Below are 230,686 nucleotides of genomic sequence, written 5' to 3' on the forward strand. Positions count from 1 at the left end.
CACGGGGAGCCATCCTGCGCCTGCCTGCTCGCGGCGCGCGTGAGGCGCGGACCAGCGAAAAGGCGCAGACCGGACGCCGCGGTCGCAGTCCGGCGAGATCCGCACCACACCCCGGCGGACACCCACGGGCCCCCTGTCCGGAGGACGTGTGTGTGCGTGCGACCGTGCGGGGGAACGCCGGTCGTGCTCCCCCATCCACATCGATCTGCTTCGTCGACCCCGACGACGAGGAGGCTCTGCCATGGCAGGCCGACACCGCCGCTCCACCACCCCCGGCCGCAGCATCACCCGCGCCGGTCTCGCTCCCCTCGGCATCGCGTCCGCCGCGGTGCTCGCCGCGGCGCCGCTGGCCAGCGCGGCCCCCGCCCAGCCCGCGGCGCCCGCCGCCGGGGGCCTGGGCGCCCCGCCGTGCGACGACAGCGCCGACGTCTGCGTCGACCTGAGCCGCAAGAAGGCGTGGCTCACCGACGACGGGCGCGCAACCGGCGACCCGATGCCGATCACGTCGGGGTCGCCCGAGGACCCCACGCCGACCGGCACGTTCGCGGTGCAGCGCAAGGAGCGCTACCACGTGAGCAAGGAGTTCGACGACGCGTCGATGCCCTACTCGGTGTTCTTCGACGGCGAGGGCCGGGCGTTCCACTCCGGGAGCCGCTCGAGCAACTCCCACGGCTGCATCCGCCTCGACACGCAGGACGCCCGCGCGGTGTTCGCGGCGTTGGAGCCCGGCGACGAGGTCCAGATCGTCAGGTGAGCGTCAGCTCGTAGCTCGCCGACGCCACGTGGGACTCGTGCAGGGTCACGGTGATCCCCGCGAGGCCGTCGGCGTGCGGGCCCAGTCGCCCGTCGCCGGCCCGCTCGGCGAGGCGGCGGGCGACGACCTGCGCGAGGTACTCGGTCGTCGTGTTCACCCCGGCGAACTCGGGATGGTCGTCCAGGTTGGTGTAGGTGAGGTCGGCGAGCGCGTCGTGCAGCTGCTCGGTGGCGAGCCCGATGTCGACGACGATGTTGTCGGCGTCGAGCTCGGCCCGCCGGAAGGCGGCGTCGACGACGAACGTGGCGCCGTGCAGCGCCTGCGCCGGTCCGAAGACCGCTCCCCGGAAGCTGTGGGCGATCATGATGTGGTCGCGGACCGTCACGGAGAACATCGACGCAATGTGCCCTACGGGCATGTGAGCAGAAAACAGTGCTCCCGCCCACATTTGTGCTCACCTGCACGCAGTGCACCTCTGCAGCTCGTCCTGCCAGCCGAGCTCCGTGAGCCGCGTCCCGACGAGCACCGCCGCCTCGCACGGGGCGTGCCGCGTCTCCTCCCACCCGAAGACCATCCGAGCCCGGTGCGCCAGCTCGGCGGCGTTGTCGCGGGCACGATCCCTCCGGGCCGTGCGCGTGTTCGCGTGGTAGCGCCATCCGTCGAGCCGCACCAGGAGATCACCGAGCGGCATGGCGTAGAGGAGGTCCTCCGCGAGGTGACGGCCCTCGACGATGACGCGGACCTGGCGCTGTGGTGCCGGGAGCCCGTGGGCCTGTTCCACGTCGAGCGCCCAGTCGGCCTCCATCAGTGAGCCCACCCCGTCGCGCAACAGGGTGACGGCATCGCGCAGCGGGCGGAGGTAGCGGCGGGGCCGACGCAGCTCGAGCGCCTCCTCGAGGCGCTCGGCCGGCACCTGCGCGCCGGCGGCCAGCGCGGTCAGGGTGCGCATGGCGCGGCGCGCGTCGGGTTCGTCGACGGCCAGGTCGACGATGGTGTGCACCTTGCTCACCCGCGGCGGGTCGTCGTCGACGGCGATGTGGTCGAAGGCGCGGGAACGGTGCACGGCCACGCCCTCGCACCCACGCGCCGACGAGCCGTAGGGCACCGCGACGTGCACGGGGCCGGTCTCGTCCTCCCGCCGCAGGCCCAGCACCGCCGCCGCCGACCGGTGGCTCAGCGCCGCCGGTCCGGGCACGAAGAGCAACGCTGCTCGTCGGCGCGCCTCGGGTGTGAGTGGGCCGGTGAACGTGGCCAGCACGCCGTGCTTGCGCAAGGTCCATCGTCCCGCGTCGAGGTGCGCAGTGATCGTGTCGGGCGTGATGCCGCGTGCCAACGCCTGGCGGCGCGTCACCAGCCCGTCCTGCGCCCGCACCAGACGCAGCCAGTCCTCGGGATCCTCCATGTGTGGTTCGACGCAGCACCGGCGTCGGGGGATCCATGTGCGCTACGCGCATGTGAGCAGAAAATTGTGCTCCAGCACGCGCTTGTGCTCACGTGCGCGGAGCGCACCTAGCCGCAGCACCCGCCGCCGCAGCAGCCCCCGCCGCCGCCCGCGGGTGCCATCGCCGGGGGCTGCGCGGTCCGGGCCTTCCCGCCGAGCCCGACCGTCGTCAGCAGCTTCACGGTGTCGTCGTGGCCGGCCGGGCAGTCGGCGGGGTCGCTCGCGGCCGCCATCGGCCGGTCGACCTCGAACGTCGACGCGCACGTCCGGCAGCGGAACTCGTAGCGCGGCATGGTCGTGAGCTTACGAACGCGGAGTTCGCGCGCATAGAAGCAGCGAACGGCCCGTTCGTTGCGAAGGCCTGGCTGATCTTCGCGGTGCGAACGCGGACTTCGTACGCATAGAAGCAGCGAACGGCGCGTTCGCTGCCAACCCGCCGGGGCGCGTTCGCTGCGGATCAGGGCGCGTAGTCCACGCGCACCCCCAGACCGGGGCGCTCGCCGGACGCCAACGCCGGCATGACGGCGGGCAGGTCGTCGAACGCGCAGGTGTCGGTGATCAGGGCGTCGAAGCGCGGGTCCGCGAGCAGGCGCAGGGCCAGGCGCAGGCGGTCGGACGTCGACCAGCGGGCACGGCGGGCCGGGGCCACGCGGCCGACCTGGGTGGCGCGCAGGGTCAGGCGCCGGGAGTGGAACGCCTCGCCCAGCGGCACGCGGGGGGCGCGGTCGCCGAACCACGACATCTCGACCACCTCGCCCTCGTCGCCCACCAGCTCCAGCGCGCGCGCCAGCCCGGCCTCGGTGGTGCTGGCGTGCAGGACGAGGTCGCACTCCGCCGCCGCCTCGTCCGGCGAGGCGAACCCCACCCCCAGCGCCCCGGCCACCGCGCGCCGCGACGGGTCCACGTCGACGAGCTCCACCCGCACCCCCGGGAACGTCGCGAGCACCCCCGCCACCGACGCCCCGACCATCCCGGCGCCGACCACCGCGATCCGGTCGCCCACCCGCGGCGCGGCGTCCCACAGCGCGTTGACGGCGGTCTCGACGGTGCCCGCCAGCACGGCGCGCGACGGTGGCACGTCGTCGGGGACCTCGACCACCGACGCCGCCGGCACCACCGCGCGATCCTGGTGCGGGTAGAGCCCGAACACCGTGTGCCCCTCGCCCGGCCCGGCCTCGACGACCCCGACGGCGAGGTAGCCGTAGACCACCGGGCCCGGGAAGTCGCCGGTCTGGAACGGCGCGCGCATGAGCCCGTACTGGCTCGCCGGGACCTCCCCGCGGAACACCAGCGTCTCGGTGCCGCGGCTGATCCCCGAGTGCCGGGTGCGGACGACGACGTCGTCGGGCCCCGGCTCGGGCAGGGGGATCTCGACGATGTCCGCCCGCCCGGGCGTCTCCACCCGGAACGCCCGCGCCCTGCGCGTCATCCGACCGACCCCTCCTCCACCCACCGTGATCTCCGGGCGGCCATGCTGGCACGTGTGCGCCGCGTGCCCCCGATCCTGACCGCCGAGCTCCTCGGCGGCGCGCTCGCGAGCGTGGGGCTGCTCGGCGCGCTGGGCGCGGGGGTGGGGCTGGGCCCGTTCGGTCTCGTCGTCGGGGCGACGGCCGCCGCGGCGCTGGTCGCGCTGCTCGCGGGCGGTCACGTCGACGCGCTCGGCCCGGCCGGGCGGGTGACGCTGATCCGCGCGGTGCTCGTCGTCGGCGTGACGGCGCTCGTCGCCGACCCGGTCCCGGGGTCGACGCCCGCCCTCGTCGCCCTGGCCGCCGTCGCCCTGGTGCTCGACGGCGTGGACGGGGCCGTCGCCCGGCGGTGGAACGTGGCCTCGGCGTTCGGGGCCCGCTTCGACATGGAGCTCGACGCGTTCCTGCTGCTCGTCCTGTCGTGGCACGTCTCCGGTCAGCTCGGGAACTGGGTCCTGCTCATCGGCCTCGCGCGCTACCTCTTCGTCGCCGCGGGCGTCGTGCTGCCGTGGCTGCAGGGTGAGCTGACGCCGAAGCGCTCGGGCAAGGTCGTCGCCGCGGCGCAGGGTGTCGTGCTCGTCGTGGCGGCGTCGCAACTGCTGCCGACGGTCGTGGCCGGCGTGCTCGTGGCGGCCGCGCTCGCGTCGCTGCTGTGGTCGTTCGGCCGCGACGTGGTCCGGCTCTGGCGGGGCGCGGACAGCCACCCGGTGCGGGTCCGTCGCGGCCTCGCCGGGGTGCTCACGCTGGTGGCCGGCGTGCTGGTGCTCGTCGCGCTGCTGCTGCCCGGCGACATCGCGCGCCTCGTCCCGCCGTCGGCGCTGCGGGTGCCGTTCGAGGTGCTGGTGGCGCTCGTCGTCGCCGTCGCGCTGCCCGCGGGGGCGCGGCGCGTGCTGGCGTGGGTCGCGGGCGCGGTGCTCGGCCTCATGCTCGTGCTGACGCTGTTCGACCTCGGCTTCTCGGTGTCGATCGCGCGCCCCTTCGACCCCGCCCGCGACGCGGTGCTGCTCGGCAACGCCTACGACTTCGTCGCCGAGACCTCCGGGCCCGCCGTCGGCGTCGTCGCGGCCGTCGTCGTCGCGGTGCTCGGCGTCGCGCTGGTGGTGGGCACCGGCGGCGCGGTCGCCCGGCTCGCGCGCATCGCCGCCGCGCACCGCTCCGGGGCGCTGCGGCTGGCCGGCGTGCTGGCCGTCGCGTGGTTCGTCGCGTGGACGCTGTCGGTGCAGCTCGTGCCCGGCGTGCCGGTCGCGTCCCGCGACACCTCGATCCGCGCGGTCGACCGGGCCGTCGAGATCCAGGCCGGCGTGCGCGACCAGCAGGCCTTCGCCCGCGAAGCGTCCGTCGACGCCTTCCGCGACGTCCCGGACGACCGCCTGCTCACCGCGCTGCGCGGGCGCGACGTCGTCGTCGCGGTGGTCGAGAGCTATGGGATGTCCGCCCTCGACGACCCGGGGCTCGCGGCCGGGGTCCGCCCCGTCGTCGAGGACGGTGAGCGGCGTCTGAACGCGGTCGGCTACGGCGCGCGGACAGGGAAGCTGACCTCGCCGGTCGCGGGCGGCGGCAGCTGGCTCGCCCACGCGACCCTGCTCTCGGGGCTGTGGATCGACGGCGAGCAGCGCCACACCGACCTCGTCGCGTCCGACCGCCTCACCCTGACCCGCGCGTTCCACCAGGCCGGGTGGCGCACCGTGACCGTCCAGCCCGGCACCACCGGGCCCTGGCCGGAGGCCGCGTTCTTCGGCCTCGACCGCGCCTACACCCACGACGATCTCGGTTACCGCGGCCCGCGGTTCAGCTGGTCGCCGATGCCCGACCAGTACCTGTTCAGCGCCTTCGACCGCTTCGAACGCGGACCCGGCGCCCCGCCGACCATGGCCGAGCTGGTGCTCACCTCGAGCCACGGGCCGTGGGCGCCGCTGCCGCGCACCGTGCTGCCCGACCAGGTCGGCGACGGCAGCGTCTTCGGCCCCGAGGAGCCGCAGCGGTCCTTCCAGTCGATCTTCACGACGCCGACGCCCGAGGTGCGCGACGACTACCGCCGCAGCATCGAGTACTCGCTCTCGCAGGTCTACGACTGGACCGAGCGCCAGGCGGCGGCGAACCCCGCCCGCGCGCCCGTCCTCGTCGTGCTCGGCGACCACCAGGCCTCGCCCGTCGTCACGGGCCCGACCGCCGACCGGGACATCCCGATCTCGATCGTCAGCCGCGACCGCGCCGTCCTCGACGCCGTCGGCGGCTGGGGCTGGGCGGACGGGCTCACCCCCGACCCGGACACCCCGGTGTGGCGGATGGACGCCTTCCGCGACCGGTTCCTCGACGCCTACGGCCCGCAGTCTTGATCAAGCGACGGTTCAGCGCAGGGCGAGAAGGATGGCGACGACGAGTACCAGCAAGAGCAAGGCTGCTGCCACCGCCAGGGCTGCCACCCGAGCAGGGGATCGGTGAGCCTGCTGCGGCGGCTGGGACTTGACGTTCTCCCTCGAGGACGGCCGCTGCCTGCGGAGCGGTCTGTCGGGGTCGTATCCGGAGGGCCCAAATCCCGACGGTGAGCCGACCGACGAGGTCCGCGTGGTCCACTGAGGAGGAGAAGGCGGCGGCACTCGTCCTGTTGTCGGAGGTCGAGAGCGTCGGACGGGCTCTCTGGTTGCCGGCGCTCCGGGCCTGGCCATCGGCTCACCCGCTCCGGCAGCACGGGTGGACGAGGGTTTCGCCGCACCGGCCGACGCCGCACCCGTCGACAACGGGCTCCCCGACGCAACGCCTGCCGCCGCCCCCGCCGGTCGAGATGAAGGTCGGGACGGAACGGCCGGGTCAGCCAACAGCGGCAGCCGGTACCAGTGGATGGCACTGAGCGAGGCCGGCGGAAGGTCTCTGCTCCGGTCCTCAGGCCGAGGATCCTGCCAGTACACAGGCCTGACGAAGTGCTCACGGCGGAGCCCCAACGCGTGTTCCCACTCGTCGCGGACGTGGCGCGATGCCATCGACCGGTGGGACCAGAAGAGCTGGAAGACATCGGAGGTATCGATCATCTCGAGAAGCCGTGGCTGCCACCGCTCGCCACTGCGCAACGCGTGGGCATCGATGAGGAAGTCGTCGCCGCAGAGGCGCGCATAGTCCAGGACTCCCTCGACGACCCGGCGATCGTCGTGCGCGTAGGACACGAAGATCCGCCGGTACGGCCGGCCGGTCACGATCGTCTGGGCAGAGGACGGCGCCGCTCCGCCTCCGACCGTGATGCGGAAGCGGACTTCGCCGACGAGCACGATGCCGAGGTACACGCGAAAACCACCCTCGATCGATCGCCCGTGATCCGCGTGAGTGACCATCCGGAACTCGAGCTCGTGCATCGCTTCTTCCCATCGCAACCACGCACGCGACGGTGTGACCCGACCGCTCTCGAGCCAGGGTTCGACGATGAGGTCCCCGCCGCGGGGCAACCAGCGGTGCCCGTCGGCGACGACCGGGCGGTAGGTGGCGCTCTCCGTGGAGAGACGCCGACGCGCCCGGTCTCCGACCACCTCCGCGAGGTCGGTGACTTCTCCGGTGAGCGCATCGATCTGTGGGTCGGCGCGGTGGATGTAGAGCAGCAGAGGGTGCGGCAACCCCGACGTCATCCGTGTGGGTCGGAAGACGGTGTATTGGACGTCGTCCCCTTCCGAGGGGTCGTAGGGCAGGAAAGGTGTGGAGGCCGCCCCCGAAGGTGACGGGTGGTTCGTTCCGGCGAATGTCGTGCCGTCGATGGGCTCGCCCCGCGCCTCGGGAGCGGCGGGGGGCGGCGGTGACGTGGGGGTCTGGAAGCCGGCAGGTGTGATGGGTGCCGGTGCGTCGTCAGGGCCCGAAGCGTCGCGCAAGGTGGCTCGGGCCGCGTCCCGGCTCGTCGAGAGCGCGCCGAGCACCGCGGCGCTTCGTGGTTCCTGGTGGAGGATCGTGATGAGTCCGAATGCGCCGACGACGAGCCTCGCGACTTGCGGGGTGCGACTGACACCACCGGTGAGGTGGACGGCCACGAGCCCGTCCGGCGTCGTGCCCGCTCGGGCCACGGCGTCCTGCAGCTCGGCGAGACTGCGTGCGAGTAGTGGCTCGACGGCTCGCTCGTACTCGGAGCGTGTCACCCGAATCTCGTCGTCGAGGCTCGGGAGCCAGAGGGCGACCGTCGTGCGGTGCGACAGCGCTTCTCTGGCCTCGACGGCATCGCGACGCAGCTCAGCGCGCCGACGGTCGGCGGCGCGGCCCTCGGCTTCCCAGAGCCCGTTCCACCGGTCCGGGTCGAGCTCTTCGGCGTGCTCGCCCACGACCTGCATGAACGCGGCGTCGAGGTCCTCGCCGCCGCAGGCCGCGCCGCCGGGAGACCCTGCGAACTCGAAGCCGTCGTGACGGTGCCGCAGCACCGCTGTGTCGAACGTGCCGCCACCGAGGTCGTAGACCGCCACCATTCCGCCGTGGGGAACCGCCCTGCCGACGCTCGCGGACCACTGGGCGGTGGCGATCGGCTCGGCGAGGAGTTCAGGTTCTCTCAACCCGGCCCGGTGGGCGGCCTCGGACAGCCGGCGCAGCTCGACCCCGCCTGCCGACCACCGCGCCGGATGGGTCAGCACCACGCGCGAGGGGGGACGACCGCCACGTCGACGGGCTGCCTCCTCCGCGACGCTCTGGAGCACGGCCGCCACCAGATCGACCGGCTCGATGTCCCGCCCTCCGAGCCGTATGTGCTCGCAGGCCACCAACGCCCGTTTCGGCGTCCGCTCGGTGCGGTCCGGGGCCGTCGCGGACGAGATCGTCGCGAGGCGGCCGGTGATGATCGAGCCGTCCTCGTCGACGCAGACCAGTGACGGCATGGACGTCGAGCCATCGATCTCCAGGACCTCGGCGCGCCCATCCACGAGCGTGGCCGCCGTCGTGAACGACGTCCCGAAGTCGATCGCGAGCTCCCAGCGCGGCCCGGACCTGCTCGTGACGTCTCGCGACTCCGTCATGGCCACATTCCTCCCGGTCTCTCCGACCAGGGGCGAGCCCCGACCCCCCTTGCCGCGCATTATCGGGCGGGCGCAACGGAGTGCGCCAGCGTCCGTTGGAGCGCCAGGCGATCAACCCGCACCAGACCCGTCCGGAGATCAGGAGCACGTCACGCACCCGCCGAGACGCCCTGAGACGCCCTGAGACGCGTCAGGCGCTCCTGATCTCCCGGTCGTCCGCGCACGAGACGCCCGGGCCGCCCCGCGGCGAGCTAGGCCACCTCGTCCGCGGAGAAGCCGCCGGCGGAGTAGGTGATCACGGCGCCCTCCTCGGCCTTGGAGAGCAGGCCCGCGACGGCGTCGCGGCAGCGCGAGGCGTCCTCGACGTGGTCGAGCCGGCCGGTGACGTCGATGTTGTCGTGGCGGTGGGTCTCGACGGTGACCATGAACCCGCCGTCGGGGTGCGGCAGCGTCTTCACCGCGACCACCTCGGAGACGCGGTACCAGTCGCCGTCCTCGGCACGGATCCAGCTCGGCTTCGCCATGCGCCGGATTCTGTCCCGCCGAGATCGCCCGCGTCACGCCTCGGCGAGTTCTTCCTCCTGCTCCGGACGTGGGGCGCGCCACGCCGTGGACAGCAGCCCGCTCGGGTCGCGCGGGGTCGGCCGGGGCGCGGCGTCGACGTCCGGGGCCCGGGCGGCGAGGGTCGCGCCGGCGGCGGCGAGCTCGACGGCGTCGACGCCGAGGGCCGCGAACATCTCGGCCGCCTGCCCCCACGGGCGGGCGGCGAGAGCGGCGAGCACGGCCGAGGCGGTGACGACGCCGTCGGTGGCGGTCCGCGCGGCGTGCCGGAGCACCTCGGCGACCGACTCCCCCGCGACCGGCCCGCCCCGCACGGTCGGCGACGGGACGATCCGCGCGAGCGTCTCCACCGTCACCACGGGCTCCGACACCGAGGACAGCACGACGAGCGCCATCGCCGCGTCCGCCATGGACGGCGTGACACCGGCGGCGGCCAGCAGCCCCGCCTCGGTGCCGCCGGCGCGCACGAGCCCGAGGAGGAGGTGCCCGGTGCCGAAGCACGCGTGGCCCCGCTCGTGGGCCTCCTGCCACGCCAGGGCGATGACCGCCTCGGCGTCCTCGGCGACGGTCGGGCCGGAGCCGGGTGGCGGCACCGGCACCTCGAGGCGGTCGCCGGTGAGCGCGTCGTGGATGGGCGTGGTCGTCCCCATGAGCGGTGCCTAGCGGGTCTGCGCCTTCCGGACGAGCAGGCCCGCGGGTCGCCGGGCGCGTCCGGGTCCGGCACGGCACCCGCGGTCATCGGCCGCGGTCCCGGCCGGGGCCGTCCCGGCGAGGGTGGGACGAGCGTGGGTGACGACGCCCCCGGTGCCGTGACGCTGCGCCGACCGTGCCGCCGCGGCCCGCCCGATCGGCGGCATCGCCCCCGACACGCCGACCTTCCGGTCCACGCTTCGTTCCGCGGATCACTCGTCGGGGTGGCGGTCCCCGGCGTCGTGCACTGCGTGGTCGTAGTACCGCAGCACACCACGGGCGCCGTGGGCGGCGAAGCCGGCCTGCGGGTCGGAGGGCTCGTCGGGCACCGCGGCGAGGAGGCCGCGCAGGTGCCGGTCGACGAGGGCGTCGAAGTCCTGCCAGCGGCCGACGGCGGCGTCGAGGTCGGCGGGCTCCCCGGCGAACGCCCGCTCGGTCGCGGCCACGGCGTCGGCGAGCGCGGCGCGGGCGGCCGGGTCGACACCCTCGAGGTCGTCGGCCGCGTCGAGCACCAGGCGCGCCGCCCACAGCACGTCGTCGACGTGGTAGCCGAGCCAGCGCCGGCGGCGGTGCACCGCCCCCAGGTGCGGCCAGCGCTTGCGCGCCGCCTGGCGCGACCGGCCGGTGACCCCGCCCAGGTCGGCCAGGCTCGCCCCGAGCCACACCGTGGCCTCCGCCCGGCGGGCGGTGACGGACGCGGTGGCCGCCCGGACCTCGGCCTCCACCGCGAGCGCCGCCCCCAGCCCGGCCAGGGCTCGGCGCCGCGCGTCCTGCTCGCCCGCACGGTCGTCCGGCTTGACGCCCGGATCGACCACCGTGCTCGTCCCGACGGCCTCCTCGACCGCACGTTCTACTGACAACCGAAGGTTCACAGCAATGATTCTGGCATCGCTGTCAACCTTGGGTTCACGGGAAATACTTGCCCAACGTGACCTTCCCGGCCCACCGCAGCGCCCGCTAGCCTGAGCGGGTGAGCGTCGAGCACACGGCGTTCACGGAGAGCGATCGTGGGGGAACCATGGTGGGGAGCGCTGTCGCCGTCGGATCGCCCGGTCGGCAGGCCGGACTCGCGGGGATCACCGCCCTGCCCTCGCTGCGGGGCATGACCCCCGCCGAGGCGCGGGCCGCGCAGGTGCTGGGCATGGCGTGGGACCCGGCGGACGTCGTGGAGCTCGCCATCGAGTGGGTCGGCGTCGGGCGGACGGCCTCGTCGGTGGTCGACCTCGCCGGCCGGAGCTGGGACGACCCGGACCTGCCGGCCCTCTGGGACCGCGTCCTCGACGACCTCGGCGCGACGCACCCCGCGCCGCGCACCGCCCGCCGCCGGGTCGCGGGCTACCTGGCGCGACGGCGCGGGATCACCGTGCACATCCCCTCCCCGCGTCGCGCGTCCTGAGGCTCGGGTCCCGACGGGGCTCAGGTCCCGACGAAGCCCGTGCGCGGCCCGTCGTCGTGGACGCGCGCCAGCACGACGGCGTCGGTGCGCAGCACCGTGCCGTCGCCGAGGTCGAGGGTCGGGTGCGACTCGCGCGCCTCGAGGTGGGCCACGATGCGCTCGCGCAGCGAGGTGGCGGTGTCGGTGTCGAGGCCGTTGACGGTGTGCTCGTGACCGCTGCGCAGGGCCACGTACAGGCTGGAGCTCATGGGCCCAGCCTCGTCGTCGCGGGAGCGGGGCGGGGGCGTGTTCGCCGAGAGCAGGACGCGCGGCGGATCCCGGGACCGACCGTCCCGGATAGTGGTCCGAACGGTCCAGTGACCCGTTAGGGTGACCCGCGTGCCGGGCGCGGAGTGGGTCGACGCACTCCGCGCGCGGCGGTGGTGGGTCGCGGGCGTCCTCGTGCTCGCGCTGGTCGTCGGCGCGCTGATCGTCGTCCTGCGCTCGCCCACGTTCACGGCGACCGCCACGGCCGTCGGCACGCCGGTCGAGGCCGCCCGCACCGCCGTCGGCCTCGCCGCCACGACGCCCGTGCGGACCGCCGTCGCGACGGCCGGTGGCGTGCCGGTCGACGACGTCGCCGACGACGTCGAGGTCACCGCCTCCGACGCCGGGATCGTCACCGTGCTCGCCCGCGCCGACGCCCCGGAGCGGGCCCGCGCGCTCGCCGGGGCGATGACGGCCGCGCTGGCCGACGCGCTCGCCCGCGTCGACGCGGCCGCCCTGCGCGCCGCGGTCGGCCCCCTCGAGACCCAGCTGCAGGACCTCACCGCGACGCTCGTCGCGACACCGCTCGGCGACCCCGCGCGCGGTCCGCTCGAGCAGCGCTACGCCGCCCTGACCAGCGCCGTCGCCGAGCGCACGGCGGCCCCGGCGCCGCGCCTGCTGCCCGACGGCGACCCGGTCGTCACGGCCGCCCGCTCCCCTCTGGCCGAGGCCCTGCTGGCGGCGCTCGCCGTGCTCGTCCTCGCCGGGGTGGGCGCGCTCGTGGCACGGGGCCTCGGCGGGGAACGGGCGGCGCGGGCCCGGCGCGACCGCACGCTCGCGCTCGCCCGGGTCGACGGCCCGCACGCGGTGCTGCACCCGGGCGACGACGCCCCGGCCGTGCTCACCCGTCTCTACGCCGACGTCGTGCGGGGCCGCGGCCCGGTGCTGGTGTTCCAGCTCGCCGACCCCCGGGCCCGCGACCTGGCCCGCGACGTCGTCGAGGCCGCCCGGATCACCGGCGACGTCCTGCCGCTGCGCGACCTCACCCCGGACACGCGCCCGCCCCCGCCCGACGACCGCGCCGAGCCCGCGGTCTACGCCCTGCGCCGCCACCGCGTGGACGAGGACGCACTGGCGCGGATTCGCGAGGTCGGGGTGCGCGCCGCGCTCGTCGTCGTCGACACCCGGCGGGCCCTGCCGGCGCGGCTCTCGGACGCGGTGTCGGTACTCGGGGGCCGGGCCGTCGAGGTGCGGGGCGTCGTCGTGTGGCGCGGGCGCTTCCCCCGCGCGCACACTCCCCGCACCTCCGGTCCCGACCCCCCGACCCACCCGAGCGCCGGCGGCACCCCCGACCCCGTCCGCGCCGCTCCCTGATCGCCCCCTACGCCGCCCTTCAGCCCCCGAGGAGCTCCCCCCGTGCCCGGAGAGCAGGACACACCGCCGACCGTCGACCCGGTCGAGACGCCCGCCGACGCCCCGGCACGCCGCTGGTACCGCCGCCCCCTCGTGGTGTGGGGCGCGCTGGCCGTGGTGGTGCTCGCGGTCGTGTCCGTGACGGTCGGGATCGGGGTGCGCACCGCCGTCGCCGACCCCGCGACGGGGATGCTGCGCATCGCGCACCTCTCGCCGGTGACACCGACCGTCGACATGTACGTCTCCGGGCCCGACCTGCCCGAGACCCTCGTCGCGCCCGGCGTCGGCTACCGCGGCACGTCGCCCTACCTCACCGAGCCCGCCGGGACCTACACGCTCACCGCCCGTCCCGCCGGCGCCGCCCCGACCAGCCCGCCCGCGGTGCAGGTCTCGCTGGAGGTGCCCGCGGGGACCGCGCAGACCGCGGCGTTCGTCGACTCGACCACCTCGGGCGCGCCGGAGCTGCAGGTGCTCGACGACCAGACCGCCCCGGCGCCCGGCGGATCGGCCCAGGTCCGGGTGGTGCAGGGCGCGAACGGCGTCGGGGCGCTCGACGTCGAGCTCACCGGCGGCCCGCCGCTCGCGCGCGACCTCTTCTACGGCTCGACCACCCCGTACGTCACGGTGCCGGCCCGCGAGTGGGAGGTCGACATCCGCTCGCGGCTCGGCTCCACGAACCAGACGACGGTGACGCTCCCCGACGCCGGGGTGTCGACGCTGTTCGTCGGCCGCGAGCCCGACGGCCAGCTGATCGTCGAGGCGGTGCCCGACGCGGCGACCACGGCCGGCGTGCCCGCGCCCGGCACGGAGCCGACCACCCCGCCGGCGACCCCCACCCCGCGCCCGACCCCGGACCCGGAGACGCCCCTGCCGACGCCACCGCGCGTGCCGCCGGTGCCCCGCGGCGGCACGGAGGCCGGGCTCGGTGGCCTCGCCACGCCGACCCTGCTCTCCGCGGTGGGCGACTGGTTCTCCGGTCTGTTCTCCGACGAGCCGGACGCCCCGCCCGCGCCCCGGATGCCGCTGGCCGCCGCGCTCGCCCCGCCGGAGGGTCTGCGCCCGACCGGCGTGCAGATCCCGTCGATCGGGCTGGCCGCGCTGCAGCTCACCGACCTGCGCATCGACTACCGCGGGGCCCTGCAGGTGCCGACCGACTTCGGCCAGGTCGGCTGGTACACCTCCAGCGCGGTGCCCGGCGACCCCGGACCCGCCGTGTTCGCGGGGCACGTCGACACCCGGCGCGGGCCGGCGGTGTTCGCCCAGCTCGACCGCCTGCGCCCCGGCGACGCGATCGAGGTGCCGCGCTCCGACGGCGAGACGGCACGTTTCACCGTCGACAGCGTGGAGTACTACCCGAAGGACACCCTGCCCTCGGACCGGATCTACGGGCCGTCGACCACGCCGCAGCTGCGCCTGCTCACGTGCGGCGGGCCGTTCGACGCGGGCACGCTCTCCTACCAGGACAACGTCGTCGTCTTCGCCTCGGTGCGCTGACGGGTCTGGAGATCACCATGGACGCCCTCGACGTACTCGCCGACGCCTTCGGCCGCGCGCAGGGCGACGCGCAGCGCGCCGTCGCCGGGCTCACCGCCGACGAACTGAGCTGGCGCGCCGACGACGACGCCAACCCGATCGCGTGGCTCGTGTGGCACCTGACGCGCGTGCAGGACGACCACGTGGCCGACCTCGCGGGCACCGAGCAGGTGTGGACCGCCGACGGCTGGGCGCGGCGCTTCGACCTGCCGTTCGAGGACTCGTCGATCGGCTACGGGCACACCTCCGAGCAGGTCGCGGCGGTGCGCGTCGACGACCCGGCCCTGCTCACCGGCTACCTCGACGCCGTGCACGAGAAGACCGTCGCCTACCTGCGGACGCTGTCCGAGGCGGACCTCGACGAGGTCATCGACGACAACTGGGACCCACCGGTGACACGCGGGGTGCGGCTGATCAGTGTGGTGGACGACGACATCCAGCACGCCGGCCAGGCCGCCTACCTCGCGGGCCTCGTCAAGCGCCGCCGCTGACCGAGCCCGACGTGTCAGCGGAGTGGCGCCGCAGACGATGAGTGTCCGTATCTCCACTCCGTCGGACCCGGTCGAGCGGGGGCGGAGGGCCTGAGCGCTCCGCCTAGCGGAGGCACAGGCAGAACGGATGCCCCACCGGGTCGAGGAGGACCCGCCACCGCTCGCCCGGCTGGTGCTCGGGCAGCGTCGCGCCGAGCTCGCGGGCGCGCTCGACCGCGGCGTCGAGGTCGTCGACGACGAGGTCGAGGTGGTAGCGCTTGACGCCCTCCGGGTCCGGCCACGGCGGGGCCGTCCAGCCCGGCACGCGCCCGAAGCCGATCGGTGCGCCCTCGCCCGAGATCATCGCGTACTCGTCCTCGGCGTGGACGGTCTGCCAGCCGAGCAGGCTGCCGTAGAAGGCGGCCTGCGCTCGGGGGTCGGGGCCGTCGAGGTTGATCATGGCGAGGCCGGCCGTCGCCGATGCTGTGGTCACCGGGACGACGCTAGGACCCGTTCCTGTCAGGACCCGTCAGGTACGAACGGCCGATCTCGCGGGCGTCGAACCGTGACGTGACCCCCGGTTTCCTCGTCACTCCATGTGGTGAACCCGGCCTGTGAGGCAGTTCCGGCGCTAACGGCGCGAGCCTCCGCTGCGACATCGCTCACACAGCGTCCGCACGGCCGCTGGCGACTAGGCCATTCGGGGGTTGATCATGGGGCAGCACCACCGGCCGGCGGGACACGCGCCGACGCTGCCGCCCGCCCCCGCCGCCCGATCGCTGGCCGGCCCCGTGCCCCACGACGCCCCGCCCGCCGGGCTCGGCTACCCGCCGCCGACCGCGTACCGCCGCGACCCGGTCACCGGGATCCCGACGCCGCCGCACCCGACGGCGGCCGTGGCCCCGGCCGCCCCCGCGCCGCGCCGGCGCCGGCCCGCCACCCGTGCCCCGCTGGCCGTGGCCGTCGCGGGCGTCGCCATGGCGCTGGTCGGCGCCGGCTCCCAGCTCCCGGCCCTCGTGACCGCCGTCAGCACCTCCGCGGCGAGCGCCCCCGCCCCGGCGGCCACCCCGGCTCCGGCCGTCGCCGGCCAGTGCGCACGGGTGGTCGCCGACGAGATCGACGACACCGTCACGACCCTCGGCCGCACGCCCGCCGGGCAGTGGGCGGACGTCGTCGGGGCGCGCGAGAACTCCCTCGCCGCGACCTACGGCGACGCCTCCGCCGAGCAGCGCGCCTACGCCGCGGGCGTCGACGACGTCCTCGACTGGCTGCGCACCGACCCCACCGCCGCCGAGGACTGGAACGTCGTGACCAACCGCGTCGCCCGCACGGTCGCCACGACCTGCGCCACCTGACCCATGTGAGCGAACTTGGGGCCTATAGGCCCCAAGTTCGCTCACATACGGCGCCGCACCACCCCCGCCGACACCAGCAGCGCCGAGACGGCGGCGGTGGCGACGGCGACGTCGCGCAGCACCACCGGCAGCAGCACCACGCCCGTCGAGCCGGTCGAGATCAGCGCGCCGGCCATCCCCGGCTTCCCTGCCGACCCCTCGGCCGGCGGCACCCCGCCCGACGCGGTCCCGTCGGGGGCCGGCAGCGCGTGCGCCGGCACGTTGCTCGCGGGCTCCGACTGCGGCGGGGCCGTGTCGGTCACGAGCATCTCGCGCCCGGAGTCGTCCCACGCGTCCTCGAACGTCGCCCGCGGCACCACGGAGATCGCGCCGGACGGGTCGCCCGGGTCGGAGAGGTACACGTTCTCGTCGTCGATCCCCGTCACGACCACCGCGTGGTTGGCGTCCGACCCGCCGTCCGAGGAGTCGTCGTCGGCGCCGTACCAGATCTCGTCGGAGTCGACGTAGGCGATGATGTCCCGGTCGGCGTCGAGCAGGGACTCGAGGTCCTTGAGGCTGCCGTGCGTCGTCGTCGCCGGGATGCCGTAGCTCTCGAGCAGCGCCTCGGCGTCCGGGGAGGTCATGCCCGACGCGTCGTCCGGGACCCCGTCGCCGTTCGTGTCGGTGGTGGTCAGCCAGCCGTTCGCCACGGCGCGGCCGACGACCTCCTGCTCGCCGACGTTGTGGCCCTGCCACTCCCCGACGATCTGGGCCACCGAGGCCGGGACGCAGTAGCCGTTGACCGACTGCGCGTACCAGTACGAGGACGCCTGCTCCGGGTCGCCGTGGATGCCGTCGTCCCGCGCCGCCGTCGCCTCCGAGGGCAGCACGCCGTCGCGGAAGTTGTCCTCGTGGCGGTACCAGTCGGTCGACCAGGCGCCGTCGGTGACGGGGTGGACCTCGTCGTCGGACACCGCCCCGTCGCCGTCCGCGTCGGTCCAGGCGAGGTCGAGCACGCCGTCGCCGTCGGTGTCGACGGCCGTGACGTCGATGTCCCCGTCACCGTCGAGGTCGGTGAAGAGCTCGGTCTCCTCGACGGGCAGCTCCGCCTCGACGAAGTCCATCCGCCGCCTCCCGGCCGCCGCGACCCGGGGCCCCTGCGGCACCGGCGTCAGCGGTTCGACGCTCGGACCGGCCGGCTTTGTTCCGGGGGAATCGTCAGGAGTGCGAGAGCAGCGACTCGGTGCGCACCGCCGAGATGTGGCGGTCGCGCTGGGTGCGGCGGGCGCGGTCGGACGCCTGGTTCTGCGCCACGCTGACGCCCAGCAGGGCCCCGCACACGAAGATGACACCCACGACGACCACGGCCACGATGACGAACATCCGAGCACTCCCTCTCCCCCGAGCGCCGGAGACCCCCGGCGCTCACAGACAAGGACGGGTGTCGTGAGCGGCGGTTGGCGGTCACGCTGCGTCGGCTACGTCACGGGCACGGAGTCACCCCCACGAGGCAACCTCCGTCCCGTGACGTGCGCGTAACCGTCGAACCGCGTCGGCGGGCGACATCGCGGGTACCGCCCCTCGGTGACCGACAGCGAGCCGCGGACCCCCGACGAGCGGGCGCTCGACGACGAGCAGGGCATGACCCGCCCCGAACCCACCGACGACGCCGCCCCCGACGCCGACCCCGACGAGGTCGAGCCGGCGTTCGACATCGACCTGGAGCCCGACGAGCAGGGCACCGCCGCGGCCGGCGAGGAGCCGACGGGCTAACTCTCCGGTTCAGCTCACCAGTTCAGCAGGCCCGGCAGCTGCGCGCCGACCGCTGTCGACATCGTCCGGCTGTAGGACGCCGACAGGTGGTTGTCGTCGAGGTAGACGAGCACGTTGCCGATCTCGGGCGGGCAGGTCTCCGGGGTGCAGATCTCGTTGCTGAGGTCGAGGAACGAGACGTTCGACGGCACGTCCTCGCGCAGCGCGTAGGGCGGGTCGGGCGCCAGCAGCTCGGCCCGCGGGATCGCGCACTCTGCGGCCCCGCGCCCGTAGGTCTCGAAGCACTCCGAGGGACGGTGGTCGTAGCGCGGGTTGTCGCGGACGGCGACGACGGGGATGCCGAGCCCGTCGAGCTCCTGCCACCCGGCCACGAACCCGTCCGGGGTCTGCTCGGTGAGCCCGGCGCGGACGTCGCGGGTGGCGCCGACGACGACGGCGTCCGGCGGGTCGGCGGCGAGGTGCTCGACGGCGGCGGCGTTCCAGTCGGTGCAGGTCGCGTCGCCCGGGTCGGTCTCCGAGGCCAGCGAGAACGGGCAGCGGGCGCGCACGAGCGTGCGCACCTCCCAGCCGCGGTCGCGGGCGACCGGCTCGAGGGCCGGCAGGAGCTGCTGCATGTGCGAGTCACCGATGACCGTGATCCGCCGCTGCGGCTCGCCCTCCGGTGAGATCGGCACGCACTGCTCGAGCTGCGGGTGGTCGGGCACCGGGGCGCACGCGTCGCGGTAGTCGGCCCAGTCGTCCTGCACCCGCGCGGTGGAGGGCTGGACCGGAGCTGCCGGATTCCCCGTCGACTCGTGATCGGCGACGAGCACGGCCGCGCCGGGGTGATCCTGGTCGCCGAGGGCGACCGGCGCGGCCCGGTCGGCCGCGAGGACCGCGGCCCACACGCCCAGCCCCACCAGCGCCGGCACCAGCGTCGCCGCGACCACCAGCGAGCGCAGAGCCACCGGGCGCGGGAGCGCCACGCGGCGCAGGGGTTCCTCGACGAGGTGGTGGGTCGCGACGGCCAGCGCGACCGACACCGCCACGACCACCACGCCGCCGACGACACCGGGCGACGGCGAGCGCATCACCGCGAGCGCGACCACCAGCACCGGCCAGTGCCACAGGTAGAGCGGGTAGCTGATCGCGCCGAGGTACCGAGCCGCGGGCGACGCCAGGCGCTCCCCGGCGCCCGCCCGCCCGGCCACGAGCACGGCCGCCGCCGAGAGCACCGGCCACAGCGCGAGGTAGCCCGGGAACGCCGCGCCGACGTCGAGCACGGCGCCGCAGCTCACGAGCCCGGCGACGCCGGCCCAGCCGAGCACCGCCCGCGCGCGCGACCCGAGCCGCACCCGGTCCAGCACGAGCGCGAGCACGCCGCCGAGGGCGAACTCCCAGAGACGCGTGCGGGTGTCGAAGTAGGCGAAGGCCTGGTCGGTGGCCGTGGCGTGCACCGAGTGCAGGAACGACACGACGGCCACCGCCGAGAGCGCCGCGATCAGCGCCGACCGCACGTCGAGGGCGCGGGAGCGCGCCCACCACGCGACGAGGAGCACCACCAGCGGCGCCAGCAGGGAGAACTGCGCCTGGATCGACAGCGACCAGAAGTGCTGCGCGATGCTCGCCGTGCCGTGGTCGGCGTAGTAGTCGACGGAGTCGCCGGCCAGGCGCCAGTTCTCGACGAACAGGCCGGAGGCGAGGAGCTCGCGCAGGTTGCGCGCCCACGTCGACGGCGGCAGCAGCACCGCCGCGGCGACCGTGCTCACCAGCAGGACCAGGCCGGCGGTGGGCAGGAGACGCCAGAACAGCCGCGTCCAGGTGCCGCCGAGGTCGATGCGCTCGCCGCGCATCACCGTGCGGGCTGCCATCCCGAGCACGAAGAACCCCGAGAGCAGGAAGAACACGTCGACGCCGCCGGACACCCGCCCGACCCAGACGTGGTAGACGACGACCAGGACGGCGGCGAGGCCCCGCAGGCCCTCGATCTCGGGGCGGCGCTCGGTGCGGGTGCGCGGTGCGGCCACCGACGTCCCGCTGCTTCCCAAGCTCCGGCCCCCTCACGGTGATCACGTCGTCGCCGGCGCGCCAGCATCCCCGATGACGCCGCTCACCCCGACACCGGGCCGTCGGTCACCGGACGACGAGTCTGGCGTCAGACTGATCAGGTGAGCGTGACCCGTCGCCTCGTCGTCTGCTGCGACGGCACGTGGAACACCGCCACCGACCGGACCAACGTCGGCCGCCTGTACGACCGTCTCGCCACCACCGACAACCAGCTCCCCCGGTACTTCGAGGGGCTCGGCGCCGAGGGCGGCCCGGTGCGCCGCGTGCTCGACGGCGCGTTCGGCGCGGGGCTCCCGGAGGCGATCCGCGAGGTCTACCGCTGGCTGGCCGAGACGTTCCGGCCCGGCGACGAGCTCGTGTTCCTCGGCTACAGCCGCGGCGCGTTCACCGCCCGCAGCACCGTCGGGATGCTCGCGCAGTGCGGTCTCGTCGCCTTCTCCGCGGACCAGGACGACGCCGAGCGCGACGCCGTCGTCGAGCGCGTCTTCCGCGAGGGCTACCGGGCGAAGCAGGACGTCGACGGGCTCGCGTTCCACCCCGGCTTCGCCCCCGACGACCGCGCGCCGATCGCGTTCCTCGGCGTGTGGGACACCGTGGGCGCGCTCGGCGTGCCGCGCACGTTCGGGCTGCTCTCCGGGCTGGTCGGGCGCGAGATCGTCGCGTTCCACGACCTCGAGCTCGCCCCCGACGTCCGGCACGCCCGCCAGGCGGTCGCCCTCGACGAGCGCCGCGGACCGTACGTGCCGTCGGTGTGGCCGACCCCGCCGCCGGACCGGCACACCACGTTCGCGCAGGTCTGGTTCCCGGGCGGGCACGGTGACGTCGGTGGCGGCAAGCCGGAGACCGGCCTGTCCGACGGCGCGCTGCGCTGGATGATCGACCAGCTCGACGCGACGATCGCCCCGCGCTGGGACGCCGGCGCCCCGCCCCCGCCCGCGGGCGACCCGTGTGCACCCCTCGACGACGGGGTCGACGGCCTGTGGCGGGTGCTCAGCCCGCGGCCCCGCACCGCGCCGCACGTGGTCGACGGCGCCCCGGACGTCAGCGCCTCCGCGGTCGCCCGCCGGCGCTGCGACCTGGAACCGCCGTACCGGCGGGGGCGGGTGCTCGCGGTCGGCGGATCCGCCGAGGTCGCGGTCGGTGCCGACGAGCCGTGGGTGGAGACCGGCCTCTACCTCGTCCCCGGGCGCTACGAGCTCGTGGTGACGGGCGCGTGGCGCGACCACGGGGCGTCCTCGCCGGGCACCGGGGCGTCGCCGTGGCCGGTGCCGTCGTGGCCGTCGTACGCGGTGGGCACCGTGCTCGACGGGGTGCGCCGCGCCGTCGAGAGCCTGACGGGCAACCCGCGCAGCGACGTCGTCGGGAGCCGGCGCGTGCCGGAGGCGGCGTGGCTCGAGCTCGTCGCCGCGGTGGCCGACGACGTCGTCGAGCTCGACGGCACCGTGCGGGAGGGCACGACCGTGCCGATCGGGCCGACCGGGCGCCGCGAGCTCGCCGCCCCGCGCGGCGGCTACCTCTACGCCTTCGCCAACGACGCGTGGACCGGCTACGGCACCAACGCCGGCGCGGTGTCGCTGCGGGTGACCCGCATCACCTGAGATCCCGGTGCGATCCGCTGCGCTGCACGGACCCCGCCTGCTGGGCCGCACGTGACCCCGAGGTTGGTCGCTCGTCCGGGTGAGTCGCTCCAGCGCGCCGTTATCGAGTCGTGACCTGACTCGTTGTCCGAACCAGGGGACGCAGCGTCACGTTCCCCAGAGGCACGGAGTCCATCTGCCCGTGCGTCGTCACCGCTTCCCACCCTGACGCGATGAGGTACAGACCCATGGGTCAGCACTCCGCGCGCCGCTCCGGCGGCGCGATGACCGGCGCCGTCACCTCCGTCGCCGGCCGCAGCCTGTTCACCGCCACCGCAGCGATGGCGCTGCTCGGTGGCGGCACGAGCATGGCGTTCGCCGGTGAGGCGCCGTCCTCCTCCGGCCACGAGCAGTCACACGGCCAGGACGCCGAGCACGCCCAGGACGACTCGCAGGGCGGCGACGACGAGGGCTGCCGGATCCCGGTCGTCGACGACACCACCAGGACCGGCGAGGCCACCGTCAACGGTCTCACCGGCGACGCGACCGCCACGGTCTTCGAGACCGGCGGCCAGGCCACGCAGCCGGTGCACGACGCCCTCTGCCCGCCGGCCGAGGACCTGCTCGGCCCGATCCTCGGCTCGGACCAGCCCTCGTCGGACGAGGCCGAGGAGGACGCGACCGACGAGGACGCCGCCGCGACCGAGGAGGAGGGCACGGAGGAGGGCTCGCAGGAGGGCTCCGAGGAGGGCTCCGGCGACGAAGGCGCCCCGACCGGGACCCCCGAGACCTCGTCGGTCAGCTCGCTCCCGATCCAGGGGCTGCCGGCGTAGTCCGCCGCACCCCGTCACGACCTCACGGCCCCGGTGGCATCCCCGAAACGCCACCGGGGCCGTGTGCTGTCCGGGGACCGTGCGTGCTGGCCCCGGGCGGTGGAACCGCGTCGGCCCCGACCCGTCGGGGGAACGGGCCGGGGCCGTGCGGCGCTGGGGAGCGGGGTCTTCGGGGAGGTGCGGCTCAGCGCACGCGTTCGCGGCGGGTCCGGCGGCCGGCGGTGTTCGCCTCGAGCTGGCGGCGCCAGAGCTCCCACGTGTCCGGGTCCATCGACTGCCCGGCGGGCGGGGTCTGCGGGTGGCGCGGGGCGGGGAGCGCGGGCTGGCGGCCGGTGCCCAGGGACAGGGCCGGCAGGCTGCCGGTGACCGGCTTCCACGGCCACGCCCGGCGCACCGAGCGGGAGCGGTAGAAGCCCAGCCCCATGATCCAGCCGAAGATCAGGTGGCCGATCAGGGACAGTGTGATCGTGACCCAGGTGAGCGGGAACATCATCGTCTGGCCCCGCGGCGCGATCGCCACGGTGCCGATGAGACCGGCCCACACCGGGAAGACCGAGAACGCGATCGACGCGCCGACCACGGCCCGGCGCGACCAGCGCTGCAGGCCGAACGCGCAGGCCAGGGCGAAGAACGTGATGCCGATGCCGCCGCCGTCGCCGACGTAGCGCCAGAGGTAGCCGACGACCGCCCCGGCGGTGAGGTCGTCCGGGTTCCCCGTGATCCAGGTGCCCATCGTGGGGATGAAGTCGGCCCACCAGCCGAAGACGTGCACCGTGGTGAGGCGGAAGCCGTCGTAGACCGCGCAGCCGACGACGCCCCAGATCATCCCGTCGGCGACCACGCGGTCGCCGGTGTGGGGCGCGAGCACCGTCAGGGCGACGATCGCCGCGGCGAGGGGGATCACGAGGAGGCCGGCGGAGACGTTCATCGTGATCAGCCCGAACACGTGGGCGGAGATCGCGAGGAGCGGCAGCGCAGCCAGGAGCAGGTGCAGACCGATCCGCACCATCCCGGCTCCGTCCCGGCCCCCGAGGTCACGGCCCCCGAGGTGGTTCGCGGCGGCCGGACGAGACCCCGTGACGGGGTGCTCCGGCGTGGTCGTCGTACGCATCGGCGAGGACGCTAGGGAATCGCGCGGTCACGAACCGCGAACCTGAGAGACCCTGAGGACGTCGCCGCCCACGCGCCGTCGGGACGCGACGACCGGCCGGACGGCTCGCCCGTTCGGACGAGCCGCGGCGCCGAGCGGAGACACACGCCCTCAGCCGCCTCAGCTCCGGCGTTCCCGACAGCTCCCGCGGCGACGACCTGCCGGACGCCCGCGCCGAGCGGAGACGTCGCCTGGCGACCCGTCGCGACGCCTGCCGTCCACCCGACCGGTCGTCGACGCCGCGCCGACACCGGGACGTGACCGCGGCGAGACCCACCCCGGACGATCCGTCCGCGAACGTCGCCACGCGCCGGCAGCGACCGACCACGTGACGTGGTCGTGAGGCGGGGCAGGACGGGCGAGCCATCCGCCGCGAGGAGCACGCCGTTCGGCCCAGGACCACGCACGGGAGCACGGCGAGGTCACGGTCGGGTGACAGACTGTCGGCACACGAGCACGATCTGCACGGCCGCGCGGCGGGTGCCCCGTCACCCGTCCGGACCGACCCGGGAGACGCCCTCGATGACCGACGTGGCGAGCCACGCCGACACCTCGCCCGACGACGGGCGTCGTCCCACCCGCACCCATCGTGCGCGCCGTGGCCTGCGCGTTCCCGGCGCCGTCACGCCCGCCGGTTCGTCCACCGGCCCGTCAACCGGTGGGGTCACCGCCGAGGACGCGCGGTCGCGCCACCGCCGCGCACCCGGGACCGCCCCGTTCGCGGTCCCGGCGCCCGACCCGGCGGCCCCGGCGGCCCCCGCGGCACCGGCCCGCAGCCGCCACCGCGCGGAGGACCCCGCCGACGCCTTCGACCCCGACACCTTCGGGATCCGGACCGGGACGCCGACCGGCGGCCACGCCGCGCCCCGCACCGGCGAGCTCCGTGCCCGCCACCGGCCCGACCCCTCCGCCGACCCCGTCACCGGGCCGATCGTCACGGCCGGCGACGCGACCGCGCTCACCACGGCCGTCACCACGGCGACCTCCACGGGCCGGCACGCGGCCGTCGACCCGGCGGACCTGCCCGCCCCGGCGAGCACGGCGAGCGAGGCGCCCACCGCCCTGACGACCGGGGGGCACCGCCGGGCCGACCGTCGTGCGGCTGAGGCGACCTCGGCCACCTCGGTCACCGCCCTCCCGGAACCGGCGGCCCCGACCGCACCCCCTGGCCACGCACGTCCGAAGCGCCGCACGGGCCTGCCGCTGCGCGCGACGATCGGCGTCGTCGGGGGCGGCGGTGTCGCCGCGCTCTTCGCCCTCACCACGCCGGGCTCGCCGCTCCCGACGAGCGCGCCGAACGACCCGCAGCCCTCGGTCGCGGCGCCCGCGGGCCTCTTCGACTCCGTGCTGCCCAGCACGCCCGGCGCCGCGCCGTCGTCCCCGTCGCTCGTGCCCGTCGCGCCCTCGGAGATCACGACGACGCCGACCGAGGACGGACCGCAGCCGGTGATCGGCGCCCTGTTCGACGCGGCGGCCGGGGCGTTCGACGACCTGTTCAACAACAGCGGCAACGAGGGCCTCGTCGAGAACGGGCCGCGCCCCCGGATCGTCGCGAACCCGGACGACCCGAGCCGCGAGGCGTGGCGCTTCGCCCTCGGTCCCGGTGGCAAGCGCAGCGAGGTGCTGCCGCAGGGCCCGGGCACCGAGCCGACCGACGGCGACGAGCAGTACATCCGCTACACCGCGCAGCTCTCGGACGACTTCCCGACCGACACCTCGCTGTGGCAGCTGATCCTGCAGTGGCACCACACCTCGCCGAACGGCTCGCCGCCGCTGGCGCTGCAGGTCACCCAGGGCCAGCTGTACATGGTCAGCGAGGGCGACGACATGCAGGCCATCGGGCCCGTCTCACCCGGCCAGCGGATCGACCTGACGATGCGCGTCAAGTTCTCCCGCGACCCCGGCGAGGGTTCCGTGACGGTGTGGCGTGACGGCCGCGCCACCGGCGTCACGGACTGGAGCCCGCGCGACGGCACGATGAGCACCCGCCAGGCGTACATGAAGATGGGGCTCTACCGGGCGCCGGCGATCCGGGAGGGCGGCTCGATCGTCGTCACCGACCTGAAGATCGGGCGCAACGCCGAGGGCATCGGCGGCATCGGTCCGCGCCAGGACTGAGCGGCGGGCTCGGCCTCACACCCCGGCCGCGGCCCGCGATCTAGGCTGACTCGATGCCGTCCCGCGTCCCCGACCTCGTGCGTCGGGACCGCGACCCCGCCCCGGAGGCGCCACCGCGCTCCCGGGCACGTCGGGCGGCGGCGGTCGTGGGGCGGGTGGTGGTGCCCGTCGTCCTGGCGTTCCTCGTACTCCTCCCCGACCTGGTCGGGCTCGACCGGCACCTGCCCTTCACGGTGTTCGCGGCGGTGCGCCCCGCGCTCACGGTGGCGGCGGGGACGGTGGTCGTCCTGCTCGTGCTGCGTCGGCTGGTGCGTCGGCTGCTGGGTCGCCGCCCCGGCACGGCGGCGGGCGCGGTGGGGCTGGCGGCGGTCGCGGTCGTCGTCGCGGTCGCGGCCGCGATCGTCGTCCCCCGCGCCGTGCCGGCCGCGGCACCGCCGGCCGGCGGGACGCCCCTGACCGTGCTCTCGTTCAACGCCTTCGAGGGCAAGGCCGACGCGGCCGTGCTCGCCGGCGTCGTCCGTCGGGAGCGCCCGGACCTCGTGATCCTGCCCGAGGCCGGCGAGCGCTTCCGGGGCCGGATGGCGGCGCTGCTGCCCGAGTACCGCTCGTGGACGAACGTCCCGCCGCGGACCGCCGACGTCCGCGGCATCACGGTGCTGGCCGCGCCGCGGGCGGGCGACGTCACCGCGCGCACGATCTCCGACGCCCCCGGGACGCCGACCGACACCCGCTACCCCTGGGCCGAGGTCACCGGCGGCATCCTCGGCCCCGTCCGCCTCGGCGCCGTGCACGTCGTGTCGATCATGCCGGGCTGGGTCGCGTACTGGCCCGGCGAGCTGGCGCTGCTGCAGCGGTGGTGCGCAGGAGGCCCGGCGCTGGTGGTCGGCGACTTCAACGCGACCCCGGACCACTCGGCGTTCCGCGCCGGCGCTCAGGGGTGCACGGACGCCGCCACCGAGCGCGGGGAGTCGCTGACCGGCACCTGGTACGCCGGGGTGCCCCGATCCGTGGGCGCGCAGATCGACCACGTGCTCACCCGCGGGGGCCCGCAGGCGCGGGACGTCGCGGTGATCGACATCCCCGGCTCGGACCACCGCGCCCTCCTGGCCCGCCTGACCCTGCCGTAGCTCGCCCGGCCGCTCCGAGATCAGGATCTCGGTGACGGACCACCGCGGATTCGCGGGTGTTCGTCACCGGGCTCGTGATCATGAGCCGGGGGTGCGGTCAGGACCGGGTGAGGGCGTGCGCGTGGCGCGGGCGCATCGGCTGCCCGTGGAGGTCGTGGTGCCCGCCCGCGAGGCCGCACCAGGAGCACGTGCGCCCCGAGGACAGCGACGCCGACGCCCCGGCGGACCCGCGACGTGTGGACCCGCGACGGGTGGACCCGTCCCGCCGGGCGGCCACGGGCGCGGCGACCTCGGGGACCGGCGCCGACACACGAGCCCGTCGGGCCCGGAACGCCCGCACCGTGCGCCGCAGCGCGAAGCGCAGCACGGCGAGGAGCACGAGGGCGGCGAGCGCCACCACCGCGAGCCACTTCGCGAGCAGCACCGCACAGAACGCGATGAGCAACCCGACGACCGCCGTCGTCACCCTCGCGTCGCTGTCCACGCGGGCGAGGGTACGTCGGTCGAGGGACGCGACCCCGTCACATTCACCCCGCGTGTCCCCGCAACCCCACGCGTCACACGACCCGGGAACGACGAAGCCCCGCGGGCCACCGGGTCGGGGGTCCGGTGGCCGCGCGGGGCACACGGGATGTCGTCGGCCGGGCCCCGCTCGTTACACGGCCTCGGAAGAATTTTCCTCCGGGCTGTGTGCACCCTCGGGCCAGGCCACCGTGCGGGTGGTGACGTGTACCCCGTCGGCCGCGCGGCCGCCCGACACCTCCGCCGCGCGCACGCAGAACTCCACCCAGAGCAGGTACTGGATCTGCTTGGCGAGCCCGAGGCGGCTGTAGAGCACGTCGGCGACGCGGTCACCCGCCCGCGCCCAGGTGGTGATCCCGAACTCCAGCTTCCCGTCGGGCAGCTCGCGGGCGGCGAACTCGATCTGACCGGCCTCGACGTGCCCGACGAGGGTGCCGAGCCGGAACGACGTGGCCCCGCGCCGCAGCACCCGCACCGGGCCGTCCCACGGGCCGGGCATGCGCACGACGAGCTCGTCGCCCACGTGCAGGGCCCCGGTCGCCGCCACGTAGTCGAACCGCGCGACGCCCGGGACCACGGCGCGGTTCATGTCCCGGGCCACGGCGTCGATCAGCTCGGCGGCGCTGCGCCGCGCGCCGACGATCCGGACGTGGAACTCCCGGTGCAGCGCGGGCCCGAACCCCTGCTCGAGCGGCTGGTCGCGCAGCGTCGCGTCGGGCAGGGGTTCGGGGAGGTCGCGGTGGTCACCGGGCACCTCGGTCGTGTGCACCGCCACGTCGGGTCGCACGCAGCGCCACAGCAACCCGGCCACCCCGCGGGGCAGCCGCGTGAGCATCAGCGCCTCGCGGACCACCTGGCGCGGCCCGGGGATCCAGGTCGAGGTGCCGAGCGCGGGGTCAGGAGCCATGCCCGTGACGTACCCCGCACGATCAGCCCGTGACCGCCCGGGCGTAGTCCTGACGCGTCACACCGGAGGCCGGGTCGTCGAGCACGTCCTCGAAGGCCAGGAAGAAAGCCAGCAGGTTGCACCCCCGCGCGTAGGCGGGGCTGCGCCGGATCTGCTCGGCGATCGGGTCGCTGGACGCCGTGCCCCCTGTCTCCGCCCCGGGCGGGCCGGGGTTCTCCCCGACCGCGGCGAGCCCGGCCCGCGTCGCCTGGGCCCGGGCGAACCGCAGGTTCGACCAGGTCTGCACCGGGGTCCCGGCCGCGACGCTGGCGGTGGCGTCGGTGGACGCGCACCGGTCCTGGGGTGGGGTCAGCCCGCGGGCGACGACGGCCGTGGCGTCGTCCACCCCGGTCAGGTCCACGACGAGCGGGCCGGCGACGTTGCCGGCGAGCGCCGGGAACTGGTCGACGTAGTAGAGGCCGCGGCCGAGCGAGCCGTCGCGGTCACCGGCGCCGCCGAGCAGGGCGGCGGTGGCCGTCGTGAGGTCCGCGGGCAGCACGCCCTTGCCCGGCGACGGGACGTGGACGGGACGGGAGAAGCCGGCGGCGCGCAGCGCGTCGACCTGTCCCTTGATCCCGAACAACAGCGACCGCGAGTACCAGAGGAACCAGTTCTGGGCCATCGACGCGGTGACGGTGCGCCCGTTCCAGGTGCGCTGGCCCGGGATCCAGCCGGGCATGGGCGTGACGGGCGTGCCCGCGGCGAGCCCGGTGCCCTGCTGGGCGTCGGCGCCGTAGGCCCACCAGCTCTGGAGGAACCCGTCCCCGGCCTCGTTCGGCCCCGGGAAGCCGATCTCCCCGGCCGTGCTGGTGCCGACGCGGATGCCGTCGAGCCGCGCCGAGGGCAGGTCGGCGACGAGCCGGCGCAGGTAGTCGTTCTGCGCCCCGCGGACGGCGGCCGAGAAGACGGTGTCGATCGCGCCGGTGGTCGGGTTCTTGCCGCGCTGGTCGACCAAGCCCGCGCCGGCCAGCCCGCGGACCCAGGCGGGCGGGTACTGCGTGCCCGGGCCCAGGACGACGCGGATCCCGTTGTCCAGGCACGCCGTGACGCGGGCCCGCAGGTCGGCGACGTAGGCGGCGTTCACCGCACCGGGCCCGCCGGGGAGGTAGCGGTCCCAGTACGCCTCGACCTCGACCAGCCCGATCCCGACCGCGCGGTTGGCCGCGATGTCCGGGGCGGTGCACGACGACGCCACCAGCCCCCACGCGGGCTCCGCGGCGTGGGCCGGCACGGGGCTCGGGATCAGGGCGAGCGCGACCGCGAGACAGGCGGTGACGGCGAGACGGGCGGGACGCAGGAGGCTGTGGAGGCAGCGCATGATGGGACAGATCTCCTGTCCTCACAGCGAACTCACCTCGGACAGCCGGTCACCGACCGTTCGGCCGAGCAGGACCACTCCGGCGGCGCAGTGGCCGCAGGTCCGTTCGGCTCAGCCCGTCGACGCGGTGACGCCGGCGCGGCGGCGGGTCTCGCAGTGCGCCTTGAGGTCGTCGGCGAGCGTGCGCAAATTCGCCCGCACCGTGCCTGCGGTGAGGCGCCCCATCGGTTCGCCGATCCAGCCGACGCGGTCGTGGGCCACCACCACGCGCGTGCGGGCGCCCTCCCCGGTGGAGACCACCGAGCCGGTGGGCGGCCCGAGCGCGAAGCGGACGTTCGAGCGCCCGCCGAGGGCCTCGCTCTGCAGCGCGAACCGGTGGCGCCGCGCCTGGAACTCGACCACGCGCCAGGTGCGCTCGGGCAGGCGCGGGGCCCGCAGCCGCACGACGCCGTGCAGCGCGAGCGCACCGCCGCCGAGCAGCGTCGCCTGGCGCACCGCGGTGGTCCAGCGGGGCCACCGGGTGAGGTCGGTGATCACCGCCCAGACGTGGTCGGGGCAGGACTCGATGTCGACCGCGATCTCGCAGCGCATGCTCGCCTCTCCAGTGAGACCAGGCTGAGGTCCGACGCGCCGCACCCGCGGCTGCCCCGACGTACCCGTCAACCGTAAGCGGGCGCCGAGCGCCGGGCCAGACCCGGCCCGGGCACGACGCGGCGCTCAGGCCTCGCGGCGGCCGAGGCCGATGCCGGTCAGGCCGGCGCGGCGCAGGGTGGCGGGGTCGAGCAGGTTGCGGGTGTCGACCACGATGGGCTGCTTCATCACCCCGGCCAGCGCGACCCAGTCCAGGGTCCGGAACACCGGCCACTCGGTGAGCACCACCAGCGCCTCCACCCCCTGCGCGACCTCCATGGGGTCCGACACCAGGGTCACACCGTCGATCTCCGCCGGGGCGTCTTCCGCACCGGACAGCGCCGGGTCGTAGCCCACCAGCTCCGCCCCCGCCTGGCGCAGCAACGCCGCGATCGCCAACGCCGGCGAGTCCCGCAGATCGTCGGTACCCGCCTTGAACGTCAACCCCAGAAGCCCCAGCCGCACCCGCGTCAACGACCCCGCACGCCTGCCCGTCACGGCGTGCCGCACCTTGTCCACGATCCGCTGCCGCTGCCGGGTGTTCGTGTCGATCGTCGCCCGCAACAACCGGAACTCGAAGTCCGCCGCGTCCGCCACCTGCAACAACGCGTGCGTGTCCTTCGGCAGGCACGACCCGCCCCACCCCGGACCCGGCGACAGGAACGCCTGCCCGATCCGCCGGTCGTACCCCAGACCCTCGGTCACATCCGTGATGTCCGCCCCGACCCGCTCGCACAGCTCGGCCATCGCGTTCACGTACGACAGCTTCATCGCCAGGAAGCAGTTCGCCGCGTACTTCAACAGCTCCGCCGACGCCGCATCGGTCAGCACCGTCGGCGCACCCAACCGCGCGTACAACGCCGCCACCCGCTCCGCGGCCTCCGCGGTGTCACACCCCACCACGATCCGGTCCGGGTTCAGGAAGTCGTGCACCGCCGAACCCTCACGCAGGAACTCCGGGTTCGACACCACCGACACATCCGCCCGGTCCAGCAGCTCCATCGTCCGCGCCGCCGTCCCCACCGGCACCGTCGACTTGTTCACCACCACCGTGCCCCCGGCCAGCAGCTCCCGGGTCTCCTCGACCACGGCCTCCACCGCCCGCAGATCCGCCACCCCACCGACACCCATCGGCGTCGGCAGACACAGGAACACGATCTCCGCGTCGAGATCGACCCCGTCCGACCCACCCGGGAACGCCGACGACACCCCCGACGCCGCCCCCACCACGAACGACAACCGCCCCGCCGAGACCTGCTCGACCACCATCTCCGACAGACCCGGCTCCACGATGTCCACCACACCGCGACGCAGCCGCTCCACCTTCGCGGTGTCGATGTCCGCGCAGACGACCTGGTGCCCCAACGACGCCAGACACGCCCCGGTCGTCAACCCGACGTAACCCGTCCCCACCACCGCCACCCGACGCGTGAACACGGCGCTCCCCCTCAGGTCCTCTGGACCGACGGTCTCGATCGATACCGGGCGCCACGCTGCCAGATCACGCTCCGCGCCCGTGGTGCCGGTCCGGCCTACGGCGGACGGGGTCCTCCGCGGCGGGGACGGTGTCCCGGGCGGGCTCCGGCGGACCGCCCGTCCGCCGACGGTCCAGCAGCGACTCGAGCAGCAGGAACACCAGCAGCGACGCACCGAGCAGCGGCAGGGCGACCCCGACCGCGATCGTCACCACGACGACCCCGGCCAGCTGCGGACGCGGCAGGGAGCGCAGCACGCCGTCGGCCGGCACGTGCCCGGGGCGCCGCCCCGGCCCGCGCCGCCACCACAGCACGTACCCCCAGACGACCATGCAGGCGAGCCCGGCGGCGAGCACCGCGAGCACGACCTGGTTGGCCACGCCGAACAGGTAGCCCATGTGCGCGTCGATCCCGTAGGTGGCGAGCTGGGCGGCCAGGGGCCAGTCGGCGAAGCGCACGACGTCGGTGACCTGCCCGGTGGCGGGGTCGAGCGCGATCGCGTCGTGCTCCTCGGGCCAGGTGCGGTCGATCTGGGTGACGGTGGTCGCCGCGCCGGGCTCCTCGCCCGGCGTGATCTCGACGAGCCCGTCGAGACCGTGGTCGGCGGCGACGCGGGCGGCCAGGTCGTAGGACGACGGGGACGCCTCGGCCGCGCTCGTGCCGGGCGTGCCGCCGTGGTCGGCGTGCGCCCCGGCCTCGGGGACGACGCCGGTGGTCCCGGGCAGCGCGGACGCGGGTTCGGGGGTCTCCCAGGACAGCTGCTCGCGCAGGGCGCCGATGTTCTCCCCGGCGTAGGTCGACCACGTGAGACCGGTGGCCGAGAGGAACAGCAGCCCGATCGCGGCCCAGAGCCCCACCACGGCGTGCCACGAGAGCAGCCGCGCCCGGCGCCCGCCCGAGACGCGCGGTACGAGCAGGGCCGCCGCCCGCTCCGTGCGTCGCCGGCGGATCAGGCCCACCCACAGCGCGAGCCCGGCGAGCACGAGCACCCACAGCCACGACGCCGCGAGCTCCGTGTAGAGGCGGCCGGCGTCGCCGAGGTGCAGGTTGCGGTGCAGCTGGTCGACCCAGGCGCGCAGCGGCATCGCCTGCCCGGACCCGTAGGTCTCGAGCACGCCGCGCAGGTCGCCGGTGTGGGGGTCGACGAACGCCGTCCGGTAGGACGACTCGGGCAGGGCCGGGTCGTTCGCGATCACCTGCGTGCTGTCGGTGGGCGTCGGACCGGGGCGCACGGAGCGCAGCTCGGTCCCCGGCATCGCGTCCATGCCGACGCGGACCTGGTCGGCCAGCGGGACCTGCGCCTCCGATGCCGGCACGGTGAGCTCGTCGCGGTAGACGACCGGCTCGAGCGACGGCATCAGCGTGTAGACGAGGCCCGTCAGCGCCGCCACCAGCAGGAACGGCCCCACCAGCACGCCGGCCCAGAAGTGGATGCGCAGCACGAGGGGACGCAGCAGCGCCCAGGTGCCGCGCTCCGGCGCCCGGTCGGGCGCAGCATCGGGCTGCTCGACGACGGTCACGGGAAGCCTCTCGGGGAGCTGAGGGGGCCGGGGTGGGTCAGTGCACGAGCAGCATCAGGGCCATCCCGGCCCCGGTGACGGCCTGGCAGCCGAGCTGCACGGCGGGGGCGTCGACGACGCGGCCGACGCGCGCCATCGGTCCGGGCGCGCCGCCGCCCCCGGCGGTGACGAGCACCGCCGACGACGAGCGCACGAGCTGCCCGACGGTCAGGGCGGTGTGCACGAGCAGGTAGACCGCGAGCCCGAACGCGACGGCCTGCAGCGCCAGCGGGGAGCCCGCCGCGCCGCCGTGGCCCGCGTGCCCGCCCGCGTCCATCCCGGCCATCGCGCCGCCGCTCGGCACCATCGCCACGTACATGACGGCCATGGCGGCGTTGCTCAGCAGCAGGTGGGTGGGGTGGGCGGCGCACCGGTCGCCGCCGATGGCCGAACCCAGCGCGATCCCGCGCGACCGCAGGGCGACCAGCCGGACCGTCCACGCCGCGCCCAGCACGGCGAAGGCCACCGCGCCCGCGACCGGCGGCACGAGGTCCGTCGTCGCGGGCAGCACCATCGCCGCCATCCCGAGGCTCATCACGACGTGGTTCGCCTCGGACGCCGTCGCGGCGCCCTCGTGCCGACCCCGGCGTCGCCACAGGCTCGCGACGCACAGCACCGCCGCCGCGAGGAAGAGCGCCGCGAGGAACCCGGCGACGGGGGCGGGAAGGCTCACCGGGGGCCCGCGGCACGCAGCGGAGCGGAGCTGCCGCCGGATACTGCGAGGAGCTCGTCGAGCACGCCGTTGCGGGCGTCGTCGACGATCACCGCGAGCTGCGCGACGCTCATGCGGATGGCCTGGCCGAAGTCGTCGGTGATGACCACCCGGCGGTCCTCGTCCGCGGCGGGATCGAGGTAGAGCTCCGGGCAGCCGCACGAGCACTGGCCGCAGAACGTCGTGACGTGCTGCAGACCGCTCGTCGGCAGCGGCGCGTGGTCGGTCATGCCGGTCCTCCGTGGATGGATGTCCGTGGCTCGCGCGAACGGTAGTGGGGTCGGTGCGGCCGCACGTCTCTCACCTTGCTGCCCCGACCCGCCGTGCCCGGTCGGAGCAGCGTTCTCAGGTGTGGGCCCGCGTCTTCTCATCCGGCCCGGGGGCCTACCGTCGGAGGAGCACGGTAGGGAGCGTCCCGGGCCCGGCGGAGCCCGTTGTCGCCACGGTCACGCCCGGGAACTCCGGGGCCCCGCGCGACGACCCCGTGCGTGGGAGAGAGGAGGCCCCGGTGGACGACGCGAGCATCACCGCGCTGGCGCTGCGCGCCCGGGAGGGTGATCGCGCCGCGGCCGGGGAGTTCGTCGCCGCCACCCAGCACCAGGTCTGGCGGCTGCTCGGGCACCTCGCCGACCCGGGCTCCGCCGAGGAGCTCGCCCAGGAGACCTACGAGCGCGCGCTCGGGTCGCTGCGCCGCTACCGGGGCGACGCCCCGGCGCGGAGCTGGCTGCTCTCGATCGCGCGCCGGGTCGCCGCCGACCACCTGCGCCGTCGCGCCCGCCGCCCGGTGGCGCCCGCCGAACCGGCCGAGGACGACCACCCGCTGGGCCGCGCCCCGCAGCCCGACCCCGCGGAGTCGGCCGCCGTGCGCGACGCGCTCGCCGCCCTCGACGCCGACCGTCGCGAGGCGTTCGTGCTCACCCAGATGATCGGGCTGAGCTACGAGGACGCCGCTGGGGTGTGCGGGTGCCCGATCGGCACGATCCGCTCGCGCGTCGCCCGGGCCCGCGCCGACCTCGTCGTCGCCCTCGGCGAGCCCGGGGCCGAGCGGGCGCATCGCAGCGGGTGAACACCGGCGGGAACTCCGACGACCCCCGCGGCGACCAGCACGGCATGGCCAGCTCCTCCGACTGCGACACCTGCCGGGAGGCGGTGTCGGCCGCGCTCGACGGCGAGGCCGGCCCCGAGGAGCGGGCCCGGGTCGACGCGCACCTCGCCGGCTGCGCGGCCTGCCGGGCGTGGCAGCGCGACGCGGAGGCCGTGACGCGCCGCGCCCGCACGGGTGTGGTGGTCGGGGGGCCGGACCTCGTCGCCCGGGTCGTGGACGCCGCCCCGGGACCGCGGGTGCGCTGGCGGGGCGTCACCGCCCGCGCGGGGCTCGCGGCCGTGGGGCTGGCGCAGGCGGTGCTCGGGCTGGTGGGGCTGGTCGGCGCGACGACCGCCGCGGCGACCCACGCGGGGCACGGGTCCGACCCGCTCATGGTGCTCGGCGCCGGGATGGCGCACGCGGCGCACGAGAGCGCGGCGTGGAACCTGGCCCTCGGCGTCGCCTTCGTCGCCGGCGCGCTGTGGACGCGCCACCTCGCCGGCCTGATGCCCGTGCTCGGGGCGTTCATCGCGGTGCTCGCGGTGCTCTCGGGCATCGACCTCGTCGCCGGGCGCGTCGAGCCCGCCCGCGTCGTGTCCCACCTCGTGGTCGTCGCGGGCTTCCTGCTGGGGCTCGCGGTGGTGCGGACCGTCCCGCGCCCCGGCGCCGGCCCGAGCCCGGGTGCGCGGTGGCGCTCCCGTCCCGACGACCTGCCAGTGGCGCCCGACGGCCCGCGCGCCACCGTCCCGACCCCCTGGGAGCGTGAGTCCGACGTCGCCTGACCGCCGGGCCGTCCTCGTGATCCCGGCGCTGCTGGTCGCCGGCGTCGTCGTGGTGTTCGCCGTCCTCCGCGGGGACCTGCCGGCGGTCGCGCTCGGGGTCACCGCGCCGCCGCCCGCGCTCCAGGTGACGACGCCCCTGGCGCGCCTGGTGGTCCTGCTGGCGTCGGGTGCGACCCTCGGCGGGCTCGTGGGCGCGGTCGTCGCCCGGTCCTCGCGCGACGGGGCCCTCGGGGCGCACGCCTACGCGGCGGTGCGCTGGGCGGGCGGCGCCGCGACCGTCTGGGCCGTCGGCGCCCTCGCCGCGGCCGTGCTCACGGTGCTGACGGGTACCGGCAGCAGCACGCGCATCCTCACCGAGCCCGACGCGTTCCTCGCCGCCGCGGGCGCGCTCGAGGAGCCGGCCGGCTTCCTCGTCGCCGCCGTCCTCGCGGCCGTGGTGGCCGTGCTCTGCCGAGTGACGCTGTCGTGGCGCACCACGGTCGGCGCGCTGCCGCTCGCCGTGCTCGGCGTCGTCGCCCCGGCCGTGACCGGGCAGGTGGCGAGCGCGCGCGGGGGCCACGACATCGCCACCGACGCCGCCGCCGTGGCGGCCGTCGCCGCCGCCGTGTGGCTCGGCCTCGCCCTGCTCGAGACCGTGCAGCCGGGTCGGGACGCCCCCGGGCGGGCTCGCCCGATCGCCCTGGTCGCGGCGGGCACGACGGTGGCAGGCGTCGTCGTCGCGGAGTCCGTCCTCGTGCGCGGCGCGTGGTTCTCCGGACTCCACGGCCCGGTCGCCCTGCTGCAGCTCACCCTCCTCGTGGTGGCCGCGGTGCTCACCGCGCGCGGGCGGGTCCCGGGGCCGGCGGTGGCGGCGCTGCTCGTGCCCGCCGTGGGGCTCGGGGCGGTGCTCGCCACCGAGCTCCCGCGGGCCCTCACCGAACCGGTGCTCACGACCGTCGAGGGGATCCAGGACGCCGCCCTGGGCTACCGGCTCGACCCCCCGACCGTGCTGGGCCTGCTCGGTCCCGGGCGGCTCAACCTGCTGTGGGTCGTGGTCGCCGCGGTGCTCGCCGCGACGTACCTGGGCGGGGTGCGGCGGCTGCGCGCTCGCGGCGACGCGTGGCCCCTCGGACGGACGTGGTCGTGGCTCGCGGGGTGCGCCCTGCTGGTCTGGGCGACGAGCTCGGGGCTCGGGGCGCACTCGATGGCGACCTTCAGCGTGCACATGGGCGTGCACATGCTGCTGTCGATGGGCGTGCCGATCCTGCTGGTGCTCGGCGGGCCGGTGACGCTGGCCCTGCGCGCGCTGCCGACCGGGGACGACGGGCCGCGCGCGTGGCTGCTCTCGCTGCTCGACGCGCCGCTGACCCGTGCCCTGACCCACCCGCTCGTGGCGCTCGCGCTGTTCGTCGGCTCGTTCTACGCGCTGTACCTCTCCCCGATCTACGCCGCGGCGCTGCCCTACCACTGGGCGCACCAGCTGATGTTCGCGCACTTCATGATCACCGGGGCGCTGTTCTTCTGGCCGATCATCGGCGTGGACCGCCCGCCGCGCCCGCTGCCCCACCTCGGGCGGCTGGCGATGCTGCTGGCGTCGATGCCGTTCCACGCGTTCTTCGCCGTCGCCCTCATGAGCACCGACGTGGTGATCGGGCAGGCGTTCTTCGGGCAGGTGGCGCTGCCGTGGGTGACCGACCTGCTCGCCGACCAGCGCCTCGGCGGCGGCATCGCGTGGGCGTCGGGAGAGGCGCCGCTGGTGGTCGTCCTGCTCGTGCTGCTCGTGCAGTGGTCGCGCGCCGACAGCCGCGACGCGACCCGCCGCGACCGTCACGCCGACCGCGACGGCGACGCCGAACTGGCCGCCTGGAACGCGATGCTCGCCGACCTCGCCCGCCGCCGCTGACGTGTCCGCGGCGTGGCGTCGCTGACGTCCAGTGTCCGTAACGCCACGTCGATCACCGGGAACCAGCACCCCGCGCCGGGCGACCTGCACCCCCGACGCCGCACACTCGTCGGCGTCCACGACACGAGGAGGTCCCCCCGGATGGCGACGCGCCCGAAGCGCCCGGCACCGAAGAAGTCCACGGCGTCCCGGATGCCGACGATCGTGGCGGTCGTCGTCGTGGTCCTCGTCGCGGCGGTGGTCTTCGGCGGCGTCTTCCTCTCCGGCAACTCCTCCGAGAGCGCCGGTCCCGCCGCGGTCGCGGTGACCCCGGCCCCCGCGCAGTACACGACGACCGTCGCCGACGGCGTCGTCACCGCAGGCGGACCGGCGCCCCACACCCTTGACCTCTACGAGGACGCCCTCTGCCCCGCCTGCCAGGCCTTCGAGCAGCGCGAGGGCGACCGCATCGCCCAGGCCGTCGCCGCGGGACGCGTGCAGGTCCGCTACCACCTCGTGAACCTGCTCGACCAGCGCTCCTCCCCGCCCGGTTACTCCTCGGCGGCCGGCAACGCGATGATCTGCGCGGCCGAGAGCAACGCCTTCCCGGCCGTGCACACGAGCCTCTACGCCGCCCAGCCGCCCGAGGGCGCGCTCGGCTACGACACCGGCCAGCTGATCGACCTCGGGCAGCGCGCGGGCGCCGGCCCGGGGTACGCCGAGTGCGTCACCAACGGCCGCCACCTCGGCGAGGTCGCCGTCAACTTCCAGAACGCCTCGAACGACCCGGCGCTGCAGCAGCAGGGCTCCTTCGGGACGCCGACGATCGTGCTCGACGGCCGCCGCATCGACGCCGGCTCGCCCGAGCTGGACCCGGTGCTCGCCGGCTGACGGTGTCGGAGCGAGGGTCACCGTGGCTGCGTCCCACGCAGCGAGGGTGACCCTCGCTCCCCCTCGGCGAGCCCCGGACGGGTCACCGACCCCGCAGGCGCAGGCTGGAGGTGACGACGAGCAGGGATGACAGGGCCATCGCCAGTCCCGCGAGCAGCGGGTTGAGCAGGCCGGCGACGGCGAGGGGCACCGCGGCGACGTTGTAGCCGAACGCCCAGCCGAGGTTGACGCGGATCGTGCGGTGGGTGGCGCGCGCGAGCGCCAGGGCCTCGGGGACGGCGGTGAGGTCGTCGCGCACGAGGATGACGTCGGCGGCGTCGAGGGCGACGTCGGTGCCCGTGCCCACCGCGAGGCCGAGGTCCGCGGCGGCGAGGGCGGGGCCGTCGTTGACGCCGTCGCCGACCATGGCCACCACCGCGCCCGCGGCGCGCCGCTCGGCGAGGAACGCGAGCTTGCCCTCGGGCAGCACGCCGGCGACGACCTCGTCGATCCCGACGGCGTCGGCCACGTAGCGCGCCGCCCGCTCGTGGTCGCCGGAGAGCAGCACCGGGTGCAGACCGGCCTGACGCAGAGCCGCGACGGCCGGGGCCGCACTGGGCTTCACCTCGTCGGCAAGCACCACCGCTCCCTGCACCGCGGAGTCCCACCCCACGGCGACGACGGTGTGCCCGGCCTCCTCGGCCTCCGCCCACGGCCCGGCCAGCGAGGACGGGATCGTGCCCACCAGGTCCGGGCGCCCCACGGTGACGGTCACCCCGTCGACGACCCCCCGCGCGCCCAGCCCGGGCAGCGCCTCGAAGTCCGCGGGCTCGTCGACGTCGGCCGGACCGGCAGCCACGACCGCTGAGGCGATCGCATGCTCCGACCCCCGCTCGACGGCGGCGGCCCGAGCCAGGACGAAGTCGCCCCCGAGGACGGCGACCACGGTCATGCGTCCCGTGGTCAGCGTCCCGGTCTTGTCCAGCACCACGGTGTCGACGCGGCGGCTGGTCTCCAGCGCGTGGTGGCCCTTGAGGAAGATGCCCCGTCGCGCGCCGCGCCCGGAGGCCACGACCATCGCCATCGGCGTCGCCAGCCCGAGCGCGCACGGGCAGGCGATCACGAGCACCGCGAGCGCCGGGGAGAACGCGCCCGCCGCCCCGGCGCCGGCGAGCCACCACCCCAGCGCGGTCAGCACGGCCAGCACCACGACCGCCGGCACGAACCACGCCGAGATCCGGTCGACGAGACGCTGCACGTCGGCCTTGTCGGCGCGCGCGTCGCGGACCAGCCGCACCATCCCGGCCAGCGCGGTGGCCTCGCCCACCGCGGTCGCCTCGACCACGAGCCGGCCCGAGACCGCGACCGTGCCGCCGACCACCCGGTCGCCGACCTCCGCGTCGGACGGCACCGGCTCGCCGGTGAGCATGCTGCGGTCGACCGCCGAGCGGCCCGCGACGACCCGACCGTCCGCGGCGACCTTCTCGCCGGGCCGCACCAGGAAGCGCGTCCCGACGGCGAGCGACGCCACCGGCACCCGCGTCTCGGTCCCGTCGTCGGCGAGCACCGTGACGTCCCGCGCGGCCAGGCGCGCGAGCGCGGCCAGCGCGTCCCCGGACGCCCGGCGCGCGCGGCGCTCGACGTAGCGGCCCGCGAGCACGAACGTCGTCACCCCGGCCGCGACCTCGAGGTACACCGGCCCGCTCGGGTGCAGCAGCAGGTCCCAGGTGCTCGCGGCCGGCCCCTCCGGGACGCCCCCCAGCACCGCCCCCACCGACCACACCGTCGCCGCGACGATGCCCAGCGAGACCAGCGTGTCCATCGACGTCGTGCCGTGGCGCAGCCCGGCGAGTGCGCGCCGGTGCAGCGGCCACGCCGACCACAGCACCACCGGCGCGGCGAGCACCGCCAGCAGCAGCTCCCAGCCCGGGAAGCGCAGCGAGGGCACCGCGGTCATGACGAGCGCGAGGTCGGCCACCGGCAGGAACAGCGCCGCGGCGACGACCAGCCGGCGCCAGAGGTCGCGCAGCTCCGCGTCCTCGGCCCCGGGCTCCTCGTCGGCGTCGGCGGGGCGCGCGGGCCGGGCCGTGTACCCGAGCTTCGCGACGGTGTCGACGACGGTCGTCGTGGTGACGTCCGGTGAGTCGATGACGACGCGGGCGCTGTCGCCGGCGAGGTCCACGGTCGCCACCACGCCGTCGAGACGGTTGAGCCGGCGCTCGATCCGCGACGCGCAGGACGCGCACGTCATGCCCCCGATGTCGAGATCGAGGACGTCGCCCGCGGGAGCACTCACAGCCCCACCAGCCCGGCCGCCCAGGCGGGGAACGTCGCGACGATCGCCACGACGATCGCGAGGTACCAGGCCGCGAGCCCCCAGCCGTGGCGCCGCAGCGTCGCCGGCTCGCCGCCGAGGGTGCCGGCGCGCAGGTTGTGCACGGTGACGAACCAGAACATCGCGATCACCGCGACCCAGGCCACCATGCACCACGGGCACAGGGCGTGGATCACCGCGAGGCTCTGGACGATCAGCCAGTGGACGAACAGCAGCCCGGCCGTGGTCCCGGCCTGCAGGCTCCACCACACCCAGCGGGGCAGCGTCACGCCGCCGAGCACCAGGGCGCCGAGAGCCGCCGCGACGGGGAAGGTCGCGAGGCCGATCACGGGGTTCGGGAAGCCCAGCAGCGACGCCTGCCAGGTCCGCATGATCGTCCCGCACGACAGCACCGGGTCGATGCTGCAGGACGGCACGAACGTCGGGTCGGCGAGCAGCGCCAGCTTGTCGAGCAGCAGCACCAGCGACACGACGGCGCCCGCCAGGCCGCCGACCAGCAGTACGGCACCGACGCCGACACCGACAACGGCCGGGCGGGGCGCCGCGACCTCCGGGGCGTCGGCGACCGGCGTGTCCACCCCCCGATCGTCCTCCCGCGCGACGGGCAGGGCCTCCGTGGGGGCTGTTCGGCTGACCACGTGCTGCTGGTCGTCGCCGGCCGCGTCCCGGTTCCCGCGATCTACGGAGACGTGATCGCCCCGACGTAGTCCGCGAGCGTCACCCCGGAGCGCGGGGTGTGCAGGTCCTCCTCGAACGCCAGAGTGAACGCCGCGAGACCGCACGACCGCGCGTAGGCCGGGGCCCGGCGGACCTGCTCGCGCTCGGAGTCGGAGTCGGCGCTCCCACCCGTCGTCTCCCCGGGTGGCCCGGGGTTCTCGCCGACGACGGGCAGCCCGGCGCGCGCGGCCTGGGCGCGGGTGAACCGCAGGTTGGACCACCGCTCCACGCGCACGGTCGGGTCGAGCGCGACGCCGGGGTCCTCGGGACGGCAGTCGTCCTCGGGCGGGTCGAGGGCCCGCGCGCGGACGGCGGTGGCGTCGTCCACCGACGTCAGGTCGACGACGACGGGGCCGGGCACGGCGGCGGCGATCCCGGGCAGGGCGGCGACGTGGTCCAGGCCGCGGTACAGCGAGCCGTCGCGGTCGCCGTGCCCGTCGAGCAGCGACCCGACGGCCACGGACCGGTCGGCGGGCAGGACCCCGCGCCCCGGCACCGGCAGGTGCACCTCGCCGGTGAACCCGGCGCCGCGCAGCACGCGGGCCTGCGCCGCGAGCGCCTCGACCAGCGCGCCCGAGTACCAGCCGAACCACTCCCCCGCGCCCCGCGCCGTGGCCGTGCCGCCCGACCACTGCGCGGAGCCCGGCACCCAGCCCGGCATCGGGGTCGACCGCTGCCCGGGGGCGAGGCCGGCGCCGGTCTGGGCGGCCTCCCCGAACGCCCACCAGGAGGTCACGCCGTACCCGGACTCGTGCGGGCCCGGGTAGCCGATCTCGCCGGCCGCGCTCGTGCCGACCCGGAGGCCGGTGAGGCGCGCCGCGGGGACGGCGGCGACGAGGCGGGTGAGGTAGTCGTCGAGCGCCGCGCGGGGTGCGGCGGCGAACACGAGGTCGACGCCACCGGTGCGCGGGACGCCGCCGTGCTGGTCGCGCAGGAGCGCGTCGGGCAGCTCGCGGACCCACGACGGCGGGTACTGCGCGCCCGACCCGAGCACCACCCGCATCCCCGCGTCCAGGCACCGCGTGATCCGGGCCGCGAGTCCCGTCGCCTCGTCCGGGGAGAACGCGCCGGGGCGGGGCTGCAGCCGGTCCCAGTGGGCGTCGACCACCACCATCGACAGGCCCGCCCGCCGCTGCTCGGCGAGCCGGTCGGGGGCGCAGGTCGAGTCGACGACACCCCAGGAGGGGTCGGGGACGGCGGGTTCGGCGGACGGGCAGGCCGCGCCGGCGAGCAGCAGCACCCCGACGAGGACCGGTGCGAGCGCCGCGAGCCTCACCGTCCCGACCGCGACGGCTCCTCGACGGCGGTCTCCGTCTTCTCCTCCACCGACGCCGTCGGCGCCTTCGCCGGACGCTTGACGAGCGCCCGCATGATCCGCTGTCCCGGCTTCTCGACGAGCACGAACGCGAGCCACCCGCACACCGCGACGCCGAGGAGCAGCAGGCCGATCCCGAGCCAGCCCCACGCGCCGGGGAAGGTCCGCGGGTTGATCACCAGCGACGCCCCGAGCAGCCACGGCACGTGGGTCAGGAAGATCGCCACGCTGATCTCGCCGAACACCATGCTGAAGCGCGTCGAGAGCATGCGGTCGAGCCACCCGCGCTCCTCGCCCAGCGCGAGCACCACCAGGCCCACCACGGGCAGCGCGTACATCGTGGAGAGCCCGACGTTCGACGTCAGCACGATCAGCCCGAAGCCGAGCACCGCGAGCGGTCCCGTGACGCGCCCGACGAGCTCGGGCACGCGCCGGTCGACGTGGACGAGCTGCTGCAGGCACGCCCCGGCCAGGAAGAACCCGAGCGCGCGGGGCAGCGGCATGCCGTAGGTGATCGTGCCGTCGTCGAAACCGATGATCGTGTAGGAGACCAGCGGGATCGCGCACGCCACGAGGTAGCCCGCGAGGCACGCCCAGCGGCTGCGCAGCAGGAGCACCACCGGCTGGAGCAGGGGCAGCAGCAGGTAGCAGAACCACTCCGCCGAGAGCGACCACACCGGGCCGTTCCAGGTCAGCGAGTCCGCGCCGCCCCAGCCCGAGGTGAGCGTGATCTGGCGGAGCAGGTCGATCCCGAGGTCGCCGCCGTGCGGGATCTCCCGCCCGACCAGCCGGGCGCCGAGGACGGCCCCGACGAGCGCCGCGAGCACGGCGAGGTGCACCGGGTAGAAGCGCGAGAGCCGCGCCCACAGGAACTTCCCGAACACCCCCCAGCCCGGCCACCGCGCGAAGACCTTGCGGTAGCCCGCGGTGACCACGAAGCCGGACAGGACGAAGAACAGGTCCAGCGCGACGTAGGCGTGGTGCCAGATCGGCAGGAAGAACGGGGCGGTGACCGGTGCCAGCGCGATCGCGAACGGTGCGAGGTGCACCGCGACGACCACCACGGACAGGTAGCCGCGGATGCCGACGAGGCTGCGGATCAGGCCCTTGGGCTTCCGCGTCGAGGCCGGGGCGCTCATCGCGGCGGCCCCGGCGCGACCGGCGGGGTGCCGTCGAGCGGCTGGTTGAGGTCGTAGAGCCGCAGGTCGCCCGCGGTCCGCCCGTGCGCGGTGAACACCAGCGTGTAGCGGCGCGCGAGCTCGTCGACCAGCTCCGGCGGGGCGGGGGCGAGCCCCTGCTCCGTCAGCTCCGTGGAGACCAGCGCGTAGCGGGAGAACGTCTGCCGTGCCGAGTCGACCGACGTCAGCTCGTGGATGCCGTAGCCCGGCAGCACGAACTGCGCGGTGTGCTCCCCGACCGCGACCTCGTTCTGGACATCGATGTTGGCGTACATGTACTCCACCAGCTGGTGATAGGTGTCGTCGCGCGCGGTGCGCAGGGTCGTCCAGATGACCGCCGAGGCGGCCAGCACCGCGACGACGAGGACCGTCGCGACGGTGCGCAGGAGGGCCCGCCACGACGCCATCTGCGTGACGAGCAGGGCCACGACGATCGTCGACGGCACCGCGAGCAGGTAGAACGTCTGCTCCTCGACCTCGCCGAGCCCGAACGTGTAGACGATCGCGCCCAGCACCCCGGCCAGCCAGCAGGTCAGCAGGCCGAGGTCGTCGCACTCGCCGCGGCGCGCGTGGGTGCCCTGCCGGCGCCGCTTGCCGGGCCGGCTCGACTTCTTGGGCCTGCCCACCCGCAGCGAGCGCCAGCCCATCAGCAGCAGGTAGGTCGAGTAGGTGACCGCGACGCCGATGAGCAGGTACGACGGGAAGAACCAGACGCCCTGGGCCAGCAGCCGGTCGGTGAACGACGACGCGTGCGGGGCGTTGAAGCCGGTCTGCTTGATGACGCCGATCGCGCGCAGCGTCCCGGCGATCGTCTGGTCGAACCAGGGAGCGACGTTGCCGGTGGCGACGACCCAGCCGATGTAGGTCGTGTACACCGAGGCCTGCACGGCGAGGACGCCGACGGCCTCCTTGCGCCGCAGCCCCCACGACATCACGAACATGAGCACGAGCGGGAACGCGGTGATCAGCGCCGCGGTGCTCTTCGTGGTGATCGCGAGCCCCCAGAAGAGGCCGCCGACCACGAGCCACGTCCAGCGCGCCGGGCGCGTCGCCCGGTCGACCGCGACGAGCAGCGCGAGGACCCCGGCGAGGATGCCGAACATCATCGGCGCCTCGAGCATGAGGCGGGAGTCGAAGCGCACCACGAACGGGTCGAGCGCGTAGACCAGCCCGGCCACCAGCGAGGCCCAGGGCCCCACGACGCGGCGGGCGATCCCGACGACGAGCACGACGTTCACGCCGGCGAACATCAGCTCGATGGGCCGCAGCCCGAGCACGAAGTCGACGGTCATGTGCGGCACGGGCTCGCCGATGAACCAGCCGAACAGCGCGAACAGCAGCGGCGGGTGCAGGAAGAACGGCTCGTCGAACAGCTGCGGCCCGACACCCGCGGCGAACGAGTTGCCGACGTCGGCGTACTGGATCTCGTCCATGAACAGCTCGTACGCCGACGCCTGGTGCCAGGCGCGCAGCGCGACGGTCGCGCCGGCGAGCAGCACCAGCAGCAGCCAGAACGCGACCTGCCGCAGCACCCCGGGGACCGTCCCGCCGCGGCGCTCGCGCGCCCGGACGGTGCGCGGCGCGTCCTCCGGCGGCGGGTCCCCCTCCGGGCGCTCGAGGATCTCCGGGCCGGCATCCGGGTCGCGCTCCGGGTGCAGCGTGCGGGTGATCGGGTCGCGCGCGGGCTGCTCGGCGAGCGACACGAATTCCGAGAGCGCGCCGGTGCGGGTGGCGCCGGCCGTCACGGACGCTCCTCGACGTCCCGCGGGCCCAGGTCTCGCGGGTTCAGGGCCAGCACCGCCCGCGGGAAGCTCTCGGTCGAGGGCCCGGCGTCGAAGTGCGCGACCCCGGTCCAGCGCGGCTCCGGGCGGGGGCGCGGGGGCAGGCCCGCGGCGTCGCGCAGCACGTCCTCCTGCGCGCGCGCCAGCGCGTCCCAGTCGTGCTTCGAGGCCAGGATCGCGCCGAGCTCGGCGGCCTGTTCACGCAGGACGTCGCAGACGGCCACGGTGCGGATCGCGGTGGCGAGCGCGGCGACGTCGGTGGCGTGCTCGTCGGTGTAGGGCACGAGGACCCCGGCCCGGGACTCGACGACCTCCCGCAGGCAGGGGATGTCGTAGGCGACGACCGCGGTGCCGCAGGCCAGCGCCTCCGCGGCGACGATGCCGAACGTCTCGAACCGCGACGGCACGACGACGAGCCGCGCGTTGGCCAGGAGGTCGTACTTGGCCTCCCCGGCGCACCAGCCGAGGAAGTGGACGCTGTCGCCGACGCCGTGCCGGCTCGCCCGCTCGCGCAGGGCGTCCTCGTCGGGCCCGGTCCCGGCGAGCACGAGGCTCCCGCCGACCTTGCCCGCGATCCGCGCCCACGCGTCGATGAGCAGGTCGAGGCCCTTCTGCGCGGTCTCCAGGCGCCCCACGAACACGATGTCGTAGCCGGGGCCGCGACGCCGCGGACGGAACGCGGCCTCGTCGACGCCGTTGCCGATGACCGACACCTCGGCGCCGGGGTGGATCTCCAGCAGGGCGTCGGCGACACCCTGCGACATGCCGACGAGCTGCCGGTGGCTGCGCACCCCGGCCCGCTCGACCCAGTGCAGCGGCAGCTTGTACTGCTCGGCCTTCTCCCGGGCGTTGAGCCACTGGACGATCCCGACGGTCGGCGCCGGCGAGAACCGCGGCACCGACAGCGACGAGATCGGGGCGAAGAAGTCCTCGATCACGACGTCGGCGTCGATGCTGCGGGCCGCGAACGGCAGGCCCACCACGTAGCCGAGCAGGCGGGTCAGGCGGTTCGCGCCGCGGCCGATCCCGAGGTGCACCCAGCGCAGCGAGCCGTCGCCGTAGTACTCGGTGCGGTTGCGGGCGCCGGGGAAGGTCTGCGTGACGACCGTGAGCCGGTGCCCCGCGGCGGCGAGCCGCTGGTCGATCTCCGCGGTGCGCTTGGCCCCGCCGCCCGCGCCCGGCATCTCCGGGTCCTCGAACGCGAGGTGCAGCACGTGCAGGCCGCCCGGCGCGGGCCGCAGCTCGCCCTTGGGGTCGGCGGCGGCGCGGAGCCGCCCAGAGATCGTCGGGAGCCCGACGACGAGGACGCCGACGAGGCCCACCGCGACCAGCCAGCCGACGAGCGAGTGGCGGGTCGCGACCAGCGCCCCGACGACGACGCCGGCCCACAGCAGGCCCCGGAGCGCGGCACGCAGGAGCCCGGCGCCCGCGCGGCCGGCGCGCGGGCGACGGCTCGCGCCGAGGAGAACGAGCACCAGCGCCCCGGCGACCGCGCCGATCGCGGTGCCGACGGCCAGGCCCGGGGCCCCGTCGCGCAGGCCCAGCGCGACGCCGGCGCCCAGCGCGGCCGCGGCGAGCACGAGGCCCAGGCCGAGGCGCCCCCGCTCGCCGTCCGAGACCGCGAGCAGCAGCGTCGCCACCACCGTCGTCGCGCCCAGCCCGAGCCCGGCCACGGCCAGCGGCCCGAGCAGCGCCAGCGACGGCGTGTAGGCCGGCGGGAGGACGAGCCCGACGATGACGGGCGGCACGGTGGCCACCACGGCCGCCGCGGGCACGGCGAGCCGGACGAAGGTCGACAGGGCGTCGCGCAGCACGCGGTCGCGGGCCTCGCGCGCCGCCCGACCGTCCTCGTGGCGCATGGCCCGCAGGACGGGGAAGCTCACGAGCGCCGTGCCGACGGCGACGTAGACGGGAGCTTTTGCCAGCGTCGCGACGGCCTGGTAGCCGGCGGCGGGCACGACGCCCACCTGCGCGTCGGCGGCGGCCACGACCACGACGTCGACGACGGCCAGCCCCGAGAGCACGAGCTGCACCGCGGCGACGCCGCCGGTCTCGGCCCAGCGCGCCCGGTCGGTGAGCACGCGGCGCACGCGGGTGTGCGCCCGCTCGACGACCCGGGGCGAAGCGACGGCGACCGCGCGGCTGCCGGCGGCGAGCAGGACGACCGCGGCGCCGGCGGCGAAGGCGCCGACCGCGCCGGCGGCCCCGGCCCCGGCCGTCACGGCGCCGATGCTGACGCCGAGGCGCACCGCGACCTCGAACACGGTGAGCACCGCGTAGCGCACGAAGCGGGACTCGCCCTGCAGACGGCCCCACACCGGGGCGATCGCGAACAGCGACCAGGCCGCCACCCCGGCGGCCAGCGCGGTGGTGGCGGCCGCGAACCCCGCGACGACGGCACCGAGCACGAGGCCGACGGCGAGGCCGATGAGCACCGACACCAGGGCGGCGAAGGTCTGCGCGTCGCGGCGGGCCGGGCTGCCCGGCGGGTGCGCGCGCACGACGTGGGCGAGCGGCAGCGGCACCAGGGCCGCCGACGCCACGCCGGCGGTCCCGACGAGCGCCGCGGCGCCCGCGAACGCCGTGTACTCCGCCGGCGCGAGCAGGTGGGCCATGACGAGCGTGCAGGCGTAGCTCAGCAGGCCGACCAGGCCCGCCGACGCGGACAGCAGCGTCGCGTGGCCGCCGGTGGGTGCGGGGGTCGGCGCCGAGGGCGTGGTGCCCACCCCGGTCGCCGGTGCGGGGGCGACGGCGGCGACCGGGGGGACGATCTCGGGGGCGGACCCGGGTGCGAGGCCCGTCATCGGCCGCGTCCACGGGCGGCGGCGATCCGGCCGGAGGCGGCGCGGGACTCGACGAGGGCGGGCCCGCCGAGCAGCTCGTGACGCGACGCGAGGCGCACCCGCGGGTCCTGCGCCCCGATCCGCGCGAGGGTGGCGAGCGCGTCGACCTCGTCGCAGCCCCGCAGCAGGGCGGTGACCTCGTGGCCGCGGACCGCGCACTCGTCGGTGAGGCGCAGCGCCGACGCCGCGGCGGCCGGGTCGTCGTGGACGAAGCGCGCGAGCGTCGTCATGTCCGAGCGCGCCTGGCGGCGGGTGGCCGCGCGCCGCAGGGCCGACCGGTCGGCCGGCGGCAGGTGCGCCTCCTCCGCGCCGGAGCGGTGGAACCCGCTGATCTCGGAGACGACCACGCCGGCCATCAGCTCCGCGGTCCGGTCCCAGGAGAAGCAGCTCGTCCAGGCGCGGCAGTCGTCGGCGACCTCGCGGGCCCGGACGGGGTCGGCCAGCTCGCGCAGCACGCGCGGCAGGGCCGCGGCGAGGTCGTCGACGCCGTCGACCAGCCAGCCGGTGGCGCCGTCGACGACCGAGTCGCGGATGCCCGGGGCCCGCAGCGCGAGGCACGGCACGCCCTCGGCGGCGGCCTCCAGGACGACGCAGCCCCAGCCCTCGCCCTCCGAGGTGCTGGTGGTGAGCCACGCCGTGCTCATCAGCTCGTCGCGCTCCTCGTCGGGCAGGCGCCCGTGGAACGTCACGACCCGGCCGAGGCCGAGCTCGACCGACATCCGGCGCAGGTCCGTGAGCTCCGGGCCGCCGCCGATGACCTCGACGGCGAGATCGGGCACGTCGGGCAGGGCCGCCGACACCGCGTGCAGCAGCAGGTCGATCCGCTTGTGCGGGACGAGGCGGCTGGTGACGACGACGGTGGGGTTCGCCGCGCGTCGCTGCTCCCGCGACCCGGCCCCGGGACGCCCCGCGCACCCGTTGGGCACGACCTCGATGACGTCCCGGAACTTCAGCCGGCGCCGCAGCTCCTGGCGCGTCGAGGCGGACACCGCGACCGTCCGGCGCCCGCGGTAGACGCGGCGGGCGACGCGGCCCTCGAGCACGCGCCCGACCGCGGCGCCCGTCGTCGAGAAGCGGCTCGAGAACTGGTCCTGGTGCACGTGGTGCACGACCTGCACCACCGGCACGTCGCCGCGGGTGAACAGCGGCGAGAAGAACGGGATGCCGTTCTGGCAGTCGAGGATGGCGTCGAACCCGCCACCGCGGCGGACGAGGTCCATCGCGGCGCGCAGGTAGACCGACAGCGTGCCGCCGGCCCGCCGGATGCGGACGCCGTCGATCTCGTCGCGCGCCGACTGGCCGGCGTCGCGGGCGGTCAGCCAGGTGACCTCGGCGCCCGCGGCCGCCCAGCGCGTCGAGATCTCGTGGGCGTAGGCCTCGGCGCCGCCGGCCTGCGAGTGCCGGACGTCCCGCCAGTTCAGGACGAGGATGCGCTTGCCGGCGAGCCGGGACAGGGCGCGGCCGTCGACGAGGACGGCGGGGGCGGTCGCGGACGTCTCCGGGGCGGTGGTCGTGGTCATGCGGGGCTCCCGGCGGCGCGGAGGGCCGCGGTGGTGGTGGCGGTGGTGGCGGTGGTGGCGGCTGTGGTGGCGGACGTGGCGGTGCGGCGACGAACGCGGTGGTCCGCGGCGGCCTCGTCGAGCGGCCGTTCGGGGCGGCCCCCGCCCAGCTGGTGGTGCAGCCGCGCGACGGCGCCGAACGCCGCCAGCCCGTCGCGGACCGGGCGCAGGCTCGAGCCGGCCGCGTCGGTCCAGGTCACGGGGATCTCGACGATGCGGCCGCCGTCGTCGCGGACGTGGCGCAGCAGCTCGACGTCGAAGGCGAAGCCGACCGAGCGCGACCGCCACAGGGCCGGTTGCACGGCCGCGCGGTCGAAGAACTTGAAGCCGCACTGGGTGTCGCGCACCCCGGGCAGCAGCGGGCGCGACACCGCGCGGAAGGCGGCGCCGCCGAGGCGGCGACCCAGTGGCTGGCGCGTCGCGATCTGCGCGCCCGGCGCGTGCCGGGACCCGATCGCCGCGGCCGCACCGCCGTCGAGGGCGTCCATGACCGGCCGGAACGTCTCCAGCGGGGTCGACAGGTCGGCGTCGGTGAACCCGACGTAGCGCGAGCGGCTGGTGCGCAGGCCCCGGTAGACCGCGGCGCCCTTGCCGGCGCGCGAGCAGCCGATCGCGACGACCTCGACGCACCAGCCCGTGGCGACGTTGCACGCGCGGCCGTCGACGGCGAGGACCGACGCGGCGGTGTCGTCGACGCTGCCGTTGTCGACGACCACGACCCGCGAGGTCCACGGCTGTTCCGAGAGGAACGCGACCATCGCGGTCAGGGTCGCGGGCAGGCGCCCGGACTCGTTGTAGGCGGGGATCACGACCTCGAGGTCCACCGGGTGCCGCAGATCCTGCGGTGCGGTGGTGCTGTGGCGGTCGTAGTCCAGGAGGGCGTCGCTCGCCTCCGTCACGCGCGCCGCCACCTCGGCGACGACGGCCTCGTCGACGGCGTCCACCAGTTCCGTGCGGCCGACCCCCGCGGCCACCTCCGTCGGTCCGAGACCCCCGGACCGGCCGGGCAGCGCGGGGTGCGGCGCGGTCATGTCGCTCACCGGCTCCACTGCGTTCTGCACCTCCGAGATATCGACCAGATGGCCCAAGCCTTAACCCGTATGCCTCGGACACCTTCGACTGGTCAGCTGACGAAACCCCTGGTCGAACGGTGGTCTTCGTCCGATCGAGGTGCACCAGCCACCGGCGATTTCCCCTCGGTCGGGTGAGGCCGCGACCGGCGTGTCGTCCGCTGTCGGCCTCCGGCGTTTCGCGCGGCGGCCACCGGGCTCCCGATCGCGGGCGCCCGCTCCGGGGAGCTCGGCCTAGACTCGGTCGACGCCTCCGTCACTCGACGGGGGGACGCACGAGAACGGTTCGCTGTGACCCGCCCGACGACCCGCCCCACGCCCCGCTCCCAACACCGGCCCCTGCCCCGCCCGTCGGCCCGGCGATGACGCGCCCCGCAGGTCCCGTCGGACCCTCGTCCGGGGCGAGCGGGTCGTCGATGCCCCCGTACGGCTGGTTCGCGCGCCTGCGCGACCGGTGGCAGGCGCGGGCGGACGCCCGCGTCGGACTGCCGAGCCTCGAGCCCGGACGTCCGGCGGGCACGCCGGTGCTCGAGGAGTACCACCAGGACTTCCTCGCGCGGGTCCACCGCGAGCGGCTGCGCCTCGACCTCGAGATCGCCCCGATGCTCGAGACCCGCGCGACGCTCGCCGCGCGCATCCCCGAGACCGAGGACGCGCTCGCCCGGGCGCGGGCCCGCCTCGACGCCCTCCCCGTGCTGCTCGACGCCGACCAGCTCACGGCCCGCCGCGGGGGCGAGGCCGACACCGCGCCCGACGTCGTCGCGGCCCGCCGCGCCCGCGAGCACCAGGCCACGCGGCGGCCCTTCGTCGACGAGGCGGCGCGGCTGCACGCCCAGCTCACCCAGATGCGGGTGGAGTGGGCCCGGCTGGGCAGCACGATCCGCGCGTGCGAGCTCGTCGGCGCCACCCGCGTCCGGCGGCTGCACGCGCAGGTCATGCGCCGCGTCAGCGCCTACGAGCGCCACCTCGTCCGCCGCCACCCGGCGGGCGACCGCATCGGCCCGGCGCTGGCCGCGCAGCACCCCGTCGTGCCCGCCTGGGTCGCCGTGGCGGAGACGGCCGACCCGGGCACCCCCGCACCGGCACCCGCACCGACACCCGCACCGTCGCCCGCCACCGGCGCCGTCCCCGGACAGGAGTAGCGATGGCCCCCAGGATCTGGCCCCGGCGTCGACCCGAGGCCCCACGGCCACCGGTCCCCGCCGGGTCGTCCCGCGCGCCGCTGGCGAGCGTGCCCGGGATGCCGCCCGGGCCGGCGACGCCCGAGGAGCAGCGGTTCACCCAGGTCTACGCCGCTGACCGCGTCGGCCCCATGCCCTACCCCAACCAGGCCGGCCCGGACGTCGCGGCCGCCCGCAACCGGGTGCGCACGCTCGTCCACGAGCTGCTGGAGGGTGTCGACGAGGGCACCGGCGGCGCGCTCGACCCGCTGATCGCGTCCTGGGCGTCGGGCTGGCTCTCGCGCATCGACACCCAACACGCCGACCACCAGGCCGTCGTCGACCGGCTCGTCGGCGGCGCCCGCCGCCAGCTCGCCGAGGCCGAGGCGGCCCACGAGCGCGACCGCCGCGCCCTCGAGATCGCCCGCCGCGACTACGAGGAGGCCCGCGCCCGCCTGAGCGAGCCCCTCTCCTCGGCGCCCGGGTCCTCGGCGCCCGGGGCCTCGGCGCCCGGGTCCGACGACGGGGCCCGCCGATGAGCCGGCGCGAGGGAGCACGTCCCCGCTCGTACCGGGACGCGACGCTGATGATCAACCGGTCGCGCGAGGACCACCTCGCGCTCGTGATCGTCCTGCTCGCGATCGGCGGCGACATCGCCGCGTTCTACGTCGTCCTCGCCCGCGTGTTCCGGGGCTCGCCGCTGCTCATCGGGGTCGGCACGGTCGGGTTCGCCGCGGCCGCGGTCGGTCTCGCCCACCTCGTCGGTCAGGGCCTCGCCCGCCGCCGCTGCGACGACCCGCGGGCGTCGCTGACGCTGACCACGCTCGCCGCGGTCACGTGGCTGACGCTCGGCGCCGCCGCGTTCTACACGCGGCTGATGACGCCGGGCAGCACGTCCGGCGGGGAGTCGGGCGGGTTCGGGTCGGGGGGCTCGTCGTCCGGCGCGTTCGGCTCCGGCGGGGGTGGCTTCGGATCCGGGGGCTCCGGGAGTGGGGGGTTCGGGAGCGGCTCGTCGGGGGAGATCGCGCTCGACGCGCTGCTGCCCGCGCTGCTGTTCGGCGCGCTGTTCCTCGCCAGCGGGATGGCGGCGATGATCGCGACGTTCGTGTCGTTCAACCCCGTCGCGGGCGCCCTGCGCCGTGCCGAACGACGGATGCAGGACGCCACCGAGCGCGAGCGGGCCGGTCGCGCCGAGCTCGAGCGCGCCCGGGAGGCGCTGCGCCAGCAGGAGAACGAGCGCGAGCGCGAGGACCAGCGCTGGGCCGCCGCCCGCCAGCAGGTGATCGCCGAGATGCTGGAGCTGCAGAACTACGCGCGCACGCTGATGGCGTCGAGGAAGGCCGACCCGTCGGTCACCGACGGGCTCGCCGGCTCGTCGTTCTACCCGCTGTTCACCCCGGCGAACGAGGTCGTCCCCGGCGAGGAGGCGCCCCCCGAGATGCGCGCCGGGATGCGCGTCGGGACACCGTCGAATCCGCACTCCTTCGCCCCCGCCCGACCCACCCCGAACGGAGACCCTCGTTGATCCACCGGGCCCGGCCCTCGGTCCTGTGCTCCGTGCTCGCCGCCGGGCTCGTCACCGTGCTGGTGGCCGGCTGCTCGAGCGGCAGTGACGCCGGCGGGGGGTTCGGCTCCACGGGCGGTGGCGCGGGCGCCCTGAGCTGCCCGGTGCCGGTCGGGCCGATGGCGTTCGCGGTGTCGGGGCGGGCCAACTCCCCGGAGCCGGGCCTGCCGCAGAGCGTCCAGGACGCGACGATCTCGGTGCTCTCGCGGGCGGTCGACGAGGACTACCAGCCGCGCATCACGCTGATCGACCTCGACGGGCGGCCGACGTCGGCGGGCAGCGAGACGTACTCCAGCGACGCGGGCAACGCCATCGCCGCGGAGGACGACCGCAACCAGTTCCTCGGCGGCTTCGGCGAGGCCCTCACGGGGATGCGCGCCCAGGCCCCCGAGGCCGACGTGCTGTCGGCGCTCGATCTCGCGGGCCGGTCGGCAGGCGGCAACCGCCCGGGCACCGTCGTCCTCGTCGACTCCGGGCTCTCGACCGTCGCGCCGCTCGACTTCCGCCAGCGCGGCCTGCTCGACGCCCCGCCCGCGGAGACCGTCGAGGCGCTGCGCGCGAGCAACGCGCTGCCGGGGCTGCAGGGCGTCACCGTCGTGCTGGCGGGACTCGGCGACGTCGCCGAGCCCCAGACCGCGCTGAGCCCCGCCCAGCGCTCCTCCCTGGTCGCGCTGTGGACCGCGGTCGCCGAGGCCGGCGGCGCGTCCTGCGTGGCCGTCGTCGACGAGCCGCGCGGCGGCGAGGCCCCGAGCGACGTGCCCCCGGTGAGCGTCGTCGACGTCCCGCCGCCGCCGAGGATCACGCCCGGGCAGACCACCGCGCTGCCCGACGACAATTCCGTCGGATTCCAGCCCGACACCGCGGAATTCCGCGACAGGAATGCCGCGCGCGGGGTCCTCACGCCGTTCGCGCAGTTCCTCACCGAATCCCCGGGCCGCCGTCTCGCCCTGACCGGCACCAGCGCCCGGGCGGGCACGCCCGCGGGGCAGGTCGACCTGTCCACCCGGCGGGCCGAGGCGGTGAAGGCGCTGCTGGTCGAGCTGGGCGCGCCGGCCGACCGGATCAGCACCCGGGGGGTCGGCAGCCAGTTCCCGGGCTACGTGAACGACGTCGGTCCGGACGGCCGGCAGCTGCCCGGGCCCGCGAGCGCGAACCGGACGGTGATCGTCGAACCGACCGGGTAACCGGGCGGTGACACGGCGCCACCACGTGTCTCGGTTGCGTCCTCCCGAAGAAACGTGGGTGCCATCACAGCACGATGTGGTCACGGAGATCCTCCGCCGTGCACACCCGGTCGGAGCAGCGCTGATAGCGCCTTTCGCGCCAGGCGGAGGGGTCACGACTGGATCGATTCTGTCGACCGTACGAACTCGGTGCGGGTTCCGGGGCGGCCCGACTCTGCCTAGCGTCATCTCTCCGGAAGCGTCACCGACGTCCGGAGGACACATGACCGCAGCCGCAGACCGGAGCCCCGACACCGCGGCTGGCCTCGACGAGTACACCGAGGCCGATGTTCATCAGGAGTTCGGCGAGAACCCGAACGAGGTCCGCGACACGAACCACTACCAGGAGGAGTACGTCAAAGGGTTCGTGGACAAGTGGGACGACTACATCGGCTGGGAGGGACGCGCCGCCAGCGAGGGGTCGTTCTTCATCGACCAGCTGAGTGCCCGCGGGGTCGAGAAGGTCCTCGACGTCGCCACCGGCACCGGGTTCAACTCCGTGCAGCTCCTCAAGGGCGGTTTCGAGACCGTCTCCGCCGACGGCAGTGCGGAGATGCTCGCGAAGGCGTTCGAGAACGGCCGCCAGCACGGGCACGTGCTGCGGGTGGTCCAGGCCGACTGGCGCTGGCTCAACCGTGACGTCCACGGCGAGTACGACGCGATCATCTGCCTGGGGAACTCGTTCACCCATCTGTTCAACGAGCGTGATCGGCGCAAGGCGCTGGCCGAGTTCTACGCGATGCTCAAGCACGACGGCGTCCTGATCCTCGATCAGCGCAACTACGACGAGATCCTCGACAACGGGTTCTCGTCGAAGCACAAGTACTTCTACTGCGGCGACACCGTCACCGCGGAGCCCGAGTACATCGACGACGGGCTCGCCCGATTCCGGTACACGTTCCACGACGACGGTTCGGTGTACCACCTCAACATGTTCCCGCTGCGCAAGGACTACGTGCGCCGGCTCATGCGTGAGGTCGGGTTCCAGAAGATCGATTCGTACGGCGACTTCCAGGAGACCTACGGGACCGAGAGCCCGGACTTCTGGATCCACGTCGCGGAGAAGACCTACCGACCGGACGACGAATTGAGCGAGAGCTACTCGACCGCGGTCCACACCGCGCGCGACTACTACAACTCGACCGACGCCGACACCTTCTACCACGAGGTATGGGGCGGCGAGGACATCCACGTCGGGCTCTACAACTCCCCCGACGAGGCCATCGCCCCCGCCTCGCAGCGCACCGTCGAGCGCATGGCCGAGGGCATGGACATCACCCCGGAGACCCGCGTGCTCGACATGGGCGCGGGCTACGGCGGGTCGGCACGGTGGCTGGCGAAGACCTACGGCTGCCGCGTGACCTGCCTGAACCTCTCCGAGGTCGAGAACGAGCGCAACCGCGAGAAGAACCGCGCCCAGGGCCTCGACCACCTCGTCGACGTCGTCGACGGGTCGTTCGAGAGCATGCCGGTGCAGGACAACTTCTACGACCTCGTGTGGTCGCAGGACGCCTTCCTGCACTCCGGCGAGCGTCGCCAGGTCGTCGAGGAGATCGACCGCGTGCTCGTCCCCGGCGGGCAGGTCGTGTTCACCGACCCGATGGCCGCCGACGGCGCGGACGTCTCGGCGCTCTCGCCGATCCTCGCGCGGCTGCACCTCGACACCCTCGGGTCGCCGGGCTTCTACCGCGAGGAGTTCGCCAAGCGCGGCTACTCCTCGATCGAGTTCGAGGACCACACCGACCAGCTCACGACCCACTACGGGCGCGTGCTGAGCGAGCTCGAGGCGGCGGAGCCGAAGTTCAAGGGCGCCATCTCCGACGAGTACATCTCGAACATGAAGACGGGCCTGACGAACTGGGTGAACGGCGGCAAGAGCGGCCAGCTCGCCTGGGGCATCTTCCGCGTCAAGCGCTGACACAGCGCTGACACAGCGCCGACACGCCTGACGCGCACGGCACACGGGGCCGGCCGGGACACTGTTCCCGGCCGGCCCTGTGCCGTCGGGGGGCGAGGCACGGGGTGTCTCAGCGTGGCGGCCACGCTGACGTCCAACGTCAGGAAAGCCACCCGCTCACCGTGGAGGGTCCGTGCGTCTGGGTGCCACGCTCGTCCATCTGTGCGCCGCGGCGCCCTTCCCCGTCGCCGCGTGGGCCCGGCGTCTGGTGGACGCGGGCTTCGACAGCCTCTGGACGCCGCAGATCCTCGGGCGCGGCTCTCTCGTGCCGGACCCCTTCGTGGTCCTCGCCGCGGCGGCGACCGCCACCGAGGACGTCGAGCTCGGCACCGCCACCGTCCAGGTCCCGCTGCACCACCCCGCCGACCTCGCCCACCGCGTGCTCTCGCTCGCGGCCGTCGCCGGCGAGCGCCTGACCCTCGGCGTCAGCCCCGGCTCCACCGCCGCCGACTACGCCGCCCTCGACCGCGACCACCGCGCCCGCTTCGCGACCTTCACCGAGCACGTGGACCGGCTGCGCGTCCTCCTCGCCGACGGGCACGACGAGCGCGCCGACCTCGCCCCGGCGCCGGCCTCGGTGCCGCCGTTGCTGCTCGGCTCGTGGGGCGCCAACGTCGAGCGTGCCGCGCGGGAGTTCGACGGCTGGCTCGCCTCGGGCTACCGGAGCTCCGTCGACGACATCGTCGCCGCGCACGGACGCTTCCGGTCGGCCGGCGGCCGCCGGGCGGTCGTCTGCGCCGTGCCGGTGGACGACGACCTCGGGGTCACCCGCGACGCGCTGCAGCGCTACGCGGAGGCCGGGTTCGACGACGCCGTGGTGCTGTTCGCGCCCGGAGGTCCGGACCCCGCCCGCGTGCGGTCGCTCGTCCCGTAGGGGGTCGAGATCGCCGTCCCGGTGACGATCGATGTCAGATCTGACATCGATCGTCACCCGGACCGCGATCTCGGCCGTGACAGACCTCGTCCAGCGCCGCGTCGAGCGCCGCCGCGACGGCCTCGCGGCGGTCGGCGTCACGGCGCAGCGAGCGCGACAGCTCGAGGTGCACGAACGCCCCGCCCGCCCGTGCGGCGGCCCGCCCCTGGACGTTGCGGCGGCCCAGCAGGTCCGACCAGCGCTCGTCGTCGCCCTCGCCGACCCGCTCCCCGGCGTCCGCGAGCCGCGCCCGCACCGCGGCGAGCAGGGCACCCTCCTGCGACGCCCCCGGCGAGAGCACGACGTCGACGCCCTCGCGATCGGCGAACCCGTGGAGCTGGATCTGCGGCAGGCCCCGGTCCACGAGGAGCGCCGCGACGCGGGAGAACGGCGCGTCGTCACGCGAGGAGACGTCGGCGGGGCAGTCGGCGCGGTCGCGGGCCTCCGGCGGCGCGCCCGCCACCCGGTGCGCGCCGGCCTGCAGGTACAGCACGCCCGGGCGGCGCTCGGCGAGCGCGAGCCCGACGTGCTCGGTGGCGAGGTCGGCGTTGGGGTGCGGGACCTCGACGACCGCGTCCGGGCGCCCGCGCAGCACGATCACCAGCCAGGCCCGCTCGTCGCCGGGGTCGGAGGCGAGGAGCAGCCGGTCGTCCGAGCGGGTCGCGGCGAGACCCAGCCGCGCCCCGGCCTCCGCGGCGACCGGCCCGTCGCCGTCCGCGAGCGCGGTGGCCAGGGCGTCGAGGGCGTCGATCTCGGCGCCGCGGGGTGCGCGGTACGGGCCGTCCCGGCCCATGTCGCGCACCAGCCGGGCGACCCGTCGCGACACCTCCGGTCCCCCCACCGCCGCGACTCTGCCAGGTGCGCCGGGGACCAATCGCTCCCGGTGATCAGCAGGCGGAAAGGCACGTCCGGAGGGCCCGCGCGCGTGCCTTTCGGCCTGCTGATCTCCGCGGCGAGTCCTGGGGCCTCAGCGCGCGGGCTGCGGCGGCCCCCAGACCGGGCGGGACTCGGCCACGGGCGTGCCGGGCACGCGCTCGCGGCGGATCGGTGCACGACGGGGAGGTCCACCGGCCGGACGGGCCGGGACCGGAGCCACCGGGGCCACCGGCGGCGGCGGGACGGTCGGCGGCGGGGCGAGCGCCGAGGCACCCGACGACGGCCGAGGTGCAGCAGGCGGCACGGCCCGCAGCCCCGGCACGTGCGCCGTCGGGGCGGCGGGCGCCCCGGGCAGCAGCGTGGTCGCCGTCTCCGTCCCGCGGTGCCGCGGGGGCCCGCCGAGGGTCGTGGTCACCGCGTCCGGGTCGGCGGCGACGGGCCAGGGCACGCGGCGGAGGGGCTCGGCGGCCAGGCGTCGGCGGGAGCGCCGGGGCGGGACGGGGTCGCGACCGTCGTCGCGCCGCGCATGACGCCCGGTGGGACCGGGCTGCGCTGCTCCGTCTGCCGCTCCGAAGGGTGCGACCGGTGCTGCCATGCGGACCAGTGTGGACGTCCCTCCGGCGCTTTCTGGACCGGGGGACGGCCACTGGGCCGTCGGGCCGACGGCCCGGTGGCCGCCCGTGACGCGCCGGAGCGGAGGATGCCGACACGCCCTGTCCGGGACGAGGTCCGTCCCGGGCGGAGCAGCGGGGTCGTCACCGCGGACGCTGCCGACCCGCACGCGTCCACCGTCGGTCGACCAGGAAAGCTGGAGCCCATGACGTCCGTGCCCCACTCGTCATCGTCGGCGCCGTCCGGACCGGACTTCTCCGGCTCCGCCCGCCTGCAGGCCCGTCTCCACGACCTCGTGCCGGGCGGCGCGCACACCTACGCGCGGGGCTCCGACCAGTACCCCGAGACGGTCACGCCGATCATCGAGCGCGGCCTGGGCGCGCGGGTGTGGGACGTCGACGGCAACGAGTTCGTCGAGTACGGCATGGGCCTGCGGTCGGTGACCCTGGGCCACGCCTACGAGCCGGTGAACGCGGCCGTGCGCGACGTGCTCGGCCGGGGCATGAGCTTCTCGCGCCCGAGCCGCCTCGAGGTGGAGGCCGCCGAGGACTTCCTGGGTCTCGTCTCGGGCGCCGACATGGTGAAGTTCGCGAAGAACGGCTCCGACGCCACCACGGCCGCGCTCAAGCTCGCGCGCGCCGCGACCGGGCGGGACATGGTCGCCGTCGCCGACCAGCCGTTCTTCTCCACCGACGACTGGTTCATCGGCAGCACCCCGATGAACGCCGGCATCCCCGGCACCGTCCGGGTCGGCACGGTCGGCTTCGCCCACAACGACCTCGGCTCGCTGCGCGCGCTCTTCGACGCGCACCCGGGGCGGATCGCCGCGGTGTTCATGGAGGCCGCGACGGGCCTGCACGAGCCGGCGCCGGGCTTCCTCGAGGGCGTCCGCGAGATGTGCACCGCCGAGGGCACGGTGCTCGTCTTCGACGAGATGATCACCGGCTTCCGGTGGTCGGCGCACGGCGCGCAGGCGGTCTACGGCGTCACGCCGGACCTCTCGACCTGGGGCAAGGCGATGGGCAACGGCTACCCGGTCTCGGCGCTGGCCGGGCGCCGCGAGCTCATGGAGCTCGGCGGGCTGCGCACCGACCTCGAGCGCGTCTTCCTGCTGTCGACCACCCACGGGCCCGAGACGGTCGGGCTCACCGCCTTCCGCGCCGTCGTCGAGGCCTACCGCCGCGAGGACCCGGTCGCGACGATGCACCGCCAGGGCACGAAGCTCGCGGAGGCGTGCAACGAGGTCGTCGCCGCGGCCGGGCTCACGGACTTCGTCGACGTCACCGGCCACCCCGCGTGCCTGGTCTTCCGCACCCGGGACGCCGACGGGCACCCCTCGCAGCCGATGCGCACGGTGTTCCTCGCCGAGCTGCTGCGGCGCGGGGTGCTCGGGCAGTCGTTCGTGATCTCGGCCGCCCACACCGACGAGGACGTGGAGCACACCGTCTCCGCGGTCGAGGCCGCCCTGCCGGCCTACGAGAAGGCGCTGACGGACGGGCCGGAGGCGGTGCTCGACGGGCGTCCGGTCGCCCCGGCGCTGCGGCCGACGGCGGCACCACGACGCCTGCGGTGACGGTGCCGGCCGGGAGAACGAGGAACCAGGGGGCGACGTGATGGCTGGTCGGTGGCTCGTCACCGGGGGCGCGGGGTACATCGGCGGGCACACCGTGCGCGCGCTGCGGGCCCGCGGCGACACGGTCGTGGTGCTCGACGACCTCTCCACGGGGCTCACCGGGCGCGTCGACGACGACGTGGCGCTCGTGCGGGCGAGCGTGCTCGACGAGGACGCGGTCGCCGCGGCGCTCACCGAGCACGCGCTCGACGGCGTCATGCACTTCGCGGCCCGCAAGAGCGTGCCCGAGTCGGTCGCCCGGCCGCTGTACTACTGGCGCGAGAACGTCGAGGGCCTGCGCAGCGTGCTCTCCGCGTGCGACCGGGCCGGCGTCGAACGGTTCGTCTACTCGTCGAGCGCCGCGGTCTACGGCGCGACGTCGGGGGCGGCGGTCACCGAGGACGACCCGTGCGAGCCGGTGAATCCCTACGGGACGACCAAGCTCGCCGGCGAGTGGCTGCTCGCCGACGTCCACCGCGCCACCGGCCTGCGCTACGTCGCGCTGCGCTACTTCAACGTCGCCGGCGCCCGCGACGCGCGGCTCGCCGACCGCGGCCAGGCGAACCTCGTGCCGCTCGTGCTCGACGCCGTCGCGCGCGGGGCCGCCCCGGCCGTGTTCGGCACCGACTACGACACCCCCGACGGCAGCTGCGTGCGCGACTTCGTCCACGTCGACGACCTGGCCGACGCCCACGTCGCCGCCACCGCGCTGCTCGACGCCCCGGGCGCGGAGACCCTCAACGTCGGCGTCGGGCGCGGGTACTCGGTGCTCGAGGTCGTCGACGCCGTCGCGCGCGTCGCGGGTCGGCCCCTCGAGCCCGCGGTGGCCGAGCGGCGCCCCGGCGACCCGGCGGCGGTCGTCGCCGACGTCTCGCGGATCGCCGAGCGGGTCGGGTGGCAGGCGCGCCGCGACCTCGACGACATCGTCACCTCGGCGTGGTCGGCCCGGTTCAGCCCGTCGGCGTCAGGGTCCTGACCACCTTCCGGGCGATCCCGGTGCCCTTCCGGGCGACCTTGCCGAACAGCTCGGACACGTCGGTGAGCGGCGTGAGCACGATCCGGTGCATCGCGTACGGCGGCTCGTGGGGCCCGACGAGCCCCGGACGCGTGGTCACCGCGGCCCGGTAGCCCGCGTCCCGGGCGAGCTGCATCGTCTGCTGGTCGTAGTCGCCGGCGTTCCCGTTCGGGTAGGCGAGCAGGTCCACCGTCTGGCCGAGACCGCGCTCGAGCGCCGCGCGGCTCTCGACGAGCTCCTCGCGCTGGGTCGCGGCGTCCTCGCGGGCGAGGATCGGGTGGGTGACGGTGTGCGACCCGACGCCGTGGCCGGTCGCCGCGAGCGCCTTCGCGCCGGGCCAGTCCAGGAACATCGGTGCCCGCGCCGGCGGCGGCGGCGCGATCCGCTCCGCGATGCGGGCGACCGCCTCGACGCGCGTCGCCCGGTCGACGAGCTTGAGCTCGTCCTTGAGCGCGGCCTGGGCCTGCCGTCGCGCGAGCGGCGTCGTCAGGTCGTGGGTCCGTCCCGCCCACTCGAGCGACGTCGCGGTGCACCGGTCGAAGGCGTCGGCGAGCTCCTCCCACCAGGCGCCGATGCGCCCGGAGAGGATGTCCGAGACCAGGAAGAACGTGCCGTGCATCCCGCGGCGGTCGAGGGCCGGGACGGCCGCGTCGAGCCAGTCGGCGTACCCGTCGTCGAAGGTCAGCGCCACCGCGCGCGGCGGCAGGGAGCCGCCCGCCGCGAGGGTCTGCACGGCCTCGCCGAGCGGCACCACCGTGGCGAGCTTGTCGATCGCCGCGAGCTGGCGGTCGAAGCCACGCCGCCCGGCCCCGGGGTCGGCCGGGTAGAACGGCGTCGGGTCGATGTTGTGCCAGCCGAGCACGAGCAGCCGTCGACTCATGGCGGTCGACGGTAACGGCAGGCTCAGCGCGAGCGTGTCCCGGGCATCCGGGCGAGCACCGGCTGCGCCACGTCGCGCAGGCGCGCCCGCAGCTCCGGCGACAGGCCGTCGGTGGCGCGGCGCAGCCCGGCGTCGACCTGCGCGAGCAGGCGCGTCGGGTCGAGGGTCCCGGCGACGACGAGCGTCTCGACCGCGCGCTCGTCGGTGGCGAAGCGCGCCTTGTACGTCTCGTCACCCAGGAGGAGGTCGTACTCGTCGGCGCCCTCCTCGATGGCCTCCCGCACGGTGTGCGCCATGAGCACGAGACCGACGCTCTTCTCGGACCACTCCGGGTCGAAGCCCGCCTGGAAGTAGGCGTAGCGGCCGCCGATGCGCCAGGCGTAGAGCGCGGCCACGGCCCTCTCGTCCACCTCGAGGAACGACAGCCGCAGCCAGCCCCGTTCGAGTGCCGCGGCGGCGAAGTCGGCGTGGAACGCCTGCACGGTCGGGCTCGTGATCGTCGAGCCGCCCTCGCGGGAGTCCCAGCGCAGCTCGTGCAGGCGGAAGAACTCGGCGATGTCCCCCCGGACCTCGCCCGGGAACGCCGTCGCCCGCACCTTCGCGCCCTCGCCCTCGAGCAGCGCGCGCTCCTTGCGGCGGACCTGGCTGCGGAAGTTGCGGCTGCGGGCGCCGAGGAAGGAGTCCCAGGTGTGCCCGGTCAGCGGGACGAACGGCATGACGCCCCCACGCAGGTGGGTGGCGGCGACCCGTCCCGACATGCCCTCGCCCAGCGCCGCGACCCAGTCCGCGCCGACGTCGACGTTGTGCAGCGTGACGGGACGGCGCCCGAGCGCGCCCGCCGCCGCCCGCGCGACCTCGGCCGCGCGGCCCGGCGCGGCCACCGGCGCGAAGCGGTCGCCGACGTTCGCGCCCGCGAAGCGCACGGTCCGCCCCGAGCGGCACAGGGGCAGCAGCCCCGCGAGCGAGCCGTCGGCGTCGCGCACCCGCACCACGAACGGGGGAGCTTCCTGCCCGTAGTGCCGGGCGTAGGCGGCGTACCACTCCGGGGAGACGAAGGCGTTGCCCATGGCCTCGGCCAGGGCGCGCCAGTCGTCGACGAGGCCCGGCTCGTCGGCGGGATCGGCGAGGATCTCCACGTCACGGCTCACCCGGCCGAGGCTAACGGGCGCAGATCGGCGCACTCCCGGGCCAACCTCGTCGGCCCTCGGGCGTCCTCCGATCGGTGAGTGAATCCTCAGTGACCCGTCCCGCGCCGCTGCCCGACGGCGGTGGCCCCGAGAGCCGTCGGTACCGTGACCCGGACCCGGCGTGCGGTTCCGCTCCCCATCGGCCGCCGCGACCCCGATCCTTCTGCGAGGACTCCCTGCGATGAAGGTCAGCGTCTTCGGTCTCGGTTACGTGGGCACCGTCAGCGCCGCCTGCCTGGCGACGGAGGGCCACGACGTCATCGGCGTCGACGTCAACCCGGCCAAGCTCGCGATGATCGGCGAGGGCCGCACGCCCGTCGTCGAGGAGCGCATCGGCGAGATCGTCACCGAGACCGTCGCCTCCGGGCGCCTCACGGTCACCGACGACGTCGCCACCGCGATCCACGCCACCGACCTGTCCCTGGTCTGCGTCGGCACCCCGTCGGCACCCAACGGCAGCCTCGACACCACCTACCTCGAGCGCGCCGCCCGCGAGATCGGCGAGGCGCTGGCCTCGCGCGACCCGGCCGCCGGCCGCCACACCGTGGTCTTCCGCTCGACGATGCTGCCGGGCACCTGCCTCGGCGTGCTCGTCCCGATCCTCGAGGACGCCTCGGGCCTGGTCGCCGGGCAGGACTTCGGCGTCGCGGTCAACCCGGAGTTCCTGCGCGAGGGCTCGAGCGTCAAGGATTTCTACGACCCGCCGAAGACGGTCGTCGGCGAGCTCGACCCCGCCAGCGGCGACGCGGTCCTCTCGCTCTACGCGGGGCTGGGCGCGCCGGAGTTCCGCGTCGAGCCGCCCGTGGCCGAGATGACGAAGTACGTGGACAACACCTTCCACGGACTCAAGATCGGCTTCGCGAACGAGGTCGGCGCGCTGGCCCGCGAGCTCGGCGTCGACTCCCACGACGTCATGGAGATCTTCCTCTCCGACACCAAGCTGAACATCAGCCCCGCGTACCTGCGCCCCGGCTTCGCCTTCGGCGGCTCGTGCCTGCCCAAGGACCTGCGCGGGCTGGTGCACGCCGCGCGCCGCCACGACGTGCGGGTGCCGATCCTCGAGAACGTGCTCCCGTCCAACGACGAGCACATCCAGCGCGCCTTCGAGCACGTCGCGGCCACCGGGAAGCGCAAGGTCGGCGTGTTCGGCCTGGCCTTCAAGGGCGGCACCGACGACCTGCGCGAGAGCCCGCTCGTCGAGCTCTGCGAGCGGATGCTCGGCAAGGGCTACGACCTGCGCATCTACGACCCCGCGGTCGTCGAGTCCGCGCTGCTCGGCGCCAACCGGGCCTTCATCGAGGCCCACCTGCCCCACCTGCGTGACCTGCTCGTCGACTCCGTGGCGGACGTCACCGACCACGCCGAGGTGCTGGTCGTGGGCAAGGCGGACGACGACGTCCGCGACGCCCTCGGCCACGGGACCACGGTGCCCGTGATCGACCTCGTCCGGCTCCCCGACGCGGCGGCGCGTCGCCAACAGGAGGGATACGTCGGCCTTGCCTGGTAGAGCACTGATCGTCGTCGAGAACCTCTCGGTCCCCTTCGACCGACGGGTGTGGCAGGAGTGCCAGACCCTCACCGGTCACGGGTGGGAGGTCGAGGTGATCTGTCCGCAGGGCGCCAAGCGGGACACCGAGACCGAGGTCGTCATCGACGGCGTCCGGATCCACCGCTACCCGCTCGAGGCGGCCACCGGGGGCCCGCAGGGCTACCTCAAGGAGTACGGCACCGCCCTGTGGCACACCAACCGGCTGATCAAGCGCATCCAGAAGCGCGCGCCGGTCGACGTGGTGCACCTGTGCAACCCGCCGGACCTGCTCTTCCTGCCGGCGCTGCGGGCGAAGGCCCGCGGCGCGCGCGTCATCTTCGACCAGCACGACCTCGTCCCCGAGCTCTACCTCTCGCGGTTCCGTGAGAGGAAGGACTCGATGTACTGGGCGATGCGCCTCCTGGAGTGGGGCACCTACCGCACCGCGGACACGGTGATCGCCACCAACGAGAGCTACCGCGCCGTGGCGACCGGCCGCGGGCGGGTGCCCGTCGAGGACACCTTCGTGGTCCGCAGCGCGCCGGCCGTCGAGCGCTTCGCGCTCCGCGAGCCCGAGCCCGCGCTGGCCCGCGGGCGCGAGCACCTCCTCTGCTACCTCGGTGTCATGGGCCCGCAGGACGGCGTCGACTACGCGATCCGCGCCCTCGCCGAGCTCTCCGAGCGCCGCGACGACTGGTACGCGGTCTTCATGGGCACGGGCGACGCGTTCGACGACGTCGTCGCCCTCTCCCACGCCTACGGCCTCGACGACCGGGTGCACTTCACCGGCCGGATCTCCGACGAGGACGTGCTACGTCATCTCTCCACCGCGACGGTCTGCCTCGCGCCGGACCCGCTCAACCCGCTCAACGACGTGTCCACCATGAACAAGATCATGGAGTACATGGCGATGGGGCGGCCGGTGGTGTCGTTCGACCTGGTCGAGGCCCGTGTCTCGGCCGGGGAGGCGGCGGTCTACGCCCGACCCAACGACGTCGGCGAGTTCGCGGGCCTCGTGTCCGAGCTCCTCGACGACCCCGTCCGCTGCCGCGCGATGGGCGAGATCGGCATGGAACGCGTGTCCGGGCCGCTCTCCTGGACCAACTCGGAGAAGGAACTGCTGGCCGCCTACGAGTCGGCCATGCAGGACCGTTCCCCGTCACGAGGACGCTGAGCGTTGACCAGCTCCGCCGAGGGCCCGCGTGGCACGGGCAGCTCGGCGCGCACCACGGCAGTCGCCTTGATCCACCAACGTAGGATGCCGACCGGCATCCCCCGAGAGCGACACGCCGACGACCGGACGAAAGGCACGTCATGAGCCAGGTCCAGATCCAGTGGGATCGCATCCGCCGCCGGTGGGTGCTGATCCTCGTCATCGGCATCGTGGCGGCCGCCGGTTCGCTGGGGGCCTCGCTGCTGCAGGGGTCCTCGTACACCGGCCGGTCGGCGCTGACGATCGTCTCCCAGGACCGCGCCCCGGAGCAGGACACCGTCCTCGCCCAGGGCTACGCGGACTACTTCAACCAGGCGTCGTCGCAGCAGCAGCTGCGCCAGACCGCCGGTGTCCCCAGCTCCGTCGGCCTCAACGCCCGCATCGCCGCGGCCAGCCCGATCGTGTACATCGAGGCCGTCGCCGACAGCCCCGACGTCGCGTCCGACTCGGCCACGAAGATGGCCGTCGCCCTGCGCGACGACGTCAACACCTCTCTCGGCGGCGAGGCCCAGCAGCAGCAGCTCACCACGCTGAACCAGCAGCTCTCCGCCGCCCAGGGCGCGGGCAACCAGGCCGAGGCCAGCCGCCTGCGCGAGGAGATCAACGACATCCAGGGCCGCAGCACCAACCAGCTGCAGGACCTCCAGCTCAACGCCGGTGTCGTCTCCAACCCCACGAACGCCGGCCGCAACGCCGGCGCCGCCCTCGTCGGCGGCCTGCTGCTCGGCGCGCTGCTCGCCATGGCCCTCGGCCGCTTCGAGAACCGGATCGTGACCCCGAGCGAGGTCCGCGACCGCCTCGGCCTGCAGGTGCTCGCCGTCGTCGGCGGCAAGCGCCGCTCCGGCGAGAACGCCCGCAACGAGATGCTGCGCGCGCTGATGGGCCTCACCAACGCCCACGGCATGCCCGTCCCGGGCTCGCTCGCGATCACGGGCCCGGCCACGGCCCGCGCGTCGAAGACCCGCGTCGCGGTGGCGCTCGCGGGTCTGCGCGCCCTGCAGGGGCAGACCACGCTGCTCGTGCAGGCCGACCTCGAGAGCGACGCCGGCGGCTCCTCGGAGCTCTCCTCGATGTCCGGTGTCGCCGACTTCCTCGCCGAGCGCGGCGACAGCCGCATCGACGGCAAGGTCTTCTCCAACGGCCGCGCCCTGCTCGTCTCGCCCCGCGGCAGCAAGCGCGACGACCTGTTCGCGCTCTTCTCGCGCTCGCACGTCACCCGGCTGCTCAAGCAGGGCTCGATGCTCGCCGACCTCGTGATCATCGACGCCCCGCCCGCCGAGAGCGTCGAGGGCCAGGTCGTGTGCTCGGCCGCCGACCGCTCGCTGCTCGTCGTCGAGGAGGGCCAGACGCGTTCTCGGGACGCCTCCGCGGCGCTCGAGTCGCTGGCCCGCGCCGGCGGCACCGCCCTCGGCGTCGTGCTGGTGCGCAACCCCGGCCAGCTGGCCGACCCCGGCTTCCTCGCCGAGCGCTCCTGGACCCCGGCCCGGCTCCCCGCGGGCCCGCCCGCCGGTGGCCCGGTGCCCCCGCCGCGCCCGGCCCAGCCGCCCCAGCCGGCCCAGGTCCCGCCGGCCGACCGCACCGCCCCGATCTCGCGCGAGAAGCTCGAGGAGACCCGCGCGGCGATGGGCGTCGGCCCCGCCGAGGGTGCCAACGGCGCGCCCGTGAACGGCGTGGCCAAGCCCACCAACGGCGCGGTGCGCGGTGGCGCGGCGGCCCAGCCCACCCCGGGCACCAACGGCAGCGCGGCGCCCCGCCGCGAGGAGCCGTCGTCGGCTGACCGCCCCGGTGCTGCCGGTGCCGCCGCCGCAGGCGCCAAGCCCGCTCCCGGGGCCAAGCCGTCGCCGGGGGGCGCCTCGTCGTCCGGGACCAACGGTGCGGCCCAGAACGGTGCCCCCCAGAACGGTGCGCCGCAGAACGGTGCGCCGGCGAAGCCGCATCAGGGCTCGGCACCGCAGGGCGCGCAGTCCGGCCAGCCCGGCCAGGGCAGCACTCAGGCCGCCCCGGCGAGCAAGCCCGCGCCGACGGGCAAGCCGGACCGCCCCGGGCAGCCCCAGGGCGGGCCGGCCCCGAAGGCCTCGTCGCCCCAGCAGGCCCCGGGCGCGCCGTCCGCACCGGCTCCGGGCACACCGGGGACCCCCGGCACGGAGGCGCCGGGCGTGAACGTGCACACCCGTCGCGGCAGCGGCGCGAAGCCGTCGCCGAGCCCGAAGCCCACCCCGGGCGGTGGTCCCAAGCCGACCGGCCCGCAGGCCGGCGCCGGCCCGTCCGCCTCCGGCCCCTCGGGCCCGTCCGGTCCCCGCCCGGCGAACGCCCCCTCGGCCGGCAGCCCCAAGCCCGCCGCGAAGCCGACCGGGAAGGCCGAGAGCTCCTCGGCGTCCCCGACCTCGCCCCCCGGGGCGAAGCGCGTCGGCACGGCCCGGTTCTCGCGCAGCGCGGCCCCGGCGGGGTCCACCGCGGGCTCGCCGGGCAAGGACGGCGACCCGAAGGGCGCCGACGGCGAGCTCTCCGCCCCGACGGTGACGCTGCGCACGGAGAAGTAGCGAGCTGGACCACGACACGGCGGGAGGCGCAACGCGCGCCTCCCGCCGTTCGTGTCTCGGGGCCTTGATCGCTCCGATCACCGGCGCCGGCGAGGGCTCAGCCGACCCCGAGCACGCCCCGCATCCAGTCCGCCTGGGCCCGCAGGCCGTCCTCGAGCGACACTGCGGGGCGCCAGCCGAGGATCTCCGCGGCGCTGGAGGCGTCGCCACCGGTGCGGAAGACGTCGCCCGCGGTGCGGTCGTGGCGCACGATGTCCAGCTCGCGGCCGACGACCCGCTCGAGCACCGCCAGCGCCTCGTTCAGCGAGACGCTGCTCCCCCCGGAGATGTTGAGCACCGTCCCGGGCGGGCAGGGTCCCAGCGCTGCCGACGCCGCCAGCAGGTTGGCCTCGACGATGTCGTCGACGTAGGTGAAGTCGCGGACCTGCTCGCCGGTGCCGAAGACGTTGATCGGCTCGCCGGTCAGGCCCGCCCGCACGAACCGCGTGAACGCCATGTCGGGGCGCTGGCGGGGGCCGTAGACGGTGAAGTAGCGCAGCGAGACCGTCGGCACCCCGAAGTTCGAGGCGTAGAGGGTGCAGAGGTGCTCGGCGGCGAGCTTCGTGACGCCGTACGGGCTCACCGGCCTCGGGAGGTCGGTCTCCAGCGTCGGGTAGCGCTCCGCGTCGCCGTAGACCGACGACGAGCTGGCGTAGACGAATCGCTGCAGGGTCGCCGAGCGGCGCGCGGCCTCGAGGAGGCGCTGGGTGAGCTCGACGTTGTTGCGGGTGTAGATCGCGAACTCCGCGCCCCAGCTGCTGCGCACGCCCGGCTGGCCGGCCTGGTGGACGATGTGGGTGACGCCCTCGAGCAGCTCGTCCAGCCCGGTGGCCGTCAGGTCGGCGAGGTCGGTCTCGACGAACCGGAAGGACGCGCCGTCGACGGTGGCGAGGTTGTCCTTCTTCTGCGTCGTGTCGTAGTAGTCGGTGAAGCAGTCCACGCCCACCGTCTCGACGCCCGCCGCGGCGAGGCGACGGCAGATCGTGCTGCCGACGAACCCCGCCGCCCCCGTCACGAGATATCTGTCGGTCATGGCCCCATCGAACCCCCTGCCGATTCCGAGGCCCCGTCGGGTCACACCGGGGCCCCGGATATCCTGGTCGGGCGTGATCTCGGCGCCCGACCAGCGGCGCTGTGCAGCCGAGGGAACGAGAGGTCGCGATGAGCCCGGAGACCCCGACGTCACGATCGGGTGGCCGCCCGTGAGCCTGCTCCCCGGCGGCCTGCGTGACCGCTCCCGCACCGAGGTGGTCGTCGGTGTCGGCGCCGTCGTCGTCGTCCTCGGCATCGCGGTGGCCGCGCCCAGCCAGGCCGGCATGCTGCTCGCGGCGATCGGCGTGGGCGCGGTGGTGTTCGCCATCGCGCTGAACAACCCCGTGATCGCCCTGATCCTCGTGGTGCTGGCGAGCTTCGGCCGCACCGCGCAGAAGGAGTTCGTCTCCGTCGAGGCGCTGACGCCGCTGTTCTACGCGATGGTGATCGCGCTGGCCCTCGCGGTCGGCAAGCGCGCCAAGGAGATGCCGCGCCTCGGGACCATCGAGTGGCTGATGACCACCTACCTGGTCTGGCAGATCATCTCGGCGCTCCTGCCGCACGCGGAGGACGCCGCCGACCCCGTCACCGGCGCCTCCTCCGAGGTCTACCGCTGGATCTTCAGCGGCACGATCCTGCCGTTCGTCGCCTACGTGGTCGCGAAGTCGGTGCTCAACACCGAGCAGGCCGTGCGCTGGTTCCTGTGGACGGTCGTCGGGATGTCGACCTACTCCGCGTGGGTCAGCGTGATCCAGTTCCACGGGCCGAAGCGCCTGGTCTGGCCGCGCTACATCGTCGACGCGCCCAACTGGGAGGGGCGGGCCGTCGGCCTGTTCAACCAGCCCGTCGTCAACGGGATGCTGCTGGCGATCGGCTTCGTCGTGTGCCTCTACCTCGCGACGAGGCCGGGCACCGACCGCCGGGTGAAGTGGCTCCTGTACGCGATCACGCTGCCGACGGCCTACGCCATCTACCTGACGCACACGCGGTCGGCACTCCTGTCGCTGGTCGTCGCGCTGCTCGTCGGCGCGGTCCTGGCGAAGGGGTGGCGCAAGCCGTTCGTCGTCTACCTGGTCGCCGGCGCCGCCGGGGTCGCCGCGAACGCGCCGCGGCTCTTCTCGTCGGACCGCTCCTCGGGCGGGATCGGGTCGTCCAACGAGATCTACGACCGCCTCAACATCATGGCGACGTCGTTCAAGGCGATCGCGGAGCACCCGGTCTTCGGCATCGGGATCGGGCGCTTCCGCGCCTACAACACCTACGAGCACATCGCGTGGTCGCAGGAGATCGACTGGAACCGCGGCCGCGGGATCATCTCCCACCAGAACGAGCTGGGGATCGCCGCCGAGCTCGGGCTCCCGGGGGTCATCCTCTGGATCTCGATCCTGGTCGGGATTTTCTACCTGCTCTACCGCGCACTGCGCGAGCTCCCCGACGGCACGTTCCTCGGGCAGCCGCTCGCGGTGGTCGGCACCACGATCATGATCATCCTGGTCGCCAACGGGATGACCGTCGATCTGCGCATCCTCGACTTCGCGGGCCTGCTGCCGTTCGTGTTCGCCGGCATGGTCGTCGGCCAGCTCGAACGCTTCCGCGACACACGGCCCGCCCCCCGCGCCGGCACCCCCGGCGCCGGCCTGCCCGGCGGCATGTCGCCCGCCGACCAGGTCGAGTGGCAGGAGGGCCAGGAGGCGAAGCGCGAGGCGGTCCCCGTCGGCGCGCCGCTGGTCACCCGCCGGCCGATGGGGCTCGCCCCGTGACGGGACGCCGGCCCCCGCGGGTCGTGTGGGTGTCCACCAGCACGACCACCCAGGGCGGCATCGCGACGTGCGTGCGCACGCTCGCGGCGACCGGACTGTGGTCGCGCTGGGGCGTGCGGCACGTCGCCACCCACCGCGACGGCGGCGCCGCGGCCAAGGCGACGACGTTCGCGACCGGCCTGGCCCGGATCGCCGGCGAGCTCGTCGCGCGCCGGCCCGACCTCGTGCACGTCCACATGTCCGCGGCGGGCAGCTTCGTCCGCAAGGCCGTCGTCTGCTGGGCGGCCTATCTGTTGCGCGTCCCCGTGGTGCTGCACGTCCACAGCGGGCGCTTCCACCTGTTCCACGACCGCGCACCGGCCCCGGTGCGGCGGTTCATCCGTGCGACGCTGACCCGCGCGGACGTCGTCATCGCCCTCGGCGGCCTGATGCGCGAGCGCCTCGAGCGCATCGCCCCCGACGCGCGGCTGACCTCCCTGCCCAACCCCGTGGCCCCGGCGCCGGTCACCCGCCGTCCCGCGGGCGCGGCCCCGCACGTGGTCTTCCTCGGACGCATCTGGGCCAAGAAGGGTGCCTTCGACCTGCTCGAGGCGTGGGCGAAGGCCGCGGGTCCGCACGGCGAGGGCGGCCCCCGCCTGACGCTCGCCGGCGACGGCGAGCACGAGCGGGCCCGGGAGCTCGCCCGCGAGCTCGGTGTCGAGGCCTCGGTCACGGTGCACGACTGGCTCAGCGGTGACGAGGTCGCCGCGCTGCTCGCCGACGCCGACGTGCTCGCCCTGCCCTCGGAGAACGAGGGCCAGCCGATGGTCGTGCTCGAGGCGATGTCGCGGGGCCTCACCGTGCTCGCCACCGAGGTCGGCGGCATCCCGGAGCTGGTCCGCAGCGGCGAGGACGGGGTCCTCGTGCCGCCGCACGACGTGCCGGCGCTGGCCGACGCGCTCGGCGGGCTGCTCGCCGACGGGGAGCGCCGCCGCGCCCTCGGGGAGGCCGCGCTCGGGCGCGCCCGCGACGAGTTCGCCGCCGAGGCCGTCGCAGCCCGGATCGAGAGCTTGTACCACGACGTCCTCGGTCGCGGGGCTCCCGCTGCGGCCGGGGCCGCGCCCGCACGCTCGGTACCGTCGGTCACCGTGAGCGATCCCGACACCCGCGCCGGCTCGTGAGGCGCCCGCGCCGATCCGTCCGGGCGGAGGGCCCGCTGCGGGTCATGTTCGTGGTGCCGACGCTGGCCGTCGGCGGCGCCGAGCGGCACGCCGCCACGCTGCTGACCTCCGTCGACCCCGAGCGTGTGCGCGGCTCGGTGGTCTGCCTGCAGGACCGCGGGCGTCGTGGGGGCAACTGGGCCCGCATCGAGGCCGCCGACGTGCGGCGCACCGAACTGCACCGCGGCAAGCGCGACGTCGTCGGCATGATCTGCGGACTGCTGCGGGAGATGCACCGCGAGCAGCCGGACATCGTCGTGCTGCGCGGGTTCAACGCCGAGATCCTCGGCCGCGTCGCCGGGATCCTCGCCGGCGTCCCCCACCTGCTGGTGTGGGTCCGCAACTGCGGCGACGTCGTGCCCGCCGGGCGCGGCCGGCGCCTGCTCAACCGCGTGCTCGCCCGCATGACCGACGACGTCTACGGCGTCGCCTACGGGCAGCTCCCCTACATCACCGGCGAGCTCGGCTACGACGCCGAGAAGCTGCGCATCGTCTACAACGGCATCGACCCCACGTGGATCGACGCCGGCGACGACGACCCCGCCGCGACCCGGGCCGAGCTCGGCGTCGGCGCCGACGAGACCGTCGTCGGCACCGTCGCGGTGATGCGCCCGGAGAAGGACCACCCGACGCTGCTGCGCGCGTTCCGGCAGGTGGCCGACCGGCGCGACGACGTCCGCCTCGCGCTCGTCGGCGACGGCCCGGAGCGCGAGCGGCTCGAGGCGCTGATCGACGAGCTGGGCCTGCGCGAGCGGGTGCTCCTGCTGGGCCACCACAACGACGTGCGCCGGCTGCTGCGCACCTTCGACGTCTTCACGCTGAGCTCGCGCACCGTCGAGGCGTGCCCGAACTCCCTGCTCGAGGCCATGAGCGCCGGGATCCCCGCGGTGTGCACGGCCGTCGGCGGCGTGCCGGAGATGATCGTGGACGGGGTGACCGGCCGGGTCGTGCCGTCCGAGGACCCCGATCGGCTCGCGGGCGGGCTCCTCGAGCTCCTCGACGACCCCGCCGCGGCGCGGGAGATGGGCGCGGCGGGACGCCGGCGGGTGCGCGAGGTGTTCACGCTCGACCGCTCGGTCAGCGAGGCCCAGAACGCGTTCGAGGAGACCGTCGGCCGCACCCCGCGCTCCCCCGTGGCGACGCAGCGGCGCGACGACGCCCCGGAGCTGGCGTGGCCCGGCCCGCGCACCGAGGTGCTCGACCGCCGCCCGCTGCACGTCACGCTCGTCTTCGACGTCGCGGCCCACGGCGGCGCCGAGACGGTGCTGCGCAACACCTTCGCCCACCTCGACCCGGACCGCGTCGTCACCGACGTCGTCTGCCTGCGCGAGGAGGGCCCGCTCGCGGGTGACTTCCGCGCGTCCGGCGTCCCCGTCACGGTGCTCGACCGGCGCGGGAAGTCCGACCCGACGACCCTGCCCCGTCTCGTGGCGCACCTGCGCCGGGTCCGGACCGACGTCGTCGTCGTGTGCAACTACCACCGCGCGTCCCTGCTGCTCGGCCGCGTCGCCGCGCCGCTCGCCGGGGCCCGGTCGGTGGTCGCCGCGCACAGCATGGACCGCAAGGTCGTCGGCGCCCGGGTGCTGCCCCGCTGGGCGGTCGACACCCTGTTCCTCTCCAGCGGCCTGGCGCTGCTCTCGCCCGCCCAGGGGCAGTACCTGCGCACCGAGGAGGGCGTGAACGACGGCCCCCTGAGCCGCGTCCGCGAGTACCTGGTGCCGAACGGCATCGAGATGCCCCCGCCGCCGTCGCCGACCGACCGCGCCTCGACCCGCGCCGAGCTCGGCGTCGACGACGGGCACGTCCTCATCGCCATCCTGGCCCGGCTCAACGCCGCGAAGACCCACGAGGTGCTCTTCGAGGCCGTCGCCGGCCTCGACGACCCCCGCCTGCACGTCGCCGTCGTCGGCGACGGGTCGCGGCGCGCCGAGCTCGAGGCCGACGTCGCCCGGCGCCGGATCGGGTCGTCGGTGACCTTCCTCGGCCAGCGCCGTGACGTCGTGCGCCTGCTCGCCGGGGCGGACGTCTTCGCGCTGTCGTCGAACCACGAGGCCGTCCCCCTGTCGATCATGGAAGCGATGGCGCAGGGTCTCCCGGTCGTCTCCACCGACGTCGGCGCGATCCGCGACCTGCTCACCGACGGCGAGGAGGGCTACCTCGTCGACCGCGGCGACGCCGCGACCCTCGGGGCCCGCCTGCGCAAGCTGGCCGACGACCCGGACCTGCGCGCGGCGATGGGCGAGCGCGCCCGGGTCCGGGCCCACCGCGACTTCACGATCGCGGGCACCGCCGAGGCCTTCTCGCGCATGGTGGAGTCTGTCACGGGCCGGTGATCCGCATCCCGTCCTGCATCACCCAGGTCTCGGGGCCCTCGTCGCGGTAGACGCCCTGCTTGAGGTAGTTCTCGTCGTCCTTCATCGAGGCGCGGTTGTAGCGCGGGACGGTCTGCTGCCCGTTCTCCCAGCCCTCCACGAAGCCCGTGCCGCGGTCCCGCGAGAACTTGACGTGCAGCGTGTAGTCCACCCACTCGCCCCGGCGGACCGAGCCGAGCCAGCGCTTCGGCTCGCTCTTGAGCCCGTCGCCCCCGATGCGGATCCGGCCGTCGTTGTCGACGTTGATCGCCAGGGGCGGCGAGCCCGACGAGCTGTGCCACTGCAGGACGATGAACCACCCGCCGGACGGGTTCTCGAAGTTCTCCGGGAACTTCATCGACCACTGGTACCAGCGCTCGTCGCCCTCGTGGACCACGGCGCCCTCGGCGTTGGACTGGACCTCGGAGCGCTCCCGGCCGCCGAACGGCGGGACGTCGCCGGGACGGATGTTGAACCGCGCGGCGTGGCGGCCCTGGCGGGCGTCGGCGCCGCTGACGATGCGCATCTGGTCGTTCCCGGCGCCGATGTTGCGGCAGCGCCCGTTGAAGCCCTTCGCCTGGCAGGTGTTCCACTGCGAGAAGTCGCCGGTCTCGAAGTCGCCGACGAAGAGCTCGCGCGCACCGACCTGGACCGACGCGGTGACGGGCGGCGTCGGCGACGGGTCCGCCGAGGGGTCGGTGGGCGGGTCCTCCGTACTGAGCGACGCGGGGCTCGCCTCCGTGAGCCCGCCCGGCCCGGTCGGCCCTGGGCGGGCCTCGGCGGCCGGTGCCGCCATCCCGCCACCGAGGGCGAGCCCCGCCCCGAGGACCGCGCCGACCACCGCGCGTCGCGACGCCTTCCCCGAGACCCGTCGTGACGCTGCGCGACCGTTCGTCTCCATCCCGACTCCTGCCCCTGCCGTTCGTCGTGCCGGATCGACCGGGGACCGCCAGGGCCTGCCGCTCGTCGACCGTTTGCCGCAGCGATTCGACCACTCGTCGTGACAGGAGACAACGACACGGACTGATGAGACTCATGTGGCGCATGTGGTGCGATCCTTCGTGGCTGCTCGCGGACGCCCGACCACTCCGGAGCGCCGTCAGGGGGCCACGTACAGTCGCGACATGGCCCGTCCCGGAGCACCGACCCGTGCCTCCCTCGCGTGGTACGCCCGGCGGCTCCGATCCATGAGCCCGCAGGAGGTCGCGCACCGTGCGGCGACGGCTGGCGGCACCGTGGCCCGGCGGTTCACCGGTGACGCGGAGCCCTCCGACGCCCGCCTCCTGGGCACGGACACGGTCGACTGGGCGGCGCTGCGGGAGGACTTCCGCGCGCAGGCCGGGCGCCCCGTCCTCCTCGACCGTGTGACCGCCGCAGCGGTGGCCGCGGAGCAGCCCGACGCCACCGCCGCGCTGATCGCCGCGGCCGACCGCGTGCTCGAGCACCGCTTCACGTACTTCTCGCACCCCGAGGCCCGGTACCTCGCCGACCGGGACGGCGGCATCGACTGGTGGCTCGACCCGCTGACCGGGTTCCGGTGGCCGGACCGGCCGGCGCACGAGATCAACCACCGCAGCGGGCACGGCGACCCCAAGTGGATCTGGGAGCTCAACCGGCTCCAGCACCTGCCGTGGCTCGCCCAGGCGTGGCTGCTCACCGGCGACGAGCGCTACGGCCGCGAGGCGCTCGACCAGCTCGACTCGTGGATCACCGCGAACCCGCCCGGACACGGCATCGCGTGGCGCGGGGCGTTCGAGGTCGGGGTCCGCGCCCTGTCGGTCACCGTCGCGCTGCAGGGCCTCGCCGACCACCCCGACCTCGACACGGAGCGTTACCGCCGGGCCGTGCGGATGCTCGCCGCCGGCGCGCGGCGCTGCTGGCGCGACCGCTCCCGCCACAGCTCCGCGAACAACCACCTCGTGGGTGAGCTCGCCGGCCTCGCCGTCGTCGGCATCGCCTTCCCCGAGCTCGCGCGGGCCCGCCGGTGGGAGGCGGACGCCCTGGCGGCCCTGGCCGTCGAGGCCGGCCGCCAGATCCTTCCCGACGGCGTCGGCGCCGAGCAGGCCGTGGGCTACCAGGTCTTCACCGCCGAGCTCCTCGCCGTCGTCGCCCTCCTGCGCCGCCTGCGCCCCGGCCACCGCCCGACCGTGGAGGACGACGCGCTGCTCGCCGCCGTCGAGCGCTCGGCCGGTCACCTCGCCGACCTGGTCGGCGACGACGACCCGGTGCCGCGCACCGGCGACGACGACGAGGGCTTCGCGCTGCGGCTCGACCCGGCCCCGGTGCGCGAGGTCCGCGAGCACCTGGCGCTCGCCGCCGTCCTCACCGGGGACGCCACGGCCCGCCGCTGCGGGCGCACGGACCTCACGGCGGCCTGGGTGGGCCGGCGTCTGGACGTCCCGGACGGGCCGCCGGCCGGCCCGGGACGCGCGCCGCGCTCCGCGTACGCCCCCGACGGCGGGGTCGTGGTGCTGCGCGACGCCGGCCGGCGCGTGCTCGTCGACGTGGGCCCGCTGGGCTACCTGTCGATCGCCGCCCACGGGCACGCCGACGCCCTCGCGGTCGGGCTCGCCGTCGACGGCCACGACCTCGTCGGCGACCCCGGCACCGGCAGCTACTTCGTGCACCCGGACTGGCGCGACGCGCACCGCAGCACCCGCGCCCACCCGACCGTCGCCGTCGACGACCTCGACCAGTCCGTGTCGGGCGGGCCGTTCCTCTGGAACGAGCACGCGCGCACGACCGTGCACGAGGTGGACCTCCCGTCGGGTCGCGTCGACGCCGAGCACGACGGCTACGGCCGGCTGGCCGACCCCGTCACCCACCGTCGCGTCGTCGAGATGCCGCCCGGGGAGGACGCGGTGCTCGTCGTCGACGTGCTGGCCAGCGACGACACGCCCCACCGGGCGCGCACGACCTGGCCGCTGTTCCCCGACCTCACCCCCGACGGCCACCACGAGGGTGTCCTCGTGCGCCGTGACGGCCGGCCCGTCCTGCGACTGCTCACCGTGGCCACCGAGGCGGCCACGCCCTGGCGGCTGCGTGGCGGCGACCCGGGCGCGGGCGAGCTCGGCTGGTGGTCCGAGCGTCTCGAAGGCCGACGGCCGTGCTGGCTCGTCGGTGACGAGGTGTGGTTGCGCCCGGGAAGCCCCTGCGTGCTGGCGACGGTCCTCCTCACCGGTGCCGCGGCCACCGCCGAGGTCGCGATGCCCGCCGTGTCGCTGGCCGGTGGGACGGCCACGGTGACCTGGAGCGGCACGGGCGTGACCCGCGTGACCACGGTGCCGCTGCCCGCGGGCGTGACCACCGTCGCCGATCTCGTCCCGCCGTCCGCGGAGCCGCTCACGGAGGCGCGACTACGATGACCGTGCGGCCCTCGGCGGGACCGAGCCACCCGTCGCCCTCCAGCGGTTGGGATCGATGACCCGACGACCAGACGGCCCGGACGCGTCCGGACCCGACTCCGGTCGGCGCCTCGACGGCACCGACCGGGCGGACGGCACCCCGGTCCCGGCCCCGGCGCAGATGGTGCCGGGCGAGACCGCCGGTGATCGTCCCGGCGCCCAGGTCGAGCCCGAGCCGGAGCCGGCCGGCCCGGTGGCTACGAAGGTCTCCGACGACGAACACAACCCGAACCTCAAGGGTCTGAGCAAGACCCTCCGCAAGGGCGCGACGATCTCCGCGGCGATGCTCTTCGTCACCCAGGTGATCTCGCTGGCGCAGACGGTGATCGTCGCCCGGCTGCTCTCCCCCGCCGAGATCGGCGTGTTCACCCTCGGCACGCTGTTCGCGAACTTCCTGACCGCGATGGCGGGCGGCGGCATGAAGGCCGCGCTCATCCAGCGCGAGTACGACATCGAGGAAGCGGCCAACACGGCGTTCTGGGCGAGCGTGGCGACCGGCGTCGTCATGTCCACCGGGGCGCTGCTCGCCTCGCCGCTGCTCGGGATGTTCTTCGACGACCAGCTGGTCGGGCTCATCGCCGCCGTCACGTCGGGCACGCTGCTCGTGCACGCGCTGCTCAACGTGCCCGAGGCCCTGATGCAGCGGCGCTTCAACTTCAAGCGCAAGCTCATCGTCGACCCGCTGACCGCCGGCTCGTTCGCCGTCGTCACCGTGACCGCCTGCGCCCTCGGCTTCGGGGTGTGGGGCATGGTCACCGGCCTCTACGCCTCCCAGATCGCGACGCTCATCGCGTCCTGGACCCTCGCCGGGTGGCGGCCGGGCAAGGCGCGCTTCGTGTTCAGCACCTGGCGTGAGATGGCGAAGTTCTCCTTCCCGCTCATCGTCCAGGGCGTCACGTCGAACTTCCGCGAGATCGCGCAGCAGGCGATCGTCGGCCGCGCGCTCGACATCCCCACCGCCGGTCAGTACCGCTACGGCCGCCGGATCGGGACGCTGCCGGGGCAGGCCATCATCCAGGTGGCGTCGTACGTCCTCTTCCCGGCGTTCGCGCGCATCTCCGGGGACGCGGTGCGGTTCAAGCGCGGCTTCCTGCGCGCCCTGCGCCTGCTCTGGACGGCGACGATCCCGCTGGCCGCGCTGCTCGTCGCCATCGGCGGGCCGGCGATCGTGGTGCTGCTCGGCGAGCGCTGGGCGCCCGCCGGTGTCTTCGTGGCCGCGATGGCCGGGTTCGGCCCCGGGACGGCGCTCAACGCGGTCGGCATGGAGTCGATCAAGGGCGCGGGCAAGAGCAAGCTCCTGCACTGGATCACGGGCACCTCGCTGGTCGTCGGCATCGGGGCCCTGGTCCTGCTGCTGCCGCTCGGCCTGCTCGGCGTCGGTCTCGCGGCCTCCATCGACGGGCTGGTCTGCGGGCTCGTCACCATGGGGCTCGCCGCGCCGCTCGTGGGGCTGCGCTGGCGCGAGCTCGCCCGGGTCATGGTGCCGCCGGTCGGCGCCGCCGCCCTCGCCGGCGTGGCGACCTGGGCCCTGGAGCACTACGTCCTCGACGCGGGCTCCCAGGGGATCGTCCTCGGCCTGGTCTTCCTCACCGCCGAGTTCCTGCTCTTCGTCGTCGTCTACCTCGGCACGCTCGCGCTCTTCGCCCCGGCGACCATCGTCGAGCTCCGCGACCTGGCACAGAAGTTCCTCCAGCGTCGCCGCGGCGGGGGCGCCGCCGGCGTCGACGCGGCCGCCGACCCCGACGGACCGGACCAGGACCCGTCGTCCCGGCGCGGCGAGGACGACCTGCTCGACGCGCCCACCGTCATCCTGGGGCTGCGCTGGGACCCGCTCACCGAGCAGCTCGTCCCCGCCGACGTCCGCCCCGTCGCACCCCGCCCGCCGGGACCGCCACAGGGACCACCGCCGGGACCACCACCCGCGACGGACGGACCGCACGCCGCGACGCGCGAGCTGCGCCCCGTCCCCGCGTCCGTCCCCCCGCCGCACGTCGACGCGCCCACCACGGCCATCCGGCCGGTCGGGTCGCCGGGCCACGGGAACGGGCATCACGGGAACGGCCACCACGCCAACGGCAACGGCCACCACGGGAACGGCAACGGCCACCACGGCAACGGGAACGGCAACGGCCACCGCAACGGTGACGGCACCGGCGCCGGCGCCGGCGCCGGCGCGACGAACGGGAACGGCAACGGCAACGGCAACGGCTCCCGCCGGGTCGTCGCGCTCACCAAGGTGACCCGGCGGAAGCCCGACTAGGGCTCCCGAGATCACGGTCCGGGTGACGATCGATGTCGGATTCGACAGGGATCGTCACCAGAACGGCGATCGAGTGGCTGGCCGACTCCGACGACCCAGCCCCGCTCAGCACCCCGGCGGCGCGCCGCCCGTGCCGTCGGCGAACGGGCCGGCGCAGGGCGCCCGGCGCGGGCTCCCGAGCGGCCCGCCGCCGGGGGTGGCCTGCGCGCTGTTCGTGACGACGTTGAGCGACCGGAACATCCGGAGCATCTCGTCGGACCCGATGCTCGGCACCTCGGGCTCGGCGCCCGCCTGCACGGAGAGCGAGTTGGTGCTCGGCCCGCCGGTGCTGTCGACCACGTAGGCGCCGTAGTCGCGCAGAGCGGTCGCGAGCTTGCGGACGTCCGGTGACGGGAAGCGCTCGAGGTCGACGTCGGGCGGCAGGGCCATGAGCGAGCCCATCTTCACCTCGGGGTCGTCGCCCCGGTAGTTCTCCTCGAAGCCGCTGTCGGCCTTCGTCGCCGGCCAGCGGAACCCGCCGCCCTCGGTGCTGCAGGACAGCCCGCAGTTCAGGCTGATCTTGAGGGCGTGCCGGAGCGGCTCCGACGAGCGCATCTCGCCGACGCGCACCGTGCCGCCGATCCCCGACAGGCTCGACCCGCCGTGGCACCCGTCGATCCCCGGGCCGCGCAGCGACAGCGGATCCCAGGTGAACTCGTAGGAGGGGTCACCACCGCGGTCCAGGCGCAGCGGCTGGCCCTGCACGATCGTCGCGCGGTCCGGTGAGTCGAGCAGGAACGTCGCGCAGTGATTGAAGGAGCCGTCGGCGGTGAGGTCGGGGTCGACGTGCACCTGGAGGTCCTCGCCGTTCGCGTCGAGGGTCCGCACCGGGAACTCCGGGTCGACGCTGATGTCCTCGATGTCCAGGTAGGTCTTGCGGGCGCGGGTGTCGAACGGCTGGTAGCGCGCCGCCGCCGACAGCGGCAGGTTCCACGGCGAGTCCCAGGCGAACGGCCGGGCCATCAGGTCCCGGGCGGTGAGATCCACCGGCGCCGAGCCCGTACCCGCACCCGTACCCGCCGCCGCGGACGGCGCGAGCCCGACCAGCGCGACGACGACCAGGACGAGCACCACCCGTGCGGCGCCTCGACCTCGCGAACCCACCACGGCTGACCCCTCGCCTCGTCACCGACGGCACGACCGCTCGTCCGACCGAGCGCACCGCTGAGCGGCCCGAGACAACCATTCGGCGCAGGAGATCGACAATCGCCGGAACGGTTGAGGCTGATGGGGCTGATGAGTCCGATGTGGCGACAAGGCGACCGGCATGGCGTCGGTGTCGCGGGTGTCGCCGCTGTGCGGTAGACTCGAACACGTGAGCGAACCGGTGGGTGCGGCGGAGCGGGCACTGCTTGCCCGCACCCGCGCCCGGTTCGCGGCTCGGGGGGTGGAGCACTACCGGCTGCTCGAGGATGTGGCCGAGCTCGACCGGGCCGGGGTGGCCGACCGGACCGGGGACCGGCTGGTCGAACGACTGGTGGAGAACCTCGCCCGCTGCGACCGCCGGGAGGCGACCCGGCTGGTCGACGAGGCCCGCGACCTCACCCCCCGGGTCGCGACCAGCGGCGAAGCGCTACCGCCGCGGCTGCCCCACACCGCGGCCGCCCTGGCCGACGGGGCGGTCGGCGAGGCCCACCTCGCCATCATCCGCCGCACCATGACCCGCATCGCCGCCTTGGAGCACCTGACGCCCGCCGTGGTGGCCGAGGCCGAGGCGTCGCTGGCGGAGAAGGCGCGGGCGCTGTCCCCGGCCGGGTTGACCCGGGCCGCGCAGCGGCTGCTGGCCCACCTCGACCCCGACGGCGCCGCCCCCACCCCGGGCGAGGACGGCCCGGACACCGTGCAGCTGCTGCGCCACCGCAACGGCACCATGGACCTGCGCGCCCGCCTCAGCGACGTCATCGCCGCCACGATGATCGACCACGGGTTCGACGTCCTCTCCGGGCCCGCCGGCCCCGACGACCACCGCGACGTGGCCGTGCGCCGCGCCGAAGCGCTCAAAGAGCTCTTCGCCCACGCCTTCGGCCCCGGCGGGCTCATCACCGACACCCCCCACGAACCCCGACCCGACCAGCCCGCCACCCCCGAACCGGCCGGTTGGACCCACAACGAGCCGACCGAGCCGGGCGAGCCGACCGAGCCGACCGAGCCGACCGACGGTCAGGACGCGCTGATCCCGGAACCCCGGCGCCCCGAACCCGAGAAGACATCAACCGCGGCCGCCACTTCGCCCGCAGGTAGCGCGGGGCGGGCGCTGATCACGGCCACCATCGACCACGACTGGCTACGCCGCGCCGTCGGCCACGGCCTCCTCGACAACCAGCAGCTGGTCGACGCCGCCACCCTGCGCCGCCTGGCCTGCGACGCCGACATCATCCCCGTCGTGCTCGGCACCCGCTCCGAACCCCTCGACATCGGCCGACGCTCCCGCACCGTCCCCGACGCCATCCGCCGCGCGCTGGCCGTCCGCGACCAAGGCTGCGCGTTCCCCGGCTGCACCCGCCGACCCCGACGCTGCCACGCCCACCACATCAGATACTGGAGCCACGGCGGCCCGACCGAGATCGACAACCTGGTGCTGCTCTGCACCCACCACCACCAGCAGATCCACCACGCCGGCTGGCACGTCGAGATGATCGACCACCGGCCCTGGTTCACCCCACCACCCTGGATCGACCCCACCCAGCAGCCACGCCCCGGCGGGCCCGCACCGCCCCTGCCGACTGCGGCGTAGGCCCTCTTGGCGTCCTGAGGGCGGCTAAGTCCGGCGAGGTGGGGCCACCCGCACGGTCGGGTCGACGACGACCCACCGCCCGCCCGCGGCCTCGACCTCCGGAAGCCGCGTGCGCATCTCCTCGAGCAGGTCGGTCACGAACAGCACGACCTCGTCCGGCGCCCGCCGCGTCACCTCCTCGGGCCCGACGATGGGCACCGCGACGCCGGGCACGCGCCGTCCCCACTTGCCCGGGGAGCCGTCGGCGATCGCCGGGAGGAGGTCCGGGCCGACCGACGCACGGTTGAGCAGCGGCACCGCGCGGGAGGCCGCCGCGTAGCCGATCACCGACCGGCCGGCGTCGCGCCGCTCGGCGAGGTGCTCGCGCAGCGTCCCGGCGCTGGCGTCCGCGGCGGCCCCGAGTGCGGCGACCACGCCGGCGTCACGGACCCCGACCCCCTCCTCGCGCTCGATCTGGGTCTGCACCGAGACCTCGTCCCGGGGCCCCGGCACCCCGGTGCGGCGCGCGGCGAGCAGCACGGTGCCGCCGTAGAGGTCGAAGAGCAGGGCGTGGGTCACCTCGAAGCCGATCTCGGCGAGCATCGCGGTGAGCACCGGTGTCGAGTAGTAGGCGAAGTGGCCGTGCCGCAGCGCGTTCCACCCGCCGTCGGCGACGATCGCCGCCAGCGTGTGGAACTGGAGCACGAGGACCCCGTCCGGCGCCGTCGCCGCCGCGCGGGCGGCCAGCCCCTCCCGCTGGTCGGCCTCGTGCATGAGGCCGAAGCAGTCGACGACGACGTCGGCGGGCCGCCCGTCCGTCACCTCGGCGAGTCCCGCACCGGCCAGCAGGTCGAGCCACGAGCCGCCGTGCGGGCTGCCGAACTCGGTGACCGTCCCGCCGCCGGCCGGGACGAGCCCGGCGGCCTCGACGCGGGCGACCGCGTCGCGCGCCTGGTCGACCAGCGCCTGGGGCTCGGCGCCACGGGGCTCGTCGGGGGTCGTCGGGTCCTCGGCGAGCTGGGCGAGACCGCAGGACGCGCACAGCCACATCCGCAACGGGTGCACCGGGTCGGGGCCGGGGTCGTCGCCGGCCGGGAAGAGGTCGGCGGGCGGCTGGTCGCCGAGGTCGAGGACGACGTCCCCCTGGGTGGAGCGGCACCACCGGCAGGTGGGTGCTGTGTCGCGGGAGCCGCGGGGGTCCGGGTGCGGAGAGGCCACGGTGCTCTTCTATCCGGGCCCCCGCGGTCGCCCGCGCGCGGGGTGGGAGGGTGCGGTGCGTGGAGGTCCTCACCAGCTCGATCGACGGGGTGCTGCTCTTCGTCCCCACCCCTCACCACGACGACCGCGGCTTCTTCGTCCGCACCTTCGACACCGCCATCGCCCGCGAGCACGGCGTGGACCTGGGGCCCGACGCCCAGGACAGCCAGTCCCGCTCCCGGCAGGGCACGATCCGCGGCATGCACGGCCGCCGTGGCGACGGCGAGGCCAAGGTGGTCCGCGTCGCGCACGGCGCGGTGCTCGACGTCCTCGTCGACGCGCGGTCCGACTCGCCGACCTTCGGCACCGTCGCGACGTTCCGGCTCGACGACACGGACTGTCACCACCTCTACGTGCCGCGCGGTCTCCTGCACGGCTTCCAGGCGCTCACCGAGGTCGCCGACGTCTGCTACCGCATCGACCGGCCCCACGCGCCCGGCGAGGACGTCGCCGTCGCCCACGACGACCCCGATCTCGGCATCACCTGGCCCCTGCCCGTCGGGCCGATCTCGGAGCGGGACCGCACAGCCGGTACATGGCGCAGCCTGATCGAGCACCGATGACCACCCCGGTCGTGGACGGCCCCGGTGTCCCGTTTGCACTTCTGTGACCGAACGGACGTTTGATGTCGCCGAACGGAGCAACCCCACGGATGGAGACGGACGGCCGTGGGTCTACCATCCGCGTCGTGACCAGTCCGGTGGAGCGCACCGCGGATGTCCGTGACGGCGCCACGACCTCGATGGCATCGACCTCGTCCGGACCAGCGACCGCGCCGGTGACCACACACCCGAGGACGCCCACACCGATGACCTCTCCGGCCCATGCGCAGACGCCTGCGCCACGAGCCCCCTCCCCCGAGGAGACCACCTCGTCACCGGCCAGGACGGTCGTCGCGTCGGCATCGTCGCCGACGCCGATGTTCAGCTTCCTCACCACCGCGTACCGCACCGAGGACGTCCTCGAGCGGATGATCTCCTCCGTCCTCGCCCAGACGATGACGGACTGGGAGCTGGTGATCGTCGACAACGGCTGGTCGGACGCGATCGCCGACGTCGTGCGACCGCATCTCTCCGACCGCCGCGTCACGTTCGTGCGTCAGGAGAACCGCGGCGCGGCCGGCGGCACGATGGCCGCCGCGGCCGAGGCGCGCGGGCGCTTCCTCGTCCCGCTGAACTCCGACGACGCGCTCGAGCCACAGTTCTGCCGCCGCATGGCCGACCTGGTGGAGCAGACCCCGGACGTCGCCGCCGTCACGTGCGACGCCTACCTCTTCGTCGACCCGGGCGAGCAGCGGATGGTGCGCACCTACCTGCGCAACCCGGCGGCACGCCGGCGCTCCGACCCGGCCAAGCGGCTCAGCGTCGCCGACGTCATCGACGGGCCCTGCCCGTACTACAGCGCCGCCATCCGCAAGGACGTGTGGGAGTCGCTCGGCGGTCTGGCGTCGGACACCCCGATGGTCGACGACCTCGCGTTCTGGCTCCGGGCGCTCGCGGCGGACCACGACGTGCGGATGATCCCGGACGTCCTCGCGCGCTTCCGCGTCGAGACCGACTCGGTGAGCCGCCCCGCGGAGGCCGCGCGCGCCGAGGAGTTCGAGGTGCAGCGCGAGCGGGCCCTGATCCGCGCCGTGGAGACCTCCGGCGACGCCGACGCCCAGGCTGCCCTCGACCGCGTGCTGCGCAAGCTGCGCTACGTCCAGTCCCTGCGCCGGGCCCGCCTCGCGTTCCGCGCGGGCGACGTCGAGGACGCGCGCCGGCACGTGGGCGTGGCGTTCGGCCAGCAGCGCACCGCCCGCAGCGCGGGGCTGCTGCTCTCGCTGCGGCTCGCCCCCGGCGTCCTGCGGCGGATGCACCCCGCGAAGCAGAAGGTCCAGGCGCGGGTGGACGCCGTGCGCCGGCTCGGGTGGCGCCAGCTCCTGCGCTCGGGCCGCGACGCCCGTGGCACCCGCGACTCCGGGACCCCATGAGGACGCTGGTCCTCACCAACCGGCGTCTGGACTCCCGGCAGAGCGGCTACGACCTGCGCGTCGTCAACCTCTGCGCGCACCTCCCCGGCGAGGTGCACCTCGTGGTCGCTCCCTACCAGGCCCCGGGCACGGCCCGGCGCGGGTTGCCCGTCGACGGCGTCTTCGCCTCGGTCGAGGAGCTCCCGCCGTTGCAGGGCCGGGTCACCGGGTGGCGTCGCCACCTGCGGCTGTCCAACGCCCACTTCCTGCAGATCACCCGCCCGGCGGCGTTCGACGCGGCGCGGGCGCGGCTCGCGGAGGTCGTGCGCGAGAAGGACATCAGCCACCTCGTCGTGTTCGGGGGCGACGTCGCCGAGCTCGCCGCCGGGATCGACGTCCCCCGCACGGTCCTCGACGTCTGCGACAGCACCGGGCTCACCGCCCGGCGCGCGCTCGAGGGCGTCACCCGGCGCGCGCGGTGGATCTCCGACCGCGTGGACGTGACGCGCAAGAGCCGCACGGAGGCCCGGTTCCCCGACCACTTCGGCCTCGTCACGGCCATCAGCGACCCGGACGCCCGTGCCGTCGAGGGCGGCCGGCACCCCGCGGGGACCGTGCGCACGATCCCGAACGGCATCGACGAGGCCTACGTCGGCGACCTCCCGCCCGCCGGCGACCGGCGCGGCGTCGTGTTCTGGGGCAACCTCGCGTTCGGCCCCAACCACGAGGCGCTGTGGTTCTTCCTCCACGACGTCTTCCTGCCGCACCTGCGCGACAAGGACGTCGAGCTCTGCGTGATCGGCGGCAGCCCGCCGTCCTGGCTGACGGACGCGGCCGCCGACGAGCCGCTGATCCGCCTCGCCGGCTACGTCGAGGACCTGCCGTCGGGGGTCGCCCCGTACCCGGTGATGATCAACCCGATGCGCACGGGCAGCGGGCTCAAGAACAAGGTGCTCGAGGCGTTCGCGCTCGGCCGCGCCGTCGTCACCACCCGCCGCGGGGTGGAGGCGATGCCCGAGGTGCGCGACGGCGTCCACGTCCTGTGCGCGGACGACGCCCCCGGGCTCGCCGACGCCGTGCTCGCCGTCCTCGACGAGCCCGCCCGGGGCGAGGAGCTGCGCCGCGCCGCCCACGAGCTGGTGCTGGCGCACTACCGCTGGGGCGTGATCGGGCCCCGCTGGAGCGAGTTGGTCACCACCGGCATGTGAGCGAACTTCGGTGCCATGGCACCGAAGTTCGCTCACATACCCGTCAGCTGGGGCGCAGGGACTCGTCGAGCGTGCCGGCCTCCTGGCGGTCCTTCAGGACCGCGAGGCGCGTGAAGCGGCGGTCGAACGCCTCCTGCGTCAGGCCGCGCGCGCGGTACTCCCGGATCAGCTCCTCGGCGCCGTCGGCCACCGACCACGCGGGACGGAACTCGGGCAGGAACTTGCCGATCTTCGTGAAGTCGACCCGGTAGGACCGGGGGTCGCCGCCGGTCTCGCCGGTGATGACGAGCTCGGCCTCGGGCACCGCGACCTTCACCGCGTCGGCGATGTCGCGCACCTGCACGTTGTTCTCCGTCGAGCCCACGTTGAACGCCTGCGCGCGCACCGTGTCGGCGGGCGCCGCGAGCGCCGCGACGACCGCCCCGCCGATGTCCGCGGCGTGGGCCAGCGGGCGCCAGGGCGTCCCGTCGCTCATGACGAGGATGCGGTTCGACAGCAGCGCGTGCCCGACGAGGTTGTTGAGCACGATGTCGGCGCGCAGCCGCGGCGAGAAGCCGAAGGCGGTGGCGTTGCGCATGGAGACCGGGACGAAGTCGTCGTCGGCCATGTCGACGAGGTCGGCCTCGACGCGGACCTTCGACTCGGCGTAGGGGGTCACCGGCTTCATCGGCGCCTCCTCGTCGAGCACGTCCTCGGTGCCCGACGCCCCGTACACCGAGCAGGTGGAGGCGTAGACGAAGCGCGACACACCGGCCTCCTTCGCCAGCCGGGCGAGGCGCGTGGAGGCGTGGTGGTTGATGTCGTAGGTGTGCTGCGGCGCGAGGGCCCCGAGCGGGTCGTTCGACAGCGCCGCCAGGTGCACGACGGCGTCGAAGCCCGCGAGCTGGTCGACGGTGACGTCACGCAGGTCGACGGCGAGCGCCGGGGGCTCCGGGGCGGGCAGCTCGCCGAGCACGCAGTCGGCGTAGAGGCCGGAGTCGAGCCCGGTGACCTCGTGCCCCGCCCGCGTGAGCAGCGGCGCCATGAGGGTGCCGAGGTAGCCCTGGTGGCCGGTGAGCAGGACGCGCATCGGAGCGGTCCCTCCTTCGTGTGATCCGGGGACGCTAGACAGACGGTACGGGCGCGCCGAGCAGCGCCCGCGTCAGGTGGAACCCCTCCGCGTAGCGCACCCCGGCCTGCACCCCGCGCACGCGCGCGAGGCCGCGGAACGTCTCGTCGTCGAACCAGGCGCGGGAGACCTGGGACGGGTAGTGCTCGTGCAGCAGCCGGACCTTGTCGGCGACGACGTCGGGATCCAGCGGCCACAGCAGCGGCGGCTGGGCGAGGTCCGGCTCGGCCTTGAGGATCTCGTAGCCCAGCACGAGGTGGTCGCGGAACACCGTCGGCACGAGCTTCGCGAGCTCGCGGTGGTCCTGGTGGTCGTCACCCCGGTGCCCGGCGAGCACGAGGTCCGGCTCGCAGGTCCGCCGGAACGCCTCGAGCGCCTCCTTGGCCCACTCCCAGTGGGTCGGGAGCCGCCCGTCGGGCATGTCGAGGACGGTGACGGCGAGGTCGGCGCCCGGGCAGAACGCCGCCAGCGCCGCCCGCTCCTCGGCCTCCCGCGGCGTCCCGCCCCCGGAGAGGACGAGCGCGCGGACCCGCAGGCCCGGACGGCGCCGGCACAGGGTCAGGACCGTGCCGCCGGCACCGATCGGGATGTCGTCGCAGTGCGCGGCGAGCAGGACCAGCTCGTCGACCGTCTCCGGGAGCAGGGCGCGCACGGGCTCAGCGGCCGAGGGCCTCGTCGACGAGGCCCTCCAGCGGCGGGCGCTCGGGCTCGCGCTCCCAGACCATCCAGGGCCGCGTCCCGGCGCGGTACGCCGCCTCGAGCGCGTTGCGCTCCTTGAGGGTGTCGGCGGGCTGCCAGAACCCGTCGTAGGTGTAGGAGAGCAGCTTGCCCTCCTTCGCCAGCGAGGTGCAGGCGTCGCCGACGAGGTCGCCGTTCTCCGGGATGTAGTCGATCGCCTCCGGCCGCAGCGCGAAGTACCCGCCGTTCTCGCGGATCCGCATGTCGGTGACCGGGTAGATCGAGTTGACCCGCTCGCTCGGGTCGATGTCGACGATGTGGAACACCGCCTGCGGCGGCACCGCGAGCAGCGACGCCGTCGCGTCCGACTCCCGGAAGCGCTCGATCATGTCGTCGATCGGCGCGTCGGTGAGGACGTCGGCGTAGTTGGCGAGGAAGACCTCCTCGTCGTCGACGAGGTGGCGCACGCGGCGCAGGCGCTCGCCGATCGGCGACTCCAGGCCGGTGTGGACGAAGTGGATCGTCCAGTCGGCGATGTCGGAGCCCTGCAGCTCGACCTCGCCGTGGCGCATGACGAAGTCGTTCGACTCGGTCTCGTGGTAGTCGAGGAAGTAGTTCTTGACGTGGTGTGCCCCGTACCCGAGGCAGAGGATGAACTCCTTGTGCCCGTAGTGCGCGTAGTAGCGCATCACGTGCCAGATGAGCGGGCGCGGCCCGACCATCTGCATCGGCTTGGGGGCGTCGGAGTCGCCGTTGCGCATCCGCATGCCGTAACCACCGCAGAAGAGGACGACCTTCACGGGTCGAGCACCTTGCCAGAACCCGGTTCGACCACCTGCAGCGAGGGGATGGGGAAGACGAGCGTGCCGCCCCACTCGGCCACGTGGGCGAGCTGCGCCGTGATCTCCTCGCGCAGGTTCCACGGGAGCACGAGCACGTGGTCCGGGCGGTCGGCGTCGATCCGCTCCGGCGGGTGGATCGGGATGCGGGTGCCCGGCGTGTACCGGCCGTGCTTGTAGGGGTTGCGGTCGACGGTGTAGGCGAGCAGGTCGGGACGGATGCCGCCGTAGTTCAGCAGCGTGTTGCCCTTGCCCGGCGCGCCGTACCCGACGACCGACCTCCCCGCGTCCGCGGCCTCGATGAGGAAGCGCACGAGGTCGTTGCGGATGCGCGAGACCTCACCGGCGAACCCGGCGTGGCCCTCGACCGTCCCGAGGCCCGCGGCCTCCTCCTCGGCGAGCACGTCCTCGACCGCCGGCGAGGCACCGACGCCCAGCTCCGTCGGCCGCGCCCAGCAGCGGATCGAGCCGCCGTGGGTGGGCACCAGCTCGACGTCGACGAGCTCGAGGCCGCCCGAGCGCAGCGCCTTCTGCGCGGTGCCGAGCGTGTAGTACTGGAAGTGCTCGTGGTAGATCGTGTCGAACTGGCGGTGGCGCATCAGGGTCAGCAGGTGCTGCACCTCGATCGACACCCAGCCGTCGTCGGCCACCATCGCGCGCAGGCCCTGGGTGAAGCCCACCAGGTCCGGGATGTGCGCGTAGACGTTGTTGGCCACGACGAGCGCCGCGGGCCCGTGCTCCTCGCGCACGGCCGCCCCGGTCTCCGGCGACAGGAAGGCCGTGATCGTCGGCACGCCCTTCTCCCGGGCCGCCGCGCCGACGTTGGCGCTCGGCTCGACGCCGACCGCCCGCATCCCGTCGGCGACGACGTGCTGGAGCAGGTAGCCGTCGTTGCTCGCCGCCTCGACCACCAGCGAGTCGGCCGTCAGCCCGGCCCGCTCGGTGGCCGCGGTGACGAACCGGCGCGCGTGCTCGACCCAGGACGTCGAGAACGACGAGAAGTACGCGTACTCGGTGAACGTCTCGTCCGGGTCGATCAGGGGCGGCAGCTGCACCAGCAGGCACGAGCGGCAGACCCGCGGGTGGAGCGGGAACGTCGGCTCGGGGGCCTCGAGGGCCTCCGCGGTGAGGAACAGTTCGCACGGCGGCGTCGCGCCGAGGTCGACGAAGCTGGCCAGGTCGGCCGAGCCGCACAGTCGACAGATGATCTTGTTTTCCAAGGTTCCCGTCTCAGTAGGCGCCGTCCCCGCGGAACACCGCGGAGACCGTCTTCCACATGATCACCAGGTCCATCGCGGGCGACCAGTTCTCCACGTAGCGCAGGTCCAGGCGGACCGACTCCTCCCAGGACAGGTCGGAGCGACCGCTGACCTGCCAGAGCCCGGTCATGCCGGGGCGCACGAGGAACTTGCGCTTCGCCGCGTCGGTGTAGGCGTCGATCTCGCCGGGCAGCGGCGGGCGCGGCCCGACCAGCGACATCGAGCCACCGATGACGTTCAGCAGCTGCGGGAGCTCGTCGAGCGAGTACCGGCGCAGCAGCTGCCCGATCCGGGTGACGCGGGGGTCCTTGCGGAGCTTGAACAGCGGCCCCGAACCGTCGTTGGTGCCGGCCAGCAGGTCGTCGCGCAGCTTGTCCGCGTCCGGCACCATCGACCGGAACTTGATCATCCGGAACGTCTTGCCGCGCTGCCCGACCCGGGTCTGGCGGTAGAACACCGGGCCGCCGTCCAGCTTGACGATCACGGCGATCGTCGCGAACACCGGCAGCAGCAGGAGCAGGAGCGCCGCGGTGGTGACGCGGTCGAACATCAGCTTGAACACCCGCGGCACGCCCGAGAGGCGCGGCTCGGTGAGGCGCAGCAGCGGCAGGCCGTCGACGGGCGCGACGTGCAGGCGCGGGCCGGCGACCTCCATGAGACCCGGGTCGACGACCAGCTCGGAGCCGGTGCCCTCGAGGTCCCAGGCGAGGCGGTGCAGGCGCTTCGGGCTCCAGCCCGGCGTCGGCGCGACGGCGACGACGCCGTAGCGCCCGCTGCCCACGCTGGTGGACAGGTCGTCCAGGTCGCCGAGGACCGGGACGCCGGCGACGTGGCCCTGCCCCTCCTCGCCGAGTCCGGTCGGCGTGCAGGCCGCGATGACGACCCAGCCCATGTGCGGCACGCGACGGGTGCGCTCGACGAGGTCGCGCACGGCCTGCTCGGTGCCGACGGCGAGCACGGGCAGCATCCCGCGGCCGCGCTTGCGGGCCTGGTGCAGCCAGCGGCGCAGCATGTAGCGCCCCGCCATGGCGGCGAGGCCGGCGACCGGCAGCACGCCGAACACCCAGGGCCGCACCCCGAGACGCTCGATCGCCAGGCCGGCGAGGCCCAGCACGATCGCCGCGGAGACGAACGCGCGGATCAGCCGGCTCCACTCCTCGGAGCCCTGGCCGAGGGTGCGCGGGTCCCAGGCGCGGCAGGCGACGATCGCCAGCGGCACCATGACCGCCACGACCCCCGCGAGCGCCCACGGGTCGGAGCTCTGCGGGCCGGTGCCCTCACCGAAGCCGACGACCGCACCCAGGACGACGCAGACCGCGAGGGTCGCGAGGTCGGACGCGGCCACCGCGAGCGCGAACTTGCGCTGCCAGCTCGTGGCCACCGCCACACTGCCCGGCTGCTCCGGGCCCTCGTCCTCCCAGATGCGCACGAACCCGGGCGCCGTCGGCGCCGGCTCGACGAAGACGGGCCGCTCGGGGTCGCTGTCCATCGCGCCCACCGGACCCATCGTCGGCATCTCGGTCACCGACAGGTCCTGCACCGGTGACTCGGACCGTGCTTCGGACCGTGCCGCGGTGGGCACAGGCGGGTCGACCGGCCCGGCTGCCCCGGTGGGCAGGTCGGTCCGCTCGACCTCGACTCGTCCGTTCCTCACGTGGTCGCCCCCGCGTCCTCGATCGCGCGGGGAGAACGCTCCCCGCGACACCTCGTCGGCTGTGTGGACACCTCTTCGGGACGTAAGACGTCCCGGGGAGCGTCCGGTTGCCTCGGAGGTCGTGCGGATTCCGGCCCGGACCGGGCGCGGCGTCACGGGTGGATCAACGAGTGCTCCGCCGGGGAGGTCACGCCGCCCGGCCGACGGAGGCTGCGCCGGTCGGGTCGGGGCGGGAGCCTAGATGCACCGTCCGTACCCGCTTCCCGGGCTTCGCTGCGCCGACGGGGAGGCCCGTGCCTCGATCGGTGCGCCGGACGGGACCTCCCCGCCGAGACGCCCGTCGCACCGGGTGATGGCGCAGGTCACCACCTCCGTGGCCCGGAGTCCCACACGGGACTCACCCGGCCGGTGGGTATCGTCGGGTCCACCGACCCACAGCACCGGAGCCCGTCGGGCCCCGCAGGGCCGGGTCCGTGCGGCAGGAGAGACCGTCGGTCCCGGGGAGACCCGATCACCCCGAACGAGGAGAGCCGTTGAGGCGCACGCACGTCGCCACCCGAGGCCCGCGCCGGCTGCTCAGCGCCCGGAGCGGTCGGCTGGCCGTCGTGCTGGCCCTCCTGTCGCTCCTGGTGCCGGTCCTCGCCGCGCCGGTCGCCTCGGCGGCCCCGCCGCCGACCGACGAGCGGCCGATCTGGGTCCTGCCCGAGTCCGGCGACATGCTCGCGGGCTTCGGCCGCAGCGACTACGACGAGCAGGACGGCACGCCCCGCCAGGTCCCGGCGCCCGAGGAGCCCGGCCGCCAGGCGATCGAGTTCACCGTCGAGGGCGGCGGGCAGCGCTCGGAGATGCGCCCGCGCATCCCCGACCAGGTCGAGGGCGACGTGCAGTACTACACGTACGGCGCGCAGCTCGCGCCCGACTTCCCCACCGACGCGCGCACCTGGCAGCTGCTCTTCCAGTGGCACCACTACGGCGACTCCGGGTCGCCGCCGGTCGCGGTGGAGGTCCGGGAGAACCGCCTCATGCTCGCGGCCGAGGGCGAGAACCTCACCGACCTCGGGCCTGTGCGCGCCGGCGACCGGGTGGACCTGACCCTGCGCATCGCGTTCTCGCGAGATCCGGACCGCGGCACCGTCGACGTCTGGCGCGACGGGCGCCCCGTGCTCGAGGACTATCGCCCGCCCGGCGGCACGCTGCTCGACGGCGGCAACTACATGAAGGTCGGGCTCTACCGCGACACCGACGTCGACGAGGAGGGGCGCGTCTACCTCGACGACCTCCGGATCGGGCCGAGCCTCGCGTCGGTGCAGCGTCCCGGCTCGGCGTCCTCGTCGATCGAGAACGCCACCGACCCGGGCGAGCAGCCCGCGTCCCCGGCCGACGGCGCGTCCGACGTCGCCCCGTGGATCGCGGCGTTCCTCCTGCTGATCGTCGCCGGCGCGGCCGTGGCGGCCGTCAGCAGGCGCCGCACCCGCCGGTGACCTCGCCGACATCCCCTCGCCGACATCCCTGCTCGGGCGCCCGTGACACCATGAGGACGTCTCGCCGAGGCGAGCGGTCCGCCGTGGTGTAAGGGCAACACCTCGGATTTTGGTTCCGATGATCCTGGTTCGAATCCAGGCGGCGGAGCAATGGCGCCCGACCGGCGGTTGCGTCCCCTGTTCGTGACGCAGCGTCGCGTCCTTAGTATCCGCTTCGCGCGGAACGAGCCGTCGCGACCGACGTCGACGGCCTCCGCCGGAGGGGGACTCCACGATGCAGCACTCGCCGACGGCCGCCCACCAGGTGCCCGCCTACGTCCTCGGCGGCTACGAGTCGGGCATGGCCGTGGTCGGCTCGCTGGGTCGGGCCGGGGTCCCGGTCGTCGCGGTGCTGACCTCGCCGCGCGAGATCACGCGGCACTCGCGGTACGTCGGCGGGAGCGTGACCGTCCCGGACCCCGCCGACCACACCACCGACTACGTCGAGGCCCTGCTGGGCCTCGCCGACAGCCACGGCCCGGGCGTCGTCGTGCCGACCACCGACGAGAGCCTCGAGGCCGTCGCGGCCCACCACGCGACGCTCTCGGCGCGCCACACCGTGGCCTGCCCGCCGGACGCCGTCGCCCAGACCTTCCTCGACAAGCGGATCACCAGCGAGATCGCGGACCGCGTCGGCGTCGAGGCCCCGATCACGGCCGCGCCGGCGTCGTACGACGAGCTCGCGGCTCTCGCCCCGCGCCTGCGCTTCCCGTGCCTGGTCAAGCCCGCCGAGAGCTACCGGTACAACCGGGCGTTCGGCGTGAAGATGAAGCGCGTCCACACCCCCGACGAGCTGCGCACGGCGTGGGGCGAGGCGCACGAGCTGGGGATCGGCACGATGGTCCAGGAGCTCATCCCGGGCCCGGAGACCGGCGGGGTCAACTACAACGTCTACGTCGTCGACGGCGAGCCGCTCGTCGAGATGACCTCCCGCAAGCTGCGGCTGAACCCGCGGGACTTCGGCTACCCGTCCGCGGTGGTCAGCGGCCACGTCCCCGAGGTGGTCGAGCCCGGACGGGCGATCGTCGCCGCGATGGGCATCGAGGGCTTCGCCAACGTCGAGTTCAAGCAGGACGAGCGCGACGGCCGCTACCGGCTCATGGAGGTCAACGGGCGGCCGAACATGTCGGGACGCCTCGCGGTGCGCTGCGGCGTCGACTTCCCCCTGATGACCTACCGCCACCTCGTGCACGGCGAGCGTCCGGTCGCCGCGCCCTGGCGGGAGGGCGTCTACTGGGTCAACGAGTTCAAGGACACCCGCATCCTGGTCGACCGCTGGCGCGACGGGCGCCTGCCGTGGCTGCGCGGCGTGCGGCCCTACTTCGCCCCCCGCGTCCACGGGACGTTCGACGCGCGCGACCCGCGCCCGTTCCTGGCCCGCCTGCGCGACCGCGTCACCATCGAGGACGCCCCGGCGACGGCCGGGTCCGCCGCGCGCTGACGCCCGTCGGGGGCATCAGCTGCGGGGCAGCACCTCGGTGGGGTGCTCGCGCGGGTCGAACACGCGGGGGTCCGGACCGGGGTCGGTGACCCCGGAGTCGGTGATCATGTCGGCGAACGCGTCGACCGCGAGGGCGACGCCGAGCACCACCGCGAGGGCGACGCCGATCGCCCCCAGCGTGTCGGTCGGGTAGTGCACCTCGTCGGCGATCAGCCCCGCGCCGACGGCGACGACGAGCCCCGCGAGGCCGGCCACGGCGAGCAGGCGCAGCGCCCGCGGCAGCACGGTCAGGCCGAGCACCAGCACCCCGCACGCCACGGCGAGCGACGCGACCGAGGTCGTGTGCCCGCTCGGGAAGGCGAGCTCGCCCCCGCGGGTGCGCTCGACGATCGGCTTGAGCACCAGCGACGTCGTCACCATCGCCGTCGGCGGGCCCAGCAGCACGAGGGCGAGACCCCGCCCGCCGCGCAGGCGCCACGCGAGCGGCGCGAGGACGAGCAGCGCCACGGCCACCGGCAGCGGCCCGCCGATGGCGGCGAACCCCTGCGCCACCCCGCGCGCGGCGCCCTGCTGCGCGTCGAGCAGCGCGGTCACCCGCCGGTCGGTGCGCCCCGCGTCGGTGTCGCCGGCGTAGCGCCAGGCCAGGACCGCGGTGACCACCGCCGCGACCACCGCCGTGAGCGCCACGCGGCCGCGGTCCGGGACCCGTACGAGGCGTCCGGAGCGGTCGGCGAGGCGTGTCTGGGAGCCCGACATGGCGGTACAGGATGCCGGATCACCGGGGTGGGTCGAGGAGGCTCCCCGCGACGGGGCAGAGTAGGCGCCGACGGTCGTCGCTGCGTCGACCCCGCGGCCCAGGCCATCGCTCGATCGTCGGAACCGGACCCGTCGGGAGGATCCGGTGATCGAGGAACGCCGGAGGTGGGGCATGCCCGCGGACCACGGCCCCGACAGCGCGAGCACCACGATCATGGCCAGGACGCCGGCGCCCGATCGCCCCGACGCCCGGACCGCGCTGCTCGACCGCACCGGCACCGCCGTCCTCGCCGCGACGCTCGTGCCCTCCCCCGATCCGCACGGCTGCACCGCCGAGCTCGACGCCGTCCTGGCCGCGCCCGAGGCGCGGGCGGGCGGCCCGGGCCTGCGGGCGCTGCTGCTGCGCCAGAGCCTCGTGGCGCGCGTGCTGCTCGCGGCGGAACCGACCGCCCCGACCACCCCGGACCCGGCCGTCGAGGCCCAGCTCGACGAGCTGCTCGACCTCGTCGCGCAGCACGGGCTGTCGCTGTTCGGCGCCGAGGCGCAGATGCTGCGCGCCCGCCGCGCGCTGCTCGCCGGCGACGAGGAGGCGGCGCTCTCCGCGGTGTCGACCGGCCTCGCGCACTTCGAGGAACCGATCCTCGTCGACCACGCGCCCACCGTCGCCGAGCACCGCCACAACGTCTCCTGCTCGCGGCGCCTCGCGGTGAGCACCCTGGTCTCGCTCGGCCTCCACGACCTCGCCGACACCCTCGCCGACGACTCCGAGGCGTCGTCGGGGCACGCACCGGGCGCCTACGACCGCGTGCGGCTCGGGGTGTCGTGGGGCCTGCGCCTCGAGCGCGCGGGACGGCCCGGGGACGATCGCCTCGCCGACGCCCTCGCTGTCGCCGCCGACCTCGCGCCCGTCGCGTCGCCGGCCCAGCGCCCCCTGCTCCTCGCGGCCGAGGTGCTCGCCCGGCCGGGTCGCGGCCCGGCGGCCACCGCGCAGGAGCGCGACCGCGCCCGGCGGGACGCCGCGGCCCTGGGCGGCGACGGCGTGGTGCCCTCCCAGCACGACCGGCTGCTCGTCGAGCTCGCCCGCTCCCGCGCCCTCGAGTGCGCGGGCGACGAGGACGGCGCGGTCGCGGTGCTCGCGGAGCGCCGGGCGTGCCCGCCGCGGGGCGAGCCGAGCCTCATGCTCTCGGTGACCCGGGAGCTCGCGCGGTTGCGCACGCGCGTGGCGACGTCGGGCAGCGCGCGGCGGGCGGCCGAAGCGGCGCTGGGGAACTACGTCGCCGACCTCGAGGCCGAGGTGTGGGCGCTGCACCGGGCGCGGGCGCTGTCGCTGCGCACGGGGCTCGCGCACGACCGCCTGCGCCGCGAGCACGGGCAGGTCACCGCCCTCGCGATGGCCGACCCCCTGACGGGGCTCCCGAACCGCCGGGCGCTCGACCGCCACCTCATGGAGGTGCTCGGGAGACGGGGCGTCGCGGGGCCCGTCACGCCGCCGGCCGTGGCGATGATCGACGTCGACCGCTTCAAGCAGATCAACGACACCGCCTCCCACGCCCGGGGCGACGAGGTCCTGCGCGGGGTCGCGACGGCGTTGCGCTCGTCGTTGCGGGGGCTCGACCTGGTGGCCCGCTACGGCGGTGACGAGTTCGTCGTCGTGCTGCCCGAGACCGCCGTCGCCGACGCGGCCGCGGCGCTGGGCCGGGCGCGGGCGGCGGTGCGGGCGCTCCCCGCGCCCCACGGGTGCGCGGTGACGCTCTCGGTCGGCGTCGTCGCGGCCCGCATCGGGGAGGGGCCCGCGGAGGTGCTGGCCCGCGCCGACGCCGCGATGTACGCCGCGAAGCGCGCCGGGGGCGACGCGGTCGGCACGCCCGACGCGCCCGCCGCCGGGGCGTCCCCGCGGCGCCCCCGGTGAGCGGCCCGGCCGCACGCCCCGCCCGGGCCGCGAGGACGCGGTCGTAGGATCGGGCCGTCGAGCCCCGGACCCGGGGCCGGACCGCGCAGGAGTGGCAGGAGTGGGAGTCACCGAGCCGATGCCGCCCAGTCCGACCAGCAGCCAGACCAACGGCCCGGCCGCCGGCCCGACCGCCGTCGTCGTCCTGGCCGCCGGTGAGGGCACCCGGATGCGTTCGGCGACGCCGAAGGTGCTCCACCCCGTCGGGGGTCGCAGCCTGCTGGGTCACGCGGTCCACGCCGCGGCCGGCACCTCGCCGGAGCACCTGGTCGTCGTGGTCGGGCACGAGCGCGAGCAGGTCGGCACGCACACCCTCGGGCTCGCCGCGGAGCTCGACCGCGAGGTGCTCACCGCCGTGCAGGACCGCCGGCGCGGGACCGGGCACGCGGTCGCCTGCGGCATCGCCCGCCTGCCCGCCGACCTCACGGGCACCGTGCTCGTGTCCTACGGCGACGTCCCGCTGCTCGACACCGCCACCATGCGCGCCCTCGTCGCCGAGCACGCCGACGGCGCCTACGCGGTGACCCTGCTCACTGCCGAGCTGGACGACCCGCGCGGCTACGGCCGGGTCGTGCGCGACGAGCACAACCAGGTCACCGCGATCGTCGAGCACCGCGACGCGACGCTCGAGCAGCTCGCCATCAACGAGGTCAACTCCGGGGTCTACGCCTTCGACCTGCCGTTCCTGCGCGACGCCCTGAGCAGGTTGACCACCGACAACTCCCAGGGCGAGCTCTACCTCACCGACGTGGTCGCCACGGCGGCCTCCGAGGCGCGCGGTGTGGGCGCCGTCGAGACCGCCGACCCGTGGCTGGTCTCCGGCGTCAACGACCGCGTGCAGATGGCCGAGATCGGCACCGAGCTCAACCGCCGCCTGCTGGAGCGCTGGATGCGCGCCGGGGTCACGGTCGTCGACCCGCGCTCGACCTGGGTCGACGTGGGCGTCCGCCTCGAGCGGGACGTCACGCTGCACCCGGGCACGCAGCTGCACGGCAGCACGGTCGTCGCCGAGGGCGCGGCGATCGGCCCGGACACCACGCTCACCGACGTCACCGTCGGCGCGCGGGCCACCGTGGTGCGCACGCACGGCTCGTCGTCGCGGGTCGGCCCCGAGACCTCGGTCGGGCCGTTCGCCTACCTGCGCCCCGGCGTCGAGCTCGACGCCCGCGGCAAGATCGGCACCTTCGTCGAGGTGAAGAACGCCCGGATCGGCGAGGGCAGCAAGGTGCCGCACCTGACCTACGTCGGCGACGCGACCATCGGTGAGGGCAGCAACATCGGGGCGTCCTCGGTGTTCGTCAACTACGACGGGGTGACGAAGCACCGTACGGTCGTGGGGTCGCACGTCCGGACGGGCTCGGACAACACCTTCGTCGCCCCCGTGACGATCGGCGACGGTGCCTACACCGGCGCGGGCACCGTGGTGCGGGAGGACGTCCCGCCCGGGGCGCTCGCGGTGTCCTCGGGCCCCCACCGCAACGTCGAGGGCTGGGTCGTGCGCAAGCGGCCCGGGACGGCGGCGGCCCAGGCGGCCGAGGCCGCGCAGAAGGCGGCGGACGCCGACGAGGCAACGATGCAGGAGGACCCGTGACCGTGAGCATGTCGTCGATCCCGAAGAAGAGCCTCATGCTCTTCTCCGGACGGGCCCACCCCGAGCTGGCGGAGGAGATCGCCAAGGAGCTCGACGTCACGATCACCCCGCAGGCGGCGTACGACTTCGCCAACGGGGAGATCTTCGTCCGCTTCGAGGAGTCGGTCCGCGGCTCCGACGCCTTCGTGATCCAGAGCCACACGGCGCCGATCAATCAGTGGATCATGGAGCAGCTCATCATGATCGACGCCCTCAAGCGGGCGTCGGCCAAGCGGATCACCGCCGTGGTCCCGTTCTACGGCTACGCACGCCAGGACAAGAAGCACCGCGGCCGCGAGCCCATCTCGGCCCGTCTGGTCGCGGACATGCTCAAGACCGCGGGCGCGCACCGGATCATGACGATCGACCTGCACACCGACCAGATCCAGGGCTTCTTCGACGGCCCCGTCGACCACCTGCTGGCCAACAAGGTCCTCGCCGAGCACCTGCGCGACACCTACGCCGACCACGACCTCGCCGTCGTCGCCCCGGACTCGGGTCGCGTGCGCGTCGCGGAGAAGTGGGCGGACATGATGGGCGGCGTCCCGCTGGCCTTCATCCACAAGACCCGCGACAAGACCCGCCCCAACGAGGTGGCCGCCAACCGCGTCGTCGGTGACGTCGCCGGGCGCTGCTGCATCCTCGTCGACGACATGATCGACACCGGCGGGACGATCGCCAAGGCCACCGAGGCCCTGCTCGCCGACGGCGCGTCCGACGTCGTCATCGCCGCCACCCACGGCGTGCTCTCCGGCCCGGCCGTCGAGCGGCTCTCCACCTGCGGGGCGCGCGAGGTCATCGTCACCAACACCCTGCCGATCCCGGACGAGAAGCGCTTCCCGTCGCTCACCGTCCTGTCGATCGCACCGGTCATCGCCCGCGCGGTGCGGGAGGTCTTCGAGGACGGTTCGGTGACGAACCTCTTCGACGGCAACGCCTAGCCTCCCTCCCGTGGGCCTCTGGACCGAGCACGTCGTCCCTCGGCTGGTCGACGTCGCCCTCGGCGGCGAGGACGTCCGTGCGCTGCGGGAACGGGTCGTGTCCCGGGCGCGCGGCGAGGTCGTCGAGCTCGGGTTCGGCAGCGGGCCGACGCTGCCGCTCTACCCGGCGGCGGTGACCTCGGTGCGCGCCGTGGAGCCCTCGGAGGTCGCACGGCGCCGGGGCGCGCGGCGGATCGCCGAGGCGCGGATGCCGGTCGAGCACGTGGGCCTCGACGGCGCGGACCTCGCGCTCCCCGACCGCTGCGCCGACACCGTCGTCAGCACCTTCACGCTCTGCACGATCCCGGACGTCGAGCGCGCGCTGCGCGAGGTCCGCCGGGTCCTGCGCCCCGGCGGGCAGCTGCTGTTCCTCGAGCACGGCCTGTCCCCCGACCCCCGGACCGCCCGCTGGCAGCACCGCCTCGACGGGCTGCAGCAGCGCCTGGCGGGCGGGTGCCACCTCACGCGGCCGATCGACGAGCTCGTCCGCCGCGGCGGGCTGACCGTCACCGACCTCGCCCACGACCGCCTCCGCGCCCCGGGGCCAATGAGCTACCTCTTCCTCGGCGCCGCGACCCCCTGACCCACCCGTCGGCCGGTCGGCGAGATCGCGCCCGCGACGACCCCTGAAGATCACCAGGTCGAAACGCACCTTCCGAGGGCCTCGCGAGGTGCCTTTCCGCCTGCTGATCTCCGGCGCGGTCGCGCCCGCGTCAGGGGCGGCGGGCCAGCATCGAGGCCTGGGGCAGCGCCCGCGCCCGGGACGCCTGTTCCGCGGTGCGGACCACCCGGGCGGTGACGTCGAACCCCGCCGCCTCGAGGAGCGCCGCGACGGCGTCGGGCTGCAGGCGGCGGAAGTCCAGGGAGACGGGGTGCCCGAACGCCTCGTCCTGGTGCGAGACGTCGTCGCCGACCTGGAAGGCGACGAGCAGGTGCCCGCCGGGCCGCAGCACGCGCCGGAACTCGCCGAGGACCGCGGGCAGCTCGGGCGCGGGGACGTGGATCAGCGAGTACCACGCGAGCAGGCCGCCGAGCGAGCCGTCGGGGACGTCGAGGGCCGCCATGTCGCCGACGTCGAACCGGATGCCCGGGTGCTCCCGGCGGGCCAGCGCCACCATCGCCGGCGAGAGGTCCACACCGCGCACCGGGACGCCGAGCGCGTGCAGGTACGCGGCCACCCCACCGGGCCCGCTGCCGGCCTCGAGCACCTCCCCGCCGGCACCCTCGACGAGCTCCGCGAACGCCCCGAGCACCGCCCGGTCGAGCGCCGACCCCGCCAGCTCGTCGCGGAAGTGCTCGGCGTAGGCCTCCGCGATCGCGTCGTAGCCGGCGCGCGTCGACGCCCGGTCGGAAGGCACGGACACACCGTAGGTATCGTGGGCGGCGCACTTCGGCGAGGGTCGGTCCGCACGGGCCGGCCGTGATCGACGCGGTGCGGCCGTCCGGTGCTCCGGGTCGTGGCCGCGCGCGGCGCGCCGACCCGTAGACGACACCGCAGGAGAACGCACCATGGCCGACGAGATCCGCATCGCCGCGGAGACCCGCACCGAGTTCGGCAAGGGCGCCGCGCGTCGCGTGCGTCGCGCCGGCAAGGTCCCCGGCGTGCTGTACGGGCACGGCACCGACCCCGTGCACCTGGCCTTCAACACCGTCGAGTTCGCCGCGGTGCTCCGCGAGAACGGGCGCAACGCCCTGCTCACCATCACCGGCCTGGGCGGACAGGCGCCGATGGCGCTGGCCAAGAGCATCGTGCGCGACCCGATCAAGGGCTTCTTCGAGCACGTCGACCTCGTGCTCGTCCGTCGCGGCGAGAAGGTCCAGGTCGACGTCCGCGTCGTGATCATGGGCGAGGCCGCGTCGGGCACCCTGGTCTTCCAGAACGAGGACACGCTGACCGTCGAGGCCGACGCGACCAACATCCCCGAGGAGATCACGGTCGTCATCGAGGACGCCGAGATCGGCACCCAGTTCCTCGCCGGCGAGATCCGCCTCCCCGACGGCGCCGAGCTGATCTCGGACCCCGAGCTCCTCGTCGTCAACGTCACCGAGGCCCCCACCGAGGAGGCCATGGAGGAGGAGATCGACACCGAGGGCGCGGGTGTCGAGGAGGACGTCTCCGAGGCCGAGGCCGACGAGACCGGCGAGTCGTCCGAGGCCGCCGACGGCGACCAGCCCGCCGAGGGCGGCGACTCGGGGACGTCCGAGTCCTCCGACGAGAGCTGACCGGCAGCCCGTGAGCTCCCCCGCTGCCCGGCCCGACGGCCCCCTGCTGGTCGTCGGGCTGGGCAACCCGGGCCCGGACTACGAGGGCACCCGGCACAACGTCGGGTTCGTCGTCGCCGACGTCCTCGCCGGGCGCCTCGGTGCCCGGTTCTCGCCGCACAAGCGCTCCGGCGCGGACGTGGCCGAGGGCCGGCTCGCCGGCCGCCGCGCGGTGCTCGCCAAGCCCCGCGGCTACATGAACCTCTCGGGCGGCCCGGTCGCCGGCGCCGCCCGCTTCTTCTCGGTCGACCCGACCGACGTGATCGTCGTCCACGACGACCTCGACCTCGAGTTCGGCGTCGTGCGCCTCAAGCGCGGCGGCGGCGAGGGCGGCCACAACGGCCTGCGCTCCATCTCGAAGTCGCTGGCCACCAAGGACTACCTGCGCGTGCGCTTCGGCATCGGCCGCCCGCCGGGACGCCAGGACCCCGCCGACTACGTGCTCAAGCGCTGGTCGGCGGCCGAGCGCAAGGAGCTCGACGTGTCGGTCGAGCTGGCTGCGGACGCCGTCGAGGCGCTGGCCACCGAGGGCCTCGAACCGGCCCAGAACCGCATCCATTAGCTCCGCAGGTACGCGAGCACCGCGAGGACACGGCGGTTGTCGTCGGGCGCCGCGTGCAGGCCGAGCTTGACGAACGCCGAGCGCGCGTAGGCCTCCACCGTCTTCTCCGACAGGTGCAGGCGCTCGCCGATCCCGTGGTTGGAGCGGCCCTCGGCCATCACCGCCAGGACGTCGCGCTCGCGCTCCGACAGCGCCTCGAGCGGATCGCGGACGCGGCGCCGGCCGACGAGCTGGGCCACCACCGACGGGTCGACGACGACCCCGCCCGCGGCCACGCGACGCAGGGCGTCGGTGAGCTCCTCGACGTCGGCGACGCGCTCCTTGAGCAGGTACCCCGCTCCACCGCTGTCGGACTCCACGAGGGCCAGCGCGTAGTGCGGCTCCACGTGCGCCGAGAGCACCAGCACCCCGATCCCGGGGTGCTCGGACGCGAGGGTGCGGGCCGCGTCGAGGCCCTCGGTGGTGTGCGTCGGCGGCATCCGGATGTCGACGACGACGGCGTCCGGCGGGTCGGCGCGCACCGCTGCCAGCAGGGCCTCGGCGTCGCCGACCTCCGCGATCACCTCCATGCCCTGCTCGGCGATCAGGCGCGCGACGCCCCCACGGAAGAGCGCCGCGTCGTCGGCCACGATCACCCGCACGGCACGCTCGCCGTCACCCGCGTCCCGCGCCCGCTCGGGCTCGACACCTCCAGCCGGCCACCCAGCGCGGCGACCCGGTCGGCGAGCCCCCGCAGCCCCGAACCGTCCGCGTCCGCGCCGCCGACGCCGTCGTCGACCACCTCGACCCGCAGCCCGACCCCGTCCGGCACGACGCTGACCTCGACCTTCGCCGCCGCCGCATGCTTCGCCGCGTTGGTCAGGGCCTCGGAGACGACGAAGTAGCAGGTCCGCTCCACCGTCTCCGGCGGGCGCTCCGGCGGCACGGCGGCGAGCACGACCGGCAGGGGCGCGCGCTCCGCGAGCGAGAGCAGCGCCGGGCCCAGGCCGCCGTCGGTCAGCAGCGGCGGGTAGATGCCGCGGGCGAGCTCGCGGAGCTCGGCGAGCGCGGCCGTCAGCTCGTCGGACGCCTCGGCGAGCAGGGCGTCGACCTCCCCCGACGACCGGCCGCGCGCCAGCCTCAGCGCCAGCCCCACCGCGACGAGACGCTGCTGCGCGCCGTCGTGCAGGTCGCGCTCCACCCGGCGCCGGGCACCGTCGGCGGCCTCGACGAGCCGGGCCCGCGACGCGCGGACCTCCCGCAGCTGGTGGCGGACCTCGGCGTGCAGGCGCTCGTTCTCCAGCGCGAGGCCGGCGCCCGCGGCGACCGCCTCGACGAGGTCCGGCTCGGCGGTCAGCGCGGGGTCGTGCAGCAGCGCCGCGATCGGCTCGCCCTCGCGCTCGAGGAACGTGACGGCCCGCCCGCCCACCTCGACGCGCTCCCCCGCCGCGTCGACGAACTCGTCCGTGCCCGGGCGGCGGTGGACCAGCTCGACCGACGGGTCGTGCAGCGTCCGCGCGACCACCGAGCGCAGGCGCTCGGGCACCGCCGGACCCCCGCCGAGCTCGACGACGAGCCGCCCGATCCCGGAGCGGTCGAGCCTGCTGCGCAGCAGCCCCAGCAGCAGGGCCGCGGGCCAGACGACGAGGACCACCTGCGCGGACCACGCCAGCCACACCCCGGCCGACGGGGGCAGGAGCAGCAGGATCGCGGTGCGCTCGACCAGCAGGGTGGCGACGACGACCGTGCCGCCGACCAGCCCCGGCGTCAGCGCGCGCCGCGCCGCGGCCCCCGCGGCGCGCCACCGCGTCCACACGGACACGAGCACGGACACGAGCAGCACGACGACCACGGCCTGCACGGCGAGGTCGACGACGTCCGGGCGGAACTCGCCGCCCGAGGGCGTGATCACCAGGCCGTTGGGCGGCGGGCCGTCACCCCGCCCGCGGCGTGCCCCGATCGCCAGGAAGACCGCGTCCAGCGGCACCGAGAGCAGCCAGCCGATCCCGACGAGGACGCGCTGGCCTGCGCTCTCGGTCCGCCCCGTCGGGAAGGTGACGAGCAGCTGCACGAACACGCTGAGCGCCACCGAGCCGAGGAGCACGCCGACGACGAACGCCGGGGTCGTGTCGACGGCGACGACGAACCGCGCGAGCCAGGCGAACCCGAACACCACCATGAGCAGGCCCGTGCGGCTGTCGGGGCGGCGGCGCCGCGCGACGAGGCCGACGCCGACGAACGACCAGGCCACCGCCAGGGAGAGCACGAGCGTCGGGGCGACCAGCTCGGCCGGGACCGTGTAGCCGCCACGGACCAGGGCGACCGACGCAGCGGCGCCCGCGAGGACGGCCGCGACCGGCACCAGGCGCGTCGTCACGGCCGGTCCCCCAGGACCCGCCGCAGCGCGTCCCCCGACAGGTCGTCCTTCGCGATGAACCCGCGTGCCGGGCTGGAGTCGACGCGCGGGCCGTAGTCGTCGCGGGCACGGCTGGACACGAGCACGACGACGGGAGCCGCCTCGTCGCCCGCCAGCACCTCGGCCACACCGAAACCGTCGAGGTCCGGGAGCCGGATGTCCAGCAGCACGACGTCGGGCGCGAGCGACCGGACGGCGTCGAACGCGTCGGCGGCGTCGCCCGCCTCGCCGACGACGTCGAAGCCGTCCGCGACGAGCAGGCGGCGGGCGAGCGAGCGGAACGACGCATGGTCGTCGACGATCAGCACGCGGTCGGTCACGCTCCGGACGCTCGCACCGGGGCGAGCCGCGCCACTACGGGGACAACCCTGCCGCCCGCGAGGGATGTCCTGCTGGTCGGGTCCCGGCGCCGCGCGGACGCTTCCGGGGCATGACGCTCATCCGCCGCCATCCCCTCGTCACGTTCTTCGCCCTGACCTACGTGATCGCGTGGGCCTTCCTGCCGTTCGGGTCCTTCGGGGCGTTCGCACCGCTCGTCGCGGCCCTGGTGGTCGTCCCGGTCACGCAGGGCGTCGCGGGCCTGCGCGAGCTCGGGAGGCGGCTCGTGCGCTGGCGCGTCCCCTGGTGGTGCTGGGCGCTCGCGATCGCGGTGCCGCTCGCCGTGCACGTGCTCGCGGCCGTGCTCGGCGACCCGTCCCCGCTCCTGGTCGCCTCCTGGGGCGACGTCCTGCTCGTGTTCCTGCTCCGCCTCGTGGACCCGACGGACGGGGCGCTCGGCGAGGAGCCCGGCTGGCGCGGGTTCGCGCTGCCCGGGATGCAGGCGCGGCTCTCGCCGCTCGCCGCGACCGCGATCCTCGCCGTGCTGATCACCGTCTGGCACCTCCCGCTCGTGCTCCTCGCCGAGGGCGACCGCGCGACCACGCTCATCGGCATGATCGTCGGGACGGTGGGCGTCACGTTCTGGTACTCGTGGCTGTTCGACCACACCGGCGGCAGCGTCCTGCTGGTCGTCGTGGCCCACGCTGTCGAGGGCGCGATCCAGGACGACACCGTCCTGTACTTCACCCTCTGGCTGGCCCTCGCGGTCGTCCTCGTCGTCGTCGACCTCAAGGCCTGGCTCGGCCGCGCGCCGACGGCCGCGACGACGGACCTGTCCCGTGCCCGGACGGGGGTGCTGCGATGAGCGCCGAGACCACCGGGACCACCGCGACCACCACCGAGGGCCGCGTCGCTCGCCTCTTCGGCCTCTCCGGCGACCGCTGGATGCGCCACGCCAACCCCTGGAGCGTCTGGACCCGCTTCGCCGTGCTGCCGCTGCTCGCCCTCGCCGCCTGGAGCCGCGTGTGGATCGGCTGGTGGGCGCTGCTCGCCGCCGCGGTCGTCGTGGTGTTCACGGTGGTCAACCCGCTGCTGTTCGCGCCCCCGCGCTCGACGCGGCACTGGGCGTCGAAGGCGGTGTTCGGCGAGCGGATCGTGTCGGAGAAGGGAGCGGAGAAGGGAGCCATTCCGGAACAGTTCGCGGGGTCGCGGGTGCCGGTGGTGACGTCGTCGCTGCAGGTGGTCGCGCTCGCCGCGCTCGTCGTCGGCCTGGTCCGGCTCGACCTGCTGCTCGCCGTCACCGGCGTGCTCTTCTGCCAGTGCGCCAAGGCCTGGTACCTCGATCGCACCGTGCTGCTCTTCGAGGACATGAAGACCCGCGATCCCCACTACGCAGCCTGGGAGTACTGATGGACGACCTCCTGCTCGCCCGCCTCGCCGGCCCGATCGCGATCCTCGCCGGTGCGCTGCTCGTGCTCACCGACCTCGGCCGGCTGGTCGCCGGCCGGGACGTCGCCGACATCGCCGGCGACCCGCTGACGATCCTCGCCAACGCCGGTTTCGCGGTGGCGTTCGCGGTGCTCGCCGTCGCGCCGGTGGCGGTCTACCTGCGCGACGCCCGGGCCCTCGGGTCCCTCGGCGCGGTGGCGACGGTCGTCGCCCTCGTCGGGACCTCGCAGTTCGGCGGCAACATGTGGTTCGACGGCTTCGCCGCGCCGTGGCTCGCCGCCGTGGCGCCCGGGGTGTTCGCGACCGACCGCTCGGCGCTGCTGGTCGTCGGCGCGCTCGCCGGCTACGTGCTCTTCGGCCTGGGCTGGGCGCTCTACGGGACGGCGCTGCTGCGCGCCCGGGTACACCCGCGGGCGGTGGGCGTGGCGTTCGTGGTCAGCGGCGTGCTCTCGCTGGGCGCGGGGGCGGCCGGGTTCGCCTGCCCGCTCGGGCTGACGGTGGCCGTGCTGGGGTGGCGGCTCAGTCGACCGCGTTCTCCAGCCACGCCTCCTCCAGCTGCTCGCGCTCGGTGAGCAGCGCGCGGAGCTCGGCGTCGAGCGCCAGGAGCCGGTCGGGCTCGGTGGCCGCGGCGGCGAGCTTCTCGTGCAGCCTCGTCTCCTCCGTCGCGATCTTCTCGAGGCGCCGCTCGATGCGCGCGACCTCCTTGCGCGCGGCGCGCCGCTCCGCCTCGGAGCGCCCGCCCGGTTCCGACCGAAGGGCACCTTCGCTCGATCTACCCGAGCGAAGGTGCCCTTCGGTCGACTCGGGCAGGGCCGCGCGGCGGCGCAGGTACTCCTCGATGCCGCCCGGCAGGTCGGTGATCTTCCCGTCGCCGAAGAGCGCGACGGCGCGGTCGCAGACGCGCTCGGTCAGGTAGCGGTCGTGGCTGACGACGACGAGCGTGCCCGGCCAGCCGTCGAGGAGGTCCTCGAGCTGCTGGAGGGTGTCGACGTCGAGGTCGTTGGTGGGCTCGTCGAGCAGCAGGACGTTCGGCTCGGTCATGAGCAGGCGCACGAGCTGCAGGCGCCGCCGCTCACCGCCGGAGAGCTCGGAGACCGGCGTCCACTGCCGCGAGGCCGGGAAGCCGAAACGCTCCGCGAGCTGCGAGGCCGTCTGCTCGTAGCGCCCGATCGTCACGCGCTCGGCGATGTCCTCGACGGCCTGCAGCACGCGGCGGTGCAGCGGCAGGTCCGAGAGGTCCTGCGAGAGGTGCGCGAGGCGGACCGTCGTGCCCTGCACGCGCTTCCCGCCGTCGAGGGGACGCTCCCCGGCGACCGCGCGCAGCAGCGTCGTCTTGCCCGAGCCGTTGACGCCGACGATGCCGATGCGGTCGCCCGGCCCGATGCGCCAGGTCTGGCGGTTGACGAGCGTTCTCTGTTCTCCACCTTCTCGGCCGCCGACGGTCAGCGTCGCGTCCTCCAGCTCGACGACCGTGCGCCCGAGACGGTGCTTGGCCATCGTGACGAGCTCGACGGTGTCGCGGGGCTCGGGCACGTCGGCGATCAGCGCCTCGGCCGCCTCGACGCGGTAGCGGGGCTTGGAGGTGCGCGCCTGCGGGCCGCGCCGCAGCCACGCGAGCTCCTTGCGGGCGAGGTTGCGCCGGCGCTGCTCGGCGGCGTCGGCGAGGCGTGCCCGCTCCGCCCGCGCGAAGATCCAGTCGCCGTACCCGCCCTCGTACTGCTCGACGTGGCCGTCGACGACCTCCCACGTGCGCGAGGCGACGGTGTCGAGGAACCAGCGGTCGTGGGTGACGACGACGAGCGCGGTCCGGCGGGCGATCAGGTGCTCGGCGAGCCAGCCGACACCCTCGACGTCGAGGTGGTTGGTGGGCTCGTCGAGGACGAGCAGGTCGAGGTCGCGGACCAGGGCGGCGCACAGCGCGATCCGCTGGCGCTCGCCGCCGGACAGGCCCTCGACCGACGTGTCGAGCCCCCGGTCGCCGCCCGGGCGCAGACCCTCGACGACGGCGCGGCTGCGCGGGTCGGCGGCCCACTCGTGGTCGGGCACGGCGCCCCCCAGCACGGCCTCGCGCACGGTGCTGCCGGACAGCTGCGTCTGCTGGGACACCAGCGCCATCCGCAGGCCCCGTACCGGGCTCACCCGCCCGCCGTCCGGGGTCAGCGCCCCCGCGAGCACCGAGATCAGCGTCGACTTCCCACCGCCGTTGCGGCCCACGACACCGATCCGGTCGCCGGTGTCGACGCCGAGCGAGACGCCGTCGAGGACCGGCTTGGGGCCGCCGAAGCCGATCGACACCGACTCCAGGTTGACGAGGTTGGGCACGGTGCTCTTTCTCCGGTCTCTCCAGGGAGCGCGAACGCGGACTTCGCGCGCATAGAAGCAGCGAACAGCACGTTCGCTGCGCATGGGGGCGAGCGAGGGGGCGAGCGAGGGGGCGAGCGCGAGGGGGCGGGCGTCAGGCGTAGGCGCCGGGGCCCGGGTCGGGGCGGGGTGGGGGTGGGCCGGGCGGGCCGGGGGGTCCGTCGCCGTCGACCACCCGGGCGCCGGGCACGGGGCCGTGGGCGACGCGCACGGTGCGGCACACCCCGGCGCCGGCGAGCTCGGCGGCCACGCGGACCGCGGCGTCCGCGCCGTCGCAGAGGAACACGCAGGTCGGCCCGGAGCCGGACACGACGCCGGCGAGCGCGCCCGCGTCGACCCCGGCGCGCAGCGTGCGGCGCAGCCCCGGGTCGAGGCTCACCGCCGCCGCCTGCAGGTCGTTACCGAGCAGCAGCGCGAGCGAGCGGGCCTCGCCGGACGCGAGCGCCTCGAGCACGGGCTCGACGTCCCCGACCCGGCGCGGCGCCTCGGGCCGGGCGCGCAGGCGGTCGAGCTCGCCGAACACCGTCGGGGTCGACAGGCCGTGGTCGGCGACCGCCACCACCCAGTGGAACGTGTGCCGCGACAGCACGGACACCAGCCGCTCGCCGCGGCCGGTGCCGAGCGCGGTGCCGCCGTGCAGCGCGAACGCGACGTCGGAGCCGACCTCGGCGGCCACCTCCATGAGCTCGTCGCGGCCCATCTCGAGGCGCCAGAGGCCCGCGGCGGCCAGCAGCGCACCGGCGGCGTCGGCGCTGCCGCCCGCCATGCCCCCGGCCACCGGGATGGCCTTGCGCAGCCCGATCCGGACGTCGGGCTTGCGGTCGGCGCGCCGGGCCAGCGCCTCGACGGCACGCCAGGCGAGGTTGCTGGCGTCGTCGGGGACCTCGGAGACGTCGACGCCGTCGACCGCGGAGACCACCACCCCGGGCTCGATCGCGCCCGCCACCGCCCGGGTCACGCTGACCTCGTCGACGATGCTCAGCGCCTGGAAGACGGTGACGAGGTCGTGGTAGCCGTCGGGACGCAGATCGCCCACGGCCAGGTGGAGATTGATCTTGGCCGGGACGCGGACGGTGACCGGCGGTCCGACGGCGGAGAGCACCTGTCCAGGGTACGGACCGCCTCCGTTCGCGCTCAGGGCGTCACGGCGTCCGGCGCCACACCCGTCGCGGGCCGGTGGCGGGCGCGCGCGATCGCCGTGAACGCCGCCACGTCGAGCGCCTCCCCGCGGGCACCCGGATCGACCCCGGCCGCGCGCAGGACGGCCTCCGCGGCCGGTGGCGAGCCGGCCCAGCCGGCCAGCGCCGCCCGCAGCGACTTGCGCCGCTGCGCGAACGCGGCGTCGACGACGGCGAACACCTCGGCCCGGTCCACGTCGGGCGCCGCTGCGGGCGGGGTGTGGCGGGTGAACGCCACCAGCCCCGAGTCGACGCCGGGCACCGGCCAGAACACCGCGCGCGGCACCGGCCCGGCCCGCCGCGCGTCGGCGTACCAGGCGAGCTTCACCGACGGGGCGCCGTAGGCCTTCTCGCCGGGGCGGGCGGCCAGGCGGTCGGCGACCTCGGCCTGCACCATCACCAGCCCCCGCTGCAGGTCCGGCAGCACCGCGAGCAGGTGCAGCACCACGGGCACGGCCACGTTGTAGGGCAGGTTGGCGACGAGGACGTCGGGGGCGCGCGGCAGGTCGCCCGGTCGCACGTCCCGCGCCGCGAGCCGCAGGGCGTCCGCCGTGACGATCCGCAGGTCGCGCCCCGGGGCGCGCTCGGCCGCCGTGGCCGGGAGCCGGTCGGCCAGCACGGGGTCGATCTCGACGGCGACGACACCCGCCGCCGCCTCCAGCAGGGGCAGCGTCAGCGAGCCGAGCCCGGGACCGACCTCGAGCACCACGTCGTCCGGACCCACCCCCGCGAGGCGGACGATGCGGCGCACGGTGTTGGCGTCGTGGACGAAGTTCTGTCCCAGGCGCTTCGTCGGGCGCAGACCCAGCTCCGCCGCGAGCGCCCGCACGTCGGCGGGCCCGAGCAGGCGGACCGGTGCGGGAGCGCTCACCCCGGCGATTCTGCCCGTCGGGGTGGCGACGCTCCGGCGGGGACTACTTGCGGCCGCAGACCGGCCAGGCGCCGTAGCCGCCGCGGTCGTCACGGACGCGCTCGGCGACGGCGATCTGCTCCTCGCGCGTGGCCTGGTGCGGCAGCGAGGCGTACTGGCCGCCGCCGTAGGCGCGCCAGGTCGAGCGGTCGAACTGCAGGCCGCCGTAGTAGCCGTTGCCCGTGTTGATCGACCAGTCGCCGGTCGCCTCGCACTGGGCGATGCGGTCCCACTTGCCGCGCCCGACCGAGGGCGCCTCGTTCTTCGGCTTGGTGCCGCGGTGGATCACGCCGCCGACCGGCTGGCGCGTCACCTGCGACTCACCGACCTGCGTGCGGCCGGTCTCCGCGCCGTTGGTGGCGTTGACCGTCCAGGTGACGATCTCCTCGCCGGCCTGGCCGGGCTCCTCGACGCGGGTCTCGCCCTGCTCGAGGTCCGGGTCGTCGACGGTGCGCATCGGTGGCGCGACCGGACGGGTCTCGGTGACCTGGTTCACCGTGTTGCGGGTGACGGTGACCGTCGAGCCGTTGGTGAGGCCGTCGCCGCCCGCGAGCACGTCGGTCGGGCTGAGGGCCGCCAGGCCGTTCTGCGCGAGCAGCTCCGGGCCGGTGAGGGCGGTCGTCGTGACCTGGCGGGGCGCGGCGCCGCCGTCGACGATCGTGACCGTCTTCGGGGTGCGGACGTCCAGGTTCATCCCGTTGACCGGGATGTTGGCGTTCATCGGCGCCGAGCTGGCGAGACCGTCGATCGGCAGGCCGAGCTGGGCCAGCGCGTCCGACACGGTGCGCGCCGTCGTCTGGAACGTCTGGGGGCGGCCGTCGACCATCAGCGCGATGTCGCGCGAGCGGTTGATGACGAGGTGGTCGCCGTCGTGGACGTCGGCGTTCGGGCCGGGGGCGAGCTGGTCGCCCGGGCCGATCTCGATGTCGCCGCTGTCGAGGGCGCCCGCGACGTCGCCGGAGAAGGTGTGGACGACCTGGTCGACACCGTCGACCGTGACCGTCACCTCCTTGTCCAGCGCGACCGCGGTGCTGCCGCCCGCGGCGACCGCGAGCAGGGCCACGGCGACGCCGCCCTTGACGGCGTTCGAGCGCCGCTTGGTGTCGGGCGCCAGGCGCTCCGGGTCGTCGAACGCGGTGAGCCCGGCCGGCGCGGCGGCGGTGAGGTCACCGTGCGGGTCCGCGTCCTCCACCAGGTCCTGCTCGCCGGTGAACGACTCGAGGTCGTTCCACTCGTCGAGGTCGGTGAGGGCGATGGGGCCGCTCGCGCCGTTCGCGGTCTGCGTGGGCAGCGGGCCGGTGATGTCGTCGAACCAGGACGGGGCCCGGTCGTCGACGCCGCGCGCGCCGTAGGCGGTGTCGTAGCCGAACTCGTGGGCGGCGTCGTAGCCGTAGTCCGACGCGTACTCGGTGGCGTACTCCTGCCCGTAGCCGTAGCCGTAGCCGTCGTGCGGGACGACCGGGAGGCCGGCGGTGTCGGTCTCGCCGGTGTCGGCGTAGCCGGCGCGGCCGCGGCTGGTGGCGGTGTCCGCGCTCATCGTCCGGCTCCGGCGGGGAGCGCAGCAACCACAGGAAGCGCCGGGAGCACGAGGGCCCTCAGGGCGAGCAGGGAGCGCACAGGGGAGTCCACTTCTGTCGTACATCCGGGCAGGAACCGCGCCCTGGGAGTCCGTCACGACCTCGTGGCGTCCTCCCTGTGCTTCCGGACCTGGGGAAGTCCGTCGTCACGCGGGCCTCGGGGGTGGTTCCATCCCGGCGAGTCACAGCACGGTAACGAGTTGGGTGTCGCCAGCATCAAGCCGACACGACCGTGTTGCGCCGAACGGCACGCCACCCACGACGAACGTGGCTACTCGGTGCTCTCTCGTGCGACGGAGCGTGAAGGTTGAGGCTGTTCGGCCAACCGGAAGGCCCGTCCGGCGTTGTCCCCGCTGATCCGGGCCAACCGCTCCGCGGGCTCGTCACGCAGCTCCGCGAGGTCTCGCACCGTGTGGGGGACGACGTAGGGCTCGTTCGGCCGACCGCGGTACGGGTGCGGAGTCAGGAACGGGGCGTCGGTCTCGACGAGGACGAGCTCGGCGGGCATCCAGGCCGCCGCTCGTCGCAGCTCGGCGGCGTTCGCGTTCCGGAAGGTCGCGGTGCCCGACAGGGACGCGTACCAGCCCTCGTCGGCGCAGCGCCGGGCGAGCTCGGGACCGCCGGAGAAGCAGTGGAAGACGGTGACGGGCGGAGCGCCCTCGGCCGTCAGGACGTCGAGGATCGCGTCGTGCGCCTCGCGGTCGTGCACCACGAGCGGCAGCCCGGTGCGCTTGGCGAGGTCGATGTGCCAGGCGAAGGCCTCGCGCTGGACGTCGAGCGGGGCGCAGTCTGCGCGGCGGGTGGTCCAGTAGTCGTCCATCCCGGACTCGCCGACCGCGACGACGCGCGGCAGGGCCGTCAGCTCCTCGATGACCCGCCGGGCGTCGTCGGTGAGGTCGTTCGAGCGTGTCGGGTGCAGACCCACCGCCGCGAACACCCGCGGGTCGGTGTCGGCCGCCCACGCCGCCCAGCGGGCGGACCCGAGGTCGTCGGCGGTGGTGACCATCGCCGTGACCCCGGCCGCCGTGGCGCGGTCGAGGACCTGCGCGAGCACCGCCGGCTCCCGCGCCCCGCAGGCGTCGAGGTGCGTGTGGGCGTCCACCACCCCCGTCCCGATCGGCTCGGGTACCGGGGGCGGCACGTTGCGGTCGGACCTGCCCTTACTCACCGGTCTGGATCGGCGCCCACGACGGCCCGGTCTCGCCGAGGCTCGGGTCGAGCTTCGCGAACAGCGGCGTCGGGCGCGCCAGCGGCCGGCCCACCGGGATCGGCGTCGACTCCCAGCGCGCCTGCTCGTGGGCGTAGTCGCCGGTGAGCACCGAGTGGCTCGTGCCGAGCTCCCCGGAGGTGCCGGCGTCCTCGCGGTGGGGCTGCTCGGCCCACACCCCGGTGCCGCCGAGGGCCTCGTGGACCTTCTGCGCCGCGTGCGGCAGGAACGGCGTCAGCAGGGTGTTCGCGTCCTGCACGACCTGCAGCGCGGTGTGCAGGATCGTGTCTCGGCGCGCCGGGTCGTCCTTACGCTTCCACGGCTCCTGGTGCGAGAGGTAGGCGTTGGCCTCCCCGACCACCCGCATCGCCTCGCCGATCGCCTGCTTGAACCGCGAGCGGGCCAGGTGGTCGCCCACGGTCGCGAACGCCGCGCGCGACTGCGCGAGCAGCGCCTCGTCGGCGGGGTCGGGCGCGGACGGCTCCGGCACCGCGCCGACGTTCTTCGCCGCCATCGACACCGAGCGGTTGACGAGGTTGCCCCACTCGTTGGCGAGCTCGAAGTTCGTGCGCCGCACGAACTCGTCCCAGGTGAAGTCGGTGTCCTGGTTCTCCGGGCCGGCGACGGAGATGAAGTAGCGCAGCGCGTCCGGCCCGAAGTCGCGCAGGAAGTCGCCGACGTAGATGACCGTGCCGCGGCTGGTGGAGAACTTCGACCCGCTCATCGTCAGGAACTCGGAGCTGACGACCTCGGTGGGCAGGTTGAGGTGCCCGAACGACCCCACCTCGCCGACGCGGTCGCCCTCCCCGTTCTGGCCGAGCAGGAACGCGGGCCACATCACCGAGTGGAAGGTGATGTTGTCCTTGCCCATGAAGTAGTAGGCCTGGGCCTCCGGGTCGCACCACCACTGCTTCCAGGCGTCCGCGTCGCCGGTGCGCGCCGCCCACTCCACCGACGCCGACAGATAGCCGATCACCGCGTCGAACCAGACGTAGAAGCGCTTCATCGGGGCGTCCCGCCAGCCCTCGAGCGGGATGCGCACACCCCAGTCGAGGTCCCGGCTGATGGCGCGGGGCTTGAGGTCCTCGGCGAGACGCTTCGAGAAGTTCAGGACGTTGGGCCGCCAGTGCGTCCGGGTGTCCAGCCAGGAGGCGAGCGACTTCGAGAACGCGGGCAGGTCGAACAGCAGGTGCTCGGTCTCGACGAACTGCGGCGTCTCGCCGTTGATGCGGCTGTGCGGGTTGATCAGGTCGGCGGGGTCGAGCTGGTTGCCGCAGTTGTCGCACTGGTCGCCGCGCGCGCTCGGGTAGCCGCAGATCGGGCAGGTGCCCTCGACGTAGCGGTCGGGCAGCGTGCGTCCCGTGGACGGGCTGATCGCGCCGAGGGTCTTCTCGGTGCGCACGTAGCCGTTGTTCCACAGCGCCGTGAAGAGGTCCTGGGTGACGCGGTGGTGGTTGTCGGTGCTGGTGCGGGTGAACAGGTCGTACGACAGCCCGAGCCCGACGAGGTCGTCCTGGATCACCCGCGAGTACCGGTCGACGAGCTCGCGGGGCGTCGTGCCCTCGGCGTCGGCCTGCACCTGGATCGGCGTGCCGTGCTCGTCGGTGCCCGACACCATGAGCACCCGGTTGCCGACCATCCGCTGGTAGCGCGAGAAGACGTCGGAGGGCACACCGAACCCGGACACGTGGCCGATGTGCCGAGGACCGTTGGCGTAGGGCCACGCCACGGCGGTCAGCACGGGGATGCTCATGTGCCCATTCTCCCCACGGCCGCCACCGGTCTCCCGGGAGGTCAAGGGCCCGAGGTCAGGGCGTGGGGTCAGGGCGCCGGGACCTCCGACACCAGGGGCACCAGCCCGTCCACCACGTCCTTCTGGTGCGGGGCGAGGTCCTGCCCGGCCATCGCGGAGAGGAAGTCGAGGAACGGGTCGTCGGCCTCGGTGCGGATGCCGCTGAGCTCCTCGAACACCGCCAGCCCGCAGAACGGCACGTAGCCCGCGGAGTACCCGCCCTCGTGGACGCCGAGCAGGCGCCCGCCCGCCGTGGCGGCGGCGACGTCGAGCATCCGGCGGGTCAGCCGGCGGTAGCCCTCGCTGTGCAGCATCTGGCGGCCCAGCGGGTCGAGGGCGCTGGAGTCGAAACCGGACGCCACGAACACGAACTCGGGCCGGAACCGCTCGAGCGCGGGCACCACGACCTCGTCGAACGCGTACTCGTAGCCGCCGGTGCCGGTGCCGGGCGGCAGCGGGACGTTGATGTTGGTCCCGTGGCCGGCACCCTCGCCGCGCTCGTCGGCGTACCCGGTCTCGTGGGGGTAGTAGCCGTCCTGGTGCAGGGAGATCGTCAGCACCGACGGGTCGTCCCAGAACGCCTGCTGCGTCCCGTTGCCGTGGTGGACGTCCCAGTCGACGACGGCGATCCGCCCGGTGCCCGCCGCCTGCAGGTGGCGCGCCGCGATCGCGACGTTGCCGAACATGCAGAACCCCCGGCCGCGGTCCCGCTCGGCGTGGTGTCCCGGTGGGCGCGTGATCGCGTAGGCGTTGTCGACGACCCGGTCGCGCACGGCCTCCGCCGCGGCGATGACGCCGCCCGCCGCCAGCGCGGCGATCTCGAAGCCGCCGCCCGCGAACGGCGTGAGCTCCCCCGCGTCGCCCCCGCCGTCGTCGGAGAGCGCCTTCATCCGGTCCACGTAGTCGCGGTCGTGCACCCGGAAGAGCTCGTCGACCGTCGCCTCCCGCGGCGCGAGCCACTGCAGCTGCTGCGACAGCCCCGTCGCGTCGAGCAGGTTCTTCAGCCGCCGCTTGGTCCGCGGGTTCTCCGCGTGCTCGTCGGGCTCCAGCCAGCCGCCCGAGGGGATGAACACGCTCGCGTGCCGCGTGTCCCACCACATGTACTTCTCGTGCCACAGCGCACCGGTCGTCATGGTCCGAGCCCAGCGCACACCGGCGTCGGGATCCAGGGGCCGTTCTGCCCAGTGCCCGGACGCCCTACGGCATCGCCCCGAACTGGCGGTCCCCGGCGTCGCCGAGCCCCGGCACGATGTAGCCGTGCTCGTCGAGCCGCTCGTCGAGGGCGGCCGTGTACACGGGGACGCCCGGGTGGGCCGTGGCCAGGTGCTCGACGCCCTCGGGCGCGGCCAGCAGGCAGACGGCGGTGACGTCGTCGGCGCCGCGCGCGGCGAGCAGATCGATCGTGTAGGCCATCGAGCCGCCGGTGGCGAGCATCGGGTCGAGCACGAACACCGGGATGCCGGCGAGGCTCGCGGGCAGCGACTCCATGTAGGGGGTGGGCTGCAGCGTCTGCTCGTCGCGGGCGACGCCCACGAAACCCATGACCGCCCCCGGCACCTGGGCGTGCGCCGCCTCGGCCATGCCCAGCCCGGCGCGCAGCACCGGGACGAGCACCGGCGGGTTCGCGAGCACCGCGCCGGTCGTCGTCGCCACCGGCGTGCGGACCTCCAGGGGCGCCGTCGCCGCCCCCCGCATCGCCTCGTAGACCACCATCGCGGTGAGCTCGCGCACGGCCGCGCGGAAGGTCGGGCGATCGGTGTCCACCGACCGCAGGGTGGACATCCGCACGTCGACGAGCGGGTGGCGGACGACGCGCGGATCAGCCATGGGTCGGCAGGCTAGCGACGAGGTCGGCCACGGCGCGGCCCAGCTCACCCCCGGCGTCCTCCTGGAGGAAGTGACCGGCCTCGGCGATCACCGGGTGATCGAGCCCGGCCGCGCCCGGCACGTGCGCCCGCAGGACCGGGGCCATCGCGCCGGTGATCGGGTCGGAGTCGGAGAACGCGGTGAGGAACGGGCGCCCGAAGCGACCGAGCGCCTCCCACGCCGCGCGGTTGGGCCCGTTCTCCGGGTCGTCGGGCCGGGTCGGGACGAGCAGCGGCATCGCGCGCGGGCCGGCCTTGAAGGTCTCGTCGGGGAACGGGGCGTCGTACGCGGCGCGCTGCGGGGCGCCGAGGCCCCGCACGCAGCCGGAGGCGACGAGGCGCCCGACGTCGAGCTGCTCGGCCTTCTCCACCGCGGCCCGGAACTGCCACCACACCGCGGGCATGTCGACGTCGCCGGTCGGGAGCCCGGTGTTGGCCGCGACGACCGCCGCCCAGCGGTCGGGGTCCGCGGCGACGAGGCGCAGCCCGATCAGCCCGCCCCAGTCCTGGCCGACCAGCACGGCGTCGCGCAGCCCGAGCGCGTCGACGGCCTGGGTCGTCCAGGCGACGTGGCGGGCGTAGCTGTGGTCGGCGATCCGCGCGGGCTTGTCGGAGCGCCCGAAGCCGACCATGTCGATCGCGACGGCCCGCAGCCCGGCGCCGACCAGCGCCTCGACGACGTGCCGGTACAGGTACGACCAGGACGGCTCGCCGTGCAGCAGCAGCACCGCCGGCGCGTCCTGCGGGCCGTCGGTGTAGGTGGCGACGCGGACCGACCCGCCCTCGGGGTCGTCCACCTCGACGTACCGCGGGGCGAGCGCGAAGTCGGGGAGGTCATCGAAACGGTCGTCCGGCGTGCGCAGCAGGTCCACGGGGGGCAGGGTGGCACGGCGGTACCGGCAGGTCACGGCCGTCGTCATAGGGTGCGCCGCGCACCCTCAGTCCCCCGGTTCGCGGAGGCCGCCCGGCATGGCGCAGGACATCATCCCGATCACGCTGGCGCTCACCGCCGGCGACCTCGTCACGCTGTGGGCCCCGCGGTGGCGCCAGGACGGCGAGGAGTGGGAGGCCTTCCTCGGCGACGACGACGCGTTGTTCGCCTTCGGCGACGCCGCCGACCTCGCCGCCTGGGTGGCGACCGCCGAGGAGTCGGGCCAGGAGCACGACCTCGCCGACCACCCGGCGTGGCCCGTCGTCGTCAAGCTCTCGGTCGACGAGCTGACGCCCGAGGACGTGCAGCGCTACGACGTCGTCGGCGTCCCCGAGCTGGTCGCGGACGACCCCGACACGTGGACGCTCGACGACCTCGCCGAGGTCGCCGCGATGTGCCGCTCGCTCGCCGACGTCTGCGACCTCGAGGTCGTCCACGAGGTGCTCGACGCGACCCCCGCCTTCGCCGCGCTCACCGCGGGCCCGACGGCGTTCGCCGGCCGCGACGGGCAGGCGCTGTGGGCCGAGCTCGGCGAGGTGGTCGACGAGCGCTGGGACGAGGTCGTCGACGCGCTCGACGGCATGGTGACGACGCCGGAGGTCGACGAGGATCTCGCCGCCCGGCTGCGGGCCACCGCGACGCCGCCCCGGGACGACACGTCCGACGGGGCCCCGGGTGACGGGGACGGCGGAGACGGCGGGGACGGCGAGGACGCCGCGCCGGCCGAGAACGCCGAGAACGACCCGGAGGACCCCGAGCAGGTCGCCTCCGACCCCAAGGATGCCGTCGACGACGCCCCCGAGGAGCTGCGCGAGGACAGCGCCGGGGAGTCGCTGCGCAGCGACCTGGTCGACGCCGCCGAGGAGCCCGAGGAGAGCTTCTGGGAGGAGGTCGGGATCGACCCCATCGGCATCACGACCTCCGAGGGCGACGTGATCACGTTGCGGTGCTACCTCGACGACGAGCCGGTGTTCCTCGGCACGGGCGGGCAGATCGAGACCTTCGGGTCCACCCGCGCCCTGCGCACGTGGATCGCGGGCGAGGGCGCCGACGGGCACGACCTCGCGAACGTCGCCACCTGGGAGGAGGTGGTCGGCGCGGCCACCGGCGGGGACCTCGAGATCGAGGTCGCGCCGGAGAACACCTACGTGCTCGCCGGGATCGCCGACGACATCACCGAGGGTCCCGACGTCGTCGACGCCGAGCAGCTCGAGCTCGCCGTCGAGCTGGTCATCGACGCCGCCGACTGGGCGGGCGACACCCGCACCCGGGAGGCGCTGGCGCCCTCGGAGAGCCTCGGCTGGCTCGTGTCCTTCGTCGTGCGCCCCGACCCCACCCGCCTCACGCCCTCGCCGCCCTTCGACCGCGAGGCCGCCGCGTGGCGCGCCCTCGAGGACCGTTTCCTGGGACGCCTGCGCCGGCACTGAACCCGAGCACATTCCTGGTGCTCGTGTGGTGGACGTCAGGCTGCCTGCCCATCACCCGGATGGGGTGGCGCCCCGGGGGGTGTTTACGCTTCGGCCCCGCCGAGACCGGCCGTCCCCGGGGCCGGAACCGTCGCAGAGAGATGGGCGCCGCGTGATCGACAACAGCCAGACCATGTCCTTCGACCGCATGCGCAGCATGCTGGTGCGGGCGGCCGAGGTCCGGGACAGCGAGCAGCAGCAGATCTTCGACTCGCTGGACGAGATCCACGGTCGGCTGGCGGCGCTCGACAGCCTCGGCGCCATCCGCAAGCGTCTCTCCGACGTGCCCGACCGCACCGAGATGAGCGTGCTCGCCGAGCGCCTCGACGAGACGGTCGCCAAGCTCGACGCCCAGGAGTCCTCGGTCTCCTCGCTGGCGCGCCTGGTCGAGGGTCTGGTCGACCGCGTCGCCGACCGCCTGGCCACCCCGTTCGCCCAGCTCGACGGCCGTCTCGACGGCGTCAGCGGGCGCTTCGAGGGCGTGGCGGGCCGCATGGACGGGCTCGAGGACCGCATCGCCGGCCTGCACAAGCGCCTCGACGACCTCGACAACCGCCTCGACCGCCACGAGATGCGCCTCGACGGGCTGCCCGCCGCGGTCACCGGACCGGTGCGCGAGCGCGTCGACGCCGTCGACTCCTCGCTCAAGGACCGTCTCGACGACCTCGCCCGCGGCGTCTCCGAGGAGATCACCGGCACCCGCGAGGCGGCCCGCACCGACGCGAACACCACGCGCACCGAGACCACGAACCAGGTCGGGGAGCTCACCTCGCGCCTCGAGGCGCTGACGAGCCGGCTCGACCAGGTCGGCACGCGCCTCGACGGCGTCGAGACCGGCCTGGGCGACCGGGTCGGCGCGCTGTCGACGTCGGTCGAGACCGGCCTGGACCGTCTCGACGGCACCCTCGTCAGCCGCCCCGACCACGAGGCCGTCGTCGCCCTGGTCCGCCAGGCCAACGAGGAGTCCGAGCGGCGCAACGCCGGCCACCTCGACGAGGCGATGGCGACCTTCGCGGAGATCATCCTCGGCCCGGGCGGCGGCTCCACCGGCTCGATGCCCGCGCCCCGCCCGACCGCGCGCCGCGGCAGCCGCAAGCCCGCCACCCGCGAGACCCAGAACAACGGCGCCGAGCTCCCCGCGGGCGACGGCGGCGTCGACGGCTGAGCGCTCCTCGCCACCGTTCGGGGAGCGAGGGTCACCCCGGCTGCGTCCCACGCAGCGAACGAGGCCCTCGCTCCACGACCGCGATCGCGTCCCGCGCCCGTGCGGCCCGTCGATCACGGTGCCGCGCGCACCGGCGTCTAGGGTCGCCCCGGTGCGTTCCCGTCGGCACCTCGCGACCCTGACGGTGCTGCTCGCGCTCCTCCTGGGCGCGCTGCCCGGCACCGCGGCCGCCCGCCCCGCCCTGCCGACCGACGCGTCGTGCCCCTTCGGCACGGCGCCGGGCCCGCCGGTCGACGAGTCCGAGGTCCCGCAGCCCGGCCAGGCCGAGCCCACCCCGCTCCCCGTCCCCGACCCGCCCGTCGGCGGCGAGGCGATGGGCACGTGCGGCGACGTCGTCGCCGAGGGCGCCCCGGCCGCGCCGGCGGTCGGCGTCGTGTCCTACGTGCTCGCCGACCTCGACTCCGGCCAGGTCCTCGCCGCCCGCAACCCGCACGCCCGGCTGCGCCCGGCGTCGCTGATGAAGACGCTGACGGGCCTGCTCGTGGCGCGCAGGCTCCCCCTCGACGAGACGATCACGGGCACGCAGGAGGACGCCGACCAGGAGGGCACGCGCGTCGGGATGGGGCCGGGCGGGCAGTACACGATCCGCCAGGTCTTCGACTCGATGATGATGGCCTCGGGCAACGACGCCGCCCACGCGCTGGCGGTGCGGCTCACCGGCAGCGTCCCGGCGACGGTCGACCTCATGAACACCACGGCCCGCGAGCTGGGCGCCCTCGACACCCGCGCGGCGACGCCGTCCGGGCTCGACGGACCGGGGATGCAGACCTCGGCCTACGACCTCGCCTCGATCTTCCGGGTCGCGATGCGGGAGGCCCCGTTCGCGCAGGCCGTCGCCACGACGCGCATCCCGTTCCCGGGCTACGGCGCCAACCCGCCGTTCGAGGTCGTCAACGACAACAAGCTGCTCACCACCGGCTACCAGGGCTACCTGGGCGGCAAGACCGGCTTCACCGACGACGCCCGGCACACCTTCATCGGCGCCGCGGAACAGGGCGGGCGGCGCCTGGTCGTGGTGCTGATGCGCGGCGAGCAGCGCCCCGTGCCCATGTACGAGCAGGCGCGCGCGCTGCTCGACCACGGCTTCGCGCTCCCGTCCCTCGACGGGGTCGGCACCCTCACCGAGGCGCCGGTCGGGGAGGACGGCCCGCAGGTCAGCGTCGTCCCCGAGCCGGCCACGGGCGACGCGGGCCCCGTCCCGCCCGAGTCCGGGGCGACGTCGTCCTGGGGAACCCCGCTGTTGCTGGTCGCGATCGTCGCGGGTGTCGGGGGCCTGCTCGTCCTGCGATCCGGGCGCCGCTGACACCCTTGCGGGTGACCTGGGTCACGTTGTGTGCGCGACCCGCCGCCGAGCGCCCTTCCGTGGTGACGTGATCGACGGTCTCTCGGGGGGAGCCACCGTGACAGCCAGGACGCCGGCCCGTGCCCAGTGCGGATGAGCCGTGACGATTTCGAGGAGTTCCTCGTCGACCACCTGCCCTGGCTCGAGCACCTGGCGCGCAGCCTCGCGGTGCAGAGCGACGGCGACCACCACACGCTGTTCTCCGGCACCGTGACGACGCTGCACCGCCGCTGGCCGACCATCAGTCCGCCGGTGCCCGAGGTGCGGCGCGCGTTCGCCACCACCGTGATGCTCAACCTCGCGCGCACCGGCCGGCGCCGCGCCCACGCCCGCTGCGAGGACCTCGCCGACGACCTCCAGGACGTGCTCGACCGGTCGCTGCCCGCCGAGCAGTGGGCCGACGACCCCGCGTTCGCGATCGTGCGCAAGGAGAGCGAGCTGGAGGTCTACCGCGCGATCCGGCGGCTGCCGGAGACCGAGCGGGCGATCATGATGATCCTCGTGCAGGGCTTCTCCTGGCCGGAGATCGCCGCGATGCTCGGGATGGGCGTCAAGGACGTGCGCAGCGGCGTGCTGCGCGCCCGCCGCAAGCTGCGGGAGCTGCGGGAGGGGGCCGGCGATGACGGCTGAGACCGGGCACCACGCGGCCACCGGCGACCCTGGCCACGACCTCGAGCGGCTCGTCGACGCCGTCCTCGACGGCGACCGGAGGGCCCTGAACCAGCTGGTCGTGGTGCTGCGCCCGCTCGTGGTCCGCTACTGCCGGGCGCGCATCGGGCGCCGCGACCCGCACGGCGTGGACGACGTCGCCCAGGAGGTCCTGATCGCCCTGCTGAAGGCCCTCCCCACCTACCGCGACGAGGGCCGGCCCTTCCTCGCGTTCGTCTACGGCATCGCGGCGCACAAGGTCGTCGACGCCCACCGACGGAGACATCGCCTCCCCGAGCCCGGCGAGGCCGACCCCACGGTCGCCGACCCCCGCCCCGGCCCCGAGGACGTCGCCATGGACACCGTGCGGCGCGAGGCCGTGCTCCGGCTGCTCGACCTCCTGCCGCCCCGGCAACGGGAGATCCTCGTGCTGCGCATCGTCGTCGGCCTCTCCGCCGAGGAGACCGCCGAGGCCGTCGGGTCCACGCCGGGGGCGGTGCGCGTGGCCCAGCACCGGGCGCTCGCGCGGATGCGACCGCACGCCGCGGTCGAGGAGGAGGACGACCGCAGCGACTGGGCGGCCGCGCCCCTGACCGGCGATCCCGAGCTCGACGAGCTCCTCGGGTCGGCGGACGCCTCCCTGCGCAGGCTCGGGAACCCGGCCGGCTGACCCCCGCCGGACGAGCCGGGCCGTGTGACGATCACGGTCGTGGTCGAGACCCAGCCCGAGACCCTCGGCGAGGCGTTCACCCGGATGGCGCGGGAACGCCCCGACCGGCCCGCCGTGACCGACGACAGCGCGAGGTGGACCCGCGCCGAGCTCGAGGCCCACGCCAACCGGTGGGCGCACGACCTCGCGGGACGCGGCGTGCGCCCCGGTGACTTCGTGTCGATCGCGCTGCCCAACGTCGCGGAGCACTACGCGCTGACGCTGGCGGCGTGGAAGCTCGGCGCGGTGCCGCAGCCGGTGTCGCACCGCCTCGCCGACGCCGAGCTCGCCGCCGTGCTCGACGTGGTGCGCCCGCCCGTCGTGGTCGGCCTCGCCCCGGGCACCGACTCCGGCGTCGCGCCGGCGGGCACCACGGCGCTCACGCTCGGGTACCGGCCCGAGGGCCCGGACGGCCCGCCGCCGCCCGCGCCGGCGCCGCCGGCGTGGAAGGCGCCGACCTCGGGCGGCTCCACGGGACGCCCCAAGGTCATCGTCGCCGGCGAGCCGGGGACGGTCGACATCGTCGCGCCGCGGGCGGCGTTCTACCGCATCGAGCCGGACGGCACGTTCCTCTGCACCGCGCCGCTGTTCCACAACGCGCCGTACCTCTTCTCGCTGCTCGGGCTGATGCTCGGCAACCACGTCGTGCTCATGGGCCGGTTCGACGCCGCCCGGGCCCTGGCGCTCGCCGAGGAGCACGCCGCCACGTGGATCTATGCCGTCCCGACGATGATGGGACGGATGGTCCGGGTGGCGGGAGACGGAGCGCAGCGGAGCTCGACCCATCGAGAGCGGCTCCCGGAGCTCCCGGACCTGCGCACCCTGTTCCACGTCGGCGCCCCCTGCCCGCCCGCGGTGAAGCGTGCGGTCATCGACTGGCTCGGCCCCGACCGGGTCCTCGAGGGCTACGCCGGCACCGAGGCGCAGGCCCGCACCACGATCACCGGCCGGGAGTGGCTCGAGCACCCCGGATCGGTGGGCCGGGTGTCCGGCGGCGAGATCGAGATCCGGCCCGTCGACCCCGCCGACGACCGGCGCTGCGCCGTCGGCGAGGTCGGCGAGCTCTGGCTGCGCCCGGAGCCGGGACGCACGACCTACCGCTACGTCGGGGCGGAGGCGCGGGCGCGGCCCGGGGGCTGGGAGTCGCTCGGCGACATGGGGTGGTTCGACGCCAACGGCTACCTGTACCTCGCGGACCGCGCCTCGGACATGATCGTCGTCGGCGGCCAGAACGTGTACCCCGCCGAGATCGAGGCCGCGGTCCTCGAGCACCCCGCCGTCGCCTCGGTCGTGGTCGTCCCGGCCCCCGACGAGGACCTGGGCTCGGTGCCGCACGCGGTGGTGCAGGTGAGCGGGGACGTCACCGACGCCGACCTCGACGCCCACGTCGCCGCGCGGCTGTCCCCCGCCAAGCGGCCACGGGCGTGGCGACGCTCGGCGGAGGCGCTGCGCGACGACGCGGGCAAGGTCCGGCGCTCGGCCCACCGCTAGCGACCTACCGGTACTGCAGCGTCCCGTCGTCGAGGTCGGCGGCGGGCAGGGTGTGGCGTTCCTCCGCGTACTCGTGCATGTGCGTCCACGGCACGCGGTCGCCCTGCTTGAACATCTTGTCCTGGCTGCGCATGACGTACCCGGAGTTGAAGTTCTCCGGGTCCGACCACGGACGGATCTCCATGTCCGCGTCCTCGTCCCGCAGCGTGGGGGTCACCGACCGGGCCCCCCGGCTCTCCATCGTCGTGATCAGCCGGCAGATCAGGTCGCTGACGAGGTCGGCCCGCAGCGTCCAGCTGTGCCGGAAGTAGCCGAAGACATAGGCCATGTTCGGCAGGTTCGAGATCATGATCCCGCGCCACGTGACCTGCTGCGACACGTCGACGGGCTCGCCGTCGACGGTGAACGGGATGTCGCCGAGGGCGCTGAGGTTGAACCCGGTGGCCGACACGACGATGTCGGCCTCGAGCTCCTCGCCCGACGAGGTCCGGATGCCGGTCGCGGTGAAGGTGTCGATGGTGTCGGTGACCACCGAGGCCTTGCCCTCGCTGATCGCGGTGAAGATGTCGCCGTCGGGCACGACCGCGATCCGCTGCTGCCACGGGCGGTAGCCCGGGTTGAAGTCCTTCTCGACGTCGTAGCCCTCGGGCAGGTACGGCCGCATCTCGTCGAGCAGCCAGGTCCGCGCCTCCTCCGGGGTCTCCTGGCACATCCGGGTCAGCTCGTTGAACTGCTCGATGTAGGCGCGGCGGAGGATCTCGTGCGTCCAGTCCTCCGGCACGTCGAGCGCGCGCAGCTGGACCGCGAGGTCGTGGGTCTTCGGCACCGCCGCCACGAACGTCGGCGTGCGCTGGAGCATCGTCACGTGCGCGGCCTTCTCGGCCATCGCCGGGACGACCGTCGCCGCCGTTGCGCCGCTGCCGATGACGACGACGCGCTTGCCCTCCCAGTCGAGGTCCTCGGGCCAGGTCTGGGGGTGGACGACGACGCCACCGGCGGCGAGGAACTCCTCCGTCCCCGGCCACTCGGGCCGGTAGGGGTCCTGGTGGTTGTAGTAGCCCTGGCACATCCAGAGGAACCCGCAGGTCATCTGCAGCGTGTCGCCGGTGTCCTCGCGGTGGATGTCGACGGTCCAGAGCTGGTCCTGCGACGACCAGCTCGCCGCGGTGACCTCGTGCCGGTAGCGGATCGCCGCCTTGAGGTCGTCCTCCTCGATGACCTCGTCGAGGTAGTTGGTGATCTCCTCGGAGGTGGCGATCGACGGGCCGCGCCACGGCTTGTGGGCGTAGCCGTAGGTGAACAGGTCGGAGTCCGACCGGGCGCCCGGGAAGCGGTGGGTCCACCACGTCCCGCCCCGGCCGGGCATCTTCTCGAGGATGGCGAAGGACTTGTCGGGGAAGCGCTCGCGCAGGTGGTGACCGGCGTCGATGCCGGAGACGCCGGCCCCGATGACGAGGACGTCGACGTGCTCGACCTCGCCGCTCCCGCCGGGCCGTGTGGTCGGGCTGCTCTCGGTGATGGTCACGGGATCGTCCTCCTCAGGCGGCCACGGTGGCGGTGAAGGCGGCGCGGAGGCCGGCCACGGCGTCGTCGACCAGCGCGGCGCCGGACGGCGTCGCGCCGAGTGTCCAGAGGAAGCCGTGGATCATGCCGTCGTAGCGCTTCGCGGTGACGCCGACGCCGGCCTCCTCGAGCCTGCGGGCGTAGCTCTCGCCCTCGTCGCGCAGCGGGTCGTACTCGGCAGTGCCGACGAACGCCGGGGGCAGCCCGGAGAGGTCGGCGGCGCGCAGCGGAAAGGCGTACGGGTCGTCGGCGGGGTCGGTCGCGCCCAGGTAGTGCGCCCAGAACCACTGCATGGTCGCGCGCCCGAGCAGGTAGCCCTCGGCGTTCTCCGTGATCGAGGGGCTGGTCCAGTCGAAGTCGACCACCGGGTAGAGCAGCATCTGGTAGGCGATCGCCGGGCCGCCGCGGTCGCGGGCGGCGAGGCTGACCGCCGCCGAGAGGTGGCCGCCGGCCGAGTCGCCGCCCACCGCGAGGCGCGAGGCGTCGGCGCCGAGCTCCTCGGCGTGCTCGGCGACCCAGGCGGTGGCGGCGTAGCAGTCGTCGAACGCGGCGGGCTGCACGTGCTCGGGGGCGAGCCGGTAGTCGACCGAGACGACGACCACGTCCGCGGCGTTCGCGATCGACCGGCACGGCCGGTCGACGGTCTCGAGGTCGCCGATCACCCAGCCGCCGCCGTGGAAGTAGACGAGCACGCCCTTGGTGCTCTCCCCGCCGCTCGGCACGTAGATCCGCGCCGGGATGTCGCCCGCAGGGCCGGGGATCGCCCGGTCCGACACCGTCCCGACCTCCTCCGCCGGGGGCTGCAGGTCGACGAACGCGCCGCAGGCCAGGCGGGCCTGCGGGACAGTCATGCACTCGATCGGCGGCATGCCTTGTTCGACCAGCGCGTCGAGGAGTGCCTGTGCCTCGGGGTGGACGGCCATGGAGGGCTCCCGGGAGGTCGGGGACGGGTCTCACCGAGCGTGATCCGGCACACACCGCGTGCGCTTGTGCGGCGGGGACGAAGAACGCGGCGGGCCCTGTCCCCGCCGGGACTCGACGCTCGAACGTCGCGCCGAGTGCTGGCCGTCACACCTCCCGGCGGCTACGGTCGATCGCGGGGGCCGACGGGGGCGCACTCGGGTGGTGGTCGAGGGGTGGTCATGATCGAGCCCTCCGCCGCCCCGGAGGACCCGGCCGCCGCCACGGTCGCCGACGTCGCGGCCGCGCTCGCACCCCGTCGCGCCGAGGTCAGCGCGTCGATCAGCGACGTGCTCGCGACCCGCATCGACGAGCTGCGCGGCGACCCGGCGCTGCTCGACCTCCTCGCCGCGAGCGTCGAGGGCAACGTCGAGACGATCCTGCACGTGCTGCGCCACGACCTCGCCCCGCGCGACGTCGAGCCCCCGGCCGCGGCGATGGCCTACGCCCGTCGGCTGGCCCAGCGCGAGGTGCCCGTCAACGCCCTCGTGCGCGCCTACCGCGTCGGCCAGTCGCACCTCATGGAGTGGGCGTTCGCGGAGGCCACCCGCCGTCCCGGGGAGGAGGCGACCGCGGCGTCGCAGCGGATCGTGCTGGTGGTCATGGACTACGTCGACCACGTCACGCAGCACGTCGTCGCGGCCTACGAGGCCGAGCGGGAGCACTGGCGGCAGGGCCGGCACGCGCTGCGGCTCGCGCGGGTGCGCGACGTCCTCGCCGGGCGCACACCCACCGACCCCGACGAGCAGCTGGCCGTCGAGACGACTCTCGCCTACCGCCTCGCCCCCGTGCACCTCGGTCTCGTCGTGTGGCTCGACCACGCGCCCGCGGAGTCCGGCCCCCGGACGCTGGACCGGGTCGCGCTCGACCTCGGCGCCGCGCTCGACGCCGTGGGGCGCCCCCTGACAGTGCCGTGGGACGACCGCACGGCCTGGGTGTGGCTGACGCGCCGCGACGACGGCGACCCGCCCCGCGAGCCCCTCGCCCGCGCGGTGGCGCGCCACGGGCCGGGGCTGCACGTCGCGTGCGGGGCGCCGCTGTCCGGGGTCGCCGGGTTCCGCACCACGCACGACCAGGCACGCCGGGCGCGCGAGGTGGCGCTCGCGTCCGGGGACGGCGCGCCGCCGGTGACCCTGTTCGACGAGGTGGGCGCGGTCGCGCTGCTGTGCGCCGACCGGGACGGCGCGCGGGCGTGGGTGCGGCGCGTGCTCGGCCCGCTCGCGGATCCCGAGCCCGGTGTCGGGCGGCTGCGCGAGACCCTGCGAGTGTTCCTCGCGACCGGGGGCAGCCTCGCCACCGCCGCCCGGCGGCTGCAGGTGCACCGCAACACCGTGAAGTACCGGGTGGCCCGTGCCCACGAGGTGCGGGGGCGCCCGCTCGGCGGCTCCGAGAACGACCGCCTCGACGTCGAACTGGCGCTGATGGCTTGCGCCTGGCTGGGGCCGGCGGCAGCGGACTAGGGCACGTGTCCGGCGGAACAGGCATCCCCCGGGTGGGGCTGGAGGGGCCGCCCGAGGCACGGGGTGTCTCAGCCTGGCGGCCACGCTGACGTTCAACGTCAGGAAAGGCGCCACGATCACGACGGTCCTTGACTCGACCGACGCTGACGTCGTTGTCGTTGCTTGTCGCGGATGTCGCCGATGTGCGGTAGACTCGAACACATGAGCGAACCGGTGGGTGCGGCGGAGCGGGAGCTGCTTGCCCGTACCCGCGCCCGCTTCGCTGCTCGGGGGGTGGAGCACTACCGGCTGCTCGAGGATGTGGCCGAGCTCGACCGTGCCGGGGTGGCCGACCGGACCGGGGACCGGCTGGTCGAACGACTGGTGGAGAACCTCGCCCGCTGCGACCGCCGGGAGGCGACCCGGCTGGTCGACGAGGCCCGCGACCTCACCCCCCGGGTCACGGTCAGCGGCGAACCCCTGCCGCCGCGGCTGCCCCACACCGCGGCCGCCCTGGCCGACGGGGCGGTCGGTGAGGCGCACATCGTCATCATCCGGCGGACCATGACCCGCATCGCCGCCCTCGAACACCTCACCCCGGAGGTGGTCGCCGAAGCCGAGCAGACCCTCGCGGAGAAGGCGCGGGCGCTGTCCCCGGCCGGGTTGACCCGGGCCGCGCAGCGGCTGCTGGCCCACCTCGACCCCGACGGCGCCGCCCCGACACCGGGCGAGGACGGCCCGGACACCGTGCAGCTGCTGCGCCACCGCAACGGCACCCTGGACCTGCACGCCCGCCTCAGCGACGTCATCGCCGCCACGATGATCGACCACGGGTTCGACGTCCTCTCCGGGCCCGCCGGCCCCGACGACCACCGCGACGTGGCCGTGCGCCGCGCCGAAGCGCTCAAAGAGCTCTTCGCCCACGCCTTCGGCCCCGGCGGGCTGATCACCGACACCCCCCACGAACCCCGACCCGACCAGCCCGCCACCCCCGAACCAGCCGGCTGGACCCACAACGAGCCGACCGCGCCGACCGCGCCGGGCGAGCCGACCGAGCCGACCGAGCCGACCGAGCCGACCGAGCCGACCGAGCCGACCGAGCCGACCGAGCCGACCGAGCCGACCGAGCCGACCGAGCCGACCGAGCCGACCGAGCCGACCGAGGGTCAGCAGGCGCTGATCCCCGCGCCCCGCCGCTCCGGCGACGCACGCCCCGACGGCGCCGGCACCAGCCGGCCCGCCAGCCCGCAGGCCACGGCCGTCGGGAGCGCGGGGCGGGCGCTGATCACGGTCACCATCGACCACGACTGGCTACGCCGCGCCGTCGGCCACGGCGTCCTCGACGACCAGCACCTCGTCGACGCCGCCACCCTGCGCCGCCTGGCCTGCGACGCCGACATCATCCCCATCGTGCTCGGCACCCGCTCCGAACCCCTCGACATCGGCCGCCGCTCCCGCACCGTCCCCGACGCCATCCGCCGCGCGCTGGCCGTCCGCGACCAAGGCTGCGCGTTCCCCGGCTGCACCCGACGACCCCGACGCTGCCACGCCCACCACATCAGATACTGGAGCCACGGCGGACCCACCCAGATCGACAACCTCGTACTGCTCTGCACCCACCACCACCAGCAGATCCACCACGCCGGCTGGCACGTCGAGATGATCGACCGGCGGCCCTGGTTCACGCCACCACCCTGGATCGACCCCACCCAGCAACCCCGCCCCGGCGGCCCCGCACCGCTCCTGCCGACCGCGGCATAGACCGGGCCTAGCCGGTCCGGCCGGTCGATCCGTCGTCCCGCGCCGTCCCCGGCGGGCTCGGGGCGTTGAGGCGGAACCCGACCCCGAGCAGGCGCACCAGCAGGCACACCGCCGCCCCGGCGAGGGCCCCGACCAGAGGCGTGACCTCCGCGCGGGCGGCGACGACGGCCACCCCCGCGCCCAGCAGCGCCGGCACCGCGTACAGCTCGCTGCGCAGCACTGTCGGGATCCGGCGGACCATGACGTCGCGGATCGTGCCGCCGCCGACGCCGGTGATCGCGCCGAGCAGGACGGCCTGCCCGGCGCCCGCGCCCAGCTCCAGGCCCTTGGCTGCGCCGGTGACCGCGAACAGGCTCAGCCCGAGGGCGTCGAACACCGTGATCGGGGTCGAGAGCCGCTCGAGCTGGCGGCTCAGCCCGAAGGCGACGAGCCCGCCGACGGCGGCGACGACCAGGTAGCGCCAGTCGCTGAAGGTGGCCGGGGGCAGCGCGCCGAGCAGGACGTCCCGCAGGACGCCGCCGCCCAGCGCGGTGATCATCCCGAGGGTCACCACGCCGACGATGTCGAGGCGGGCGGTCCGCACCGCTGTTAGCGCGCCGTTGAGGGCGAAGGCGAACGTCCCGGTGAGGTCGAGGACCAGCCCGGTCGCCCCGGTCGTGGTCACCGGAGGACGGTCAGCTCTCCCGGTCGCGGCGCCGCCCGCCGAGCCCGAGGCCGAGCACGCCGAGCAGGGCGCCCGCGCCGAGCAGGCCGGCGGTGGCGCGCGGCCCGGGGATGCGCCCGACCGTCACGGCCGGCCGGACGATCACGGGAGCGGGTTCGGGGAGCTCCTCGCGCTCGTTCTCCTTGAGCGTGGCGGCCCAGGCGGTGACGAACAGGATGAAGCGCGAGACGAAGTTCGCGAACACCAGCAGACCGATGATCGGGCCGAACGCGGCGCCGGCGGGCGAGCTGGTGACGCTCGAGATGTAGACGGTCATGATCTGCTGCAGGATCACGAACCCGACGGCGGCGAGCAGGGCCGCGCGGGCCGCCGAGCGCAGGGTGACCGGCTCGCGGGGCAGCCTCGCGATGACCCAGAGGAAGACCAGCCAGTTCGCCGCGACCGTGATGACGATGCCGGCGATGACGAACAGGACGTGCGCCCAGCCGGCGTCACCGAGGCCCAGGAAGTCGAGAATCGTGTTCGAGAGCCCGGTGGCGACCGCGGTGACGGCGAACGAGAGCCCGAAGGCCAGCCCGAGCCCGACCATGGCGAGCAGGTCGCTGCCGTAGCGCCGCACGATCGACGGCGGCTCGCCGCGCTGGTCCCACTGCTCCGAGAGCGCCTCGCGCAGGTTGCTCATCCACCCGAGCCCGGAGAACAGGGCACCGAGCAGACCGATGATGCCGACCGCGTTGCGCTGGGCGATGGCCTGGTCGATGACCTGGTTGAGCAGGTCGCCGAGGCCGGGCGGGACGGCGGCGGTGATGCCGTTCTGGATCTCGAGCAACAGCGCCTCGTTGTTCGCGAGCACGAACGCCGCGGCCGCGAACGCGACCATGAGCAGCGGGACGAGGGCGAGGATCGAGAAGAACGTGATCGCCGCGGCGTAGTGGTCGCCGTGCTTGTCGGTGTACCGCGTGGCGGCCTTGACGAGGTGGTCGAGCCAGGGGTACTTGGCCCGCAGCTTCTCCAGCTGCGTCGGCTCGGCCGCCCCGTTCTCCGTGTCGGTCGTGCTGGCGCTCGTCATCGCTGGCGCGTTCCTCTCGCGGTCCCCGACTCACCGCGGACCGGCGCGGCCCGCGTGGGACGTAGCTACCCCGCGTGGCCGGTGGTCACGCGCCGCCTGCGGGTGCGGCGGGGAGCGGCGGCTGCCCGTAGGGCCGGGGATCGAACGTGCCGTTGCGCGCCCGGAACGAGCGGGCCGTGCCCGGCCAGAGCAGCGTGAGGCGGCCGCTGGTCTCGTCGAGGTACCAGCTGCGGCACCCGCCCTGCAGCCACACGGTGTCGGCGCTCATCGCGTCGATCTCGCGGGTGTAGGCCTCCTCGGCCTCGGCGGTGACCTCGAGCGGCGCTCCCGGGCCGGCGCCGAGGTGGTCCAGGGCGCCGAGGACGTGGTCGATCTGCGCCTCGATCATGTAGACGGCGGAGTTGTGGCCGAGGCTCGCGTTGGGCCCGTTGAGCACGAACATGTTGGGGAAGCCGTGCACCGCGGTCGAGGCGTGCGCGGTCATCCCGTCCGCCCAGCGGTCGGCGAGCAGGCCGTGGCGCCCCTCGATGCGCTGCGCGAACGGCAGCCGCGTCGTCCAGAAGCCGGTGGCGAGGACGAGCGCGTCGAGCGGGTGGTGGGCGCCCGACGCCGCGACGGCCGTCGACTTCTCGACGTGGTGCAGCGCGCTCGGCTCGAGGGTCACGTCGTCGCGCCCGAGTGCGGGGTAGAGGTCGTCGGAGATGACGATGCGCTTGCAGCCGATCTCGTACTCCGGCCGCAGCCGCGCGCGGAGGCCCTCGTCGGGGACCTGCTCGGCGAGGTGGGCGAGCGCGCGCTCCCGCAGCCGGTCGATGTCGGGACGCACGCGGCGGCGCGCGCCGATCGCGCCCTCGGCCTCGTCGAAGAGCTCCTCGCGCAGCGCCCGCTCGGCGGCCGGATCGAGCGCGAACGCGCGGCGCTCCGCGGGGGTGTAGGCACGGTCGCCGCGCGGCACGACCCACGGCGGGGTGCGCTGGAAGACGACGAGGTGCTCGGCGGTGCCGGCCAGGGCGGGGACGATCTGCGCGGCCGAGGCGCCGGTGCCGACGACGCCGACCCGCTTGCCGGCCAGCGCCGCGGCGCCGTCCCAGCGCGCGGAGTGGAAGACGGGCCCGTCGAACCCCGAGAGGCCGGGGATCTCGGGGATGCGCGGCTCGGACAGGCGCCCGGCGGCCACGACGAGCACCCGCGCGCGGTAGGTCCCCGACGACGTCGCGATCCGCCACCGCGCGCCGTCCCAGCGAGCGCGCTGCATCTCGGTGCCGAGGCGCAGGTGCGGGTCGAGGCCCTCGTCGCGCGCCGAGTCGCGCAGGTACTCGTGGATCTCCGCGCCGGGCGCGAAGACCCGCGACCAGTCGGGCTTGGGTCGGAACGAGAACGAGTACAGGTGCGACGGGACGTCGCACGCGACGCCGGGGTAGCGGTTGTCGCGCCAGGTGCCGCCGACGCCGTGGGCACGTTCGAGGAGCACGAACGACTCCTGCCGGCGCCGGGCGAGCCGGATGCCCAGGCCGATGCCGGCGAACCCGGCGCCGACCACGGCGACGTCGACGTCGACCGCTGCGGTCAACGCGACCTCGCGCCGTGATCAGCCACGACCCGAACGTACGCCCGGTCCCGCGCGCATGTCAGCGGAGTGGCTCCCTGCGGCACGGAGCGGAGCGGGAGCTGCCGCGCCGGAGGCGGGACACAGACGATGAGTGTCCGTATCTCCACTCCGATCACTCGAGGTCGCCGGTCCGCCGCACCGACAGGCGCCTCGCCGCAGGGCGAGATCGCGGTCTCGGTGACGATCGATGTCACATCTGACATGCATCGTCACCGGGACCGGAATCTTGACCGTCGCGGATCCGAGCGGCGCACTCCCGACCTGGGGACTCCCCGGTGGGGGCGACCTCCTCGGGCCGCCGCCGGGGTCTCGCCCAGGTCGCCCGGAGACCTCGCGACCACGCGTCCGGCCTGTCCCACGATCACGACATCTAGAGGACCGCGATCGCGCCGATCACCATCAGGAGGGCGAGCAGGACGAGCGCGAACCACAGCCGGGCGCGTCCGGCCTCGCCGTCCAGCTGCCCGGCGACCTCCGCGCGACGCCGCCCCTCCTCGGGCGACCCGACGCCGTGGTGGGTCCCGCTCGCGGCGTCGTAGAACGACTCGCCGCCCGCCCCGCTCCCGCCGACCATGACCCGAGGGTAGGGGCGCCCCCGCTCAGCCGCGGAGGACCGCCAGCCGATCGGGGGTCGGGTCGCCGTACAGGGTGGTGCGCTGGCGGGGTGTGCGGCCGAGCTCGGCGGCGAGGTCCTCGACCTGGGCGAGCGTGAGCTGACGCCCCGCCTCCGCGCCCGCGGCGGGGTCGAGGGCGCCGTCGAGCAGCAGTCCGCCCGCGTCGTCGGCACCTCCGCGCAGCACGGCGGTCGTGAGCTCCGGCCCGAGCTTGGGCCACGCCGCCTGCACGTGGTCGATGCGGCCGTGCAGCAGCAGCCGCGCCACGGCGTGCAGGGCGCGCGTCTCCCGGGGTGTGTCAGCCTGGCGTTCACGCTGACGTCGGGCGTCAGGAAATCCACCCGCAGGGAACGCTTCGGGCTGGATGGGCATGGCGATGAACTCGGTGAACCCGCCCGTCCGGTCCTGGATCGCGGCGAGCGCGCGCAGGTGCGCCACCTGCTGGGCCGGCGTCTCCACGTGTCCGTAGACCATCGTCGCGGTCGAGCGCAGCCCGACCTCGTGCGCCGTGGTGATCAGCTCCATCCAGCGTGCGGCGGTGATGTCCGTGCCGCCGGTGAGCAATCCGCGGATGTCGTCGTCGAGGATCCGCGCCGCCGTCCCCGGCACCGACCCGAGCCCGGCCTCCCGCGCGGCCACCAGGAAGTCGCGCGCGTCGAGCCCCAGGCGGGCGGCGGCGTCGGCGACCTCCGCGGGGCGGAAGGCGTGCAGGTGCAGCGGGACGCGCCCGGTGATGAGCGCGACGAGGTCGAGCGGCGCCCGGTCCGCGACGTCGTCGGGCAGCGGGCCCTGCACGCAGATCTCGGTGGCGCCCAGCGCCCAGGCCTCGTCGACCAGCTCCGTCGCATGGGCGGGATCCCGGACGACGGCGGTGTCGAGGTTGCGGTTGGCGACGAAGGTCAGCTGGTCGCCGACGGCGTCGCGTCGCACCCCGTCGGCGAGCTCCGCGAGGGCCTCGAGCTCGTCGCCGTCGGCCTCGAGCAGCGCGACGTAGGCCTCGTCGGACAGGTCCGCGGGGTTGGTGGCGGCGCGGGCGAGGTGGGCGCGGAGGCTCACCGCGTCGCTGCCGGCCGGCGTTCGGCGGCCAGACCCTGCTGGTCGGCCAGCGCGATCACCGGGTCGACGAGGTCGGGGTGCAGCCACCGGTTCGGGTCGCGCACGTAGCGGGGGTAGATGGTCAACCTCGGCCTGAGGGTGAACCCGGCCGCGCCCGTGACGGCACGCAGCGCGTCGAGCCCCGGCCAGGGGCGCTCGGGGTTGACGTGGTCCGGGGTGACGGGCGAGACGCCGCCCCAGTCGTCGATGCCGGCGCGCAGCAGGAGGGCCTGGTCCTGGGCCGCGCTGGCCGAGTCGTCCAGGTCGCCGGCGAGGTTCGGCGGGGCCTGGACACTGACACCGAGTGGCATGATCAGGCGTGCGACGGCCACCGCGGCGACGAAGGCGTCGAACTCCGCGTCCGGCTCGCCGCGCATCGCCGTGTCGGGCTTGGCCCGGAAGTTCTGGACGATGACCTCCTGCAGGTGCCCGCCGCGGCGCGCCGACCCGGCGAGCACGAGCAGCGACTGCGCCCGTTCGGCGCGGTGCTCGCCGATGCCGACGAGGATCCCGGACGTGAACGGCACGCGCGCGCGGCCGGCGTCGTCGACGACCCGGCGGCGCAGCGCGGGCTCCTTGTCCGGCGAGCCGAAGTGCGCGCCACCCGGCTGCGACCACAGCCGCGTCGCCGTCGTCTCCAGCATCATCCCCATCGACGGCGACACCCCGCGCAGGCGCTGGAGCTCGACGAGGTCCATGACGCCGGGGTTGAGGTGGGGCAGGAGGCCGGTCTCCTCCAGCACCGCGCGGGCCGACTGCTCGACGTGGTCGAGGGTGGAGCCGAGGTCGCGGGCGCCGAGCCAGTCGCGGGCCGCGGCCCACCGCGCCTCGGGGCGGTCGCCGAGGGTGAACAGCACCTCGGTGCAGCCCTGTGCGGCGCCCTCGCGGGCGATCTCGAGCACCTCGTCACGCTCGAGGTAGGCCGCGGGCAGACGTCCGGGGACGGTGGCGAACGTGCAGTAGTGGCACCGGTCCTGGCACAGCCGGGTCAGCGGGACGAAGACCTTCGGGCTGTAGGTCACGACGCCGGCGCGGCCCTCGAGCGCGAGGTGCTCGTCGCGGCGGGCGGCGGCCAGCCCGAGCAGCGCGTCGAGCTCCTCGCCCCGGGCCGCGAGCAGCGTGGTGGCGTCGGCGAGCGTCGTGGGGTGCTCCGGATCGTCGGCGAGCGCCCCGTCCGCGGCCCGTCCGAGCGCGGCCCGGACCTCGGTGCGCGACGGCTCCCCCGGCTCCGGGAGCTCGACCAGCGGCCGCGGGAGCGACAGCGGATGCGGGAGATCGGCCACGTCCCGAACCTACGCCTCGCGGCGACCCGCCCGCCCGTGGTCCAGGGTGGGCGAGGTGGAGGCCCGGAGCCGCGCCCTCGCCGCGCTGTGCGTGACCGAGATCGTGAGCTGGGGCGTCCTCTACTACGCGTTCCCGGTGCTCGTGGGCGCGATCAGCCGGGACACGGGGTGGTCGGTCGGCGCCGCCACCGGGGCGTTCTCGGTGGGCGCGCTCGTCTCGGCGGGCGCCGGGATCGTCGTGGGACGGGTCATCGACCGCCGCGGCCCGCGCCTCGTCATGACGGCCGGATCGGTGGTCGGCGTGCTCGCCGTCGTCGCGATCGCCGCCGCGCCGACCCTGCCGCTGTTCTACGCGGCGTGGGCGCTCGCGGGCATCGCGCAGTCCGCGACGTTCTACCCGCCGGCGTTCGCGGCGCTCACCGGCTGGTACGGCGAGCAACGGGTCCGCGCCCTGACGACCGTCACCCTCGTCGCCGGGTTCGCCAGCACCGTGTTCGCCCCGCTCACGGCGGCGCTGCTCGGAGGACTCGGGTGGCGCGAGACCTACCTCGTGCTCGCCGCCGTGCTCGCCGTCGTCACCGTGCCGCTGCACGCGCTCTTCCTGACGCCGCCGTGGCGACCGCGCGAGCGGGGCACCTCCGAGGCCGACGACGCCGCCCACGCGCGGTCGGTGCTGCGCAGCCCGCGGTTCGCCGTGGTCACGGCGGTGATGACGGTCGGCACCTTCGGCCTCTTCGCGACGACGATCAACCTCGTCCCGCTGCTCATGGGCCGCGGGCTCGATCTCAGCCTGGCCGCGCTCGGGCTCGGGCTGACCGGCGCGGGACAGGTGCTCGGGCGGCTGGCGTTCGTGCCGCTCGTCCGACGATCGACGCCGCGGACCCGCCTCGCCGCGGTGCTGCTCCTCGGCAGCGCCGGCGTCGTCGCGCTGGCGTTCGTCCCGGGCCCGGCCGCCGTGCTCATCGCGTTCGCCGTCGTCGCGGGCGCGGGCCGCGGGCTGAGCACGCTGCTGCAGGCCTCGGCGGTCTCGGACCGCTGGGGCACCCGCGCCTTCGGGCGGATCAACGGCGTGTTCTCGGCGCCGATCAGCCTCGCGGTGGCGCTGGCGCCGGCCGGCGGCGTGGCCGTGGCGGGCGTCGTGGGCGGGTTCCCGACGGCGTTCCTCGTGTTAGGGGGTGCGACGGTCCTCGCGGCACTGGTCGGTCTGGTCGCGTGATCGTGGGGGCTTTTCTCACGTTGAGTGTCAGCGTGGCCGCCAGGCTGGAACACCCCGACGGCGTGTCGCCCATCGAGGCTGTGGCGATCCTGGCGTGACACGCCAGCAACGCCGCATCGCTCGCACGGGGCTCAGAGGGTCGCGAGGTGGGCGGCGACGGCGGCGTCGAGGCGCGCGGTGTCGCCGGTCGCGAGGAGGTCCAGCAGCGCCCCGCGCAGCACCGCGAGCAGCAGCGCGCGCTCGGCCGGATCGTCGACGACCTGGTGGTCGGCGAACAGCGCGTCCCAGTCGGCCACGGTGCGCGCGGCGAACCCCGCCCACGGGCCGTCGCCCGCGTCGGCGACCGAGCGCGTATAGGCCTCGAGCCAGAGCCGCAGCAGCGCCCGGTGCTCGGGTGCGGCGAGCCACGCCCAGACGCGGGTCCCGACGGCGGCGAGGTCCCCGGCCTCGCCGACGGCCTCGACGACCGCCAGCTGGTCGGCCCGCGAGCGCGCCAGCAGCGCGCGGACCAGCCCGTCCTTGCTGCCGAAGAGGAACAGCAGCACCCGCGGGCTCGAGCCGATCGCCTCGGCGAGCGGGCGCAGCGACATCCCCGCCCAGCCCCGCTCGAGCACCCACGCGTACGCCGCCTCGAGCAGCTCCTGCTGCCGCGCGGATCCCTCGGACACCCCGACAGTGTGCTTCACTGAAACAGTCGTTTCAGTGAGGAGGCGTGATGGGTGAGGTGACGATCCGGGCACTGGACCGCCCCGGCGACCTGGGCTGGGTGCTCATGACCCACGGTGAGCTCTACGACGCCGAGTACGGCTGGGCGGTCGAGGCCGTGACCGCGCGGATCGTGGCCGACCACGCCGCGCACGCCCGTCCCGGGCGGGACGCCGGCTGGATCGCCGAGCTCGACGGCGTCCGGGTCGGCAGCGTGCTCTGCGTGCGCGAGACCGAGGAGACCGCCCGCCTGCGCCTCCTGCTCGTCACCCCTGCGGCCCGCGGTCACGGCGTGGGGCGCGCGCTCGTCGCCCGGTGCACCGCGTTCGCCCGCGACGCCGGGTGCGGGCGGCTCGTCCTGTGGACCAACGAGCCCCTCGCCGCCGCCCGGCGCCTCTACCTCGAGGCCGGCTTCGCGCTCTCCGGCGAGGAGAGCCACACCGAGTTCGGCGCGGAGCTCCGTGGTCAGTCGTACGAGCTCGGTCTCGATTGAACCCTTGACGGTACTTCTTGGTCCTGTTTTCATATCCAACCAAGAGGTTGTCCAATCGAGGAGATGAACGATGAGCACCACGACCGTCACCGAGGCCCCGACCGCCACGCGTCCCCGGGCGGCGCGCTGGGCCCTCGTCGTCCTCCAGGTCCTGCTCGCCGCCCTGTACGTGTTCTCCGGGTTCGGCAAGGTCTCGCTCGACCCCGCCAACGTCGCGGGCTTCGCGATGATGGGCATCGGCACGGGCGGTGTGGTCGCCCTCGGCGTCGTCGAGCTGGCCGCCGCGGTCGGGCTCCTGATCCCCCGCCTGGCCGGGCTCGCGGCCACCGGGTGCGTCCTGCTCATGACCGGCGCGGTCATCACCACGGCGGCGACCATCGGCGGCGCGATGATCCTCCTGCCGGCCGTGGTGCTCGTGCTCGTGGCCGTCGTGGCCTGGGTGCGCCGCGGCGAGACCGCCGCGCTGGTCCGCGACCCGCGCGGCGTGCTGCTCGGACGCTAGGCGCACGACGACGAGGGCGGCCCGGAGCTTCCGGGCCGCCCCTCGTGCGTGTCCGCGAGCGTGGCCGCCACGCTGGGACACCCCGTGCCTCAGCTACCGGGGGTTCTCGCCGTCCCGTCGGAGTCCGCCGCGGTCGTCGGTTCGGCAAGTTCGATGGAATCACCGGAGTCGGACTCGGTGTCGTCCTCACTGTCGTCGTCCTGCATCTCGGCCACCGCGTCCTCGCTGGGCTCGTCCTGGTGGCCCGTGCGGAGGTCGATCTGCTCGCCGAAGTAGCGGAGGATCTCGGCGATCACCGCCGCCACCGGCACCGCGAGGAACGCCCCGGCGATGCCCGCGAGGCTCGAGCCCGCCGTCACGGCGAGGATGACGATCGCCGAGTTGAGCCCCAGCCCGCGGCCCTGGACCAGCGGCTGGAGCAGGTTCCCCTCGATCTGCTGCACGGCGAGGATGAGGATCAGCACCCCGATCGCCGTACCGGGGCCCTGCACGACGAGCGCGATGAGCACCGACAGCGCGCCCGCGACGAGGGCGCCGATGATGGGGATGAACGCGCCGAAGAACGTCAGGACCGCCAGGGGCAGGGCGAGCGGCACCCCGAAGATCACGAGGCCGACGCCGATGAACAGCGCGTCGACGAAGCCGATGAGCGCCTGGCTGCGGATGAAGCCGCCGAGGCGCAGCCAGCTGCGGGCGCCGACCTCGGCCAGGTGGCCACCGGACGTCGGGCCGGCGACGCGCTGGAGCCACGGCAGGAACTTGGGGCCGTCCTTGACGAACAGGAACGCGAGGACGAGCGCCAGCACGGCGTTGATCACACTGTTGGCGACCGTGGTGAGGCCGGTGAGCACGCCGGTGGCGATCTGGCCCGCGCTCTGCTGCAGGCGCTCGACCGCGGCCTGCACGTACTGGCCGATCTGGCTCGCGCCCAGGTTGAACGGCGGCCCCTGCAGCCAGCCCTGGATCTGCTGGATGCCGCCGATCGCGCCCTGGGCGATCGCGGGGGCCTGGCCCGCCACCGACGGGGCGATGAGCGCGATGACCCCGCCGATCACGGCCAGGCCCAGCAGCAGCACCACCGCCGTCGCGAGCGTGCCGTTCCAGCGGTGGTTGCGCAGCCAGGTCACCGACGGCTCCAGCACCGTCGCGATGACCAGACCGAGGAACACCGGGAACATGACGTCCCACAGCGCGATGACGAGGTACCCCACCACCGTGAGCGCCGCCGCCACGAGCAGGAACCGCAGGCTCCAGCGCGCCGTCCAGGCCAGCCCCTCGCCGATGAGGTGCCCGCGCGTCGGCGTCAGTCCTCGCGCGATGTCCACGGAGGCGGGGGCCTCGTCCATGGACGGGAGTCTGTCAGTGATGACGGATCCTCCGGCGGCGCCGTGCGGCGCCGCAGCTCGTCGGTGTGTTCCTGCTGGGCCCGCCGGGCCGGTTCGTCGGCCGCGTCCAGGAGTTCCTGGACCCGGGTGACGACGAGCCGGAGTGCCTCGGCGAGCGCCGCGTCCGGGTGCCCAGCCGCACCCGGTCGTACCCGTCGCCAGCGCTCGAGGGCCTCCGCCGCGTCGTCGACGGCGAACCGGGCCTCGACGAAACGGAGGTGGGAGTCGCCGGCGTCGTCGTCCGCGATGCCCAGCATCGCCCGCACGCGCCCGCCGATGCCGTCGAGCAGCGTCCCGGCCTCGCGGGGCAGCCGGGGCGCCAGCTCGCGGTGGCGGGCCGCGAGCAGCGCGAGCCCCTCCTCCAGCGCCTGCCGCGGCGGGATCGTCGGCTCGTCCGGGGCCGCTGCCGGCCGCCGGCTCGCCACGAGGGCCCCCAGCCCGTAGACGGCCGCGGCCGGGATCCACCAGGTCGGGCCGATCAGGCCGCCGAGGTGCAGCCCGAGCGCCCCCGCGGCGCCGACGAGCCCGCCGAGGTGCGCGGGCGCCGCCAGGAACCGGCCCGGCGGCCTACTGGTAGCCACGGATCTCCCGGAACACGGCGTCGAGGGCCTGCGGGTCGGACGCCGCGAACGTGCGGCCGCCCGTGGCCGCCGCGAGCTGCTCCATCTCGCCGCGGGCGGCCTCACCGAACAGGATCGGGAAGACCGGCACCCCGCGCGTCGACGGCGGGCGACCGGCGAGGAAGGCCCGGAACTCGGGCAGCCGCGGGCCCCGGTTGCTCTCGCCGTCGGAGAGCAGCACGACGGTCGTGAGCCGGTCCGGGTCCGCGGCGGCGGCCTGGTCGAGGTAGCGGTACGCGGCCTCGAGGCTCCCGTAGACCGCGGTGTTGCCGCCGGCGGCGAGGGCCCGCACCCGGGTGGCGATGGCGTCGCGGGACGGCTGCGGGTCCGCCGGGTCGACGCTGAACGGCTCGGGGGCGCCGGGCGCGTCGCTGAACGGGACGAACACGACGTCCTCGCGGCTGCGGAACCGCCGGAACTGGTTGGTCAGGGACGGGTCGCTGCCGGTGAGCCCGATCAGCGCGGTGCGCAGGCCGTCGATGCGCGTGCCCTGCATCGAGCCGGAGACGTCGAGGACGTACACGGTGCGCGCCGGGCGCCGGACGCGGTCCAGGTAGGTCGTCAGCAGCGCGTCGAGGGTGGCCTTGTCGGTGGGGAACGGCAGCTCGACGAGCGTGGTGCGGGCGGCCTCGGGCGGCGGCGCGACGCCCGGGACGCCGGCGCGGCGCGCGGTGGTCTCGACGATCCGCTGCTGGACCTCGGGCCGGCGCAGGTGCTCGGTGAGCCGCGCGAGCCCGGCGCGGGCCTCGGGCGACGCCGAGCGCAGCAGCGTCAGGGGGTACTCGGCGCTGACCACCCCGTCGGACGGGACGACCAGCGTCAGCGGCTCGGGCAGCCGCCCGGAGCGGTTGAGCTCGAGGATCGACGCCTCGTAGGTGACGACGCCGTCGAGCGGCGGACCGCCGTCCCCGCCGGTCGCGCGCCGGACGTAGGCGTCGGTCAGCCACCCGGACGAGCCGCTGGTCAGGCGCTGCCCGGCGAAGAACGCCGCCAGCGGGCCCGTGACGCGGTCGACCGCGGCGGGGTCGAGCACGCGCCCGCTCCCGTCGAGGGCCGCGGCCACGGCCACGAGTGCGGAGAACCCCGAGTTCGACGACGACGGGTCCGTCATCCCGAACGCGAACCGCCCGGTGCTCGCCGCCTCGGCGACCTGGCTCCACGTCACGGGGGCCCGGTCCCAGCCGAGCTCGCGGGCCCGCTCCGCGCGGACCCCGAGCACCACCGGCGAGCCCATGATCCGCGTGGCGGTGTCGACGCGGTCGCGGGCCGCCGGGATCGTCTCGAGGTAGCGGTTCGACGAGAACCACAGCGCGTCGGTGGTGCCGTCCGCGCGTCCGGCGGCGACCGTGTCGGCGCCCTCGAGCGTGCCGGTGTACTGCAACTCCAGGCGCACGCCGGTCGCCTCGGCGGCCTCGTCGAGGACGGGGGCCATGTCGGCGAGCTCGCTGCCCGCGAGCACCCGCAGCGTCAGCGGGGGCGGCCCGGTGGCCGTCCCGCACGCGGCCAGGAGCAGACCGGCGACCACCACCAGCAGCGCGCGCCTCACCGGCACCCCCGTTCGACCGCGGCGAGCATCTGCTCGAGCGTCTCGTAGGACGGCACGTCGACCACCTCGGCCGCGTTCGGGCCGGGCGGGAAGGCGGCCGCCGCCGGGCCCGGACGGGTCGGGCGGAAGCCGTGGCGGGCGGCGAGCTCGGCCAGCTCGGGATCGGTGTCGAGCAGCCGTCCGAGGCGGTCGCCGTCCGGGGTCAGCGGCACCAGGGTGTGCCGGGAGTAGACCGTCGGTGCCGGGTAGAGCAGCACGTTCTGGTCGGTGAGCCCGGAGGTCGGGACCCGGCGGGCCTGCTCGAACTCCGCCTCGTAGACCAGCGCCATCGGGGCGACGCCGCGCCCGGTGGTCAGGTAGTCGTTGAACAGCACCGCCGTCGTGCGCGGCCGGTAGCCCTGGTCGGCGAACAGGCGGCACATGTCGGGCAGGACCCGCGTCGCGGCCGCCGCGTCGGGCACGGCGTCGCCGTTGGCGACGAACGAGGCCAGCGCGAGGTACATCGCCGCGGAGTTCGAGTAGGCCGGGTCGGTGGTGTTGAGCAGGACGGTCTTGCGCGCCGGGTAGGCCGTGTTGCCGGGCAGCCGGTCCCACCGCGTGCCCTGGCGCGCGAGGTCGAGCAGGACCCGCACGTCGACGACCTGCCGGCCGTCGGCCCCCGGGCGCACCGCCCCGGCGCCGGCCAGCGCGGTGGCGATGTCCGGGAAGGTCGCCACCGCCATCGGCGAGCTGAACGGCGCGTAGGCGGTGACGACGCCGCGGTCACGCTGGATGCGCTCCGCCGCGGGCGAGCTGGAGGGGAAGACGAACCCGTACGGCGCGAGGTCGCGGGTGGCGATCTCGCGGGAGCCGGCGGGCGACACCGTGACGGCCAGGCCGTTCCGTGCGAGGGCGGCGACGACGTCGGGGTCGTCGAAGAACGACTGCTTCTCCGAGCCGATGAGCCCCGCGACCGTCACGACCGGGGGCGACGACGGCGGCGCGAGGCGGCGGTAGACCTCGCAGCCGCCGTAGCCGAGCAGGACGGCGATGAGCACCAGCGCGAGCGTGACCCGCAGCCCCTGGCCCCGGCGTGACGTCGACGCTGAGGTCGGCGCTGCCGCCACGGGCTCCCTCCGGGGTGGTCACTGACGCGGTCGACTTCATCTCACCGGGTCACGATGGCCGGGAGGTGGACGGTCGGTGAACACACGAGCGCCCCTCCCGACGGGGACGGGAGGGGCGCTCGGTGTGCGCGGTGGGGGTGCGCGCGGACTAGCTCGCGACGGCCTTCTGCAGGCCCTCGTCGATCGCGTCGAGGAAGTCCTGGGTGTTGAGGTACGGCGCGTCCTTGCCGATCAGCAGCGCCAGGTCCTTCGTCATCTTGCCGTCCTCGACGGTCCGGATGCAGACGTCCTCGATCTTCTGCGCGAAGTCGACGAGGGCGTCGTTGTTGTCGAGGCGGCCGCGCTGGGCGAGGCCCCGGCTCCAGGCGAAGATCGACGCGATCGGGTTGGTCGACGTCTCCTTGCCCTGCTGGTGCTGGCGGAAGTGCCGCGTCACGGTGCCGTGGGCGGCCTCGGCCTCGACGGTGCCGTCCGGCGTCATGAGCACCGAGGTCATGAGGCCGAGCGAGCCGAAGCCCTGGGCCACGATGTCGGACTGCACGTCGCCGTCGTAGTTCTTGCAGGCCCAGACGTAGCCGCCCTCCCACTTCAGGGCGGCGGCGACCATGTCATCGATGAGGCGGTGCTCGTAGGTCAGGCCGGCCTTCTCGAAGTCGGCCTTGAACTCCGACTCGAAGATCTCCTCGAAGGTGTCGCGGAACATGCCATCGTACGCCTTGAGGATGGTGTTCTTGGTCGACATGTAGACCGGGTAGCCGCGGTCCAGGCCGTAGCGCAGCGAGGCGCGGGCGAAGTCGACGATCGAGTTCTTGTAGTTGTACATGCCCAGCGCGACGCCCCCCTCCTCGGGGAACTTCGCGACCTGGAACTCCATCGGCTCGCCCTCGCCGTCGGGCGTGTAGCTGATGGTGACCGTGCCCGGGCCCGGCACCTTGAAGTCCTGCGCCAGGTACTGGTCGCCGTGGGCGTGACGGCCGACGACGATCGGCTTGGTCCAGTGCGGGACGTAGCGCGGGATGTTCTGGCAGACGATCGGCTCGCGGAAGATGACGCCGCCGAGGATGTTGCGGATCGTGCCGTTGGGCGAGCGGTACATGCGCTTGAGGCCGAACTCCTCGACCCGCGCCTCGTCCGGGGTGATCGTCGCGCACTTGACGCCGACGCCGTGCTTCTTGATCGCGTTCGCGGCGTCGACCGTGACCTGGTCGTCGGTCTCGTCGCGGTGCTCGATGCCCAGGTCGTAGTACTCGAGGTCGATGTCGAGGTACGGGTGGATCAGCTTGTCCTTGATGAACTGCCAGATGATCCGCGTCATCTCGTCACCGTCGAGCTCGACGACGGTGCCCTCTACCTTGATCTTCGCCACGACTCGGGAGACCTCCTCATGGGGCGCCGACCGCCGGCGCCCGGCTGACCTGTCCGCACGCTATCAACGCGGGTGCGGACCACGACGCGTGAGGAATACCCAGGTGGGCGGCATCACCGGGTGGCGATCGGGCCACCCGTGATGGTGAGCGCCACGAGGATCATCACCAGGCCGAACAGCACATAGGTGATGATGTCGACGCGCCGGCTGCGCACCGCGAGCAGGCCCGCGGCGGTGCGCGTCAGGCTCGCCCGCAGGACCCCGGCGAGCAGCAGGGCGACGCCGAGCTCGGTGGTGCCCTCGCGCCAGTGCTGCAGGCCGATCCGGGCGAACGCGACGGCGACGACGGCCATCACCGCGAGGAACGCGAGGTGCCCCCGCACCTTCCGCAGCGTCTCCGCGCGGGTGCGCGGCGGGCGGGCGTGCCGGCCCGCCGGGAGCATCTCGGTGGGGCTCTCGTCGGGCGGGGGCGGGACGCCCGGGCGTGACAGCTCCTGCGGGCCGGACCGTGGCGAGGTACGCGGGACGGGCGGCTGGACCGGCACCTGCGCGGGTGGCGTCCCGACCGCCGGCGGGCCCGACGAGGGCCCCGGCGGTCGTCCCGATCGGGGGGTCACAGCAGTCATCCGGTGCTCATCCGCTGGCCAGTCGCTCCGCGCGCTCGACGACGTTGGTGACCAGCATCCCGCGCGTCATCGGACCGACGCCGCCGGGGACCGGGGCGAGGTAGGCGGCGACCTCGGCGACCTCGGGGGCGACGTCGCCGACCAGGCCGTTCTCGCCGCGCGTGATGCCGACGTCCAGGACGGCGGCGCCCGGCTTGACCATGTCCGCGGTCACGAGGCCGGGCACGCCGGCGGCCGCGACGACGACGTCGGCGGCCCGCAGCTCGGCGGCGACGTCCTTGGTGCCGGTGTGGCACAGGGTCACGGTCGCGTTCACCGACCGCAGCGTGAGCAGCAGGCCCAGCGGACGGCCGACGGTGACGCCGCGCCCGAGCACCGTGACCTTCGCGCCGTTCAGCGGCACGTCGTAGCGGCGCAGCAGCTCGACGACCCCGCGCGGGGTGCAGGGCAGCGGGCCGGGCTCCTGCAGCACGAGCCGCCCCAGGTTGGTGGGGTGCAGCCCGTCGGCGTCCTTGTCCGGGTCGATCCGCTCGAGCACCGCGCCCGAGTCCAGGCCCTTCGGGAGGGGGAGCTGGACGATGTAGCCGGTGCACGCCGGGTCGGCGTTGAGCTCGTCGATCGCGCGCTCGACGTCGGCCTGGGTGGCGTCGGCGGGCAGGTCGCGCCGGATCGACTCGATGCCGACCTTCGCGCAGTCGTTGTGCTTGGCCTTGACGTAGGAGTGCGACCCCGGATCGTCACCGACGAGCACCGTGCCCAGACCCGGCGTACGACCGGCGGCGGCGAGCGTCTCGACCCGCCCGCGCAGGTCGTCGAGGATCGCGGCGAGGGTGGCCTTCCCGTCCAGCTTGGTCGCGGTCACGCCCTCATGATGGCAGGTCGGACCCGGTGTTCCGCGCAGCTGACCGCCGGAGCGGCCACGGGGCGGACGCGACACCCGCCGCGACGAGGGTGAGCACCGCCCCGAGCACGGTCGTCAGGCCGGGGGTCCCGGCGGCCGAGGGCAGCACGAGGTCGAGCACGAGCGCGCCGACGATCTGGCCGGCGACGGCGCCGAGCGAGAGCAGCAGCACCCCGATCTGGCCGACCACCCATGCCCCGAGCCCGATGAAGACCGCCCCGAACGGCCCGCCGAGGTAGAGGTACCAGGCGTTCGGCAGCGGGTTCGGCGGGCCGAGCAGGAGCACCGCGACGATCCCGGCGATCACCAGCGCGGCGAAGCCGACGACGAAGTTGATGCTCGCGGCCGGGAGCACCGAGGCCACGATGGAGTCGCTCTCGTCCTCGCTCGAGCCGGTCCGCGATCCGCCCGCGGCGGCGGCGACCCGGCCGTTGAGCGCCTGCTGGGTCGCGATGGCGAGCCCCGCGGCGAGTGGGAGCAGCGCCAGCGCCACCGGCGCGTCCGTGCTGATCGACGGCGCCACCGACAGCACGACCGCCCCGAGCATCAGCACCGCGCCGACGATGCGGGGCGGGGTCGTGGCCTGCGGGCCGGCCGGTCCGAGGCCGACCCGGTCGACGACCAGCCCGCCGCTGGACTGGCCGGCCACGACGGCGATGGTGAACAGGGCCGTTCCCAGCACGTGCGCCGTCAGGCCCTGGCCGGCGACGAGCAGCGCGCCGCCGAGCCCACCGAGGAGCTGCCAGGTCCGCAGCGACCCGCGGCGACGGGCCGCGCCGACCCGTCCGAGCCCCCGCCGGCCCGCGGGCAGGAGCGCCAGCAGCACGAGCAGCAGGACCAGCCCGAGCCCGAACGAGATGACCGCGGCCAGCACGCCGTCGCCGAGCGCGGTGCCGAGCTCGGCGTTGACGCGGGCCTGCCCGACGATGAACGCGCCGGTGACGAAGGCCCCGGCGAGCCCGATTGCGGTGCGCGAGGAGGGTCCGGCCACGGTCACGGGAACCTAGCGCCGTCTCGCGGACGGCGCCCGGTGGTGGCTACCGGTCGGGGTGGGCCCGGACGTAGCGGGCGGTCACGGTGTTGGTCGCCGCGACGCCGCCCGCGTAGATCGCGTGCTGGACGAAGCTCGTGACGACGAGACGACGCTCCCAGCGCCACGGAGGTGGGGTGCCGCCGAGCACCGGGAACAGGCCGAGCGCCATCACCTGGGACCCGGCGAAGAACGCCAGCCCGGCCGCGGGCTCGCGCGGCAGCGGGTGCTGCAGCGCGACGTGGGCGGCACCGACCGCCGAGCCGTAGCCCCAGTGCACCACCCAGAACAGGGCCCGCCGACCCTCTCGCGACCGGGGCTCCCACCCCACGACGTGGCGCAGCAGCGTCGAGGCGGCGATGACGACGTGGTCGCTGTCGTCGTAGTCCAGGACGACCCCGGCCTCGTCGGGCGTGACCCCGTGTCGCCGGGTGAAGCGCCGGCGGCGACGATGGGCGGCGAGGGCCATCGCGCCGGTGCCCACCGCCCCGCCGAGCACACCTCGAGCGGCTCCACGCACCACCGGCGAGACCGTCCGTCGTCCGTGCACCGCGCCAGCATGCCCTGGATCGGTCAACGATGCGGATGGGCAGGTCCCCCCTCCGTTCGTCCCCCTCCGTTCGTCCGGTGCCCGCGGGCACGTGTCCCGCACCACACTCGTCTCACACCGGGTTCACGTCGTCGCGCCACGTAGCGCGCCGAGGGGGCGAGCCCCGCCGCGCGGGTCCGGTTCGGACACACGAAGGAGTGGGGATGACCACGATCGACGAGCAGTCCGCCGACGCCGGAGGCGCACACGCCGCGGCCGACACCGCGGCCGCCGAGGCAGCGGCCGCCGCAGGCGCCAACCCGGCACTGGTCGGGGTCCCGACGTTCGTCATCGGGTCGGTGGCACTCGGGCTGTACCTCATCGGGTTCACGGGCGCCTCGAGCACCGCGCTGGTGGGGATGCTGCCGATCCTGTTCATGTGCACGGGCATCGGGCAGCTCGTGGCGACGGTCTGGGCGGCCCGGACGGGCAACGGGGCGGCCGCGGCGATCTTCGGCATCTTCACCGGCTTCTGGCTGAGCTTCGCCGTGCTCGCGACCTCGCTGGGCGCCGACTGGTTCGGGCCGACCTCCACCGACACCGCGGTGGCCACGGGCGCCCAGGAGACCTTCCTGCTCACGTGGCTGATCGGCGTCGTCGTCCTCACGGTGGCCTCGCTGCGCCTGCCGTCGGTCTTCACCGTGCTGTTCGTCCTCATCGACGCCGCCCTGCTGATCGTGCTGCTGGGGACCTCGAGCGGCTCGACCGGCCTGCTGTTCCTCGGCGGCATCGTGGTGTTCGCCTTCGCGCTGGTCGGCGTCTACATGTTCCTGGACGCCCTCGGCCAGGCCACGGGCGGCAAGCCGATGCCGATGGGCAAGCCGATCATCGGCGGCTGAGCTCCACCGGGTGGAGCGAGGGGCTCCTTCGCTGCGTGGGACGCAGCCGGGGAGTCCCTCGCTCCACGACGTCGTGCTGCGTGGCGTCGGCGCGCCCGGAACCGCGGGACCGTCAGCGGAAGTCGCGCGAGCTCGACGGCACCCGCAGCTCGAGGCGCTCGACGCGATCGGCGACGAGGTTGACCACCGTGGGCGCGTCGTGGGCCCGCTCGACCCGCCCGCGGATCACGAGCGCCGCGCTGGTGCGTGCCACCACGCGGTGGCGCGCCCAGAGACCCTCCGAACACACGACGTTGAGCATGCCGGTCTCGTCCTCGAGGTTGAGGAACGTCGTGCCGCCCGCCGTCGCGGGCCGCTGGCGGTGGGTGACGACGCCGCCGACCTCGATCCGCTCGCCCGCTCCCACGCCGGCGACCGCGGCCACCGAGAACGCGCCGCGCTCGTCGAGCACCGCGCGCAGGTGGGTGACGGGATGGCTGTCCGGGGTCAGGCCGGTGGCCCACACGTCGGCGACGGTGAGCTCGACCGCGCTCATGCCGGGCAGCGCCGGCGCCTCGAGCCCCACGGCGGTGTCGGGCAGGCGGTCGTGGCGCACGCCGTCGCGCACCACCCCGACGCCGGCCGCGGCCGCACCGGCGGCCCACAGGGCCTCGCGGCGGTCGAGCCCGAAGCAGCCCAGTGCCCCGGCCGTCGCGAGCGCCTCGACGTGGGCGGTGGTCAGCTCGGCACGACGGGCGAGGTCGGCGACGTCCCGGTACGCCCCGCCCGCGCTCCTCTCCGCCACGATCCGGGCGGCCACCTCGTCGCCCATCCCGCGCACCCCGGCGAGGCCCAACCGCACCGCGACCCCTCCGTGGCTGCCGGGATGGGGCTCGAGCTCCGGGGTGTCCGCGGCGACCTGGACGTCGGGACCCAGCACCACCACACCGTGGCGACGGGCGTCGGCGGTGAGCGACTGCGGTGAGTAGAAGCCCATCGGCTGGGCGCGCAGCAGCGCGGCGCAGAAGGCCGCCGGGTAGTAGAGCTTGTACCAGGCACTGACGTAGACCAGCGACGCGAAGCTGATCGAATGGCTCTCGGGGAAGCCGAAGTTCGCGAACGCCTTGGTCTTCCCGAAGATCGTGTCCGCGAGGTCGCCGGTGATCCCGTTGGCCTCCATGCCCTCGTAGAACCGCGTGCGCATCCGCTCGATCCGTTCGGTGGAGCGCTTGGCCGACAGGGCGCGGCGCAGCTCGTCGGCCTCGGCGGCGGAGAAGCCGGCGACGTCCACGGCGAGCTGCATGAGCTGTTCCTGGAACAGCGGCACGCCGAGCGTCTTCTCCAGCGCCGGCTCGCAGAGCGGATGGTCGTAGACGACGCGCTCGAGCCCGTTGCGTCGCCGGATGTAGGGGTGCACCGACCCGCCCTGGATCGGCCCGGGCCGGATGAGGGCGACCTCGACGACGAGGTCGTAGAACTCCCGCGGGCGCAGCCGGGGCAGCGTCGCCATCTGGGCGCGGGACTCGACCTGGAACACGCCCACCGAGTCGCCCTCGGCGAGCATGGCGAACACCGCCGGGTCGGTGGCCTGCAGGTCGTGCAGCTTCACGCGCACCCCGTGGTGGGCGGCGACGAGGTCGGCGGCGTAGTGCAGCACCGAGAGCATCCCCAGCCCCAACAGGTCGATCTTGACCAGCCCGACCGCCGCCGCGTCGTCCTTGTCCCACTGGATGACGCTGCGCCCCGGCATCCGCCCCCACTCCACGGGCACCACCTGGTCGACCGGGCGGTCGCAGATGACCATGCCGCCGGAGTGGATCCCCAGGTGGCGCGGGAAGCCCGCGATCTGCTCGGCGAGCGAGGCCACCGCCGGGGGCATCTCGGGCACCTGCCCGGCGAGCTCCGCGCCCGGGCCCCACCGGTCGATCTGCTTGCTCCACGCGTCCTGCTGGCCCTGCGAGAACCCCAGCGCGCGGGCGGCGTCGCGCACCGCCGAGCGCGGCCGGTAGGTGATGACGTTGGCGACCTGCGCGGCGCGATCGCGCCCGTAGCGGGCGTAGACGTACTGGATGGCCTCCTCGCGGCGGTCGGACTCGATGTCGAGGTCGATGTCGGGGTAGCCGTCGCGCTCCGGGGAGAGGAAGCGCTCGAACAGCAGGCCCATCTCGACGGCGTCGACGTGGGTGATGCCCAGCGCGAAGCAGACCGCCGAGTTGGCCGCCGACCCCCGGCCCTGGCAGTAGATGTCGTGGTCGGTGCAGTACGCCACGATGTCGGCGACGATGAGGAAGTAGCCGGGGAAGCCCTGCTTCTCGATGACGTCGAGCTCGTGGTCGATCACCTCGTACGCCCGGGGCGAGCGCAGACGGTCGCCGTAGCGCACCCCCGCCCCCAGCCAGGTCAGCTCACGCAGCCAGCTCGCCTCGGTCTGACCCTCGGGCACCGCGAACGGCGGCAGCTCGGGCGCCAGCAGCTGGAGACCGAACGCGCACTCACGCCCGAGCCTCGCGGCGTGGGCGACGGCCTGCGGGTGGCGCGCGAACCGCTGCGCCATCTCCGCCCCGGAGCGCAGGTGCGCCGGGCCCGGCGGCAGCCAGCCCTCCGCGTCGTCGAGGCTGCGCCGGGCCCGCACCGCGCCCAGCGCGGCCGCGAGCCGGGCGCGGTCGGGCGTCGCGTAGTGGGCGCCGGTGGTGGCCACGGTGTGCAGGCCACGGCCCCGGTCGGCACGGGCGGCGAGCTCGGCCAGCGCCGCGTTGCGCTCGGTGTCGTCCGGGAGGCCCTGGTCGGTGAGCTCGACCGCGACGTTCTCCGCCCCGAACAGCGCGACCAGCCGGTCGATCTCGCGGGCGGCCGCCTCGGCCCCGCCCGTCGCGAGCGCCCGGCGCACCGAGCCCTTGCGGCACCCCGTCAGCACCTGCACCTGGCCACCGAGCGTCGCCGCGACGCGCTCGGGGTCGTACACCGGGCGGCCCTTCTCGCCGTGGGTGTGCATCTGCCCCTCGGTGATCGCCCGCGAGATCGCCCGGTAGCCGTCCGGGTCGCGGGCGAGGACCAGCAGGTGGTCGCCCTCGGGGTCGGGCACACCGTTCTGCGGCGCGGACAGGCCCAGCGAGAGCTCGGCGCCGTAGACCGTCGGCACCCCCAGCTCCTGCGCCGCCTCGGCGAAGCGGACCACCCCGTACATGCCGTCGTGGTCGGTCAGCGCGATCGCCTCCAGCCCCAGCCGCGCGGCCTCCTCGACCAGCTCCTCGGGGTGCGACGCGCCGTCGAGGAAGCTGAAGTTGGAGTGGGCGTGCAGCTCGGCGTACGGGACGGTCGTGCCCGTGGACCGCGCGTGCGCCGGCGGGCGGTAGGGCGTGCGGTGCCGGCTCCACGCCGGGCTGTCGCCCCCGTCGCCGGGGAAGTGCTCCTCGCGCGGCGCCCGGATCGTGCCCGGGCCGTCGATGCGGAAGCCGTCGCGGTCGCCGTCGTCGAACGCGAGGGGATCGCGGACGAAGTCGTCCGGCGGCCAGGGACCGATGTGCCCCTCGTGGGGCTGGTCGTCGTCCCTCCGCCGGACCTTCGCGTCCCCCTGGACGGCCTGGCGCGTCCCGTTGCCCCGCCCCTGCAGACTCGGGCCGTCGGCGGGGCGCCCCGACAGCAGGCGCTCCATCTCCGACCAGCTCACCGGCGGGTTGCCCCACCCCATCCGCACCTCCCGCGCCGTGGATCGAACACGTGTTCGACACGATAGACGACGGGGCCGACAGAGGAGAGGCGCGATCGGCGCCCGCTCAGCCGGCAGGGACCTCCGCGTCGAAGCGCGCGCGGGCCTGCTCGATCGCCGGCATCGCGACCGACGCCCACTCGAGGAGGACGTCGACCGGACGTCGCAGGGTCTTGCCCAGCGGCGTGATGCGGTACTCGACGGCCACCGGCCGCGAGCTGACGACGACGCGGTCGACGATCCCGTTCCGCTCCAGGCGCCGCAGGGTGGCCGTGAGCGACTTCTGGGTCACGACCGGGATCGCGCGCCGCAGGTCGTTGAAGCGGCAGGGCCGCTCGCAGAGCTCGCCCAGGACGGCCAGCGACCACTTGTCGAGGACCTGGTCGAGCAGCTCGCGGTGGGGCGTCGTGACGACGAGCTCGGTTCCCGGCACGACACCTAGTCTCGTTGAAGTGCCCTGAGGTGACCAGGTATCACCGGTATCCCTGGTCGCCCGACAGCGAGGAGAACCGGTGCCCGTCCAGCGCTTCACCCCCGAGGGCCTGATGCAGCCCACCCCGTACCACCACGTCGCGGTCGCCACGGGCACGCGCCAGGTGCACGTCAGCGGCCAGATCGCCCGGAAGGCGGACGCGACGCCGGTGGCACCGGGCGACCTCGCCGGACAGGTCGCCGAGGTGCTGCGCAACACCGCGACCGGCCTCGCCGGGGCGGGAGCGACGTACGACGACGTGGTGCGGCTGACCTTCTACGTCACCGGCTGGACGCCGGAGAAGATCACCGACTTCATGGCGGGGGTCGAGCGGGTCGCCGCCGAGGTCGGCCTGCCGACGCCGATGCCGCCGGCCTCGCTCATCGGCGTCGAGTACCTGTTCGAGCCCGACGTCCTCGTGGAGCTGGAAGCGACAGCGGTGCTCGCCTGACGTCAGTCGTAGATCCCCTCCACCGCCCAGCGGCCGTCGCGGTGGACCAGCAGCAGGGCACGACCGACCGCGTCGGCGCCGGAGGCCACCGGATCGGGGGCGAGGTCGGCCACCGGGTCGGGCTCGGGGTCGCGCCCGGCGGCGATCTCGTCGGCGTCGGTGCTGCACACGACCTGGACGCGCAGGCTGCCCCCGGCCACCGCCCGCGGGTCCCACCACCGGCCGGGGTCGGGCCACGGACCACCCCACGCGCGGACCGGCGCGGTGGGGGCCGACGGGTCGGTGCCGAGGGCGACGTGGGCCGGCGGGGCCGTGAGCCGGCCGCGGGAGGCGGTGCGCACCGGCACGCCGTCCGCGTCGAGCACCCGCGCCGGCAGCGGCTCGGGCGGCACCCGCGCCGGGGAGGGCGCCGGGAGCGCGCCGGGCCACGGTGCCTCCGGGTCGGCACCTCGGGGGGTGCGCTCGTCGCCCCACGGCACCAGCCTGATGCGCTCGCCGGGCCCGCGGCCACCGCCGGGCACCCCGGTGAGCACCTCCTCGGGCCCCAGCAGGCCCTGGACCCGCACCAGCGCCCGCACGGCGCGCTCGTCGGCCACCCCGACCTCGCCCCAGAGCCCGAGCTGCAGCCGCCCGGCGTCGACGACCTCCTCGGGGACCAGGCGCAGCACGGTGAGCCCGCCGTCGCGGCTGTTCCCGGCCCGCCGCGACAACCAGCCCTCGAGCTGCCAGCGCACGCGGTCGGCGGTGCCGTGCGGGGTCAGGGGCTCGGCGCAGCGCCAGACCCGGGCCAGCTCGTCGCCCTCGGTGGTGCGGGCCTGCACGCCGAGGCGCGTGCAGGCCAGCCCGGCCCGGCCCAGCGCCTCGTGCAGCCGCTCGGACAGCGAGCGGGCGGCGAAGGCGGCGGCGTCGACCCGATCGACCGGTGGGTCGAGCGGGAGCTCGACGGTGAGCTCGTCGGGGATGCGGCGCCGCGAGGGCGGGCGCTCGTCCAGCCCGCGGGCCAGCCGGTGGGCCCGCACCGCCGCCGCGTCGAAGCGTGAGGCCACGTCGGTGGGCGACAGGTCGGCGAAGGCGCCCAGCGTGGTGAGCCCGAGCCGGCGCAGCAGCCCGATCAGCTCCGCGCGGGTCGCGCTGGCGTGGTCGTCGGCGCCGGCGGTGTCGGGCTCGACCCCCGGCTCGAGCTCGAGCTCGGTGACCGGCAGCGGCGCCAGGAACGCCGGGGTCTCCCCCGGCGGCACCAGCAACGACCGGCGCGCGGCGAGGCCCGCGGCGAACAGCCCGTCGGCCACCCCCACCTGGCACTCGACGCGGGCACGCGCCGCCACGTGGTCGACCAGGCGCTCGGCCACGACCTCCTCGCCGCCGAAGTACCGCGCCGGCCCCCGCGCCGAGAGCGCGACCAGCCCCGGGCGGACCACCTCGACCCCCGGCGCGAGCTCCTCGACCGCCGCCGCGACCGGCTCGAAGCAGCGGGCGTCACGCTCGGGATCGCGGGCGAGCACGGCGAGGTCCGGACAGCGGGCCTGGGCCTCGCGCCGCCGCAGCCCCCGCCGGATGCCCTGAGCCCGCGCCGTCGCCGAGCAGGCCACGACCCGGTGCGACGCCAGGACCGCCGCCGGGCGCGCGGGCGGCAGCCCCGCCTCGAGCACGCCCGCCACCACCGGCCAGTCCGGACACCAGAGCGCGAGCACCCGCGCCGGCGCGCTCACCCCGCCACCCCGATGCGCGCCGGCGCCGGCCCCTGCGCCGACCCCGGCGCCGACCCCGACGCGGGCCGCGGCGGCCCCGTCAGCGGCGCCCCGACCGGCAGCTCCCCGTCCGGCAGGCACGTCCCGGACGGCCCGGGCAGCAGCAACGGCTCCTCCTGCTCACCCGGACGACCGCGGGCGGCGCACCGCACCCGGGCCCGCCGCGAGCGCAGACGCCCCGTGCCGTCGCCGCCGAGCCCGGCCCAGGCGCTGCCCTCGGCCCGCAGCTCGACCTCGGCCCCCGGCCACGTGCCCGGCGCCCCCACCGGCACCAGGACCGCCCCGCGCTGACGGATCCGGGCGCCGAGCCGCTGTCGGTCGCCCGCGGGCCACCGCACGCCGGGCAGCGCGGTGTCGAGCACGACCACGTCCACCCCGTCGACCAGCGCCGCCACCACCGCCGCCGGACGCGGCCCGGGCCGCGGCACCAACGCCGTGCGCGCCAGGTCGAGCCCCGCCTCGGCCGCGGCCTGGATCCCGAGATCCGGCAGACCCACCACCGCACACCACGACCCGGCCCGCGAGGCCTCGGCCAGCAGCGCGAGCAGCAGCGACGTCGACCCGGACACTGCGACCGCCGACCCGCGCCGCAACCCGCCGTCGGGCAGGAGACCGGCCAGCGGGCCGGCCACCGGCAGCACCGCGCTGCCCTCGCGGTCGACCCGCGGAGGCTCGGGCGCGGCCGGTTCCTCCACCTCCTCCGGGACCTCGGGCGTGACCGGCTCCGGAGCCCGACGCCGCCGGCCCCGCAGATCCGACGCCCGCACCACCCCGAGGTCGGCCCACCGCCGTGACGGGGAACCCTGCTCGTCGAGCAACGACGACGCACCACCCATAGCCGCCTCCTCGAACACGTGTTCGAACGAGGAGAACGCTAACCCACACCCCCGACAACCGCCGAGCCCTGCGGGTCAGGTCACCCGAGAGCATCGCGGGGAGGAGACCCGTGCACATCCTCGTCACCGGAGCCGCCGGACGGATCGGCGGCTACCTGCGGGCCCGCCTCCCGCGCCCCGGCCGCACGCTGCGCCTGCTCGACGTCACCGCCCCGGACGACGTCGGCGAGCACGAGGAGGCCGTCACCGCCTCCGTCACCGACCTCGACGCGATGACCGAGGCGTGCACGGGCGCCGACGCCGTCGTCCACCTCGGCGGGATCAGCGGCGAGGCGCCGTGGGACGACGTCCTCACGACGAACATCCACGGCACCTACGTCGCGTTCGAGGCCGCACGCCGCGCCGGCGTCGCCCGGGTCGTGTTCGCCAGCAGCAACCACGCCGCGGGCTTCCACCCCGCGCTCGACCCCGTCCCCGACGACCTCCCGACCCGGCCCGACACCTACTACGGCGTCAGCAAGGTGACCGGCGAGGCGCTCGGCAGCCTCTACCACGACCGCTACTCGCTCGACGTGGTCTGCCTGCGCATCGGCACCTGCAGCGACACCCCGCCGAACGCCCGCGGGCTCGCCACGTGGCTCTCGCCCGACGACTGCGGCCGGCTCGTCGAGGCCGCGCTGACCTGCCCGTCGCCCGGGTTCCGCGTCGTCTGGGGCGTCTCGGCCAACACCCGCCGGGTCTGGTCGCTGGCCGGCGCGCACGAGATCGGCTACCGCCCGCAGGACGACGCGGAGCGCTTCGCCGCCGACGTCGGCGACCGGACCGCCGACACCGACGGCTACGTCGGCGGGGAGTTCGCGGGAGCGCCGTTCGACGCCGAAATCTGACACGGAACGTGATGACGGACCGGGGTGCCGACCCCTAACGTCATCCTCATGGCCCCGTCCGCGGCTACGTTGCGTGCTTCGTTGCCGTTCCTACCGGCTGCGGCGGGGCTGTTCTGTACAGCTCGACTTCTTCTCGCTCGGCCTCGCCCTGCCGACGATGGCCGTCGAGCTCGGCACGACCGTCACGGACCTGCAGTGGTTGCTGAGCGGCTACATGATCGCCCTGGGGGCGCTGCTCATCCCGAGCGGGCGGCTCGGCGACATGCTCGGGCGGCGCGAGGTCATGCTCACCGGCATCGCGCTGTTCGGGCTGAGCTCGCTCGTCTGCGGGCTCGCCAGCTCGGTGCCCCTGCTCATCGGCGCCCGCGTCGCGCAGGGCGTCGGCGCGGCCATGATCATGCCGTCGAGCTTCGCCCTGGTCACCAACGCGACCAGCGCCGAGGAGCGTCCGAAGGTCACCGGGGTGCTGCTCGGTGTCTCCGGGGTCGGCACCGCGCTCGGACCGGTCGTCGGCGGCGTGCTGTCGTCGACGGTGGGCTGGCGCTGGGTGTTCCTCGTCAACGTGCCCGTCGCCCTGCTCGCGCTCTGGGGCGGGCGGCGGATGCGCACGTCCCGCGACGAGGAGGCGGGCCGCGACCTCCGGACCCTGGACTGGTGGGGCGTCGTCGCCGTCGTCGGCGGACTGGTGGCCGTCAGCGTCGCCATCGACGACGTCGGCGTGCAGGGCTGGACCACCCCGGCCACCTGGGGCCCGCTGCTCGGCGGGCTGGCGCTGCTCGCCGCCTTCGCGGTCCGCGAGCGCCACGCCCCGGCGCCGCTGGTGCGGCCGTCCCTGGTGCGCAACCGGCTCTTCGTCCTGCTCTGCGTCGCCGGGACGCTCGCCAACATCGGGACCGTGACCTACATCGTCGCCGCCACCATCGACCTGCAGACCCTGCGCGGCCTGCCCGCGGCCGCGGCCGGGCTCGCGTTCTGCGTGTCGTCGGTCGGGCTGGCGGCCTGCGGGCCGCTGTCCGGATGGGTGACGACGAAGGTGCCCGCCGGGCTGGTGATGGCCGTGTCCGTCCTGGCCTGCGCGCCGGCGCTCGTCCTGCTGGCCGCCGCCGGGTCGCTCCCGCTCTACGTCGTCGCGCTCGGGCTCTGCGGGCTGACCACCGGCATGGGGTACGGCCTCGGTCCGCTCGCCGCGCAGAACGTCCTGCCGGCCCGGCGCTCGGCCGAGGGCACCTCGGTCATGCTCACCTCGCTCATCTGCGTCGGCGGCATCGGTGTCGTCGCCGCCACCGCGGTCATCGAGGCCGTCGGCCCGCACCCGCCGACCCGGGCCGGGCTGGCGCTCACCCTCGTCGCGATCGCCGCCCTCCTGCTCGTCGCCGGCGTGGCGACCCTCATCAGCCAGTGGCCCCGGCGGCGCACCGCCGAGACCACCGACCCCGTACCCGCCTGAGGAGACGCCCGTGGTCAGCGCCGAGGCCGAGAAGTTCGCCGACATGCTGCGGCAGGCGCCGCGCATGGCCGACATGCCGCTCACGGCGCAACGCCAGGCCGGGGAGCACGCCGAGGACCTCACCGCGACACCGGTTGGGGTCACCTGGACACCGGTCGCCGAGCGCGACGTGACCGGCGTCTGGGTCACCGGCGCCACCGCCACCAGCACCGTGCTCTACCTGTTCGGCGGCGGGCACGTCATCACCTCGCCGGCCTCGCGGCACAAGTTCGCCGGCCACCTGGCGCTCGCCCTCGACGCCCGCGTGCTGCTGCTGGACTACCCGCTCGCCCCTGAGCACCCGTACCCGCAGGACGTGGACGCAGCGGTCGCGGCCGCCCGCTGGCTGCTCGAGCAGCAGGGGGTCCCGAGCCGGCACCTCGTACTCGTCGGCGAGTCGTCCGGGGGCGGACTGGTGCTGGAGACGCTCCTCGCCGCCGCCCGCGCCGGGCTGCCCCGCCCGGCCGCCGCCTACCTGATGTCGCCGTGGGCGGACCTGCGCTGCGCGTCCGCGTCCTTCGTCGACCGCCGCGACGTCGACCTCGAGTGCAGCCGCGAGAGCCTGACCCGGATGGCCCGCCAGTACCTCGACGGCCACGACCCCACCGATCCCGCCGCCTCGTCCGCGCTCGCGGCGCCCGCGGACGTCGCGGCGGCCTGGCCGCCCCTGCTGGTGCAGGTCGGCAGCCACGAGGTCCTCCTGGACGACGCCCTGGCCGTGACCCGTGCGGCGGCGCTCGCCGACGTCCCCGTCACCCTGGACGTCTGGCCGCAGATGCAGCACTTCTTCCAGCTCGGCGTCGGCGTCTACCCCGAGGCCGCCGAGGCGCTCGCGCGGGCCGGGGAGTGGCTGGGCCGACAGCTGCTCTAGTGCGCGAAGTGCCGGGTGCCGGTGAGGTACATCGTCACGCCGGCCTGCTGCGCGGCCTCGATCGTCTGCTCGTCGCGCACCGATCCGCCGGGCTGGACGACCGCCGCGACCCCGGCCGCGGCGAGCACCTCGAAGCCGTCCGGGAACGGGAAGAACGCGTCGGAGGCGGCCACGGCGCCGCGCACGCGGTCGCCGGCGCGGGTGACCGCGAGGCGCGCGGCGTCGACCCGGTTCACCTGACCCATGCCGACGCCGACGGTGGCGCCGTCGTGGGCGAGCAGGATGGCGTTCGACTTCACCGCCCGGCAGGCGCGCCAGGCGAACGCCAGGTCCGCCAGCAGCTCCGGCGAGGCCGCCTCGCCGCACGCGAGGGTCCAGCTCGCCGGGTCGTCGCCGGGCGCGCCGACCGCGTCGCGCTGCTGGAGCAGCAGCCCGCCGGAGATCGGGCGCTGCTCCACCGGCGACGGGGCCCACGTCGCCGTGAGCACGCGGATGTTCTTCTTGCGGGCCAGCACCTCGACCGCGCCGTCGGCGTAGGACGGGGCGACGATGACCTCGGTGAAGATCTCCGAGACGGTCTCGGCCATGGCCACGGTGACCTCGGTGTTCGCCGCGATGACGCCGCCGAAGGCGCTGGTCGGGTCGCAGGCGTGGGCCTTGCGGTGCACGGCGGCGATGTCGTCGTCACCCGTCCCCACCGCGATCCCGCACGGGTTGGCGTGCTTGATGATCGCCACGCAGATCCCGTCGTGGTCGTGCGCGGCGCGCCAGGCGGCGTCGGTGTCGACGTAGTTGTTGTACGACATCTCCTTGCCGTGCAGCTGCGTCGCGCCGGCGATCCCCGAGGTGACCTCCGGGTCGCCGTAGAGCGCCGCCGCCTGGTGCGGGTTCTCGCCGTAGCGCAGCACGGCCCGGCGCCGGGCGGTGGTGCCGACCCAGCCGGGGAACGGCGAGCCAGGCTCGGCATCGGAGGTGAGCACGTTGCCCATCCAGGACGCCACGGCGACGTCGTAGGACGCGGTGTGCCGGAAGGCCTCGGCGGCGAGCGCGCGCCGGTCGGCGAGGGAGACCCCGCCCGTCGCGACCTGCTCGAGCACCCAGGCGTAGCGCGTGGGGTCGGTGACCACGGAGACCGACTCGTGGTTCTTGGCCGCGGCCCGGATCATCGCCGGTCCGCCGATGTCGATCTGCTCGACGCAGTCGTCGGGCGAGGCACCGGAGGCGACGGTCTGGGTGAACGGGTAGAGGTTCACGACGAGCAGGTCGAACGGCGCGATGTCCAGCGACTCGAGCGCCTCGGTGTGGGTGGGCAGCCGCATGTCGGCGAGCAGCCCGGCGTGCACCCGCGGGTGCAGCGTCTTGACCCGCCCGTCGAGGCACTCGGGGAACCCGGTGACCTCCTCGACCCGGGTCACCGGGACGCCGGCGTCGTGGATGCGCGCCGCCGTCGAGCCGGTGGAGACGACCTCGACCCCGGCCGCGTGCAGCCCGGTGGCGAGGTCGAGCAGGCCTGCCTTGTCGAACACGCTGACCAGCGCACGGCGGATCGGGCGCCGACCCTCGACGTCGGCGGCGGCCTGGGCCTCGGTGGCGGTCCCAGCGTTCACGGAATCCTCACTCCTCGTCCGGTGACGGTGGCCCCGTGGCGGGCCAGCGCGGCGACGGTCTCGACGAGCACCCGCCGTTCCACCACCTTGATGCGCTCGTGCAGCGTGTCCTCGGTGTCGTCGGGCGCCACGGTGACGGCCTCCTGGGCCAGCACCGGGCCGGTGTCGACGCCGGCGTCGACCAGGTGGACCGTCGCCCCCGTGACCTTCACCCCGTAGGCGACGGTGTCGCGCACCGGGTGCGCGCCGGGGAACGCCGGCAGCAGGGCCGGGTGGGTGTTGATCGTGCGGCCGCCGAACCGCGCCAGGAACGCCGTCCCGAGCAGCCGCGCGAACCCCGCGGACACCACGAGGTCGGGCTCCGCGGCCGCGACGGTGTCGGCCAGCGCGACGTCCCAGGCGGCCCGGTCGGCGTGGTCGGCGGGCGGCACGACCGCGGTGTCGACGCCCGCGGCCGTCGCACGGTCCAGCGCCCCCACCGCCGTGCGGTCGGAGACGACCGTGACGACCGACGCCGGGTAGTCGTCGGCGTCGCACGCGTCCAGCAGGGCCTGCAGCAGGCTCCCCGACCCGGAGGCCAGGACGACGACGCGGGCGGGCACGGGCAGACGCAACCGGTGCTGCTCGGTGGTGGTCAGCGCTGCTCCCCGGCCGCCGTGGATGTCGGGGTCCAGGTTAACCGCGGGGCGTCCCACCTGGCCGGACGCCCTCGGTCGAGGTAGACGTGACGCTCGGCGCGCCGTCGTCGTCCTCGCTGTCCGCGTCCTCGCCGTCCTCGCCGTCCTCGTCGTCCGCGTCGTCCGTCTCCTCGCCCTCGTCGGCGGCCCCGTCGATGGCGGTCCCGTCCCCGTGGTCGCCGTCGTCACCGTCGTCGTCCTCCGCCACCGGCCCGGGCTCGTCCTGCGTGACCTCCACGACGACGTCCGCGCCCCGACGTGTCCGGGCCGCGGGCCGGCGACGGGCGGGTGGGGTGCCGAGCGGGACGGCGAGCAGCGCGACGACGAGCCCCGGCACGAGGATCCAGCCCAGCACCGCGAACGCGACGGGCCCGGCCGGCACCTCGACCGGGTCGAACGGCCCGGCGCCGAGCCGGCCGCCGGACAGCGACGCCGCGAGCCCGAGGAGCACGGCCGCGACGAGGGCGGCGGTGACGGTGGCCTTGACGCGCGACGGGGCGTCCGGGGCCGTGGGGGCGAGGCGCCACCCTACGAGGCTGCCGATCGCCAGCGGGACGGCGAATGCGAGACCCGCCCAGGTCGGCGGGGCACTCTGCGGGAGGACCGCGGCGAGCGGGATCGGTGGCAGCAGGCCCGAGGTGATCGCCGTCGGCGTCGCCGAGGCGGCCCCGACCGACACCCCGGGGCCGATGAGCCACGACGCGGCCGCGACGACCCCGTTCGGCAGGTAGGCGAGCGTCAGCAGCGTGAGCCCGGCGCCGCTGCCGGCCTCGGGGGCGAGGTCGGCCAGCACGCCCCGCACCGACGAGGCGTCCGCGAGGAGGGCGGCGAGCAGCAGACCCGCGCCCGCGGTCAGCAGCGCCGTCGTCGCGAGCAGGCCGCCCTGCAGGCCGTGGCGGGCCCACGCCGGCAGGCGGCGGGGCAGCGCGAGCAGCCCGCACGGCCGCGCGACGCCGGCGAGAGCCGCGAGCCCGGCCAGCACACCGCAGACGACCCCGGCCAGGCCGGGCGAGGCGTCGACCACCGTCTCCGGGGTGAGGATCGCCGCCGCGAACACACCGATCGCGGCGTGCGCCGCCGCGACGGTGGCGACGACGGGGACGCCGACGCCGTGCAGCAGGCCCGCGGCCCGCCCGTCGCCGCCGCGCTCCAGGCGCCCGACGGCACCGCGCGCCTCCACGGCGATCAGCGTCGCGAGCAGCAGCGCGGGGGCGAGGGGCAGCATCCCCAGCGGGACGCCCGTGACCTGCAGCGGGACGAGGTGCGCGACCAACCACAGCGGGACACCGACGGCCAGCGCCTGACCGAGACCGGGCTCACCGCCCGGCGTCGTTCCCGACGCGAGCGCGGCGACCACCCCGGCGAGCACCACGGCCACGCCGTAGCAGACCAGGGGCGGCAGCAGCGCCACGCGCGCGAGGACGGGCAGCCAGCCCGGCGTGCCCGGTCTCGGGGACGCCGGGGAGGTCTCGGCGCGCCCGCGGCCGCCGCGTCGCGGGGACTGGCCGGCCGGGGCGCTCACGGTCCGACCCTGTCAAACCCCGGCGGTCGGGACCCGCCGCCACGCCGCGCCCCCGGGGTGCGAGCGATGCGGCTTTCCTGGCGTCCGACGCCAGGAACGCCACATCCTCATCGCGCGACACGCCGGGACGGCCTGGCCGGTGTGGCCGGTGCGGTCCGTGCCTACCGCGGCGAGCCCCACTCGCCGCGGCGGTCCTCCGGGTTCTGGGGGCGTCCGGGGTCCTCGCCCGACTCGTGCGCTCCGCGCCGCTCGTCGGCCGGCGGCGGGCCCGCGGGGCCGTTGGACCCTCCCGAGGGCGCGCCCCACCCGGTGGACGGGATGCCGTAGCCGGGGGTGGAACTGCCGCCCGACGAGGACGACGGGGACGACGACGAGGTCGAGGACGGCGAGCTCGCGGACGGGGCCTGCGGCGTGCCCTGCGGCGGCGTGCTCGGGCCGTCGGCGTCCGAGGACCCCGCGCCGGCGCCGGACCCGTAGGAGCTGAAGCCGGAGACGGGACCCGCGCCGGCACCGCTCGGCGTCACGGTCGTGCCCGCGGCCTCGGAGCTCCCCGGCGACCCGGCGGAGCCGAGCGAGCCCGCCGAACCGGGCGACCCCGCGGAACCGAGCGACCCAGCGGCCGCGGACCCGGAGGCACTCGCCGAGCCCGGGGCGACGTCGTCGCCGCGCGACGTGGACGACCCGGCGTCACCGCCCTGGCCGGCCGCGGTCGCGCCCGGCACGACCTGGGTGGTCGCCGCGGCGGACCCGTAGCCGGCGCCGAACGGGCCGGACGGCGGACCCGAGGCAGGACCGCCCTGGCCGCCCTGACCACCCTGGCCACCCTGACCACCGAGGCCCGGCTGACCGGCCTGACCGGCCTGACCGGGGCCCCGCGGAGCCGCGAACTGCCCGGAACCCGGGCCGGTGAACGACCCCGGGCCGCCGTAGCCCGGCTGCTGGCCCGCCGAGGGCATGCCGCCCGACGGCGGACCGGCCTGACCGCCCTGACCGGCCTGGCCCCCGGGCCCACCCGGGCCGGCCCACGGGCCCGCCATGGTCGGCGGCGGGCCGGCGGCCGCGCCGGCACCCGGCGCCGCCCCGAAGCCCGACGCCGCCGGCCGGCCGGCCGGAGCGCTGATCACGCCGGTGGCGAAGAGCGTGGCGACGACCGAGGCCACCGCCGCGAGGACCGCGAGCACGACCTGCACGACGAGCAGCGCGTCGGCGTAGGCGAGCAGCGGGAGCATGGCGAGCGCGCCGGTGACCCCGACGACCGCGCCCGGCACGAGCGTCCGCGGGCCGCGGGGCAGCAGCGACGCCGCGGTGAGCAGCCCGCCGGCGAGCACCAGCGGCATGTAGAACAGCGACCCGAAGGCCGCGCTGAGGTCGGACGCCACGCCCGAGGCCTCGGCGGAGGCGAAGAACGTCAGCACGTAGGCCAACAGTGCGAGGACGCCGGCGCCCAGCGCGATGCCCCGCTCGGCGCCCGATCCCGCCGCCCCGCCCGACGCGCCGGGACCGGTGGTGCCGGTGGTGCCGCCGCCGGCCTCGGTCGCCGTGATCGTGGTGGTGGCCGGGGGAAAGCCGCCGGTGCTCGGGTAGGCGGGCGAGGTCGCCTGCGACGACGGCGCCGGAGCACCCGGCGCCTGCCCCCACCCCGGGCTCTGAGCCTGGCCGGGACCCTGACCAGGACCCTGCCCCGGGGCCTGACCGAAGCCCTGCCCCGGAGCCTGGGCTCCGTACCCCTGGCCGCCCTGACCGCCCTGACCGGGCGAGCCCGGTGAGCCGTACGGCTGCTGCCCGGCGCCCGCCCAGGAGGATCCTCCGTACGGGGCGGACCCGTACGAGCCGCCGCCGGCGCCCCAGCCGCCCGGCCCGGACGCCCCCTGGCCCTGTCGCTGACCGGACGGGCCGCCCGGGGGCGGGCCCTGCGTCGGTGAGCTCATGAGGTGTCCTCCCGGGGACGGCGGCGTCGGGTGGGTCGGCGGAGGTGCGGCGGCGGCCCGGGGACCCGGGTCAGCCCTGGATGAGGGTGCGCGCGAGGTCGGCGGTCTCGGTGGGAGTCTTGCCCACCTTCACCCCCGCGGCCTCGAGCGCCTCCTTCTTGGCCTGCGCGGTCCCCGCGGAGCCCGAGACGATGGCGCCGGCGTGGCCCATCGTCTTGCCCTCGGGGGCCGTGAACCCCGCAACGTAGCCGACCACGGGCTTGGTCACATTCGCCTTGATGTAGTCGGCGGCCCGCTCCTCGGCGTCGCCGCCGATCTCGCCGATCATGACGATCGCCTCGGTGTCGGGGTCGGCCTCGAAGGCCGCCAGCGCGTCGATGTGCGTCGTCCCGATGATCGGGTCGCCGCCGATGCCGATACCCGTCGAGAACCCGATGTCCCGCAGCTCGTACATCATCTGGTAGGTCAGCGTGCCGGACTTGGACACGAGCCCCATCTTGCCGGGGCCGGAGATGTTCGCCGGGATGATGCCCGCGAGCGACTTCCCTGGCGAGATGATCCCCGGGCAGTTCGGCCCGATGATGCGGGTGCGGTTGCCGTTCGCGGTGGCGTGGGCCCAGAACCAGGCGGAGTCGTGCACCGGGATGCCCTCGGTGATGACCACGGCCAGGCCGATGCCCGCGTCGACCGCCTCCACGACGGCGTCCTTGGCGAACTTCGGGGGCACGAAGAGCACCGAGACGTCCGCCCCGGTCTCCTTCATGGCCTCCTCGACGCCGCCGAACACCGGCACGTTCGTGCCGTCGATCTCGACGGACGTGCCGGCCTTGCGGGCGTTGACGCCGCCGACGAGCTGCGTGCCCGCGGCCAGCATCTTGCGGCCGTGCTTCATGCCCTCGGAGCCGGTGAGCCCCTGGACGATGACCTTGCTGTTCTCGTTGAGGAAGATCGACATCTCAGGCCCCTGCCGCTGCCAGCTCGGCGGCCTTGGCGGCCGCGTCGTCCATGGTGTCCACCACCGTGACCAGGGGGTGGTTCGCCTCGGCGAGGATCCGACGGCCCTCGTCGACGTTGTTGCCGTCCAGGCGGACGACGAGCGGCTTCGTGGCGTCGTCGCCCAGGATCTTCAGCGCCTCGACGATGCCGTTGGCCACGGCGTCGCACGCGGTGATCCCGCCGAAGACGTTGACGAAGACGCTGCGCACGTCGTCGTCACCGAGGATGACGTCGAGTCCGGCCGCCATCACCTCGGCCGACGCGCCACCGCCGATGTCGAGGAAGTTCGCGGGCTTCATGCCGCCGTGCTGCTCACCGGCGTACGCGACGACGTCGAGCGTCGACATGACCAGCCCGGCGCCGTTGCCGATGATGCCGACCTGGCCACCCTCGAGCTTGACGTAGTTGAGGTCCGACTCCTTGGCCTTGGCCTCGAGCGGGTTCTGGCTCTTCTCGTCGACGAGCTGGGAGTGCGCCTCGTGGCGGAACTCGGCGTTCTCGTCGAGCGTGACCTTGCCGTCGAGCGCGACGATCTTGCTCTCGGGGTCGCGCACCAGCGGGTTGACCTCGACCAGCGTGGCGTCCTCGCCGACGAAGGTGTCCCACAGCTTGACGATGACCTGCGCGGCCTCGTCGGCGACCTCGGCGGGCAGCTTGCCCTGCTTGACGATCTCGTCGGCCTTCGCACGGTCGACGCCGGCGATCGGGTCGATCGGCACCCGGGCCAGCGCGTCGGGGCGCTCGACCGCGAGCTCCTCGATCTCCATGCCGCCCTCGGCCGAGCACATGGCCAGGAAGGTGCGGTTCGAGCGGTCGAGCAGGAAGGAGAAGTAGTACTCCTCCGCGATGTCGCTGGCCGCGGTGACCAGGACGCGGTGGACGATGTGGCCCTTGATGTCGAGGCCGAGGATCCCCTCGGCCTTCTCCTTGGCCTCGGCCGGGCTCTGGGCGAGCTTGACGCCGCCCGCCTTGCCGCGGCCCCCGGTCTTCACCTGCGCCTTGACGACGACCGGGCCGCCGATCTCCTCCGCGGCCCGCTCCGCCTCCGCGGCGGTGTCGACGGTGCGACCGGGCAGCACCGGCACCCCGTGGGCGGCGAAGAGATCCTTCGCCTGGTACTCGTACAGGTCCACTCGTGAACTCTCCTCACCAACTCCCCGGCCGCCGCCGACGGGCGGTCCCGGGCGAGGTCGCGCGGCGCTCCTTCCTGCGAGCGGAGCGCCCACGTCCCGACGGATGCGCGGCGACCCTATCCACGCGGGCAGGTCGCGGGCGCCGCGACGGGGGCGACGCCGGACACACGAGCAGGTCGTCGGTGTCCTGAATCGTTCCGGGCGTGGCCCGAACGGGCCCATCTCGCACCGATCTTGATCGGTCCGGCGCACACCCCGAGAAGAAACCCCGGTGAACACCGCTTAACGTCCACCACATGGACGTGACGCGCGTCATGTCACCGGCGCCGGCGCCGGTGGACGCATCGGGTGCCGACGCGCCGGGGACCGTGGAGCAGCCGGCGGCGGCCGTCGCCGGTGCCGTGTGGCGCGGGCTCGGCTACGTCGCGCGCACCTTCGGCGTGCCGGCGGGCGTCCGTGGCCTCGCGGTCGAGGTCGCCTACACGGCCGTCCACGTGTCCCTCTATCCCTGGGGCCTGGTCGACGAGGTGCTGCGGCCGGTGGGCACCTTCGTCCACCACCGCACCGCGGCCCTGTCCCCGGCGCAGCGCAGCCTCGTCGTCTCCGACATGGAGAGCTCGACGACCCCGGTGCTGCTCGTCCACGGCATCGTCGACAACCGGTCGATCTTCGCCCTGCTCGCGCGGGCGCTGCGCCGGCGCGGGTTCGGCGTGGTGCACGCGGTGAACTTCAGCGTCCTCACCGCGTTCACCGGGGACATCCGGGAGGCCGCGCGCGAGCTCGGCCACCACGTCGAGCGGCTGTGCGCGAGCACCGGGGCCGACCGCGTGCACGTCGTCGGGCACTCGCTGGGCGGGCTGATCGCGCGCTACTACGTCCAGCGGCTCGGCGGCGACGCCCGCGTCGACACGCTCGTCACGCTCGGCACCCCGCACGAGGGCAGCCTCATCGCCCACTTCCTGCCGCCCACGCGCGTCCCGCAGCAGCTGCAGCCGGGCTCCGACCTGCTGCGCGAGCTCGAGGAGCCGGCGCCCGACTGCCGCACCCGCTTCCTCGCGGTGTGGAGCCGCCAGGACCAGCTGATCATCCCGCAGCGGGCCGCGCGTCTGGTGCACCCCGACCTGCAGGTCACCGAGGTCGAGCTGGAGCACGTCGGGCACCTCTCGATGACCATCGATCCCGAGGTCGTGCACCTCGTGACCCGCCTGCTGTCGCGCCGCCCGGTGCGGGACCGCCGCGGCCGGGCCGGAGCGATCGCGAGCTGAGCCGAGCGGTTGGCGGGACGTGACCGCGGGCGCCGCGGCTGGGCCGAACGGGCGCCGAGCCGTCCGGCAGCCGCCGACCGAGCGAACCTCTGTCACCCGACCCGGTGACGACCGCTCGGCGCGCACGCCCGCACGCACGGCGTAGCGACCGGCTCGGGGCACTCCTGTCGTTTGCTCCGGCCGTGACCTCGTCGCTACTTTCTGGCCGTCCTCATCACGGCCAGGTCACGAACGACATACGGAACGACCCCGACGTTCCTCAGGGCACTCCCCGAACCACCCGCCCTGGATGTCGCCGCGACCGGCCCCGATCAGCGGGAAGGATGGTCTTGGCGCACAGCTCCCCACGCCCGCCGTCCGCCCTCTTCGCTCCCCTCGGCCTCACCCCCGCCCTCGCCGGCGCCGGTGGCGGGCCGTCGGGACCGCGTTTCCCCGATCTCTCCGGCCTCGCCGGGGGACTTCCCGGGCTCGGCGCCCGCGGCGGTCGGCGCGGCGGTGACGCCGCCGGGCTGGTCAACGGCCCCCGGCACGCCCCCGGCCCGCTCCACGCCCGCCCCGTCGGCGTCCGCCCCGGCCCCCCGCCCGGCCCGCCCGCGCGGCCGGCCGGGCCGCCCGCGCAGGGCCCCACCACCGGCGGTCACCGTCGCCCCGCGCGCGAGGAGACCCTCCGCGAGCTCCCGCGCGAGCAGGCGCCCCGCCCGCAGGGCGCGCCGCAGCGCCGGGACGTCGACCCGCGTCGTGGCCCCCGCTCCGCACCGCCCGCCGGGCGCGGCCCGTCGCCCCTGCGCGGCCGCCTGGCCGTCGCGGCCGTGGCCGCCGGCGCCCTCGCGACCGCCGGCCACAGCCTCACCGGCCTCGAGGCCCTCGGGGACGCCCCGACGACCGCTGAGCTGGCCCTCGCCGCCGACCGGGGGAGCACGGACTCCTCGTCCGGCGCCTCGTCCTCCTCGGCCGGCAGCGCCACGGGCCTCGACGCGGCCACCTCGGGCGTCCTGCCGGTGACCTCGGCCGCCGAGGACACGGCGCAGACGGCGTCCTCGACGTCCTCCTCCGACGCCGACGAGGGTCACCAGGTGGGCTCGCTCAGCAAGGCCGCCGACCGCGCGGCCGCCGCGGCGCGCGCCGCCGCCGAGGCCGCCCGCCCCGACTTCGTCAAGCCCGCCGACGGCCGGTTCACCTCGGGCTTCGGCGCCCGCTGGGGCTCGTCGCACCGCGGCATCGACATCGCCGGCCCGATCGGCACGCCGATCGTCTCGGTCGGCGACGGCACCGTCATCGAGTCCGGCCCCGCCAGCGGCTTCGGCCAGTGGGTCCGCGTGGAGCTCGAGGACGGCACGGTCAACGTCTACGGCCACGTCAACCGCTCCTACGTGCGCGAGGGCCAGCGGGTCCGTGCGGGCGAGGAGATCGCGGAGATCGGCAACCGCGGCCAGTCGACCGGCCCGCACCTGCACTTCGAGGTGTGGAAGAACGGCAGTCAGAAGATCAACCCGTTGCCGTGGCTCGCCGAGCGCGGCATCTCGCTGGGTTCCCCTCAGGACTAGTCCGCTCCCCGCAAGACGGCCTGGGCCCCGGAGCACGCGCTCCGGGGCCCTCGTCGTGCGTGGGGGGGTGTCAGCGCAGACGTGCCGCTCGCGCGCCGCCGGCGCGCGCCTACAGCTTCGTGAGCGGCACGCCGCCGATGAGCATGAGCCGCACGGTGCCCGAGGAGCCGAAGTCGATGGTGGCCGTGGCCCGCGAGCCGACGCCGTCGACCGTGACCACCGTGCCGAGGCCGTACTTGTCGTGGGTGACGCGGTCGCCGACCTCGAGCGAGATGGTCGGCGCCTCCTTCCAGTCCGGCCGCATCGGCGACGGGCGGGAGGTGCGCCCCGACAGGTCGGTGCCGGGGCTCGCCCAGCGCCCGGAGCCGAACCGCGTGCGACCGACCGGCGACGAGCGCTCGGAGCTGGGCTCGACGCGCCGCCACTCCCACACGTCGGCCGGCACCTCGTCGAGGAACCGCGACGGCGGGTTGGCCTGAGGCTGGCCGAACGCCGAGCGCATGACGGCGCGCGAGAGGTAGAGCCGCTTCTGCGCCCGCGTGATGCCGACGTAGGCGAGCCGGCGCTCCTCGGAGAGCTCCGCCGGGTCGGCCAGCGCCCGGGAGTGGGGGAACACCCCGTCCTCCCAGCCCGTCGCGAACACGACGGGGAACTCCAGGCCCTTGGCGGTGTGCAGGGTCATCAGGGTGACGACGCCGTCGCCGCCGTCGGGGATCGAGTCGGCGTCGGCCACAAGCGACACCCGCTCGAGGAACGCCTCGAGCGACCCCGGCTCGGGCACGCCGTCGGCGGTCGGGGCCGGGACGTCCTCGTCAGCGGAGTCGGTCGACTCCTCGAGCCCCTCGGCGTTGCGGGCGTCCTGGACGAACTCCCGCGCGACGCTGACCAGCTCCTGCAGGTTCTCGAGCCGCGACTGCTCCTGCGGGTCCTCCGAGCCCTCGAGCTCCGCGCGGTAGCCCGAGCGGTCGAGGATCGCGTCGAGGACCTCGTCGACCGGCGCGCCCTCGACCAGGGTGGCGGCCAGCCCGTCCATCATCTCGACGAAGTCGGCGATGTTGCGCTGCGAGCGCGTGGCCAGCCCGTGGACCTCGCCGGCGGCGGCACGGCGCAGCGCGGCGGCGAAGGTGATGCGCTCACGGTCGGCCGCGTCGGCGACCACCGACTCGGCGCGGTCGCCGATGCCGCGCTTGGGGACGTTGAGGATGCGCCGCAGCGAGACCGTGTCCTCGGGGTTGGACAGCACCTTGAGGTAGGCCATCGCGTCGCGGACCTCGCGGCGCTCGTAGAAGCGGACCCCGCCCACGATCTTGTACGGCAGCCCGAGACGGATGAACACGTCCTCGAAGACACGGGACTGGCCGTTGGTGCGGTAGAACACCGCGACCTCGCCGAAGCGCACCTCTCCGGCGTCGACCAGCCGGTCGATCTCGGAGGCGACGAACGCGGCCTCGTCGTGCTCGTTGTCGGCCACGTAGCCGACGACCAGCTCGCCGTCGCCCGCGTCGGTCCAGAGCCGCTTGTCGCGACGCTCCGGGTTGCGGCTGATGACGGCGTTGGCCGCGGTGAGGATGCGCTGGGTGGAGCGGTAGTTCTGCTCGAGCAGGATGGTGCGCGCCTCGGGGTAGTCGCGCTCGAACTCGACGATGTTGCGGATGGTCGCGCCGCGGAAGGCGTAGATCGACTGGTCGGCGTCGCCCACCACGCACAGCTCCGCGGGCTTCACCGAGCCGTCGTCGCTGCCGGCCGCCAGCGCGCGGACCAGCATGTACTGCGCGTGGTTGGTGTCCTGGTACTCGTCGACGAGGATGTGCCGGAAGCGGCGGCGGTAGTACTCGGCGACGTCCGGGAAGCGCGTCAGCAGGTCGACCGTGCGGCCGATGAGGTCGTCGAAGTCGAGGGAGTTCGACTGCTGCAGACGCTGCTGGTAGACGGTGTAGACCTCGGCGGTGCGCTTCTCCGCCTCGGTGGTGGCGGCGTCGACGGCCTCGACGGGCGAGACCAGCTCGTTCTTCCACGCCGAGATGCGCGCCAGCAGGCCCCGCGGCGAGTACTTCTTCGCGTCGAGGTCGAGCCCGCGGGCCACCGACGCGACCAGGCGCCGGGAGTCGTCGGCGTCGTAGATCGAGAACGTGGAGCTGAGCTCGAGGTGGCGGTACTCCCGGCGCAGGATCCGCACGCACATCGAGTGGAACGTCGAGACCCACATCGCGTTGGCGCGCCGGCCCACCAGGGCGGCCACGCGCTCGCGCATCTCGGCGGCCGCCTTGTTGGTGAACGTGATGGCCATGACCTGGCCCGGCCCGACCCCCTGGTGGCGCATCTGCCAGGCGATCCGGTGGGTGAGCACCCGCGTCTTGCCCGACCCGGCGCCCGCGACGATCAGCAGCGGCGACCCCGTGTGCACCACGGCCTCGCGCTGGGGCGGGTTCATGCCCTCGAGCAGCGGATCGTCGGCGGGATCGGGCGCGTCGGTCGAGCGGCGCAGCGCCGCGCCGGCACCCGCGTCACCACCGCCGGCGGCGGCCGCGGCGAGCCGCCGCGACAGGGCGGAGGCCGCCGAGCGCGCGGGGGGACCCGACGCGGCGGCGGACCCGGCGGGGCGGGTGGCAGGACCGGTGCTCATCGTCGGTCCACGCTACCGGGGCCCCCCGACAGCGGACGGTTGGCGCCGCAGGAGCGCGGTGGCATGATGACCGGCGTGCTCGCGCAGACCGCTCGATTTTTCTACGGGTACCGGACCCCGGTGCCCGTGGACATCTGACGCGCCTGCCGCGCCCGACCCACGCCGCCCCGGAGTCCACGGACCCCGGGGCGTTCTCGTGTCCGGGGTCGTGACCAGGAGCGACCCAGAGAACCGGACACACCCTGGAGGCCGATCCCGTGAGTGCTGCGACCAGCGACTCCACCCCCACCACCCCCACCACCCCCACCACCGACGACGACGACGCACCCGTCGACGCCGACCCCGGCCCCCCGGCGCTCACCCCGGCGAGCTCCGAGGAGATCCCCGAGCTGCGCGAGGAGATCGACGCCATCGACGCCGAGCTCCTGCGGCTCATCCAGCGGCGCACCGAGATCTCCCAGCGCATCGGCCTCACCCGCATGGCCGCCGGCGGCCCGCGGATCGTCTACAACCGCGAGATGCAGGTGCTCGCCCGCTTCCGCGACCTCGGCGCCGAGGGCCGCGAGCTCGGCATGCTGCTCCTGCGTCTCGGCCGGGGCCGCCTCGGCGGCCGGCGCTGACGACCTGAAGAGGGTCCGAGGACGACCCGACCCTGACGCACCACCGCCCGACCCCGGCCAACACCAGGGTCGCGGCGAGCACCGACCACACGCGTGTGGTGGCAGGCTGGTGTCATGGGAACGGTCATCGATCTGATCGCCACGATCGTCACGGTGCTCAGCCTGCTCGCCGCGGTCGGTTACGGCGGCTACCTGTTCATGATCTCGTCGGTGGCCTCCAAGCGCCCGGGCGCCTCGCACCTCGCCACCGACGCGCGCAAGCGGCTGCCGGCCGCCGGCGGACTCGCTCTGGGCGCCCTCGTCGCGCTGCTACTCGTTCTGGGTGACTCCACCGCCATGGACGTCGTCGGGCTGCTCGTCGGCGGTGGGGTGGGTCTCGCCGCGACGAGCCAGCTGCAGAGCGCCCGCAAGCGCCTCGCCGCCCCGCCGTCCTGAGGCCGGCTGAGCCGGGCGGTCCCTCTCTCGCGCCGGACGGTGCATGACGTCGTGCCTGTCCGCCCGGCGAAGATCCGCGTTCAGTCGATCTCGGTGACACGCCCGCTGGGCGACCACACACGAACGATGGCCACTCCTCCCCCGGACGACCTCTCCCCCGACGGGTGACGTCCGAGTAGCCATTTCCCTACGCGGAGTGGACAGGGTTCCCCGGGACCGGTGACCCCGGCGCCGGGCGGATGCGGACGAGGAGCGACGGGACATGGACGAGCGTGGGGGGCGGCACGCGTGGTTCGACGAGGGTGGCCGGTTCGACGAGCCCGCCGAGGTCACCGGCACGCTGCTCGTCCCGCCGACCGTCCCTCCGCCGGCGATGCCCGGTGAGCTCGGGTCGCACGACGACGGACCGGAGGCCACCGGCGAGCGATGGATCGAGCTCGTGCCGGCGCCCCGGCGGCCCGTGGACGACCTGCCGCCCGTCCCGGTGCAGGAGGAGCCGCGCCACACCGACGGCATCCCCGTCACGGAGATCCTCGCGCGGCTGACCGGCCCCCAGCCGGTGGTCGAGCCGGTCGTCGAGCCGGCCGCCGAGCGGACCGACGCCCCCGCGGCGGAGCCCGACCTCGGGCCGCCCACCGGGCCGCACTTCTTCGCGGACCTCGAGGACGAGACCGAGGACGACGCCGAGGCCCTCGCCTTCGCCGCGGCGCTCGAGGCCGTGGAAGCCGACCTGGCGCGTCAGCAGGCCGCGGCAGCGCGCCGGGACCACCCCGCGACCGCCGGCTCCGGCACGACCGCCTCCCGGCGTCCCCGCGGCGCGGCGGTGCGCCCGCAGCCCACCCCCGGCCGGACGGCGCGCCGCCGCACCAACCCGTTCGGCCGCGGACGGGGACGCGCGCTGGGTGCCAGCACCGGCGCGTTCCTGGTCGCCGGCACCATCGCGAGCCTCGCCGGCATGCCGCTGCCCGACCTGCCGATCGAGGACGTGCCCTACCCCGGCGACCCGGTGGCGCTCCCGCCCGGGCTCGCGCAGGTCCCGGGCCTGCCCGGGGCGCCCGGCTCCACCGCCGGCCTCCCCGGTGCCGGCGGGGCCCCCGGCATCGTCCTCAGCGCCTCGGTCAGCGACCTCGGGCTCGGCCCCCTGGGCGGCACCGCAGGCCCGGCGGGCAGCGGGACGGCCGCGGGTCGCGGGGCCCTCTCCGCCCCCGCCGGCGCGCTCCCCGGCGCCGCGGCACCGGGCGCGGGTGCGCCCGGTGCCGCCGGCGGAGGGCCGCCGGTCACCGGCGGGATCGGCGGTGGCGTCATCGGTGGCGGCACCGGCGGCGGGAACACCGGCGGCAACAACGGCGGCAACAACGGCGGCAACAACGGCGGCAACACCGGCGGCGGGCTGGTCGGCGGTGTCGGCGGCGTCGTGGGCGGCGTCGGGAACACCGTCGACGGCGCGGTCGGCGGCGTCGGGAACACCATCGGCGGCGTGACCGAGGGCCTCGGCACCACGATCACGGGGACCGGCCGGACCGTCACCGGGCTCGTCGGCGGCGTCGGGGACACCGTCGACGGCGTCGTCGGCGGCGTGGGCGGGGTCCTCGACGGCTCCGGGGCGACCCGCCCCGACCGGGGTCTCGTCGGCCAGGTCGGCACCCTCGTCGGCGACACCACCGGTGGTGTCGCCCGCGCCCTGCCCGCGCCCCTGGGCGCCCCGGTGGACGCCCTCGGCGGCACCCTGGGACACACGGTGGGCACGGTGCAGTCCCGCGTGGTCGGTCCGGTCGCGGTGATCGCGTCGGGAGCGGTCCGCGACACCGGCACCACGGTCGGGGGCACGCTGCGCTCCACCACCCATGAGGTCGTCACGCCCGCGACCGGCACCGTCACCGGCGCCGTCCGCGACACCGGCGCGACGGCCCGGTCCACCGTCCACACCGCCACCCGCGAGGTCGTCGAGCCCGCGGCGGAGACGGTGACGGGCACCGTCGACGAGATCGGCGAGTCCGCCGAGGACGTCCCGGTCGTCGGTCGCACGGCCTCCCGGGTCGTCGACGACACCACCGACGCGGTCGACGACACCGTCGAGAGCGTCTCCTCGACGGTCGACGACACGGGCGACGCGGTGGAGGACACGACGGACGCGGTCGGCGACACCGTGGACGACACCGTCGAGAGCGTCTCCTCCACCGTGGACGACACGAGCGACGCGGTGGAGGACACCACGGACGCCGTCGGCGACACGGTCGGTGGCCTCCTGGGCGGCGACGACTGAGCCGCACGGGCGGGGACGAGGGCGGCCGGACCCGCTCCCGGGCGCGTGGTCGTCACCCGGTCGGGACCTCTACTGTGACCCCCGTGGACTCGTGGACGGGGAGCGGCCGGTGAGCTCTCCCCGCGTGGTCGCCGGGCGGTATCGCCTCGAGGAGCGCATCGGCTCCGGGGCGATGGGCGTGGTGTGGCGCGGCACCGACGAGCGGCTGGGTCGCGTCGTCGCCGTCAAACAGGTGTTCCTGCACGCGGGCCTGGACGACCGCGAGGCCGAGGAGGTCCGCCAGCGCACCCTGCGCGAGGGCCGCATCGCCGCGCGCCTCCAGCACCCCCACGCGATCTCGGTGTTCGACGCCTCGATCGAGGGCGACGAGCCGTGGCTCGTCATGGAGTACCTGCCCTCGCGCAGCCTCGCGAACGTGCTCGGCGAGCAGGGCACGCTCGAGCCGCGCACGGTCGCGCGCATCGGGCGCCAGGTGGCCGACGCGCTGGACGCCGCCCACCAGGCCGGCATCGTCCACCGCGACGTCAAGCCCGGCAACGTCCTGCTCGGCGCCGACGGCACCGTCAAGATCACCGACTTCGGGATCTCCCGCGCCACCGGCGACCTCACGCTGACCCGCACCGGCATGCTCGCGGGCACGCCCGCCTACCTGGCCCCCGAGGTCGCCCGCGGCGACAACTCGACCACCGCGTCCGACCTCTTCTCCCTCGGCGCCACCCTCTACGCCGCCGTCGAGGGCATGCCGCCCTTCGGTGCCGACGACAACGCCCTCGCGCTCCTGCACTCGGTGGCGGCCGGGAAGGTCGTGCCGCCGGCGCAGGCCGGACCGCTGACGGCGCTGCTCATGCGGCTGCTGCGCGACGACCCCGGCGAGCGCCCGACCGCCGCCGAGGCCCGCCAGGAGCTGGGACGCATCGCGCACGCCGGCGGCCGGGCGGAGGAGCCGCTGGCCGACCTCGTCCCCCTCGGAGCACCGGGCCCGGGCGCGGGGTCCTCGGGGGCCTCCGTGCCGGAGGCGCGCCACTCGTCCGACCCGTGGATGCCCGCTCCGGGCCACGCCGGGGGTCCGGGGTCCGGTGGTCCGGGCTCCGGCGGTCCCGCGGGCCCGCCCACCCGCCAGGGCATGCCCGCCCCCGACGCCCCGTCGCGACGTCGCCCCTCCCGACGCCCCACGGCCGCGATCGTCGTGCTCGTCCTGCTCGTCGCCCTCGCCGCGGGCGGCATCGTCGGGGTCGCGCTGCTGTCGTCGTCGACCTCCGACTCCACCGGCGCGAGCGTCGCGGCACCGGGCACGGGCACGCCCGAGGACCCCCAGGCCGCCATGGTCGCCGCGGTCCGCGACTACTACGGCGTCGTCACCGGCAACGAGGCCGCGGGCTGGGCCCGCCTCGGCCCGAACCTGCAGTCGCAGGCGGGCGGCTTCGAGCGCTACCAGTCGTTCTGGACGACGATCGCGTCGGTGCAGGTCGTCGACGCCAGCGCCCTCGACGCCGACACCGTGCGGGCCACGCTCGATTTCGTGCCCGAGGGGCGTGAGCGGATCCGCGAGGTCCACGAGCTCGGCATGGTCCGCGGCCCCGACGGCCGCTGGCTCATCGACACCGACGAGAGCGTCGACGGCGCGAGCCCCCGCGCGGCCTCGACCGGTCTGAGCCTCGACGCCCCGCTCGCCGAGGCGGGGGCCCCGGCGGCCCCGTCGCCGGCCACCCCGTCACGCGTGGCCGAGGACCGGTCGCACTCCGGGGAGGGCCACGGCGGCGACGACGGTGACGACGGCGAGGGCGACGACCACGGCGGCGACGACTCGAGCGGCCACGGCCCCGGGCACGACTCCGGGCACGACGACGGCGGCCACGGCGAGGGCTGACCCCCCCCCTCAGACCAGCCGGCGGTCGCTCGCCCAGCGCGAGAGCTCGTGGCGGTTCGACGACTGCGTCTTGCGCAGGACGCTCGACACGTGGGTCTCGACGGTCTTCACCGAGATCACCAGCTCGGCTGCGATCTCCTTGTACGACCAGCCGCGCGCCAGCAGCCGCAGGACGTCACGCTCGCGGCGGGTGAGCTGGTCGAGCTCCGGGTCGACGACGCCGGTGGCCCCCGGACGGTCGGCGAACGCGTCGAGCACGAACCCCGCCAGCCGGGGCGAGAACACCGCGTCGCCGGCGCGCACGCGCACGACGGCGTCGGCGAGCTCGCGCCCGGAGATCGTCTTGGTGACGTAGCCCCGGGCGCCGGCGCGGATCACCGAGATGACGTCCTCGGCGGCGTCGGACACCGACAGCGCGAGGAACACGACCTCCGGGTGGTCGGGCCGCGTCCGGGCCAGCACCGCCGCACCGCCGCCGTCGGGCATGTGCACGTCGAGCAGCACGACGTCGGGTGTGCGGTGGCCGATGACGGCGACGGCCTCGTCGACCGAGCCGGCCTCGCCGACGACGCTCACGGTGCGCCGCGCCAGGGACTCGAGCTCGGCGCGGACACCCCGACGGAAGAGCGCGTGGTCATCGACGAGGACGACGGTGACGGGCTCGTCCGTTCCACTCGCCGGCTCGGTCATCGGGACTCCTCCTGGGCGGTGGCGGGGGCGGGCGTGCCACGGCGGCCGCGGGGCAACACGAGGCCGACCTCGGTGCCCTCGCCGGGCGCGGTGCGCAGGCGCACGCGGCCCCCGTGGCGGGTCATGCGGTCGCGGACCGAGCCGGCGAGGCCACGGCGGTCCTCGGGCACGGCGTCGGGGTCGAACCCGCGGCCGCGGTCGCGCACGAACACCTCGACGACGTCCGGCTCGACCTCCACGTACACGTCGATCTCGTCGACGCCGGCGTGCTTGGCGGCGTTGACCATCGCCTCGCGCGCGGCGGCGACCAGCGCGGTGGTGTTCGGGTCGAGCTCGGTGTCGCCGACGACGACCGGCGCGACGCGGACCCCATAGGCGTCCTCGACCTCGCCGGCGGCCGTGGCCAGCGCGGCCGCGAGCGTCGCGTCCGTCGAGCCCGCGGGGCGCCCGGCGTCGCCGCCCGGAGGGCCGTAGAGCCACGCCCGCAGCTCGCGCTCCTGGCTGCGGGCGAGCCGGCGCACCTCGCGGCCCGCGACGTCCTCACCGGCCTGCTTCTGGATCAGCGCGAGGGTCTGCAGCACCGAGTCGTGCAGGTGCGCGGCGATGTCGGCGCGCTCCTGGCCCCGGATGCGCTCGCGGCGCTCGGCACCGAGCTCGCGGACGAGCCGCATCCACCACGGCACCGTGATGACGACGACGCCGGCGAGCGTGGCGAGCGCGGCGAGGACGCCGAACTGCACCTGGCCGAGGTCGACGTTGCCGAGCAGGAACACCGCGATGCCCATCGCCACGAGCAGCGCGCCGGCGAGGAGCCGCAGCAGCCCGAGGCGGCGCCCGACCAGCCAGCGCGACCGCCAGCCCGTCTCGCCCTCCACCGCCGTGCCCCCGGTGTCGGCCTCGCGCCACACCAGGGCGACACCGAGCACCACGACCACCAGCGGCCCGATGACCCAGCCCGAGAGCTGGCCACCGACCCCGGAGAGCACGAACGCGAGCAGCACGCCGAGCGTCGCGAGCCCGAGACCCTGGCGGCGCTCGCGGGACGGCACCTCGCGGCGCACCCCGCGCGGCTCGATGGGGCAGAAGAGCCAGAGCGCGGCGTAGGCGGCGAACCCGGCCCCCGCGGCGGCCACGAGCAGCACGAACACCAGGCGGACGCGCAGGACGTCGACACCGAGGTGGTCGGCCACCCCGCCGGTGACGCCCGCGATGACGGCGCCCTGCCGGCGGCGGCGGACGCGGTGGATCGCCGGCGTCCCGGTCGGCGGCGGCGCCGGGGCAGGGGCAGGCGTCGCCGCGGTCACCGGCGGCGCGCCGGTCCGCAGGGTCGTCGCCTCGTCCACGTCGACCATCGTCACACGTCACCACCCCTCGGGGGCCCCGGTGCGACCCCCGAGGTCCTCGGGGTCGCCTCGGGGACAGGACCGGGGTCGCTCCCGGATTCCCGGCGCCGCCCGCTCGCCCAGTGTCGGTGTCCACAGGGACCGCAGCGAGGAGGATGAGGGGCGATGACCAGTCCGGGGAGCAGTCCGGGACCGGGGTCACGGGCGCCGGCGGGAGCCGACGTCGGGGAGACCCTGCGCGAGATGTGGGCGACGCGCCCCGCGCGTCTCAAGGAGGACCGCAAGGTCGGCGGCGTGGCCGCGGCGATCGCGCGGCGCTACGCGATCGACCCGACGCTCGTGCGGGTCGCGTTCGTGGTGACGGCGTTCTACGGCTTCGGCCTGCTCGTGTACCTGGCCGGCATGCTGGTGCTGCCGCGGGTGGACGCGCAGGGACGCCGCGAGACGCCGGTGTGGGCGATCGTCGTCGGCACCCTGCTGGCGGTCGTCGCCGTCGTCGGGGCGTTCTCCGGGGATCTCGGCACCGTGATCGGCGTCCTCACCGTGCTGGGGCTGGTCTACGCGCTGCACCGCAGCCGCGGGCACCTGCGCGACCCGCAGCGTCCGGTGGGGGCGGCCCCGGGTGACGGGACGGCGACACCCGTCGACCCGGTCACCGGCGAGACGCCCCGGCCACCGTCCTGGGACCCCCTCGGCGCCGCGCCGTTCGCGTGGGACCTGCCCGAACCGCAGGCGCCGCCGGAGCCGAAGCCGCCGCGCTCGAAGCTCACGCCGCTGACCCTCGCCGCGGCCCTCGTCGCCGCCGCGGTCGTCGCGGGCCTGGGCCTGCTGGGCGTGCTCCCGCTCGGCGCCACCGCCGTGGTCGGCACCGCGCTGGCCGTCGTCGGGGCGGGCCTGGTCCTCGGCGCCTTCCGGCGACAGGGACGCAGCCTCATCGTGGCCGCCGTGCCGCTCGCGCTGGTCCTCGTGGCCGCCGCCAACGGCGGGGGCGACGGCCGGGGCGGCGCGCCCTGGGGCGACGGCGCCCCGTGGGGCGACGGCGCCCCCTGGGATCGCCCGGGCGCGGTCCAGACCCTCGGCGACGCGCAGTGGCGACCCGCGGCGAACGCCGTCGCGCCGGCCTACGAGACGGCGTACGGGGACGCGGAGCTCGACCTGCGCGGTCTGGTCGCCGCGGCGGCCCCGGTGCGCACCCAGGTGCAGAGCGGCGCCGGCGACGTCACCGTGATCGTGCCGCAGAACGCCGACGTGACCGCGAACTGCACGAGCGGCGGCGGCGACGCCGACTGCCTCGGGCAGCAGGGCGAGGGTGGCGTCGGCCCCGTGACCGACCTCGGGCCGGACGGCCCCGGGGGGCCCGTGATCGACCTGCAGGCCGTCAGCGGCGGCGGGGACGTGGAGGTGCGCCGTGGATGACAGGACCCCTGACCAGCCCTACACCGTCCACCGCGACGTGGACGTGGTCGACGACTCCCCGGAGGAGTCGGCGCCCGCCCCGCGGCCCGGGCCCGACCCGCTCGGCCTCGTCGCCGGGCTGACCGCGATCGTCATCGCGGTCCTCGCCCTCACCGGTGCCCTCGCGAGCGTCGACCCGCGCTGGGTGCTCGTGATCGGCGCGGTCGGCGTCGGCACCACCGTCCTCTGGATGACGCTGCGCCGCCGGTCCTGACCCGCCCCAGAACGACTACTGGCTGGTATCTCTCGCTGAGCGAGAGATACCAGCCAGTAGTGCGTTGCGGGTCAGCTGTGGCAGTGCCCGTTCGACGACGGCGGCACGTCCAGCGTGGGGTTGCGGTCGAAGAACCCGACGGGCATCAGGCGGAAGCCCGCGTGGTCGACGGGCATGATCGGCCAGTCCTCCGGGCGCGGCACGTGGGTCAGCCCGAAGGTGTGCCACAGGACGACGTCGGCGCCCTGGCCGCCCTCGTCGAGGGACCGGTCGGCCGCGGTCCAGGTCGGGAGGCCGGCGCCGCCCGCGTGCTGGTTGACGAAGTCGCCGGCGGGATAGCGCTCGTCGCTGTCGTACGCGGTGACCCAGAGGTGCCGGGTCGCGAAGGCGGCCCGGCCAGCGACGACGGAGCTCGGGTCGGCGAGCAGCGTCGGGCTCCCCTCGGCCTGCAGCGCGTACCCGACCGGACGGCCGTGGCGGTTGGTCGACCCCGGGTTGACCACCTGCCACGTGCGTCCCCGGCCCGGGTCGGCGACGCGCTGGGCGTCGGCCTCGCTGGTCAGCCGCGTGCGGGACTCGGTGAAGGCGTTGCCCCAGGGATTGCCCTCCCCCATCGGGAGCGCGACGGCCTCGCACTCCTCCACGACGTTGCGCGTCCCGTCGACGGCCATGTCGAGGCGCGCCGAGAACAGGTGCTGGTGGTAGGGCAGCCCGAGCCCCGAAGCCACCTGCGTGGCGTACGGGTGCCCCTCGGACGGATAGGCCGAGGTGAACGGGATGCCGGTCAGCTTCGACTCGCACGCGATCGTGCCGTCGAGGTAGAGGTACCAGTAGAACCCGTAGTCGTAGTTGCCGATCGTGGTGAAGAACGAGATCACCATGCGGCGCTGCCGGCGGGTCTCCTGCGCGTTGGTGAACAGGTCGAAGTGCTTCCAGAGGACGCCGTAGTCCTCCTCGTGCAGGCAGATCGCGTTCGTGATCGTGCGCGGCGAGCCGTCGTCGTCGGCCACCACGACGTCCATGTAGGTGATCTCGCCGAGGCAGTCGCAGCCGAGCTCGAGCGAGTTGGCGTAGCGGGCGAACATGTACTCGCCGGCGTCGAAGTAGTTCTGCCAGAACCGCACCGGCGACGGGTCGGCGTAGGGCACGACCATCTCGGCGATCGACGCCCGGTAGACCACGGGTCGGCCGTGGATGCCGATCTGGTGCAGGGTCAGGCCCTCGCGCTCGTTGAACCCGACGCGCAGGTCCCAGCCCTCCCACTGCAGGCGGTTGCCCTCGAGGGAGAAGCTGACGCCCTCGGGCTGGGTGATCTCGATCGGCTTCAGCGTCGTGCGCTGCGGCCCGACCTGCTCGGGGTCGTCGAAGTTGCCGGGCTCGTCGGGCACCGGCAGCGGCGCGTGGTCGATCACGCGGGTGACCTCGCGGCGGGTCAGGTCGACGTAGGCGACGACACCGTCCACCGGGTGGGCCCAGGGCGAGTCCTTCTCGTGGTCCTGGCGGAACCCGAGCACGCGCGCCATGCGGTGCCCGGTCTCCTCGGGGTAGTAGGCACCGGCGGAGAGCGGTACCGCGCGGACCGTGGCCGGGTCGATGTCGCGGCGGCGCAGCGCGTCGCACCACTCCTGGGACGCGAGGACGATCTCCTCCATGATCTCGAACTCGGAGTCGATGATCGGGAGCTGGCCGCTGGTGGCCGGGTCGAGCTCGACGGCCGAGTCGATCTCGCGCCGGGAGGCCGAGACGACGACGTCGCGCGAGGGCCCGCCGCTCATGTCGAGCAGCAGGACGCGGAAGCGCCGGTCGACGCGGTCCCCCTCGGTGAACGCGAGGACGTCGGCCTTGGCGGGTTCCTCGAGGCCGGCGAAGCAGTAGCGGACGGCGTCGCCGAGCAGGCCGGCGCCGTCGAGGACCTCGCGGACGGCGAGGAACTCCTCGGTCGTGGCCAGGTCGAGCGGGTGGGTGGCGGCGCCGGTGTCGACGTCCGCGGGGGCCGTGGCGGTCATGCGGGCGGTCCTCCTGTCGTGGGGGATGTCGGGTCGGGTCGCGGACTAGACGTTCTCGCGCGGCGTGTCCCCGGGGACACCGCCGGGCGTCACGGAATCGGTTCCGGACGTTTCGGACAGCGCCGGGATCGCTGCGGCCGGTCGCCGGACGAGCGCCACCACGACGCCCGCGAGGAACACGACGACGAGCACGGCGCCGATCGCGAGGGCGAGCCCGGTGGAGCCGCCGATGAGCGTCGGGAAGTTCCGGATCGTCAGCGCGAGGCAGACGAGCAGGCCGATCAGGCCCAGCGCCGGGGCGATGCGGGTGTGCCACACGCGCCGGTCGACGCGGCTGCGGGCGAAGAACGCGAGCACGGCGACGCAGGTCAGCACCATCAGCAGGAGGATGCCGAGCGTCGCGGTGCCGGCCATCCAGGCGAAGACCTGGGCGACCGGGTCGAGCCCGGCGGCCGCGAACACGACCACGAGCGCCGCCGCGAGGACCGTCTGGGTCAGCGACGCGACGTGCGGCGAGCCGTGGCGGGCGTGGGTGCGGGCGACGGCGCCGGGGAACGCCCCGTGGCCGCCGAGCGCGTACCAGTAGCGCGCCGCCACGTTGTGGAACGCGAGGATCGCGGCGAAGAGGCTCGTGACCAGCAGGATCGTGACGAGCAGACCGCCGGCCGGGCCGAGCCAGTTCTCGAACGTCGTGAGCAGGAACGTGGCAGGGTTGGCGGCGGACTCGGCGACGGCGGCCTCGTCGCCCCAGGCGGAGACGATCGCCCACGTCGACACCGCGTAGAACACGCCGACGATCACGAGCGCGAGGTAGGTGGCGCGCGGGATGGTGCGCTGCGGGTCGCGCGCCTCGTCGCGGAACACCGCGGTCGCCTCGAAGCCGATGAAGCTCGCGATCGCGAACATGATCGCGATGCCGACCTCGCCGGAGGCCACCTGCACGGGGTCGAACAGGGCGGTCGAGAGCCCCTGGTCGCCGCCGCCGCTGGCGAACACGACGACGTCGAGCACCAGCACGATCGCGATCTCGGCGAGCAGCAGCACGCCGAGCACGCGGCTGGAGAGCTCGATGTGGCGGTAGCCGAGCACGCCGACGATGGCGACGACCGCGAGCGTCCACACCCACCACGGCACGCTGGGCCCGCCGAGGCTCGCGACGAGCTCGTCGATCGCCGCGCCGATGTAGCCGTAGACCGCGGCCTGGACGGCGGTGTAGGTGGCGAGCGCGAGGAAGGCCGCCCCGAGGCCGAGGGGGCGCCCGAGGCCGTGGCGGATGTAGGTGAAGAAGGCACCGGCGTCGGGGACGTGCGGGCTCATGGCGCAGAAGCCCACCGCGAACAGCAGGAGCACGACGGCGCACAGCACGAACGTCATGGGGAACGCGGCGCCGTTGCCGGCGCCGACGCCCAGCGGGATCGTGCCGGCGATGACGGTCAGCGGCGCCGCGGCGGCGATGACCATGAAGACGATCGAGCCGACCCCGAGCTTGCCGGTGAGGCGCGTCGCGGGAGCGGGTGCGGTGGGTTCTGGGGGCGCGGCCATGGCGACTCCCGGGGAATCGGAGAACGGGGGGACCGAGAAAATGTCGCGGGTCACGTTTGCCGAGCCGTTCCCGCGGGGTCAACCCCTCGTTGAGCTGCGCGGGGCGTCACGAGATCCGGACTCCCAATTCACCCGGGCGCTGACCTGGGGTGTTCTCCGAACGGAGACCGGGGGCCGCCATTCTTCGTGCCGAACGAGAATGCGCCGTGGCCGATTCTCGTTCGGCGATCCGGAGTGCTTCGCGTGGCGGCGTCCGGGCTCTACGGTGTCGGCGTGACACGGATCCCGGGGCTGCGCTCGCGCTCCCCCGTGGCGGGCCTGGACCGCCGGGCGCTGCGGCCGCTCGGGGTGTTCGCGCAGTCGGTGGCGACCACCGCCCCCGCGGGCGCGATGGCCTCGACGCCCCTGCTCGTCATCGCCGTCGCGGGTCGCGGGGCGCCGTGGTCGTTCGCGATCGCGGCGGTCGTCGTCGGGCTGGTCGCCGCGTGCATCACGGCGTTCGCGCGACGGATGGCGGCCGCCGGCGGCCTGTACAGCTTCACCGCCAAGGGCCTCGGCCCCGGGGGCGCGTACGCGTGCGCGGCGGCGATGATCGTCGGATACGGGGTGCTCGTCGCCGTCGCCCTGGCCGGGGCGTCGTGGTACGGCGGCGCGCTGGTCGCGCGCCTGGTGTCGGGGTCCGCGACGGTCGCCGCCGGGGCCGGTGTCGTCCTCGTCGTCGTGCTGGCGATCACCGCCGCGGTCTGCGCGATCCGCGGGGTGCGCCTGGCCGGGCGGGTGATGCTGGTGATCGAGGCCGTGTCGATCGGCCTCATCCTCGCGGTCCTCGTGGCGCTCGCCCTCACCACCGCCCCGAGCGTGCCGCCCCCGCCGGTCGACGGCGGCGCGGGCGGGATCGCGGTCGGCGTGCTCCCCGCGCTCGCGGCCTTCATCGGCTTCGACAGCGCCGCCGCCCTGGGCGTGGAGGCCCGGCGGCCCTACGCGTCGGTCCCCCGGGCCATCGTCGCCACCGCGGCGGTGGCCGCCGTGCTCTACCTCGTCGCGACCCTCGTCGTCCTCGCGGCGCCCGGGGCCACCGAGGGGGCCACGAGCCCGCCGACGGGCCTGGCGGGCGACGACATCGGCTGGGCCTCGGTGCTCATGGACCTCGGCATCGTCGCCTCCTTCGGCGCCTGCGCGCTGGCGGCGCTCAACACGCTGGTGCGCGTGCTGTTCTCGCTGGCCCGCGAGGGCGTGGCGCCGGCCGTGCTGGGACGGACCCACCGGCGCCACCTCACGCCGGCGGTGGCCGTCGCGGTCTCGGTGCCCGTCCTCTCCGCCGTCGTGGTGGTCGGCACCGTCGCCGGGGTGCCGCCCGCGACGGTGTTCGGCGCGCTCGTGTCGGTGGCGACGCTGGGCTTCCTCGCGGCGTACCTGCTCGTCTGCGTCGCCGCGCCCCGCTTCCTCGCGCGGATCGGCGAGCTGACCCGCGGGATCGTGGTGGCCTCGGTGCTGGCGTCGGCGGCGCTCGTCGCCACCGTCGTCGTCGTCCTGGTGCACGCGGGCGCCGCGCTGCTGGTCACCGTGGCCGCGCTCGTCGCCGTCGGGGTCGGCGGGTGGTTCGTGCTGCGGCGACGCCGCGGCGCCGCCCTGCGCGGGATGGGCGTCTACGACGAGACGACCACCGCCGACGTGCTCGCCGCCCCCACGACCACACCGCCGCGGTGACCTCGCCGATCAGTGGTCGCCAGCCCCAGGCGGTGCGCAGCGCGCTGCTCATCCTCGAGGAGGTCGCGGCCGCGGGCGTCGGGATCACCGCCAAGGAGATCTCGACGGCCCTGCGGATCCCGCCGGCCACGACCTACCGGCTGCTCAACCTGCTCGTCGCCGAGGAGTACCTCGTGCGCCTGCCCGACCTCGGCGGCTTCGCCCTCGGCCGGCGCAGCGCGAACCTCGCCCCGCTCCCGCTGGCGACACCGACCGCCGCGCGCAGCGTGATGCGGCGCCTGCGCGAGCGCGTGCGGTGGGGCGCGCACCTCGTCGCGTTCGACCGCCACCGGCTGCAGTTCCTCGACCCGGACCCCGACCACCCGCCGACCGACGCCGACGAGCTCTCCCGCCACCTGCACGCGAGCGGGCTCGGTCGCCTCCTGCTCGCCGAGCACGAGCTCCCCGACGGCCCCCTGACCCGGCTGACCCCGCACACCACCGTCGACCGGGAGCGGCTGCGCGCGCTGCTCGGCTCGGTGCGCGAGACGGGGTTCGCGCGCCAGTGCGGGGAGTTCCACGCCGCGCTGGGCTGCCTCGCCGTCGCGATCCGCGCCCCGGGCGACGGGCGCCTCGTCGCGGGCCTCGCCCTCACCGGCCCGGCCGAGCGCGTCGCGGCCCCCAACGCCGAGCTGATCGACCTCCTGCGCGAGCACGGCACCGAGCTGGCCCCGCTCCTGGCCTAGCGAGGTCGTTGCCAGCGATGCGGCTTTCCTGGCGTCCCACGCCAGGATCGCCACATCCTCGCTCGCGCGACGCGCCGGGGTGGTTCACGACGCACGGGGTGTGTCAGCCTGGCGGCCACGCTGACGATTCGACTCTGCACGCCGATAGGGTCAGGAAAGCCCCCACGATCATGAGCCGGCGTGCCTCGACGATCACGGCGCGCCGGCGGCGATCACCGGCACCGGCGCCGGCACCTCGACGCGGTTGCGCCGCCCCGCGTAGCGGGGGAAGCCCGGGATGCGGGCGAGGGTCCGCAACGCCGTCGGCGGCCCGGCGTCACCGCTCGCGATGCGCTCGGCCGCGAGCCGTTCGGTGCGCACCTGGGCCTGCTGCTCGCGCTCGACGCCCGGACGGCGGGCCGCCTCGAGCCCCGCCGCGGCGTCGTCGAGCTGCCCCGGGTCGGGCGGCGTGCGGCGCAGCGGCCCGACGAGCCGGTTCGCCAGGTCGGCCGCGTCGGCGAGGGCGAGGTTGATCCCGTTGCCACCCACCGGGGAGACGACGTGCGCCGCGTCGCCCAGCAGCACGAGCCCCGGGCGCGTCCAGCGCTCCACGGTCGTGATCCGCACGGGCAGCAGCGTCAGGTCGGCGACGTCGTGCAGGTCGTCCAGCCGCCCGGCGAGCCACGGCAGCGCCCCGACGGCGGCATCGCGCAGCGCGCCCACCCCCCGCTCGCGGACCTGCGCCAGCGACCCCGCGCGGATCGTCCACCCGAGCTGCCAGTCGCCACCCTGGTCGAGCAGCGCGACGCTGCCCGTCGGCGTGCCGAACAGGTCGAGCCCGGAGTACGACGGGTCCTCGGCGCGGCGAGGGAGGGCGTGCCAGAGGATGTCGAGGCTCGCCCCGAGCTCGGTGGCCGCCAACCCGGACGCGGCCCGGACCTTGGAGTTGCGTCCGTCGGCGCCGACGACGAGCGCCGCGTCGAGCTCGTGCTTCGCGGCCTCGACCGTGTACTCGACGCCGCTGACCCGGCCGGCGCCGTCGTGACGCAGCCCCGAGAATCGGGCCCCCATGCGCACCTCGGCGCCGTGCGCCCGGGCCCGCGCGGCGAGCCAGGGCAGGAACTCCGCCTGCGGGATCAGCGCGTAGAAGGGGAAGCGGCTGCTGGCGCCGCGGTAGTCGACGAGGGTCCAGGTGCGCTCGGCGGTGTGCCAGCGGAAGGCGTCGGAGCGGGTGTGGGGCACCTCGTCGAGCAGCGGGCCGGCGAGGCCGAGCGTGTCGAGGTACTCGAGGACCCCCGGCGCGAGCGTGTCGCCCCGGAAGCGGCGGGCGAAGTCGTGGCGCGACTCGAGCAGCGTCACCGACGCTCCGCCGCGCGCGAGCAGGTAGGTCAGGAGCACCCCGCCGGGTCCGCCGCCGACGACCACCACGTCACTCATGCGGCCACGATACCTCTCGATGATGGAGATATCTGCGGATCGGGCGAGAGGCCTTGACCATGCCCCGACGGCACGGTGCGCAATGCGGAGCAGCCGACGATCGGCAACCCCGGGAGGACACCGTGCACGACATCGACGCGGAGATCGCCGCCGTCATCGACCGACTCCGGCGGCTGCGCGCCGAGATCCAGCGGGCGCTGCGTGCCGCGACCGATGATCGGAGTGGAGCTACGGACACTGAACGTCAGCGGAGCCACTCCGCCGACACGAGCACCTAGAGCTTGCGGAGTCGCAGGAGGGCGTCGGCGAGGATCTCGTCGCGCTTGCAGCACGCGAAGCGGACCTGGGTCTCGACGCCCTCCGGGGAGGCGTGGAAGACCTGGTTGGGGACGGCCGCGACGCCGACGCGCTCGGGGAGCGAGCGGCAGAACTCCAGGGAGTCGGTGACGCCCAGCGGCGCCACGTCCGCGGTGACGAAGTAGGTCGCCTTGGAGTGGAACACCTCGAGGCCCAGCTCGCGCAGGCCGTCGGTGAGCAGGTCGCGCTTGCGGGCGAGGTCGTCGCCGAGGTGCGCGAGGCGGTCGTCGGGGAGCTCGAGGCCGGTCGCGATGCCGTGCTGCAACGGCGTGCCCGCCGCGAACGAGAACCACTGCTTGACGCCGAGCACCTTCGCGACGAGGTCAGCGGGCCCGGTCGCCCAGCCGATCTTCCAGCCGGTGACCGAGAACGTCTTGCCGCCCGAGCCGACGGTGATCGTGCGCTCGAACATGCCGGGCAGCGTCGCGATGGGGACGTGCACTCCTGCGTCGAAGACGAGGTGCTCGTAGACCTCGTCGGACAGCACGACCAGGTCGTGCTCGATCGCCACGTCGGCGATCGACTGCAGCTCGGCGCGCGAGAGCACCGCGCCCGTCGGGTTGTGCGGGGTGTTGAGCACGATCATCGTCGTGCGCGGGGTGACGGCCGCCCGCAGCGCCGCGGCGTCCAGGGCGTAGTCCGGCGCGTGGATCCGCACGGGCACGAGCGTCGCGCCGAGCAGTGCCGCCGTCGCCCCGTAGAGGTCGTAGTACGGCTCGAGCGCGATCACCTCGTCGCCCGGCGCGAGCAGCGCGGTCATCGCCGACGAGAGCGCCTCCGACGCCCCCGAGCACACGACGACTCCGCCGTCGGCCGCGACGTCGAGCCCGTACCAGCGGCGCTGGTGGTCGGCGATCGCCGTGCGCAGCGACGGGATCCCGACCGCCGGCGGGTACTGGTTCCAGCCCTTGTGCATCGCGGCGACCGCGGCGTCGACGACCTCGCGCGGGCCCGGGGTGTCCGGGAACCCCTGCCCGAGGTTGATCGCGTCGTTCTCGGCCGCCAGCCGGGACATCTCGCTGAAGATCGTCTCAGCCACGGTCAGGTCACTCCCACTCGATCGTCCCCGGCGGCTTGCTCGTCACGTCCAGCACGACCCTGTTGACCTCGGCGCACTCGTTGGTGATCCGCGTGGAGATGCGTTCGAGCACGTCGTAGGGCAGGCGCGTCCAGTCCGCGGTCATCGCATCCTCGCTGGAGACCGGGCGCAGCACCACCGGGTGCCCGTAGGTGCGGCCGTCGCCCTGCACGCCGACCGACCGCACGTCGGCGAGCAGCACCACCGGACACTGCCAGATCACCTCGTCCAGCTGCGCCGACGTGAGCTCCTCGCGGGCGATCGCGTCGGCCCGTCGCAGGGTGCTCAGCCGGGCGGCGTCGACGGCGCCGATGATCCGGATCGCGAGGCCGGGGCCGGGGAACGGCTGGCGGCGCACGATCGTCTCGGGCAGTCCGAGCTCGGCGCCGACGCGGCGCACCTCGTCCTTGAACAGCGCGCGCAGCGGCTCGACCAGTGAGAACTGCAGGTCGTCGGGCAGGCCGCCGACGTTGTGGTGCGACTTGATCGTCGCGGCCCCCGACCCGCCGCCGGACTCGACGACGTCGGGGTAGAGCGTGCCCTGGACGAGGAAGTCCGCCCCCTTGCCCTCGCTGACCGACCGGGCGGCGCCCTCGAAGGACCGGATGAACTCGCGTCCGATGATCTTGCGCTTCTCCTCCGGGTCGACGACGCCGTCGAGCTCGCGCAGGAAGGTCTCCGCGGCGTCGACGGTGACGAGGTCGACGCCGGTGGCGGCGACGAAGTCCCGTTCGACCTGCGCCCGCTCGCCCTCGCGCAGCAGGCCGTGGTCGACGAACACGCAGGTCAGGCGGTCGCCGATCGCGCGCTGGACGAGTGCGGCGGCGACCGCCGAGTCGACACCGCCGGACAGCCCGCAGATCGCGCGCCCGTCGCCGACCTGCTCCCGGATCGCCGCGACCGTCTCGTCGATGATGTTGGCGGTGTTCCAGTCGGCGGGGACGCCGGCGACGTCACGCAGGAAGCGGCGCAGTACCTCCTGGCCGTGCGGCGAGTGCCCGACCTCCGGGTGGTACTGGACGCCGGCGAAGCGCCGCGCGACGTCCTCGAACGCGGCCACCGGCGCGCCGGGCGACGACGCCGTCACCGTGAAGCCCTCCGGCGCCTTGGTCACGCCGTCGCCGTGACTCATCCACACCGGGTGGGCGTCGGGCAGCTCGGTGTGCAGGCGGCCCGGCTCGCCGGCGACCGACAGCTCGGTGCGCCCGTACTCGCGGTCGCCGGTGTGGGCCACCGTGCCGCCCAGCGCGCCGGCCATGAGCTGGAAGCCGTAGCAGATGCCGAACACCGGCACGCCCGCGTCGAACAGCGCGGGGTCGATGCTCGGCGCGCCCTCGGCGTACACGCTCGCGGGCCCGCCGGACAGCACGACCGCCGCCGGGTCCTTGGCGAGCATCTCGTCCACCGGCGTCGTGTGGGGCACGACCTCCGAGTAGACCTGCGCCTCCCGCACGCGGCGGGCGATGAGCTGCGCGTACTGCGCGCCGTAGTCGACGACGAGGACGGGGCGCTCCCCACTGGCGGTCACGCCGTCCATTGTCCAGGCGCGGCGCGAGCACGCCCCCTTGCCGTCTTAGTGTCGAAGACACTAGTGTCTTCGTCACCATGACTCAGCGCTCCGGACTCGCCCTCGCCGTCCTCGCCCTCGCCGCGGAGGAGCCCATGCACCCGTACCGGATGCAGCGGCTCCTGCGGGAGCGCGGCAAGGACCAGGTCGTCAACGTCGGGCAGCGCTCGCAGCTCTACAAGACGATCGACCGCCTGGTCCGCGACGGCCTGCTCGCCGCGCAGGCCACCGAGCGCGAGTCCGCCCGCCCCGAGCGCACCGTCTACGCGGTCACCGACACCGGTCGCGAGCTGGCGGTCACGTGGACGCTGGACATGCTCACCGCGCCCCGCCACGAGTTCGCCGAGTTCACCGCGGCCCTGTCGTACCTGCCCCTGCTCGACATCGAGGTCGCCGCCGACGCGCTGGCCCTGCGCCTGTCCGACCGGCGCGGCGAGCTCGAGCGGGTGCGCCGCGACCTCGAGGGGGCGCCCGCGTTCCTGCCGCGGATCGTCGTGATCGAGGCCGAGTACGCCATCGCGCACCTCGAGACCGACGTCGCCTGGATCGCCGCCCTGCTCGACGACCTCCGCTCCGGCGCCCTCACCTGGGATCGCGCCGAACTGACCGACATCGCACGCCGGGCGGACCCCGGTGGGGAGGACACCTCATGAAGGTCATCGTCATCGGCGCGGGCACCGGCGGGATGTGCCTCGCGCACGGCCTGCGGAACGCGGGCATCGAGGTCGCCGTCCACGAGCGCGACCGCACCCGCACCAGCGGGCTGCACGGCTACCGCGTCGGCATCTCGCCCAACGGCGCCCGGGCACTCAAGGCCTGCCTGGACCCGGAGCTCTTCGCGACGTTCGTGGCCACCACGGCCGCGCCGTACACGACGCTCGCGATGCTCACCGAGCGGTACCGCACGCTGATCAGCATCGACTTCGCCGACCTGCCCCACACCAGCGGCGACCCCGAGGACAGCGAGCACAACGTCAGCCGGATGACCCTGCGCCAGGTGCTGTTCACCGGCATGGAGGACGTCATCACGTTCGACCGTCGCTTCACGCACTACACGCAGCACGACGACGGGCGCGTCACCGCGCACTTCGACGACGGGAGCACCGACACCGGCGACCTGCTCGTCGGCGCCGACGGCGCGAGCTCGCGCGTGCGCCGCCAGCACCTCCCGCACGCCACGCACACCGAGACCGGGCTGGTCGCGATCGGGGGCAAGACGCTGCTGACCCCGCGGTCCGAGGAGCTCGTCCCCGAGGCCGTCCGCCACGGCTTCGGCATGTACTTCGACCGCCGCGGCCAGTTCGGGATCACGCACATGGTCCGGATGCCCTACGGGAGCCGCAGCGACGACGAGCTGCTCGCCCGCTGGCCGGGCCTGCGCTTCGACAACACCACCGACTACGTGTCGTGGGCGATCACGACGTCACGCTCGATCGCGCCGGCCGATCTCCTCGAGCGCACCGGCAGCGACGCCCTGGCCCTGGCCGCCGAGCTCAGCGCCGGATGGGACCCGCGCTGGCTCGACCTCATCGCGACGGCCGACCCGGGCTCGACCGTGGCCCTGGGCATCCGCACCGCCGACCCCGTCCCGGCGTGGGCGCCGAGCACCGTGACGATGATCGGCGACGCGATCCACACCATGACCCCGGGTCGCGGGGCCGGCGCCAACACCGCGCTGCGCGACGCCCGCGAGCTGCGCGACCGCCTCGTCCGGGTGCGCGACGGCGAGATGGCGCTGCTCGACGCCGTCGGCGAGTACGAGGACCTCATGCGCCGCTACTCCTCGCTCGCCGTGCGCGAGTCGCTGGAGTTCATGAACGACAACGGCACCGCCCGCCGGCCCGTCATCGGCCCGCTGTCGGTGATGGCCCAGCGCACCGGCATGCGCGTGATCGACCGCATCCCGCCGGCGAAGCGCCGCATGGCCCGCGGGATGCAGAAGGTGCGCGACTCCGAGCTCGTGTGACCTTCGGTCTCGTGAGCACTTTCCGGGCCCATGGGCCCGGAAAGTGCTCACGTGTGAAGCATGAGCATCGTCGGGCCGGAGTCCACCTCGCTGCGGTGCCAGGGGATCTCCTCGACGGGGACGGCGAGCCGCAGCCCGGGTGCCCGGCGCGACAGCGCGGTCAGCGCCGCGGCCAGCTCCACCCGGGCCAGGGCGGCGCCCAGGCAGTGGTGCGGTCCGCGCCCGAAACCGAGGTGCGGGCCGGGGCGCCCGGGGCACAGCGCCTCGGGGTCGGCGAACCGCGCCGGGTCGTGGTTGGCGGCCTCGAGGCGCAACAGCACCTTCTCCCCCGCCGCGATGGCCACCCCGCCCAGCTCGAGATCGGCCTGAGCCCAGCGCGGGAACACCTCGACGCCGGCGCGGCGGACGAGCTCCTCGACCACCTCGGTGGTGTCGGACCGGGAGGCGAACGCGGCCAGCGCGTCCTCGCGCAGCAGGTGCACCACCCCCACCGCGAGCCCGCCCCGGATCGTGATCACGCCGGCCGCGAGCAGGGCCGTGACCAGCGCGACCAGCTCGCCGTCGTCGAGGCGCCCGTCGTCGGCGTCGCGGATCCCGACCAGCGCGGAGAGCAGGTCGTCAGCGGGTCGCTCGCGGGCGCCCGCCACCAGCTCGGACGTGAACCCCATGAGCGCGCCCCACGCCCGCTCGGCCTCCGCCAGCAGCGCGTGGTCGCTCGGGTCGGCCCGCAGGGCGTCGTCGACGAGGACGCGGAAGCGCGGGTGGTCCTCCAGCGCGACGCCGAGCAGCAGCCCGAGCGACCCGACCGCGAGCGGCCCGGCGACCAGGTCCACGAGGTCCGCCGGCCCCTCGTCGGCCGCCGTGACGAACGCGGCGACGTGCTCGTCGGCGAGCGCCTCGATCCGCGGCGCGAGCTCGGCGACCCGCCGCGGTGTGAACGCGCGCGCCACGAGCCGCCGCAGCCGGGTGTGCGCGGGCCCGTCCCGGAACAGCGACGCGCGCTCGTCGACGGGGACGCCGGGCGGGGTCAGGCCGAGCCGCGGGTCGGCGAGCCCGGCCGCGACCAGGTCGTGGGACGTCACGAGCCAGGCGGGGAGGCCGTCGGCGCCGACCACCCGCGACACGGGCTCGTGCTCCTGCAGCCACCGGTACCGCGCCGGCGGGGCCGTCGGGTCGTGCCGCTCGAGCGGCAGGGTCGTCGCCACGGGGACCTCCTTCGCGTTGCACCTGCAACGTAACCGAGGTGGCGTTGCGAGTGCAATGTGACAAGGTGTCTCCGTGCCGAAGCAGGTCGACCACCACGAGCGCCGGACACTGCTCGCGGACGCGCTGCTGCGCGTGGCCGCCGAGCGAGGGCTGATGGACGTGAGCCTGCGCCACGTCGCCGCCGAGGCCGGGGTGACCGCGGGGATGGTGCAGCACTACTTCCGCACCAAGGACGAGATGATGATCTTCGCGCTGGACGTCGTCGCGGCGCGCGTGCAGGCCCGGCTGCACGACGACCCGGACCCCCGCCGGCTCGTCCGATCCCTGCTCGTGCAGCTCCTGCCGCTCGACGCCGACCGCGAGCTCGAGGGCCGGGTTGCCGTCGCGTACCACGCCTACGCCGCGACCCGCCCCGACGTCGCGGCCCGGCTGGAGGAGGACACCCGCGGCATGCGCGCCGCCGTGGCCGAGCGCATCCACGCCGCCGCCGGCTCCGGGCCCCTCGACCCCGAGATCGCGGCCACCGGCCTGCTCGCGCTGGTCGAGGGGCTCGCCGTGCACGTCCTGGGCGGCCACCTCGCCCCCGCCGACGCGCTGGCCACGCTCGACGCCCACCTCGACGTCGCGTTCGGGGAGCCCGCTAGTACGCCGCCTCGAGCAGCGCCGTGAGGCTCTCCCGCGTGACCGGCGCGGGGTTCGCGTACGGCTGGGCGAGCACCGCGTCGACGACGCGCGCCAGCCCGTCGCGGGGCATCCCGAGCGCGGCCAGCGACGTGGGCGCGCCGAGCTCGCGGGCCCGGTCGGCCAGGGCCTTCGCCACCGTGTCGGCGTCCCCGGCGACCCCGAGCGCCCGCCCCAGCGCCGTCACGGCCGCGGGCGCCGACGGCCCGTTGTGGGCGACGACGTGCGGGAGGACGACCGCGTGCGTCTCGGCGTGCGGCAGGTCGAACGAGCCGCCGAGGACGTGGCAGAGCTTGTGGTGCAGCGACATCGTCGTGGCCCCGAGCACCGCGCCGCAGAGCCACGCGCCCTGCAGCGCCCCGGCGCGCGCGTCGAGGTCGTCGGGGCGCTCGACGATCGTCGGCAGCGCCGTGAGCAGGGCCCGCACGCCCTCCTCGGCCATCACCGCGGTGATCGGCGTGCCGTCGGGCGCCCACAGCCCCTCGACGGCGTGCGCGACGGCGTTGAGCCCGCTCGTCACCGACAGGCCGACCGGCAGCGAGCGCGTCAGCTCCGGGTCGTAGACGACGGTGCGCGGCAGCACCGCCCGGTCGCGGCCGGTGCGCTTGACCCCGTCCTCCGTGAGCCCCCAGACCGGGGTCATCTCCGAGCCCGCGTACGTCGTGGGCACGGCGACGACCGGCAGGCCATGGCGCAGCGCGACCGCCTTGCCCAGCCCGACCGACGATCCGCCACCGACCGTGACGCACCCGTCGGCGCCGAGCTCCCGGGCCCGGTCGGCCGCCGCGGCCGCGATCGCCGCCGGCACGTGCTGGCGGGCCTCTGCGAACACCCCGGCGGCGCGCCCGCCCAGGCCGTCGGCGGTCGCCCGCAGGGTCGCCTCCTGCTCGGGCGTCCCGAGCACGAGCACCCGGCGCAGCCCCAGGCGCTCCACCTCGTCGCCCAGGTCGGCGAGACGGCCGGGACCGAAGACCACGCGCATCGGCAGCGCGTCGTGGACGAAGGAGAGGCTCACGCCGGTCACGGTACGACTGCTCAGAGCCGCAGCAGCCGCTCGGCGTTCCCGTAGGCGATCTTCGCCCGGTCGGCCTCGCTGATCGGCGCGGTGCGCAGGAACTCCGTGGCGACGTCCATCTCCTCGAAGGGGTAGTCGGTGCCGAAGAGGATGTGGTCCGACCCCAGCGCGAGCAGTGAGCACAGCAGCGGCGCGGCGGAGCAGACGCCGCTGGTCGTGATGTAGAGGTTGTGCCGCAGGTACTCCGACGGGCGGCCGCGGGCGAGCTCGATGCCGTGGTGGGCGTGGAAGTCCCAGCGCGAGTCGAGGCGCCAGAGCACGAACGGCAGCGCCTCGCCCATGTGCCCGAGCAGCAGCTTCGCCTCGGGGAAGTCGTCGAAGACCCTGCTGAAGATCAGCCGCAGGGCGTGGGACGCCGTGTCGGTGCCCCAGCTCCACATCGGCCCGATGAGCTCCGGGTGTCCCGACAGGACGTGCGCGGCGTCGACGCCGGTGGCCGGGTGCAGGTAGAGCGGCACGTCGAGGCCCTGCGCGTACTCCCACACCACCCGCAGCTCGGGGTCGTCGAGGTAGCGCCCGTGGGTGTGGGCGTTGACGAGCGCGCCGCGCAGGCCGAGCTGGGTCACCGAGCGCTCGAGCTCCTTCGCCGCGGCCTGCGGGTCCTGCAGCGGCAGCGCGGCGAAGCCCGCGAAGCGGGTCGGGTGGGCGTCGACCGTCGACGCCAGCAGGTCGTTGACGGCCGCGGCGCGGGAGACGGCGAGCGCGGCGTCCGGCTCGGCCTGCAGCCCCGGCGAGTTCAGCGAGAGGACCTGCACGTCGAGGCCGGCGGCGTCCATGCGCTCGAGCCGGGCGCCGGTGAGGTCGAGGAGCCGGCGGGACATCTCCTCCCAGACGTGCGGCTCCGCGATCGTCGCCGTCCCGGCGCCGTAGGCGGCGAGCTCCGGGGTCACGAAGTGCTCTTCCAGGCCGATCGTCCGCATCCTGCCCTCGATCCCGTTTCACCATCATGCATTGACTTGCCCAATGATGAATCCTACGGTTCGGCGGTGTCAAACCTCACAGGAGGAGCGCGCATGATCGAGACCACCGACACCGTCGACGTGGCCGTCGTGGGCTACGGGCCGGTCGGGATGGTCACGGCCGCGCTGCTCGGCGCCGCGGGGCACCGCGTGGTCGTGCTGGAGCGCTACGCCGGGCTCTACAACCTGCCGCGGGCCGCGATCTTCGACGACGAGACGATGCGGACCTTCGCGCGCGTCGGCATCGCCGAGGAGCTGCTCCCGAAGATCCACGTGCAGCGCAACTACGAGTGGCGCAACGCGGCGGGCGAGCTGCTCATCGAGCACGACTTCGCCGCGAGCGGCCGCAGCGGCTGGGCCGAGTGGTACATGATGTACCAGCCCGAGCTGGAGTCGGCGCTGGACGAGCGGGTCCGCGCCCCCGGGGTCGAGGTCCGGTTCGGGAGCCCCGTGACGGCGCTGACCGAGCACGACGACCACGTCGAGCTCGGCACCGACCGCGGGCCGGTCCGCGCCCGCTGGGTGATCGCCTGCGACGGCGGCAACAGCTTCGTCCGCGAGGCGCTCGGCCGGACCATGGACGACTACGGGTTCTCCGAGCCCTGGATGGTCTGCGACTTCCGGTTCCGCGATCCGGCCCACCCGCCGGCGGTGCCCACCGCGCGCCAGGTCGGCGACCCGGCCGGCCCGACCTCGATCATCTCGCTCGGCCCGGCCCACCACCGGTTCAGCTACATGCTCGACTCGGTCGAGGACTTCGAGACCGAGCGCGACCCCGACAAGGTCTGGGCCCGCACCCGGCGCTGGCTCTCCCCCGACGACGCCGAGCTCATCCGCGTCGCCACCTACACGTTCCGCTCGCTGGTCACCGACCGCTGGCGGGTGGGGCGCACGCTGCTGGCCGGCGACGCCGCGCACCAGATGCCGCCGTTCCTCGGCCAGGGCATGTGCTCGGGTGTCCGCGACGCCCAGAACATCGCCTTCAAGCTCGACGCCGTCCTGCGCGGACGCCTCGGCGACGAGGTGCTCGACACCTACCAGCAGGAACGCGAGCCCCACGTCCGCGCGGTGATCGAGAAGGGCATCGAGCTGGGCCGCCAGCAGACGGTGCGCGACCCCGAGCGCGCCGCCGAGCGCGACCGCGTGCTGCTGGCGCGGCGGGCGGCGAACCAGCGGCCGGAGTCGATCCGCTTCCCGGGCCTGGTCGACGGCCTGCTGTCCGCATCGCCCGCCGACGGGCGCGGCGAGCTGATGGTGCAGGGCGTCGTCGAGTTCCGGGGCGACGACGCGACCCGGCGCGACCGCCTCGACCAGGTCGTCGGCGCCGGGGCGCACCTGCTGCTCGACGCGCGGCGGGTGACCCTCGACGACGACCTCGTGGCCGCCCTCGGCGACGCGGGCGTCCGCGTCGTGCCGCTGCACGCGCCGGGAGCGGGCCGGCTCGTCGACGCCGACGGCACCCATCTGGCCTGGCTCGCCGACCGCGGCGCGGTCGCGGTGGCCGTCCGCCCCGACTTCTACGTCTTCGGCACCGCCGCCGACCCGGCCGCCGTCGGCGCGCTCGCCCGCGAGCTGGCCGCCGCCCTCGGCGCGCCGGCGCCCGCGCTGCTGTCCCACTGAAACGCCCACCGAGTCACGCCGCCGATCCTCCCGCCGACGCCGCCTGGAGCACCCATGACCGCCCCACCCGCCCGCGCCACCGAGCGCCTCGTCCTGACCCTGTCCGCGGGATTCGCCGCCCTCGAGGGCTACGACCTCGCCTGCTACGGCGTGACCGTCCCCTCGCTGCTCCAGGACCCGGGCATCGGCGCGACGAAGGCCTCCGCGGGCACCGTGGGCTCGCTCGTGGCCATCGGGATGCTGGTCGGCGCGGCGGTCTGCGCGGCGACGATCCGGCGGGCCGGCAGCCGGCGCCTCCTGATCGGCGGGGCCGCGCTGTTCTCGGTCGGCATGCTCGTCTGCGCGATCGCCCCGGGCTTCGCGCTGTTCGGGGCCGCACGCCTCGCCGTCGGGGTCGGGCTCGGCATCGTGCTCCCGACGGTGACCGCCTACGTCGCCGACCTCTCCGCGCCGGAGCGCCGGGCCCGCAACGTCGGGATCATGATGTCCGGCTACGCCGCGGGCGCCCTGCTCGCCCCGCTGCTCGGGGCCGCGCTGCTCACCGGCGGGAGCTGGCGCTGGATCTACGTCATCGGCGCGGCGCCGGCGCTGCTGCTGCTCCCGCTCGCGATGCGGATGCTGCCGGAGAGCCCGGTGCACGAGGAGTCCGGCGGCCGGTCACGGGGTGACCTGCTGGGCCTGCGTCCCCTGCTCGCCCGCGGCGTGCGCGGCGCGACGCTGCTGTTCTGGGCGATGTCGTTCTGCGGCCTGCTGCTCGTGTTCGGGATCAGCACCTGGCTCCCGACGATCATGCAGGCCGCCGGCTACTCGCTCGGGTCGTCGCTGCTGCAGACCGCGGCGATGTGGGTCGGCGCGGGCGTCGGCATGGTGCTCGGCGGCAAGGTCGCCGACCGCGTCGGCATCAAGCCCGTCGTCGCCGTCGCCTTCCTGGCCGGTGCCGCCAGCCTGCTGGTCATGAGCGCCCGCCCGGCGCTCGGGCTGCTGTTCCTGCTGATGTTCGTCAGCGGTCTCGGGCTCATCGGCTCGCAGGTGCTCACCAACGCCTACATCGTCGGCCACCACCCCCCGGAGCTGCGTGGCCGCGCGATCGGCTGGGCGCTCTCGGTCGGGCGCCTCGGCGCGATCGCCGGCCCGCTGCTCGGCGCGGCGATCCTGTCCTCCGGGCTCGGCGTGGCGTGGAACTTCTACCTCTTCGCGATCCCCGGCGTCCTCGGCGCGCTGCTCGCGGCCGCGGTCCCCGCGATCCGGGCCCGCACCACCGACACCTCCGCCGACACCTCCGCGGACCCGGACGCGCCGCGGGTCAGCGCGTAGGACCCCGATCGCTAGGGTCGACCTCGTGGCCCCCGCCGGCACGGACGACGACAGCGACGTGGGCACCGATCCGCCCGGCCCGTCGGGCACCTCCCGCCAGGGCATCCAGTCGGTCGAGATCGCCATGACCGTCCTCGACGCCCTCGAGCGCGGCGGCGGGCCGATGAGCCTCACGCAGATCGCGAACGCCAGCGGCATGGGGGCGAGCAAGGCGCACCGCTACCTCGTGAGCCTCGGCCGGGCGGGGATGGTGGCGCAGTCGCCCAGCTCCGGGCTCTACGACATGGGCCCGGCGCTGCGCCGCCTCGGCGCCGAGTCGCTGCGGCGCATGGACGAGGTCGGCCTGGTCTCGGAGTACATCCCCGGGCTGCGCGACCGCACCGCCCACGCGGTCAACCTCGCGGTGTGGGGCGACCACGGCCCGGTGATCGTGCGGTGGGACTACGGCGCCCACGCCCTCCCGATCACCGTGCGGGTGGGGGCGACCATGCCGCTGCTGACGTCGTCGGTCGGCCGCGTCTACCTCGCTCACCTCCCCAGGGCACTCACCGACTCGGTGCTGCGGGAACAGGGCGCACGACCGTCGGCCGCCGAGATCGACCAGATCACCGAGGACGTCCGGCGCCGCGGCTACGCGCTGACCTCGGGCGGGGTCATCCCCGGCATCGCCTCGGTCGCCGCGCCGGTGCTCACGACCGGCGACTCGCTGCCGCTCGTCGTCGCCCTGGCCCTGCCCGAGAGCGCCGCGTCCCCGGCGATCCTGGAGTCCGTCACCGCCGACCTCCTGGAGACGACGGCGGCCATGGCGGCCGAGCTCGGGGTCGCCTAGAGGTGCGCGGTACGCGGGTCCGCGGAAATCGCAGGTGCGCCGCCGCGTCCGTGGCTACCGTCTCCTCTCGTCCGCAGGCACCCGAGCCGCGGGAGGAGACGACAGGCCATGGAGAAGATCAACGAGCGACTGCTCAACTGGGCGTCGATCCTCGACGACGGCACGCGCGAGCAGGCCGAGCGGACCGCGACGATGCCGTTCATCCACCCGCACCTGGCGCTGATGCCGGACGCGCACCTCGGCCGGGGCGCCACCGTGGGCTCGGTCATCCCGACGCTGCGGGCGATCATGCCGGCGGCGGTGGGCGTCGACATCGGCTGCGGCATGGCGGCGGTGCGGACGCAGTTCTCCGCGGACGAGCTCCGCGCCCAGGGGTCCCTCGCGCCGCTGCGGGAGGCGATCGAGCGCGCGATCCCGCTCTCGGCGGGCCACCACAACCGCAAGGTCGTGGCCACCGCCGAGCCGCGGATCGAGGAGCTGACGACGCTCGCCGACGAGGCCGGCTTCGACCCGACCGGTGACAAGAAGGGCTGGGAACTGCAGCTCGGCACGCTGGGCAGCGGCAACCACTTCATCGAGGTCACCGTCGACGAGGCCGACCAGGTGTGGCTGTTCCTGCACTCCGGTTCCCGGGGCGTGGGCAACAAGATCGCCCAGCGGCACACGTCCGTGGCCCGGGACGCCTGCGCCGGCGTCGACCTGCCCGACAAGGACCTCGCCTACCTCACCGAGGACACCGACGAGTTCTGGACCTACATCCGCGAGCTCCGGTGGGCGCAGCACTACGCGCTGCTCAACCGCGAGGAGATGATGGACCGGGTCGTGCGGCAGACCGCGGAGTTCGTCGGCACCGAGGTCGTGGAGCAGGAGCGGGTGAACTGCCACCACAACTACACGACGCAGGAGACCCACTTCGGCGAGGAGGTCTGGGTCTCGCGCAAGGGCGCCATCGACGCCGCGGAGGGCCGCGCCGGCCTCATCCCCGGGTCGATGGGCACCGCGTCGTACGTGGTGACCGGCAAGGGCGAGCCGCAGTCGCTGCACAGCTCGCCCCACGGGGCGGGCCGGGCCTACTCGCGGACGAAGGCCCGCAACACCTTCACCCACGAGCAGCTGCGGGAGGCCATGGCGGGCATCGAGTTCCGGGACACCGACGCGTTCCTGGACGAGATCCCGGCGGCCTACAAGGACGTCGACGTGGTCATGGCCGACGCGGCCGACCTCGTCGAGGTCCGCCACACCCTGCGGCAGATCGTGAACGTGAAGGGCACCTGAGCCCGGCCGGGAGCCGGGGGACGCCCCTGGGTCGGCGGCGTCCCCCGGTGCACCGGGCCGCGGTGGTGCTCCGCGCCTACACCACCGCGGTCTCGCCCCAGATGTCCTCGAGGTAGCGGCTCGAGGACCGCAGGCCCGCGAGCCAGGCCTCGCCGTCGGCGGCGCCCGCGCCGGTCTTCGCGCGGAACACCGACACCAGGGCCGCCCGCACGCCCGGCGCCATGGTCGAGGCGTTGCCGCACACGTAGACGACCGCGTCGTTCTGCATCGCCGTCCACACCTCGTCGGCCGCGCCCTCGATCGCGTGCTGGACGTAGCGGTAGGGGTAGCCGGACACCCGGGAGTACGCGGGGAACAGCGTCGCGACGCCGGCCTTCTCGAACGCGGCGAGCTCGTCGGCGTAGAGCAGGTCGTCCTCGGGGTCGCGGCAGCCGAGGAAGAGCAGCGACCGGGCGATCGGCACGCCCTTGGCCCGCAGCGACTCACGCTCCTGCAGGAACCCGCGGAACGGTGCCATGCCCGTCCCCGCGCCCACCATGATCATCGGAACGTGCGGGTTCTCCGGCGGACGGAAGGCGATGCTGGGGCTGCGCACGAACGTGAACACCGTGCCGCCCTCCACGACCTCGTCGAGATGTCCCGAGCACACGCCCCGGTACACCGAGCCGTCGCCCGCGCGGGCCGGGCCCTCCAGCACGCCGACCGTGAGGGCGACGTCCGACGACACCTGCGGCGACGAGGAGATCGAGTAGAACCGCGGGCGCAGCGGCGGGAGCAGGTCGAGGAAGTCGGCGAACGCCAGCTCGCAGTCGGGGTGCGCCTCGAGCAGCTCGATCAGCGTCCGCCGCGGCTTCGCGATCGTCTCCCGGTACCGCTCCTTGGCCTCGTCGTCGGCGCCCGCGAGCATCGCCAGCTCGGAACGCGCGGCGCCCTCGGGCATCGCCGCCGCCATCGCCGCGAGCCCCGCGCGGCTCGCCACGTCCTGCAGCTCGACGCAGCCGACGAGGATCGCGAGCAGCGGGTAGGCCTCGCCGACGGGCAGGTGGGTCGGGGCGGCGCCGTTCGCCGTCAGCGTCACGTACTGACCGCCGTCGAGACCGAAGCGCGCGATCACCCTGTTGACCAGCCCGATCGGGTTGCGGGGCAGGACGCCGAGGTGGTCGCCCGTCCCGTAGGACGTGCCGGCCGGGAGCGCGATCTCGAGGTGACGCACCGAGCGCCCGCCCGGCGTGCCCGCCCGCGCGGTGAGCTCCCGGTTGACCCGCACCGTCGCCGCCTGCCCGCGGTAGGACTGCAGCACCGGGCTCGCCGTGCGCCGCTGCTCGATCGCGATCGTCAGGCGGGGGCCGCCCCCGGCCGTCGCGGTGGCCGACGCGTCGAGCCCCAGCGCCTGACCGAGGGCGTCGAACAGGCCGGAGTACCAGTCCTCGAACTGCGCGTCGAAGTCGCCGCGGGCGTCGCCCTCGCCGCGCGGGTACAGGCGCGTCCCCCCTCGGGCCTCCAGCCCGGCGTCGACGCGGGTCGGCACGGCCTGGTAGGTCGCCGCCCAGTCGCGGTTGCCGCACCCGAACACCGTGAACCGCACCTCGGCCGCCGAGGCGTCGGGAGAGTCCAGCCACGCGCAGAACTTCCCGGCGTTGTCCGGCGGCTCCCCGTTGTACGACGAGGTCACGACGACGACGGCGCCCTCGGTCGGCAGCTCCCCGACGGCCTCGTCGAGCGCCGCGGTCCGCGCGGTGTAGCCGCGGTCGGCAGCGTCCCGGGCGACGCGGGTGGCGAGGTCCTCGGCGGCGCCGAGGTTCGAGCCGAACAGCACCAGCAACGGTGTGCCGTGCCGGTCGGTGGGCGTGACGGGCAGCGTCGCGGGGCGCGGTTCGGCGGCGGCCACCGCCGCGGGCCGCGCGGCCGAGCCCCACGTGCGCCCGTCCCGGGGCCGCACGGTGATCGTCAGCCCGTCCGGCTTGATCGTCAGCGCCTCCTTGATCTTCAGTTGGTAGTTCGCGTGGTCGACGAGGTCGAAGCGCTGCAGGACCATCCCGAGCACCAGGACCGCCTCCTGCAGCGCGAACTGCCGCCCGATGCACGCCCGCTGCCCGGAGCCGAAGGGCCGGTAGGCGTTCGGGGGCAGCGCGTCGATGCGCTCCGGGGCCATGTGGTCGGGGTTGAACTCCCGGGCGTCGGGGCCCCACACCTCGGTCAGCCGGTGCAGCATCGGGGTCAGCGCGACGATCCCCGTGTCCGGGTCGAACGGGCCGTACCCGCCGACCGTCTCCCCCGGGGTCCGGGCCTGCCGCGTGAACGCGGGCGCCGTCGGCCAGAGCCGCAGCGTCTCGTCGAGGATCTGCCGGACGTAGCCGAGCCGGCCGATCTGGGCCACGGTCGGCGCGGCGCCCGGGTCGGTGCCGAGCACACGGTCGACCTCCTCCTGGGCCCGCGCGACGACGTCGGGGTTCTTGAGCAGGTAGGCGATCGCGAACGACAGCAGCCCGCTCGTCGTCTCGTGGCCGGCGATGAGGAAGGTGCCGCACTGCGCCACGATGTTGTGGTCGGGCAGCGTGTTCCCCTGCTTGTCGGTGCCGACGAGCATGTGCCCGAGCAGGTCGGTGCCGGGGTCCCCGGACGCCCGCCGCTCCTTGACGATCCCGTCGATCGTGTCGTCCATGAACTTCGCGTTCGCGAGGAACCGCTGCTGGGCGCCCCGGCGCAGCTTCATCTGGATCGGGAGCATCTGCTGGCGCTTGAGGCTCTCCGAGAGCGACTCCATCATCGCCTCGACGAAGGGGTGCTGGGTGTCGCGGTAGAAGGAGTTGAAGCGGTAGCCGAAGCCGCACAGCGCGATGGTGTCGAGCGTCAGCCGGGTCATGTCGCCCGCGACGTCGATCGGCTCGTCGGGGTTGAGTCGCTCCCACTTGAGCATCAGCTGCTGCGCGATGTCGACCATCGGGTCGACGTAACCCTTCATCGCCCAGGTCGAGAAGCTCGGCAGCAGGATGTCGTGCGCGGACTTCCACAGCGGGTCGGCGGTGTCGGCGGTGAACAGCCCGGCGCTCGTGTGGGTCTTGCGCAGCTCGCGCTGGCCGGTGCCGACGAGTTTGTCGAAGCGGCTGTCGTCGCAGAGGTCCTGGACCATCTCGAGGCCGGAGACGACGTAGGTGATCCCGCCGGGCCGGTGCAGCGCGAAGATCGGGCCGTACTGGTCCGCCAGCTCCATGATGCTCTGGATCAGGCGGTGGGTGTCGATGTCGCGGGCGTTGCCGATGATCGGCAGCGGCTTCGGCCCCGGGACGTCGGCGAGGGACCGGGCGGGCGCGTCCGGTGTGGTGGTCATGGCTCGCTCCTCGGGCTCAGGACAGCGGGGGTCGGGTCGGGGGACGGGGCCGGGGACGCGCGACGGGTGTGACGGTCGTGGCGCAGCAGCACGACGGCGACGAGCAGCACCCAGGCCGGCAGGACGAGCAGGCTCGCCGGGTGGTCGGTCGCGGTCAGCAGCAGCCAGCTCGCGAGGAGGTAGCCCACGACCGCGGCGCCGCGGGGCATGACGCCCGCACCGCGCAGCAGCGTCGTCGTGGTCAGCGCGAACATGCCGGCGCCGCGCACCGAGAACAGGAAGACCAGGCCGTAGCCGAGCGCGGAGAGCCCGCGCGCGATCTCCGGGTCGAGCGGGGCGCCGCCGCCGATCGTGGTCAGCAGCACCGGTGTCGCCATCGCCGCGGTGCCGGCGAACAGCAGCGCGACGAACAGGACGCCCGAGAGCAGGTTCAGCCCGTGTGCCATCGCCGACGGGTGGACCTCCAGGCCGTCGAGCACCGAGCGCAGCGCGACGGCGAACCAGAGGAACGCGATCCCCGCCAGGGGCACGAGGTAGATCGCGACCGCGGTGACGAGCGTGTCGCCGCCGCCGTCGTAGAACGCGCCGTAGTCCGACACCGGCGCCGACAGGTGCGGGACGCCGTTGACCGTCACGAGCGCGGCCACGAACAGCGCCGCGAAGACGAGGCCCAGGATCGCGGCGAGGCGCGGCGTCGCCGGCTTCACCGGGCCCACCCCTCGGTGCCGGGGGAACCGGGCCGCTCGGGCTGCAGATCCTCGAGGATCCGCAGCAGGTCGAGCGTGCCCGAGAAGGCCTGCTCACGGCCGGAATCGGTGATCACGGTGCCCTCCAGACGCCCGTCGGACGTGCGGAGGAGATCGACCGACAGGTGCATGGGGACCTCCTCCTCGACGCCGACGAGCGTGCGCCGCGGGAGGGACCGGCCGCCCCGTCCGGACCTTCCAGTCCGCCTTCCAGTCAGGCCCCCACGTGAGCACTTTCCGGGCCCATGGGCCCGGAAAGTGCTCACGTGGAGCGGAGGCGCACCAGCTCGCGCCGGGAGGCGATGCCGAGCTTCGCGTAGACGTTGGACAGGTGGTACGCGACGGTGCGCGGAGTGATGTAGAGGTCGCGTCCGATCTCGCGGTTGGTCAGGCCGCGCGCGACGAGGGCGACGACGGCCTCCTCGTGCGGGGTGAGACCGAGGGCGCCGTCACCGGTGGCCGGGGTGAGGCCCGCCGTGTGCAGCAGCTCCTCGCAGCGCGCCCGCCACGGCCCGGCGCCGAGCCGGGCGAGGGTGTCGCGGGCGCCGCGGAGCAGGTCGACGCCGGCCCGCCGCTCGCCGCCCGCGAGCAGGCGGCGCCCGATCTCGGTCTCGAGGCGGGCGAGCGCGTGCGGCGCCACCACCCCGTCGACCCCGAGCTCGGCCACCGCCCGCGGGTGCCCGCCGTCGAGGCCCAGCCGCAGGCGAGCGACGTCGACGCGGTGCCGGCCGGCGGCGCGCGCCTCCAGCGCGGCGAGGGACGCGGCCGCCTCGTCGGTGCGCCCGAGCGCGAGGAGCGCCTCGGTCTCGAGCACCCGCGGCGCGAGCATCCCGAGCCCGTCGGCGAGGGCCCGCACGGCGGGGTCCCGCGTCGGCGCGAGGGCCTCGAGGACGCCGGCGGGGTCGCCGGTCACCTCGGCGAGCGTCGCCGCGGCCACGGCGGCACACACCTCGACGCCCCACCACCGCGGGCCCGCGGACACCGCGGCGGCGAGCCGTGCGCGGGCCTCGTCGACCCGGCCGCGCAGGGCCAGCGCCTCGGCGGCGAACGCGTGGGCGAGCGCCCCGGGCAGCGCGGTCCCGCCGTCGCGGGCGAGCGTGACCGCCAGCTCGAAGCCCTCGACGACGCCGTCGGGCGCGCCCGTGCGGTCCGCGACCGCCGGGCGGAACGCGAGGGCCAGGGCCAGCCCCCGCACGGGCTCCCCGGCACGGGCCCGCTGCACGGCCTCGTCGAGGTCGGCGGCGGCCGCGGGGTCGTCGCCGGCCAGGGCGGCGAGCACGCCGCGCATGATCAGGGCGTCGACGGGGGGCGGGCCGCCGCCATCGCCGGAGGCCCGGTCGAGGACGACCCGCGCGTCGGCACCCCGCCCCAGCGCGGCGAGCCCGAGCACGAGCGCGAGCCCGCCCGGGAGCCGCACGTCGTCGCCGCGGGCGCCCCGCTCGCCCGGGACCAGCGCGAGCCCGGCCGTCGCCACCGCGCGCTCCGCGTCGCCGTGCAGCAGGTGCAGGATCGCGAGGTGGGCGGCGGCGACCGCCCGGGCGCGGGCCCCCGGCCGCGCGTCCCCGGCGCCGTCGGGCTCCGTCGCGAGCGCCGCGGTGAACCACTCCCGCGCCACGCCGAAGCGGCCGGTGAACAGCGCGAGCTGGCCGAGCACCGCGGAGCGCCACGGCCCGGGCCCGCAGCCCTCGACCGCGTCCTCGAGCGCCACGGCCCGGGCGATCTCGCCGTCGCCGATGAGGCGCGAGGCCGCCGCCAGGAGCCGGCGCTCGCGGTCGTCGAGCGCGGTGCTGAGGTCGGCCGCCGCGCGCAGGAGGTCGGCGGCCTCCGTCCCCGCGAGGGCTGCGCCGGGCGCGGCGACCAGCTCCTCGATCTCGGCCGCGAGCACCGGATCGGGGCCGGCCGCGGCGGCGATCCGGTGCTCGAGCGCGGCCCGCCCCGCGAGGCGCGCGGCCGCCGCGGCGTGCAGGGCCCGGCGCCGCGCGGGGGGCAGGTCGCCGCGCACCGCGGCGCGCACCAGGGGGTGCACGAACCCGATCCGCGCCGGCGGCCCGCCGGGGAGCTCCTCGACCAGCCCGAGCCCCACGGCCTCGTCGAGCGCGTCCGACGGGTCGTCGAGGCCCGCCACGGCCGCGGCGAGGGTCAGCGGGGCGCTCTCCCCCAGCACCGCGGCGGCCACGACGAGCGCCGAGGTGGCCGGCGCCGCCCGGGACAGCCGCACGAGCAGCACCGACGGGAGGCTGCGCGGGGCGGGCAGCGTGTCGGTGGTGCCCGCCAGCACCTCGGGCGGCAGCTCCTCGAGCAGGGCGCGGGCGTGCAGCGGGTGCCCGCGGGTGTGGTGCCAGAGCCGCTCGGCCGCGCCCGTCGACCCCAGCGGCCGGCCCAGCGCCGCCGCCAGCTCCGAGAGCTCGCCGGGGTCGAGGCCCTCGAGGCGGACCCGGCGCACCGCGTCGCCGGTCACGGGCAACCGCTCCCACCAGGCGTCGACGGACCGGTCGTCGGCGGCGTCCCCCGGCCCGGCCGCGGGGTGGCGGATACCGGCGAGCACGAGCACCCGGTCGTGGCGCAGGCGCCGCAGCGCGAACACCAGCGCCCGCACCGACGCCGGGTCGGCCCACTGCACGTCGTCGAGCACGACGAGCACCGGGTCGTCCTCCGGCACCGCCCCGAGGGCGGCGAGCAGCTCCGCCCCGACCGCGAGCGGGTCGGCCCGTGGCGCCCGGTCGGGCCGCAGGAGCGGGAAGCGGTTGGTCAGCCCCGGCGGCAGGCCGGCGACGAGCTGGTCGAGCACGCCGTGCGCGAGCCCGGCCTCGGCGGCGTCACCGGTGGCCGTGAGGACGGCCGCCGCGCGCCGGTCCGCCACGGCGCGCGCCAGGAACGCGGTCTTGCCCGCGCCGGCCTCGCCCTCGACCCACACCACCGCCGGACGCCCGGCCCGCGCCTGCTCCCACGCCTCGTCGACCGCGGCCAGCGGGCCCCGCCGCCCGACGAACACCGGAGAGGACGTGACGCGGCGCGACCACACGGGGTCCGGGCGCGTCCTCATGGTCGAGACGACAGCGCACGCTTCGTCTCCTGTCCAGGAACACTTCCGTGGGAGACCGTGCGGTCGCGCTGTGTGTCAGCGGCGGACCGAGAGCCCCACGCGCTGGAACTCCTTGAGGTCGGAGTAACCGGTCTTGGCCATCGCGCGACGCAGGGCGCCGAAGAGGTTCATCGTCCCGGCGCCGGAGCGGGCGGGGCCGGTGAGCACCGTCGCCAGGTCCGGGGCGACGGTGGGCACGCGGGTGATGCCGCTGCGGGGCAGCGACGGGTGCGCCGCGGACGGCGTCCAGTACCAGCCGCCGCCGGGGGCCTCCTCGGCCGCGGCGAGCTGCTCGCCGAGCATGACCGCGTCGGCCCCGCACGCGATGGCCTTGGCGATGTCGCCGGACGTGCTCATCGCGCCGTCGGCGATGACGTGGACGTAGCGCCCGCCGGTCTCGTCGAGGTAGTCGCGGCGCGCGGCGGCCGCGTCGACGAGCGCGGTCGCCATCGGGACGCCGATGCCCAGCACGTCGTCGGTGGTGGTGGCCGCCGACTGCCCGTAGCCGACGATGACGCCCGCGGCGCCGGTGCGCATGACGTGCATCGCGGTGCGGTAGTCGCCCACGCCGCCGGCGACGACGGGCACGTCGAGGCCGTCGATGAAGTCCTCGAGGTCGAGCGGCGGCTCGCCACCCTCGTCGGGCCCCACGTGCTCCGCCGAGATGATCGTGCCCTGCACCACCAGCACCTCGACGCCCGCCGCCAGCAGCGTGGGCGTGAGCTCGCGGGCGTGCTGGGGGCTCACGCGGGCGGCCACCGTGGCCCCGGCGGCGCGGACGCGCTCGAGCGCCTCGGTGAGCAGGGCGGGCTGGACGGGGGCGGCGTGCAGGCGCTGCAGCTCGGCGACGGCCTCGGCCGGGTCGGTGGCGGCGCGGGTGACGACCTCGCCGAGCACCTTCTCCGCCTCGGGGTGCCGGGCCCACAGCCCCTCGGCGTTCAGCACGCCGAGCCCGCCGAGCTCGCCGACGCGCGCCGCCGTGGACGGGCTGACGACGGCGTCGGTCGGGTGGGTCAGCAGCGGGAGCTCGAAGCGGTAGGCGTCGAGCTGCCACGCCGTCGAGACCGCCGACGACGACCGGGTGCGCCGCGACGGGACGATGTCGAGGTCGTCGAAGACGTAGCTGCGCTGGGCGCTGCGGTTCCGCCCGATCTCGACCTGCTCGCGCACGCGGCTGGTCCCCTCCCGGCTAGCGGGCGCCGTAGTTGGGCGCCTCGGCGGTCATCGTGACGTGGTGCGGGTGCGACTCGGCGAGCCCCGCCGCGGTGATCCGGACGAGGTGCGCACGCTGCAGCTCGTCGATGGTCCGCGACCCCGTGTAGCCCATCGCCGCCCGCAGTCCGCCGACGAGCTGGTGGGCCACCTGGGCGAGGGGCCCCCGGAAGGGTACGCGGCCCTCGACGCCCTCGGGCACCAGCTTGTCGTCGGAGAGCACGTCGTCCTGGAAGTACCGGTCCTTGGAGTACGAGCCCTGCTGGCCGCGGCTGCGCATGGCGCCGAGCGAGCCCATGCCGCGGTAGGTCTTGAACTGTTTGCCGTCGAGCAGCACCAGGTCACCCGGCGTCTCGGCCGTGCCGGCGAGCAGCGACCCGAGCATGACGGTGCCCGCCCCCGTCGCGAGCGCCTTGGCGATGTCGCCGGACGACTGCAGGCCGCCGTCGCCGATGATCGGGACCCCGTGGGGCGCCGCGGCAGCCGCGGCCTCGTGGATCGCGGTGATCTGCGGGACACCGACGCCGGCGATGACGCGCGTGGTGCAGATCGAGCCCGGCCCGACGCCGACCTTCACCGCGTCCGCGCCCGCGTCGACCAGCGCCTGGGCGCCCGCCCGCGTGGCGACGTTGCCGCCGACGACCTCGACCCGCTCGCCGAGCTCCTGCTTGAGCTTCGCGACCATCGCCGTGACCGCCCGCGAGTGCCCGTGCGCGGTGTCGACGACGAGCACGTCGACCCCGGCGTCGACCAGCGCCATGGCCCGCGACCAGGCGTCGTCGCCGACACCCACGGCCGCGCCGCACAGCAGCCGGCCGTCGGGGTCCTTGGTCGCGAGGGGGTACTGCTCGGTCTTGACGAAGTCCTTGACCGTGATGAGGCCGCGCAGGATGCCGGCGCCGTCGACCAGCGGCAGCTTCTCGATCTTGCGGCGGCGCAGCAGCCCGAGCGCGGCTTCGGCGGTGACGCCGACCTGCGCGGTGACGAGGTCCTCGGAGGTCATGACGTCGCGCACCCGGCGCGAGTGGTCGACCTCGAAGCGCATGTCGCGGTTGGTGATGATGCCGACCAGGCGGCCGCTCTCGTCGACCACGGGCAGGCCCGAGATGCGGAACTTGGCGCAGAGCGCGTCGACCTCGGCGAGCGTGTCGTCGGGCGAGCACGTGACCGGGTCGGTCACCATCCCGGCCTCGGACCGCTTGACCACCTCGACCTGGGCCGCCTGCTCCTCGGCCGGGAGGTTGCGGTGCAGCACGCCCATGCCGCCCTGGCGCGCCATCGCGATCGCCATGCGGGACTCGGTGACGGTGTCCATCGCGGAGCTGACGAGCGGGACCCGCAGCGTGACCCGGCGCGTCAGGCGCGCCGACGTGTCCGCCTCGGAGGGCACCACGTCCGACTCGCCCGGCAGGAGCATGACGTCGTCGAAGGTGAGTCCGAGCAACGCGAACTTCTCGGGCAGACCGGGCTCCGTCAGCACCATGACGACAATCGTAGTCCGCACTCCGACGGGGTCCCCCGGGCGCGCGGGCTGCCGCTGGGTGACGCGCGCCGCGATGTGGGTAAATTGCTGGTCGTGGCCTACGAAGCGCTGCCGCCCGATCCGTTCGCGGGAGATCCCGCGGACCCCGCTCGCGCGCTCGGGGGCCAGGACGCCGACGCTTCCGACGACGCGCCCCTCGACGACGCCGAACGCGACGAGGTGGTGGCCGACCTCGGCGACCTCGCGGTGTTCGAGGCCCTGCTCGCGCCCCGGGGCATCCGTGGCGTCGTGGTCGACTGCGAGGACTGTTCCGAGCAGCACTACCACGACTGGGACCTGCTGCGGGCGAGCCTGCAGCAGCTCCTCGACGAGGGTCACATGCGCCCGCACGAGCCCCCGTTCGACCCCGACCCGGCGGCCTACGTCACGTGGGAGTACTGCCGCGGGTTCGCCGACGCGACGCTCGCCGAGTAGCACGGGCGACACAGCTCACACCAGCTCTCACACACGAACGGCCCGGTCCCCCGAGGGGGACCGGGCCGTTTCGTCGTTGAGTGCTCGCGCGTCAGTTCGTCGTCGGCGACGTCGAGTCGGCGGGAGGCGTCGACGGGGTGTCGCTGGGACCGTCGTCCCCGCGGGTCTCCGGGTTGACCGTCTCCGGCCCGGGGGCCGGGGAGTCCTCGGCCGGCGGCACGGCCGGGTCGGCCGGGCTCTCCGTCACCGTGTCCTCCGGGGCCTGCCCCGCACCCGACGACGGCTCCGACGACGACGGCGAGGAGCCCGTGGACGACGAGGGCTCGCGGGTCGACCGCGACGGCTCGGACGTCAGGGAGCTCTGCACCCGGTCGCGCTCGGCCACGAGGGGCGCCTGCTGCTCGGGCGCGACCTGCGGGATGGCGATGTTGGCCTGGGCCAGCTCGTTGCGCGCCGTCTGGGTGTCGCCGCGGGCGAGGGCGCCGTTGGCGGCCTCGATGCGGTTGCGCACCTCCTCGACGCGCTCGACGCCCTGGGCCCGCTCCGAGAAGAAGACCTTGGAGACGCCCCAGAGCGTGTCGCCCGGCATGGCGCCGTGGACCGCGACGGTGAGCCCCGCGCAGGCGACGGCGGCCGCCACGGCGGCGATCGCGAACGGCATGCGGCGCCGACCGCGCGACCGTAGGCGATCGCGGCTCTCGTGGCCGGCGGCGACGGCCTCGGCCGCCTCGTCCAGCGACACGAGCTCCGGCATCGGGTCGGCCTCGATGTCCGCCCGCCACGCCGCGAGGATCGCCGCGAGGCGATCGTCGTCGGCGCCGCCGAAGCCGTACGCGCCGGTGTCCGCCGCAGCGCCGGCACCGCCGGCGAGCGCGTCGATCAGGGCGTCGTCGGCCCGGACCGCCGCGAGGTCGACGGGGCCGTCGACGAGGTCACCCTCGAACCCGCCCGACGCCCGGTGGCCGCCCACTCAACTCACCTCTTCCGAGATCGCGGACACCGCGGTCCGCAGCTTCGACAACGCCCGGTGCTGAGCCACGCGCACGGCGCCGGGGGTGGATTCGACCGCTTCCGCGGTTTCCTCCGCCGACAGTCCAACGACGACACGCAGCACGAGGATTTCCCTCTGTTTGGGCGGCAGCGTGTCGAGCAGTTGACCCATCTGGACGGACAACGCTCCGTTCAGTGCTCGCTGCTCGGGTCCGTCCCGGGGATCGAGCTCCTCGGGGAGCTCCTCCACGGGCTCGGACCGGCTGCGGGCCACCGAGCGGTGCGCATCGACGACCTTGTGGGCCGCGATGCCGTACACGAAAGCGAGGAACGGGCGGCCCTGGTCGCGGTACCCCGGCAGCGCGGTGAGCACGGCCAAGCACACCTCCTGAGCCACGTCGTCGGCGGAGACCGACGACCGTTCCTGGCGGCCGATGCGCGCGCGGCAGTACCGCACGACCAGCGGCCGGATGATCGCGAGAACGCGGTTGAGGGCCGAGCGGTCGCCGTCGTTGGCGGCGGCCACCAGACCCTCGAGGTCGTTCCCTGCGTCAGTCATCGCTGCACGTGGCCCCGGTGTTACGCGGGGCGGTGGCGCCGGATGCGTCTGCTGCGTCTGCGACGGCATCGGTGCCCGGGCCACCGCCGGACGGTCCGGCGACCCGGCCGAGGTGAGGTGGCCGGGCGCCGACATGGCGGGGTCAACATACCGGGCGGTCTCGGGCCCCGGCGTAGGGCGAGGCGCGGCGTTCGCCCGATCCGGGCGGTGCCACCGGTCCGCGGCGCGGTGGACCGCCCGCGGAATGCCGATCACGGGCGTCGGGACGTCGTCGGTGTGCACCGGACCTCCCGGGCGACCGTCGTTCCGGTACGCGGTCAGGAGACCAGACCTCGCCGGAAGCCGTGCGCGACGGCCTGCGCACGGTCACGGACGCCGAGCTTGCGGAAGAGCCGGCGGGCGTGGGTCTTCACCGTGTCCTCGGAGAGGTAGAGCTCACGCCCGATCTGCCCGTTGCTCTTGCCCTGCGCCATGCCGCGCAGGACCTGCAGCTCGCGCTCGGTGAGCTGCACGCCGGAGTCGGCGGGCGTGCGCGGCGCGGGCACCGAGGTGCTGGCGAGGGTGTGGGCGAGCGCGGCGACGAGCTCGGGCCGCGAGGCGTCCCAGCGCAGGTAGCCCCGGGCACCGCCGGCGATGGCCGCGGCGATGCTGCCGGAGTCGTCGGGCGCGCCGAAGACGATGACGTTGGCCTGCGGGTGGGCGGCCACGAGGCGGCGGGTGGCCTCCACGCCGGTGGGCACCGCGCGCTGGGTGCCGACCAGGACGACGTCGACCGTCTGGCGCGAGAAGCGCGTGAGCAGCTCGTCGCCGTGGGCGACGCAGTCGATGCGGTGGACCCCCGGGACCGCGGACATCACCCTGGTGAGGCCTTCACGGACGCTGCGACGGTCGTCGCAGATCAGCACCGTGGTCACGGGAGCTCCTTTCTGCAGCGCCGCTGCAGCCGATGAGCGAGCACTCTCCCCCATCGGCGCGGCGACCGACGAGCTTGACCCGCCGCCCGGAGCGATTTCGGCACGACGTGCGGCCGGTTCGCGTGCGGGTCCCCGCTCGGCGTGCCGGTCCATGCGCTCTCCTCGTTCGACGGGCGTCAGGACGGTGGTCCCACCTCGACCGGGCCCCGAGGGGTCCGCGGGTCGTCCACGGACCGATCGGGCACCGGTCGGCATGCCGAGCGGCCGAGGTGGCGTCCCTCCCCCTCTTCAACGTGCGGGCGACCCTACGGTGACGACCGGAGATCCACCGGATACGACCGTCCGGCGACACCCCTGTGTACTCCGCGTGCGGGGAATGATCACGGATCGGAGCCGGTTCGGCAAGCACCCCGACATGTAGGGGACCGCTCGGCGATGAATACATCGGGGAATGGCGCACGTCGCATGCTGTGGACGGGTCGTGCACAACCGCCATAGGGTCGCTCCTGGTCGTCGCCGTCCGCGCCGACGCGCGTACACAGCGTGACGACCGTCTGGAGGCACGGCGCGATGCGGGGCCGGGCGCGGCCCGCACCGGACGTGCGCAGCCGGACCTGCGGGTCCTCGCGACGTGGAGGTGGCGCATGGCCGACGTCCGCCGGCTGCCGGGACCCAACGCCGACGTGTGGGACTGGCAGCGACTCGGGGCCTGCCGTGGCATGGACAGCACGTTCTTCTTCCACCCGGACGGCGAGCGCGGACCGGCGCGGGCCCACCGGGAGCGCCGCGCCAAGGCGGTCTGCCGCGACTGCCCCGTGATCGAGCCCTGCCGCCGCCACGCGATCGCGGCGGGCGAGCCCTACGGCATCTGGGGCGGCATGTCCGAGTCCGAGCGCGTCGCGGCGGCCACGGGCCGCCCCCGCCGCCTGGGCTGAGCACGCACGAGAACGGGCCCCCGGCCGATGGCCGGGGGCCCGTTCGTCGCGGTTCTACGGACTAGTGCCCGTGCCCGTGGCCGTGCCCGTGACCGCCACCGGCGGCCGCGGGCTCCTCCTCCTCGGGCTTGTCCACCACGGCGCTCTCCGTGGTGAGGACCATCCGCGCGATGGAGGTGGCGTTCTCCAGGGCGGAGCGGGTCACCTTCACCGGGTCGATGATCCCGGCGGCCATGAGGTCGCCGTAGGTCTCGCTCGCGGCGTCGTAGCCGTTGCCCCAGCCGCCCTCGGCGACGCGGGAGCTGACCACCGCACCCTCGAGGCCCGCGTTGCGGGCGATGGCCTTCAGCGGCGCCGAGAGGGCCCGCCGCACGAGGGCCACGCCGGTGGCCTCGTCGCCGGTGCGGCCGAGACCGTCGGCGAGCTCGGCCGAGGCGTGCAGCAGCGCGCTGCCGCCACCGGGGACGATGCCCTCCTCCACCGCGGCGCGGGTGGCGGCGATGGCGTCCTCGATGCGGTGCTTGCGCTCCTTCATCTCGGTCTCGGTGGCCGCACCGACCTTGATGACCGCGACGCCGCCGGAGAGCTTCGCGAGCCGCTCCTGGAGCTTCTCGCGGTCCCAGTCGGAGTCGGTCTCGTCGATCTCGCGGCGGATCTGGGAGACGCGGGCCTCCACGTCATCCCTGCGCCCGCCGCCCTCGACGAGGGTGGTGGCGTCCTTCGTGACGACCGCGCGGCGCGCGCTGCCGAGCACCTCGGGACCGACCTCGGCGAGCTTGATGCCGACCTCGGGGTTGACCACGGTCGCGCCGAGCGCGGCGGCCAGGTCGTCCAGGAACGCCTTGCGGCGGTCGCCGAAGAACGGCGCCTTGACCGCGGCGACCTTGACCGTCTTGCGGATCGAGTTGACGACGAGCGTCGAGAGCGCCTCGGCCTCGACGTCCTCGGCGATGATCAGCAGCGGCTTGCCGGACTCGACGACCTTCTCCAGCAGCGGGAGCAGGTCCTGGATGGAGCTGATCTTCTCGCGGTGCAGGAGGACCTGGGCGTCCTCGAGCACGGCCTCCATCGAGTCGTTGTCGGTGACGAAGTAGGGCGAGATGTAGCCCTTGTCGAACTGGAGGCCCTCGGTGACCTCCAGCTCGGTGGCGAGCGTCGAGGCCTCCTCGACGGTGATGACGCCGTCCTCGCCGACCTTCTCCATGGCCTCGCCGATGAGGTCGCCGATCGTCTGGTCGCGCGAGGCGACCGCACCGACGGCGGCGATGCCCTGGCGGCCGTTCACCGGCGTGGCGCGCGAGCGCAGCACCTCGGTGACCTTCTCGGTGGCGGCGAGCATGCCGGCGCCGAGCGCGGTGGGGTTGGCGCCGGCGGCGAGGTTGCGCAGCCCCTCGGAGACGAGGGCCTGGGCGAGCACGGTGGCCGTCGTCGTGCCGTCACCGGCCACGTCGTTGGTCTTCGTGGCGACGTTCTTCGCCAGCTGCGCACCGAGGTTCTCGAACGGGTCGTCGAGCTCGATCTCGCGGGCGATGGTGACGCCGTCGTTGGTGATCGTCGGACCACCGAACTTCTTCTCCAGCACGACGTGACGGCCCCGGGGACCGAGGGTCACGGTGACCGCGTGGGCCAGCTGGTCGACGCCGCGCTCGAGCGCGCGGCGGGCGGTCTCGTCGAAGGTGATCTGCTTGGGCACTAAGCCAACCTTTCGGGCTGAGCCTTCCTGACGGCCTCGCGGCGGCGCAGCCCAACGACGCCGCCCCGGCGCCCCGTGGGGGCCACCGGGGCGGCGTTCGTCTGGCTGCGCTGCTCGCGGGTCCTAGTTGACGACCGCCAGCACGTCACGCGAGGAGAGGACCAGGTAGTCCTCGCCGTTGTACTTGATCTCGGTGCCGCCGTACTTCGAGAAGATGACGACGTCACCCACCGCGACGTCGAGGGGGATGCGGTTCCCCTTGTCGTCCACGCGGCCCGGGCCCACGGCGAGGACCTTGCCCTCCTGGGGCTTCTCCTTGGCCGTGTCCGGGATGACGATGCCGGAAGCGGTCGTCGTCTCGGCCTCGCTGGCCTGGACCACGAGCTTGTCCTCGAGCGGCTTGATGTTCACGCTGGCCACGTCGGTGACCTCCACCTGTCTGGAGTCGGAGCGGATGCATCCTGTTGACTTCACGACACCGGCGGTCCGCCCCGCCGTCGCGGGTGCCGGAGCGGCTCCGATGCCGTGCTGATTGGCACTCTAGCGCCGAGAGTGCCAAGCCATCAACGAGGGGCGTGCGCGGGCGTGCCGCAGCCGGGCAGCCGGCGCATCGTGTGGGCGTCGGCGCCCGAGGAGTAGTACCGGCGGCGGGTGCCCAGCACCTCGAAGCCGACGCTGCGGTAGAGGCCCTGCGCGGGGGCGTTGTCGACGCGGACCTCGAGGTACGTCGTCGCGCCGATGCCGTCGGCGGCGGCGAGCAGGCCGTCGAGCAGGGCCCGGCCGATGCCCCGGCCCTGGTGCGCCGGGTCGACGCCGATCGTGTGGATCTCGGCCTCGGCCTGCTGCCCGAGGCGCCCGGGCAGCAGGGCCACCCCGCCGTACCCGATGAGCCGCTCCCCCTCCCGCGCCGCGAGGTAGCGGTGCCCGGCCCGCAGCTCGTCACGGAAGGCCCGCGCGCTCCACGGGTCGTCCCCGGGGAACAGGACCGCCTCGAGCTCGGCGCACCGGTCGGCGTCGTCGTCGGTGAGGGCGTCGAGGACGACCGGGGTCACGCGCGGGTGACCGTCTTGGGGGCCCCGGGCGGCACGGCGTCGGGGCGGCGGAGGTAGAGGGGCACGAGCGGGCCGGGGGCGGTGCCCGCACGCAGGGCGGTCGCGGCGACCGCGACGAGGCCGTCGGGCCGGGGGCCGGGCGCGTCGGGCGGGGCACCCACCTGCTCGGCGGCGTCGCCGACGACACGGTCGACGGGCCCGAGGTCGCCGTCCGGGCCGAGGCGTGCGGCGAGGTCGGCGGGCGCGGAGACCTCGGGGCCGTGGGTGCGCACGCCGTCGGCGTAGCGGCTCCAGTAGACCTCGCGCCGGCGGGCGTCGGTGACCACCAGCAGGCGGCCCGGGACGCCGGCGGCCAGGGCGTCGTGGGTCGGGACGCCGTGGGTCGGGAGGCCGAGGCCGTCCCCGATCGCCGCGGCCGTCACGAGCCCGACGCGCAGGCCGGTGAACGGCCCGGGGCCCAGCCCGGCGACGACGGCGTCGAGGTCGCCGCGGGTGCGGCCGGCCTCGGCGAGGGCGTCCTGCACCGCGGGGGCGAGCAGCTCGGCGTGCGCCCGGGCGCCCTGCGCGTCGCGGGCGGCCAGCGTCCGGGGCGCGCCCTCGTCGGGCAGCTCGACGACCCCCGCGGTGATGCGGGCGGTGGCGGTGTCGAGGGCCAGGACGAGCACGGGGCGGAACCCTACGGACCGACCAGCCGGGCGGGTCCGTGGAGGTGCGCCTCGCGCCGCTCGTCGGGGCCGGATCGGTCGAGGCGCACGAGCAGGTGCTCGGCGGCCAGGTGCTCGGCGACACCCTCGCCCCACTCGATCACCACGGCGGCGCGGGTGAGGTCGGTGTCGAGGTCGAGGTCGTCGAGCTGGGCGGCGACCTCGCGCGGGTCCGGGGACGCCGCGGTGCCGACGCCGAGCCGGTAGGCGTCGACGTGCACGAGGACGACCCCGCGCCCGCCGAGGGCCGCCGGCAGCGGCGGGTGCTCCCGCGCGATGACGAAGGTCGGCGACGTCACCGGCCCCTCGACGCCCAGGCCCTCGCCGACGCCGGCCGCGAGGCAGGTCTTGCCGGCGCCGAGGGGGCCGGCGAGCACGACGAGGTCGCCGGGCGCCAGGCGCGTGCCGATGTCGCGCCCGAGGGCAGTCGTGTCCGCGGCCGTGGGCAGGACGAGGTGTCGCTCGGCGATCGTCCCGGGCCTCATGCCCGTCGCCGGGGCCGGCGCAGGCCGCGTCGCGGGCGGTCGCCGGTCGTCGAGCGGCCGGGACGCAGGCGGCGCAGCACCTGGCTGCGGTGGGTGCAGCGGCGCAGCAGCTCGAGCAGCGCGGCGTCGTACTCCTCGGGCTGCTCGAGCATGGCCATGTGGCCCGCGCCCTCGAGCGGCAGGAGCTCGGCGTGCGGCATCTCGGCGGCGATGAGCTCGGAGTGCTCGTAGGGGATCATCCGGTCGCGCGTGCCGCCGGCCACCAGCACCTCGCACTGCGAGAGCCCGGCGAGCGCGGCGCGCCGGTTGTGCGTCGAGAGGGTGTTGGCGAACGAGGTCAGCGCGTCGAGCGGCGTCGCGGCGATGGTGCTGTCGACGAGGTTCACCAGCGCGGGGTCGGTGGAGCGGTCGCCGAACGACAGGCCCTGCACGAACGCCCAGATGACGTTGCCCGCGGCCCGGCGCACGCGGTCGGCGAACGCGGGCTGCCAGTGCGCGATGCGCCCGAGCACGTTGACCGTCGGGTTGCGGTGCGACAGGACGGCCTGCTTGAGCCCGCCGGCCATGACGTCGCCCGCCGAGGTGCACAGCAGCGAGACCCCGACGATGCGCTCCTGGAACAGCTTCGGGTTCCGCTCGGCCAGCGCCATGATCGTCATGCCGCCCATGGAGTGGCCGACGAGCACGATCGGCCCCTCGGGCACGACGGCGCGCAGCACGGCGTCGAGGTCGGCACCGAGCTGGGCGATCGTGCAGGACCGCGCACTCGCCTGGGCCGAGCGACCGTGGCGGCGCTGGTCGTAGAGGACGGTGCGCACCGCGGGCTCGGTGAGCTCCGAGAGCATGCGGCGCTGGAAGTGCCAGCACTTGCGGTCGAGCGCGAACCCGTGGACCAGCACGACGGTCAGCTCGGGCGTCGCGCCCTCGATGACGGGGTCGACCTCCTCCACCGAGAGACGCACGCCGTCGTCGGCGGCCACCGACGACTCCCGCCCGGGCGGCAGCAGCCCGAGCCGCGCCGGGTGGGCCTTCTCCTCCTCGGAGAGCCGCTCGCGCTCGCGCAGGATCCGCGACCGGGCCCGACCCGCGCCGACGGCGCCCGCCGCGGCCGCGCCGCCCAGCACCGTGCCCGCCACGGCGCCGGCGACGGCGCCCGGCGAGACCCGGTGCTCCCTGCCGTGGTCAGACATCCGGCGTGCGCCCGACCGTGCGCGTCACCCGGGGCCGGCAGCCGACGCCCGTCACGACCTCGTAGTGGATGGTGTCGAGCCAGCGGGCCCACTCGAGCGCCGTCGGCTCGCCGGCGTCCCCGGGACCGAACAGGACGACCTCGTCACCGGGCGTCACCCCGGGCGGGTCACCGTCGGCGGGACCGAGGTCGACCACGACCTGGTCCATGCACACACGTCCCACGACCGGTCGACGCCGGCCGGCGAGCTGCACCGTCATCGTCCCTCCGAGCCGTCGCGGAACGCCGTCGGCGTACCCCGTCGGCACCAGTGCCAGCACCCGATCGTTGGGTGCCACCCACTCGTGACCGTAGGACACACCTTCCCCGGCGGCCACGCGTTTGACCAGCGCCACGCGGGTGCGGAACGTCATGACCGGACGCAGCCCGTGATGGTCCGGGGCCTCGAGCGGGTCGAGCCCGTAGACCGCGATCCCGGGGCGCACGAGGTCGAGGTGCAGGTCCGGACGGGTGAGCGTGGCCGCGGAGTTCGCGAGGTGCCGCCACGGTCGTGGCCCGCCGAGGCGCTCGCCCGCGGCGCGCCAGGCCTCGTCGAGGCGCCCGGCCTGGACGTCGATCGTCGGGTGGGCGGGGGCGTCGGCGTGCGCGAGGTGCGACCAGACGGCGACCACCTCGACGTCGCCCGCGGCCCGTGCGGTCTCGGCGGCGTCGAGCAGCTCGCCCCAGGCCTGCGGCGGGCACCCGTTGCGGCTCAGGCCGGTGTCGATCTTGAGATGGACGCGCGCGGGACGCCCGGCCCGTCCGGCGCCCGCGACGACGCCGTCGAGCTCCGCGCGGGACGAGACCCCCAGATCGACCCGGTCGGCGACCGCGGGGGCGAAGTCCTCGTCGGGCAGGTGCAGCCACGAGAGCACCGGGGCGGTGATCCCGGCGGCGCGCAGCGGCGCGGCCTCCTCGAGCGTGCAGACGCCGAGCCAGGTCGCGCCGGCGGCGAGGGCGGTGCGGGCGACGTCGACCGCCCCGTGCCCGTAGCCGTCGGCCTTGACCACGGCCATCGTCGCCGCCCCGGACGCCCGGGCGAGGCCGGCGAGCAGCTCGACGTTGTGGGCGAGGGCGTCGTGGTCGATGCGGGCCTCGACGCGGGGTGGCGTGCTCACGCGGCGGCCTCCCGGACCTCGCGGATCGCGTGCGGGAGCGCCTGCGCGACGAACGACGCCGGCACGGGCGAGCCGGGCCCGTCGGCGGCGCCGGCCCCGATGTCGGCGGCCCGCGCGTGCACGAACGCCGCGCAGCCGCCGGCCCACCACGGGTCGAGCCCGGCCGCGAGCAGCGCGCCCGCGACGCCGGACAGGACGTCGCCGGAGCCGGCGGTGGCGAGCCAGGCACTGCCGGCGGGGTGCACGAGCACCCGCCCGTCCGGGGCGGCGACGACCGTGGCGTTGCCCTTGAGCAGGACGGTGACGCCGAGGTCGGCGGCGGCCTTCCGCGTCGACGCGACCCGGTCGTCGGTGAGCTCGGCGACGCGGGCGAACTCGCCGGCGTGGGGGGTGATGAGGACGGGGCGGCCGCGCGCCCGGTCCCGCAGCTCCGCGTGCTGCCCGAGCAGGGTCACGGCGTCGGCGTCGGCGAGCACGGGCAGCCCGGCGTCGAGGACGTCGGCGAAGGTCTGCGCACCCGCGTCGTCGGTCCCGAGACCCGGCCCGACCACCCAGGCCTGCACCCGGCCGGCCTCGCCGACGGTGTCGGTGGCGACGATCTCCGGCCACGCGGCACGGACCTCGTCGGCGGCGCTGCCGGCGTAGCGGACCATCCCGCTGGTCGCCAGCGCCGCGGCGCCGCTCGCCAGGACCGCGGCGCCGGGGTAGGTCCGCGAGCCGGCGGCGACGCCGACCACGCCCTGGGAGTACTTGTCGTCGCCGGGCCCCGGCACCGGCCAGCGGGCGCCGACGTCGGCGGCCTCGAGGACCTGCACCGGCGGGGACGGGAGCTCGGGGCCGATCCCGATGTCGACGAGCGTCACGGGGCCGCAGCGGGGGGCGGCGAGCACGTGGACGGGCTTGCGGGCGCCGAAGGTGACGGTGAGCGCGGCGCGCACGGAGTCGTCCCCCGGCACCCCGGTGAGCGGGTCGACGCCGCTGGGGGTGTCGACGGCGAGGACGGGGACACCGGCGGTGGCGGCGGCGTCCGCCAGCGTCGCCGCGTCCGGGCGCAGGCCCCCGCGGGCGCCGGTGCCGACGATGGCGTCGAGGACGAGGTCGGCGCGCTCGACGGCGATCACCCCGGACTCGACGCTGGTGAGGACCCGGCCCCTCTGCTTGCGCAGGGCGGCGAGGCCCTCGGGGTGCGCGCGGTCCGGGCTCAGCAGGACCGCGGTGACGGCGACCCCGCGCCGGCGCAGCTCGTAGCCCGCCCAGAGCCCGTCGCCGCCGTTGTTGCCCGCGCCGGCGAGGACGACGACCCGGCGCCCGCTCACCCCGCCGGTGCGGCGCTCGAGCTCGGCGAGCGCGGCCTGGGCGACGCCCCGGGCGGCCCGGCGCATGAGGGCACCGTCCGGGGTGCGCGCCAGCACCGGCTCCTCCGCCGCCGCCACCTGCTCGGGCGTCCAGACGCCGTACACGGTTGCTCCCTCCACCCCTACGTGAGCGAACTTCGGGGCTATAGCACCAAAGTTCGCTCACATAGCCAGCTACTCGACCGTGACGGACTTCGCGAGGTTGCGGGGCTTGTCGACGTCGTAGCCGCGGGCACGGGCGACCTCGGCAGCGAAGACCTGCAGCGGCACGCTCGCCACCAGCGGCTGGAGCAGCGTCGACACCGCCGGGACCTCGATGAGGTGCTCGGCGAACGGGCGCACCGTCTCGTCGCCCTCCTCGGCCACGACGATCGTGCGCGCCCCGCGGGCCTGGATCTCGCGGATGTTCGAGAGCAGCTTCTGGTGCAGGATCGCCCGGCCCTTCGGCGAGGGCATGACCACCACCACCGGCAGGTCCTGCTCGATCAGCGCGATCGGGCCGTGCTTGAGCTCGCCGGCCGCGAAGCCCTCGGCGTGCATGTAGGCGAGCTCCTTGAGCTTGAGCGCGCCCTCCAGCGCCACCGGGAACCCGACGTGGCGGCCCAGGAAGAGCACCGCCTTCGACGTCGCGAGGTCGCGCGCGAGCGACCGGGTCGGCTCGACGACCGCCTCCAGCACGCGCTCGACCGCGCCGGCGCTCGACTCGAGCTCCGCGTACTCCCGGGCGACCTCGTCGGCGTACTTCGTGCCGAACGTCTGGGCCAGCGCGAGCCCGACGAGGTAGCACGCGATCACCTGCGCGGTGAACGTCTTCGTCGCCGCGACGCCGACCTCGGGCCCGGCGTGGGTGTAGAGCACGGCGTCGGACTCGCGCGGGATCTGCGCGCCGTTGGTGTTGCAGATCGCCAGCACGCGGGCCTTCTGCTCCCGCGCGTGGCGCACCGCCTCGAGGGTGTCGGCCGTCTCGCCGGACTGGGAGATCGCGACGACGAGCGTCGAGCGGTCGAGCACCGGGTCGCGGTAGCGGAACTCGCTGGCCACCTCGACCTCGACCGGGATGCGGCACCAGTGCTCGATGGCGTACTTCGCGAGCAGCCCCGCGTGGTAGGCGGTGCCGCAGGCGACGACGAACACCTTGTCGATGTCGCGCAGCTCCTGGTCCGAGAGGCGCTGCTCGTCGAGCACGACCCGGCCGTCCACGAGGTGGCCGCGCAGCGTGTCCGCCAGCGCGGTCGGCTGCTCCTCGATCTCCTTGAGCATGAAGAAGTCGTGGCCGCCCTTCTCGGCGGCCTCGATGTCCCAGTCGACGTGGAACGGGCGCGTCTTCGCGGTCTCGCCGTGGAAGTCGGTGACGACGGCGCCGTCGGCGGTCAGCGTGACGATCTGGTCCTGGCCGAGCTCGACGGCGTCGCGCGTGTGGTCGATGAACGCCGCGACGTCCGAGGCCACGAACATCTCGCCCTGGCCGACGCCCACCACCAGCGGCGACGAGCGGCGCGCCGCGACGATCTCGCCGGGGCGGTCGGCGTGGCTGAACACCAGCGTGAACGCGCCCTCGAGCCGCGACACGACGGACCGCACGGCCGCGGTCAGCCCCGCTTCCGGCGCAGCGGCGTACGCCTGCGCGACGAGGTGCGCGGCGACCTCGGTGTCGGTGTCGCTGGCGAGCTCCACGCCCTCGGCCTCGAGCTCGGCGCGCAGCGCGGCGAAGTTCTCGATGATCCCGTTGTGGATCACCGCGACGCGGCCGGTGGCGTCACGGTGCGGGTGGGCGTTGCGGTCGGTCGGCGGGCCGTGGGTGGCCCAGCGCGTGTGGCCCATGCCGGTGGTGCCCGACACGTCCTCCTCGGGCAGGACCGCCACCAGGTTGTCCAGCGGCCCGGCCGCCCGGTGCACCTCGAGACCGCCCTCGCCGTCGGCGACCGCCACCCCCGCCGAGTCGTACCCGCGGTACTCC

The 230,686-nt window shown here is 75.1% G+C and carries 196 protein-coding genes, 1 tRNA gene and 1 pseudogene (1 of these 198 cut by a window edge); 83 read left to right on the forward strand and 115 right to left on the reverse strand.

Features of this window, described 5'->3' with window-relative positions:
• Positions 1-241 precede the first annotated feature (241 nt).
• Positions 242-754 carry a L,D-transpeptidase gene (locus WCD41_RS16315; RefSeq protein WP_337714518.1) on the forward strand — a complete coding sequence of 171 codons (513 nt, stop codon included), beginning with the start codon at positions 242-244 and terminating at the stop codon, positions 752-754.
• Here the strand turns inward: WCD41_RS16315 and WCD41_RS16320 are convergent.
• The 4 genes from WCD41_RS16320 to WCD41_RS16335 all read right to left on the reverse strand — a co-directional run bounded on the left by WCD41_RS16320 (position 747) and on the right by WCD41_RS16335 (position 3,624).
• On the reverse strand, positions 747-1,148 hold the full coding sequence (locus tag WCD41_RS16320; RefSeq protein WP_337714519.1) for a 6-pyruvoyl trahydropterin synthase family protein: 402 nt from the start codon (positions 1,146-1,148) through the stop codon (positions 747-749). The two genes, WCD41_RS16315 and WCD41_RS16320, sit on opposite strands and share 8 nt — an antisense overlap.
• A gap of 60 nt (positions 1,149-1,208) precedes the next feature.
• A complete protein-coding gene (locus WCD41_RS16325; RefSeq protein ID WP_337714520.1) occupies positions 1,209-2,156 on the reverse strand; it encodes a hypothetical protein in 948 nt (315 codons plus the stop codon).
• Between the two features lie 107 nt (positions 2,157-2,263).
• Positions 2,264-2,488 carry an FmdB family zinc ribbon protein gene (locus tag WCD41_RS16330; RefSeq protein ID WP_337714521.1) on the reverse strand — a complete coding sequence of 75 codons (225 nt, stop codon included), beginning with the start codon at positions 2,486-2,488 and terminating at the stop codon, positions 2,264-2,266.
• 164 nt (positions 2,489-2,652) lie between these two features.
• Positions 2,653-3,624: a zinc-dependent alcohol dehydrogenase gene (locus WCD41_RS16335; protein ID WP_337714522.1), complete on the reverse strand. Its 972-nt coding sequence runs from the start codon at positions 3,622-3,624 to the stop codon at positions 2,653-2,655.
• 54 nt (positions 3,625-3,678) lie between these two features.
• Between WCD41_RS16335 and WCD41_RS16340 the strand changes: the two genes are divergently transcribed.
• Complete coding sequence (locus tag WCD41_RS16340; RefSeq protein WP_337714523.1) at positions 3,679-5,997, forward strand: CDP-alcohol phosphatidyltransferase family protein; 2,319 nt, start codon at positions 3,679-3,681, stop codon at positions 5,995-5,997.
• A gap of 12 nt (positions 5,998-6,009) precedes the next feature.
• Here WCD41_RS16340 and WCD41_RS16345 read toward each other — a convergent pair whose 3' ends face one another.
• From WCD41_RS16345 to WCD41_RS16365, 5 genes are all read right to left on the reverse strand, one after another.
• Positions 6,010-8,631 (reverse strand): Hsp70 family protein, encoded by a 2,622-nt coding sequence (locus tag WCD41_RS16345; RefSeq protein ID WP_337714869.1) that lies wholly within the window; start codon positions 8,629-8,631, stop codon positions 6,010-6,012.
• 251 nt (positions 8,632-8,882) lie between these two features.
• A complete protein-coding gene (locus tag WCD41_RS16350; RefSeq protein WP_337714524.1) occupies positions 8,883-9,155 on the reverse strand; it encodes a hypothetical protein in 273 nt (90 codons plus the stop codon).
• A 33-nt stretch (positions 9,156-9,188) separates the two neighbouring features.
• Positions 9,189-9,842 (reverse strand): Clp protease N-terminal domain-containing protein, encoded by a 654-nt coding sequence (locus WCD41_RS16355; RefSeq protein WP_337714525.1) that lies wholly within the window; start codon positions 9,840-9,842, stop codon positions 9,189-9,191.
• 9 nt (positions 9,843-9,851) lie between these two features.
• A complete protein-coding gene (locus tag WCD41_RS16360) occupies positions 9,852-10,079 on the reverse strand; it encodes a hypothetical protein (RefSeq protein ID WP_337714526.1) in 228 nt (75 codons plus the stop codon).
• A 15-nt stretch (positions 10,080-10,094) separates the two neighbouring features.
• Entirely contained in the window at positions 10,095-10,697 is a 603-nt protein-coding gene (locus WCD41_RS16365; RefSeq protein ID WP_337714527.1) for a hypothetical protein, read from the reverse strand.
• A 155-nt stretch (positions 10,698-10,852) separates the two neighbouring features.
• Between WCD41_RS16365 and WCD41_RS16370 the strand changes: the two genes are divergently transcribed.
• Complete coding sequence (locus WCD41_RS16370) at positions 10,853-11,278, forward strand: hypothetical protein (RefSeq protein WP_337714528.1); 426 nt, start codon at positions 10,853-10,855, stop codon at positions 11,276-11,278.
• A gap of 20 nt (positions 11,279-11,298) precedes the next feature.
• Here WCD41_RS16370 and WCD41_RS16375 read toward each other — a convergent pair whose 3' ends face one another.
• Entirely contained in the window at positions 11,299-11,526 is a 228-nt protein-coding gene (locus WCD41_RS16375) for a hypothetical protein (RefSeq protein WP_337714529.1), read from the reverse strand.
• A gap of 130 nt (positions 11,527-11,656) precedes the next feature.
• Here WCD41_RS16375 and WCD41_RS16380 point away from each other — a divergent pair, with 130 nt between their 5' ends.
• From WCD41_RS16380 to WCD41_RS16390, 3 genes are read left to right on the forward strand one after another with little or no spacing between them, the layout of a single operon-like run.
• Positions 11,657-12,898, forward strand: a complete 1,242-nt coding sequence (locus WCD41_RS16380; RefSeq protein ID WP_337714530.1) for a hypothetical protein — start codon at positions 11,657-11,659, stop codon at positions 12,896-12,898.
• 42 nt (positions 12,899-12,940) lie between these two features.
• Positions 12,941-14,431, forward strand: a complete 1,491-nt coding sequence (locus tag WCD41_RS16385; protein ID WP_337714531.1) for a class F sortase — start codon at positions 12,941-12,943, stop codon at positions 14,429-14,431.
• A gap of 17 nt (positions 14,432-14,448) precedes the next feature.
• Positions 14,449-14,961, forward strand: a complete 513-nt coding sequence (locus WCD41_RS16390) for a mycothiol transferase (protein WP_337714532.1) — start codon at positions 14,449-14,451, stop codon at positions 14,959-14,961.
• Positions 14,962-15,064: 103 nt separating this feature from the next.
• On the opposite strand, the gene WCD41_RS16395 is transcribed toward WCD41_RS16390, so the two are convergent.
• The gene (locus tag WCD41_RS16395; RefSeq protein WP_337714533.1) at positions 15,065-15,433 is read right to left on the reverse strand and encodes a VOC family protein; all 369 of its coding nucleotides are present in this window, start codon (positions 15,431-15,433) and stop codon (positions 15,065-15,067) included.
• Positions 15,434-15,653: 220 nt separating this feature from the next.
• Here WCD41_RS16395 and WCD41_RS16400 point away from each other — a divergent pair, with 220 nt between their 5' ends.
• A complete protein-coding gene (locus tag WCD41_RS16400; RefSeq protein ID WP_337714534.1) occupies positions 15,654-16,295 on the forward strand; it encodes a hypothetical protein in 642 nt (213 codons plus the stop codon).
• 41 nt (positions 16,296-16,336) lie between these two features.
• On the opposite strand, the gene WCD41_RS16405 is transcribed toward WCD41_RS16400, so the two are convergent.
• Entirely contained in the window at positions 16,337-17,398 is a 1,062-nt protein-coding gene (locus WCD41_RS16405) for a C39 family peptidase (protein ID WP_337714535.1), read from the reverse strand.
• A 94-nt stretch (positions 17,399-17,492) separates the two neighbouring features.
• Positions 17,493-17,657: a hypothetical protein gene (locus WCD41_RS16410; RefSeq protein WP_337714536.1), complete on the reverse strand. Its 165-nt coding sequence runs from the start codon at positions 17,655-17,657 to the stop codon at positions 17,493-17,495.
• 201 nt (positions 17,658-17,858) lie between these two features.
• Between WCD41_RS16410 and WCD41_RS16415 the strand changes: the two genes are divergently transcribed.
• Entirely contained in the window at positions 17,859-18,047 is a 189-nt protein-coding gene (locus WCD41_RS16415; RefSeq protein WP_337714538.1) for a hypothetical protein, read from the forward strand.
• 14 nt (positions 18,048-18,061) lie between these two features.
• Here the strand turns inward: WCD41_RS16415 and WCD41_RS16420 are convergent, their stop codons facing one another.
• Positions 18,062-20,053, reverse strand: a complete 1,992-nt coding sequence (locus tag WCD41_RS16420; RefSeq protein WP_337714539.1) for an acyltransferase family protein — start codon at positions 20,051-20,053, stop codon at positions 18,062-18,064.
• 141 nt (positions 20,054-20,194) lie between these two features.
• Here WCD41_RS16420 and WCD41_RS16425 point away from each other — a divergent pair, with 141 nt between their 5' ends.
• Together WCD41_RS16425 and WCD41_RS16430 are read left to right on the forward strand one after the other, a co-directional pair.
• Positions 20,195-21,691: a T6SS phospholipase effector Tle1-like catalytic domain-containing protein gene (locus WCD41_RS16425; protein ID WP_337714540.1), complete on the forward strand. Its 1,497-nt coding sequence runs from the start codon at positions 20,195-20,197 to the stop codon at positions 21,689-21,691.
• A 212-nt stretch (positions 21,692-21,903) separates the two neighbouring features.
• A complete protein-coding gene (locus WCD41_RS16430) occupies positions 21,904-22,503 on the forward strand; it encodes a hypothetical protein (protein WP_337714541.1) in 600 nt (199 codons plus the stop codon).
• Between the two features lie 184 nt (positions 22,504-22,687).
• Here the strand turns inward: WCD41_RS16430 and WCD41_RS16435 are convergent, their stop codons facing one another.
• Positions 22,688-23,614 (reverse strand): hypothetical protein, encoded by a 927-nt coding sequence (locus WCD41_RS16435; RefSeq protein WP_337714542.1) that lies wholly within the window; start codon positions 23,612-23,614, stop codon positions 22,688-22,690.
• A 561-nt stretch (positions 23,615-24,175) separates the two neighbouring features.
• Here WCD41_RS16435 and WCD41_RS16440 point away from each other — a divergent pair.
• Positions 24,176-25,771 carry a heparin lyase I family protein gene (locus tag WCD41_RS16440; protein ID WP_337714543.1) on the forward strand — a complete coding sequence of 532 codons (1,596 nt, stop codon included), beginning with the start codon at positions 24,176-24,178 and terminating at the stop codon, positions 25,769-25,771.
• Between the two features lie 53 nt (positions 25,772-25,824).
• Positions 25,825-26,898, forward strand: a complete 1,074-nt coding sequence (locus WCD41_RS16445; RefSeq protein WP_337714544.1) for an endonuclease/exonuclease/phosphatase family protein — start codon at positions 25,825-25,827, stop codon at positions 26,896-26,898.
• 97 nt (positions 26,899-26,995) lie between these two features.
• On the opposite strand, the gene WCD41_RS16450 is transcribed toward WCD41_RS16445, so the two are convergent.
• The 8 genes from WCD41_RS16450 to WCD41_RS16485 form a co-directional block, all read right to left on the reverse strand.
• The gene (locus WCD41_RS16450; RefSeq protein WP_337714545.1) at positions 26,996-27,382 is read right to left on the reverse strand and encodes a hypothetical protein; all 387 of its coding nucleotides are present in this window, start codon (positions 27,380-27,382) and stop codon (positions 26,996-26,998) included.
• Between the two features lie 171 nt (positions 27,383-27,553).
• The gene (locus WCD41_RS16455; RefSeq protein WP_337714546.1) at positions 27,554-28,327 is read right to left on the reverse strand and encodes a DUF1990 family protein; all 774 of its coding nucleotides are present in this window, start codon (positions 28,325-28,327) and stop codon (positions 27,554-27,556) included.
• Between the two features lie 22 nt (positions 28,328-28,349).
• The gene (locus tag WCD41_RS16460; protein ID WP_337714547.1) at positions 28,350-29,684 is read right to left on the reverse strand and encodes a hypothetical protein; all 1,335 of its coding nucleotides are present in this window, start codon (positions 29,682-29,684) and stop codon (positions 28,350-28,352) included.
• Between the two features lie 111 nt (positions 29,685-29,795).
• Positions 29,796-30,275, reverse strand: a complete 480-nt coding sequence (locus WCD41_RS16465; RefSeq protein WP_337714548.1) for an SRPBCC family protein — start codon at positions 30,273-30,275, stop codon at positions 29,796-29,798.
• A gap of 126 nt (positions 30,276-30,401) precedes the next feature.
• Positions 30,402-31,751, reverse strand: a complete 1,350-nt coding sequence (locus tag WCD41_RS16470; RefSeq protein ID WP_337714549.1) for a UDP-glucose dehydrogenase family protein — start codon at positions 31,749-31,751, stop codon at positions 30,402-30,404.
• A gap of 64 nt (positions 31,752-31,815) precedes the next feature.
• Positions 31,816-33,309, reverse strand: a complete 1,494-nt coding sequence (locus WCD41_RS16475; protein WP_337714550.1) for a PepSY-associated TM helix domain-containing protein — start codon at positions 33,307-33,309, stop codon at positions 31,816-31,818.
• A gap of 37 nt (positions 33,310-33,346) precedes the next feature.
• Positions 33,347-34,021: a DUF5134 domain-containing protein gene (locus tag WCD41_RS16480; RefSeq protein WP_337714551.1), complete on the reverse strand. Its 675-nt coding sequence runs from the start codon at positions 34,019-34,021 to the stop codon at positions 33,347-33,349.
• Positions 34,018-34,290, reverse strand: coding sequence for a hypothetical protein (locus WCD41_RS16485; protein WP_337714552.1), 273 nt, complete (start codon positions 34,288-34,290; stop codon positions 34,018-34,020). Before WCD41_RS16485 ends, WCD41_RS16480 begins: the two co-directional genes overlap by 4 nt.
• A 278-nt stretch (positions 34,291-34,568) precedes the next feature.
• On the opposite strand from WCD41_RS16485, the gene WCD41_RS16490 reads away from it, so the two are divergent.
• The 4 genes from WCD41_RS16490 (at position 34,569) to WCD41_RS16505 (ending at position 38,678) form a co-directional block, all read left to right on the forward strand.
• On the forward strand, positions 34,569-35,126 hold the full coding sequence (locus WCD41_RS16490; protein WP_337714553.1) for a sigma-70 family RNA polymerase sigma factor: 558 nt from the start codon (positions 34,569-34,571) through the stop codon (positions 35,124-35,126).
• Positions 35,123-35,926 carry a zf-HC2 domain-containing protein gene (locus WCD41_RS16495; RefSeq protein ID WP_337714555.1) on the forward strand — a complete coding sequence of 268 codons (804 nt, stop codon included), beginning with the start codon at positions 35,123-35,125 and terminating at the stop codon, positions 35,924-35,926. Before WCD41_RS16490 ends, WCD41_RS16495 begins: the two co-directional genes overlap by 4 nt.
• Positions 35,907-37,808 carry a cytochrome c oxidase assembly protein gene (locus WCD41_RS16500; RefSeq protein WP_337714556.1) on the forward strand — a complete coding sequence of 634 codons (1,902 nt, stop codon included), beginning with the start codon at positions 35,907-35,909 and terminating at the stop codon, positions 37,806-37,808. The genes WCD41_RS16495 and WCD41_RS16500 overlap by 20 nt, the downstream gene beginning before the upstream one ends.
• Positions 37,809-37,949: 141 nt before the next feature.
• Positions 37,950-38,678: a DsbA family protein gene (locus WCD41_RS16505; RefSeq protein ID WP_337714557.1), complete on the forward strand. Its 729-nt coding sequence runs from the start codon at positions 37,950-37,952 to the stop codon at positions 38,676-38,678.
• Between the two features lie 82 nt (positions 38,679-38,760).
• On the opposite strand, the gene WCD41_RS16510 is transcribed toward WCD41_RS16505, so the two are convergent.
• From WCD41_RS16510 to WCD41_RS16545, 8 genes are all read right to left on the reverse strand, one after another.
• A complete protein-coding gene (locus tag WCD41_RS16510) occupies positions 38,761-40,953 on the reverse strand; it encodes a heavy metal translocating P-type ATPase (RefSeq protein ID WP_337714558.1) in 2,193 nt (730 codons plus the stop codon).
• Positions 40,950-41,570, reverse strand: coding sequence for a vitamin K epoxide reductase family protein (locus WCD41_RS16515; RefSeq protein WP_337714559.1), 621 nt, complete (start codon positions 41,568-41,570; stop codon positions 40,950-40,952). The genes WCD41_RS16510 and WCD41_RS16515 overlap by 4 nt, the downstream gene beginning before the upstream one ends.
• A 101-nt stretch (positions 41,571-41,671) precedes the next feature.
• Positions 41,672-42,985: a beta-galactosidase gene (locus WCD41_RS16520; protein ID WP_337714560.1), complete on the reverse strand. Its 1,314-nt coding sequence runs from the start codon at positions 42,983-42,985 to the stop codon at positions 41,672-41,674.
• The gene (locus WCD41_RS16525) at positions 42,982-44,163 is read right to left on the reverse strand and encodes an acyltransferase family protein (protein ID WP_337714561.1); all 1,182 of its coding nucleotides are present in this window, start codon (positions 44,161-44,163) and stop codon (positions 42,982-42,984) included. The genes WCD41_RS16520 and WCD41_RS16525 overlap by 4 nt, the downstream gene beginning before the upstream one ends.
• Positions 44,160-45,947, reverse strand: a complete 1,788-nt coding sequence (locus WCD41_RS16530) for an ArnT family glycosyltransferase (RefSeq protein WP_337714562.1) — start codon at positions 45,945-45,947, stop codon at positions 44,160-44,162. Before WCD41_RS16530 ends, WCD41_RS16525 begins: the two co-directional genes overlap by 4 nt.
• Positions 45,944-48,787: a glycosyltransferase family 4 protein gene (locus tag WCD41_RS16535; RefSeq protein WP_337714563.1), complete on the reverse strand. Its 2,844-nt coding sequence runs from the start codon at positions 48,785-48,787 to the stop codon at positions 45,944-45,946. The genes WCD41_RS16530 and WCD41_RS16535 overlap by 4 nt, the downstream gene beginning before the upstream one ends.
• The gene (locus WCD41_RS16540; protein WP_337714564.1) at positions 48,784-50,346 is read right to left on the reverse strand and encodes a glycosyltransferase family 4 protein; all 1,563 of its coding nucleotides are present in this window, start codon (positions 50,344-50,346) and stop codon (positions 48,784-48,786) included. Before WCD41_RS16540 ends, WCD41_RS16535 begins: the two co-directional genes overlap by 4 nt.
• Entirely contained in the window at positions 50,343-51,416 is a 1,074-nt protein-coding gene (locus WCD41_RS16545; RefSeq protein ID WP_337714871.1) for a glycosyltransferase, read from the reverse strand. The genes WCD41_RS16540 and WCD41_RS16545 overlap by 4 nt, the downstream gene beginning before the upstream one ends.
• A gap of 455 nt (positions 51,417-51,871) precedes the next feature.
• Between WCD41_RS16545 and WCD41_RS16550 the strand changes: the two genes are divergently transcribed.
• The 6 genes from WCD41_RS16550 to WCD41_RS16575 all read left to right on the forward strand — a co-directional run bounded on the left by WCD41_RS16550 (position 51,872) and on the right by WCD41_RS16575 (position 58,233).
• Positions 51,872-52,597: a hypothetical protein gene (locus tag WCD41_RS16550; protein WP_337714565.1), complete on the forward strand. Its 726-nt coding sequence runs from the start codon at positions 51,872-51,874 to the stop codon at positions 52,595-52,597.
• Between the two features lie 2 nt (positions 52,598-52,599).
• On the forward strand, positions 52,600-53,154 hold the full coding sequence (locus WCD41_RS16555; RefSeq protein WP_337714566.1) for a hypothetical protein: 555 nt from the start codon (positions 52,600-52,602) through the stop codon (positions 53,152-53,154).
• On the forward strand, positions 53,151-54,140 hold the full coding sequence (locus WCD41_RS16560) for a hypothetical protein (protein WP_337714567.1): 990 nt from the start codon (positions 53,151-53,153) through the stop codon (positions 54,138-54,140). Before WCD41_RS16555 ends, WCD41_RS16560 begins: the two co-directional genes overlap by 4 nt.
• Positions 54,137-55,363 carry an OmpA family protein gene (locus WCD41_RS16565; RefSeq protein WP_337714568.1) on the forward strand — a complete coding sequence of 409 codons (1,227 nt, stop codon included), beginning with the start codon at positions 54,137-54,139 and terminating at the stop codon, positions 55,361-55,363. Before WCD41_RS16560 ends, WCD41_RS16565 begins: the two co-directional genes overlap by 4 nt.
• Positions 55,364-55,625: 262 nt before the next feature.
• On the forward strand, positions 55,626-57,320 hold the full coding sequence (locus tag WCD41_RS16570) for a glycine/sarcosine N-methyltransferase (RefSeq protein WP_337714569.1): 1,695 nt from the start codon (positions 55,626-55,628) through the stop codon (positions 57,318-57,320).
• A gap of 172 nt (positions 57,321-57,492) precedes the next feature.
• Complete coding sequence (locus tag WCD41_RS16575; RefSeq protein ID WP_337714570.1) at positions 57,493-58,233, forward strand: LLM class flavin-dependent oxidoreductase; 741 nt, start codon at positions 57,493-57,495, stop codon at positions 58,231-58,233.
• Between the two features lie 34 nt (positions 58,234-58,267).
• Here the strand turns inward: WCD41_RS16575 and WCD41_RS16580 are convergent, their stop codons facing one another.
• Entirely contained in the window at positions 58,268-59,113 is an 846-nt protein-coding gene (locus tag WCD41_RS16580) for a hypothetical protein (RefSeq protein WP_337714571.1), read from the reverse strand.
• 126 nt (positions 59,114-59,239) lie between these two features.
• Complete coding sequence (locus tag WCD41_RS16585; protein WP_337714572.1) at positions 59,240-59,596, reverse strand: hypothetical protein; 357 nt, start codon at positions 59,594-59,596, stop codon at positions 59,240-59,242.
• 369 nt (positions 59,597-59,965) lie between these two features.
• Here WCD41_RS16585 and WCD41_RS16590 point away from each other — a divergent pair, with 369 nt between their 5' ends.
• On the forward strand, positions 59,966-61,333 hold the full coding sequence (locus tag WCD41_RS16590; protein WP_337714573.1) for a glutamate-1-semialdehyde 2,1-aminomutase: 1,368 nt from the start codon (positions 59,966-59,968) through the stop codon (positions 61,331-61,333).
• 40 nt (positions 61,334-61,373) lie between these two features.
• Positions 61,374-62,348 carry a UDP-glucose 4-epimerase GalE gene (gene galE, locus WCD41_RS16595; RefSeq protein ID WP_337714574.1) on the forward strand — a complete coding sequence of 325 codons (975 nt, stop codon included), beginning with the start codon at positions 61,374-61,376 and terminating at the stop codon, positions 62,346-62,348.
• Here galE and WCD41_RS16600 read toward each other — a convergent pair.
• Entirely contained in the window at positions 62,323-63,267 is a 945-nt protein-coding gene (locus tag WCD41_RS16600; protein WP_337714575.1) for a polysaccharide deacetylase family protein, read from the reverse strand. The genes galE and WCD41_RS16600 overlap by 26 nt on opposite strands.
• A gap of 23 nt (positions 63,268-63,290) precedes the next feature.
• Positions 63,291-64,415, reverse strand: a complete 1,125-nt coding sequence (locus tag WCD41_RS16605; RefSeq protein WP_337714576.1) for a GNAT family N-acetyltransferase — start codon at positions 64,413-64,415, stop codon at positions 63,291-63,293.
• A 220-nt stretch (positions 64,416-64,635) separates the two neighbouring features.
• Between WCD41_RS16605 and WCD41_RS16610 the strand changes: the two genes are divergently transcribed.
• The 3 genes from WCD41_RS16610 to WCD41_RS16620 all read left to right on the forward strand — a co-directional run bounded on the left by WCD41_RS16610 (position 64,636) and on the right by WCD41_RS16620 (position 69,735).
• Positions 64,636-65,961 (forward strand): nucleotide sugar dehydrogenase, encoded by a 1,326-nt coding sequence (locus WCD41_RS16610; RefSeq protein WP_337714577.1) that lies wholly within the window; start codon positions 64,636-64,638, stop codon positions 65,959-65,961.
• On the forward strand, positions 65,951-67,156 hold the full coding sequence (locus WCD41_RS16615) for a glycosyltransferase family 4 protein (protein WP_337714578.1): 1,206 nt from the start codon (positions 65,951-65,953) through the stop codon (positions 67,154-67,156). The genes WCD41_RS16610 and WCD41_RS16615 overlap by 11 nt, the downstream gene beginning before the upstream one ends.
• Positions 67,157-67,296: 140 nt before the next feature.
• Positions 67,297-69,735 carry a hypothetical protein gene (locus WCD41_RS16620; RefSeq protein WP_337714579.1) on the forward strand — a complete coding sequence of 813 codons (2,439 nt, stop codon included), beginning with the start codon at positions 67,297-67,299 and terminating at the stop codon, positions 69,733-69,735.
• Positions 69,736-69,832: 97 nt separating this feature from the next.
• On the opposite strand, the gene WCD41_RS16625 is transcribed toward WCD41_RS16620, so the two are convergent.
• Positions 69,833-70,807, reverse strand: coding sequence for an NAD-dependent epimerase/dehydratase family protein (locus WCD41_RS16625; protein WP_337714580.1), 975 nt, complete (start codon positions 70,805-70,807; stop codon positions 69,833-69,835).
• A 169-nt stretch (positions 70,808-70,976) separates the two neighbouring features.
• Between WCD41_RS16625 and WCD41_RS16630 the strand changes: the two genes are divergently transcribed.
• The 3 genes from WCD41_RS16630 to WCD41_RS16640 are packed head-to-tail and all read left to right on the forward strand — an operon-like array spanning position 70,977 to position 76,098.
• The gene (locus WCD41_RS16630) at positions 70,977-72,566 is read left to right on the forward strand and encodes an O-antigen ligase family protein (protein ID WP_337714581.1); all 1,590 of its coding nucleotides are present in this window, start codon (positions 70,977-70,979) and stop codon (positions 72,564-72,566) included.
• 29 nt (positions 72,567-72,595) lie between these two features.
• Positions 72,596-73,726: a glycosyltransferase family 4 protein gene (locus WCD41_RS16635; RefSeq protein ID WP_337714582.1), complete on the forward strand. Its 1,131-nt coding sequence runs from the start codon at positions 72,596-72,598 to the stop codon at positions 73,724-73,726.
• Between the two features lie 44 nt (positions 73,727-73,770).
• Positions 73,771-76,098, forward strand: a complete 2,328-nt coding sequence (locus WCD41_RS16640) for a glycosyltransferase (protein ID WP_337714583.1) — start codon at positions 73,771-73,773, stop codon at positions 76,096-76,098.
• Here the strand turns inward: WCD41_RS16640 and WCD41_RS16645 are convergent.
• Complete coding sequence (locus WCD41_RS16645) at positions 76,085-77,017, reverse strand: polysaccharide lyase family 20 protein (RefSeq protein WP_337714584.1); 933 nt, start codon at positions 77,015-77,017, stop codon at positions 76,085-76,087. The two genes, WCD41_RS16640 and WCD41_RS16645, sit on opposite strands and share 14 nt — an antisense overlap.
• A gap of 286 nt (positions 77,018-77,303) precedes the next feature.
• Here WCD41_RS16645 and WCD41_RS16650 point away from each other — a divergent pair, with 286 nt between their 5' ends.
• Both WCD41_RS16650 and WCD41_RS16655 read left to right on the forward strand, forming a co-directional pair.
• On the forward strand, positions 77,304-79,481 hold the full coding sequence (locus WCD41_RS16650) for a heparinase II/III family protein (protein WP_337714585.1): 2,178 nt from the start codon (positions 77,304-77,306) through the stop codon (positions 79,479-79,481).
• 55 nt (positions 79,482-79,536) lie between these two features.
• Positions 79,537-81,780: a lipopolysaccharide biosynthesis protein gene (locus tag WCD41_RS16655; RefSeq protein WP_337714586.1), complete on the forward strand. Its 2,244-nt coding sequence runs from the start codon at positions 79,537-79,539 to the stop codon at positions 81,778-81,780.
• A gap of 105 nt (positions 81,781-81,885) precedes the next feature.
• Here WCD41_RS16655 and WCD41_RS16660 read toward each other — a convergent pair whose 3' ends face one another.
• Complete coding sequence (locus WCD41_RS16660) at positions 81,886-82,893, reverse strand: hypothetical protein (RefSeq protein ID WP_337714587.1); 1,008 nt, start codon at positions 82,891-82,893, stop codon at positions 81,886-81,888.
• Between the two features lie 241 nt (positions 82,894-83,134).
• On the opposite strand from WCD41_RS16660, the gene WCD41_RS16665 reads away from it, so the two are divergent.
• Entirely contained in the window at positions 83,135-84,553 is a 1,419-nt protein-coding gene (locus WCD41_RS16665) for a DUF222 domain-containing protein (protein WP_337714588.1), read from the forward strand.
• Positions 84,554-84,577: 24 nt separating this feature from the next.
• Here the strand turns inward: WCD41_RS16665 and WCD41_RS16670 are convergent, their stop codons facing one another.
• A complete protein-coding gene (locus WCD41_RS16670; RefSeq protein ID WP_337714589.1) occupies positions 84,578-85,750 on the reverse strand; it encodes a class I SAM-dependent methyltransferase in 1,173 nt (390 codons plus the stop codon).
• Positions 85,751-85,809: 59 nt separating this feature from the next.
• Between WCD41_RS16670 and WCD41_RS16675 the strand changes: the two genes are divergently transcribed.
• The 3 genes from WCD41_RS16675 (at position 85,810) to WCD41_RS16685 (ending at position 88,948) form a co-directional block, all read left to right on the forward strand.
• On the forward strand, positions 85,810-86,352 hold the full coding sequence (locus WCD41_RS16675) for a dTDP-4-dehydrorhamnose 3,5-epimerase family protein (protein WP_337714590.1): 543 nt from the start codon (positions 85,810-85,812) through the stop codon (positions 86,350-86,352).
• Positions 86,353-86,708: 356 nt separating this feature from the next.
• A complete protein-coding gene (locus WCD41_RS16680) occupies positions 86,709-87,761 on the forward strand; it encodes a glycosyltransferase (protein ID WP_337714591.1) in 1,053 nt (350 codons plus the stop codon).
• Positions 87,758-88,948 carry a glycosyltransferase family 4 protein gene (locus WCD41_RS16685; protein ID WP_337714592.1) on the forward strand — a complete coding sequence of 397 codons (1,191 nt, stop codon included), beginning with the start codon at positions 87,758-87,760 and terminating at the stop codon, positions 88,946-88,948. The genes WCD41_RS16680 and WCD41_RS16685 overlap by 4 nt, the downstream gene beginning before the upstream one ends.
• A 43-nt stretch (positions 88,949-88,991) precedes the next feature.
• Here the strand turns inward: WCD41_RS16685 and WCD41_RS16690 are convergent, their stop codons facing one another.
• Genes WCD41_RS16690 through WCD41_RS16710 form a run of 5 tightly spaced genes read right to left on the reverse strand, consistent with a single transcriptional unit; the run spans position 88,992 to position 94,348 of the window.
• Positions 88,992-90,017, reverse strand: coding sequence for an NAD-dependent epimerase/dehydratase family protein (locus WCD41_RS16690; RefSeq protein WP_337714593.1), 1,026 nt, complete (start codon positions 90,015-90,017; stop codon positions 88,992-88,994).
• 34 nt (positions 90,018-90,051) lie between these two features.
• Positions 90,052-90,708, reverse strand: coding sequence for a PIG-L deacetylase family protein (locus tag WCD41_RS16695; RefSeq protein WP_337714594.1), 657 nt, complete (start codon positions 90,706-90,708; stop codon positions 90,052-90,054).
• Between the two features lie 4 nt (positions 90,709-90,712).
• On the reverse strand, positions 90,713-91,534 hold the full coding sequence (locus WCD41_RS16700; protein WP_337714595.1) for a glycosyltransferase family protein: 822 nt from the start codon (positions 91,532-91,534) through the stop codon (positions 90,713-90,715).
• Positions 91,531-92,793 carry a class I SAM-dependent methyltransferase gene (locus tag WCD41_RS16705; RefSeq protein ID WP_337714596.1) on the reverse strand — a complete coding sequence of 421 codons (1,263 nt, stop codon included), beginning with the start codon at positions 92,791-92,793 and terminating at the stop codon, positions 91,531-91,533. Before WCD41_RS16705 ends, WCD41_RS16700 begins: the two co-directional genes overlap by 4 nt.
• A gap of 10 nt (positions 92,794-92,803) precedes the next feature.
• Positions 92,804-94,348: a sugar transferase gene (locus WCD41_RS16710; RefSeq protein WP_337714873.1), complete on the reverse strand. Its 1,545-nt coding sequence runs from the start codon at positions 94,346-94,348 to the stop codon at positions 92,804-92,806.
• 671 nt (positions 94,349-95,019) lie between these two features.
• Here WCD41_RS16710 and WCD41_RS16715 point away from each other — a divergent pair.
• The 3 genes from WCD41_RS16715 (at position 95,020) to WCD41_RS16725 (ending at position 97,447) form a co-directional block, all read left to right on the forward strand.
• A complete protein-coding gene (locus WCD41_RS16715) occupies positions 95,020-95,967 on the forward strand; it encodes a polysaccharide lyase family 20 protein (protein ID WP_337714597.1) in 948 nt (315 codons plus the stop codon).
• Positions 95,968-96,044: 77 nt separating this feature from the next.
• Positions 96,045-96,115 (forward strand) — tRNA-Gln (locus tag WCD41_RS16720).
• A gap of 126 nt (positions 96,116-96,241) precedes the next feature.
• Entirely contained in the window at positions 96,242-97,447 is a 1,206-nt protein-coding gene (locus WCD41_RS16725; RefSeq protein WP_337714598.1) for a carboxylate--amine ligase, read from the forward strand.
• A 15-nt stretch (positions 97,448-97,462) separates the two neighbouring features.
• Here the strand turns inward: WCD41_RS16725 and WCD41_RS16730 are convergent, their stop codons facing one another.
• Entirely contained in the window at positions 97,463-98,203 is a 741-nt protein-coding gene (locus tag WCD41_RS16730; RefSeq protein WP_337714599.1) for a phosphatase PAP2 family protein, read from the reverse strand.
• Positions 98,204-98,375: 172 nt separating this feature from the next.
• Between WCD41_RS16730 and WCD41_RS16735 the strand changes: the two genes are divergently transcribed.
• The 4 genes from WCD41_RS16735 (at position 98,376) to WCD41_RS16750 (ending at position 103,344) form a co-directional block, all read left to right on the forward strand.
• Positions 98,376-100,112, forward strand: coding sequence for a GGDEF domain-containing protein (locus tag WCD41_RS16735; RefSeq protein ID WP_337714600.1), 1,737 nt, complete (start codon positions 98,376-98,378; stop codon positions 100,110-100,112).
• Positions 100,113-100,230: 118 nt separating this feature from the next.
• A complete protein-coding gene (gene glmU, locus WCD41_RS16740; protein ID WP_337714601.1) occupies positions 100,231-101,742 on the forward strand; it encodes a bifunctional UDP-N-acetylglucosamine diphosphorylase/glucosamine-1-phosphate N-acetyltransferase GlmU in 1,512 nt (503 codons plus the stop codon).
• An 8-nt stretch (positions 101,743-101,750) separates the two neighbouring features.
• Positions 101,751-102,722, forward strand: coding sequence for a ribose-phosphate diphosphokinase (locus WCD41_RS16745; RefSeq protein WP_337714875.1), 972 nt, complete (start codon positions 101,751-101,753; stop codon positions 102,720-102,722).
• Between the two features lie 10 nt (positions 102,723-102,732).
• On the forward strand, positions 102,733-103,344 hold the full coding sequence (locus tag WCD41_RS16750) for a class I SAM-dependent methyltransferase (RefSeq protein ID WP_337714602.1): 612 nt from the start codon (positions 102,733-102,735) through the stop codon (positions 103,342-103,344).
• Positions 103,345-103,474: 130 nt separating this feature from the next.
• Here the strand turns inward: WCD41_RS16750 and WCD41_RS16755 are convergent, their stop codons facing one another.
• Positions 103,475-104,119: a class I SAM-dependent DNA methyltransferase gene (locus tag WCD41_RS16755; RefSeq protein ID WP_337714603.1), complete on the reverse strand. Its 645-nt coding sequence runs from the start codon at positions 104,117-104,119 to the stop codon at positions 103,475-103,477.
• A 151-nt stretch (positions 104,120-104,270) separates the two neighbouring features.
• On the opposite strand from WCD41_RS16755, the gene WCD41_RS16760 reads away from it, so the two are divergent.
• Positions 104,271-104,984, forward strand: coding sequence for a 50S ribosomal protein L25/general stress protein Ctc (locus tag WCD41_RS16760; RefSeq protein ID WP_337714604.1), 714 nt, complete (start codon positions 104,271-104,273; stop codon positions 104,982-104,984).
• Between the two features lie 10 nt (positions 104,985-104,994).
• Positions 104,995-105,585, forward strand: a complete 591-nt coding sequence (gene pth / locus WCD41_RS16765; protein WP_337714605.1) for an aminoacyl-tRNA hydrolase — start codon at positions 104,995-104,997, stop codon at positions 105,583-105,585.
• On the opposite strand, the gene WCD41_RS16770 is transcribed toward pth, so the two are convergent.
• Genes WCD41_RS16770 through WCD41_RS16780 form a run of 3 tightly spaced genes read right to left on the reverse strand, consistent with a single transcriptional unit; the run spans position 105,582 to position 108,300 of the window.
• Positions 105,582-106,226, reverse strand: coding sequence for a response regulator transcription factor (locus WCD41_RS16770; RefSeq protein WP_337714606.1), 645 nt, complete (start codon positions 106,224-106,226; stop codon positions 105,582-105,584). The genes pth and WCD41_RS16770 overlap by 4 nt on opposite strands.
• The gene (locus WCD41_RS16775) at positions 106,217-107,941 is read right to left on the reverse strand and encodes a sensor histidine kinase (RefSeq protein WP_337714607.1); all 1,725 of its coding nucleotides are present in this window, start codon (positions 107,939-107,941) and stop codon (positions 106,217-106,219) included. Before WCD41_RS16775 ends, WCD41_RS16770 begins: the two co-directional genes overlap by 10 nt.
• Complete coding sequence (locus WCD41_RS16780; RefSeq protein ID WP_337714608.1) at positions 107,938-108,300, reverse strand: ANTAR domain-containing response regulator; 363 nt, start codon at positions 108,298-108,300, stop codon at positions 107,938-107,940. The genes WCD41_RS16775 and WCD41_RS16780 overlap by 4 nt, the downstream gene beginning before the upstream one ends.
• A 110-nt stretch (positions 108,301-108,410) precedes the next feature.
• Between WCD41_RS16780 and WCD41_RS16785 the strand changes: the two genes are divergently transcribed.
• From WCD41_RS16785 to WCD41_RS16795, 3 genes are read left to right on the forward strand one after another with little or no spacing between them, the layout of a single operon-like run.
• Entirely contained in the window at positions 108,411-109,163 is a 753-nt protein-coding gene (locus tag WCD41_RS16785; protein WP_337714609.1) for a CPBP family intramembrane glutamic endopeptidase, read from the forward strand.
• A complete protein-coding gene (locus WCD41_RS16790; protein ID WP_337714610.1) occupies positions 109,160-109,708 on the forward strand; it encodes a DUF6653 family protein in 549 nt (182 codons plus the stop codon). The genes WCD41_RS16785 and WCD41_RS16790 overlap by 4 nt, the downstream gene beginning before the upstream one ends.
• Positions 109,708-110,319, forward strand: coding sequence for a hypothetical protein (locus tag WCD41_RS16795; RefSeq protein WP_337714611.1), 612 nt, complete (start codon positions 109,708-109,710; stop codon positions 110,317-110,319). Before WCD41_RS16790 ends, WCD41_RS16795 begins: the two co-directional genes overlap by 1 nt.
• Here the strand turns inward: WCD41_RS16795 and WCD41_RS16800 are convergent.
• The 9 genes from WCD41_RS16800 to WCD41_RS16840 all read right to left on the reverse strand — a co-directional run bounded on the left by WCD41_RS16800 (position 110,267) and on the right by WCD41_RS16840 (position 121,509).
• Complete coding sequence (locus WCD41_RS16800; protein WP_337714612.1) at positions 110,267-112,069, reverse strand: ABC-F family ATP-binding cassette domain-containing protein; 1,803 nt, start codon at positions 112,067-112,069, stop codon at positions 110,267-110,269. The genes WCD41_RS16795 and WCD41_RS16800 overlap by 53 nt on opposite strands.
• Before the next feature lie 133 nt (positions 112,070-112,202).
• Entirely contained in the window at positions 112,203-113,210 is a 1,008-nt protein-coding gene (locus WCD41_RS16805; RefSeq protein ID WP_337714613.1) for a 4-(cytidine 5'-diphospho)-2-C-methyl-D-erythritol kinase, read from the reverse strand.
• Between the two features lie 32 nt (positions 113,211-113,242).
• A complete protein-coding gene (rsmA, locus tag WCD41_RS16810; RefSeq protein WP_337714614.1) occupies positions 113,243-114,157 on the reverse strand; it encodes a 16S rRNA (adenine(1518)-N(6)/adenine(1519)-N(6))-dimethyltransferase RsmA in 915 nt (304 codons plus the stop codon).
• 43 nt (positions 114,158-114,200) lie between these two features.
• The gene (locus tag WCD41_RS16815) at positions 114,201-115,733 is read right to left on the reverse strand and encodes a resuscitation-promoting factor (RefSeq protein WP_337714615.1); all 1,533 of its coding nucleotides are present in this window, start codon (positions 115,731-115,733) and stop codon (positions 114,201-114,203) included.
• A 311-nt stretch (positions 115,734-116,044) separates the two neighbouring features.
• Positions 116,045-116,941, reverse strand: a complete 897-nt coding sequence (locus WCD41_RS16820; RefSeq protein WP_337714616.1) for a TatD family hydrolase — start codon at positions 116,939-116,941, stop codon at positions 116,045-116,047.
• The gene (gene metG / locus WCD41_RS16825; RefSeq protein ID WP_337714617.1) at positions 116,934-118,733 is read right to left on the reverse strand and encodes a methionine--tRNA ligase; all 1,800 of its coding nucleotides are present in this window, start codon (positions 118,731-118,733) and stop codon (positions 116,934-116,936) included. Before metG ends, WCD41_RS16820 begins: the two co-directional genes overlap by 8 nt.
• A 68-nt stretch (positions 118,734-118,801) precedes the next feature.
• Entirely contained in the window at positions 118,802-119,905 is a 1,104-nt protein-coding gene (locus WCD41_RS16830; RefSeq protein WP_337714618.1) for a histone deacetylase-like amidohydrolase, read from the reverse strand.
• Positions 119,906-119,969: 64 nt separating this feature from the next.
• Complete coding sequence (gene upp / locus WCD41_RS16835) at positions 119,970-120,599, reverse strand: uracil phosphoribosyltransferase (protein WP_337714619.1); 630 nt, start codon at positions 120,597-120,599, stop codon at positions 119,970-119,972.
• Positions 120,592-121,509, reverse strand: a complete 918-nt coding sequence (locus tag WCD41_RS16840; protein WP_337714620.1) for a haloalkane dehalogenase — start codon at positions 121,507-121,509, stop codon at positions 120,592-120,594. The genes upp and WCD41_RS16840 overlap by 8 nt, the downstream gene beginning before the upstream one ends.
• Positions 121,510-121,606: 97 nt before the next feature.
• Between WCD41_RS16840 and WCD41_RS16845 the strand changes: the two genes are divergently transcribed.
• From WCD41_RS16845 to WCD41_RS16870, 6 genes and pseudogenes are all read left to right on the forward strand, one after another.
• The gene (locus WCD41_RS16845) at positions 121,607-122,995 is read left to right on the forward strand and encodes a SatS C-terminal domain-containing protein (protein WP_337714621.1); all 1,389 of its coding nucleotides are present in this window, start codon (positions 121,607-121,609) and stop codon (positions 122,993-122,995) included.
• A 151-nt stretch (positions 122,996-123,146) separates the two neighbouring features.
• Positions 123,147-124,199: a PA containing protein gene (locus tag WCD41_RS16850; RefSeq protein ID WP_337714622.1), complete on the forward strand. Its 1,053-nt coding sequence runs from the start codon at positions 123,147-123,149 to the stop codon at positions 124,197-124,199.
• Between the two features lie 151 nt (positions 124,200-124,350).
• Positions 124,351-125,562, forward strand: coding sequence for a D-alanyl-D-alanine carboxypeptidase family protein (locus tag WCD41_RS16855; RefSeq protein ID WP_337714623.1), 1,212 nt, complete (start codon positions 124,351-124,353; stop codon positions 125,560-125,562).
• 132 nt (positions 125,563-125,694) lie between these two features.
• Complete coding sequence (locus WCD41_RS16860; protein WP_337714624.1) at positions 125,695-126,231, forward strand: RNA polymerase sigma factor; 537 nt, start codon at positions 125,695-125,697, stop codon at positions 126,229-126,231.
• Positions 126,221-126,805: pseudogene (shbA, locus tag WCD41_RS16865) on the forward strand (RNA polymerase sigma factor ShbA); the annotation flags it as partial. The gene WCD41_RS16860 and the pseudogene shbA, both read left to right, overlap by 11 nt.
• A 153-nt stretch (positions 126,806-126,958) precedes the next feature.
• The gene (locus tag WCD41_RS16870; RefSeq protein WP_337714626.1) at positions 126,959-128,449 is read left to right on the forward strand and encodes an AMP-binding protein; all 1,491 of its coding nucleotides are present in this window, start codon (positions 126,959-126,961) and stop codon (positions 128,447-128,449) included.
• A 4-nt stretch (positions 128,450-128,453) separates the two neighbouring features.
• Here WCD41_RS16870 and WCD41_RS16875 read toward each other — a convergent pair whose 3' ends face one another.
• Entirely contained in the window at positions 128,454-129,974 is a 1,521-nt protein-coding gene (locus WCD41_RS16875; RefSeq protein WP_337714627.1) for a flavin-containing monooxygenase, read from the reverse strand.
• A gap of 13 nt (positions 129,975-129,987) precedes the next feature.
• Positions 129,988-130,935 carry a LipP1 family hormone-sensitive lipase gene (gene lipP1, locus WCD41_RS16880; RefSeq protein WP_337714628.1) on the reverse strand — a complete coding sequence of 316 codons (948 nt, stop codon included), beginning with the start codon at positions 130,933-130,935 and terminating at the stop codon, positions 129,988-129,990.
• Positions 130,936-131,154: 219 nt separating this feature from the next.
• On the opposite strand from lipP1, the gene WCD41_RS16885 reads away from it, so the two are divergent.
• Together WCD41_RS16885 and WCD41_RS16890 are read left to right on the forward strand one after the other, a co-directional pair.
• Positions 131,155-132,432 (forward strand): PucR family transcriptional regulator, encoded by a 1,278-nt coding sequence (locus WCD41_RS16885; protein ID WP_337714629.1) that lies wholly within the window; start codon positions 131,155-131,157, stop codon positions 132,430-132,432.
• Positions 132,433-132,633: 201 nt separating this feature from the next.
• Positions 132,634-134,172 (forward strand): HNH endonuclease, encoded by a 1,539-nt coding sequence (locus WCD41_RS16890; RefSeq protein WP_337714630.1) that lies wholly within the window; start codon positions 132,634-132,636, stop codon positions 134,170-134,172.
• Positions 134,173-134,179: 7 nt separating this feature from the next.
• Here WCD41_RS16890 and WCD41_RS16895 read toward each other — a convergent pair whose 3' ends face one another.
• The 6 genes from WCD41_RS16895 to cofG form a co-directional block, all read right to left on the reverse strand.
• Complete coding sequence (locus WCD41_RS16895) at positions 134,180-134,836, reverse strand: trimeric intracellular cation channel family protein (protein WP_337714631.1); 657 nt, start codon at positions 134,834-134,836, stop codon at positions 134,180-134,182.
• Positions 134,837-134,846: 10 nt separating this feature from the next.
• Positions 134,847-135,905 carry an inner membrane protein YhjD gene (yhjD, locus tag WCD41_RS16900; RefSeq protein WP_337714632.1) on the reverse strand — a complete coding sequence of 353 codons (1,059 nt, stop codon included), beginning with the start codon at positions 135,903-135,905 and terminating at the stop codon, positions 134,847-134,849.
• Positions 135,906-135,990: 85 nt separating this feature from the next.
• Positions 135,991-137,475 carry a flavin-containing monooxygenase gene (locus WCD41_RS16905; RefSeq protein WP_337714633.1) on the reverse strand — a complete coding sequence of 495 codons (1,485 nt, stop codon included), beginning with the start codon at positions 137,473-137,475 and terminating at the stop codon, positions 135,991-135,993.
• A 409-nt stretch (positions 137,476-137,884) separates the two neighbouring features.
• Entirely contained in the window at positions 137,885-138,088 is a 204-nt protein-coding gene (locus WCD41_RS16910) for a hypothetical protein (protein ID WP_337714634.1), read from the reverse strand.
• Between the two features lie 25 nt (positions 138,089-138,113).
• Positions 138,114-139,184, reverse strand: a complete 1,071-nt coding sequence (locus tag WCD41_RS16915) for an FO synthase (protein ID WP_337714635.1) — start codon at positions 139,182-139,184, stop codon at positions 138,114-138,116.
• The gene (gene cofG / locus WCD41_RS16920; protein ID WP_337714636.1) at positions 139,181-140,506 is read right to left on the reverse strand and encodes a 7,8-didemethyl-8-hydroxy-5-deazariboflavin synthase CofG; all 1,326 of its coding nucleotides are present in this window, start codon (positions 140,504-140,506) and stop codon (positions 139,181-139,183) included. Before cofG ends, WCD41_RS16915 begins: the two co-directional genes overlap by 4 nt.
• A gap of 55 nt (positions 140,507-140,561) precedes the next feature.
• On the opposite strand from cofG, the gene WCD41_RS16925 reads away from it, so the two are divergent.
• Positions 140,562-141,722 (forward strand): MFS transporter, encoded by a 1,161-nt coding sequence (locus tag WCD41_RS16925; protein WP_337714637.1) that lies wholly within the window; start codon positions 140,562-140,564, stop codon positions 141,720-141,722.
• Between the two features lie 131 nt (positions 141,723-141,853).
• On the opposite strand, the gene WCD41_RS16930 is transcribed toward WCD41_RS16925, so the two are convergent.
• Positions 141,854-142,390, reverse strand: a complete 537-nt coding sequence (locus tag WCD41_RS16930; protein ID WP_337714638.1) for a TetR/AcrR family transcriptional regulator — start codon at positions 142,388-142,390, stop codon at positions 141,854-141,856.
• Between the two features lie 47 nt (positions 142,391-142,437).
• Here WCD41_RS16930 and WCD41_RS16935 point away from each other — a divergent pair, with 47 nt between their 5' ends.
• Entirely contained in the window at positions 142,438-142,920 is a 483-nt protein-coding gene (locus WCD41_RS16935) for a GNAT family N-acetyltransferase (protein ID WP_337714639.1), read from the forward strand.
• A 70-nt stretch (positions 142,921-142,990) separates the two neighbouring features.
• Positions 142,991-143,422 (forward strand): DoxX family protein, encoded by a 432-nt coding sequence (locus tag WCD41_RS16940; RefSeq protein ID WP_337714640.1) that lies wholly within the window; start codon positions 142,991-142,993, stop codon positions 143,420-143,422.
• Positions 143,423-143,511: 89 nt separating this feature from the next.
• Here WCD41_RS16940 and WCD41_RS16945 read toward each other — a convergent pair whose 3' ends face one another.
• From WCD41_RS16945 to WCD41_RS16985, 9 genes are all read right to left on the reverse strand, one after another.
• Entirely contained in the window at positions 143,512-144,768 is a 1,257-nt protein-coding gene (locus WCD41_RS16945; protein ID WP_337714641.1) for an AI-2E family transporter, read from the reverse strand.
• The gene (locus tag WCD41_RS16950; RefSeq protein WP_337714642.1) at positions 144,726-145,388 is read right to left on the reverse strand and encodes a hypothetical protein; all 663 of its coding nucleotides are present in this window, start codon (positions 145,386-145,388) and stop codon (positions 144,726-144,728) included. Before WCD41_RS16950 ends, WCD41_RS16945 begins: the two co-directional genes overlap by 43 nt.
• Positions 145,375-146,973 carry a VWA domain-containing protein gene (locus tag WCD41_RS16955; RefSeq protein WP_337714643.1) on the reverse strand — a complete coding sequence of 533 codons (1,599 nt, stop codon included), beginning with the start codon at positions 146,971-146,973 and terminating at the stop codon, positions 145,375-145,377. The genes WCD41_RS16950 and WCD41_RS16955 overlap by 14 nt, the downstream gene beginning before the upstream one ends.
• Positions 146,970-148,079 (reverse strand): hypothetical protein, encoded by a 1,110-nt coding sequence (locus WCD41_RS16960; RefSeq protein ID WP_337714644.1) that lies wholly within the window; start codon positions 148,077-148,079, stop codon positions 146,970-146,972. Before WCD41_RS16960 ends, WCD41_RS16955 begins: the two co-directional genes overlap by 4 nt.
• 148 nt (positions 148,080-148,227) lie before the next feature.
• A complete protein-coding gene (locus tag WCD41_RS16965) occupies positions 148,228-149,445 on the reverse strand; it encodes an NADP-dependent isocitrate dehydrogenase (protein ID WP_337714645.1) in 1,218 nt (405 codons plus the stop codon).
• A 113-nt stretch (positions 149,446-149,558) separates the two neighbouring features.
• The gene (locus tag WCD41_RS16970) at positions 149,559-150,071 is read right to left on the reverse strand and encodes a DUF3017 domain-containing protein (protein WP_337714646.1); all 513 of its coding nucleotides are present in this window, start codon (positions 150,069-150,071) and stop codon (positions 149,559-149,561) included.
• A 7-nt stretch (positions 150,072-150,078) separates the two neighbouring features.
• Entirely contained in the window at positions 150,079-150,933 is an 855-nt protein-coding gene (locus WCD41_RS16975) for a bifunctional methylenetetrahydrofolate dehydrogenase/methenyltetrahydrofolate cyclohydrolase (RefSeq protein WP_337714647.1), read from the reverse strand.
• A 4-nt stretch (positions 150,934-150,937) separates the two neighbouring features.
• The gene (locus WCD41_RS16980) at positions 150,938-151,963 is read right to left on the reverse strand and encodes a DMT family transporter (protein ID WP_337714648.1); all 1,026 of its coding nucleotides are present in this window, start codon (positions 151,961-151,963) and stop codon (positions 150,938-150,940) included.
• A 46-nt stretch (positions 151,964-152,009) separates the two neighbouring features.
• The gene (locus tag WCD41_RS16985) at positions 152,010-152,525 is read right to left on the reverse strand and encodes a hypothetical protein (RefSeq protein ID WP_337714649.1); all 516 of its coding nucleotides are present in this window, start codon (positions 152,523-152,525) and stop codon (positions 152,010-152,012) included.
• Positions 152,526-152,755: 230 nt separating this feature from the next.
• Here WCD41_RS16985 and WCD41_RS16990 point away from each other — a divergent pair, with 230 nt between their 5' ends.
• The gene (locus WCD41_RS16990; RefSeq protein WP_337714650.1) at positions 152,756-153,430 is read left to right on the forward strand and encodes a GPR1/FUN34/YaaH family transporter; all 675 of its coding nucleotides are present in this window, start codon (positions 152,756-152,758) and stop codon (positions 153,428-153,430) included.
• A 112-nt stretch (positions 153,431-153,542) separates the two neighbouring features.
• Here WCD41_RS16990 and WCD41_RS16995 read toward each other — a convergent pair whose 3' ends face one another.
• Together WCD41_RS16995 and WCD41_RS17000 are read right to left on the reverse strand one after the other, a co-directional pair.
• Entirely contained in the window at positions 153,543-157,097 is a 3,555-nt protein-coding gene (locus WCD41_RS16995; RefSeq protein WP_337714651.1) for an error-prone DNA polymerase, read from the reverse strand.
• Between the two features lie 85 nt (positions 157,098-157,182).
• Entirely contained in the window at positions 157,183-157,548 is a 366-nt protein-coding gene (locus WCD41_RS17000) for a winged helix-turn-helix transcriptional regulator (RefSeq protein WP_337714652.1), read from the reverse strand.
• Positions 157,549-157,627: 79 nt separating this feature from the next.
• Here WCD41_RS17000 and WCD41_RS17005 point away from each other — a divergent pair, with 79 nt between their 5' ends.
• Positions 157,628-158,038, forward strand: coding sequence for a RidA family protein (locus WCD41_RS17005; RefSeq protein ID WP_337714653.1), 411 nt, complete (start codon positions 157,628-157,630; stop codon positions 158,036-158,038).
• A gap of 2 nt (positions 158,039-158,040) precedes the next feature.
• On the opposite strand, the gene WCD41_RS17010 is transcribed toward WCD41_RS17005, so the two are convergent.
• Together WCD41_RS17010 and imuA' are read right to left on the reverse strand one after the other, a co-directional pair.
• Entirely contained in the window at positions 158,041-159,747 is a 1,707-nt protein-coding gene (locus WCD41_RS17010; protein WP_337714654.1) for a DNA polymerase Y family protein, read from the reverse strand.
• Complete coding sequence (gene imuA' / locus WCD41_RS17015; RefSeq protein WP_337714655.1) at positions 159,744-160,622, reverse strand: DnaE2-dependent mutagenesis accessory factor ImuA'; 879 nt, start codon at positions 160,620-160,622, stop codon at positions 159,744-159,746. The genes WCD41_RS17010 and imuA' overlap by 4 nt, the downstream gene beginning before the upstream one ends.
• A 116-nt stretch (positions 160,623-160,738) precedes the next feature.
• Between imuA' and WCD41_RS17020 the strand changes: the two genes are divergently transcribed.
• The 3 genes from WCD41_RS17020 (at position 160,739) to WCD41_RS17030 (ending at position 163,866) form a co-directional block, all read left to right on the forward strand.
• A complete protein-coding gene (locus tag WCD41_RS17020; protein ID WP_444876304.1) occupies positions 160,739-161,509 on the forward strand; it encodes an NAD-dependent epimerase/dehydratase family protein in 771 nt (256 codons plus the stop codon).
• Positions 161,510-161,582: 73 nt separating this feature from the next.
• Positions 161,583-162,956 (forward strand): MFS transporter, encoded by a 1,374-nt coding sequence (locus tag WCD41_RS17025; protein WP_337714657.1) that lies wholly within the window; start codon positions 161,583-161,585, stop codon positions 162,954-162,956.
• Positions 162,957-162,966: 10 nt separating this feature from the next.
• Entirely contained in the window at positions 162,967-163,866 is a 900-nt protein-coding gene (locus WCD41_RS17030; protein ID WP_337714658.1) for an alpha/beta hydrolase fold domain-containing protein, read from the forward strand.
• Here WCD41_RS17030 and purH read toward each other — a convergent pair.
• The 6 genes from purH to sucC all read right to left on the reverse strand — a co-directional run bounded on the left by purH (position 163,863) and on the right by sucC (position 171,729).
• The gene (gene purH, locus WCD41_RS17035; RefSeq protein WP_337714659.1) at positions 163,863-165,473 is read right to left on the reverse strand and encodes a bifunctional phosphoribosylaminoimidazolecarboxamide formyltransferase/IMP cyclohydrolase; all 1,611 of its coding nucleotides are present in this window, start codon (positions 165,471-165,473) and stop codon (positions 163,863-163,865) included. The two genes, WCD41_RS17030 and purH, sit on opposite strands and share 4 nt — an antisense overlap.
• Entirely contained in the window at positions 165,470-166,087 is a 618-nt protein-coding gene (gene purN, locus WCD41_RS17040; protein WP_337714877.1) for a phosphoribosylglycinamide formyltransferase, read from the reverse strand. The genes purH and purN overlap by 4 nt, the downstream gene beginning before the upstream one ends.
• A gap of 61 nt (positions 166,088-166,148) precedes the next feature.
• Positions 166,149-167,672: a cell division protein PerM gene (locus tag WCD41_RS17045; protein ID WP_337714660.1), complete on the reverse strand. Its 1,524-nt coding sequence runs from the start codon at positions 167,670-167,672 to the stop codon at positions 166,149-166,151.
• A 161-nt stretch (positions 167,673-167,833) separates the two neighbouring features.
• The gene (locus WCD41_RS17050) at positions 167,834-169,600 is read right to left on the reverse strand and encodes a DUF5336 domain-containing protein (protein ID WP_337714661.1); all 1,767 of its coding nucleotides are present in this window, start codon (positions 169,598-169,600) and stop codon (positions 167,834-167,836) included.
• A 70-nt stretch (positions 169,601-169,670) separates the two neighbouring features.
• A complete protein-coding gene (gene sucD / locus WCD41_RS17055; protein ID WP_337714662.1) occupies positions 169,671-170,555 on the reverse strand; it encodes a succinate--CoA ligase subunit alpha in 885 nt (294 codons plus the stop codon).
• Between the two features lies 1 nt (position 170,556).
• Positions 170,557-171,729 (reverse strand): ADP-forming succinate--CoA ligase subunit beta, encoded by a 1,173-nt coding sequence (sucC, locus tag WCD41_RS17060; protein WP_337714663.1) that lies wholly within the window; start codon positions 171,727-171,729, stop codon positions 170,557-170,559.
• A 296-nt stretch (positions 171,730-172,025) separates the two neighbouring features.
• Between sucC and WCD41_RS17065 the strand changes: the two genes are divergently transcribed.
• The gene (locus WCD41_RS17065) at positions 172,026-172,994 is read left to right on the forward strand and encodes a lipase family alpha/beta hydrolase (RefSeq protein WP_337714664.1); all 969 of its coding nucleotides are present in this window, start codon (positions 172,026-172,028) and stop codon (positions 172,992-172,994) included.
• Between the two features lie 329 nt (positions 172,995-173,323).
• Positions 173,324-174,538 carry a M23 family metallopeptidase gene (locus WCD41_RS31235; protein ID WP_337714665.1) on the forward strand — a complete coding sequence of 405 codons (1,215 nt, stop codon included), beginning with the start codon at positions 173,324-173,326 and terminating at the stop codon, positions 174,536-174,538.
• Between the two features lie 109 nt (positions 174,539-174,647).
• On the opposite strand, the gene pcrA is transcribed toward WCD41_RS31235, so the two are convergent.
• Positions 174,648-176,969, reverse strand: coding sequence for a DNA helicase PcrA (gene pcrA, locus WCD41_RS17075; protein WP_337714879.1), 2,322 nt, complete (start codon positions 176,967-176,969; stop codon positions 174,648-174,650).
• Between the two features lie 449 nt (positions 176,970-177,418).
• Here pcrA and WCD41_RS17080 point away from each other — a divergent pair, with 449 nt between their 5' ends.
• The 4 genes from WCD41_RS17080 to WCD41_RS17095 all read left to right on the forward strand — a co-directional run bounded on the left by WCD41_RS17080 (position 177,419) and on the right by WCD41_RS17095 (position 182,346).
• Positions 177,419-177,781 carry a chorismate mutase gene (locus tag WCD41_RS17080; protein WP_337714666.1) on the forward strand — a complete coding sequence of 121 codons (363 nt, stop codon included), beginning with the start codon at positions 177,419-177,421 and terminating at the stop codon, positions 177,779-177,781.
• Positions 177,782-177,895: 114 nt separating this feature from the next.
• The gene (locus WCD41_RS17085) at positions 177,896-178,216 is read left to right on the forward strand and encodes a hypothetical protein (protein WP_337714667.1); all 321 of its coding nucleotides are present in this window, start codon (positions 177,896-177,898) and stop codon (positions 178,214-178,216) included.
• A gap of 262 nt (positions 178,217-178,478) precedes the next feature.
• Entirely contained in the window at positions 178,479-180,479 is a 2,001-nt protein-coding gene (locus WCD41_RS17090) for a hypothetical protein (RefSeq protein WP_337714668.1), read from the forward strand.
• A 109-nt stretch (positions 180,480-180,588) separates the two neighbouring features.
• Positions 180,589-182,346 (forward strand): serine/threonine-protein kinase, encoded by a 1,758-nt coding sequence (locus WCD41_RS17095; protein WP_337714669.1) that lies wholly within the window; start codon positions 180,589-180,591, stop codon positions 182,344-182,346.
• Between the two features lie 9 nt (positions 182,347-182,355).
• Here WCD41_RS17095 and WCD41_RS17100 read toward each other — a convergent pair whose 3' ends face one another.
• Entirely contained in the window at positions 182,356-183,036 is a 681-nt protein-coding gene (locus WCD41_RS17100; RefSeq protein ID WP_337714670.1) for a response regulator, read from the reverse strand.
• Positions 183,033-184,388, reverse strand: a complete 1,356-nt coding sequence (locus WCD41_RS17105; protein ID WP_337714671.1) for a PspC domain-containing protein — start codon at positions 184,386-184,388, stop codon at positions 183,033-183,035. Before WCD41_RS17105 ends, WCD41_RS17100 begins: the two co-directional genes overlap by 4 nt.
• A 156-nt stretch (positions 184,389-184,544) precedes the next feature.
• Here WCD41_RS17105 and WCD41_RS17110 point away from each other — a divergent pair, with 156 nt between their 5' ends.
• Both WCD41_RS17110 and WCD41_RS17115 read left to right on the forward strand, forming a co-directional pair.
• Positions 184,545-185,795, forward strand: coding sequence for a PspC domain-containing protein (locus WCD41_RS17110; protein ID WP_337714672.1), 1,251 nt, complete (start codon positions 184,545-184,547; stop codon positions 185,793-185,795).
• Positions 185,788-186,048 carry a hypothetical protein gene (locus WCD41_RS17115; RefSeq protein WP_337714673.1) on the forward strand — a complete coding sequence of 87 codons (261 nt, stop codon included), beginning with the start codon at positions 185,788-185,790 and terminating at the stop codon, positions 186,046-186,048. The genes WCD41_RS17110 and WCD41_RS17115 overlap by 8 nt, the downstream gene beginning before the upstream one ends.
• A gap of 71 nt (positions 186,049-186,119) precedes the next feature.
• On the opposite strand, the gene WCD41_RS17120 is transcribed toward WCD41_RS17115, so the two are convergent.
• Positions 186,120-188,054, reverse strand: a complete 1,935-nt coding sequence (locus WCD41_RS17120; RefSeq protein WP_337714674.1) for a primary-amine oxidase — start codon at positions 188,052-188,054, stop codon at positions 186,120-186,122.
• Between the two features lie 45 nt (positions 188,055-188,099).
• On the reverse strand, positions 188,100-189,596 hold the full coding sequence (locus WCD41_RS17125; protein ID WP_337714675.1) for an APC family permease: 1,497 nt from the start codon (positions 189,594-189,596) through the stop codon (positions 188,100-188,102).
• 273 nt (positions 189,597-189,869) lie between these two features.
• On the opposite strand from WCD41_RS17125, the gene WCD41_RS17130 reads away from it, so the two are divergent.
• On the forward strand, positions 189,870-191,303 hold the full coding sequence (locus tag WCD41_RS17130) for an APC family permease (RefSeq protein ID WP_337714676.1): 1,434 nt from the start codon (positions 189,870-189,872) through the stop codon (positions 191,301-191,303).
• The gene (locus WCD41_RS17135; RefSeq protein ID WP_337714677.1) at positions 191,300-192,028 is read left to right on the forward strand and encodes an IclR family transcriptional regulator; all 729 of its coding nucleotides are present in this window, start codon (positions 191,300-191,302) and stop codon (positions 192,026-192,028) included. The genes WCD41_RS17130 and WCD41_RS17135 overlap by 4 nt, the downstream gene beginning before the upstream one ends.
• Positions 192,029-192,220: 192 nt before the next feature.
• On the opposite strand, the gene WCD41_RS17140 is transcribed toward WCD41_RS17135, so the two are convergent.
• From WCD41_RS17140 to guaA, 3 genes are all read right to left on the reverse strand, one after another.
• The gene (locus tag WCD41_RS17140) at positions 192,221-193,444 is read right to left on the reverse strand and encodes an FAD-dependent monooxygenase (RefSeq protein WP_337714678.1); all 1,224 of its coding nucleotides are present in this window, start codon (positions 193,442-193,444) and stop codon (positions 192,221-192,223) included.
• Between the two features lie 274 nt (positions 193,445-193,718).
• The gene (locus WCD41_RS17145; protein WP_337714679.1) at positions 193,719-194,840 is read right to left on the reverse strand and encodes an aminotransferase class I/II-fold pyridoxal phosphate-dependent enzyme; all 1,122 of its coding nucleotides are present in this window, start codon (positions 194,838-194,840) and stop codon (positions 193,719-193,721) included.
• A gap of 7 nt (positions 194,841-194,847) precedes the next feature.
• Positions 194,848-196,407 carry a glutamine-hydrolyzing GMP synthase gene (gene guaA / locus WCD41_RS17150; RefSeq protein WP_337714680.1) on the reverse strand — a complete coding sequence of 520 codons (1,560 nt, stop codon included), beginning with the start codon at positions 196,405-196,407 and terminating at the stop codon, positions 194,848-194,850.
• Positions 196,408-196,484: 77 nt separating this feature from the next.
• On the opposite strand from guaA, the gene WCD41_RS17155 reads away from it, so the two are divergent.
• A complete protein-coding gene (locus WCD41_RS17155; RefSeq protein WP_337714681.1) occupies positions 196,485-197,099 on the forward strand; it encodes a PadR family transcriptional regulator in 615 nt (204 codons plus the stop codon).
• Positions 197,096-198,412 (forward strand): FAD-dependent oxidoreductase, encoded by a 1,317-nt coding sequence (locus tag WCD41_RS17160; RefSeq protein WP_337714682.1) that lies wholly within the window; start codon positions 197,096-197,098, stop codon positions 198,410-198,412. Before WCD41_RS17155 ends, WCD41_RS17160 begins: the two co-directional genes overlap by 4 nt.
• Positions 198,413-198,459: 47 nt before the next feature.
• Here the strand turns inward: WCD41_RS17160 and WCD41_RS17165 are convergent, their stop codons facing one another.
• On the reverse strand, positions 198,460-199,617 hold the full coding sequence (locus WCD41_RS17165) for a cytochrome P450 (protein ID WP_337714683.1): 1,158 nt from the start codon (positions 199,615-199,617) through the stop codon (positions 198,460-198,462).
• 73 nt (positions 199,618-199,690) lie between these two features.
• On the opposite strand from WCD41_RS17165, the gene WCD41_RS17170 reads away from it, so the two are divergent.
• The gene (locus WCD41_RS17170) at positions 199,691-200,287 is read left to right on the forward strand and encodes a TetR/AcrR family transcriptional regulator (protein WP_337714684.1); all 597 of its coding nucleotides are present in this window, start codon (positions 199,691-199,693) and stop codon (positions 200,285-200,287) included.
• Here WCD41_RS17170 and WCD41_RS17175 read toward each other — a convergent pair.
• Both WCD41_RS17175 and WCD41_RS17180 read right to left on the reverse strand, forming a co-directional pair.
• On the reverse strand, positions 200,259-201,314 hold the full coding sequence (locus WCD41_RS17175; RefSeq protein WP_337714685.1) for a maleylacetate reductase: 1,056 nt from the start codon (positions 201,312-201,314) through the stop codon (positions 200,259-200,261). The two genes, WCD41_RS17170 and WCD41_RS17175, sit on opposite strands and share 29 nt — an antisense overlap.
• 20 nt (positions 201,315-201,334) lie before the next feature.
• Positions 201,335-202,294, reverse strand: a complete 960-nt coding sequence (locus WCD41_RS17180) for an amidohydrolase family protein (RefSeq protein ID WP_337714686.1) — start codon at positions 202,292-202,294, stop codon at positions 201,335-201,337.
• Positions 202,295-202,387: 93 nt separating this feature from the next.
• Between WCD41_RS17180 and WCD41_RS17185 the strand changes: the two genes are divergently transcribed.
• The 4 genes from WCD41_RS17185 to WCD41_RS17200 all read left to right on the forward strand — a co-directional run bounded on the left by WCD41_RS17185 (position 202,388) and on the right by WCD41_RS17200 (position 207,371).
• The gene (locus WCD41_RS17185; RefSeq protein WP_337714687.1) at positions 202,388-203,953 is read left to right on the forward strand and encodes a bifunctional 3-(3-hydroxy-phenyl)propionate/3-hydroxycinnamic acid hydroxylase; all 1,566 of its coding nucleotides are present in this window, start codon (positions 202,388-202,390) and stop codon (positions 203,951-203,953) included.
• Between the two features lie 54 nt (positions 203,954-204,007).
• Positions 204,008-205,267, forward strand: a complete 1,260-nt coding sequence (locus tag WCD41_RS17190; RefSeq protein WP_337714688.1) for an MFS transporter — start codon at positions 204,008-204,010, stop codon at positions 205,265-205,267.
• 25 nt (positions 205,268-205,292) lie between these two features.
• Positions 205,293-206,096 (forward strand): IclR family transcriptional regulator, encoded by an 804-nt coding sequence (locus tag WCD41_RS17195; protein ID WP_337714689.1) that lies wholly within the window; start codon positions 205,293-205,295, stop codon positions 206,094-206,096.
• A 108-nt stretch (positions 206,097-206,204) separates the two neighbouring features.
• Positions 206,205-207,371: an RtcB family protein gene (locus WCD41_RS17200; protein ID WP_337714690.1), complete on the forward strand. Its 1,167-nt coding sequence runs from the start codon at positions 206,205-206,207 to the stop codon at positions 207,369-207,371.
• Between the two features lie 76 nt (positions 207,372-207,447).
• Here WCD41_RS17200 and WCD41_RS17205 read toward each other — a convergent pair whose 3' ends face one another.
• From WCD41_RS17205 to guaB, 6 genes are all read right to left on the reverse strand, one after another.
• A complete protein-coding gene (locus WCD41_RS17205) occupies positions 207,448-210,699 on the reverse strand; it encodes a bifunctional cytochrome P450/NADPH--P450 reductase (RefSeq protein WP_337714691.1) in 3,252 nt (1,083 codons plus the stop codon).
• A complete protein-coding gene (locus tag WCD41_RS17210; protein ID WP_337714692.1) occupies positions 210,696-211,406 on the reverse strand; it encodes a hypothetical protein in 711 nt (236 codons plus the stop codon). The genes WCD41_RS17205 and WCD41_RS17210 overlap by 4 nt, the downstream gene beginning before the upstream one ends.
• The gene (locus tag WCD41_RS17215) at positions 211,403-211,576 is read right to left on the reverse strand and encodes a hypothetical protein (protein ID WP_337714693.1); all 174 of its coding nucleotides are present in this window, start codon (positions 211,574-211,576) and stop codon (positions 211,403-211,405) included. Before WCD41_RS17215 ends, WCD41_RS17210 begins: the two co-directional genes overlap by 4 nt.
• Before the next feature lie 131 nt (positions 211,577-211,707).
• The gene (locus WCD41_RS17220; protein WP_337714694.1) at positions 211,708-214,488 is read right to left on the reverse strand and encodes an ATP-binding protein; all 2,781 of its coding nucleotides are present in this window, start codon (positions 214,486-214,488) and stop codon (positions 211,708-211,710) included.
• Between the two features lie 75 nt (positions 214,489-214,563).
• Complete coding sequence (locus WCD41_RS17225; protein ID WP_337714695.1) at positions 214,564-215,697, reverse strand: GuaB3 family IMP dehydrogenase-related protein; 1,134 nt, start codon at positions 215,695-215,697, stop codon at positions 214,564-214,566.
• A gap of 19 nt (positions 215,698-215,716) precedes the next feature.
• Positions 215,717-217,222, reverse strand: coding sequence for an IMP dehydrogenase (gene guaB / locus WCD41_RS17230; protein ID WP_337714696.1), 1,506 nt, complete (start codon positions 217,220-217,222; stop codon positions 215,717-215,719).
• 93 nt (positions 217,223-217,315) lie between these two features.
• On the opposite strand from guaB, the gene WCD41_RS17235 reads away from it, so the two are divergent.
• Positions 217,316-217,696 (forward strand): DUF5319 domain-containing protein, encoded by a 381-nt coding sequence (locus WCD41_RS17235; protein ID WP_337714697.1) that lies wholly within the window; start codon positions 217,316-217,318, stop codon positions 217,694-217,696.
• Positions 217,697-217,787: 91 nt separating this feature from the next.
• Here the strand turns inward: WCD41_RS17235 and WCD41_RS17240 are convergent, their stop codons facing one another.
• The 3 genes from WCD41_RS17240 to WCD41_RS17250 form a co-directional block, all read right to left on the reverse strand.
• The gene (locus tag WCD41_RS17240; protein ID WP_337714698.1) at positions 217,788-218,666 is read right to left on the reverse strand and encodes an anti-sigma-D factor RsdA; all 879 of its coding nucleotides are present in this window, start codon (positions 218,664-218,666) and stop codon (positions 217,788-217,790) included.
• Positions 218,667-219,245, reverse strand: a complete 579-nt coding sequence (locus WCD41_RS17245) for a sigma-70 family RNA polymerase sigma factor (protein ID WP_285648660.1) — start codon at positions 219,243-219,245, stop codon at positions 218,667-218,669.
• A 317-nt stretch (positions 219,246-219,562) separates the two neighbouring features.
• On the reverse strand, positions 219,563-220,159 hold the full coding sequence (locus tag WCD41_RS17250) for a response regulator transcription factor (protein ID WP_116709579.1): 597 nt from the start codon (positions 220,157-220,159) through the stop codon (positions 219,563-219,565).
• A gap of 644 nt (positions 220,160-220,803) precedes the next feature.
• Here WCD41_RS17250 and WCD41_RS17255 point away from each other — a divergent pair.
• Positions 220,804-221,094 carry a WhiB family transcriptional regulator gene (locus tag WCD41_RS17255; protein ID WP_274280642.1) on the forward strand — a complete coding sequence of 97 codons (291 nt, stop codon included), beginning with the start codon at positions 220,804-220,806 and terminating at the stop codon, positions 221,092-221,094.
• Positions 221,095-221,155: 61 nt separating this feature from the next.
• Here WCD41_RS17255 and groL read toward each other — a convergent pair whose 3' ends face one another.
• The 9 genes from groL to glmS form a co-directional block, all read right to left on the reverse strand.
• Entirely contained in the window at positions 221,156-222,787 is a 1,632-nt protein-coding gene (groL, locus tag WCD41_RS17260; protein WP_337714699.1) for a chaperonin GroEL, read from the reverse strand.
• Between the two features lie 123 nt (positions 222,788-222,910).
• Positions 222,911-223,207 (reverse strand): co-chaperone GroES, encoded by a 297-nt coding sequence (gene groES, locus WCD41_RS17265; protein WP_507237354.1) that lies wholly within the window; start codon positions 223,205-223,207, stop codon positions 222,911-222,913.
• Positions 223,208-223,350: 143 nt separating this feature from the next.
• The gene (gene rimI, locus WCD41_RS17270) at positions 223,351-223,839 is read right to left on the reverse strand and encodes a ribosomal protein S18-alanine N-acetyltransferase (RefSeq protein WP_337714700.1); all 489 of its coding nucleotides are present in this window, start codon (positions 223,837-223,839) and stop codon (positions 223,351-223,353) included.
• Positions 223,836-224,504, reverse strand: coding sequence for a tRNA (adenosine(37)-N6)-threonylcarbamoyltransferase complex dimerization subunit type 1 TsaB (gene tsaB, locus WCD41_RS17275; protein ID WP_337714701.1), 669 nt, complete (start codon positions 224,502-224,504; stop codon positions 223,836-223,838). The genes rimI and tsaB overlap by 4 nt, the downstream gene beginning before the upstream one ends.
• Before the next feature lie 11 nt (positions 224,505-224,515).
• The gene (gene tsaE, locus WCD41_RS17280) at positions 224,516-225,028 is read right to left on the reverse strand and encodes a tRNA (adenosine(37)-N6)-threonylcarbamoyltransferase complex ATPase subunit type 1 TsaE (RefSeq protein ID WP_337714702.1); all 513 of its coding nucleotides are present in this window, start codon (positions 225,026-225,028) and stop codon (positions 224,516-224,518) included.
• On the reverse strand, positions 225,025-226,218 hold the full coding sequence (locus tag WCD41_RS17285; protein ID WP_337714703.1) for an alpha/beta fold hydrolase: 1,194 nt from the start codon (positions 226,216-226,218) through the stop codon (positions 225,025-225,027). The genes tsaE and WCD41_RS17285 overlap by 4 nt, the downstream gene beginning before the upstream one ends.
• Complete coding sequence (gene alr, locus WCD41_RS17290) at positions 226,211-227,374, reverse strand: alanine racemase (RefSeq protein ID WP_337714704.1); 1,164 nt, start codon at positions 227,372-227,374, stop codon at positions 226,211-226,213. Before alr ends, WCD41_RS17285 begins: the two co-directional genes overlap by 8 nt.
• Positions 227,371-228,834, reverse strand: coding sequence for an NAD(P)H-hydrate dehydratase (locus tag WCD41_RS17295; RefSeq protein ID WP_337714705.1), 1,464 nt, complete (start codon positions 228,832-228,834; stop codon positions 227,371-227,373). The genes alr and WCD41_RS17295 overlap by 4 nt, the downstream gene beginning before the upstream one ends.
• Positions 228,835-228,903: 69 nt before the next feature.
• On the reverse strand, positions 228,904-230,686 hold the 3' portion of the coding sequence (gene glmS, locus WCD41_RS17300) for a glutamine--fructose-6-phosphate transaminase (isomerizing) (protein WP_337714706.1). 71 nt of this gene lie beyond the right edge of the window; only the last 1,783 of its 1,854 coding nucleotides appear in the window; its start codon lies beyond the right edge, outside the window — the gene reads right to left on this strand; its stop codon occupies positions 228,904-228,906.

The sequence above is a fragment of the Actinomycetospora aeridis genome (assembly GCF_037400275.1).
Lineage (GTDB): Bacteria > Actinomycetota > Actinomycetes > Mycobacteriales > Pseudonocardiaceae > Actinomycetospora > Actinomycetospora aeridis.

What these genes read in the sequence shown, in the direction of transcription:
- WCD41_RS16525 (WP_337714561.1), bottom strand. Translation starts at nt 44,163, where the DNA reads ATGAGCGCCCCGGCCTCGACGCGGAAGCCCAAGGGCCTGATCCGCAGC.
- WCD41_RS16535 (WP_337714563.1), bottom strand. Translation starts at nt 48,787, where the DNA reads ATGACGGGCCTCGCACCCGGGTCCGCCCCCGAGATCGTCCCCCCGGTC.
- WCD41_RS16465 (WP_337714548.1), bottom strand. Translation starts at nt 30,275, where the DNA reads ATGCGCTGCGAGATCGCGGTCGACATCGAGTCCTGCCCCGACCACGTC.
- WCD41_RS16795 (WP_337714611.1), top strand. Translation starts at nt 109,708, where the DNA reads ATGGACGACCTCCTGCTCGCCCGCCTCGCCGGCCCGATCGCGATCCTC.
- WCD41_RS17245 (WP_285648660.1), bottom strand. Translation starts at nt 219,245, where the DNA reads ATGACTGACGCAGGGAACGACCTCGAGGGTCTGGTGGCCGCCGCCAAC.
- WCD41_RS16990 (WP_337714650.1), top strand. Translation starts at nt 152,756, where the DNA reads ATGACCACGATCGACGAGCAGTCCGCCGACGCCGGAGGCGCACACGCC.
- WCD41_RS16330 (WP_337714521.1), bottom strand. Translation starts at nt 2,488, where the DNA reads ATGCCGCGCTACGAGTTCCGCTGCCGGACGTGCGCGTCGACGTTCGAG.
- WCD41_RS16505 (WP_337714557.1), top strand. Translation starts at nt 37,950, where the DNA reads ATGGCGACGCGCCCGAAGCGCCCGGCACCGAAGAAGTCCACGGCGTCC.
- WCD41_RS16935 (WP_337714639.1), top strand. Translation starts at nt 142,438, where the DNA reads ATGGGTGAGGTGACGATCCGGGCACTGGACCGCCCCGGCGACCTGGGC.
- WCD41_RS16745 (WP_337714875.1), top strand. Translation starts at nt 101,751, where the DNA reads ATGTCGTCGATCCCGAAGAAGAGCCTCATGCTCTTCTCCGGACGGGCC.
- WCD41_RS16690 (WP_337714593.1), bottom strand. Translation starts at nt 90,017, where the DNA reads ATGCGCGTCCTGCTCACCGGCCACCAGGGCTACCTCGGCACCCTCATG.
- WCD41_RS16710 (WP_337714873.1), bottom strand. Translation starts at nt 94,348, where the DNA reads ATGCCGACGATGGGTCCGGTGGGCGCGATGGACAGCGACCCCGAGCGG.
- WCD41_RS16560 (WP_337714567.1), top strand. Translation starts at nt 53,151, where the DNA reads ATGAGCCGGCGCGAGGGAGCACGTCCCCGCTCGTACCGGGACGCGACG.
- WCD41_RS16655 (WP_337714586.1), top strand. Translation starts at nt 79,537, where the DNA reads ATGACCCGACGACCAGACGGCCCGGACGCGTCCGGACCCGACTCCGGT.
- WCD41_RS16815 (WP_337714615.1), bottom strand. Translation starts at nt 115,733, where the DNA reads ATGAGCGCGGACACCGCCACCAGCCGCGGCCGCGCCGGCTACGCCGAC.
- WCD41_RS17100 (WP_337714670.1), bottom strand. Translation starts at nt 183,036, where the DNA reads ATGACCGAGCCGGCGAGTGGAACGGACGAGCCCGTCACCGTCGTCCTC.
- lipP1 (WP_337714628.1), bottom strand. Translation starts at nt 130,935, where the DNA reads ATGGCCGTCCACCCCGAGGCACAGGCACTCCTCGACGCGCTGGTCGAA.
- WCD41_RS16590 (WP_337714573.1), top strand. Translation starts at nt 59,966, where the DNA reads ATGACGTCCGTGCCCCACTCGTCATCGTCGGCGCCGTCCGGACCGGAC.
- WCD41_RS16325 (WP_337714520.1), bottom strand. Translation starts at nt 2,156, where the DNA reads ATGGAGGATCCCGAGGACTGGCTGCGTCTGGTGCGGGCGCAGGACGGG.
- WCD41_RS16410 (WP_337714536.1), bottom strand. Translation starts at nt 17,657, where the DNA reads ATGTTCGTCATCGTGGCCGTGGTCGTCGTGGGTGTCATCTTCGTGTGC.
- WCD41_RS16600 (WP_337714575.1), bottom strand. Translation starts at nt 63,267, where the DNA reads ATGAGTCGACGGCTGCTCGTGCTCGGCTGGCACAACATCGACCCGACG.
- WCD41_RS16760 (WP_337714604.1), top strand. Translation starts at nt 104,271, where the DNA reads ATGGCCGACGAGATCCGCATCGCCGCGGAGACCCGCACCGAGTTCGGC.
- WCD41_RS16845 (WP_337714621.1), top strand. Translation starts at nt 121,607, where the DNA reads ATGGCGCAGGACATCATCCCGATCACGCTGGCGCTCACCGCCGGCGAC.
- WCD41_RS17285 (WP_337714703.1), bottom strand. Translation starts at nt 226,218, where the DNA reads ATGTCTGACCACGGCAGGGAGCACCGGGTCTCGCCGGGCGCCGTCGCC.
- WCD41_RS17205 (WP_337714691.1), bottom strand. Translation starts at nt 210,699, where the DNA reads ATGACCACCACACCGGACGCGCCCGCCCGGTCCCTCGCCGACGTCCCG.
- yhjD (WP_337714632.1), bottom strand. Translation starts at nt 135,905, where the DNA reads ATGACGAGCGCCAGCACGACCGACACGGAGAACGGGGCGGCCGAGCCG.
- WCD41_RS17185 (WP_337714687.1), top strand. Translation starts at nt 202,388, where the DNA reads ATGATCGAGACCACCGACACCGTCGACGTGGCCGTCGTGGGCTACGGG.
- sucD (WP_337714662.1), bottom strand. Translation starts at nt 170,555, where the DNA reads ATGTCGATCTTCCTCAACGAGAACAGCAAGGTCATCGTCCAGGGGCTC.
- WCD41_RS17065 (WP_337714664.1), top strand. Translation starts at nt 172,026, where the DNA reads ATGGACGTGACGCGCGTCATGTCACCGGCGCCGGCGCCGGTGGACGCA.
- WCD41_RS16320 (WP_337714519.1), bottom strand. Translation starts at nt 1,148, where the DNA reads ATGTTCTCCGTGACGGTCCGCGACCACATCATGATCGCCCACAGCTTC.
- WCD41_RS17140 (WP_337714678.1), bottom strand. Translation starts at nt 193,444, where the DNA reads ATGAGTGACGTGGTGGTCGTCGGCGGCGGACCCGGCGGGGTGCTCCTG.
- WCD41_RS17125 (WP_337714675.1), bottom strand. Translation starts at nt 189,596, where the DNA reads ATGGCCGCGCCCCCAGAACCCACCGCACCCGCTCCCGCGACGCGCCTC.
- WCD41_RS17090 (WP_337714668.1), top strand. Translation starts at nt 178,479, where the DNA reads ATGGACGAGCGTGGGGGGCGGCACGCGTGGTTCGACGAGGGTGGCCGG.
- WCD41_RS16345 (WP_337714869.1), bottom strand. Translation starts at nt 8,631, where the DNA reads ATGACGGAGTCGCGAGACGTCACGAGCAGGTCCGGGCCGCGCTGGGAG.
- WCD41_RS16435 (WP_337714542.1), bottom strand. Translation starts at nt 23,614, where the DNA reads ATGCGTACGACGACCACGCCGGAGCACCCCGTCACGGGGTCTCGTCCG.
- galE (WP_337714574.1), top strand. Translation starts at nt 61,374, where the DNA reads ATGGCTGGTCGGTGGCTCGTCACCGGGGGCGCGGGGTACATCGGCGGG.
- WCD41_RS17220 (WP_337714694.1), bottom strand. Translation starts at nt 214,488, where the DNA reads ATGAGGACGCGCCCGGACCCCGTGTGGTCGCGCCGCGTCACGTCCTCT.
- WCD41_RS16440 (WP_337714543.1), top strand. Translation starts at nt 24,176, where the DNA reads ATGACCGACGTGGCGAGCCACGCCGACACCTCGCCCGACGACGGGCGT.
- WCD41_RS16625 (WP_337714580.1), bottom strand. Translation starts at nt 70,807, where the DNA reads ATGACCGACAGATATCTCGTGACGGGGGCGGCGGGGTTCGTCGGCAGC.
- WCD41_RS16460 (WP_337714547.1), bottom strand. Translation starts at nt 29,684, where the DNA reads ATGCGCTGCCTCCACAGCCTCCTGCGTCCCGCCCGTCTCGCCGTCACC.
- WCD41_RS16735 (WP_337714600.1), top strand. Translation starts at nt 98,376, where the DNA reads ATGCCCGCGGACCACGGCCCCGACAGCGCGAGCACCACGATCATGGCC.
- WCD41_RS16725 (WP_337714598.1), top strand. Translation starts at nt 96,242, where the DNA reads ATGCAGCACTCGCCGACGGCCGCCCACCAGGTGCCCGCCTACGTCCTC.
- imuA' (WP_337714655.1), bottom strand. Translation starts at nt 160,622, where the DNA reads ATGGGTGGTGCGTCGTCGTTGCTCGACGAGCAGGGTTCCCCGTCACGG.
- WCD41_RS17200 (WP_337714690.1), top strand. Translation starts at nt 206,205, where the DNA reads ATGGAGAAGATCAACGAGCGACTGCTCAACTGGGCGTCGATCCTCGAC.
- WCD41_RS17180 (WP_337714686.1), bottom strand. Translation starts at nt 202,294, where the DNA reads ATGCGGACGATCGGCCTGGAAGAGCACTTCGTGACCCCGGAGCTCGCC.
- WCD41_RS16355 (WP_337714525.1), bottom strand. Translation starts at nt 9,842, where the DNA reads ATGGGGACGACCACGCCCATCCACGACGCGCTCACCGGCGACCGCCTC.
- WCD41_RS17110 (WP_337714672.1), top strand. Translation starts at nt 184,545, where the DNA reads ATGACCAGTCCGGGGAGCAGTCCGGGACCGGGGTCACGGGCGCCGGCG.
- WCD41_RS16350 (WP_337714524.1), bottom strand. Translation starts at nt 9,155, where the DNA reads ATGGCGAAGCCGAGCTGGATCCGTGCCGAGGACGGCGACTGGTACCGC.
- WCD41_RS16400 (WP_337714534.1), top strand. Translation starts at nt 15,654, where the DNA reads ATGGGGCAGCACCACCGGCCGGCGGGACACGCGCCGACGCTGCCGCCC.
- upp (WP_337714619.1), bottom strand. Translation starts at nt 120,599, where the DNA reads ATGGCTGATCCGCGCGTCGTCCGCCACCCGCTCGTCGACGTGCGGATG.
- WCD41_RS16680 (WP_337714591.1), top strand. Translation starts at nt 86,709, where the DNA reads ATGTTCAGCTTCCTCACCACCGCGTACCGCACCGAGGACGTCCTCGAG.
- WCD41_RS16485 (WP_337714552.1), bottom strand. Translation starts at nt 34,290, where the DNA reads ATGACCGACCACGCGCCGCTGCCGACGAGCGGTCTGCAGCACGTCACG.
- WCD41_RS16910 (WP_337714634.1), bottom strand. Translation starts at nt 138,088, where the DNA reads ATGGTCGGCGGGAGCGGGGCGGGCGGCGAGTCGTTCTACGACGCCGCG.
- WCD41_RS16640 (WP_337714583.1), top strand. Translation starts at nt 73,771, where the DNA reads ATGTTCGTGGTGCCGACGCTGGCCGTCGGCGGCGCCGAGCGGCACGCC.
- WCD41_RS16445 (WP_337714544.1), top strand. Translation starts at nt 25,825, where the DNA reads ATGCCGTCCCGCGTCCCCGACCTCGTGCGTCGGGACCGCGACCCCGCC.
- WCD41_RS17120 (WP_337714674.1), bottom strand. Translation starts at nt 188,054, where the DNA reads ATGACCGCCACGGCCCCCGCGGACGTCGACACCGGCGCCGCCACCCAC.
- WCD41_RS16885 (WP_337714629.1), top strand. Translation starts at nt 131,155, where the DNA reads ATGATCGAGCCCTCCGCCGCCCCGGAGGACCCGGCCGCCGCCACGGTC.
- WCD41_RS16555 (WP_337714566.1), top strand. Translation starts at nt 52,600, where the DNA reads ATGGCCCCCAGGATCTGGCCCCGGCGTCGACCCGAGGCCCCACGGCCA.
- WCD41_RS17255 (WP_274280642.1), top strand. Translation starts at nt 220,804, where the DNA reads ATGGCCGACGTCCGCCGGCTGCCGGGACCCAACGCCGACGTGTGGGAC.
- WCD41_RS17085 (WP_337714667.1), top strand. Translation starts at nt 177,896, where the DNA reads ATGGGAACGGTCATCGATCTGATCGCCACGATCGTCACGGTGCTCAGC.
- guaB (WP_337714696.1), bottom strand. Translation starts at nt 217,222, where the DNA reads ATGGTGCTGACGGAGCCCGGTCTGCCCGAGAAGTTCGCGTTGCTCGGA.
- pcrA (WP_337714879.1), bottom strand. Translation starts at nt 176,969, where the DNA reads ATGAACCCGCCCCAGCGCGAGGCCGTGGTGCACACGGGGTCGCCGCTG.
- WCD41_RS16830 (WP_337714618.1), bottom strand. Translation starts at nt 119,905, where the DNA reads ATGACGACCGGTGCGCTGTGGCACGAGAAGTACATGTGGTGGGACACG.
- WCD41_RS16970 (WP_337714646.1), bottom strand. Translation starts at nt 150,071, where the DNA reads ATGACTGCTGTGACCCCCCGATCGGGACGACCGCCGGGGCCCTCGTCG.
- WCD41_RS16860 (WP_337714624.1), top strand. Translation starts at nt 125,695, where the DNA reads ATGAGCCGTGACGATTTCGAGGAGTTCCTCGTCGACCACCTGCCCTGG.
- WCD41_RS16540 (WP_337714564.1), bottom strand. Translation starts at nt 50,346, where the DNA reads ATGACCACGACCACCGCCCCGGAGACGTCCGCGACCGCCCCCGCCGTC.
- WCD41_RS17190 (WP_337714688.1), top strand. Translation starts at nt 204,008, where the DNA reads ATGACCGCCCCACCCGCCCGCGCCACCGAGCGCCTCGTCCTGACCCTG.
- WCD41_RS16790 (WP_337714610.1), top strand. Translation starts at nt 109,160, where the DNA reads ATGAGCGCCGAGACCACCGGGACCACCGCGACCACCACCGAGGGCCGC.
- WCD41_RS17155 (WP_337714681.1), top strand. Translation starts at nt 196,485, where the DNA reads ATGACTCAGCGCTCCGGACTCGCCCTCGCCGTCCTCGCCCTCGCCGCG.
- WCD41_RS16890 (WP_337714630.1), top strand. Translation starts at nt 132,634, where the DNA reads ATGAGCGAACCGGTGGGTGCGGCGGAGCGGGAGCTGCTTGCCCGTACC.
- WCD41_RS16405 (WP_337714535.1), bottom strand. Translation starts at nt 17,398, where the DNA reads ATGGACTTCGTCGAGGCGGAGCTGCCCGTCGAGGAGACCGAGCTCTTC.
- WCD41_RS17160 (WP_337714682.1), top strand. Translation starts at nt 197,096, where the DNA reads ATGAAGGTCATCGTCATCGGCGCGGGCACCGGCGGGATGTGCCTCGCG.
- WCD41_RS16995 (WP_337714651.1), bottom strand. Translation starts at nt 157,097, where the DNA reads ATGGGGTGGGGCAACCCGCCGGTGAGCTGGTCGGAGATGGAGCGCCTG.
- WCD41_RS16730 (WP_337714599.1), bottom strand. Translation starts at nt 98,203, where the DNA reads ATGTCGGGCTCCCAGACACGCCTCGCCGACCGCTCCGGACGCCTCGTA.
- WCD41_RS16550 (WP_337714565.1), top strand. Translation starts at nt 51,872, where the DNA reads ATGCCCCCGTACGGCTGGTTCGCGCGCCTGCGCGACCGGTGGCAGGCG.
- metG (WP_337714617.1), bottom strand. Translation starts at nt 118,733, where the DNA reads ATGAGCATCCCCGTGCTGACCGCCGTGGCGTGGCCCTACGCCAACGGT.
- WCD41_RS16335 (WP_337714522.1), bottom strand. Translation starts at nt 3,624, where the DNA reads ATGACGCGCAGGGCGCGGGCGTTCCGGGTGGAGACGCCCGGGCGGGCG.
- WCD41_RS16685 (WP_337714592.1), top strand. Translation starts at nt 87,758, where the DNA reads ATGAGGACGCTGGTCCTCACCAACCGGCGTCTGGACTCCCGGCAGAGC.
- WCD41_RS16455 (WP_337714546.1), bottom strand. Translation starts at nt 28,327, where the DNA reads ATGGCTCCTGACCCCGCGCTCGGCACCTCGACCTGGATCCCCGGGCCG.
- WCD41_RS16645 (WP_337714584.1), bottom strand. Translation starts at nt 77,017, where the DNA reads ATGGAGACGAACGGTCGCGCAGCGTCACGACGGGTCTCGGGGAAGGCG.
- WCD41_RS16570 (WP_337714569.1), top strand. Translation starts at nt 55,626, where the DNA reads ATGACCGCAGCCGCAGACCGGAGCCCCGACACCGCGGCTGGCCTCGAC.
- tsaE (WP_337714702.1), bottom strand. Translation starts at nt 225,028, where the DNA reads ATGAGGCCCGGGACGATCGCCGAGCGACACCTCGTCCTGCCCACGGCC.
- WCD41_RS17215 (WP_337714693.1), bottom strand. Translation starts at nt 211,576, where the DNA reads ATGCACCTGTCGGTCGATCTCCTCCGCACGTCCGACGGGCGTCTGGAG.
- WCD41_RS16430 (WP_337714541.1), top strand. Translation starts at nt 21,904, where the DNA reads ATGAGGTACAGACCCATGGGTCAGCACTCCGCGCGCCGCTCCGGCGGC.
- WCD41_RS16620 (WP_337714579.1), top strand. Translation starts at nt 67,297, where the DNA reads ATGAGCCAGGTCCAGATCCAGTGGGATCGCATCCGCCGCCGGTGGGTG.
- WCD41_RS17050 (WP_337714661.1), bottom strand. Translation starts at nt 169,600, where the DNA reads ATGAGCTCACCGACGCAGGGCCCGCCCCCGGGCGGCCCGTCCGGTCAG.
- WCD41_RS16940 (WP_337714640.1), top strand. Translation starts at nt 142,991, where the DNA reads ATGAGCACCACGACCGTCACCGAGGCCCCGACCGCCACGCGTCCCCGG.
- WCD41_RS16785 (WP_337714609.1), top strand. Translation starts at nt 108,411, where the DNA reads ATGACGCTCATCCGCCGCCATCCCCTCGTCACGTTCTTCGCCCTGACC.
- WCD41_RS16650 (WP_337714585.1), top strand. Translation starts at nt 77,304, where the DNA reads ATGAGCCCGCAGGAGGTCGCGCACCGTGCGGCGACGGCTGGCGGCACC.
- WCD41_RS16610 (WP_337714577.1), top strand. Translation starts at nt 64,636, where the DNA reads ATGAAGGTCAGCGTCTTCGGTCTCGGTTACGTGGGCACCGTCAGCGCC.
- WCD41_RS16390 (WP_337714532.1), top strand. Translation starts at nt 14,449, where the DNA reads ATGGACGCCCTCGACGTACTCGCCGACGCCTTCGGCCGCGCGCAGGGC.
- WCD41_RS16315 (WP_337714518.1), top strand. Translation starts at nt 242, where the DNA reads ATGGCAGGCCGACACCGCCGCTCCACCACCCCCGGCCGCAGCATCACC.
- WCD41_RS16945 (WP_337714641.1), bottom strand. Translation starts at nt 144,768, where the DNA reads ATGGACGAGGCCCCCGCCTCCGTGGACATCGCGCGAGGACTGACGCCG.
- glmU (WP_337714601.1), top strand. Translation starts at nt 100,231, where the DNA reads ATGCCGCCCAGTCCGACCAGCAGCCAGACCAACGGCCCGGCCGCCGGC.
- WCD41_RS16545 (WP_337714871.1), bottom strand. Translation starts at nt 51,416, where the DNA reads ATGACCGCGCCGCACCCCGCGCTGCCCGGCCGGTCCGGGGGTCTCGGA.
- WCD41_RS16375 (WP_337714529.1), bottom strand. Translation starts at nt 11,526, where the DNA reads ATGAGCTCCAGCCTGTACGTGGCCCTGCGCAGCGGTCACGAGCACACC.
- WCD41_RS17105 (WP_337714671.1), bottom strand. Translation starts at nt 184,388, where the DNA reads ATGGTCGACGTGGACGAGGCGACGACCCTGCGGACCGGCGCGCCGCCG.